Annotated in this window: 199 protein-coding genes and 1 tRNA gene (2 of these 200 cut by a window edge); 121 read left to right on the forward strand and 79 right to left on the reverse strand. The window is 39.3% G+C overall.

The window, feature by feature from the left end; translation table 11 throughout:
• On the forward strand, positions 1–580 hold the final stretch of the coding sequence (locus tag BM207_RS00555; RefSeq protein WP_090991610.1) for a glycoside hydrolase family 10-like protein. 962 nt of this gene lie to the left of the window's left edge; 580 of the gene's 1,542 nt are visible here — the last part of the coding sequence; its start codon lies beyond the left edge, outside the window; it ends in the stop codon at positions 578–580.
• 92 nt (positions 581–672) lie between these two features.
• Here BM207_RS00555 and BM207_RS00560 read toward each other — a convergent pair whose 3' ends face one another.
• The 4 genes from BM207_RS00560 to nagB form a co-directional block, all read right to left on the reverse strand.
• Entirely contained in the window at positions 673–3,522 is a 2,850-nt protein-coding gene (locus BM207_RS00560) for a M16 family metallopeptidase (protein WP_090991611.1), read from the reverse strand.
• A gap of 62 nt (positions 3,523–3,584) precedes the next feature.
• A complete protein-coding gene (locus BM207_RS00565; protein WP_090991612.1) occupies positions 3,585–4,736 on the reverse strand; it encodes an acyltransferase family protein in 1,152 nt (383 codons plus the stop codon).
• A gap of 116 nt (positions 4,737–4,852) precedes the next feature.
• Entirely contained in the window at positions 4,853–5,359 is a 507-nt protein-coding gene (locus tag BM207_RS00570) for a transposase (RefSeq protein WP_090991613.1), read from the reverse strand.
• Between the two features lie 241 nt (positions 5,360–5,600).
• On the reverse strand, positions 5,601–7,520 hold the full coding sequence (gene nagB / locus BM207_RS00575) for a glucosamine-6-phosphate deaminase (protein WP_090991614.1): 1,920 nt from the start codon (positions 7,518–7,520) through the stop codon (positions 5,601–5,603).
• A gap of 192 nt (positions 7,521–7,712) precedes the next feature.
• Between nagB and BM207_RS00580 the strand changes: the two genes are divergently transcribed.
• The gene (locus BM207_RS00580; protein ID WP_090991615.1) at positions 7,713–8,912 is read left to right on the forward strand and encodes an anhydro-N-acetylmuramic acid kinase; all 1,200 of its coding nucleotides are present in this window, start codon (positions 7,713–7,715) and stop codon (positions 8,910–8,912) included.
• A 259-nt stretch (positions 8,913–9,171) separates the two neighbouring features.
• On the opposite strand, the gene BM207_RS00585 is transcribed toward BM207_RS00580, so the two are convergent.
• On the reverse strand, positions 9,172–9,918 hold the full coding sequence (locus BM207_RS00585) for a DeoR/GlpR family DNA-binding transcription regulator (RefSeq protein ID WP_090991616.1): 747 nt from the start codon (positions 9,916–9,918) through the stop codon (positions 9,172–9,174).
• A 232-nt stretch (positions 9,919–10,150) separates the two neighbouring features.
• Between BM207_RS00585 and BM207_RS00590 the strand changes: the two genes are divergently transcribed.
• From BM207_RS00590 to BM207_RS00630, 9 genes are all read left to right on the forward strand, one after another.
• Positions 10,151–13,576: a SusC/RagA family TonB-linked outer membrane protein gene (locus tag BM207_RS00590; RefSeq protein WP_090991617.1), complete on the forward strand. Its 3,426-nt coding sequence runs from the start codon at positions 10,151–10,153 to the stop codon at positions 13,574–13,576.
• A 12-nt stretch (positions 13,577–13,588) separates the two neighbouring features.
• Positions 13,589–15,430, forward strand: a complete 1,842-nt coding sequence (locus tag BM207_RS00595; protein WP_090991618.1) for a RagB/SusD family nutrient uptake outer membrane protein — start codon at positions 13,589–13,591, stop codon at positions 15,428–15,430.
• Positions 15,431–15,529: 99 nt separating this feature from the next.
• A complete protein-coding gene (locus tag BM207_RS00600; protein ID WP_090991619.1) occupies positions 15,530–15,745 on the forward strand; it encodes a hypothetical protein in 216 nt (71 codons plus the stop codon).
• A gap of 332 nt (positions 15,746–16,077) precedes the next feature.
• Positions 16,078–17,913 (forward strand): hypothetical protein, encoded by a 1,836-nt coding sequence (locus BM207_RS18995; protein ID WP_143095896.1) that lies wholly within the window; start codon positions 16,078–16,080, stop codon positions 17,911–17,913.
• 189 nt (positions 17,914–18,102) lie between these two features.
• Positions 18,103–19,779, forward strand: a complete 1,677-nt coding sequence (locus BM207_RS00610; protein ID WP_090991620.1) for a S41 family peptidase — start codon at positions 18,103–18,105, stop codon at positions 19,777–19,779.
• A 205-nt stretch (positions 19,780–19,984) separates the two neighbouring features.
• Entirely contained in the window at positions 19,985–23,089 is a 3,105-nt protein-coding gene (locus BM207_RS00615) for a SusC/RagA family TonB-linked outer membrane protein (RefSeq protein WP_090991621.1), read from the forward strand.
• An 11-nt stretch (positions 23,090–23,100) separates the two neighbouring features.
• Entirely contained in the window at positions 23,101–24,681 is a 1,581-nt protein-coding gene (locus BM207_RS00620; protein ID WP_090991622.1) for a SusD/RagB family nutrient-binding outer membrane lipoprotein, read from the forward strand.
• 28 nt (positions 24,682–24,709) lie between these two features.
• Positions 24,710–25,690, forward strand: a complete 981-nt coding sequence (locus BM207_RS00625; RefSeq protein WP_090991623.1) for a DUF1735 domain-containing protein — start codon at positions 24,710–24,712, stop codon at positions 25,688–25,690.
• A 151-nt stretch (positions 25,691–25,841) separates the two neighbouring features.
• Positions 25,842–26,531, forward strand: a complete 690-nt coding sequence (locus tag BM207_RS00630) for a toxin-antitoxin system YwqK family antitoxin (protein WP_090991624.1) — start codon at positions 25,842–25,844, stop codon at positions 26,529–26,531.
• A gap of 45 nt (positions 26,532–26,576) precedes the next feature.
• On the opposite strand, the gene BM207_RS00635 is transcribed toward BM207_RS00630, so the two are convergent.
• Positions 26,577–26,906, reverse strand: a complete 330-nt coding sequence (locus BM207_RS00635) for a 2Fe-2S iron-sulfur cluster-binding protein (protein ID WP_090991625.1) — start codon at positions 26,904–26,906, stop codon at positions 26,577–26,579.
• 1 nt (position 26,907) lies between these two features.
• Positions 26,908–27,918 carry an NAD(P)/FAD-dependent oxidoreductase gene (locus BM207_RS00640; protein ID WP_090991626.1) on the reverse strand — a complete coding sequence of 337 codons (1,011 nt, stop codon included), beginning with the start codon at positions 27,916–27,918 and terminating at the stop codon, positions 26,908–26,910.
• A 186-nt stretch (positions 27,919–28,104) separates the two neighbouring features.
• Between BM207_RS00640 and BM207_RS00645 the strand changes: the two genes are divergently transcribed.
• The 17 genes from BM207_RS00645 (at position 28,105) to BM207_RS00725 (ending at position 48,920) form a co-directional block, all read left to right on the forward strand.
• Entirely contained in the window at positions 28,105–28,854 is a 750-nt protein-coding gene (locus BM207_RS00645) for a UDP-2,3-diacylglucosamine diphosphatase (RefSeq protein WP_090991627.1), read from the forward strand.
• A gap of 47 nt (positions 28,855–28,901) precedes the next feature.
• Positions 28,902–29,975: a peptide chain release factor 1 gene (gene prfA, locus BM207_RS00650; RefSeq protein ID WP_090991628.1), complete on the forward strand. Its 1,074-nt coding sequence runs from the start codon at positions 28,902–28,904 to the stop codon at positions 29,973–29,975.
• A gap of 92 nt (positions 29,976–30,067) precedes the next feature.
• A tRNA-Asp gene (locus BM207_RS00655) sits at positions 30,068–30,141 on the forward strand.
• A gap of 247 nt (positions 30,142–30,388) precedes the next feature.
• Complete coding sequence (locus BM207_RS00660) at positions 30,389–31,606, forward strand: site-specific integrase (RefSeq protein ID WP_090991629.1); 1,218 nt, start codon at positions 30,389–30,391, stop codon at positions 31,604–31,606.
• A gap of 66 nt (positions 31,607–31,672) precedes the next feature.
• Positions 31,673–32,122, forward strand: coding sequence for a hypothetical protein (locus BM207_RS00665; protein ID WP_143095897.1), 450 nt, complete (start codon positions 31,673–31,675; stop codon positions 32,120–32,122).
• Between the two features lie 2 nt (positions 32,123–32,124).
• The gene (locus tag BM207_RS00670; protein ID WP_090991631.1) at positions 32,125–32,811 is read left to right on the forward strand and encodes a hypothetical protein; all 687 of its coding nucleotides are present in this window, start codon (positions 32,125–32,127) and stop codon (positions 32,809–32,811) included.
• Between the two features lie 411 nt (positions 32,812–33,222).
• Positions 33,223–33,723 carry a helix-turn-helix domain-containing protein gene (locus BM207_RS19395; RefSeq protein WP_317040260.1) on the forward strand — a complete coding sequence of 167 codons (501 nt, stop codon included), beginning with the start codon at positions 33,223–33,225 and terminating at the stop codon, positions 33,721–33,723.
• A 469-nt stretch (positions 33,724–34,192) separates the two neighbouring features.
• On the forward strand, positions 34,193–34,768 hold the full coding sequence (locus tag BM207_RS00680; protein ID WP_090991632.1) for a BfmA/BtgA family mobilization protein: 576 nt from the start codon (positions 34,193–34,195) through the stop codon (positions 34,766–34,768).
• Between the two features lies 1 nt (position 34,769).
• A complete protein-coding gene (locus BM207_RS00685) occupies positions 34,770–35,738 on the forward strand; it encodes a DUF5712 family protein (RefSeq protein ID WP_090991633.1) in 969 nt (322 codons plus the stop codon).
• Positions 35,739–36,095: 357 nt separating this feature from the next.
• Positions 36,096–36,677, forward strand: a complete 582-nt coding sequence (locus BM207_RS00690) for an RNA polymerase sigma factor (protein ID WP_090991634.1) — start codon at positions 36,096–36,098, stop codon at positions 36,675–36,677.
• A 54-nt stretch (positions 36,678–36,731) separates the two neighbouring features.
• Entirely contained in the window at positions 36,732–37,961 is a 1,230-nt protein-coding gene (locus tag BM207_RS00695; protein WP_177217025.1) for a FecR family protein, read from the forward strand.
• Between the two features lie 179 nt (positions 37,962–38,140).
• The gene (locus tag BM207_RS00700; protein WP_090991636.1) at positions 38,141–41,632 is read left to right on the forward strand and encodes a TonB-dependent receptor; all 3,492 of its coding nucleotides are present in this window, start codon (positions 38,141–38,143) and stop codon (positions 41,630–41,632) included.
• Between the two features lie 16 nt (positions 41,633–41,648).
• Positions 41,649–43,391, forward strand: coding sequence for a RagB/SusD family nutrient uptake outer membrane protein (locus tag BM207_RS00705; RefSeq protein WP_090992046.1), 1,743 nt, complete (start codon positions 41,649–41,651; stop codon positions 43,389–43,391).
• Positions 43,392–43,583: 192 nt separating this feature from the next.
• Complete coding sequence (locus BM207_RS00710; RefSeq protein ID WP_090991637.1) at positions 43,584–45,647, forward strand: NHL domain-containing protein; 2,064 nt, start codon at positions 43,584–43,586, stop codon at positions 45,645–45,647.
• Between the two features lie 64 nt (positions 45,648–45,711).
• Positions 45,712–46,578, forward strand: a complete 867-nt coding sequence (locus tag BM207_RS00715; RefSeq protein ID WP_090991638.1) for an endonuclease/exonuclease/phosphatase family protein — start codon at positions 45,712–45,714, stop codon at positions 46,576–46,578.
• Positions 46,579–46,590: 12 nt separating this feature from the next.
• A complete protein-coding gene (locus BM207_RS00720; RefSeq protein ID WP_090991639.1) occupies positions 46,591–47,826 on the forward strand; it encodes a YdcF family protein in 1,236 nt (411 codons plus the stop codon).
• The gene (locus BM207_RS00725; protein WP_090991640.1) at positions 47,826–48,920 is read left to right on the forward strand and encodes an SGNH/GDSL hydrolase family protein; all 1,095 of its coding nucleotides are present in this window, start codon (positions 47,826–47,828) and stop codon (positions 48,918–48,920) included. The genes BM207_RS00720 and BM207_RS00725 overlap by 1 nt, the downstream gene beginning before the upstream one ends.
• Before the next feature lie 534 nt (positions 48,921–49,454).
• On the opposite strand, the gene BM207_RS00730 is transcribed toward BM207_RS00725, so the two are convergent.
• Positions 49,455–49,889 (reverse strand): hypothetical protein, encoded by a 435-nt coding sequence (locus BM207_RS00730; protein ID WP_143095898.1) that lies wholly within the window; start codon positions 49,887–49,889, stop codon positions 49,455–49,457.
• 168 nt (positions 49,890–50,057) lie between these two features.
• The gene (locus BM207_RS00735; RefSeq protein ID WP_090991642.1) at positions 50,058–50,903 is read right to left on the reverse strand and encodes a helix-turn-helix domain-containing protein; all 846 of its coding nucleotides are present in this window, start codon (positions 50,901–50,903) and stop codon (positions 50,058–50,060) included.
• Positions 50,904–51,256: 353 nt separating this feature from the next.
• Here BM207_RS00735 and BM207_RS00740 point away from each other — a divergent pair, with 353 nt between their 5' ends.
• The 3 genes from BM207_RS00740 (at position 51,257) to BM207_RS00750 (ending at position 55,170) form a co-directional block, all read left to right on the forward strand.
• Positions 51,257–51,967, forward strand: coding sequence for a hypothetical protein (locus tag BM207_RS00740; protein ID WP_090991643.1), 711 nt, complete (start codon positions 51,257–51,259; stop codon positions 51,965–51,967).
• A gap of 97 nt (positions 51,968–52,064) precedes the next feature.
• Positions 52,065–53,456 (forward strand): aminopeptidase P family protein, encoded by a 1,392-nt coding sequence (locus BM207_RS00745; protein WP_090991644.1) that lies wholly within the window; start codon positions 52,065–52,067, stop codon positions 53,454–53,456.
• A gap of 43 nt (positions 53,457–53,499) precedes the next feature.
• Positions 53,500–55,170 carry a M1 family metallopeptidase gene (locus BM207_RS00750; protein ID WP_090991645.1) on the forward strand — a complete coding sequence of 557 codons (1,671 nt, stop codon included), beginning with the start codon at positions 53,500–53,502 and terminating at the stop codon, positions 55,168–55,170.
• A 34-nt stretch (positions 55,171–55,204) separates the two neighbouring features.
• Here the strand turns inward: BM207_RS00750 and BM207_RS00755 are convergent, their stop codons facing one another.
• Together BM207_RS00755 and BM207_RS00760 are read right to left on the reverse strand one after the other, a co-directional pair.
• A complete protein-coding gene (locus BM207_RS00755; protein ID WP_090991646.1) occupies positions 55,205–55,636 on the reverse strand; it encodes a hypothetical protein in 432 nt (143 codons plus the stop codon).
• Positions 55,637–55,671: 35 nt separating this feature from the next.
• Positions 55,672–56,019 carry a hypothetical protein gene (locus BM207_RS00760; RefSeq protein ID WP_090991647.1) on the reverse strand — a complete coding sequence of 116 codons (348 nt, stop codon included), beginning with the start codon at positions 56,017–56,019 and terminating at the stop codon, positions 55,672–55,674.
• A gap of 118 nt (positions 56,020–56,137) precedes the next feature.
• Between BM207_RS00760 and BM207_RS00765 the strand changes: the two genes are divergently transcribed.
• Positions 56,138–56,665 (forward strand): superoxide dismutase family protein, encoded by a 528-nt coding sequence (locus BM207_RS00765; protein WP_090991648.1) that lies wholly within the window; start codon positions 56,138–56,140, stop codon positions 56,663–56,665.
• A gap of 33 nt (positions 56,666–56,698) precedes the next feature.
• On the opposite strand, the gene metK is transcribed toward BM207_RS00765, so the two are convergent.
• Positions 56,699–57,949 carry a methionine adenosyltransferase gene (gene metK / locus BM207_RS00770; RefSeq protein WP_090991649.1) on the reverse strand — a complete coding sequence of 417 codons (1,251 nt, stop codon included), beginning with the start codon at positions 57,947–57,949 and terminating at the stop codon, positions 56,699–56,701.
• A gap of 167 nt (positions 57,950–58,116) precedes the next feature.
• Between metK and BM207_RS00775 the strand changes: the two genes are divergently transcribed.
• From BM207_RS00775 to BM207_RS00920, 29 genes are all read left to right on the forward strand, one after another.
• Positions 58,117–59,001 (forward strand): diacylglycerol/lipid kinase family protein, encoded by an 885-nt coding sequence (locus BM207_RS00775; protein WP_090992047.1) that lies wholly within the window; start codon positions 58,117–58,119, stop codon positions 58,999–59,001.
• 13 nt (positions 59,002–59,014) lie between these two features.
• Positions 59,015–59,371 (forward strand): translation initiation factor, encoded by a 357-nt coding sequence (locus tag BM207_RS00780; protein ID WP_090991650.1) that lies wholly within the window; start codon positions 59,015–59,017, stop codon positions 59,369–59,371.
• Between the two features lie 133 nt (positions 59,372–59,504).
• Positions 59,505–61,109: a phosphoenolpyruvate carboxykinase (ATP) gene (gene pckA, locus BM207_RS00785; protein ID WP_090991651.1), complete on the forward strand. Its 1,605-nt coding sequence runs from the start codon at positions 59,505–59,507 to the stop codon at positions 61,107–61,109.
• Positions 61,110–61,405: 296 nt separating this feature from the next.
• Complete coding sequence (locus BM207_RS00790) at positions 61,406–62,287, forward strand: MotA/TolQ/ExbB proton channel family protein (RefSeq protein ID WP_090991652.1); 882 nt, start codon at positions 61,406–61,408, stop codon at positions 62,285–62,287.
• 84 nt (positions 62,288–62,371) lie between these two features.
• Positions 62,372–62,989, forward strand: coding sequence for an ExbD/TolR family protein (locus BM207_RS00795; protein ID WP_090991653.1), 618 nt, complete (start codon positions 62,372–62,374; stop codon positions 62,987–62,989).
• A 6-nt stretch (positions 62,990–62,995) separates the two neighbouring features.
• Positions 62,996–63,541 carry an ExbD/TolR family protein gene (locus BM207_RS00800; RefSeq protein WP_090991654.1) on the forward strand — a complete coding sequence of 182 codons (546 nt, stop codon included), beginning with the start codon at positions 62,996–62,998 and terminating at the stop codon, positions 63,539–63,541.
• A 29-nt stretch (positions 63,542–63,570) separates the two neighbouring features.
• Entirely contained in the window at positions 63,571–64,395 is an 825-nt protein-coding gene (locus tag BM207_RS00805; protein ID WP_090991655.1) for an energy transducer TonB, read from the forward strand.
• Positions 64,396–64,634: 239 nt separating this feature from the next.
• Complete coding sequence (locus tag BM207_RS00815) at positions 64,635–65,528, forward strand: substrate-binding domain-containing protein (protein ID WP_090991657.1); 894 nt, start codon at positions 64,635–64,637, stop codon at positions 65,526–65,528.
• 172 nt (positions 65,529–65,700) lie between these two features.
• The gene (locus BM207_RS00820) at positions 65,701–67,410 is read left to right on the forward strand and encodes a tetratricopeptide repeat protein (RefSeq protein ID WP_245767995.1); all 1,710 of its coding nucleotides are present in this window, start codon (positions 65,701–65,703) and stop codon (positions 67,408–67,410) included.
• 87 nt (positions 67,411–67,497) lie between these two features.
• Entirely contained in the window at positions 67,498–67,869 is a 372-nt protein-coding gene (locus tag BM207_RS00825) for an NADH-quinone oxidoreductase subunit A (protein WP_090991659.1), read from the forward strand.
• Positions 67,870–67,975: 106 nt separating this feature from the next.
• On the forward strand, positions 67,976–68,518 hold the full coding sequence (locus tag BM207_RS00830; protein ID WP_090991660.1) for an NADH-quinone oxidoreductase subunit B: 543 nt from the start codon (positions 67,976–67,978) through the stop codon (positions 68,516–68,518).
• A complete protein-coding gene (locus tag BM207_RS00835; protein ID WP_090991661.1) occupies positions 68,518–69,018 on the forward strand; it encodes an NADH-quinone oxidoreductase subunit C in 501 nt (166 codons plus the stop codon). The genes BM207_RS00830 and BM207_RS00835 overlap by 1 nt, the downstream gene beginning before the upstream one ends.
• Before the next feature lie 6 nt (positions 69,019–69,024).
• Entirely contained in the window at positions 69,025–70,239 is a 1,215-nt protein-coding gene (locus BM207_RS00840; protein WP_090991662.1) for an NADH-quinone oxidoreductase subunit D, read from the forward strand.
• The gene (locus BM207_RS00845; RefSeq protein ID WP_090991663.1) at positions 70,232–70,744 is read left to right on the forward strand and encodes an NADH-quinone oxidoreductase subunit NuoE family protein; all 513 of its coding nucleotides are present in this window, start codon (positions 70,232–70,234) and stop codon (positions 70,742–70,744) included. The genes BM207_RS00840 and BM207_RS00845 overlap by 8 nt, the downstream gene beginning before the upstream one ends.
• A complete protein-coding gene (nuoF, locus tag BM207_RS00850; protein WP_090991664.1) occupies positions 70,744–72,111 on the forward strand; it encodes an NADH-quinone oxidoreductase subunit NuoF in 1,368 nt (455 codons plus the stop codon). The genes BM207_RS00845 and nuoF overlap by 1 nt, the downstream gene beginning before the upstream one ends.
• A gap of 52 nt (positions 72,112–72,163) precedes the next feature.
• A complete protein-coding gene (locus BM207_RS00855) occupies positions 72,164–73,174 on the forward strand; it encodes an NADH-quinone oxidoreductase subunit G (protein ID WP_090991665.1) in 1,011 nt (336 codons plus the stop codon).
• Positions 73,174–74,211 (forward strand): NADH-quinone oxidoreductase subunit NuoH, encoded by a 1,038-nt coding sequence (gene nuoH / locus BM207_RS00860; protein ID WP_090991666.1) that lies wholly within the window; start codon positions 73,174–73,176, stop codon positions 74,209–74,211. Before BM207_RS00855 ends, nuoH begins: the two co-directional genes overlap by 1 nt.
• Positions 74,212–74,220: 9 nt before the next feature.
• Positions 74,221–74,721, forward strand: a complete 501-nt coding sequence (locus BM207_RS00865) for a NuoI/complex I 23 kDa subunit family protein (RefSeq protein ID WP_090991667.1) — start codon at positions 74,221–74,223, stop codon at positions 74,719–74,721.
• Positions 74,722–74,854: 133 nt separating this feature from the next.
• Positions 74,855–75,361: an NADH-quinone oxidoreductase subunit J family protein gene (locus tag BM207_RS00870; RefSeq protein WP_090991668.1), complete on the forward strand. Its 507-nt coding sequence runs from the start codon at positions 74,855–74,857 to the stop codon at positions 75,359–75,361.
• On the forward strand, positions 75,354–75,683 hold the full coding sequence (gene nuoK / locus BM207_RS00875; RefSeq protein ID WP_090991669.1) for an NADH-quinone oxidoreductase subunit NuoK: 330 nt from the start codon (positions 75,354–75,356) through the stop codon (positions 75,681–75,683). Before BM207_RS00870 ends, nuoK begins: the two co-directional genes overlap by 8 nt.
• Positions 75,684–75,694: 11 nt before the next feature.
• Positions 75,695–77,596 carry an NADH-quinone oxidoreductase subunit L gene (gene nuoL / locus BM207_RS00880; RefSeq protein ID WP_090991670.1) on the forward strand — a complete coding sequence of 634 codons (1,902 nt, stop codon included), beginning with the start codon at positions 75,695–75,697 and terminating at the stop codon, positions 77,594–77,596.
• A gap of 19 nt (positions 77,597–77,615) precedes the next feature.
• A complete protein-coding gene (locus BM207_RS00885; RefSeq protein WP_090991671.1) occupies positions 77,616–79,100 on the forward strand; it encodes a complex I subunit 4 family protein in 1,485 nt (494 codons plus the stop codon).
• Between the two features lie 4 nt (positions 79,101–79,104).
• Complete coding sequence (locus BM207_RS00890; protein WP_090991672.1) at positions 79,105–80,478, forward strand: NADH-quinone oxidoreductase subunit N; 1,374 nt, start codon at positions 79,105–79,107, stop codon at positions 80,476–80,478.
• Between the two features lie 46 nt (positions 80,479–80,524).
• Complete coding sequence (locus tag BM207_RS00895; RefSeq protein WP_090991673.1) at positions 80,525–81,187, forward strand: DedA family protein; 663 nt, start codon at positions 80,525–80,527, stop codon at positions 81,185–81,187.
• A gap of 3 nt (positions 81,188–81,190) precedes the next feature.
• A complete protein-coding gene (locus BM207_RS00900) occupies positions 81,191–81,742 on the forward strand; it encodes an inorganic diphosphatase (protein ID WP_090991674.1) in 552 nt (183 codons plus the stop codon).
• 29 nt (positions 81,743–81,771) lie between these two features.
• The gene (locus BM207_RS00905; RefSeq protein WP_090992048.1) at positions 81,772–83,145 is read left to right on the forward strand and encodes a hemolysin family protein; all 1,374 of its coding nucleotides are present in this window, start codon (positions 81,772–81,774) and stop codon (positions 83,143–83,145) included.
• An 11-nt stretch (positions 83,146–83,156) separates the two neighbouring features.
• The gene (locus BM207_RS00910; RefSeq protein ID WP_090991675.1) at positions 83,157–83,861 is read left to right on the forward strand and encodes a 16S rRNA (uracil(1498)-N(3))-methyltransferase; all 705 of its coding nucleotides are present in this window, start codon (positions 83,157–83,159) and stop codon (positions 83,859–83,861) included.
• Complete coding sequence (locus tag BM207_RS00915) at positions 83,858–84,514, forward strand: DUF4159 domain-containing protein (protein ID WP_090991676.1); 657 nt, start codon at positions 83,858–83,860, stop codon at positions 84,512–84,514. The genes BM207_RS00910 and BM207_RS00915 overlap by 4 nt, the downstream gene beginning before the upstream one ends.
• 1 nt (position 84,515) lies before the next feature.
• Complete coding sequence (locus BM207_RS00920) at positions 84,516–85,013, forward strand: biotin/lipoyl-containing protein (protein ID WP_090991677.1); 498 nt, start codon at positions 84,516–84,518, stop codon at positions 85,011–85,013.
• Here BM207_RS00920 and BM207_RS00925 read toward each other — a convergent pair whose 3' ends face one another.
• A complete protein-coding gene (locus tag BM207_RS00925) occupies positions 85,014–86,591 on the reverse strand; it encodes an SUMF1/EgtB/PvdO family nonheme iron enzyme (protein WP_090991678.1) in 1,578 nt (525 codons plus the stop codon).
• A 264-nt stretch (positions 86,592–86,855) separates the two neighbouring features.
• Between BM207_RS00925 and porV the strand changes: the two genes are divergently transcribed.
• Both porV and ispF read left to right on the forward strand, forming a co-directional pair.
• On the forward strand, positions 86,856–88,037 hold the full coding sequence (porV, locus tag BM207_RS00930) for a type IX secretion system outer membrane channel protein PorV (protein WP_090991679.1): 1,182 nt from the start codon (positions 86,856–86,858) through the stop codon (positions 88,035–88,037).
• The gene (gene ispF, locus BM207_RS00935; RefSeq protein ID WP_090991680.1) at positions 88,034–88,510 is read left to right on the forward strand and encodes a 2-C-methyl-D-erythritol 2,4-cyclodiphosphate synthase; all 477 of its coding nucleotides are present in this window, start codon (positions 88,034–88,036) and stop codon (positions 88,508–88,510) included. The genes porV and ispF overlap by 4 nt, the downstream gene beginning before the upstream one ends.
• Here the strand turns inward: ispF and BM207_RS00940 are convergent, their stop codons facing one another.
• The 9 genes from BM207_RS00940 to BM207_RS00980 all read right to left on the reverse strand — a co-directional run bounded on the left by BM207_RS00940 (position 88,511) and on the right by BM207_RS00980 (position 95,756).
• Positions 88,511–89,380 (reverse strand): pirin family protein, encoded by an 870-nt coding sequence (locus BM207_RS00940; protein WP_090991681.1) that lies wholly within the window; start codon positions 89,378–89,380, stop codon positions 88,511–88,513. It abuts the gene before it with no gap.
• Positions 89,380–89,910 carry a YceI family protein gene (locus tag BM207_RS00945; RefSeq protein ID WP_090991682.1) on the reverse strand — a complete coding sequence of 177 codons (531 nt, stop codon included), beginning with the start codon at positions 89,908–89,910 and terminating at the stop codon, positions 89,380–89,382. The genes BM207_RS00940 and BM207_RS00945 overlap by 1 nt, the downstream gene beginning before the upstream one ends.
• Positions 89,911–90,039: 129 nt before the next feature.
• Positions 90,040–90,630 (reverse strand): Crp/Fnr family transcriptional regulator, encoded by a 591-nt coding sequence (locus BM207_RS00950; protein WP_090991683.1) that lies wholly within the window; start codon positions 90,628–90,630, stop codon positions 90,040–90,042.
• A complete protein-coding gene (locus tag BM207_RS00955) occupies positions 90,630–90,797 on the reverse strand; it encodes a FeoB-associated Cys-rich membrane protein (protein WP_090991684.1) in 168 nt (55 codons plus the stop codon). Before BM207_RS00955 ends, BM207_RS00950 begins: the two co-directional genes overlap by 1 nt.
• Before the next feature lie 16 nt (positions 90,798–90,813).
• The gene (locus BM207_RS00960) at positions 90,814–92,001 is read right to left on the reverse strand and encodes a hypothetical protein (RefSeq protein ID WP_090991685.1); all 1,188 of its coding nucleotides are present in this window, start codon (positions 91,999–92,001) and stop codon (positions 90,814–90,816) included.
• Between the two features lie 47 nt (positions 92,002–92,048).
• Positions 92,049–92,864: a type 1 glutamine amidotransferase gene (locus BM207_RS00965; RefSeq protein ID WP_090991686.1), complete on the reverse strand. Its 816-nt coding sequence runs from the start codon at positions 92,862–92,864 to the stop codon at positions 92,049–92,051.
• A 3-nt stretch (positions 92,865–92,867) separates the two neighbouring features.
• Positions 92,868–93,971 (reverse strand): carboxylate-amine ligase, encoded by a 1,104-nt coding sequence (locus tag BM207_RS00970; protein ID WP_090991687.1) that lies wholly within the window; start codon positions 93,969–93,971, stop codon positions 92,868–92,870.
• Between the two features lie 24 nt (positions 93,972–93,995).
• The gene (locus BM207_RS00975) at positions 93,996–95,018 is read right to left on the reverse strand and encodes an ATP-grasp domain-containing protein (RefSeq protein WP_090991688.1); all 1,023 of its coding nucleotides are present in this window, start codon (positions 95,016–95,018) and stop codon (positions 93,996–93,998) included.
• A gap of 33 nt (positions 95,019–95,051) precedes the next feature.
• Positions 95,052–95,756, reverse strand: coding sequence for an esterase family protein (locus tag BM207_RS00980; RefSeq protein WP_090992049.1), 705 nt, complete (start codon positions 95,754–95,756; stop codon positions 95,052–95,054).
• Positions 95,757–95,923: 167 nt separating this feature from the next.
• Between BM207_RS00980 and BM207_RS00985 the strand changes: the two genes are divergently transcribed.
• The 4 genes from BM207_RS00985 to BM207_RS01000 all read left to right on the forward strand — a co-directional run bounded on the left by BM207_RS00985 (position 95,924) and on the right by BM207_RS01000 (position 100,444).
• A complete protein-coding gene (locus BM207_RS00985; RefSeq protein ID WP_090991689.1) occupies positions 95,924–96,742 on the forward strand; it encodes an alpha/beta hydrolase in 819 nt (272 codons plus the stop codon).
• Positions 96,743–96,772: 30 nt separating this feature from the next.
• Positions 96,773–97,555 (forward strand): ion transporter, encoded by a 783-nt coding sequence (locus BM207_RS00990; RefSeq protein ID WP_090991690.1) that lies wholly within the window; start codon positions 96,773–96,775, stop codon positions 97,553–97,555.
• A gap of 124 nt (positions 97,556–97,679) precedes the next feature.
• Positions 97,680–99,488 (forward strand): translational GTPase TypA, encoded by a 1,809-nt coding sequence (gene typA, locus BM207_RS00995; RefSeq protein ID WP_090991691.1) that lies wholly within the window; start codon positions 97,680–97,682, stop codon positions 99,486–99,488.
• Positions 99,489–99,853: 365 nt separating this feature from the next.
• Positions 99,854–100,444: a thioredoxin family protein gene (locus BM207_RS01000; RefSeq protein ID WP_090991692.1), complete on the forward strand. Its 591-nt coding sequence runs from the start codon at positions 99,854–99,856 to the stop codon at positions 100,442–100,444.
• An 8-nt stretch (positions 100,445–100,452) separates the two neighbouring features.
• Here the strand turns inward: BM207_RS01000 and BM207_RS01005 are convergent, their stop codons facing one another.
• The 3 genes from BM207_RS01005 to BM207_RS01015 form a co-directional block, all read right to left on the reverse strand.
• Positions 100,453–101,013 (reverse strand): type 1 glutamine amidotransferase domain-containing protein, encoded by a 561-nt coding sequence (locus BM207_RS01005; protein WP_090991693.1) that lies wholly within the window; start codon positions 101,011–101,013, stop codon positions 100,453–100,455.
• 83 nt (positions 101,014–101,096) lie between these two features.
• Positions 101,097–101,846 (reverse strand): glycosyltransferase family 2 protein, encoded by a 750-nt coding sequence (locus BM207_RS01010; RefSeq protein WP_090991694.1) that lies wholly within the window; start codon positions 101,844–101,846, stop codon positions 101,097–101,099.
• Position 101,847: 1 nt separating this feature from the next.
• Positions 101,848–103,119 carry a glycosyltransferase family 4 protein gene (locus BM207_RS01015; protein ID WP_090991695.1) on the reverse strand — a complete coding sequence of 424 codons (1,272 nt, stop codon included), beginning with the start codon at positions 103,117–103,119 and terminating at the stop codon, positions 101,848–101,850.
• A gap of 52 nt (positions 103,120–103,171) precedes the next feature.
• Here BM207_RS01015 and BM207_RS01020 point away from each other — a divergent pair, with 52 nt between their 5' ends.
• From BM207_RS01020 to BM207_RS01030, 3 genes are read left to right on the forward strand one after another with little or no spacing between them, the layout of a single operon-like run.
• Complete coding sequence (locus BM207_RS01020; protein WP_090991696.1) at positions 103,172–106,345, forward strand: S41 family peptidase; 3,174 nt, start codon at positions 103,172–103,174, stop codon at positions 106,343–106,345.
• Positions 106,346–106,376: 31 nt separating this feature from the next.
• A complete protein-coding gene (locus BM207_RS01025; RefSeq protein ID WP_090991697.1) occupies positions 106,377–107,126 on the forward strand; it encodes a class I SAM-dependent methyltransferase in 750 nt (249 codons plus the stop codon).
• A 3-nt stretch (positions 107,127–107,129) separates the two neighbouring features.
• Positions 107,130–108,632 carry a rhomboid family intramembrane serine protease gene (locus tag BM207_RS01030; RefSeq protein ID WP_090991698.1) on the forward strand — a complete coding sequence of 501 codons (1,503 nt, stop codon included), beginning with the start codon at positions 107,130–107,132 and terminating at the stop codon, positions 108,630–108,632.
• Here the strand turns inward: BM207_RS01030 and BM207_RS01035 are convergent.
• From BM207_RS01035 to BM207_RS01085, 11 genes are read right to left on the reverse strand one after another with little or no spacing between them, the layout of a single operon-like run.
• Complete coding sequence (locus BM207_RS01035) at positions 108,629–110,080, reverse strand: alpha-L-fucosidase (protein ID WP_090991699.1); 1,452 nt, start codon at positions 110,078–110,080, stop codon at positions 108,629–108,631. The genes BM207_RS01030 and BM207_RS01035 overlap by 4 nt on opposite strands.
• A 28-nt stretch (positions 110,081–110,108) precedes the next feature.
• Positions 110,109–111,026: a glycosyltransferase gene (locus tag BM207_RS01040; RefSeq protein ID WP_090991700.1), complete on the reverse strand. Its 918-nt coding sequence runs from the start codon at positions 111,024–111,026 to the stop codon at positions 110,109–110,111.
• A gap of 27 nt (positions 111,027–111,053) precedes the next feature.
• Complete coding sequence (locus BM207_RS01045; RefSeq protein WP_245767997.1) at positions 111,054–111,821, reverse strand: class I SAM-dependent methyltransferase; 768 nt, start codon at positions 111,819–111,821, stop codon at positions 111,054–111,056.
• Position 111,822: 1 nt separating this feature from the next.
• Positions 111,823–112,470 (reverse strand): FkbM family methyltransferase, encoded by a 648-nt coding sequence (locus tag BM207_RS01050; RefSeq protein WP_090991701.1) that lies wholly within the window; start codon positions 112,468–112,470, stop codon positions 111,823–111,825.
• Entirely contained in the window at positions 112,467–113,786 is a 1,320-nt protein-coding gene (locus BM207_RS01055) for a flippase (RefSeq protein ID WP_090991702.1), read from the reverse strand. The genes BM207_RS01050 and BM207_RS01055 overlap by 4 nt, the downstream gene beginning before the upstream one ends.
• A 3-nt stretch (positions 113,787–113,789) precedes the next feature.
• Positions 113,790–114,182, reverse strand: coding sequence for a hypothetical protein (locus BM207_RS01060; protein ID WP_090991703.1), 393 nt, complete (start codon positions 114,180–114,182; stop codon positions 113,790–113,792).
• A 33-nt stretch (positions 114,183–114,215) separates the two neighbouring features.
• Entirely contained in the window at positions 114,216–114,740 is a 525-nt protein-coding gene (locus BM207_RS01065; RefSeq protein WP_090991704.1) for a DinB family protein, read from the reverse strand.
• 10 nt (positions 114,741–114,750) lie between these two features.
• Positions 114,751–115,440, reverse strand: a complete 690-nt coding sequence (locus tag BM207_RS01070; RefSeq protein WP_090991705.1) for a YjjG family noncanonical pyrimidine nucleotidase — start codon at positions 115,438–115,440, stop codon at positions 114,751–114,753.
• Positions 115,437–116,081 carry a uracil phosphoribosyltransferase gene (gene upp / locus BM207_RS01075; RefSeq protein WP_090991706.1) on the reverse strand — a complete coding sequence of 215 codons (645 nt, stop codon included), beginning with the start codon at positions 116,079–116,081 and terminating at the stop codon, positions 115,437–115,439. Before upp ends, BM207_RS01070 begins: the two co-directional genes overlap by 4 nt.
• A gap of 33 nt (positions 116,082–116,114) precedes the next feature.
• Positions 116,115–118,526, reverse strand: coding sequence for a TonB-dependent receptor (locus BM207_RS01080; protein WP_245767998.1), 2,412 nt, complete (start codon positions 118,524–118,526; stop codon positions 116,115–116,117).
• A gap of 22 nt (positions 118,527–118,548) precedes the next feature.
• Complete coding sequence (locus tag BM207_RS01085) at positions 118,549–121,038, reverse strand: TonB-dependent receptor (RefSeq protein ID WP_090991707.1); 2,490 nt, start codon at positions 121,036–121,038, stop codon at positions 118,549–118,551.
• A 103-nt stretch (positions 121,039–121,141) separates the two neighbouring features.
• Between BM207_RS01085 and BM207_RS01090 the strand changes: the two genes are divergently transcribed.
• A complete protein-coding gene (locus BM207_RS01090; RefSeq protein ID WP_090991708.1) occupies positions 121,142–121,744 on the forward strand; it encodes a thioredoxin family protein in 603 nt (200 codons plus the stop codon).
• 13 nt (positions 121,745–121,757) lie between these two features.
• On the opposite strand, the gene BM207_RS01095 is transcribed toward BM207_RS01090, so the two are convergent.
• Positions 121,758–122,039, reverse strand: coding sequence for an ATP-dependent Clp protease adaptor ClpS (locus tag BM207_RS01095; protein ID WP_090991709.1), 282 nt, complete (start codon positions 122,037–122,039; stop codon positions 121,758–121,760).
• A 59-nt stretch (positions 122,040–122,098) separates the two neighbouring features.
• Here BM207_RS01095 and BM207_RS01100 point away from each other — a divergent pair, with 59 nt between their 5' ends.
• Together BM207_RS01100 and BM207_RS01105 are read left to right on the forward strand one after the other, a co-directional pair.
• On the forward strand, positions 122,099–123,145 hold the full coding sequence (locus BM207_RS01100; RefSeq protein WP_090991710.1) for a 3-oxoacyl-ACP synthase III family protein: 1,047 nt from the start codon (positions 122,099–122,101) through the stop codon (positions 123,143–123,145).
• 15 nt (positions 123,146–123,160) lie between these two features.
• Positions 123,161–124,111, forward strand: a complete 951-nt coding sequence (locus BM207_RS01105; RefSeq protein WP_090991711.1) for a Smr/MutS family protein — start codon at positions 123,161–123,163, stop codon at positions 124,109–124,111.
• On the opposite strand, the gene BM207_RS01110 is transcribed toward BM207_RS01105, so the two are convergent.
• The 7 genes from BM207_RS01110 to dcd all read right to left on the reverse strand — a co-directional run bounded on the left by BM207_RS01110 (position 124,112) and on the right by dcd (position 137,005).
• Entirely contained in the window at positions 124,112–126,823 is a 2,712-nt protein-coding gene (locus tag BM207_RS01110; protein ID WP_143095899.1) for a hypothetical protein, read from the reverse strand.
• A 5-nt stretch (positions 126,824–126,828) separates the two neighbouring features.
• The gene (locus tag BM207_RS01115; protein ID WP_143095900.1) at positions 126,829–129,597 is read right to left on the reverse strand and encodes an MG2 domain-containing protein; all 2,769 of its coding nucleotides are present in this window, start codon (positions 129,595–129,597) and stop codon (positions 126,829–126,831) included.
• A 29-nt stretch (positions 129,598–129,626) separates the two neighbouring features.
• On the reverse strand, positions 129,627–130,496 hold the full coding sequence (locus BM207_RS01120) for an SDR family oxidoreductase (protein WP_090991714.1): 870 nt from the start codon (positions 130,494–130,496) through the stop codon (positions 129,627–129,629).
• Between the two features lie 19 nt (positions 130,497–130,515).
• A complete protein-coding gene (locus BM207_RS01125) occupies positions 130,516–131,280 on the reverse strand; it encodes an enoyl-CoA hydratase/isomerase family protein (protein ID WP_090991715.1) in 765 nt (254 codons plus the stop codon).
• A 6-nt stretch (positions 131,281–131,286) separates the two neighbouring features.
• Positions 131,287–133,689, reverse strand: a complete 2,403-nt coding sequence (locus tag BM207_RS01130; RefSeq protein WP_090991716.1) for a TonB-dependent receptor plug domain-containing protein — start codon at positions 133,687–133,689, stop codon at positions 131,287–131,289.
• A 27-nt stretch (positions 133,690–133,716) separates the two neighbouring features.
• The gene (locus BM207_RS01135) at positions 133,717–136,398 is read right to left on the reverse strand and encodes a TonB-dependent receptor plug domain-containing protein (protein WP_090991717.1); all 2,682 of its coding nucleotides are present in this window, start codon (positions 136,396–136,398) and stop codon (positions 133,717–133,719) included.
• Between the two features lie 70 nt (positions 136,399–136,468).
• The gene (dcd, locus tag BM207_RS01140) at positions 136,469–137,005 is read right to left on the reverse strand and encodes a dCTP deaminase (RefSeq protein ID WP_090991718.1); all 537 of its coding nucleotides are present in this window, start codon (positions 137,003–137,005) and stop codon (positions 136,469–136,471) included.
• A 67-nt stretch (positions 137,006–137,072) separates the two neighbouring features.
• Here dcd and BM207_RS01145 point away from each other — a divergent pair, with 67 nt between their 5' ends.
• From BM207_RS01145 to BM207_RS01165, 5 genes are all read left to right on the forward strand, one after another.
• The gene (locus BM207_RS01145) at positions 137,073–137,714 is read left to right on the forward strand and encodes a 4'-phosphopantetheinyl transferase family protein (protein ID WP_090991719.1); all 642 of its coding nucleotides are present in this window, start codon (positions 137,073–137,075) and stop codon (positions 137,712–137,714) included.
• A 17-nt stretch (positions 137,715–137,731) separates the two neighbouring features.
• On the forward strand, positions 137,732–138,427 hold the full coding sequence (lipB, locus tag BM207_RS01150) for a lipoyl(octanoyl) transferase LipB (protein WP_090991720.1): 696 nt from the start codon (positions 137,732–137,734) through the stop codon (positions 138,425–138,427).
• A gap of 124 nt (positions 138,428–138,551) precedes the next feature.
• Entirely contained in the window at positions 138,552–139,019 is a 468-nt protein-coding gene (locus tag BM207_RS01155; protein WP_090991721.1) for a DUF5684 domain-containing protein, read from the forward strand.
• A 9-nt stretch (positions 139,020–139,028) separates the two neighbouring features.
• A complete protein-coding gene (locus BM207_RS19415; RefSeq protein WP_090991722.1) occupies positions 139,029–139,340 on the forward strand; it encodes a DUF2752 domain-containing protein in 312 nt (103 codons plus the stop codon).
• Positions 139,337–139,957, forward strand: coding sequence for an SGNH/GDSL hydrolase family protein (locus tag BM207_RS01165; RefSeq protein WP_090991723.1), 621 nt, complete (start codon positions 139,337–139,339; stop codon positions 139,955–139,957). The genes BM207_RS19415 and BM207_RS01165 overlap by 4 nt, the downstream gene beginning before the upstream one ends.
• On the opposite strand, the gene BM207_RS01170 is transcribed toward BM207_RS01165, so the two are convergent.
• The 11 genes from BM207_RS01170 to BM207_RS01220 all read right to left on the reverse strand — a co-directional run bounded on the left by BM207_RS01170 (position 139,943) and on the right by BM207_RS01220 (position 151,784).
• Entirely contained in the window at positions 139,943–141,370 is a 1,428-nt protein-coding gene (locus BM207_RS01170) for an L-serine ammonia-lyase (RefSeq protein WP_090991724.1), read from the reverse strand. The two genes, BM207_RS01165 and BM207_RS01170, sit on opposite strands and share 15 nt — an antisense overlap.
• A 54-nt stretch (positions 141,371–141,424) precedes the next feature.
• The gene (locus BM207_RS01175) at positions 141,425–142,093 is read right to left on the reverse strand and encodes an MgtC/SapB family protein (RefSeq protein ID WP_245767999.1); all 669 of its coding nucleotides are present in this window, start codon (positions 142,091–142,093) and stop codon (positions 141,425–141,427) included.
• A 116-nt stretch (positions 142,094–142,209) separates the two neighbouring features.
• Complete coding sequence (gene groL / locus BM207_RS01180; protein ID WP_090991725.1) at positions 142,210–143,850, reverse strand: chaperonin GroEL; 1,641 nt, start codon at positions 143,848–143,850, stop codon at positions 142,210–142,212.
• Between the two features lie 23 nt (positions 143,851–143,873).
• Positions 143,874–144,167 (reverse strand): co-chaperone GroES, encoded by a 294-nt coding sequence (gene groES / locus BM207_RS01185; protein WP_090991726.1) that lies wholly within the window; start codon positions 144,165–144,167, stop codon positions 143,874–143,876.
• 698 nt (positions 144,168–144,865) lie between these two features.
• Positions 144,866–145,294 carry a hypothetical protein gene (locus BM207_RS01190; RefSeq protein WP_090991727.1) on the reverse strand — a complete coding sequence of 143 codons (429 nt, stop codon included), beginning with the start codon at positions 145,292–145,294 and terminating at the stop codon, positions 144,866–144,868.
• Between the two features lie 13 nt (positions 145,295–145,307).
• Positions 145,308–146,624, reverse strand: coding sequence for a hypothetical protein (locus tag BM207_RS01195; RefSeq protein WP_090991728.1), 1,317 nt, complete (start codon positions 146,622–146,624; stop codon positions 145,308–145,310).
• A 378-nt stretch (positions 146,625–147,002) separates the two neighbouring features.
• A complete protein-coding gene (gene secG / locus BM207_RS01200; protein WP_090991729.1) occupies positions 147,003–147,356 on the reverse strand; it encodes a preprotein translocase subunit SecG in 354 nt (117 codons plus the stop codon).
• A 14-nt stretch (positions 147,357–147,370) separates the two neighbouring features.
• Entirely contained in the window at positions 147,371–148,420 is a 1,050-nt protein-coding gene (locus tag BM207_RS01205) for a hypothetical protein (protein ID WP_090991730.1), read from the reverse strand.
• Positions 148,421–148,456: 36 nt separating this feature from the next.
• Positions 148,457–148,960 carry an LPS assembly lipoprotein LptE gene (gene lptE / locus BM207_RS01210; protein ID WP_090991731.1) on the reverse strand — a complete coding sequence of 168 codons (504 nt, stop codon included), beginning with the start codon at positions 148,958–148,960 and terminating at the stop codon, positions 148,457–148,459.
• A gap of 15 nt (positions 148,961–148,975) precedes the next feature.
• Positions 148,976–150,208: a sigma-54 interaction domain-containing protein gene (locus tag BM207_RS01215; RefSeq protein ID WP_090991732.1), complete on the reverse strand. Its 1,233-nt coding sequence runs from the start codon at positions 150,206–150,208 to the stop codon at positions 148,976–148,978.
• Positions 150,209–150,236: 28 nt separating this feature from the next.
• Positions 150,237–151,784 carry a MiaB/RimO family radical SAM methylthiotransferase gene (locus BM207_RS01220; protein ID WP_090991733.1) on the reverse strand — a complete coding sequence of 516 codons (1,548 nt, stop codon included), beginning with the start codon at positions 151,782–151,784 and terminating at the stop codon, positions 150,237–150,239.
• Between the two features lie 151 nt (positions 151,785–151,935).
• Here BM207_RS01220 and BM207_RS01225 point away from each other — a divergent pair, with 151 nt between their 5' ends.
• Positions 151,936–153,693, forward strand: coding sequence for a hypothetical protein (locus BM207_RS01225; protein ID WP_090991734.1), 1,758 nt, complete (start codon positions 151,936–151,938; stop codon positions 153,691–153,693).
• Between the two features lie 68 nt (positions 153,694–153,761).
• A complete protein-coding gene (locus BM207_RS01230) occupies positions 153,762–155,555 on the forward strand; it encodes a hypothetical protein (RefSeq protein WP_090991735.1) in 1,794 nt (597 codons plus the stop codon).
• A gap of 19 nt (positions 155,556–155,574) precedes the next feature.
• Here BM207_RS01230 and BM207_RS01235 read toward each other — a convergent pair whose 3' ends face one another.
• The 5 genes from BM207_RS01235 to BM207_RS01255 all read right to left on the reverse strand — a co-directional run bounded on the left by BM207_RS01235 (position 155,575) and on the right by BM207_RS01255 (position 162,324).
• A complete protein-coding gene (locus BM207_RS01235; protein WP_090991736.1) occupies positions 155,575–157,695 on the reverse strand; it encodes a S9 family peptidase in 2,121 nt (706 codons plus the stop codon).
• Positions 157,696–157,774: 79 nt separating this feature from the next.
• Positions 157,775–158,839 (reverse strand): branched-chain amino acid aminotransferase, encoded by a 1,065-nt coding sequence (locus BM207_RS01240; RefSeq protein WP_090991737.1) that lies wholly within the window; start codon positions 158,837–158,839, stop codon positions 157,775–157,777.
• Between the two features lie 89 nt (positions 158,840–158,928).
• Positions 158,929–159,882 carry a tryptophan 2,3-dioxygenase family protein gene (locus tag BM207_RS01245; protein ID WP_090991738.1) on the reverse strand — a complete coding sequence of 318 codons (954 nt, stop codon included), beginning with the start codon at positions 159,880–159,882 and terminating at the stop codon, positions 158,929–158,931.
• 178 nt (positions 159,883–160,060) lie between these two features.
• Entirely contained in the window at positions 160,061–161,359 is a 1,299-nt protein-coding gene (locus tag BM207_RS01250; protein ID WP_090991739.1) for an HAD-IB family phosphatase, read from the reverse strand.
• Positions 161,356–162,324 (reverse strand): NAD-dependent epimerase/dehydratase family protein, encoded by a 969-nt coding sequence (locus BM207_RS01255; RefSeq protein WP_090991740.1) that lies wholly within the window; start codon positions 162,322–162,324, stop codon positions 161,356–161,358. Before BM207_RS01255 ends, BM207_RS01250 begins: the two co-directional genes overlap by 4 nt.
• A 67-nt stretch (positions 162,325–162,391) precedes the next feature.
• On the opposite strand from BM207_RS01255, the gene BM207_RS01260 reads away from it, so the two are divergent.
• Together BM207_RS01260 and BM207_RS01265 are read left to right on the forward strand one after the other, a co-directional pair.
• Entirely contained in the window at positions 162,392–163,573 is a 1,182-nt protein-coding gene (locus BM207_RS01260; RefSeq protein ID WP_090991741.1) for a formimidoylglutamase, read from the forward strand.
• A 70-nt stretch (positions 163,574–163,643) separates the two neighbouring features.
• Entirely contained in the window at positions 163,644–164,801 is a 1,158-nt protein-coding gene (locus BM207_RS01265) for a TlpA disulfide reductase family protein (RefSeq protein WP_090991742.1), read from the forward strand.
• A 74-nt stretch (positions 164,802–164,875) separates the two neighbouring features.
• Here the strand turns inward: BM207_RS01265 and purD are convergent, their stop codons facing one another.
• Genes purD through BM207_RS01280 form a run of 3 tightly spaced genes read right to left on the reverse strand, consistent with a single transcriptional unit; the run spans position 164,876 to position 168,018 of the window.
• Complete coding sequence (purD, locus tag BM207_RS01270) at positions 164,876–166,147, reverse strand: phosphoribosylamine--glycine ligase (protein ID WP_090992053.1); 1,272 nt, start codon at positions 166,145–166,147, stop codon at positions 164,876–164,878.
• Positions 166,148–166,177: 30 nt separating this feature from the next.
• Positions 166,178–167,512 carry a polysaccharide deacetylase family protein gene (locus tag BM207_RS01275; RefSeq protein WP_090991743.1) on the reverse strand — a complete coding sequence of 445 codons (1,335 nt, stop codon included), beginning with the start codon at positions 167,510–167,512 and terminating at the stop codon, positions 166,178–166,180.
• Between the two features lie 8 nt (positions 167,513–167,520).
• On the reverse strand, positions 167,521–168,018 hold the full coding sequence (locus BM207_RS01280; protein ID WP_090991744.1) for a DUF6702 family protein: 498 nt from the start codon (positions 168,016–168,018) through the stop codon (positions 167,521–167,523).
• Between the two features lie 45 nt (positions 168,019–168,063).
• Here BM207_RS01280 and BM207_RS01285 point away from each other — a divergent pair, with 45 nt between their 5' ends.
• From BM207_RS01285 to BM207_RS01330, 10 genes are all read left to right on the forward strand, one after another.
• The gene (locus BM207_RS01285; RefSeq protein ID WP_245768000.1) at positions 168,064–168,651 is read left to right on the forward strand and encodes a HupE/UreJ family protein; all 588 of its coding nucleotides are present in this window, start codon (positions 168,064–168,066) and stop codon (positions 168,649–168,651) included.
• A 10-nt stretch (positions 168,652–168,661) separates the two neighbouring features.
• Positions 168,662–171,067, forward strand: a complete 2,406-nt coding sequence (locus BM207_RS01290) for a M1 family metallopeptidase (RefSeq protein WP_090991746.1) — start codon at positions 168,662–168,664, stop codon at positions 171,065–171,067.
• Positions 171,068–171,137: 70 nt separating this feature from the next.
• The gene (gene uvrB / locus BM207_RS01295) at positions 171,138–173,174 is read left to right on the forward strand and encodes an excinuclease ABC subunit UvrB (protein WP_090991747.1); all 2,037 of its coding nucleotides are present in this window, start codon (positions 171,138–171,140) and stop codon (positions 173,172–173,174) included.
• 13 nt (positions 173,175–173,187) lie between these two features.
• The gene (locus BM207_RS01300; RefSeq protein ID WP_177217027.1) at positions 173,188–174,477 is read left to right on the forward strand and encodes a DUF3472 domain-containing protein; all 1,290 of its coding nucleotides are present in this window, start codon (positions 173,188–173,190) and stop codon (positions 174,475–174,477) included.
• 199 nt (positions 174,478–174,676) lie between these two features.
• Entirely contained in the window at positions 174,677–174,877 is a 201-nt protein-coding gene (locus tag BM207_RS01305; protein ID WP_090991749.1) for a YwbE family protein, read from the forward strand.
• Positions 174,878–174,971: 94 nt separating this feature from the next.
• Positions 174,972–175,226, forward strand: coding sequence for a DUF4834 family protein (locus BM207_RS01310; protein WP_090991750.1), 255 nt, complete (start codon positions 174,972–174,974; stop codon positions 175,224–175,226).
• A gap of 68 nt (positions 175,227–175,294) precedes the next feature.
• On the forward strand, positions 175,295–175,987 hold the full coding sequence (locus BM207_RS01315) for a DUF4397 domain-containing protein (protein WP_090991751.1): 693 nt from the start codon (positions 175,295–175,297) through the stop codon (positions 175,985–175,987).
• 74 nt (positions 175,988–176,061) lie between these two features.
• Positions 176,062–178,512, forward strand: coding sequence for a glycosyltransferase family protein (locus BM207_RS01320; RefSeq protein WP_090991752.1), 2,451 nt, complete (start codon positions 176,062–176,064; stop codon positions 178,510–178,512).
• A gap of 196 nt (positions 178,513–178,708) precedes the next feature.
• Positions 178,709–179,560, forward strand: coding sequence for a UDP-2,3-diacylglucosamine diphosphatase (locus tag BM207_RS01325; RefSeq protein WP_090991753.1), 852 nt, complete (start codon positions 178,709–178,711; stop codon positions 179,558–179,560).
• A gap of 76 nt (positions 179,561–179,636) precedes the next feature.
• Positions 179,637–180,623, forward strand: coding sequence for a glycosyltransferase family protein (locus tag BM207_RS01330; protein ID WP_090991754.1), 987 nt, complete (start codon positions 179,637–179,639; stop codon positions 180,621–180,623).
• A 21-nt stretch (positions 180,624–180,644) separates the two neighbouring features.
• Here BM207_RS01330 and BM207_RS01335 read toward each other — a convergent pair whose 3' ends face one another.
• Positions 180,645–181,625, reverse strand: coding sequence for a DUF6427 family protein (locus BM207_RS01335; RefSeq protein WP_090991755.1), 981 nt, complete (start codon positions 181,623–181,625; stop codon positions 180,645–180,647).
• Positions 181,626–181,736: 111 nt separating this feature from the next.
• Between BM207_RS01335 and BM207_RS01340 the strand changes: the two genes are divergently transcribed.
• From BM207_RS01340 to gmd, 11 genes are all read left to right on the forward strand, one after another.
• On the forward strand, positions 181,737–182,471 hold the full coding sequence (locus BM207_RS01340; RefSeq protein WP_090991756.1) for a type III pantothenate kinase: 735 nt from the start codon (positions 181,737–181,739) through the stop codon (positions 182,469–182,471).
• On the forward strand, positions 182,452–183,768 hold the full coding sequence (locus BM207_RS01345; protein ID WP_245768001.1) for a BamG family beta-barrel-assembly machinery protein: 1,317 nt from the start codon (positions 182,452–182,454) through the stop codon (positions 183,766–183,768). The genes BM207_RS01340 and BM207_RS01345 overlap by 20 nt, the downstream gene beginning before the upstream one ends.
• Positions 183,768–184,334, forward strand: coding sequence for an LptA/OstA family protein (locus BM207_RS01350; RefSeq protein ID WP_245768002.1), 567 nt, complete (start codon positions 183,768–183,770; stop codon positions 184,332–184,334). The genes BM207_RS01345 and BM207_RS01350 overlap by 1 nt, the downstream gene beginning before the upstream one ends.
• Before the next feature lie 93 nt (positions 184,335–184,427).
• The gene (locus BM207_RS01355) at positions 184,428–186,515 is read left to right on the forward strand and encodes a peptidylprolyl isomerase (protein WP_317040263.1); all 2,088 of its coding nucleotides are present in this window, start codon (positions 184,428–184,430) and stop codon (positions 186,513–186,515) included.
• Between the two features lie 149 nt (positions 186,516–186,664).
• Entirely contained in the window at positions 186,665–187,177 is a 513-nt protein-coding gene (locus BM207_RS01360) for a DUF2480 family protein (RefSeq protein ID WP_090991758.1), read from the forward strand.
• Between the two features lie 232 nt (positions 187,178–187,409).
• Positions 187,410–188,180, forward strand: coding sequence for a DUF3108 domain-containing protein (locus BM207_RS01365; RefSeq protein WP_090991759.1), 771 nt, complete (start codon positions 187,410–187,412; stop codon positions 188,178–188,180).
• Positions 188,181–188,362: 182 nt separating this feature from the next.
• Positions 188,363–188,926: a DUF3109 family protein gene (locus tag BM207_RS01370; protein ID WP_090991760.1), complete on the forward strand. Its 564-nt coding sequence runs from the start codon at positions 188,363–188,365 to the stop codon at positions 188,924–188,926.
• 25 nt (positions 188,927–188,951) lie between these two features.
• Entirely contained in the window at positions 188,952–189,176 is a 225-nt protein-coding gene (locus BM207_RS01375; RefSeq protein ID WP_090991761.1) for a hypothetical protein, read from the forward strand.
• Positions 189,166–189,498: a type II toxin-antitoxin system RelE family toxin gene (locus BM207_RS01380; protein WP_090991762.1), complete on the forward strand. Its 333-nt coding sequence runs from the start codon at positions 189,166–189,168 to the stop codon at positions 189,496–189,498. Before BM207_RS01375 ends, BM207_RS01380 begins: the two co-directional genes overlap by 11 nt.
• Positions 189,499–189,535: 37 nt before the next feature.
• Positions 189,536–190,396: a glucose-1-phosphate thymidylyltransferase RfbA gene (gene rfbA / locus BM207_RS01385; RefSeq protein WP_090991763.1), complete on the forward strand. Its 861-nt coding sequence runs from the start codon at positions 189,536–189,538 to the stop codon at positions 190,394–190,396.
• Between the two features lie 38 nt (positions 190,397–190,434).
• Complete coding sequence (gene gmd / locus BM207_RS01390; protein ID WP_090991764.1) at positions 190,435–191,571, forward strand: GDP-mannose 4,6-dehydratase; 1,137 nt, start codon at positions 190,435–190,437, stop codon at positions 191,569–191,571.
• An 861-nt stretch (positions 191,572–192,432) separates the two neighbouring features.
• On the opposite strand, the gene BM207_RS01395 is transcribed toward gmd, so the two are convergent.
• The 6 genes from BM207_RS01395 to BM207_RS01420 form a co-directional block, all read right to left on the reverse strand.
• Positions 192,433–193,155, reverse strand: coding sequence for a tyrosine-protein phosphatase (locus BM207_RS01395; RefSeq protein ID WP_090991765.1), 723 nt, complete (start codon positions 193,153–193,155; stop codon positions 192,433–192,435).
• 377 nt (positions 193,156–193,532) lie between these two features.
• Positions 193,533–194,882: a TlpA family protein disulfide reductase gene (locus BM207_RS01400; protein WP_090991766.1), complete on the reverse strand. Its 1,350-nt coding sequence runs from the start codon at positions 194,880–194,882 to the stop codon at positions 193,533–193,535.
• Position 194,883: 1 nt separating this feature from the next.
• Positions 194,884–196,401: a redoxin domain-containing protein gene (locus tag BM207_RS01405; protein WP_090991767.1), complete on the reverse strand. Its 1,518-nt coding sequence runs from the start codon at positions 196,399–196,401 to the stop codon at positions 194,884–194,886.
• A gap of 19 nt (positions 196,402–196,420) precedes the next feature.
• Positions 196,421–197,974: a RagB/SusD family nutrient uptake outer membrane protein gene (locus BM207_RS01410; protein ID WP_177217028.1), complete on the reverse strand. Its 1,554-nt coding sequence runs from the start codon at positions 197,972–197,974 to the stop codon at positions 196,421–196,423.
• Between the two features lie 11 nt (positions 197,975–197,985).
• Entirely contained in the window at positions 197,986–201,531 is a 3,546-nt protein-coding gene (locus tag BM207_RS01415; RefSeq protein ID WP_090991769.1) for a SusC/RagA family TonB-linked outer membrane protein, read from the reverse strand.
• A gap of 121 nt (positions 201,532–201,652) precedes the next feature.
• Positions 201,653–202,843, reverse strand: coding sequence for a FecR family protein (locus tag BM207_RS01420; protein WP_090991770.1), 1,191 nt, complete (start codon positions 202,841–202,843; stop codon positions 201,653–201,655).
• Between the two features lie 120 nt (positions 202,844–202,963).
• Here BM207_RS01420 and BM207_RS01425 point away from each other — a divergent pair, with 120 nt between their 5' ends.
• Positions 202,964–203,539, forward strand: a complete 576-nt coding sequence (locus tag BM207_RS01425) for an RNA polymerase sigma factor (protein WP_090991771.1) — start codon at positions 202,964–202,966, stop codon at positions 203,537–203,539.
• Between the two features lie 868 nt (positions 203,540–204,407).
• Positions 204,408–205,610 (forward strand): ATP-binding protein, encoded by a 1,203-nt coding sequence (locus BM207_RS01430; protein ID WP_218155007.1) that lies wholly within the window; start codon positions 204,408–204,410, stop codon positions 205,608–205,610.
• A 387-nt stretch (positions 205,611–205,997) separates the two neighbouring features.
• Here BM207_RS01430 and BM207_RS19235 read toward each other — a convergent pair whose 3' ends face one another.
• Both BM207_RS19235 and BM207_RS01440 read right to left on the reverse strand, forming a co-directional pair.
• Positions 205,998–206,144, reverse strand: coding sequence for a hypothetical protein (locus BM207_RS19235; protein ID WP_245768003.1), 147 nt, complete (start codon positions 206,142–206,144; stop codon positions 205,998–206,000).
• The gene (locus tag BM207_RS01440; protein ID WP_090991772.1) at positions 206,134–206,349 is read right to left on the reverse strand and encodes a hypothetical protein; all 216 of its coding nucleotides are present in this window, start codon (positions 206,347–206,349) and stop codon (positions 206,134–206,136) included. The genes BM207_RS19235 and BM207_RS01440 overlap by 11 nt, the downstream gene beginning before the upstream one ends.
• Positions 206,350–206,974: 625 nt before the next feature.
• Here BM207_RS01440 and BM207_RS01445 point away from each other — a divergent pair.
• The 11 genes from BM207_RS01445 (at position 206,975) to BM207_RS01500 (ending at position 219,965) form a co-directional block, all read left to right on the forward strand.
• The gene (locus BM207_RS01445; RefSeq protein ID WP_177217029.1) at positions 206,975–208,129 is read left to right on the forward strand and encodes an ATP-binding protein; all 1,155 of its coding nucleotides are present in this window, start codon (positions 206,975–206,977) and stop codon (positions 208,127–208,129) included.
• Between the two features lie 824 nt (positions 208,130–208,953).
• Positions 208,954–211,482 carry an SLBB domain-containing protein gene (locus BM207_RS01455; protein WP_090991775.1) on the forward strand — a complete coding sequence of 843 codons (2,529 nt, stop codon included), beginning with the start codon at positions 208,954–208,956 and terminating at the stop codon, positions 211,480–211,482.
• A gap of 4 nt (positions 211,483–211,486) precedes the next feature.
• Positions 211,487–212,542, forward strand: coding sequence for a GumC domain-containing protein (locus BM207_RS01460; protein ID WP_090991776.1), 1,056 nt, complete (start codon positions 211,487–211,489; stop codon positions 212,540–212,542).
• Positions 212,539–213,288 (forward strand): hypothetical protein, encoded by a 750-nt coding sequence (locus BM207_RS01465; protein WP_090991777.1) that lies wholly within the window; start codon positions 212,539–212,541, stop codon positions 213,286–213,288. The genes BM207_RS01460 and BM207_RS01465 overlap by 4 nt, the downstream gene beginning before the upstream one ends.
• Positions 213,285–214,499: a hypothetical protein gene (locus tag BM207_RS01470; RefSeq protein ID WP_090991778.1), complete on the forward strand. Its 1,215-nt coding sequence runs from the start codon at positions 213,285–213,287 to the stop codon at positions 214,497–214,499. Before BM207_RS01465 ends, BM207_RS01470 begins: the two co-directional genes overlap by 4 nt.
• Positions 214,496–215,428: a hypothetical protein gene (locus tag BM207_RS01475; protein WP_090991779.1), complete on the forward strand. Its 933-nt coding sequence runs from the start codon at positions 214,496–214,498 to the stop codon at positions 215,426–215,428. The genes BM207_RS01470 and BM207_RS01475 overlap by 4 nt, the downstream gene beginning before the upstream one ends.
• A 13-nt stretch (positions 215,429–215,441) precedes the next feature.
• A complete protein-coding gene (locus tag BM207_RS01480; RefSeq protein ID WP_090991780.1) occupies positions 215,442–216,245 on the forward strand; it encodes a hypothetical protein in 804 nt (267 codons plus the stop codon).
• A complete protein-coding gene (locus BM207_RS01485) occupies positions 216,245–217,477 on the forward strand; it encodes a glycosyltransferase (protein WP_090991781.1) in 1,233 nt (410 codons plus the stop codon). Before BM207_RS01480 ends, BM207_RS01485 begins: the two co-directional genes overlap by 1 nt.
• A gap of 76 nt (positions 217,478–217,553) precedes the next feature.
• Positions 217,554–218,162: a GNAT family N-acetyltransferase gene (locus BM207_RS01490; RefSeq protein WP_090991782.1), complete on the forward strand. Its 609-nt coding sequence runs from the start codon at positions 217,554–217,556 to the stop codon at positions 218,160–218,162.
• Entirely contained in the window at positions 218,159–219,388 is a 1,230-nt protein-coding gene (locus BM207_RS01495; RefSeq protein WP_090991783.1) for a DegT/DnrJ/EryC1/StrS family aminotransferase, read from the forward strand. Before BM207_RS01490 ends, BM207_RS01495 begins: the two co-directional genes overlap by 4 nt.
• Positions 219,372–219,965 carry a sugar transferase gene (locus tag BM207_RS01500; protein ID WP_090991784.1) on the forward strand — a complete coding sequence of 198 codons (594 nt, stop codon included), beginning with the start codon at positions 219,372–219,374 and terminating at the stop codon, positions 219,963–219,965. Before BM207_RS01495 ends, BM207_RS01500 begins: the two co-directional genes overlap by 17 nt.
• A gap of 229 nt (positions 219,966–220,194) precedes the next feature.
• On the opposite strand, the gene BM207_RS01505 is transcribed toward BM207_RS01500, so the two are convergent.
• Positions 220,195–221,442 (reverse strand): type II toxin-antitoxin system HipA family toxin, encoded by a 1,248-nt coding sequence (locus BM207_RS01505; RefSeq protein ID WP_218155008.1) that lies wholly within the window; start codon positions 221,440–221,442, stop codon positions 220,195–220,197.
• Complete coding sequence (locus BM207_RS01510; RefSeq protein WP_090991786.1) at positions 221,435–221,740, reverse strand: helix-turn-helix domain-containing protein; 306 nt, start codon at positions 221,738–221,740, stop codon at positions 221,435–221,437. Before BM207_RS01510 ends, BM207_RS01505 begins: the two co-directional genes overlap by 8 nt.
• Before the next feature lie 233 nt (positions 221,741–221,973).
• Here BM207_RS01510 and BM207_RS01515 point away from each other — a divergent pair, with 233 nt between their 5' ends.
• Positions 221,974–222,876, forward strand: coding sequence for a Fic family protein (locus tag BM207_RS01515; RefSeq protein ID WP_090992056.1), 903 nt, complete (start codon positions 221,974–221,976; stop codon positions 222,874–222,876).
• 136 nt (positions 222,877–223,012) lie between these two features.
• Here BM207_RS01515 and BM207_RS01520 read toward each other — a convergent pair whose 3' ends face one another.
• From BM207_RS01520 to BM207_RS19420, 5 genes are all read right to left on the reverse strand, one after another.
• Positions 223,013–223,504, reverse strand: a complete 492-nt coding sequence (locus BM207_RS01520; protein ID WP_090991787.1) for a hypothetical protein — start codon at positions 223,502–223,504, stop codon at positions 223,013–223,015.
• A gap of 285 nt (positions 223,505–223,789) precedes the next feature.
• The gene (locus tag BM207_RS01525; protein ID WP_143095901.1) at positions 223,790–224,317 is read right to left on the reverse strand and encodes a CHAP domain-containing protein; all 528 of its coding nucleotides are present in this window, start codon (positions 224,315–224,317) and stop codon (positions 223,790–223,792) included.
• Complete coding sequence (locus BM207_RS19080; RefSeq protein WP_177217030.1) at positions 224,236–224,601, reverse strand: hypothetical protein; 366 nt, start codon at positions 224,599–224,601, stop codon at positions 224,236–224,238. The genes BM207_RS01525 and BM207_RS19080 overlap by 82 nt, the downstream gene beginning before the upstream one ends.
• 59 nt (positions 224,602–224,660) lie before the next feature.
• Entirely contained in the window at positions 224,661–225,308 is a 648-nt protein-coding gene (locus BM207_RS01530; RefSeq protein ID WP_090991788.1) for a DUF6266 family protein, read from the reverse strand.
• A gap of 364 nt (positions 225,309–225,672) precedes the next feature.
• The gene (locus BM207_RS19420) at positions 225,673–225,969 is read right to left on the reverse strand and encodes a helix-turn-helix domain-containing protein (protein ID WP_090991789.1); all 297 of its coding nucleotides are present in this window, start codon (positions 225,967–225,969) and stop codon (positions 225,673–225,675) included.
• A gap of 189 nt (positions 225,970–226,158) precedes the next feature.
• Between BM207_RS19420 and BM207_RS01540 the strand changes: the two genes are divergently transcribed.
• From BM207_RS01540 to BM207_RS01555, 4 genes are all read left to right on the forward strand, one after another.
• Positions 226,159–226,629, forward strand: a complete 471-nt coding sequence (locus BM207_RS01540; protein WP_090991790.1) for a helix-turn-helix domain-containing protein — start codon at positions 226,159–226,161, stop codon at positions 226,627–226,629.
• Positions 226,630–226,715: 86 nt separating this feature from the next.
• Positions 226,716–228,398: a capsule assembly Wzi family protein gene (locus tag BM207_RS01545; RefSeq protein WP_177217031.1), complete on the forward strand. Its 1,683-nt coding sequence runs from the start codon at positions 226,716–226,718 to the stop codon at positions 228,396–228,398.
• 204 nt (positions 228,399–228,602) lie between these two features.
• Positions 228,603–229,382, forward strand: a complete 780-nt coding sequence (locus BM207_RS01550) for a polysaccharide biosynthesis/export family protein (RefSeq protein ID WP_090991792.1) — start codon at positions 228,603–228,605, stop codon at positions 229,380–229,382.
• A 6-nt stretch (positions 229,383–229,388) separates the two neighbouring features.
• A protein-coding gene (locus BM207_RS01555) for a GumC family protein (protein ID WP_090991793.1) crosses the window boundary here: on the forward strand, positions 229,389–230,686 show its 5' portion. It continues 1,096 nt past the right edge of the window; 1,298 of the gene's 2,394 nt are visible here — the first part of the coding sequence; it begins with the start codon at positions 229,389–229,391; the stop codon falls past the right edge of the window.

Raw genomic sequence — 230,686 nt, forward strand, 5'->3', positions numbered from 1 at the left:
GGGCAACAATACTTTTGGGAGGCATCTGTATATCGGGCAAGCTGCTTACTTAATTCATAGTCCTTATGCAAAAGGCGAGGCGGCCTGGGGAGTTTATAGTGAGATCCCGAATCAAATTAGACGTATAAGAGATAACGGTAGGGCGCAAGGGAGCATCTTTTTTAGCTCAAAATCTTTATCGACAGTGGGCAAAAGCCTAACAGATTCATTGCGAAAGGATTTTTATAAGCATCCGGCATTGCCGCCTTTGATGCCCTGGTTGGACGACATAGCACCTAATGAACCTCAAGGTTTTACTGCTGAAGCGCAAAGTGACGGAATTCATTTAAAATGGCTTAAACCGCTTAAGGCCGAAGACGGAGAAACTGCGAATGGTTACGTAATTTACCGTTTCGAGGAAGGTGAAAAACCGAGTGTCGTTAATCCTAAAAACATCATTAGAATATCTTTTGAAGATTATCCCTTTTATTTGGATACCTCGGTAGAAAAAGGAAAAAGATATACTTATATCGTGACCGCGCTTGATCGCTTGAAGAATGAAAGTGAAGCGAGTATCCCGATCGGCATTATGGCAAAATAGTATATCGACTTCGTAAGTCGGCCTGCAAAACCCCGACTTCGTAAGTCGGCACTTTCAGGGCCGACTTACGAAGTCGGTTTATTTTAAAGAAACTATTTTTCTGGAACTAATACTAACCGGATATAATTTTCGCCATTTAGGTATTGCTGTGCAGCTTTTTTGCTGCTTGCTACCGTGACATTATTCAATCTATCTTTTTTACTCAAGATCATATTGATATCATCATCGTATTTTAAACGGGTACTTAAATAACTCAACCAAAAACTATTGTTACGTAAACTTAGTTCTTCCTGTCTCTGTTCTTCTGATTTGAATTTTGCAATATCCTCTGCCGTCGCCCCATTTAGTTTAAACGAGTTAACTTCATCCAGTGCTGCATTGATTAATTTATCAACGTTCGCTTTTGCGCAGTTAAATGAAATAGTAAAATAGTAATGGCCAACTGGATACTTTTGAACACTTAAGCCCACGCCAGGGCTGTAAACACCACTTTCTTTTTCACGCAGGCGTTCTAAAATTTTAATTTCCAGAGCACTTTTCAATGCATCTAGTTGGATGTTATTTTCGGCATTGTAAGTAAAATCCCCATGGAAAAACAACTGTACAGTAGCTTTGTCTTCGATTCCTTTATATACAGTTTTGCTCACTTTTCCTTTGGGTGGATAAACGCCATTATCTACAAAATTTTCATTTCTGTTTAGCGAAGGTAGGCTTGCAAGATAAGTAGTGACAAAGGGCTTAATTTTTTCTATGTCAAAATTCCCAACAAAAACAAATGTCTGTCCACTTGCATCGGCAAAACGATCTTTATAAAATGCAAACGCTTTATCTAAATTGATTTTGTCAAGATCGCTCAAGGTAGTTGGCATTGCACGTTTGTGGTAGTTTGATAAAACCGCTTGAACGGTATCACTATACACACTGCTAGGATTTGCATCTTTATTAGCAAGCATCGCCCTCATATCAGTAATGGTCTTGTTAAAGATCTCAGCATCTTTACGAGGATTGGTAGCATAGGCATAAATCAACTGGAAGGCAGTCTCTAAATCTTTAGGTGCAGTGCTTCCAGAAAATCCCTGATAATCATTACTAATATAAGATCCAGCGCTTGCCGTGTTACCAGCTAAGTATTTATTAAGCTGGGTGGGGTTAAAGTCGCCCACTCCACTTTGTGCAATCAAACTTGCATTGTCGGCCGATAAAAAGTCATCATTACCCGCTAATGAAGATCCTCCCTTTGCAAATGAGGTGAAAATAATCTGGTCGTTCTTGAAATCTGTAGGCTTTAAAACAACTTTAACACCATTACTTAAGCTAAGTGTAGTAATTCCTATTTTATCATTTTTAACTTCACCGACAATTTTTCCTGCTGTAGGCACTGTGGCAACGAGTGGTTTGTTAACGCTATTGTCTACGTAAGCTACCACATCTCTACCAGCATTTTGGATGGCATTCAGTAATTCGTTTGTAGTGGGTAGGTTAGCTTTCTCTTTCTCCGGAGCCTGTACCACAACTACCTGGTTGTTTTTGGTGATATAGGTTTTTGCTACTGCATTAACTTCTGCAAGACTGATGTTTGCTAGATCTCTCTTAGTCAACTCGTATGAATACTCGATTGAAGGCATACTGGTGCCTTCCAGGAAGTTATTTAGATATCTTTGTACGAAAGAAGCAGAGGAAGTTTTATCTTTTTCTTTAAATCTTTTTTCGTTGCCGGCGGTAACATTCTTTTTCGCTGCCTCTAGTTCAGACGCCACAAAGCCATATTTGTTCATGCGCTCGGCTTCTGCGACGGCTGCAGTGATGGCCTTTTTTAACCCAGTGCCATCTTTAGAAACGGCAGCGATTGTGAAGGCATCATATCCCCAAACTAGGCCGTTTTGATAGGGTCCATAAGTTCCTTGTGCAAACAAGAACGGTGCATCTGCCTTTTGGGTAAGCTCTTGTATACGGGCAGCAAACATGCTATTGATCATATTATTGATTAAGCTCCTTCTAAAATCGGCAGTTGTTTTTACAGGAGTACTTTTCTGACGGTAGATAACTTGTGCAACATTATAAGGTTGTTCTGCATCGGTCACAATTTTAACCATGGGTTGCGCATTGTCGGGCATGGTATAATAAACCCGCGGTTTCGGTGATTTCGGATTAGTTAACCCCGAAAAATTTTCAATGATTAACTTTTCCACTTCCGCCACCTCAAAATCGCCAACAGCAATGATTGCTTGAAGATTTGGACGGTACCAGTCCGTATAAAACGACCGAATCTTATCATGGGTAAAGCTGTTTAATATCTCCACTTTTCCGATTGGAATTCTTTCTGCATATCTGGAATTTGCTAATAAGAGCGGCAATAATTGATTGCTCATTCTTTGTTGGGCATTTTTCCCCCGTTGGCGATCTTCTTCAACAATAATACCTCTCTCTGCGTCAATATCGGCAGCATTCATACTTATTTTTCCCGCCCAATTGGCCAATATTTTGAAACCGGTTTTAAAAACCGCTGCACTATCGGTTGGAATAGGTAATTGAAAAACCGTTTGATTAAAACCCGTGTAAGCGTTTAGATCTGCGCCAAAACGTACACCAGCCTTTTGTAAATAGTTAACAATTTCATTCTTTGGGAAATCTTTGGTGCCATTGAATGCCATATGCTCAGTAAAATGGGCTAAACCCTGTTGCGCCTCGTCTTCCATTAATGACCCCACTCTGGTAGCTAAATATAATTCAGCTCTATTTTTAGGCTCTATATTTTTTTTGATGTAGTATACTAAACCATTTGGCAACTTTCCAATTTTTACACTTGGATCTAAGGGAATTAGATTGCCTGTATTTACAGTTTTTGCGGGGGTGTTTCTGGAAGGAGTAGCCTTCTGCTGTCCGAATATAGGTTGTGAAAATAGAATTGTCGCCAATCCCAAGGTTAAGAGATGTTGTTTCATAAATAATCGATTTTCTAATAAGTTAGATGCTCTAAAAGTAAATTTGTTTCAAAAGTATTGCATTAAACCTTAATGATAATATTTTTCTTATACATTATCCAAAGAATTATGTAAAAGAAAAGGATTACAAAAATAGCATAGGCTAAAGATGCGTTGATTGGAGAGAAATATGGGGTAAAATAGGTTTGGTTAAACCAGGTTAATGCCCCCACTTTGCCGCCGTCTTCTGTGCTTATTTTGATCATATTTAGTAGCCGTGGCATTAATCCGGATACAAAAAAAACGGTAATTGCGTTTACGCCATAAACTACAAAGGGTTTAGTGAAGCGGCTATAATGGTTTACATCAATGATCCAATAAGATAGGGCTAAAATCATAGTGGCTAATCCGCCCGTATAGAGCACATAAGAACTTGTCCATAAAGCCTTGTTAATGGGGAATTGTAGATCCCAAAGCAAGCCAAGTAATACTGCGGCTACACCGGTAGAGAATAACCATGCGATTTTTGCGCCGACTTCTACATCTTTTCTTCTAAGGTAAACGCCAACCAAAACGCCGAATAATCCAGTAGCGACAGCAGGAAGTGTACTTAATATTCCTTCTGGATCCCAAGTTTTTGCCGATTTCCAAAGATGTGCTTCAGTTAAGAGTGTTCTGTCAAGCCATGCGCCTAAATTGGTTTCTTTTTCGAGGTTGGCATAACCCACACCTGGAACAGGTATAAACGTCATTAGCAGCCAATAGCCAAATAAAATGAGGATGATTGTTTTGAAGATGTTTTTTGTGGACAATTTCAGAAATAACACTGCAGAAATAAAAAATACAACGCCTATTCGCTGTAAAACACCAGGGATACGAACGTGTTGCAGTGAATCGATGAAATCGAAACCCCTGAAATTTCTTGGGAAGAAAGCGAGAATTAAACCTAATCCGAATAAAATCAGCGCTCTTTTCAACGCCTTTAGGATAGTCTTAGTATGTGTCGATTCGTCTTCCTTTTTGCTGCCCATCGCATAAGCAATTGATACGCCAACAATAAACAAGAAGAACGGGAAAACTAAATCTGTTGGTGTGCAGCCGTTCCATTCTGCATGTTCAAGCGGGGCATAAATGTGGGCCCAACTTCCGGGGTTGTTAACTAAAATCATTGCAGCAACGGTAAAGCCGCGAAAAAAATCCAGTGATAGGAGGCGTTGTGGTTTAGATAAGCTCATTCATGCGTTATTTGATAGAGCAATTTATAAAAAAAATCCGACTTCGTAAGTCGCCGTTGAATTCCCGACTTCGTAAGTCGACCTATTTAGGGTCGACTTACGAAGTCGGGGTGAGTTTAGAATTGATGGTTAATTATAAATTGCTCTAGGTTTCCGAACCAATTTATAACCTCTTCTTTATTAAGTTGAGAAGGTTCGTCAGTTAAATATTCTTGGTAAGATGAGTATTTGTAATCTTCTAATTTTGTTACCAAAGGTAAAGACAATGGGTTTTGGTGAATATAGGTAATAACCCTGGTGAAATAACTGTCTGAGGTGATTCGGCTAACTTTGTATCTTCCTTGAAATAAGCTGCCAACCCTTTCATACTTGAAATTTATATGTTTAACATAAGATATGAAGAAGTTTTTTATGCCTTTTTCAAACCCCGCCTTATCTTTAATCCTCAGAAAAAAATGGAAGTGATTTGACATTAAGCAATAGGCGTAAACCTCAATAAATGGTTTTACATATTTAATAAAATGGTCTAGAAAATGGATATAATCATTTTCCTGGAAGAATATTAATTCTTTATTGTTTCCCCGATTATAGACGTGATAATAGCTGCTTTCTTCGATTTTCATTTTTAAATCTAAGAACTTGCATAATTAATTATAGCCGCAAACTTGGTGCGTTCGGAGGGATCAATCAGTTTTTCTAGCTCTGTTAGTAGATAGAGGTAGTTTATCAATTTCAAATCTCATTTTTAAAGATTTGAAATGTGGAAAAGTTTTTAAAATTTTGGCAATTTTAGCTTTTCGACTTCGTAAGTCGGCCTATTTAGGGCCGACTTACGAAGTCGGGAAAAGTCGGCCGGGAAAGTCGCTAAAACTTATATCTAACAAAAGCTTCCATAGCTTCGTAATCGGCCATGCCTAAATCATCATAAGATTTTGCGGTTTCTCTATTTCTGTCCTCTGCCCGTTGCCAAAACTCTCTCGCGTCATCACCCGGAAAAACAGCTCTGTCTTTTTGCGACTGGTGTTTGAAAATAGCAAATTTCTTGCGTTCAACTTCTTGTGGACTAAGCGGAACAGCCATTTCAATTTCGTGCGTTTCGAATTCCAACCACGCACCTCTATATAGCCATAACCAACAATCATTCACCCAACTTTCGGTTTTTTGCAAACGTTTTATAGCTTCAAGAATAATATTAAAACAAACAATATGCGTTCCGTGAGGATCTTCAAAATCTCCTGCAGCAAAGATTTGGTGCGGTTTAATTTTTTGTAACAACTCCATTGTCTGCAGCACATCTTCCTCCGTAACAGGATTTTTCTGATTTTTCCCGCTCTCGTAAAAAGGCAGGGCCATAAAATGAATTTGATCATCAGTTAAACCACAATAACGTGCACCAGCAATTGCTTCCCCCTTGCGAACTAAACCTTTAACAGTTTGGATCTCCGGAGTATCAACTTGGTTGGGGTGTTTCTGCTCCATAAATTGACGCATATCGTCGTAAATGCGCTTCATTTCTGATTGCTCCAAGCCCATTTTTTCAGCAAAATCTATGTTAAATTCTACGAATCTTAGTGCGTCATCATCCCAAACAGCAGTATTGCCCGAAGTTTGGTAGGCTACATGCACGTCATGTCCCTGGTCTACCAAACGGATAAAAGTACCACCCATCGAGATTACGTCATCATCTGGATGTGGCGAAAAGATTACCACTCTTTTTTTAGCAGGATTTGCCCTTTCCGGCCTTTGCGTATCGTCGGCATTGGGTTTACCACCCGGCCAGCCGGTAATCGTATGTTGTAATTTATTAAATATGTGAATGTTGATATTGTAAACAGGACCTTTTTCTAACGCTAATTGCGCCATTCCATTATTATTGAAATCGTCTTCCGTTAATTTCAAAATTGGTTTACCTAACTTATTAGCCAGCCAAATAACCGCTTTTCGAGTTAATTTTTCTGTCCAAATACAGTCCTTAACCAACCATGGCGTATCAAAGCGGGTTAATAAGGAAGCTGCATCTTCATCTAAAATGAACTCAACGTTGTCCGACAATTGCAAATACGTAGCAGGTACTTCGCTCGACATTTCTCCTTCGACGGCTTTTTTAATGATTGGTGCTTTCTTTTGGTTCCATGCCATTAACACAATCTCCCGAGCCTTGAAAATAGTCCCAATACCCATGGTAATCGCCTTTGTTGGTACGTTTGACTTGCCTCCAAAATCCCTCGCCGCATCTCTTCTGGTCAGGTCATCTAAGGTAACTAATCTCGTTCCGGAGTTCGGCGCGGAGCCTGGCTCATTAAAACCGATGTGACCAGTACGCCCAATTCCAAGAATTTGCATATCTAATCCACCAACCTCCTCGATCTTTTTTTCATAAGCCAAGCAAAATGCAGGAATATCTTCTAGCTTCAGTGTACCATCGGGAATATGAATATTTTCAGCAGGAATGTCTATATGATCGAACAAATGCTCTTTCATAAAATATACGTAACTCTGCGCCGCAGTAGGCCCCATAGGGAAATACTCGTCGAGGTTAAACGTAACTACATTTTTAAAACTTAATCCTTCTTCTTTATGCAGGCGAACTAGCTCTGCATAAACAGCAATTGGAGTTGCGCCAGTCGCTAAACCTAAAACTGCATGCTGGTTGTTTAACTGTCTGTCTTGAATAATTTTTGCGATGCGATGAGCAACGCTGATAGATGCTTCCTTTGGATTTTTAAAAACACTCACAGGAAGTTTTTCGAACCTCGTCTCCTCTAAAAGGTTTAATCTTGCCATTTTTTTATATTTATGGGGTAAACGGAGCAGTAAATATAGGCAGTTATGTATAAAATATGGCACATGAAGCTAATTTATTGCAAGTATTTTTTAAAAATAGCGACAATTGCCTTAATCAAACGTTTGATATATTAGTTGATATTCCCGCCAAAATTTTTCCCTATATTTGATGTTGTCTTAAAGATCTCATCTGTGAATCCAAATATTTCCAAGCTTTATCATATCGCACAAAAATCTGAGCGAAAAATTATTGGGCTTATGTCGGGCACGTCTCTTGATGGACTCGATATCGCACTTTGTCTATGCAGTGGTTCCGGTACAGACACCCGTGTAGCCGTAGCGAAATTTGTCACAATGCCTTATGATTCGGACTTTAGAGCTGATATAAAAAGTGTTTTTGCTAAGAAAGATGCAGATTTGGAGAAGGTTTGTCTATTAAACGAAGTAGTGGCAATTAATCACGCAGCACTCATTCTAAAAGCCTTGAAAGAATGGAATATTGCTGTAGATGAAATAGACCTGATTGCTAGCCATGGGCAAACGATCTTTCACGCTCCCAAAATTCTACATGGTAAAGCGAGTTACCCAAATGGTACCTTGCAAATAGGAGATGGAGATCACTTAGCCGTCCATACGGGAATCATTACCATTGCCGATTTCAGGCAAAAGCATATAGCTGCCGGAGGCGAAGGTGCTCCACTTGCTGTATATGGTGATTATTTGGTGTTTGCTAAACAGGGCGAAAATAGAATTATGTTGAATATTGGTGGAATCGCCAATTTCACCTTTTTACCTGCCGATAAAGATGCGAGCAAAGTGTTTTCAACAGATGTTGGGCCGGGTAATACCTTGATGGATCAATTTATACAAGCCAATTACCCAGATTTATATTTTGATCAGGACGCAGCGCTAGCGTGCAAAGGAAATTTAAATCCTGCGCTGTTACATGCCTTGCTGGAAAATGAATTTTTTGAAAAGAATTTCCCAAAAACCACTGGTCCCGAGCTTTTTAATCTAGCCTATTTGCAGCGAGCACAATTACAAAGTAATACTGTTAACCTAACTAAAGAAGATGTCCTGGCTACACTTTGTTATTTTACAGCATCATCCATTGTCAAGGCTATAAATACTACTCTTCCCGAGATTGGTCAGCTTCATATTTATATGAGTGGAGGGGGGATGCATAATCCATTGTTAGTAAAATTGCTTAAAAATAGCTTAACTAATAGTATATTTGGTACTACTGCCGACCTTGCTATTAACCCCGACGCAAAAGAAGCAGTCCTATTTGCTTTATTAGCAAATGAAACGATTGCAGGATCACCCATTCACTTTGGTGATCGAGAAGGAGTTCCTTCGGTTTGCATGGGCAAGATTTGTCTGCCGAGTTAAATTTCAGTTTTCTTTATTCTTATTCGAGTTTGGTTCGCCTTTGGTTCGTTCTTCGTTCGAGACTGCTTTGAGATAAATCTAAATAAAGTGAAAACTGAATCTATGTTAAGTCCAGCTTTTAATGGCAAAAGTTGGACTTATATTGGACTCATACTGGACTCATATTGGACTCATCTCGAAAAAAACACGAAGCAATCCCGAAGCAGAGGCGAAGCTTCTCTTATTGTTGCAGACACATATGTCGCCTCTAAAGGTTAAATTATAAGATCTGTAATCCCTTAGCTTGATAGGGCTTTAAGCTTTCATCATTAGGTTCCAATTCGGTGATTAGATAACTAATTTGCCCTAAGGCAGCAACTTTCAGTCGCAAGGTAATATTTAACTTCTCAGAAATGCACAATACCGCTGTTTTTTTAGATGAACTCAGCATTGTTTTCTTTAATTGATTTATTTCCCAATCCGTATCGGTTAAGCCGTCTGTGGGGTGTACCGCGCTTACACCCATTAAGCACAAATCAACATTAATTTCTGAAAGCTGATTAATTACCTGGCCTCCATAAGTTATTTGAGAATTCTTGGAGAACAGACCGCCAATTAAAATGACCTCAATTTTCGGGTACTTGGCAAGTTCCACCGCTACCAGTGGACTAATCGTAAAGAATGTTGCCTGCAAATTTTCCGGTAATTGCTTCACCATTTCTATAATGGTGGTACCACCCCCTGTTAGAATGAACATTCCGTCCTTAATTAAGGATAGGGCTTTTTTGGCAATGCCAATCTTGGCATCCTTTGCATATACCGTACTATCATCAAAACTAGAATGATAAGATTTAGACAAAGCGCCGCCATGTACTTTATATAATAGGTTGTCGTCAGATAGTTCTTGCAAGTCCCTTCTGATGGTATCTTCAGAAACATTGAGCAACTGGACAAGGTCGGATGTTAGCACCCTGTTATGCAAGTTGATTTGTCTCATTACGAAATCATGTCTTTCTTTTTTAAGCATCTTTTATAGCTGTTTGGAATACTAATATAGTCAAATAAAATTATAATGCGGGTATTTGCAGGTTTTTGCGATAATAATTTTTCTTCCTGAGTCAAAATAGTTAAGTAATTTCTTTTTTAACTGAAAAACATTTATGATATTTACTTGGCTTTTGATAATTTGCGTATTAGTGCGTGTTTTTTCAGGGGTATAAAATCAAAAAACAAAACAAATTTTAACCAAATTGGCGTTTATGAAAAAAAAACTACTCATGCTGTTTTTGGGCACGTTTTTGTTGGCTATTCAAGTGATGGCTCAGCAAATAACTGTTACTGGAAAGGTAACTTCAGCAGATGACGGGCAGCCTATTCCGGGTGCTTCCGTAAAAATTAAAGGTACTAATACGGCTGTGCAGACGGTTACTAATGGTACTTACTCCGTACAAACTAAAGCAGGGGATGTGCTTCAGTTTTCTTATTTAGGTTTCACTACGGTAGAGCGTACCGTTGGAACCGCAGGTACGATCAATGTTTCTTTAAGCGCTTCGGCCACTGGTTTAGATCAAGTGGTTGTGGTAGGTTATGGAACTCAGAAAAAAGCAAATTTAACAGGTGCGGTAGCAAGTATCAATGTTGATCAGGCATTGGGAAGTAGGCCAATTGCCGATGTAGGTAGAGGTTTACAGGGTGCTGCGGCTGGTTTAACCGTAGTTATTCCAAGTGGAGAGGTTGGTTCTGATCCTATTATTAAAATTAGGGGTCAGATTGGCTCTTTCAATGGTGGCTCATCTCCCTTAATCTTGTTAGATAATGTTGAGATTCCAAGTATCCAGTTAGTTAACCCTAGCGATATTGAGGAGATAACTTTATTAAAGGATGCGGCAGCTGCTTCAATTTACGGTGCAAAAGCTGCGTTTGGGGTAGTATTGATTACTACCAAAAAAGGTTCGAAAACCGATAAGCCACAGGTTAATTATACGAATAACTTCTCCTTCCAAGATCCGTCTAAAAAGTTTGAAATGGCGGGTGTAAATGCACTTAAATATACGGTTGATGCCGCAGAGCGGATAGGTATAACTACCAGACAAGGAGCATTTTATTATGTAGATCGTGAATCTTACGAGAAATCTGTTGCTTGGCAAGAAAAATATGGCAACACGATCGGACCCGATGATCCAACTGTATTTGGTAGAGATTGGTATGTGCAAGGAACCAGTGCGAAAATGGGTGTAAGAACTTACGATCCCTATTCATTGATGGTTAAAGAATGGGCGCCAACTAGCCAACATAATTTATCCATTGGCGGAAGCTCTGGCAAAACTAATTATAATATTGGCTTAGGTTTGTTAGACCAAAGTGGAATGATGAAAGCAGCTAAAGTTGATAATTTTAGTCGTTATAATGCTTCGATGCGCTTATCAAGCGAAATCAATAAGTATCTCACGGTTCGTGCAGGTGCTTTATTTTCACGACGTAATAAGGAATATCCTTATGTAACGAGCTCAACTACGGCAGATCCATGGTTGTATCTTTACCGTTGGGGTCCTTTGTATCCATTGGGTAACGATGAGAACGGTGATCCAATCCGTAGCCCGGCCAGCGAAATTGCTGCTGCCAATACAGCTAACATTCTTACAAACTATTTGAATGTTAACTTGGGTTCTACCGTAAATATTATGAATAACTGGAAGGTAGATTTTGACTATACCTTCTCTAATGAAGAAGAAAACTGGAGACGTCCAGGAACAAGGTATACTGCCAGAAATTCATGGGCTGCGCCTCAAGCGAGACTTGATGCAAGTGGCAATAGAGTGTATGTAAATTCAGAAGGCCAGGTAGTCTCGAGCACTACAGCTGGTGCTATGCCAGCCTTTGATCTTTCTTTAGACGAGTATACCGCTGCGGGTAGTAACCCCGATCACTTCTACAGAAGAGCTGGAAACTCTTATCGCCATACGATCAATACTTTTACGACTTATAGTTTAAGATTGGCAGAAAATCATGATTTTAAATTTATAGCAGGTATAAACCGGGTAGCTGAAACCTATGAAGATAATTGGAGTCAAATCACGAATTTAACAGATATCTCCAATCCTCAATTTGATTTTGGTATTGGAACGGTTACGGCAAGTGCCAATAAAAGTTGGCAATCGCAACTCGGCTACTTTGGAAGGGTTAACTACGCCTTTAAAAATAAATACCTGTTAGAGGGAAATATCCGTTATGATGGATCTTCTAAATTCCCTGAGCATTTATGGTGGAGATGGTTTCCTTCGTTCTCTGCAGGATGGGTAGCAAGTGAAGAACCTTTTATGCAATGGACTAAGCCTGTATTGAGCATGTTGAAATTCAGAGGTTCTTGGGGTTCAATCGGAGATCAATCTGTGAATAATGATTTATATTTACGTGTGATGGGTAGCGGGCAAGCCAGTTGGATCGGGTCAAACGGGCGCGTGAACTTTGTAGGCTCACCGAGAGCAGTTTCTGGAGACATTGCTTGGCAAGATATTGTAACCACTAACTTTGGTATTGATGCTGGATTTTTAAATAACCGTTTAACGATAACAGGAGAACTCTATCAAAGAAATACAGACAACATGATTGTTCCGGCAGAAGGGATTCCGCTTACCTTAGGAATAGGTGCTCCACAGAGCAATTATGGCTCTATTCAAACGAGGGGATGGGAATTAGCAGTAGCTTTCAATAACAAATTTAGCAACGGCTTAGGGCTTAATATCAGGGCTAACTTGAGCGATTCTAAATCAAAACTAACAGCTTATGGTTCGACTCAAAGTATCGCGACAGAAAACAGTAGATATGTAGGTACAACTATTGGTGAAATCTGGGGATACCGTACTGATCGACTTTATCAGATGGATGATTTTGAACTAGATGGAAATGGAAAACCTCAGCTGATTTTCTTAAGTGCAGCGGAAAGTGCACTTCATGGTGGTAAGCAGGCATTCAAATTGAAAAGTCAAAATGGTGCAAAACCAGTTTATCAACCTTTTCTACAAAACTCATCAAACTTTAGATTTGGTCCTGGGGATGTTAAATTCAAGGACTTAAATGGAGACGGAGAGATTAGTCCTGGAAACAGGTTGTTGAATGACCATGGTGATTTAGAGAAAATCGGAAACTCTACACCTCGCTATGAATATGGTTTTAGATTGGGTGCTGACTACAAGGGTTTTGATTTAAGTGGATTTTTCCAAGGCGTAGGTAGCCGTAAGATTGTAGGTAATGGATTTTTGGTAGTGCCAGGATGGCACGCTGGTGATGGCGCTATGCCTGCAGCGATTGCCGACGACTATTGGACCCTTGATAATACCGATGCTTTTTACCCTGCAGCTTATAATAATGGAGGTTCAACAGGGGTTAACAATACTCAGATCCAAGACCGTTATTTGTTGAATATGGCATATTTGAGACTTAAGAATGTAACATTGGGTTACACAATTCCTAAGATGTTGTTACAGAAAGTACATGTAAACTCTTTAAGAGTGTATGTGTCATTAGAGAATTTCAAAACCTGGGATAATTTAAATGGTTTGCCAGTAGATCCTGAAGCGATTAGCGGATATTCTATGTGGAATACTACTAATTATAACTCTGGCCGTACAGGCGAGGGCGTGCCGACTTTCAAAAGCGTTTCATTTGGAGTTCAGTTAAATTTTTAAAAAGATAAAAAGATGAAATATTTTAAATATATATATAGTCTGGCGGTAGTATCACTGCTATTCGCTTCCTGTAAAGAGGAAGTATTAGACAGGTCACCTTTAACCGAGTATATAGACGAGGAATTTTGGAGAAATGAGAATGACCTCCGTTTATATGGGAATAGTTTCTACACAAATTATTTTGTGGGTTATAACTCCTCATTTACAGCGGACTATACGCCGGTACGAGGTTACACCTTTTCTGATGATCTAACTAGTAAAAATACGCAGGCAGCGTTTGAGAGTAGTGTGCCAACCTCGAGGGGTTCAGCCTCTGAGGCCGCAGCTTGGATGTCAAGTTATGCTGGGCCAACTTGGAATTTTGCATGGGTTAGAAAATCCAATATTTTTATTGACCGCGTGGAAACCGTAGCAAAGCCTAATATTTCCCAAGACGCTTATAAGCATTGGTCGGCCGTTGGCAGGTTTTTTAGAGGTTTTGAATACAGCCGTTTAGTAAGGGTATTTGGCGACGTGCCTTATTTTGATCATGAACTTTTAGATAATGAGAAAGCTGAATTGTTCAAAGATCGCGACAATCGTGGTTTAGTGATGGATAAGGTGTACGATGATTTCAAATATGTATTAACCAATATGCGTGAAAGTGATGGAACGAATAACTTAAACAGGTATATCGCTGCTGGATTTATTTCGAGATTTATGCTATTTGAAGGAACATACCAACATTACCATGGCTTGGATGCTGCCAGAGCTAAGAAATATCTAGAACTCGCAGTTGAGGCTGGAGATTTGGTGATGAATAGTGGAAAATATAATTTTTCTCGTGATTTTAAATCTTTATTTACGTCTGAGAGCTTGGTAGGACATCCTGAAGTATTAATGTATCGTGTATACGACGCTGCTTTAACTGTAACACATTCTATCGCTTCTTATTCAAATGGAACGGAAACAGTTGGCGTTGATCCGAATTTAGCATTGGTTAAATCATTCATCGTTAATGACGGTAAAGTTTGGCAAAATTCTGGAGTTGCGAATGCGACTTCATTTTCGATTGCAAATTTAGCTAAGACTCGTGACCCTCGTTTTGAGGCGTCATTTATGGACGTACCTACAGATGCATCAGCTACTTTATTATATGGTTATAAGTTTGCGCCGAGAGAGGCGCTAACCTTTATTGGTAAAACCTATCCACCGGCCTGGGGAAGTAACACCAACACTAGTGATGCGCCGATTATGCGCTTAGCAGAAGTTGTACTGAACTGGATCGAAGCCAAGGCTGTATTAGCACAGTATATGGGTGGCGCGGCTGTGTCGCAGGCCGACTTAGATAAATCGGTTAATGCTATTCGCAACAGGCCATTAGAAGCTGCAGCTATTGCAAAGGGTGTGATGAAAACCGCACCATTAATGTTGGGCTCGCTTCCTAATGATCCAGCGCGTGATGCAGATGTTCCGGCATTGATTTGGGAGATTCGTCGCGAAAGACGCATGGAGTTTGTGTTCGAATATAGCCGTTTATTAGATCTTAAGCGGTGGAAGAAACTAAACTACATGGATTTTAGCACGAATACCGATGCATTGTTAGGGCCTTGGGTTGATGTGAAGAATGAAATTCCAATATTTTTAACTGCTGCGAATGCGAATGCCAAAAACATTAAAGTTAAAAAGCTAGATGGTACAGTTGTTACTTACAATGGAACCAATGCTGATGCAATGGTTGGTTTTTGGGTCGTTATCAATGGTAATAACAGAAATGTATTTACCGATAGATCTTACCTGTCACCTATTGGTCAGACACAAATTGTAGACTATCAGGAAAAAGGTTATAAACTTACCCAGACTACTGGTTGGTAAGATAAGATTACTGAGTATATAATGGGCTGTAGCATCTTTTAATGCTACAGCCTTTTTTTTACCTAAAAATGCTTACTTTTGTGAACAATTAATTACACCATGGCAAATTTCACCCTTACTCCAGACGCTTGGGAGAGAGTTAAGATTAAGTTTTTAAGAAAATATCGTGATTTAGCGCAGGTAGAACTTTCTTTTGTTCCCGGCCAGGAAGATCAATTGGTGCAACAACTCATGGCCTTGGTAAAAAGAGATCAGGCCTATATTGAGTTTACAATTCGTAAAGCCTTGGCTGATCCAGCGGGTAATCGTTTATAGCGGTTATACCGGCATATTATTTTATAACCTATAATATATAGTTTAGCAATAACTAGCTAATGTTTAGTATTACAGGCAGATAAAAAATAAAAAAAATAAAAAAAATTGGTAATATTAAAACTAAAGCTGATATTTGTCTCCGGATACAAATGTTTTGTGGTATCGAACAATCATCTGTAGACAATAATTTAAAAAAGATTAATTTTTTTTTAAAACTATTGTTTTAAGTGTATATTCGTACCGTGAACTATTTTGGTTCAACAGGGAATGCTGAAAACTGTACTAAGAGTAAGCAAGAAAAAAAGAAAATAAATTTTATTAACTCTAAGATTATGAGAAAAGTTTTATTAACTGTAATGATGGTGAGCTCTCTTCTAGCGTTTAACGCTTGTAAGAAAGACGGTGCTACAGGCCCACAAGGTCCTGCTGGCCCAACGGGTGCTACAGGTCCACAAGGTCCTGCTGGTGCTGTAGGTGCTACTGGTGCTCAAGGCGCTGCTGGTGCTGCTGGTACTCCAGGTTCGAAAATTTTATCTACTACAGGTGCTCCAACGGCTGCAACTGGTGCTGATGGTGATTATGCATTCGATCCAACTTCAAAAATGCTTTATGGTCCTAAGGCTGCTGGTGCATGGCCTGCTGGTGTTTCATTAGTTGGTGCTACAGGTGCTACAGGTGCTACAGGTGCTACTGGTGCTACTGGTGCTACAGGTGCTACTGGTGCGGCTGGTGTAAACGGTACTAAGTTTTTAGCTGGAAACGGTGCTCCAACTACTACTTATCCTTCAAATGCAGTAGAAGGTGACTTCTATTTTGACAAAGACAACTCTACTTTCTACGGTCCTAAATTGGCTGATGGAACTTGGGGAACTAACGTAATGCCATTAGGTATGGCTTATGCTGCTAGAACCTATACTATTACTAGAGGTTTTGAGGCTGTAACTCAGACTTCTAAAACTTTTGGTCAAGTTGCTAAAGTAACTTACAAAAACTTTGATATCATCACTACATATGAGATCAATGCTGACGATGCTATTCGTATCGCTAACTATCCAGGATGGTCAGATAACAGAGAGATGATTTTCGAAACTGTTAATGGTTCTGGTGTATTTGATGCTGTACCTACAAGTGCTGCTAGTTTTGGTGTTGCTCCATTTGTTGTAGGTCGTAGATTTATGTATACTGGTAATACTGCAAACCCAACAACAACATTTAACTTAACTGCTGTTGATATCGCTAGATTAACTTCTAACGCTGGTGCTGCTTTTGGTTACTTAACTTATGCTAAAGCTACTACTGGTGATTCAAATCCAGCTAATTCTTACACTCCTGCAAACCAGAATGAATTAATAACTGGTAAAACGTTAAATTTTGCTCGTGTGAAAGATGTAAATGTTGCCGCTGAGACTTCAGGTGCAAACTACAATGCTACTTACACTGCTCAAACTAAATTTGACTTAAATGCATTAGTTCCTAACTACGAGAAATACAAGCAAGATGGTAAAGTATTTGTAAAATACAAGTATTACACTGCAAACAACGCTGGTAACTCACCAATCGTTCACGCTGGTGCTAACGCTGGTTGGGTAGATTTAACTACTTATGCTAACTCTTATGTAACTGGTGCGGGTGGTTATACAACTGCTGGTGTTACTGATGTTAATCCGTTCTCTTTAACTCCTCCAGCTGGTGGTGTTATGGGTTCTGCTTACTTAGGTGCTGCTGCAGTAACTGTTGCTCCAAACCAAGTTGCTACTCCGGTAGTTTTAGCTTCTACTGCTAACTTAAATGGTAATGTAGTAATGAACTGGACAATCGCTTCAGGTACTAACTTAGCTGGTGCTCCAACTTCAACTGCATTCGGTCCAATGACTTATTCAGGTACAGTTATCAATGTTCCGACTGGTGCTAGACCAGCTGCTGTTAACCGTGGTTTTGAAACTGCATTCTATTCAGTTCCTCAATTAACTTCTAACGTAGCTATCACTGGTACAGGTAATGTTGATATCATTGCTAGAACTGGTGGTCAAGCAGCTACTTACTTCGAATCTACTAAATTAGTTCAAGTACAAGTATTTGCTATCCCTGGTGATGTAATTAAAGCTTTGAAAGCTAAAGGTGTTAATGTTGATAACGTTAACGAAGTTAGCCAACACGTTAAATTATAATTATTAATCTTCAGAGTTAAATTATATATAATTTAATATAAGCAGCCCCTCAGACGAGGGGCTGCTTTTTTATTTTATAAGAATTTTTTTGCGACTTAGGGAGCTTACATAAGTTATGTCTGTTAACTTCGTAAGTATGATTTTTAAAAGTTTTTGTACATTTACTTTATTCGTAAATTCAATAGTAAGATGAAGTTTAGAGCTTTAATAATTTGTGGGGTAGCATTTCTGGCATTGGTTGGTTTTTCTTTCAAAGAGGATCTCTTCCTGGTTTCTAAGAACATGGACATTTTCGCTTCTCTCTATAAAGAAATCAATATAAATTATGTAGAGGATACAGATCCGGCAACTTTGATGCGTTCGGGAATCGATTCAATGTTAGAAGGATTAGACCCTTATACAGAATATGTTCCTGAATCGGAGATTGAAGCCTATAAACTTAAATATGTAAGCACCCAATATGGAGGAATTGGAGCAGGGACAGTTTCGATCGATAAGAAGTTATATGTAAATGAGGTATTGGAAGGAAATCCTGCACATAAACAAGATATAAGACCCGGCGATCTGATTGTGAGTATTAATGATGTGGCCACATTTGGAAAGGATAGAAATCAGATAAGTTTATTATTGCGCGGTCCAAAGGGGTCTCCAGTTAAATTGAAACTGGAAAGAGCAGGGCAAACACTGGATAAAGTGGTTATCAGGGAAGAAATCAAACAGGGAAACGTAAGTTATAGTGGCATGTTGGACAGCCAAATTGGGTATATTAAATTGGATAAGTTTTTAGAGAACTCTGGTCAGGAAGTTAAAGATGCGCTGCTAGCGATTAATAAACAGCAACCAAAGGGACTTATTTTAGATCTGAGAAATAACGGAGGTGGAATATTGCAGGAGGCGGTTAAGATTGTCAACTTGTTTGTTCCCGAGAATTTATTGATAGTGGTGCAAAAGGGCAGAAATCCTGCTAAAACAGTGAGGTATGAGTCAGTAACGAAGCCTATTGCATTGAATCTTCCATTAGTGGTGCTAATTAATGGATCTTCAGCTTCAGCTTCGGAGATTGTGGCCGGAGCGTTACAGGACTTAGACCGGGCGGCCATTGTAGGTCAGCGCAGTTATGGAAAAGGTTTAGTTCAACAGGCGTTTAATCTCCCTTACAATAGCTTGGTAAAAATTACGGTTGCGAAATATTATACGCCCTCTGGCCGATGTATCCAAGCATTAGATTATGGTCATAAAGATCAAAATGGAGTTGCTGAAAAATATGCCGATTCGGGGATGAAGGCTTTTTCAACAAAAGGAGGGCGTACCGTTTATAATGGGAATGGCGTATATCCGGATGTCGTCGTTGCTCCCTCAACTTATAGTGCTTTAACTCAAACCCTAAGTTCCAATAATTTATTTTTTGAATTTGCCAATCAATATAAGCAATCTCATAAAGAGATCGGGGAGGTAAAATCGTTTCGTTTAAATGATTCGGATTATCAGTCGTTTCTTGCATCCCTCAAGGGCAAAGATTACAGCTACACTTCAAGCTCGGAAAAGTTACTATCAAAGTTTACTGCTGAAGCTGAAAGAGAAAATAGATTGTCGGATATCAAAGCTGATTTGGAGGCTATCAGGGAGAAAATGGAATCAGCTAAAAAAAGTGAGCTTGCTGCCCATAAGCAGGAAATAAAACAAATGCTGGAAACCCAGATTGTTAGTCGATATTATTTTGAGAAGGGACGAATTGAACAGGCGTTCCAGTATGACAAGGAAGTTAGCAGTGCAGTTAAGATTTTTACAGCTAATGCTCAGCTTACCAATATCTTAAAAGGCGATGGTGCTCACAAAACTATCGGAACACCGAAAAAGACGGACTAAGCTATTTTCTCTTGAGTCAATAGGCTACCGCATTTTTAACTTGGTAGAGCTGGAAGTGTTAAAAAATGTTAAAACATAAGTAACTAATAATCAATTCTTTAATAATTTCAGCTTGATTATTATTTTGTTTATTAGATACTTTTCTCCATATTTATATATTAAAGAATAAATAACTAACTAATAACTAACCTAAATTTATTAATTTATGAAAAAACTTGTACTAAGTTTATTCATGTTGTGTGCTATTACGGTTACTGCGTTTGCTCAAGAACGCATGGTAACTGGAACAGTAGTTGCAAGTGAAGACGGATTGCCAATCCCAGGCGCATCTGTAAAAGTAAAAGAAGCTCCAGCCATTAGTGTGGCAACAGGAGTTGATGGTAAGTTTTCATTAAGAGCTCCATCAAGTGGAAAAACTTTAGTGATTTCTTATTTGGGCTATACTACTTTAGAGGTAGCTATTCCAGCAAGTAACAATCTGGGTACTGTACAATTAGCTACAGACTCAAAAAGCTTGAACGAAGTTGTTGTAACAGCGGGTGGTGTAAGCATCCAACGTCGTGAGCAGGGTAACCAGGCTACTACGGTAAAAGCAAAAGAATTAACCCAAGGTAAAGCATTTAACGTTGCTAGTGCACTTTCTGGTAAAGTTGCTGGTTTACAGATCAATGCGGTGAGTTCTGGTGTTAATCCTCAGGTACGTTTGGTATTACGTGGTAATCGTTCATTGTTGGGTAATAACCAGGCATTGGTTGTTGTGGATAACGTAATCGTTCCATCTAACATTTTAGGAAACCTAAACCCAGAAGATATTGAAGATATTCAAGTATTGAATGGTGCTGGTGCGGCTGCATTGTATGGTTCTGATGCATCTAACGGTGCGTTAATCATTACCACTAAAACCGGTAAAAATGGTGTAACTGCTATTAAAGTTGGTCATACTACTGCTTTTGAAACGATTTCTTTCTTGCCTAAACTGCAAAAGGAATTTGGTTCAGGTACTGGTCCTGATGATGTTCCAACTTATACTGCTTATGAAAATCAACAATATGGTCCTAGATTTGATGGGTCAATCGTTGAAATTGGTAAGCCTTTAGTTGATGGTTCTATTCAAAAAGTTCCTTATTCTTGGAATGAGTCTGAAGGGAAAAATCAATTTTGGGATACGGGTGTAAGTAACCAAACTGATTTAAGTTTAAGTGCTGGTGATGAAAAAGCTAAATATTACCTTTCTAGTCAGTATTTTGACAATAAAGGTACACTTCCGGGCGATAAATACAATCGTTTCACCATCCGTTTAAATGGTAGCAGAGACCTAGGGAAAGTTAACCTTTCGTTCAATGCTAACTATGTTCAAAACAGAAATGACACAGGTAATGGTGGTACTGCTTTTAACAATGTGTTGATGTCTCCAGGTCAAATCCCTTTGACACGCTACAAAGATTGGAGAAATGATCCATATTCTACTCCAGATGGTTTCTATAATGAGTACTATGATAGTCCTTATTTCACTTTAGGAAATGCTAGAACTTTAACCAGAAATGATTATTTGACAGGTAACGTTCAAATAAAATACTCTCCTATCGAGTCATTGAGTTTATTGTTCCGTACCAGTATTGCAACAAGAAATGTTTCAAATAAATCATGGAGCGATAAATATACTTTCTCTGATTATAGGTTAGGGATTACTTCAAACTTTGCGAACAGACCGGGTAGTGTAAGTGATTTATCTAACTATACTACTCAGTTAAACCCAGAGTTCCAGGCACAGTATATTAAGAAATTAAGCAATGATTTTTCATTGAATGTAATTCTTGGTGCTAGTGCTCGTGATAACATTGCGAAAAACGTGAGTGCAAACTCATCTGTAATGGTAACGCAGGGCTTATATAACGTAAGTAATACAACGGGTAATGTTTTTGGGGCTGAGTCTAATTCACGTCAACGTCAGGTTGGTGTGTATGGTGATGCACGTTTAGGTTTTAAAAACTTTTTATACCTGCATGTTACTGGAAGAAATGACTGGCGTTCTATCCTGTCGAAAGAGAATCAATCATTATTCTATCCGGCAGCTGACGTGGCGTTCATTGCCTCTGATGCGTTATCTTTCTTGAAAGAATCTAAAGCTATTTCAGTATTGAAAATTAGAGGGGGTATTTCTAAAGTAGGTCAGGTTAATATTGACCCTTATGATTTAACTGCAACCTTCGGTCAGCAATTCGGTTATCCATATGCTGGTGTACCAGGATTTGGTGTGGGTAATAGAGTTGTGGCTCCAAACATTAAACCAGAGGTTACCACTCAAGTTGAAGCAGGTTTTGATTTGGAAATGCTAAAATCAAGAGTTAATTTTTCAGTTACTTTATACAAATCAAACACGGTAGACCAAACAGTTGAGGTGAACATTCCAATTACTACAGGTTTCAACCGCTTTTTAACAAATACGGGTGAGGTTCAGAACAAAGGTTTAGAAACTTCATTACGTTTAGTTCCTGTACGTACCGCTTCTGGTTTAGAAGTATCGGTAGGTGGTAACTATACCTATAATAAAAATGAAGTGCTTTCGATCAGCTCTGATCAAGATTTCATCAGTATTGGTACAAGTGTAATCGCTAGAGTAGGTCAGGCCTTCCCAATTTTGGTGGGTACAACTTATAATAAAGATGATCAGGGAAGAATAATTGTAGACCGTATCACTGGTTTACCAAGTGCAACGACATCAAATTCTGATTTAGGTATTACTGAGCCAAGACATCGTTTAGGTTTAGACTTAACGGCTTCATTTAAAGGTTTCCGTTTTGCGACTGTATTTGAATATCGTACTGGAAACGTGATCTTCAGTAGTGTAAGTACTGGTTACGATTTCTCTGGTGCAGGTATAAGAACTACTTACTTTAACAGAGATCGTTTTGTAGTGCCTAATTCATCATATTTAGATCCAGCTACCAACACGTATGTTGCCAATACAAGCATCCAAACTAGAACAGGTGGGGTAGATTTCTGGACAAACGGTCCATCCAACACGGGCGTAACTCAGAATTACACTTATTCTGCAGCATTCTGGAAAATGCGTGAGGCGTCATTGTCTTATCAATTACCTAAATCATTGTTAGGCAATTTAAAATTTGTAAAAGGTGCTGAAATTAGTGTTCAGGGTCGTAACTTATTTCAAATTGTACCTAAAACAAGTATTTATACCGATCCAGAATATAGTAACGCAGGATCAGGCAGTAATGCAGTGGGTGTAACTACATTGGGACAAACTCCTCCGGGAAGATATTATGGTTTAAGTTTATCATTAACCTTGTAAGAATAAAGAATATGAAAAAATATTTTAAATATATAATGTTAGGCATGGTGGTAATGGCATCTAGTTCTTGTAAGGACTATTTGGACATCAATACCAATCCAAACAGCTTAACTTCGGCAACACCAGCATTGGTATTGCCACAAGCCATAACAGGTGCGGCATCAATTACCAATACTTTTAGTCAAACGTTTTCGGATTTTGCAGGTTACCAAGCAAATGCTGGTGGTTTCGGAGGATTTGGAGCGGTAGTTACTTACGATTTTGGAACAGGTACTGGTGCTGGTCTTTGGACTGCTACTTATGACAATGCAAATGACTTTCAGTATATTATCGATAACACTGCTGATGACGCATCATTAACATTTTCAACCAGCATTGCCCGCATCATGAAGTCCTTCGCTTTCGAGCGTTTGGTTAATCAATACAATGACGTGCCTTATTCTGACGCGTTAAAGGCAACTGCTAGTTTAACACCTAAGTATGACAAGGCTGAAGACGTATATAAAGCATGTATAGCTGAGTTAGATAATGCTATTGCGGCAATTGCTGCAGGTCAGGCAAATGCAGCCACTCAAACTATTGTAGCTACTTCAGACCCTTTGTTTGGTGGTAATATGGATTTGTGGAAAAAGTTTGCGAATACTGTTAAATTACGTATGTTAATTAAAATGGCTGGCGTACCAGCGCAAGCAGCGTATGCAACTACCGCATTTGCAGGTATGAATACAACGCTTGGGTTCTTAACTACTGATGCAATTAATCAACCTGGCTATGTGAAAACGGAAAGACCAAGTCCAATCTACAGTTCATTGGGTTTCAGCGGAACAGGAACTAACGTAAATACTAGTAGAATTCCTACAAAGTGGATTTTCAGTTTCTACAACGGTACTAAATTGTCAGATCCTGCTAGAGCGAGTATTATTTATAGATCTTATCCAAGTACACCAATTAATCAATTAGGCGATGAATCTACGGGTGTTCCAGCTGCATTATCTGCTGGTTCTGCGTGGTTTACCGGTAATAACGCGGCAACAAGTTTGCCAGGTGTTGTTAAAGGCCCTACACAGGGACAGCCAGTAATGTTAGCTGCAGAAAGCTATTTCTTACAGGCAGAAGCTTATGCACGTGGTTATTTGACAGGCAATGCAGAAACTGCATTTAATGCTGGTATTACCGAATCGTTTACTTATTTGTATAAAGATGCAACTGGTGCTATTGCAGCAGGTAAAAATGTGGCAGCTGACGTTGCAACATATAAGACTGAAAATGCAACTAGTCCATTGGTTAACTTCACTTTAGCAACAACTCTTCCGCTAAAAATTGAGGCTATTATTACGCAAAAGTATATTGCGTTAAATATGATAAACAATGATGAAGCGTTTAATGAGTTCAGACGTACTGGGTTCCCTAAAGTTCAAAATGGATCTTTAGACCCACTTTTAACGTTTGCGTCTAGACAATCTGTTTCTACGCACGTTGATAAGTTACCAACCAGGATTCTTTATCCTCAGGTTGAATATGACTTGAACCCTGCGAATGCTCCGGCTGGTATTAATAAGTTTAGTTCTCTAATCTTTTGGGATTTAAACTAATCAGTTAACGATTTAAATATTTAAGAAAATGAAAAAAATTATAAATAGAACACTAGCTTTGGTATTCGCTACAGTTGCACTCAGTTCTTGTTTAAAGGATGACAGCATGGTATTGGATCCTGACAAGGCAGGAGCTAACGTTATTGATTTTGTAAACCCAACTGATATTGCAGTACATGGTAGTACAACTCCATTATACGTATATAGCTTTCCTATTGTAGCGGCTCCTACACCGATCGAACTTTCAGTAAGTTATTCAGGTGCTGAAGATGCAGCACCAAAAGATATTACTGTTAACATTGGTTTAGCTGCTAAGGCGGTCGTTGATCAGTATAATACCGAGCAAAATAAGAGCTTTGAAGTAATGCCCACTTCTTATTACACTTTATCTGCAACATCTGTTGTAATCCCTAAAGGTAAAAAGACAGCTTCTTTTACTGTAAGCTTTAACACTAGTGCAATAGATCTTGCTAAATCATATGTATTGCCACTAAAGTTAACTTCTGCTGATGCGGTAGTTAGTTCAAACTTTGGTACAGCTTTGTTCCAGGTTGGTGTTAAAAACAAATATGATGGCTTATACACGATTACAGCTACTGCGCCAATGGTTGATGTAACAGCGTCTACTTTAACAGGTTATTACCCGTTGAACAAGATGTCATTAATTACAACTGGTGCAAATTCAGTTGCGATGTATGATGGACAGTATGCTACTAGTAACTATGCTCACCCAATAAAAAGTGGTACAGCTACTTCAAGTTATGGCCAATTTAGTCCAATATTTACAATGAATCCAACTACAGGAGCAGTTGTAAGTGTAGAGAACTATTTTGGACAGCCTTCTGCTAACGGTAGATCTGCAGCGTTAAACCCTGCAGGTGTTAACAAATTTACAGTTAATGCAGATGGAAGTAAGACTTTAGAGGTTAGCTACTATTTGCTTCAACCTGGTACTTCAATAAGAACTTCATTTCATGAGAAATGGACTTATACAGGTGCTAGACCATAAGTTTTTAAAGCATTAACTACAAAAGAGCTGCCTATTTGGCGGCTCTTTGTAGTTAAATAGGATTTTTACTTCTGAGAATCAACTATTTAGTAGCTCCTATTGTTTTTAATCTTTTTTTAAGTAAATTTGATATACACTAAAAATTAATATCATGAAAGTAGTCTTAACATCTAGTTTAATAGTTGGTTTAGCAGTAGCGCTATTTTCCACTATAGAGAAAAAAGGTAATTTGATAGATCAATCTAAAGTTACCTACAACATAACGGAAGATAAGAAGTTAAATGGTGCCTACCTTATTGAAGACGCAGACAACGTTACGAGGCTAAGAGGAAGTTACGTTGATAATAAACGTACTGGTGACTGGTACTGTTTTGACAAGGCTGGGAAACTGGTATTAAGATATAATTATACGGCTAATAAGCTGTTAAGTTTGGATAAGGATGCGATGACGACTTTAGAAATTAAAGTTGTAGATAAAGATGTTGACGTAGCTACCAATGCGAGGATTCCCGTGCCAATCTGCTCAGTAGAACAATATAAAAAGCTATTAATCGAAGAATTGAAAGATGCAATTCCAGCAAAGGATAGAGCCGAGAAATTAAGCGTAACGGCCGATATTACGGCGATGGTTGATCAAAATGGTAGCGCTAAGTATGTTGCACTGTATCTTTTAAAAGGAGTGGAATATAAAGCCAACTTATATACAAAAGATAAGTTGTTCAGTTTGGAATGGCTACCGGCAAAATACAATGATAAAACATATAAATCTGAGGTAAAATTTTCATCCACATTTGAACTTGACCCAGGTGATATGAGTAGGAGATTTATTTGGAACTACTAAAAAAAGAGCTTGTTGAATTCAACAAGCTCTTTTTTTATAAGGTAACTAATCCATTGCATGGAGCCGCACTTTAAGACCGTCCATGCCTGGATTTAACTGTAGCTGACAAGCTAGTCTGGAGTTAGGTAACAAATCTGGCAATGTATCTAGCATGGCATATTCATCATCTGACATTTCATTCAGCTTTTCCTCGCCTTCCATTACATCTACACAGCAAGTAGCACATAATGCCATTCCGCCGCAAGTAGCTAAGACATCATATTCACTAGCTTTTAAAAATTCCATTAAGCTTAGGCCCATGTCTGTTGGGGCTGTTAGGTCGCTAATGTTTCCCTCTCTATCTTCAACTTGTATTGAAATGTCGTTTGCTTCCATTTTAAAATTCAGTTACACCGTTAACTGTTGTATATTTCATGGTGTATTTAACACCAGGGTTCATGTACTGGTAGGCGCTGTGGCTCATTAATGCCGCTTCGTGAAAACCACACAAAATTAGCTTTAATTTATTGGTATAGGTGTTGATGTCTCCGATAGCGTAAATACCTGGAATATTTGTGCTATAATCGTCGGTATTAACTTCAATGGCACTTTTACTTATGTTTAAATTCCACTGCTCTATAGGGCCTAATTTCGGGCTTAAGCCAAATAAAGGAATTAAGTGATCCGCCTCGAAATAACTGGTCTCCATGGTGCGGTTATGAATAACCTCTACACGTTCAAGTTTACCCTCGCCGGTAACTGCATTTAGATTGCTGTTTAATACGAGGTTGATTTTGCCACTTTGTGCCAGTTCCATTACCTTGGCAACTGAATCTGGTGCTCCGCGGAAACTTTCACTTCTATGGATTAAAGTTAGTTCGGAACAAACGTCGGCCAAAAAGATGGTCCAGTCCAAGGCCGAATCACCTCCTCCAGCGATAACCATTTTTTGTCCGCGGTATTTTTCCGGGTCTAAAATCATGTAGTTTACTCCTCTTCCGTTTTCAAACTGTTCTAGTCCGGCAACAGCGGGCTTGCGAGGTTCAAAGCATCCTAATCCGCCTGCAATTACCACCACTTTCGCTTCAATGATGGTTCCCATGTTCGTAGTTAACACAAAGTCCGCTTCGCCGCGCTTTTCTAAGCCTTCAATGCGTTCGCCCAAAGTGTAGCCCGGGTGGAATGGCTTAGCTTGCTCAACAAGATTGTCGATTAATTCTTGAGCCAATACAGTTGGATAGCCTGGAATATCATATATAGGCTTCTTGGGATAGATTTCTGAAAGTTGTCCGCCAACCTGAGGAAGGTAGTCGATTAAATGGCAACGCATTTTTAATAAACCGGCTTCGAAAATCGCAAAGAGACCAACTGGTCCAGCACCTATAATGGCTATATCTGTAGAGATCATGTCTTAAAATTTAGCGCAAAGTTACAAAAACCAATACACTATTTAGACATATTCCAGACTATTTTAAAAAAAATCGATAAAATTAGTAGTTTTTATTTGAGCAAACCGACTTCGTAAGTCGACCTGTTTAGGGTCGACTTACGAAGTCGGGAGTTTTGAAATTTTAATTTATCTTTGAGCTCAGACATGGAAAAGTGTATTTATTTTGCTTCGGATTTTCATTTAGGTGCTCCTAATTATAGCGAAAGCCGTAAGAGGGAGGCGCGGATTGTGAAATGGTTAGATTTTATAAGCCCTACCTGTAGTGAATTATTCTTAATGGGTGATATATTCGACTTTTGGTTTGAGTATCATCATGTTATTCCAAAAGGTTTTATTCGTTTGCAGGGTAAATTGGCCCAGATGGCCGATAGCGGTATAAAGATTTATTTCTTTAAAGGTAATCACGATATGTGGGTAGACGATTATTTTACAAAGGAGATCGGTATCGAAATAGTGAGTGATGAATTGTTGATTGAGCGATCGGGTAAGAAATTTTTTCTTCACCACGGTGATGGCTTAGGTCCGGGAGACTCAAAGTATAAATTTTTAAGAAAGATTTTCAGGAATAAGTTTTGTCAATGGTTGTTCTCTATCTTACCTCCCAGGATAGGCTTATTTGTAGCCAATGGCTGGTCGAGCCAAAGTAGGCTTGCAAGTAACCAGAAAGAAGTTTTTTTGGGCGAAGACAAGGAGTGGTTGGCTATTTTCGCAAAAGAGCAATTGCACAAAGCGCATTTTGACTACTTTATTTTTGGGCATCGACACTTGCCACTCGATATTAACTTATTTGAAAGTAGTCGTTACATTAATATCGGCGAATGGATTAATTATAATTCCTATGCGGTTTTTGATGGAACTGATTTGACGTTGGCATATTTTGAGGGTAACCCTTAATTTCGAGAGTATATTTAATTATTACCTTTTTTCCTTATTTTTGCATTATGTTAGAAAAACTAGAAGCGATAAAGTTGCGTTGGGAAGATGTAGAAGAGCAGCTGAGCAATCCTGATACTGTGCAGGATATGAAGCGTTTTGCAGCTTTAAACAAAGAATATAAAGATTTAGGGAAGATTGTAGATGAGTATAAAATCTACAAAAATGTAATGAGTAATATCGACGCCAACAAGGAGATCTTGAGTACTGAAAAGGATCAGGAGATGCGGGAAATGGCGAAGGAGGAGTTAGACCTATTATTGGCGCAACAGGAGAAAATGGAAGAGGATATCCGTTTAATGTTAATTCCAAAAGATCCTGAAGACGCAAAGAATGCGGTATTTGAGATAAGAGGTGGTACAGGGGGAGATGAAGCGGCTTTATTTGCTGGTGATTTATACAGGATGTATAGTCGCTATTTTGAGCAGAAAGGCTGGAAAGTGGAAACTGTTGATGTGACTGAAGGCACTGCCGGTGGTTACAAAGAGGTGATCTTGAAGGTAAGTGGGGATGATGTGTACGGTCAGCTTAAGTACGAATCTGGCGTGCACCGTGTACAACGCGTGCCAGATACCGAAACTCAAGGCAGAGTACATACTTCGGCTGCTTCTGTAGCAGTTTTACCAGAGGCGGAGGAGATAGATTTGTACATTAACCCAGCGGATATTGATTTACAGACTTCCCGTTCGGGAGGTGCTGGTGGACAAAACGTAAACAAGGTTGAAACCAAGGTACAACTAACGCACAGACCTTCGGGTATTGTTGTTGTTTGTCAGCAAGAGCGCTCTCAATTAGGTAATCGTATCATTGCTATGGAGATGCTTCGTAGTAAACTTTATGATATTGAGCTACAGAAGAAGAATGGCGATATTGCGGCGCGACGTAAAACGATGGTGTCAACTGGCGACAGGTCGGCCAAGATTAGAACTTATAATTATCCTCAAGGCAGGGTAACCGATCACCGTATTGGCTTAACCCTTTATAATTTGAATGGAGTGATGGATGGTGGAGTTCAAGAGTTGATTGATGCCTTGCAGTTTGCGGAAAATGCAGAGAAGATGAAAGAAGGCTCTGTAGTTTAAGTACTTACATTTTTTTTCACATTTTTATTGGAAAGTTAATTAAAGACACTATATTTGCAATCCCGAAACGAAGAGATTTGTTTTAGGAAAACGGACCGGTAGTTCAGCTGGTTAGAATGCCGCCCTGTCACGGCGGAGGTCGCGGGTTCGAGTCCCGTCCGGTCCGCTGGTTTAACTACCAAATCATTTAAAAGCCTGTTTTTCGTATGAAAACAGGCTTTTTTGTTTTCAGTCCACATCAAAATGTATAGGTTTTCCCATTTTATTCGTGAGTAATTCGTGAGTTACCACTTGCGAAAAACACGACTCATGAATTAGGATTTAAAATACTGACTGTCAACTAGTTCTATCATTGAACATCTTGACTGTTTGTGTAGTAAATGGCAATTTTGATTAACTTTTAATTGCACATTATGAAAAACAATTTAAGCGTGCTCTTCTATCTGAAGAAGCCTAAGAACTATCAATCTGGCCCGATGCCCATCTATATGAGGATTACGCTCAGCGGGGCACCCAAGGAACTTTCGATCGGCAGGGCCTGTGAACCAAAAAAATGGAACAATAAAGTGGGAAGGGTCAGCGGCAGGGATGAAGCGTCAAAGAACCTGAATGCCTATATCGATACCTTTCGGATAAAGATCGAGGACATACACCTGAAGCTGCTAAGGTCGGATTCAGAGCTCAGTCCCGAAATAATCCTCAATACTTTTCTGGGCAAGAAAGAAAAACCACATCTCTTGCTTGAAATCTTTCAGGAACATAACGACAAACTGGAAGCTTTGATCGGCAAAGGTTTTACCAAGGGAACTTTGACCAAGTACAATACAACTATGAAGCACCTGAAAGCTTTTATGAAGTTGCGGTTCAGGATTTCCGACATAGAGATCAAGGAAATCGAATACTATTTTATCACCGAATTTGATTTCTACTTGAGGAGTACCTGCAGCTGTGCAAACAATTCTGCTATCAAGCACCTTAAGAACCTCGGAAAGATCCTACGAGAATGTATCGCAAAAAAATGGATTTCACACGATCCGTTTGCCGGCCACAAGAATAAGCTCAAAAAGGTGGAACGGGTAAAACTATCGGAAGATGAACTATCCCTGCTTTATGACAAGGAGATCTCCAATGCCCGTATCTGTCAGGTACGCGATGTATTCCTATTCTGCTGCTACACCGGACTTTCATTTATTGATGTGCTGAAATTGAGCAGGTCAGATATTCAGAATGGTATGGACGGAAAGCAATGGATCTTTATCAAACGGCAGAAAACTGCAGTCGCCTCACACGTTCCGCTCCTGCCCATTGCGATTGAGATCATGGAAAAGTACAGTGAACATGCGGATTGTATGGTAAACGAAAAGGTGCTTCCGGTATCGAGCAACCAAAAGATGAATGCTTATCTAAAAGAAGTAGCTGATCTGTGCGGCATTGAGAAACTGTTGACCTTTCATATTGCACGCCATACTTTTGCAACAACGGTGACCTTGGGACAAGGCGTACCGATAGAAAGTGTCAGTAAGATGCTTGGGCATACCGATATCCGTACCACGCAGATCTATGCGAAGGTGATGGACACCAAGGTCGGCAGCGATATGGATAAGCTCAGGAAGAAGATGCATACAGCTTAACCCCCATTTATATGTTAACAACCCCAATTCACAAAATCATTTTAAATCATTAAATTTGTATAGGCCATGAACACCAGAGTTATGAAATTCAAAGAACTTAGGAACCAGGAGGGAATGCTTTCCGCCCTTGTCATCAAAGCTGAAGATATCAAAGAACTTCAGGAAAATCTGAAGCCAAATTCTGCGCTTTCCAATTACCTGAGCGAGGTACAGTCGTCATGGGAAGAAGAGATGGGAGCGCTGCAGACCATTTTGCCCAATGGGCATACGATTGCCGAAACTAATAAGATGGCGGCCAAAGTGACAGAGAATATCCATAGGGAGGCATTTTCCAAAGGCGTTCCAATGTTCTACCGTGATGAAAGAACCAATGACAAGGAATTTGTAAGGGCGAACCCAGATGGCTCTGAAGATCTTGTTTATCTAGATTTACAGACCGATGAGTATATCCTGATCAAGAACCTTTTGGGCCCAGGGAAGGGATATTGGTCATATATTCTTCATTCAATTCATTAGTCATGAAGCCTCAGTTTGTAATTATTGCCGGACCAAATGGTGCCGGCAAGAGTCTTTATGGGCATATTTATGTGCCTGCTGGTACTGAGATATTCAATGGGGACCTTATTTTTGCAGGGCTCGTCAAAAAATACCCAGCATACGATCCACAGATACTTGCGGGCGGCGTGCCCATGCAACTTGAAAAGGATAAGGACTACGCAATTAAAAACAGATTGAATTTTGGATTTGAAACCAATTATGCCAATGATATGGCATCGGAAATTTCTCTGGAATTCAACCATGCGGGCTACGAAAGCACCTTGTTATATTTTGGGTTGAATGATCTAGAGAATTCCCGTGCAAGGGTGAAGACTAGGTTTGCCCTTGGAGGCCACAATGTTCCGATCGATACTATCAACTTTAACATGAAAGAGGGAATTAGGCGGGTCAGGGAGAATCTTGGACTGTATGACCATATCTTGTTTGCTGATACCAGTGTCATGGGGACGGCCCCGATAATCGCCTATTATCACAAAGTGGATAACGAACTGAAGATCTTGGATGACAAGGCCAAGTGGTTTGAAAAAAAATTCGTTAAGAGCTTGGCTGAGCTTGAAAGGAGCAGGTCAGTAACTCTGGATAAAACCAACTACCTTGGAATCAAAAGAAAAAAGGGAACTGAATTGGATGGGGGCCTAGGCCTATGACATTTCAATATGCCTCTAACATGCACCTGGAATATCCAGCGAATAGGAAGTTTATGTTATAACGCTCTCTATTGGATTTTCAAGTAGGCAAGACTATCCGCCAAACCAGTTAGGCTACGTTCATCACCGAGAAGGACTTGGTTTTTCTTCTGAAGTTATTAATGAAGTTGGTAGAAGTGCAATTCTTGAATTGCACTTTAATTTATCCTTTTTTGCATTAATCATTTAGAAATGATTTATCATTAATACTAAAACTTTGCATTCCAAGATCCCGCCTCAGGGCAAAAAATTTTGTCATTCACAGATCAGTGCATAGAAAACTGCTTTTCCAACGTATTCCAGCAAATATTTTTTATAGGTTATAACCTAGGGTATTGTCAATTATTCTCTTCCATATTATTCAACTTTGAAATGAGGCCCAGATGGGCAGATAGTGATATCTGGAACTTCAGATGTTTGCACAACAATTATTTTAGGGTACTGCCCAAAATTCACCAGGTCAGAGAACTGCAAACCGATAAGTTTATCCTAATAATATCACGTGAGTTACGTAGAAGTCACGGCATCATTGGCTTTGACCCCACTAGGTTTGAGAATGAATTTAAGATTTACCCTATGACACCATTAGATTTAATTACCAAGCAGGACCTTGAGCAGTTCAAGATTGAGATGCTTGAGGAAATGAGGAAACTGATACAGATGCCCTTCTCAGGCGCACTCACAAAAAAATGGCTGAAGAGTGCCGACGTGAGGAAGATGCTAGGAATTTCCCCAGGCACGCTTCAGAACCTTCGGATAAATGGCACACTATCCTATTCGAAGGTAGGGGGCATGATGTTCTATAAGGCGGAAGATGTGGAGCGAATGCTGGAGAAAGACTTAAATGCGGACTTCAAATCATTTCCACAATGAGGGCAGAGGATCCGGTAGCAGGTTTTTTGGAAAAAGCTAGGGGCGATGAGCGGATCCTCCCAACCCATTTGGCACTTTTCATGGCTATATTGATGTACTCGAATAGCGGCATCTCCAGTAAATGGTTCAGGGTGTGTCGCAGTAAGCTGATGGAATTTTCCAAGCTCAGGTCCAAGTCGACCTACCACAAGTGCCTAAAAAACCTGGTTGATTTTGGGTATATCCGTTACGAGCCATCCTATGATCCCATCAGGGCCAGCAGGATATCAATCATTTGTACGGAGTTACAGTAGATCTTTGAGGGGCAACTTGGACTATGCAGTCCTTTTCCCTTAAAAGAAAAGGAGCAAGCGGAAGTTGGGCTGCGCCCTACTTTGCTTGCCCTGCGCTGCGCTACGGGGGTTAGAAGTATACCCCAGGTATACTTCTCCTTTTTTAAAGTGACGGAAACCATTAAATCAATATACTTATGGGTATACCAGCAAAAGAAGAAACCGCAAAAGCGGCAGAGAAGTCCATCAGGTTTTCACTAGCGGTACATGATAAGCTCCAGAAACTTTCGGCTAAACTGGGCAGGCCGCAAACATTGGTGTTCGCACAGATGGTCGATTATTTTTACCGAACTAAAAAGGATCCTATAGACCTGAACGATGAGATGCTGAAAAGTTCAATCCTAAAGAATGCACAGAACCAAATGGGCTTTCTGAAAACACAGGAAAAGATTTTCCTTTTGCCGATGAACGAAAAAATAGGTGAGGTATCGCAGCAGCAGGAAGAAATCCTAGAAGCTTTTGATGAGCAGGTTCTGCAGGCCAATCGGGTGCGTGTGGACGAACATAAACAACAGATGAAATACCTTGTAGAGCTGCACCGCTTGATAAACAATTTCAATGGACAAATTAGTGCTAAAAAGGAACTGAAGGAGAGTTTCCTTTATATCCTTAATAACTATATCAGTTCAAGGGATAAGGTTAATGTCCTGTTCAATCAAAAAGAGAGGGAACAATTGGCGGCCGAAACCATCAGGCAGGTAAATAACCTCTAATATGTTCATCAATATCACAAGCAGCGAATCGGGAAACAACAAGGGTTCTAGCGGACAGCTCGTGCATTATCTCGACAAGGAGAACAGGCTTTTTGACCAAGAAAAAAAGCTCTGGTTTAACGGTGAAAGTGCAAACATCCAATCGTACAAAGTAAAGCACACGTTGGACAGTAACGTAGCGAAGCTTTCCCGAAACGATGCTAAGTTCTTCCTCGTCAATATCAGTCCGAGCCAAAAGGAAATCGCTCATTTAAAACGGGAGTTTGGAGAAGACATAGCTGCTGCCATGAAAGGTTTCGCAGTTAGGGTAATGGACGAATACGCAAGGAACTTTAACCGTACTGGCATTGAAAGTTCAAAAGACCTCCTTTGGTTCGGCAAATTGGAAAATCACCGTTATTACTCTTTTAAGGATAGGGAATTAATTAATGGAACCAAGAAACGTGGCGAGGTCAAAGATGGGGAGCAGCTGCATATCCAGATTATCGTGAGCAGAAAGAATATTACCAATAAGATCAAGCTCAGTCCTATGAACAATTCAAAAGGGAAGAACCAAGTCCATTCCAAAAAATTGGGACAGTTCAATAGGCTTGCTTTCAAGCAATCTGGTGAGCTGCTATTCGATAAAATATTCGGTTTTGATAGGGGGCTTAAGGAAATGTTGGCCTATGCGAACATCCAAAAGAACGGCACGCGATTGCAGAAAGAACAGATAAGGATTTTGGAGCGTGTAGCTCCACAACAGGATAGGGCAAGGCACATCAGGAATGAACTTGCAAGGGAAGTGGGCAAGGATTGTTTTACCTCAATAAACAATATGTTGAAAGATGTCGGCAAAACGATAGATGGATTTCTTAAAATAATGATGGAACCAGCGCAATCGAATGAACCGAACATCCACCCCGTCGATAGGGCTGAAAGGATAAGAAGAAAACATCAAGCAGAACAAGGCCGTGGCCTCGGCCGATAGGCATAGTTTCGCCCCTCGCGCATTTGCGGCCTGCAAAAACCCCGTTCGCATTGCCGAAGCAGTTTTGCTCTTGTATTTACGGAAAAATCAACAGTGATAGTTGATAAGAATCAAGCAGGAAGTGATCCAAGAAATATAATCTCTTGCAATTCCACGTGGGTTAATTTTCCCTTAGAGGAATGGAGTAAATTCTTCAATTCAGCTCATTTTAAGATTCAAAGCCCATTTACATTAATTCTACGTTAAGAAATATATTTTGGCCAATTAATTAATTTTCAATAATTAATTTTGTAAAGTTCATGTGGAGAATAGCTATTTGATGTTTATCTTCACACTTAAACCCAACAAACTGTAAAAATGCTGAAGGAGCAATATTTATTAAAAGCTATTACTGAAGGAGATGTAAGTGCTTTCAGTCAGCTTTTTTATGCGCACCATCAGCAACTCGGCCTCTACGCTTTTACAGTTATCAGATGTCAGGAAACGGCAGAAGAAATCGTGCAAGATGTATTTTTAAAAGTTTGGCAACATCGCGAAAAATTAGCTGCAGTTGCTAATATCAAAGCCTATCTTTTTACAATAACGAAAAACGAAACGCTTAATGCAATCCGTAAAGTTGCAAACGAACGCAAACGCAGGCAGGCATTCGAGAACGATTTGCTTGATGCCGATTCTAACTTAACCGTTGATCTTGCAGAAGAAGAGAACGAAGTTCATCAGGTTTTCGAACATGCAGTTTCAAGTCTGCCACCTCAACAACAGAAAGTATTTTTACTAAGGCAGCAGGGACTAAAGTATGCACAAATTTCGGTTGAAATGAGTATTTCCTTACATTCTGCCAAGAAATATCAGCAATTGGCAATGCAGTCCATTGAAAGGTTCTTGCGCGCAAAAGCAGGCATCATTATTTTATTTTTTATTTTTTTTCTAAAAAAGTAAAAACGCATATCTCCTTTTTTCACCAAGATGTGTCTTTATAGAAAAAGCACATCATTGGAACAATATCATCAACAGCAACGAGTAGATTTTCTCCTTCAACTTTATAAAGAGGGAACACTTAATGACGATCAACATCAAGAATTGATCGATTTGTTGGCAAGGCCAGAAAATCAAGACCGCGCATCTTTATGGTTAGATGAAGTTTGGAAACAAACACCAGATCAACATTTCTTTTCTGCTAGTAAAAGTAATCAGCTTCACCAATCGGTGCTTAGTAAAATCGATCCAGCAGAGCCTAAAGTATGGCGATTAAACAAAACGATCATCAGTATTGTAGCAGCCGCTGCAGTTATAGCAATAGTCTTTTCATTCCTCTTCCTTCGCCAGTCTAATTTCGCACATACCGATACAAGCCTTGTATCCAAGAAAGATACATCAGCTTTTATAGCAGATCTTGGTCCGGGAGGCAATAAAGCCACCTTGAAATTGGCAAACAATCGGGTAATCGTGCTAGACCAAGTTAAAAATGGACTAGTACTCAACGCAGGTAACTTGTTGGTTAAAAAAAGTGTGGAAGGTCAATTAATTTTTCAGGTCAATCAAGCCTCTAAAAATGATGCGGCATTAAGTGGCCAAAATATACTTACTACGCCAGCGGGCGGTCAATATCAAGTCTTGTTGGCTGATGGGAGTAAAGTCTGGTTAAATGCATCTTCATCTTTAAAATTCCCTTCATCATTTACTGGGAATGAAAGAAAGGTAGAACTAACTGGTGAGGGATATTTTGAAATTAGCAAGTCAAAAAACCAACCTTTCATAGTTAATGCGAGAGAAATGAAAGTTGAAGTATTGGGAACCCATTTCAATATTAACGCTTATCCAGATGAACAACTCTTAGCAACAACATTAATCGAAGGCTCGGTAAAACTCACTCATCGGTCAAACTCCGTGCTGTTAAAACCGCATGAGCAGGCAAACATTAAGAATGGCTCCTTTAAGTTGCAAAAAAACATAGATGTAAAAGATGTGCTCGCTTGGAAAGAAGGCTACTTCGTATTTGATAACGAAGAAATCCACAGTGTAATGCGAAAACTATCTCGGTGGTATAACGTAAAGGTCGAATATGAAGATCCTCAAGTAAATGAAGAATTTGTGGGTACAATTTCTAAGTTCAAAAACATCTCCGAAATTTTAAAATTATTGCAAGCTACCCGTACAATTAAATTTAAGGTCTTACCATCCCAAGATCCAACATATGAAAGGAGGGTCGTGGTCATGAAATAGTTTTACAACAAGATCGAGGTAAAACAAAAAACCAGAGCATCTGCAACATGCCCTGGCCAAAAAAGTTTACCCAAACAATGCACTCGTCCAGTATAAACCTATAACCCAAATGTATGAATTTTTATGCATTATTCGTTTCCGTACTCCGGAAACAAATACCCTATAAACTGATTTTAGTGATGAAACTTACGATCGTATTGCTGTTAGGAATGTTATTGCAGGTCTCTGCGAAGACCCACGCGCAGCGTATTTCTTTGGTACAGGAAAACAAGCCGCTAGTAGAAATATTTAAACAGATCAGTAGGCAAAGCGGCTACGACTTTGTTTACAATGTTAAAACCGTAAAAAAGATTTCTTCCATTACGGTAAACGCAAAAAATGCCCAACTTTATGAGGTGCTTGATCAATGCTTGGCCAATACAACCCTCACTTACGACATTATTAACCGTACCATAGTAGTAAAAGAAAAATCAGAAGAAGCTTTGGTCGAAGATATAGCTCTGCTAGATGTAAAAGGCAAGGTCGTAGATAAGCAGGGCCAGCCCATGATTGGCGTAAGCGTAAAAGCTAAAAATGCCAATCGGGCCGTGGCTACAAATGCCAATGGCGAATTTGAACTTAAAGGCATCGCAGAAAATGACATCCTCATAGTTTCCTACCTCGGCTATATCACCAAAGAGATCCCTGCAAAAACTGTGCTGGGCAACATCCTCTTGGAAGAAGATGTACAAACCATGCGAGATGTGGTAGTTGTCGGCTATGGCACACAAAAGAAAGAAAATCTTACCGGAGCTGTGTCACAGATTACTGGCGATGATCTTAAGCAAAGGCCATCGCCAAACATCGTCAACTCCCTGCAGGGCTTGCTGCCAGGTTTAAATATCCAGGCAAATAACGGAAATCCGGGCGAAGTTCCCGACATCAATATTCGCGGCTTCAACTCTATCAATGGTGGTTCGCCCTTGGTATTGGTTGATGGGATCCAGGGCAATATAGACCGGATCAACCCTTTAGATGTAGAAAGTATTTCGGTATTAAAAGATGCGGCCTCTTCTGCTATTTATGGTGCCAGGGGTGCATTCGGTGTAATTTTAATAACCACAAAAAAAGGTAAAGACGGCAAGGTACAGGTAGAGTATAGTAACAACTTTTCTAGTACCACCCCAACCACCAGAACAGATTACATTTCAGATCCATATGAATATGGCCGTACGGTCGATGCCGCATTAAACGGATATAATGGCACCAACTACACCGGCTTTACCAGTGAAGATGATTGGGAAAAGCTGCGCAAGGTTGCCGCAGGTGAACTTGCTCCTTTCAAAGAACTGCAGGCAAACGGAACCTATAAGTTTTTCGATAACACAGATTGGTATGGCTACCTGTTCAGAAAATGGCAGCCGGGCCAAAACCACAACATCTCTGTTTCTGGCGGTAATGACAAAATCCAGGGCTATGTGTCTGGGCGGGCCTACAAAGGGGCGACCATTCAAAATATTGCAGATGCAGATTTGGTTAAGTACAACGTAAGGGGAAGAATTAACCTCAAAACAAACAACTGGCTAGAAATCTCAGACAATATCCAGATCAGTACAGACAAGCAAACTGAATTTGGAGGATATAAAAATGGATATGGCGGGCCATGGAGCACAACAAGTTGGTATTTCCTCTTCCCCTTCCAGCCTAATAAAATTGATGGCATCCCTTATGATAATATGGGTACTGGTGCGCAGGGTGCTTTAGAAGACGGATACAATTATGTTCGTACTTATTCCGAGCAAGTCGTAAACATTTTAAGTGCTAAAGTTACACCGCTTAAAGATTTAGTAGTTAATGTAGATTATAGTAACACCATCAATCATATTGCCAACTCTACAAGGCTAAATCCTTTCAACTATCTAACAACTGCCAAAGCCACTCCGGCAGTCGGTGGGCTGAATCGCTTAACAGAAACTAGGAACAGAAACTACTATAACGCCCTCAACATCTACGGTACCTATTCAAAAAGCTTCTTTAATGATAAGCACCACACCAAACTCCTATTAGGTTATAACCAAGAAGATGCTAATTCAGATAATATTTTGGCAGAACAAGGTGGCTTATTGGTCGGTAACCTTTCTAGCTTGGGCCTCGGTACCGAATTGCTTCGTGCTACAGGTTCTGGTACAAATTGGGCAGTTCAGGGTTACTTTGGCCGCTTCAACTACGATTATTTAAACCGTTACCTCCTAGAAGTTAATGCTCGTTATGATGGTTCTTCACGCTTTCCTACAGCAAGTCGTTGGGGCTTTTTCCCTTCAGTTTCTGCAGGCTGGTACATCAGTCGCGAAAAATTCTTTGCGCCGCTAGAAAAAGCAATCAGTTCATTAAAGCTCCGCGCATCTTACGGCAAGCTGGGTAATCAGAATATAGACCTGTACACTTTCTCGCAGGTACTTTCCACTGGGCAAACTACCTGGTTAATCAACAACATTAAAAACAATTATGTAACTAGTCCGGCACCGTTGCCAAGCAACGTAAGTTGGGAAAACTCCAGAACCATTAACCTCGGGGCAGATCTAGGTTTCTTCAAAGGCAGATTAAACGCTTCTTTTGATTGGTTTGAGAAAAATGTCGAAGGCATGTATCTTCCCGGTGAACCTCTTCCCGCCGTTTTTGGAGCTGCAGAACCGAAAGAAAATATTGCCAGCCTCAGAAATAGAGGTTTCGAATTCTCCCTCGGATACAATGCAAGTGTCAACATCAAAGGCGCACCATTACGCATCAGGGCTTCAGCTAGTCTCTACAACTTTGAAGGTATCATCACCAAATATCCAAATCCTAATGGCTTAATGAGCACCTTTTGGGAAGGACAAAAGTTGGGAACCATCTATGGTTATAAAATCGACGGTCAGTTTCAATCAGATGCAGATGCAGCAGCCTATCAGGCAAAATTTACTAATCCAACAACTTCCCTTGGCCAAGTTTATAACTATGAGTTAAACATTGTGCAAAATAGCCAGTGGAAAGGCCTGAAAGCGGGAGACATCAAATATGTCGATGTAAATGGCGATGGGGCAATCAATAAGGGAAAAAACACACTCGCTGATCATGGCGATTTAATTGAAATCGGAAATGCAATGCCACGCTTCCCATTCGGCTTTAACTTCAGCGCAGAATGGAAGTCCTTCGATTTTGCATTCGCAGGTGCGGGCGTGGGCTCTCAAGATTGGTATCCAACAGGTAATATTTTCTGGGGTCCTTACGAACGCCCATATCTCTCCTTCATTAGAAAAGACTTGGTAAGCAATGCTTGGTCGCCAGAACAGCCTGGAAACACCTATCCACAAATCTCTAGAGGATATGCCTCACTTGGCGCATTAAGATCTTTAGGTGAAGTGAACGACTATTACCTCACCAATGTCGGTTACTTGAGAGTTAAAAATTTAACTTTTGGCTATACCATTCCTGAAAAGATTACCCAAAAGGTTAAGATTCAACGCCTACGCTTTTACTTTAGCGGCGAAAACTTATTTACCTGGCGCTTTGGTAACCTAACCAAATATGTAGATCCAGAAATGGCCGGATCTGGCATAAATTATTCGAGTCCAAATTCAGCCACCACCAGAGCTCGATTAGAAGATTATCCGATGGGTAAAACCTATTCATTTGGAATCAATGTTTCACTTTAATTCAGACCCCAAGAGCATGAAAAAATTCATACAAATAACCCTGCTAATCTTGATGGTTGCGGTAGTGGGATGTAAAGACGATTTATTAGACACTACACCACAAGATAAAATTGACGCTCAAACCTTCTTTAATACCGCAACAGACCTAGAGGTTTATACCAATGGTTTTTATGAGATGTTGCCTACCACCGAAGTATATACAGACGATGCAAATTCAGATAACCTCGTTCCGCTTATTGTGTCAGATCGTGCCAAAGGCGCAAGGATCTTACCGGTGGCTAGAGGTACAGGTGGCTGGAATTGGGCTAACCTACGCTCCATTAACTTCTTTCTGGCCAACTATGAAAAATGCCCAGATCAGGCCGCTAAGTTAAAGTTCGGTGGGATAGCTCGCTTTTTTAGAGCTCATTTTTATTACGACAAGTTGAAGACTTTTGGCGACGTACCCATTTACGATAAGGTACTCACAGCAGATGATCCAGATCTTTATAAAGCTCGTGATCCAAGAAAAGCAGTGGTAAACTTTATTTTGGCTGACTTAGATTATGCAATCGCAAACATTCCAAAAGAAGTAAAACTCAATAACATTACCCGTTATACCGCACTCATTTTAAAAGCAAGACTTTGCCTGTTCGAAGGAACTTTTAGGAAGTATCATGGTTTGGGAGATGCAGACGCTATGCTAACCTTGGCAGCTGCAGCGGCTGATGAATTGATTACTTCGAATGCTTATCGCCTCTTCAATACTGGAGGTGCTAATGTAGCCTATCGTGAACTTTTTGCTCGTATTAATCAAGATGCAACAGAAACGATTTTAGCTCGAGATTTTAATCCTACTTTTGGCAAGAATACCATCAACTATGGTATGACTTCTCCAACCTTTGGTGCCTATGGGATCCCAAAAGATTTCGTGAACAGTTACCTACTAAAAACAGGAGCTCGATTTACAGATTTGTCTAACTATGCAACAGCGCAATATTATGAGGAGATGCAAAACCGTGATCCAAGGCTAACTCAAACAGTGGCAGGTCCAGATTTTGCAGCCTATGGAGAAACCGTGAGAGAGCCAGTTAATATGAGCATTACAACTACAGGCTACAGGATTATTAAAGCGCTATCTACTAGAGATCAATGGGCTTCCAGTAGTTCCTATTTCGACCTCATTTTGTTCCGCTATGCAGAAGCACTCCTTGTATATGCAGAGGCAAAGGCCGAACTCGGTACCCTCACACAGGCAGATCTTGATAAATCTATCAATAAATTAAGAGAGCGGGTAGCCATGCCTTTTCTAAACCTGACCGCTGCAAATGCAACTCCAGATCCTTATCTATTGGCTATGTATCCGAACGTAAATTCTGGCCCAAATAGAGGAGTTATCTTGGAAATTAGAAGGGAAAGACGGATCGAGCTTTTTAATGAAGGTTTACGATGGGATGATCTAATGCGTTGGAAAGAAGGAAAGAAAATGGAAAAACCATTAGTAGGAATTTACTTCCCGGCTTTAGGAGCTTATGATTTTAATAATGATGGCAAGGCCGATGTATTCCTACACAATGGGAATGCAACGGGCGCACCAGCTGGAACATCAAGTATCGTCAATGTAAGCCAGAAAAAGCTTACCAATAATACCTTCGGTAACTTTGACCCCTTGAAAGGAACTGCTATGAAATTCGACGAAGAGAAAGACTATCTCTATCCAATTCCTGTCGAAGACATTAACTTAAATCCAAAAATTATTCAAAACCCAAACTGGAAATAATAGTGCTTCCCCATTTAGTTTGCTAAATGGGGAAGCACTTCAGTTAGATGCATCGTGGACAGTAATTTATTGCTGTGAAAGGCTCTGCATTTGGCTGTTTTTCTAAATACTTAAAATTCTCCCTTGCTAATAAAGGATTGTTGGGTAGAAAAATCTAGCTAATTCAATCAATTCTCAGACCCTAATTACAAAATGATGAAGAAATTAGTATTAATTATTGCCTGTGCCGCATTATGGTCGGCCTGCAAAAATGAAATTGCATTAGTGCAACCAGACAAATTTGCCGAACACTCTGGTTCAGGTGTTATGACAATGTCGGGCATTGTACTCGCTAACGACTCTGCTTTCAATGTAGTCAACTATGCCGGTTCAGGTACCGCCGGCCAATCAAATGGTACCGCTGGAAGTCCATTAACAGCAACGTTTGATGCACCCGAAGGACTTGTCTTCGATTCAAATGGCAATATGTTCGTTGCCGATCGCGATAACCATGTCATTAGAAAAATCACACCATCAGGTACCGTTTCACTTTTTGCGGGAGTGATGGGGCTTTCTGGGGCACAAAATGGTACTTTAGGTACCGGACGATTTTATTCGCCTATCCGTCTAGCCATTGATGATGCTGATAACCTCTACGTTGCAGATCGAGATAACGCACGAATTAGGAAAGTGACTCCTGCAGGTGTAATCTCAACCATCGCTGGAACAACTGCAGGTACAGGTAGCACGCAGTTCGACTGGCCGATAGATGTTGCTGTAACCGGTGATGGAACCAAGGTATATGTAGCAGATTCTAAAAATCACCGCATCCAAAAAATTACGTTAAGCGCTGGTACATGGACAACCTCCTTGCTTGCTGGCACAACCACTGCAGAATATCAGAACGGTACAGGAACCGCTGCCAGATTTAACTTTCCTTCTGGTGTAGCCTTAGATAACTCGGGCAATATTATTGTGGCCGATCGGATGAATAATTGTGTCCGTAAAGTTACTACTGCCGGGGTGGTCACCTTGCTAGCCGGTGTACCAGAACTACCTTCGGGATACAGTTTAGATGCGCCGCGACTAAAAGCAAAGATGGGACAGCCTTTTGGTGTCACCGTTGCTAACGATGGTTGCATTTATATTACCGACATTGAATTTCATACCATTAGAAGGCTCAACGCTGAAGGCTTCTTATCTACGGTTGCAGGCAGTGGTACTGCTGGTTCCGCCAGTGGCGATTTTGCAACCTTTAACATTCCAACATCCATTGTAATTGATAATTCAGGCAATTTTTACGTCGCAGATATTAACAATAATAAAATCAGAAAAATGGTGCCTACAGATCGTGCCTTGCAGTATACTCATGGTTGGAACAAAAGCACACCTCATCCTGGGGTAACGTGGTATTACTTTAGTGGCAATCGTTTCTTCCTGCCTTCCACACAAACCAACGAAATTCAATATGTGAATGTGCTAGATATCGATTTATCGCTTAACAATTTGGACTTTAAACAGGTTGATTCACTGCAAAAAAGCACCCTAACAAATGTTATTGGCACACCTACAACTGCTGTTGCTGCCTTAAGCGGAACCTTCGCTACGGTGATGCCTTCGCCATCTGGTCCCAACAAAAAATATTGTGCATTTTTAAGAAATAATGGTGTAACCTATTGGGATTCTAATATTTACACCACCAGTTCTTATTGGGTGTATCACGAAGGTATGTTCTATGTAAATGCAGATAATACCATGGGTATGGAAGCGAGTAATATGGCGCAAAATCCATTCAGTCCAACCTTAAGAAAATACATGATGTCTGGTGCACCATTATTAATTGCCAATAGTACTATCATTGAAAAGCCTGGCAGTCCGGCTTGGGCTTCTGTTAATCTACAAGAGCATATTAGAGAAAGTACAGCATCCCGAAGTGTAGTTGCCATTCCTACCATTAATAATCACCTGCTTCTTATTGTTGCCGAAGGTAAAGTACCGGGGGCTACTTATTGCACACCAATACCACGTGGCTACGGAATGACCACAGCAGATCTTGCTCAATTTGTAAAACGTTATTTCAATGCCAAAGGTGCCTTAAATTTAGATGGTGGTGGCTCAGCGAGCTTGCACTTAAAAAATCATGGTTCTGGTGGCGGAGGAACTTTCGGGGTAATCTCTAATCCTGCATGGGGCGGAGGTTCATGCCCTGCTGGCGGTTCTGCCTTTGCAAACCAACGTAACTATATGCAAGATGCTATTGTAATTTATCCAAATTAAACGTCGACTTAGCTGGTGGCGGAAATTGCCGCCAGCTTAATATTTTATTAATACCAAAACGAAAATGAAACTATTCCAACCATTATTATACCTTTTTCTCTTTAGCACTCAAGTTGTTCTTGCCCAAAATAAGCCCATGAAATTTCTTTCTTATAATATTTTGGAAGGGATGAAATTGGATACCGTAATTAATAAACCAGCATTTGCTGCTTGGCTTAAAACTCAGGATGCTGATGTGCTAGCGCTCCAGGAGGTTACCGGATTTACGCAATCCAGCCTAGAAAAATTGGCTTTAAGTTATGGTCATCCATACGCTGTATTACTAATTGAAGGTGAAAAATTCCCTGTTGCGATTACGTCGAAATATCCCATTACCAATGTGAAAAAGATAACCGATAATATGGATCGAGGCTTTATCTTAGCAGAAATAATAGGCTTCCAAATTGCTGTGCTCCATTTTACACCATTTGATTATAGAAAGAGGAGACAAGAAGTGGCCCTTTTATTAGCCGAGATTAAAGCGAAAGCAGTGAATAAAAACTGGGTTATGATGGGTGATTTTAACACCGTGTCCCCGCTTGACTCTTCGGCTTATACTGATGGGAAGCTTATTGCTAATTATATTGCCTACGAAAAGAAGTATGCACCAATCTTGAAATTGGTGAACGGCAAGATTGATTATACTGTAATTCAGGATATTCTGGATTATAAATTTGTCGACGCCCTCAAACTCAAACACCAGGACTTTATAAAAACCGTTCATCCTAAAGCTTTCGAGCCAAAGAATGGCCCCGATGTTCCTTCTAGGATTGATTTTATATTTGTTAGTCCAGATTTAAAAAACAAAGTAATGGGCGCTGAAGTAATTAAAGACGATTTTACCCATGTGCGATCTGATCATTATCCAGTTTACATCACAATTCAACAATAATCCCGAAATACGATGCCACAAATCCACAAGAATTTTATCTATTCCTTACTTTGGTTCGGCTTAAGCGTGCTCCCTCTTATTGGATTTGCCAAAAATCCATTCAATTCCAAAGAAAAAGCCCTGCTGCAGAAGAACTTCTTTCTCCTTTACCTCTTGGAGATAGAAGAAAGCTTGGCGAACTATGCATCGCTACAACAAATCGCTGCCACTCGTGCAATAAAATTAACCCAAGCTGTTGGTGCATGCCAAACTAATGGCTGCTTAGTTACCGCCCTTCAGCTCAGCGATATTGAAATAAACGAGATCGGAACCGAACTTAGTAAGCATGCTGCCCAATCAAAGTCTCTTATAGATCGATTGCGTGCAACTGGTCGGTACATCAACTTCGCTTCGGCTAATGATGTAAACTTTATTCAAAAATGTTGGGAAGCAGATGCAAGAGCGATGAACAGAATCTTGGCAGTTTATGTAAATGGTGAAAAACCTCTTTATCCGAAAATTGATGCGGGCGATTTTGGGCCAAATGATCCCAAGTACTTTCAGGAAATTAAACAGTTGCTTACTGCTTTAAGTCAACAGAAAAAGAATGATAAAATTTCGGCTTATCACAATCTGATCTTGGCTTGCTTAAAAATATTGTTGATAAACGGACGAGACGAGGCAATCCGATATGAGCCGCTTGAAAAGGGCTGGAACAAAGACGCAGTAAAGCAGTTAGCCAAAATAGATTGGCAGAAATTTAAATATAGCGTTATTTTAGTTCCAGGCTTAGGTCCGGAAGAAGTTGGGCTAAGGTTAGATCCGAATGGAGCGAAGCGCTGTGATAGTGCCGCCAAAAGATACTTCGCTGGCTTGGCGCCTTTCATTGTCGTTTCTGGTGGTCACGTACATCCCAATAAAACACCCTTTGCCGAAGCGGTTGAGATGAAAAAGTACCTCATCAAGGTTTGTAAAGTGCCCAGTAAAGCCATAATAATCGAGCCACATGCCCGACACACCACTACAAACCTCAGAAATTTAAACCGCATGATTTATCGTTTTCGAATTCCTGCTGATAAAAAGGTTTTGATAGTTACTGATGTTTCACAAAGCACCTATATCTTAGGTAATATGGCCAAAAATGCTACTCGTGAATTAGGTTATATACCTTATGCAGAAATTAAAAAAGAGAGTGCTACGGAAACAGAATACCTTCCGAATAAATTATCAATCCATACCAATCCTTTTGATCCTTTAGACCCTGAGTAATGATGAATTTAAAAATGAATTACCTATTAGGCCTTTGCCTCTTTTTATTGGTGCAACTAGCCAACGCGCAAGACAGCTTAAAGTACGTTGATGCAAAAACCTTAGTTACGATTGGCAAAGCAAAAGCAACTGAGCAATGGTTTCAGCGAATTGATTCTAATGAAACTGTAACTATGCCTAAAACGGTTCAGGGATTAGCAAAAAACAGCGCCGGTATAGCCATCATCTTCGAAACAAACTCTCCCGTTATTTCAGCAAAGTGGACACTAGCGGAAGATAAGTACATGGCCAACATGACGCCTATTGCACACAGTGGTTTAGATCTTTACTGCTTAAAAGATGGTAAATGGCAATTTGTTAGTCCGGGCCGACCAGAAAAAGGAGCATTAAACCAAAGTCAGGTAATTATTCGTCGAATGGATACCACCATGAAGCAGTTTCTTTTATACCTACCGCTATATAATTCGGTTACTAATCTAAGCATTGGCGTTAAAACAGAATCAGTTCTTAAAGCACCTCAAAAAGTTGCAGTAAATAAAGCTAAAAGAGTGGTAATATATGGGTCTAGTATTGTTCAGGGTGCTTCTGCAAGCAGGCCTGGCATGGCTTACCCAGCCATGTTGCAGCGTCAATTAGGAATGGATGTAATCAATCTCGGCTTTAGTGGCAATGCAAAAATGGAGATGGAAGTAGCTAAATACCTCGCTACCGTAGAGGGAGATTGCTATGTGCTAGATTGCATTCCAAATCAAGCCCCAGAACAGATTAGCGAGCGGGCGCTTCCCTTTATTAAATACCTGCGTGATAAACGTCCGAAAACTCCAATTATATTAGTTGAAACTGTAATTAGGGAGCACGGCTACTTCGATCAGCAAGTTGGCAATAGTGTGCGCAAACAAAACGAGAATATCCATAAAGCTTACCAACAACTGCTTAAAGAGAATTATAAACAAATCTATTATGTCCCTGCCACAGCATTTATGGGAAATGATCATGACGGCACTGTCGATGGAACCCATCTTACAGATTTGGGCTTCGACAGAATAGCGAAGGCTGTTGCTAAGGAAATTGAAAAAGCTCGCGCAAAAGATTAATATTTGGGCTGAAGATATGGATCGACTAAATCTACTATGCGAAGGCATTTGTTTTACAATTGTAGAATTAGTAACTTAGTATATCATTTGGAGCCAAAACCCGTCAACCGTTTTGGTGAGCACATTGGTCGAAATGGTTGCAAAAAACCTCATTATAGGTAACGGGGAAGGACTTCAATCATTCCCGTCGGAACTAGACTATAGCCCTTTAGATTTTCATTCTTATCTTTAATAAACTTACCTCTTTATACTCTGAAAAATACTGGAAATAAGTTCATCTTTAAATCAAAATTTCATATATTTGTTCATACCATTTACTACCATCTGGTTGGATTTCCAGTGAGTAATTCGTGAGTGCTCACGAGCAAAAACCTTAAAATTTTGGCGTACAGGCCGATAAATCATAAAATCACGGTCCCGTCCGGTCCGCTGGTTTAAACACCAAATGCTTTAAAAGCCTGTTTTTCACAAGAAAACAGGCTTTTTTGTTTTCATCCTCTCCCGAAATATCCAAGTTTTGTACATGACCCTAGGTTACCTGTTAGCTTCTTTCCTATCTTGTATTTTCGAATTTGTGATGGTCAAAAAAAAGTTTGATAATGCAATTAGTAAGAAGAATATAGGAATGTATGGGGGTTTAATTTTTAGCGGTAAAACGTTCGCTGGAACATTCGGATGTAGATGAACATAAATACCTGTCATCATCATTATACTGATTGCTAAAAATGAAACGCTTGTCAGCCATTTATATATTTTATTTGAAATTTTTGGTCTGTATAACAAACACAAAAAGAGGGTTGTTCCAACAGTAATCTCTCCTAGTATGCCCAATGTGTAAGAAAGTTCTCCTAAATTACTATTCGTAACCTGGACGCTATACCAATTCTTAAAAGGGTTCACAAATTTCAGAACACCGAACATAAACATTGAAATAGCTAAAGACCAAGTGGTAATTTTGTAGTATTTCATATGGCTATTCTTGTATATGCTTTTTCCTGAACAGCTTCTCACCAATTGCGACCATTAAATTTTTCTTTACAATCATATTTTCGTCTTTTAATTCGAGGCAAAATTGAACTTAAAAAGTAAATCTCGCTTGGCTGTAAAGTCCAAAAAATGGAAAATGAGGCTCAACCGTTATTTCAAGGCTTTACTTCCCCTATGCGCTGAAGGAGTTGAGTTGAATTTTTGCTTAAACAGTTTCGTAAAGTGGGAAGTGTCGTTAAACCCAACTTCATAGCATATTTCACTGATAGAAAAATCAGTTGAGCCTAACAGGTCGCTTGCCTTGAGAAGCTTTTGCTCTTTAATGTAATTGGCAGGGGTATCGTTGAAATAATTTTCAAAGTCTCTCTTAAAAGCAGATAAGCTCCGCCCCGAGAGTAAAGCCAGTTCGCTAATCGTAATATTTGAAAACAGGTGAGTTTGAATTATATCTTTAAAGCTCGCCTGTTTTGGAGTAAAGAGGTAAGAAAATAAGCTGATTATATTTTCAGCATTGTCTGTCTGGAGCAACAATAAAATAAGTTCTTTAATTTTTAGCCTTACTAAATCGTCATTAACCAATGTTGGGTTTTGAAAATAGAAATCAAGGCTTTCAATGAATTGAATAATGATGTCATGTTTTACTATTTTTTGTGCAAAATGTTTTTTACCATTGGGTTTAATAAAACTGGGTACTTCATCTTTATATAGTTCTTGTAGGATGTCGCTGTGAAGATGGACTGCAAAAATTTCACAAATATTATTTCCTGATTTTTGGATTAAATCCGCAAAATAGTGGCCGCATTTTAACAAAACACTTTCTAAAACATAAATATTCACCTTCTCCGTTGGAGAATTCAGAATGCTTTCTCCGTCTTTGATAAATATAAAGCAAGCTTCATTTTGAAAAATTGCGCCATACATAAATGGTGTCCTGATGCGTAATTTTTCGATTACGCATTTATTGTTTAAGTTAAAATGTTTTCGGTCAATTATCATTAGTTGGTACTATTCTTATACAATGCTGTTGTGCGTTTGTTCATCTTCGGCAGCATTTTTTGTTTCTCTACCCACTCACTCTAAGAGCCAATATAGAGTTTTGGAATTTGTTAATCGATTTTCTTTTATATTGCGGGGATTGTTACCTTATCCGGTACTCTTGCACGATTTGGAAAAAGGCTTAGGGGACTTTTTTTATAAGATCTTGATAACGAATACAAAGGATAGATTTAGCAAATGCAGCATTCCGCTAAAAGGAACGATTGCGCCTAACCTTTTCTTAATTGCCAATCTGTTGAAATTGTTTATATTTATTTTAGGAAATTCAGTTTGTAGCCTAAATCATCACCATTATGAAAAACTTTATTGCGATCTACTTAAGTCTATTTCTTTTATCTGCTAACTTGCAGGCACAGTCTACCATAAACGGAGCCTGGAAATTAACAAGCGGAGAAAATGAGCATCAACTTTTTATTCAGGACGGTTTCTTTTTCCATACGATACATACCGCAAACCAGTTCACGATGTCCCGTGGAGGGCACATCTCAGTTAAAAAAGATGCGCTACTAACTAAAGTACTTTTTAATAGCGCCGACTCTTCTGAAGTAAATCGAGAAAGCGCTATTCCATTTTCAATTAGCCAAAATATGCTTTTCCTGAATATGCCTGAAGGCCATGTGGAACTGCAACGTGTTGATGATGGTAAAGCACCGCTGGCTGGCGTATGGCACATTACCGGAAGAATGGGTGACGACGGGAAAATAGCAGAGATACACCAAACAGGTACACGGCAGACTTATAAATTACTTACGGGTACAAAATTTCAGTGGGTGGCAATAGATCCAGCCAAAAAACAATTCTCGGGAACTGGCGGCGGAACCTATTCTTTTAAAGATGGCAAGTACACAGAAAACATCGAGTTTTTTAGTCGCGATAATACCCGGGTAGGTGCTTCACTTGCTTTTGATGGCAAGCTTGAAAACGGTAAATGGCATCATAGTGGTTTGAGTAGTAAGGGTGCTAAGATTTATGAGATCTGGAGTAAAGTTCAGGTAAATCAATAACCGTTATTTCTCTAAAACACTTTATATTTTAACCTCCTATCAATTGCTATAAAAAAATTGACATATTTGCTATATAATTTCACGAATAGCTTTGGCAATGTTTAGTAAAGAAGAATATATCAATAGAAGGAATAGCTTAAAAAGTAATTTTAACTCAGGTGTTTTACTCTTTTTAGGGAACGATGAAAGCCCTATTAATTTCTTTGATAACACCTATCATTTTAGACAAGACAGTAGTTTTTTATATTACTTCGGAATTAATGCACCTAAACTGGCTGCGATAATTGATGTCGACAAAGATAAAATTATAGTTTTTGGCGATGAAATGAGCATCGATGAGCTAGTTTGGATGGGAAGACAGCAAACGCTGGAAGACAAAGCACATCAATCGGGTGTGACACAGGTTGAGCCTGCAAGTAAGCTATCATCCTACTTGAAAAATGTTAACCACAGTGAAATTCATTATTTGCCTCCATACAGGGCAGAGAACAAAATGAAAATTGCGGCTATGTTGAGCTTGCCTATCGATTCGATAAAGGAACATGCTTCCCACACGTTGATTAAGGCAGTTGTTGCCCAGCGATCTATTAAATCGGCCATGGAACTTGTTGAGCTCGACTTAGCGTCGTCTACTTCGGCCGACATGCATTTACTGGCGATGCAAATGGCTAAGCCCGGCATGAAAGAGAGTGAAATTGCAGCAGCCCTGCAACAGGTAGCGCAAAAAGATGGGGGCAACTTGGCCTATCCGGTAATTTTAACAGTGGATGGACAGATTTTGCATAACCATTACCACGGCAATATTTTAAAGGAGGGCGATTTGGTATTGAACGACTCTGGAGCAGAATCTAGCATGGGTTATGCCGGCGATTTGACCAGAACTTTTCCGGCAGGCAAGAAGTTTAGCACCAAACAAAATGAACTGTACAGCCTAGTGTTGGATTCTTATCAAAAAGCCGTAAAGGCCTTAAGGCCGGGCATTAAGTATCTGGATATTCATTATACTGCTTGTTTAACATTGGCTGAAGGTTTGAAAGATTTAGGCTTGATGAAAGGCAATATGCAAGAGGCGGTGTTAGCTGGAGCCCATGCCTTATTTTTTCAATGTGGTACCGGTCATATGATGGGTTTGGATGTGCATGACATGGAAGATTTGGGAGAACAATTTGTAGGGTATACGGATCAACAAAAAAAGAATACTACGCAGTTTGGCTTAAAATCGTTGCGATTGGGAAAGGAGCTGGAGACAGGGTATGTGTTGACCGTTGAACCGGGCCTCTATTTTATTCCCGAACTAATTGACCAATGGCAGGCCGCAAATAAATTTTCAGACTTTATCGATTATGGTAAGGTGGCAGACTATAGAGATTTTGGAGGAATCAGGGTGGAAGATGATTATGTGATTACGCAAGATTCTTATCGTAAGTTAGGAAAGGACCTGGCAATCTCTATCAAAGATATAGAAGCTATTAGAGCAACGGCCTACTAGAAATTTTGAATATTAGAACGCTTAAATTATACTAACAATGATAATGAGATTAACTTTATTTACACTGATTTGCTGCTGCACTTTAAACCTAAGTGCACAAACAAAACCAGCTATTAAAAAATTTACCCGCGCCGATACGTTAAGAGGCACCTTAACACCTGAGCGTACTTGGTGGGATGTACAGCGCTATGAACTGGCTTTTGAACCTAATTTTATTGCGAAGACAATTAGTGGAGCCAATGAAATTGCCTATAAAGTGGTAAAAGCTAACAATGGCAACATTAAAATGCAGATCGATTTGCAAGAACCATTAGTAATTGATAGCGTACTCTATAACGGAAAAAGAAAACTTTCATTTGAAAAAAAAGAAAGCGTTTGGCTGATTACAGTGCCAGCTCAAAAAATAGCGGAATTTAATAAGGTGAAAATATTTTACCAGGGAAAAGTACACCAGGCTGTTAGAGCACCTTGGGATGGTGGATTTATCTTTGGCGTAGATTCACTAAAGAGGCCATATATGACGGTGGCCTGTCAGGGTTTAGGGGCTTCTATATGGTATCCAAATAAAGATCATCAAAGCGATGAGCCTAATAAAGGAGCATCTTTAACAATGACTGTACCTGATTCGTTGGTAGCCATTGGCAATGGACGATTAGTGTCTAAAAAAGTGAATGGAAATGGTACCGCCACCTATAAATATAATGTTGTAAATCCAATCAGTAACTATTGCATTATCCCTTACATTGGTAAGTATGTAAACTTTAATGAAACTTATAAAGGGGAAAAAGGGCCATTAAGCGTAAATTATTGGGTGTTGGATTATAACCTGAATAAAGCAAAGGCCTATATGCCAGATCAGGTGCATAAAATGTTTAAGGCATTGGAGCATTGGTTTGGACCTTATCCATTTTATGAAGATGGCTACCAGTTAATAGATGCTTCGCATACCGGAATGGAACACCAGTCGGCCGTTTCCTATGGCAATAAATATAAGTTTGGTTACGGCGGCAGAGATGCTTCTGGCTATGGATGGGGATTGAAGTTCGACTTTATCATTATTCACGAAAGTGGACATGAATGGTTTGGGAACAATTTAACGACTAATGATCTGGCAGATATGTGGGTACATGAAGGCTTTACTAATTACAGCGAAACGCTATTTGTTGATTATCACTTTGGGGAAACTGCGGGAAATGAATATAACTACGGGATTAGAAAAGGTATCAGAAATGACAAGCCAATTATCCCTGCTTATAATGTAAATGCCCAGGGTAGTGGAGATATGTATCCAAAGGGTGGGAATTTACTGCACTCTATACGCCATGGACTAAACAATGATGCGAAGTTTAGAGCAATTTTGCGGGGCTTAAATAGCCGCTTTTATCACCAAACAGTTACCTCTGCCCAAGTAGAGAATTATATTTCTACGCAAGCTAAGTTTAATTATAGTAAAGTTTTTGATCAATACCTTAGAACTACACAAATTCCTACTTTTAGATTTTTCTTAGAAGATGGAAAGGTTAGTTATCAGTATCAAGACTGCGTAGACGGATTTAACATGCCGTTAGTTTTGAAATATGGAAAGGTCTTATTAAAATTATTGCCTACTACAACTTTACAGACCCTGCCATTAAAGCCCGAGCAGCTAGACCTCTTCATACCAAGTGCAATTGAAAAGATGTATTATATGAATGTTAAAAACAGCAAAGACTAAAATAAACTAACATAGAAGCATAGTTCGCGGCTAACTATGTTTCTATGTTTGAGGGTTTGGGTAAGCATTTGATGATGATATGATTGAATTTTGAAAGGGTGTCCCAAATCCCTCGGTTCGTATCAATATCGGCTTCACCGCAATCAATGGTGTCACTCCGTTTGTTAATGAGCGCAGTTAAGTCGCCAATAACTTTAAGTTTTATCAATTCTTTTATTACATTGGCAAAATGACTAGCATACAAATGCCCCCAAATCTCTACCATCAGGGAAGCATTGGTTATTTTCAACCGTTTACCGAATAATCTCTGATAATCGGCTTTTATCAACTTTGCAAGCTGAAGCGTGTTTAAACTTAAGTTGTGATTAAGAAATGTTAAAAGTTGCGTAGAGCCTATTATTTGCACTAGTTTCGGACTGTATAGTACCGATACCACACAGCCCGATAAGTCATATTGCTTTTCCATCCTGATCGGACAAAATAGTCATATTTACTTACTTGTTAGTCAAATATTTCTTGTTCATCCCTGTCGGCTACCGGGATCTTTTTCAAAAAGTCGTCGAACCCAGAACCCGCATTGTCGGAATAGGTTCCATACGCATCCAGCATATAGCCCATGTCGCCATCTTTATCTACCAATAAATAAAGGACGGAATTATCTCCAGGATCTGACATTCCCTCAAATCGATAGCTTTTTACGATCGTTAGATCTTCTGGGGTATAAATTTTATTGAGGTTCGCCGATTGCATTTTACCGTGATCAGACATTTTAATTTCATTATCTTTTCCTTTCAGCCTTAATTTTTCTAGAATTTGGCTCAAGGTATTCATTTCAAAAGGTTGTTCCATGATGGTTTAATTTTATATGCTATTAAAACAATACCTAAAGCAATTGGTTTTTTATTTTGGTTAGAATATTTTCAAACTTTTTGAGTTGAAGGTTGTTTTTTAGGGAAACTAAAATCTCATGAAACATTATTTATTAATCGCAGGCGTAGCGTTATCTACCCTAGTAATGTCCTGTAAGCAAAATGATAAAGAAGTTGCCCAAGCAACATTAAACTCAACCGCAACAAACGAGGCCATTGGTACAGTTAAATTTGTTAGCGTAGCGGATGGGAAGATTAAAATGGATTTGGAGCTGAATTTTCCTGAACGAGCTGATAGCGTAGTTGCCGTACACTTCCACGAGCATGGAGATTGTGGTAATATGGGAGAGAATACACACGGGCATTGGAATCCAACTAATGAAAATCATGGAAAGTGGGGCTCAGAAGCCTATCATTCTGGTGACATAGGAAATATTGAATTAGACAGCAAAGGTCATGCAACACTGAGTGTAACAACAGATCGATGGAATACAACCGAAAATGATGTCAACAGTATTATTGGAAGGGGAATAATTGTACATGGCGGCACAGATGATTATACTACGCAACCAACAGGAAATTCTGGCCCAAGAGTGGGCTGTGGAGTTATTGAAGCGGTAAAGTAACCAACAAAAAAGAGCGCCTTAAGCGCTCTTTTTTTATAAGTTAAATGCGGATTTTACTTGATCCACGAAATCTAATTTCTCCCAGGTAAACAATTCAACTGTAACTGTTTTTTCTTCCCCATTTGGAGTTCTAAAAACTTTGGTTACTGTTGCTGGTTTACGCCCCATATGGCCATAAGCAGCCGTTTCGCTATAAATTGGGTTCCTTAATTTTAAGCGCTGCTCAATAAAGTAAGGTCGCATATCAAATAACTTCTCAACTGTATTCGCTATTTCACCATCTGTTTTATCCACTTTTGCTGTGCCGTAGGTGTTGATATAGATACCCATTGGTTTGGCTACCCCGATAGCATATGATACTTGAACCAGGATTTCATCAGCTACGCCAGCAGCAACTAAATTTTTTGCAATATGACGAGTGGCATAAGCCGCACTTCTATCAACCTTGCTCGGATCTTTACCAGAGAATGCACCACCCCCGTGAGCGCCTTTACCGCCATAGGTGTCGACAATAATTTTTCTACCGGTTAAACCTGTGTCGCCATGCGGACCACCAATAACGAATTTACCGGTCGGGTTAATGTGATACTCAATTTTATCGTTAAATAAGTGTGCGTATTGAGGATTATTTTTGATAATGCGAGGAATAAGAATAGTTACTAAATCCTCCTTAATTTTTGCTAACATTGCAGTCTCTTCAGCAAAATCATCATGCTGTGTAGAAATAACAATCGCATCAATGCGTACTGGCTTGTTGTTGTCGCTATATTCTAAAGTAACCTGCGATTTTGCGTCGGGCCTTAAATAAGTGATCTCCTTATTTTCACGTCTTAAAACGGCAAGCTCTTGTAAAAGTTTGTGAGATAGATCTAAAGCCAAAGGCATAAAGTCCTCAGTTTCGTTCGTTGCGTAACCGAACATCATCCCTTGATCGCCAGCCCCTTGCTCTTCTTTTATACTTTTATCAACCCCTTGGTTAATGTCTTGAGATTGTTCATGTATAGCGGATAATATGCCACATGAATTAGCCTCGAACATATACTCGCTTTTTGTATAGCCGATCTTCTTAATTACATCACGCGCAATTTGTTGAACATCCAGATAAGTTTTGGATTTTACTTCTCCGGCCAATATAACCTGCCCAGTAGTAACTAAAGTTTCACAGGCAACTTTAGACTCAGTGTCAAAAGCTAAAAAATTATCAATTAAGGCGTCCGAAATTTGATCTGCAATTTTATCTGGGTGACCTTCAGATACAGATTCTGATGTAAAAAGGTATGACATGTTGAATGGTTGTTTAATTAGCACTTTTTTTTACGTGGTTGCAATCCAGCCCGCTATTCCAGGGCATCGCAAATCAGTCCACTTTTTTTAACGCCACAAAATTACTACAAATATTATTAATAGTCAAAAAATATCAATTATTTTGTCCTGTCCTTAAAAGCAATCCATTGTTAAAATCTAATATCTTATTTATCATAAATCCGATTTCGGGAGGAAAAGAAAAGCATACAATTCCGGCTTTGATCGATGTTCATTTAGATCATGCGAAATTTAATGCGAACTTTAGCTTTACCTCCTATATGGGCCATGCTGCGGAACTAGCTGAAGAGGCTGCAAACAAGAATTTTGATGTTATTGTTGCTGTTGGTGGTGATGGAACAATTAATGAAATTGCCAGTAAAGTAAGTTCATTAGGGAAGATTTTGGGGATTATTCCTTTTGGTTCTGGGAACGGATTGGCACGTGCGCTGCATATTCCAATGAACGCCATCAAGGCCATCCAGATAATTAATCAGCTTAATGTGCAAAGGATTGATGCAGGAACGTTAAATGGGAAATATTTTTTTAATATGGCCGGCATCGGATTTGACGCAAGAATAAGTGCAGCTTTTGCGGGCAATAAAACAAGAGGCCTGAAAGGTTACATAACCTTGGGTCTTAAGGAAGTTAAATCTTATCAACCTGAGCATTATGAGTTGGAAATAGATGGCGTGAAATATGAGAGAGATGCTTTTATGCTAAGTATAGCCAACTCTACTCAATATGGAAATAATGTCCATATATCTCCAAAATCATTATTGGGCGATGGTTTACTAGAGGTTTGTATCGTAAAACCAGTTTCTTTATATAAATTGCCCTTGCTGGCTTATGAAATGTTAAATTCAAAAACCCACCGATCTAACTTGGTTGAAATTATAAGCGGCAGGAGGATTAGCATCATTAGGAAAAAAGAAAACTCTGTTCATATTGATGGTGAACCATTTTTTATGGGTAAAAATATTGAAATAGCAGTAGTTCCCGGAGCGTTGAAAGTAATTACCTCTATGAAATAATTGATAGCAAATTATGGCCAAAGAAAAAAGAAAGATTATGAATGATTTTGGTGGGATCATGTACTCCACAGACCCATCATTTGAATATGAAGATCATCAAGCATTAGATAAAGAACCGCTAAGCAATGCGCAGCAAGATTTACGGGTTACACTTGACCGAAAGAATAGAGGAGGGAAAGCAGTGACCTTAATTACAGGCTATGTAGGGAACGATGAAGAATTACAAGTATTGGCGAAATTTTTAAAAAGCAAATGTGGTGTAGGCGGAGCCGCCAAGGACGGGGAAATTCTAATACAAGGAGACTTTAGAGATAAGGTTATATCAATGCTTCAAAAAGAAGGTTATAAAGTAAAAAAATCTGGCGGGTAATTTGTAAGCTAATAGGCTTTATTACAGTGCGTTAACTGTTAGTGTATTTGCCACAATAAGTAAAATTTTTCTCTAAAATTCGTGTTTTTTGCGTTTATATCTGCTTAGCTTTGCAGCGTATAAAACCAAATATATGAATAGTGTGAATGTAAACCACTTAGATTTAAGCTACCTTAAACTAAGTGCTAAGGCAGTTAAATATCAACTGAGTGTTGCCGAATTAGTTGAAGAAGCATTAAAAAATGGTGAAGGAACCCTCGCCGACTCCGGCGCCCTCGCCGTGGATACGGGCAAGTTTACCGGCCGTTCGCCCAAAGATCGATTTATCGTTTGTGATGAGCTCACTGAAGAAGCTGTTTGGTGGGGTGACATTAATATTAAATTTGCTCCGAAACATTTTGATGCATTATTAGAAAAGGTTATTGCACATTTAAATCAGAAAGAGGTTTATGTGCGCGATGTTTACGCAGGCGCAAGTAAAAACTATCAAACAAGCATTAGGGTAATAACAGAAAACGCATTTCAGAACTTGTTTGCCAACAATTTGTTCTTAAGGTACAACCATCAAGAAATTCCATTGAGTACGGAGTGGACAATTATCGCTGCACCTTCATTTAATGCCGATCCTCGCACTGATGGTACACGCCAAGAGAACTTTTCAATCATCAATTTTTCGAAAAAGATGATCCTTATTGGGGGTACTGCCTACACAGGGGAGATTAAAAAGGGCATTTTTTCAGTCTTGAATTTTATACTTCCCTTACAGAAGAACACATTATCTATGCATTGTTCAGCAAACGTTGGTAAGGATGGTGATACTGCAATCTTTTTTGGTTTGTCGGGCACTGGTAAAACCACATTGTCTGCAGATCCAAATAGGGGATTAATTGGAGATGATGAGCATGGTTGGAGCGATACAGAGATATTTAATTTTGAGGGAGGGTGTTATGCGAAGTGCGTTGATCTTACCCAAGAAAAGGAGCCACAGATTTTTAATGCGATTAAGTTCGGCTCATTATTAGAGAACACAAACTATTTTAAAGGTACCAGAACGGTAGATTTCGCCAATATCGAGAAAACGGAAAACACTCGTGTTGCCTACCCTATACATTATATAGATAATGCAGTATTGCCTTCTGTCGCTGCAATTCCAAAAAACATATTCTTTTTAACAGCCGATGCTTGTGGCGTTTTACCCCCAATCTCTAAACTAACTCCTGGTCAGGCGATGTTCCACTTCATCTCTGGCTATACGGCGAAGGTTGCAGGAACTGAAGCAGGTGTTACAGAACCTCAATTAACTTTTTCAGCATGTTTTGGAAAGGCATTTTTGCCCTTACATCCGGCTATGTATGCCGAATTGTTAGGAGAAAAAATGCAAAAACATAAAGTAAACGTATGGTTGGTTAATACTGGATGGAGCGGTGGCGCATATGGAGTGGGACAAAGAATGAAATTGAGCTATACCAGGGCAATGATTACAGCCGCTTTAAATGGAAGCCTCGAAAGTGCTGATTTTACTGAACACACTATATTTGGACTGATGATGCCTACCCATTGTGCTGGTGTTCCATCGGAAATTTTGAACCCAAGAAATACCTGGTACGATAAAAATGCGTATGATTTTAAAGCGAATGAACTAGCTATTGCCTTCCTGAATAATTATAAACAATTTGAGGCGTTTTCTTCGGAGGAGATTCAAAAAGCACTTCCCAAAGTGGTGGAAAACATACTTTAATGCATTTTTTTTGCTTAAAATTTGGTTTTAATTAAATTTTTAGTTTTAATTGTGAAAGATTGTCTCAGCAAAAGGCAATCTTTTTTGGTTATACACCTTTGGTCATTTAAAAAAATGAGCTGGCAACGTAACGAATTAATTGTGGAATGATTATTTAATTTGTAATTTAAAATCAATTTATAAATTTGTTACCGCAACAATTAGCTTTTAATATCGTTGTGTGTATTACTATAATATTTATTTAAAAATTTTCTAAATTTAAAAACAAGTACTAAAAACTAAAAAACTAAAAAAAAATGGCAAACGCACCAAAACCAACAACAGTTAAAAAAGAGAGCTCTACCGCATCTAATTTATTTGCAATGCTCGTAATTCCAATTTGTATCCTAATCGGGATCAGCTTATTTATTTTTGTATTAGGTAGGCCTACAAACTTCAGCATTCCTGATGATGTAGCTAAAGCCAATAGCTCAATTTCACTTGCATTTTATGATGTTGATACGCACACTTATTTACCACACCCAGGTAACTATGGTGGTATGGCTTTTAAAGGAGGTTTCATCGTTCCAATTCTAATGGGGATGCTTTTAATGGTGTTCGTATTTTCAGTAGAGCGTTTAATTGTAATCGGTAAAGCAACTGGTAAAGGAAGTTTAGATGCTTTTGTTAAAAAAATTCAATCACTTTTAGCTTCTGGTAATATTGCTGCAGCTTCAGCTGAGTGCGATAAGCAAGAAGGATCTGTGGCTAACGTTATTAAATCTGGATTGAAAAAATACAGTGAGATGGAAGTTGAGCAAAACATGGATACTGATCAAAAATGTTTAGCTATTCAAAAAGATATCGAAGAGGCAACTTCATTAGAGATGCCAATGCTAGAGCAAAACTTAACAATTATCGCTACGTTAGTATCCGTAGGTACGTTAACAGGTTTATTAGGTACGGTAACTGGTATGATCAAGGCGTTTGGTGGTTTAGCAAATTCAGGTGCTCCGGATCAAGCGGCATTAGCAACAGGTATTTCTGAGGCTTTGATTAACACAGCTACAGGTATTGGTACATCTACCGTTGCGATTATCATGTATAATATTTTAACTTCAAAAATTGATAAGTTAACTTATGCTATTGATGAGGCTGGCTTTAGCATCATCCAAACTTACGCTAGTACACATAAATAAAAATTATTTTAATTTTTTTTTACCGGCTTTATGGAAAACCGGAAGAATTAACATCATTAATTAAAATATTATAATTTTTATATTATGCCTAGAGTAAAAGTTCCAAGAAAGAGTACGGCAGTAGATATGACTGCGATGTGTGATGTCGCCTTCTTGTTGTTAACTTTCTTTATTTTAACGGCAACTTCTCGTCAACCAGATCCGTTGGAAGTTAAAATTCCATCGTCTACGGTTCAGTTTAAAGTGCCAGATAAGGATTTAACAATTTTAACAATTGGTAAGGGTAAGGTTTTCATCGAGATCATTGGTCAAGATGTTAAAAAATTAACCCTTCAAAAAATGGCTACGGAATATAGCATCTCATTCACTCCAGAACAGATCAAACGTTTTGCGGTAATCTCGTCTTTCGGAGTTCCACTTAATCAGTTAGGTACCTACATTAACATGAACGGTGATCAGCGCGCTAAGTCTGGTGTAGAAACTGGTATTCCGACTGACTCAACCAGATCTGGTGAATTGTTCAAGTGGATTGAGCAGGCTCGCTACGCTACCGCGGAGTTACATCAAACGGAAATGCGTATAAGTATTAAAGGAGATGCTGAAGAAGAGTACCCAACAGTGAGAAAGATTGTTGATGTTCTTCAAAGGCAAAAAGTTAACAAGTTTAGTTTAATCACATCAGCGGAAGCTGCTGCTAAATAAAAGACAATGGCAGAATTAGATACCTCCAGCGGGGGCGGCAAAGGCGGCAAAATAAGAACCAAGAAACAGTCTACACGAGTTGATTTAACAGCAATGGTAGATTTAGCGTTCTTATTGATTACCTTCTTTATGCTGACCACCTCGTTATCGAAACCATTGGCAATGGATATTGCCAAGCCTGATAAGGATGAAAGGAATCCAGACAATAAACTTGAGGTTAAGCAATCTCAAACCATGACTATTTTATTGGTAAAAGGAAACCGAGTAGTGTGGTACATGGGTGAGGCTGGGAAATCCCAACCAACCATCGAGGGTTTTGCAGGGATTACGAAATCTTTGTTAGAAAACAAGAAGAAAGTTAAGGATGCGACAGGTAAAGACATTATGGTTATCGTGAAGCCAACAGATGGTGCTACTTATAAGAACTTTGTTGATATAATGGATGAACTGAGCATCACCAAAACAAACCTCACTGCTCCGGCGGTGGATGATGATCCTAAAAACTTGATGGATAGCGAAATAGCATTCATGAAGGAAAATGGACTTTTATAAATAATTAACAACATTTAAAATATTAAGCAATGTTTGGATCTAAGATAGATTTATTGAAAAAGGAATGGCTTGATGTTGTATTTGCCAAAAAGAACAAGAATTACGGTGCTTATCAGCTTCGTCAAACTAGTGCGGCAAATACCACTAAATCATTACTTATTGCATCTGCTGTATTTATCCTGCTTTTCATGGCGCCGAAAATATACGCTTTGATTGCTGGGATGGTACCAGAACCTCCTCCTTTAAAGGAAACAGAGGTTATTATGCAAGCACCGCCACCAATTGATGAAAAAGTAGTGCCACCACCTCCAGTAGAGCCGCCACCTCCTAAACAGGATCAGGTTAAGTTTCCTCCTCCAATTGTGAAGCCGGATGAGCAGGTACGTGACGAAGAGCCTCCTAAAGCAGAGGACCTGAAGGTTGCAGACCCGGGGCAAAAAACGATTGAGGGTGATCCAAATGCAGAGATTGTACAGATTGCGCCAGTGGGAGAAGGACCAAAACAAGCGGTTGTTGTAGAGGATAATACCATCTATAGCCACGTAAGTATGGAAAACCCACCAACCTATCCAGGAGGTATCCAAAAGTTCTATGACTGGTTGTCGAATACAATTAAATATCCTGCAATGGCTAGTGAGAACAATATCCAAGGAACAGTGTATGTTTCGTTTACGATTGAGAAAGACGGCACTTTGACCGATGTTAAAGTAGACGGTCGTAAGTTGGGATATGGTTTAGATGAAGAAGCTACGCGTGTATTGAGATTGAGTAGGCGTTGGAATCCAGGTATGCAAAATAGTAAACCTGTAAGGGTAAAATATAATATCCCGGTTAAATTTTCAATGCCACAATAAGGATGTTTAATTTAAATTTTTTTAAACAGAAATCGCCTCAACAGCGATTTCTGTTTATTTTGGGGCTTACCATGTTGTTGATGTATTTTGCGATTGGTGTAGTACTTATTTTTACAAATATATTGTCGTTAGACCCAGACAAATTTCCAAAACAATATCAAATTGCGTTTGGCGTTGTTTTGATAGTGTACGGAGCCATTAGGTTCGCTAGGCTAATTAACCAGAAAGATTCAGATTAAATGAAATACTTAAGTTTAGTATTGGTGTTATTTGCCTTTCTTTCATGTAATCGTGGTAAAAAAGCAAACTCAGTCCCTGAAAGCAGAACTTCAGGTGAAACTACCATTTTGGTTGATGAGTCCTTTTCCCGAGTACTAGATGATCAAATTGAAGTATTTAGTGATGATTACCCAGAAGCTAAAGTAAAGACTATCTTGGGCAACGAAGCGGAAATTTTGCCGAAATTTTTAAATGGGGAAGAAAGAATGATTATTCTTTCTCGCATGCTTAAGCCTAGCGAGGAATATTATTATAAGCAGAAGCAAATCGCAATTTTTACTGATCGATTTGCAATTGACGGGATCGCATTAATTACACACAAGGATAATGCAGATAGTGTGATTACCGCACAAGAAGTATTTGATGTTTTAAAAGGAACAAATAATACAAAGAAACTTGTTTTTGATAATGCCAAATCAAGTACTATGAGATATTTTATAGATTCGGCCAAGATTACCAGTTTGCCAAAATCTGGTGTGTATACATTGAACAATAATAACGAAGTGATTAAGTATGTTGCCGAACATAAGGATTATATTGGAGTGGTTGGTATTAATTGGTTGCTGGAAAATAACGGTGACATTTTGACGCATTTGGCGCAAATTAAGATCATGGGTGTCAAAGGGTTGCAAGGAAAAAAAGGAGCCGATAATTTTTATAAACCCACCCAGGGTAACCTAATTAATGGGATTTACCCTTTTTTAAGAAATATTTATATTATAAATTGCGAGGGTAAAAATGGTTTAGGCACAGGATTTGCAAATTGGTTAAGTAGTCCGAGGGGACAGTTAATCGTACTTAAATCTGGACTAGGTCCACATAAAATGATTTCAAGAGATTTTAATATTAAATAAAAAGTATTATATTTAAACTAAGGAAATAGTTTTGCTGTTAAAGAACCATAAATTAACACTAAAGTACAGCAAAAGGATTTCAATTTAAAACAAATGATGACGTTGTATAATCGAGAGCAAATAATTCTTGATAGTATCGTAATCATTAAACAAAAACGAGAAAACGATGAAAATGATTAAGAAAACATTAGCCTTTACAGTAGGCTTAGTAATGATGGGAGGGGCTGCTTCATTTGCGCAGAGTTTGGCGGATGCAAAGAAGGCTATAGATGCAGAGCAATACCAAAAAGCTACATCTATGCTTAAAACTTTGGTGAATTCAGACCCGAAAGAAGGTGATGTATACTTTAATTTAGGGAATGTATACTTGATTAATGAAGAGGTAGACTCTGCAAAAGCAATTTTTTCGAAAGGTACAACAGCAGATCCAAAAAATGCGTTAAACTACGTTGGTTTAGGTCATGCAGATTTATATACTGGAAATGCTGCGGGCGCTAAAGCTAATTTTGATAAGGCGATTGACCTAGGTAAAAAGGATTATGCTACTTACATGTATATCGGAAGAGCGTATTTCGAGCAACCAAAGCCTGACTATGCAGCTGCTTTACCAAACTTGCAAAAAGCAGATGAATTAGATTCGAAAGATAAGTATCCTGAGGTTTTTATTGCCTTGGGTGATTATTATGCAAATCAAAAGCAAAACGGACCTGCTTACCAGAAGTATTTGTTAGCTACTGATATTGACCCAAATATTAAACGTGTGAAAGTTCAAATTGGGAGAATGTTTAACATGGCAGATGGTTATGCAGAAGCAGAAGCTAAAGTAAACGAGGTAATTGCTGCGGATCCTAACTATGGACCAGCATATCGCGAATTAGCTGAAATTCAAAACAGATGGTCGTTCCGTGATCCAGCAGTTTCAAAAGCGAAACGCGAAGAATCATTAAAGAATTACAAAAAGTATCTGGATTTAACTGATAGATCTTTTGAGTCAAGATACCGTTATGCACAGTTCTTGCTATACGCAGAGGATTGGCCTACATTAGCAACAGAGGTGGCGACGCTAAAAACAGATCCTAATAACCCTAAGAACTTTATTTTAGATCGTTTAAGAGGTTATTCTGCAGTTCAGAATAAAAACTATGAGCAAGGCGTTCAAAATTTAAAGAAGTTATTTGTAAATGCGCAAGATACAGCTCGTATTTTACCAGGAGACTATATGCAGTTAGGTAACGCCTATTTAGGTGTGGGCAACGATAGCTTAGCGCTGATGAATTTAACCAAAGCAGTAAAGCTTGATTCTACGAAAGCTGATGCATTGGCAGATCTAGGTAAAAAGCTATTTGATGATAAGAAATATGCAAAAGCAGCGGAGGCCTATAAAAGAAGTATTGATCTTAACTCTGCAAATGTAAACATTGCGAATAATTACTATTTTTTAGGTTACTCTAGTTATTTTGCTTACGCTGAAGAACTTAAGTCTGGTGTAACACCAAATAAAAATTTATTAATTGAAGCCGATAGTGCTTTCTCAAAAGTTAACCAATTGGCTCCAGGTCATGATATTGAAGCTGCTTACTTATATAGAGGCCGCATTGGTAAAATATTGGATAATCCAGAAACGCCTGCCGGGCTTGCTGTTCCACACCTTTTAAAATATATAGAAGTATTAACGGTGCTTAGACCAGAAAAAGCTACTGTTCCTACTAATATTAAGAACTTAATAGACACTTATAACTATTTGGGTTCTTATTATTCTGCAAGTGATAAAGAAAAAGCTAAAGAATATTTAAATAAAACTTTAGCCCTCGATCCACAGAATGCGTATGCTACTTCCTCATTGAAGATTTTGAATACTCCTTCACCTAGTCCGAAGAAGTAGTCGGTAAGCAATAGTATTTAGCTAAAATAAAAAGGCAGGGTTTGTAATCCTGCCTTTTTATTTTAATTTTGCCTAAAATTATTAAAAATGGAAACCCAAAGCACAGCACAAGATTTTTTACCTATTCTGTTCCAGGTAATCGTAGCATTAGGATTTGTAGTGGTTACTTTATTTGCAACTCACTTTTTGGGGCCAAAGCGTAAAACAAACGATAAACTTTCTACCTTCGAAGCTGGGATAAAAGTTGTAGGTAATGCTCGTCAGCCTTTTTCTATTAAGTACTTTTTAGTCGCTATTTTATTTGTTCTTTTCGATGTGGAGGTGATTTTCATGTATCCTTGGGCAGTTAATTTTAGAGAGCTTGGCTGGAACGGTATAATCGAAATGTTTATTTTTATGGGAACCCTGTTGCTAGGTTTCATTTATATTTTGAAAAAGAAGGCGTTAGACTGGAATTAATTATTTAGATTAATTCTAAATGCCAATCCTGTCATCAATTACTTTTAAAAAGTCGTAAATTTGCTGCTTATTCTGTATTAGGAATAAGCATTTTTTGTTTACAAACATGAGTGAAATTAATATAGTTGATGCGCCTCCGGGCATAGAAGGCTCAGGCTTTTTTGCCACCAATCTGGATAAGGTTATCGGTTTGGCTCGTTCACATTCATTATGGCCCTTGCCATTTGCAACTTCTTGCTGCGGTATTGAGTTTATGGCAACCATGGGGTCGCATTACGATTTTGGTCGTTTTGGTGCAGAGAGATTAAGTTTTTCACCTCGTCAGGCCGATCTTTTAATGGTGATGGGTACAATTGCTAAAAAGATGGGGCCAGTGTTAAAGCAGGTTTATTTGCAGATGGCTGAGCCTCGCTGGGTAATTGCGGTAGGAGCCTGTGCCTCTAGTGGAGGTATTTTCGATACTTACTCCGTACTACAAGGCATTGACGAAATTATACCAGTTGATGTATACGTTCCTGGTTGTCCACCACGCCCAGAAGCCATTTTAGATGGTTTTGGAAAAATACAGGAACTAGTGAAGAATGAATCAGGAAGAAGAAGATATTCTGATCAATACAAAAAAATGTTAGCATCATACGGAATAGAATAATGGCTAAAGCAACAAATACAGAAATCATTGATTTGCTTGGCGAGAGATTTGGCGAGCAGTTATTTGATGTAACAGAGCCTTATGGTTTGCTTACTTTCTCTACCACGAAGGATAAATTAATAACTGTTTTATCTTTTTTGAAGGAAAATGGTAAGTTCAACTTTAATTTTTTGACCGATTTAACTGCGGTTCATTATCCAGAGACAAACCAAATCGCAGTAGTATACCATTTGCATAGTATGGTAAGTGGTATTAGAGTTAGGTTGAAGGTATTTCTTCACGAAAATGATCCTACTATTGCCACAGCATCTACCTTATGGAATTCCGCAAACTGGATGGAGAGAGAGACCTATGACTTTTTTGGGGTTAGATTTGAAGGCCATCCTGATTTAAGAAGAATTTTAAACATGGACGATTTAGGTGTGTTTCCTATGCTTAAACAATATCCTTTGGAAGATCCAAATAGAGTAGATAAAAAAGATGAGTACTTTGGTAGATAAGCACAAATGAAACACAATCAGCCAATATATACAGATAACGATCCTCAGAATGAGTTGGTAACCTTAAATTTAGGTCCGACCCACCCTGCTACACACGGTGTTTTTCAAAATGTGTTACAGCTTGACGGGGAGCGTATTGTAAGTGGTGTGTCTACCATTGGATACATTCACCGTGCTTTTGAAAAAATTGCAGAACATCGCCCTTTTTATCAAATCACGCCCTTAACCGACCGTTTAAACTATTGTTCATCACCTATTAATAATATGGGATGGCATATGACGGTTGAAAAGCTATTGAATATCCAAATCCCTAAACGTGTTGATTATCTGCGGGTAATTATTATGGAGTTGGCAAGGATATCAGATCATATTATTTGCAATACGATTATAGCTCAGGATACAGGGGCAACTACCACTTTCCTTTATTTGTTCCAGTTTAGAGAGCATATTTACGAAATCTATGAAGAAGTTTGCGGAGCGCGCTTAACCACTAACGTAGGTCGTATTGGAGGTTTGGAAAGAGATTTTAATGAGATCGCTTTCGCTAAGATTAATAAATTCTTAAAAGAGTTTCCAATTGCATTAAGAGAGTTCGAAAGCTTATTAAATCGTAATCGTATTTTTATTGATCGTACAGCTGGTGTTGCTGAAGTGACCCAAGAAACTGCGTTGAGTTTTGGCTGGACTGGCCCTTTGTTACGCGCAACTGGTGTAGATTATGATGTACGTGTAAGTGAACCTTATTCTTCTTATCAGGATTTTGATTTTGAAATCCCTGTAGGTACCAGTGGGGATATTTATGATCGCTATCTAGTGCGTAATGAAGAAATGTGGCAAAGTGTGAGGATTATTGAACAGGCTATGGAGAAATTAAAATCAGAGCCTAAAGGTATTTTCCATGCAGACGTTCCCGAATTTTATTTACCAGGAAAAGAAGAGGTTTACAACAATATGGAAGCTTTGATCTATCACTTCAAAATTGTGATGGGAGAAATCGATGCTCCGAAAGCGGAAGTTTACCATGCTGTAGAAGGTGGTAATGGAGAATTAGGCTTCTATTTGATAAATGATGGTGGTAGAACACCGTATCGTTTACATTTCAGACGTCCAAGTTTTATTAATTATTCGATGTTTGCCAAAATGAGCGAGGGTATGCTATTATCAGATGCCATCATTAACATGAGTAGCATGAACATTATTGCAGGAGAATTAGATGCTTAAAGTAGAAGAACAACAACCTGTAGCATTTTCATCAACTTTGCTAGCTAGCTTTGATGAAATTGTAATGCGTTATCCAGTAGGGAAACAGAAGTCGGCACTATTGCCACTGTTACATTTGGTGCAAGCAGAATTTGGGTGGACCAGCGTTCCTGCAATGGATAAAGTTGCTGAATATTTAGCGATTGAACCAATTGAGGTTTATGAAGTAGCATCTTTTTATAGCATGTACTTCTTACAACCGAAAGGAAAATATGTACTGGAAGTTTGCCGTACTGGGCCTTGCTGTTTAGTGGGTGCAGAAAAAATAATGAGTCATATTGAAGGCAAGTTGGGTGTTAAAGAGGGTGAAGTAACTGAAGATGGTTTGTTTAGTTGGAGGGGAGTTGAATGTTTAGCTGCTTGTGGATACGCACCTGTACTCCAGATTGGTCCAGAATATACATTTTACGAAAATTTAACTGAGCAGTCAGTTGATGAATTGATAGACAATTTACGCAAGAAATAATGTCACGTAAACTATTACTCGAACATATAAACGTACCTGGCATTAATACGCTGGAGGTATATCGCCAAAAGGGCGGTTACCGTGCTGTTGAAAAAGCGATTAAAACTTTAACACCGGATGAAGTGGTGGAAGAAGTAAAAAAATCGGGCTTGCGCGGTCGTGGCGGTGCTGGTTTTCCTACTGGAATGAAATGGAGTTTTTTGGCGAAGCCAGAAGGGGTTGCGCGCTATTTGGTGTGTAATGCCGATGAATCGGAGCCAGGAACTTTCAAGGATAGATATTTAATGACCTACATTCCTCACGCATTAATTGAAGGAATGATTGTGTCGAGTTTTGCCTTAGGCGCAAATACATCTTATATCTATGTACGTGGAGAGATGATGCCTCAAATCCGAATTCTGGAAAAAGCAATTGCAGAGGCAAAGGCGGCTGGATTTTTAGGAAAGAACATTTTAGGATCAGGTTACGATTTAGAATTATATGTGCAGCCCGGTGGTGGAGCTTATATTTGTGGTGAAGAAACAGCTTTATTAGAATCATTAGAAGGTAAAAGAGGTAATCCACGTATTAAGCCACCCTTCCCGGCAATTGCTGGATTATATGGTTGTCCAACCGTAGTAAATAACGTAGAGTCGATTGCAGCTGTTGTTCCCATTATAAATGACGGAGGCGATGAATATGCGAAGATTGGTGTCGGTAGAAGTACAGGTACGAAATTAATATCAGCTTCTGGAAACCTAGTGAAGCCGGGAGTTTATGAGATTGAATTGGGGCTCCCAGTAGAGGAGTTTATCTATTCTGATGAATATTGTGGTGGCATTGCAAATGGTAAGAGGTTAAAGGCTACGGTGGCTGGCGGATCTTCGGTTCCAATCTTACCTGCAAATCTTACTTTAAAATACGCTAATGGCGAACCGCGGCTAATGAGTTATGAGTCGCTTGCTGAAGGAGGTTTTGCTACAGGAACGATGTTGGGGTCTGGCGGTTTTATCGCATTTGATGAAGATCAATGTATCGTAAGAAACACTTGGAACTTCTCTCGCTTTTATCATCACGAAAGTTGTGGGCAATGTTCACCTTGTAGAGAGGGAACAGGATGGTTGGAAAAAGTATTACATAGATTAGAATACGGACACGGAAAAATGAGTGATATTGACTTGTTGGTTGACGTGTCGAGGAAGATAGAAGGAAATACAATCTGCCCACTAGGTGACGCGGCGGCATGGCCTGTTGCTAGTGCTGTAAGACATTTTAGAGATGAGTTTGAATGGCATGTTAAAGAGCCGGTTAAATGCTTATCCAGCAATTACGGACTAGCGAATTATGCAGTTCCTATAGAGAAACAAGCAGTAGCAGAAGAGAAATAAGATTGCTTCGTGCCTCGCAATGATGGCTGAAGTATAAAATAACTGATTAACAATGGATAATTTGGTTAAGGTAACGATAGATGGGATTACGGTAGAAGTAGCGCCCGGAACAAGTATTCTTAATGCTGCAAGGCAAATAGGAGGTGATATTGTACCTCCTGCTATGTGCTATTACTCGAAATTAGAAGGTAGTGGCGGTAAATGCCGTACCTGTATTGTGAAAGTAAGCAAAGGTTCTGAGAAAGATCCTCGTCCTATGCCAAAGTTGGTTGCTTCTTGCCGTACTACGGTAATGGATGGAATGGAGGTTCAGAATATCACTTCTCCAGAAGTATTGGAAGCTAGAAGTGGTGTAGTAGAGATGTTATTGATCAACCATCCCTTAGATTGTCCAGTGTGCGATCAGGCAGGGGAATGTGATTTGCAGAATTTAGGTTATGAGCATGGATTGCAAAAAACGAGATACGAATTTGAACGTCGGACATTTGATAGAATAGATATTGGTGATAAAATTCAATTGCATATGAACAGATGCATTTTATGTTATCGCTGTGTGTTTACTGCTGATCAGATTACCGATAAACGTGTTCATGGCATATTAAATCGCGGGGATCACTCTGAAATTTCTACCTATATCCAAGCGGCAGTAGACAATGACTTTTCTGGAAATGTAATTGATGTTTGTCCGGTTGGGGCTTTAACCGATCGTACTTTTAGGTTTAAAAATAGGGTATGGTTTACCAAGCCTGTTGATGCGCATAGAAATTGCGACCACGAAAAGTGTACTGGTAAAGTAACATTATGGTACAAAGGTGCTGATGTTTTACGGGTTACCGCTAGAAAGGATCAATTTGGAGAAGTAGAATCATTTATCTGTAATACCTGTCGTTTTGATAAGAAAGCAACTTCAGATTGGGTCATTGAACAACCTACCCACGTCTCCGATACTTCTGTTATTTCTTCAAATCATTACGAAACGTTTAAACCATTGCCTGTTATAAAAGAAAATTTAGCTTTACAAGAAGCCAATAAAGTTGAACTTGAAAAAACCGAAAAATTCTAATGGATATTAACTTTATAATAGAGAAATTTTTACTGGTTACAATTTTGTTTGCCATAAGCTTGCTCATTGCCATGTATTCTACTTATGCAGAACGGAAAGTAGCGGCATTTTTACAAGATAGGTTAGGCCCGGATAGAGCTGGTCCATTTGGGATTTTGCAGCCTTTGGCTGATGGTATCAAAATGTTTATGAAGGAAGAAATCGTTCCCTCAAATGCAAGTAAATGGTTATTCATGGTTGGACCTGGTTTGGCGATGCTTTGTGCCTGTATTGGTACAGCAGTTATTCCTTGGGGACAAGACCTGAATGTAGGAGGTAGAATTATTCCACTACAGGTTACCGATATTAACGTAGGCGTACTTTATTTGTTTGGTGTGGTGTCTTTGGGAGTATACGGTGTCATGATTGGGGGCTGGGCATCCAACAATAAATACTCCTTATTAAGCGCTATTAGAGCGGCTTCTCAGAATATTAGTTATGAAGTTGCAATGGGTTTATCAATCATTGCGCTCTTGCTGGTAACAAACACACTAAGTTTAAAAGAAATCGTAGCTCAGCAACATGGCTGGCATTGGAATGTTATCTATCAGCCTTTGGGCTTTATCATTTTCATGATTTGTTCATTTGCTGAAACAAATCGCGCGCCATTTGATTTGCCGGAATGTGAAACTGAGCTTATCGGTGGCTATCATACCGAGTATTCATCGATGAAGTTAGGCTTTTACCTGTTCGCTGAGTATATCAATATGTTTGTTTCTTCGGCTGTGATGGCAACGCTTTATTTTGGCGGTTATAACTATCCTGGTATGGATTGGGTGGCTACTCAAGTTGGACCTGTTGCAGCACCTTTAATTGGAACTGCTGTGTTGTTTTTGAAGATATTTATGTTCATCTTTTTCTTTATGTGGGTACGTTGGACCATTCCTCGTTTCCGTTATGATCAATTGATGAATTTAGGCTGGAAAGGATTGATACCGCTAGCTATTGCCAATATTATTATTACGGGTATAGTTATCGCTGTTGTAAATAAGTTTTAAGAAGGAGATATGGAATCGTTAAGTAATAAGAAAAAAGTACTGGAACAAAAACCACTTAATCTTGCTGAACGCATGTATTTGCCAGCAATTGTAAAAGGTTTAGGTACTACCATGAGCCACTTTTTCAAGAAAAGTTCTACAATTAAGTATCCTGAACAGGAAAGGGAATTTTCGATAAACTGGAGAGGAATGCACTCTTTAAAAAGAGATGAAGAAGGAAGAGAGCGCTGTACAGCCTGTGGACTGTGCGCATTGTCTTGTCCGGCAGAAGCCATTACAATGATTGCTGCCGAGCGTAAGGCTGAAGAAAAGGATCTATATCGTGAAGAAAAATATGCAGCAGTTTATGAAATTAATATGTTGCGTTGCATTTTTTGCGGACTTTGTGAGGAAGCCTGCCCTAAAGAAGCTATTTACCTAGATGGACCCATTGTGCCATCTGATTATTTGCGTAAGGACTTTATTTACGGTAAAGATAAATTAGTAGAAGCCCCATTGGAGGCAAAATAACAATAAAGCACGTCATTGCGAGGAACGAAGCAACCCTAAGCAATTGACTTAACAATGAGATTGCTTCGTTCCTCGCAATGACCTAGGCTCCGTGCCGCTCAACGACGAGGCTAACAACTAAAACAATAAATTAATGGGTACATCAGTATTCTATTTTGTAGCAACACTAAGCATCATTTTTTCGCTGATGGTGATCTTTTCGAAGAACCCAATTCATAGCGTTTTATATTTGATCCTAACCTTTTTTACTTTTACGGTACACTACGTGCTTTTGAATGCGCAGTTTTTAGCTGTGGTTAATTTTATCGTATATATGGGTGCAATCATGGTGTTGTTCCTGTTTGTACTCATGCTATTAAACCTCAATAAGGAAAACGAGCCTAACAAATCCAGTTTGGTGAAAATACTTGGGGTAATTGCTGGGGGTTGCTTAATTGTAACACTGGTAGGTTCGTTAAAAGCAGTTTCAATTAATACACCTCTAGTGCTCCAAAATCCAAATCTAGGCTTGGTGAAAAATCTTGGTAAAGAATTATTTGGACCATTTATGTTGCCGTTTGAACTGTCGTCTATTTTGCTGCTTACAGCCATGGTTGGTGCAGTGTTATTAACAAAGAAGGAGGAAAAAGCAAATGGATAATTTAACGCAAACTTTGCAAGCCGTTCCACTTAACCATTATATCTGGTTGAGCGCTATCATATTTACCATCGGTGTAATTGGAGTGTTAACCAGAAGAAATGCGATTGTGATTTTTATGTCGGTAGAGTTAATGCTTAACGCGGTTAATCTATTGCTTACAGCATTCTCGGTACATCATAATGATCCATCCGGACAAGTATTTGTGTTTTTTATTATGGCGTTGGCGGCCGCTGAGGTAGCTGTTGGCTTAAGTATTATCGTAATGGTTTACAGAAATACACAATCGATAGATATTAATGTTTTAAATCGCCTTAAGTGGTAAGTATATAGAAGATGATAAATAGTTTACTTTGGTTAATTCCCTTACTTCCGCTTTTAGGCTTTGTAATTAATGGCTTAGGCAGAAATACATTAAGCAAGAGCCTAATTGGTATAATTGGTAGCGGTGTTATTTTAGCTTCTTTTACCTTAAGCATTGCCATGTTTTTTGAATTAGGCGCTGGTTCTGAGAAGCAATTTACGGTTGACCTTTTCGACTGGATCAGTGCTGGTAATTTGCATATACCTCTTTCATTCCTATATGATCCGCTGAGTTCGATCATGTTATTGATCATTACTGGTGTAGGTTTCCTGATACACATTTATTCAATTGGCTATATGCACGAGGATGCTGGTTTTGGTAAATTTTTCAGCTACTTGAACCTATTCATTTTCTTCATGTTGATTTTGGTTCTAGGATCAAACTATATTGTAATGTTTATTGGTTGGGAAGGCGTAGGTTTATGCTCCTACCTGTTAATTGGCTTTTGGTATACCAATGGCAATTATGCGAGTGCAGCTAAAAAGGCTTTTGTAATGAATAGAATTGGAGACTTAGGTTTCCTTTTAGGGGTGTTTTTAATATTTATGACATTCGGTAGTGTAGAATTTGCAAAGGTATTCCCACAGGCAGCAGGCATGATGCCGGGCACAGCAACAATTACTTTTATAACTTTATTGCTTTTTGTCGGCGCTTGTGGTAAATCCGCACAGCTTCCACTATTTACCTGGCTACCTGATGCGATGGCGGGCCCTACCCCAGTCTCGGCCTTAATACATGCCGCAACGATGGTTACCGCAGGTATTTACATGATCGCACGTTCAAGTATTTTATTTGATCTAGCTCCTCATACGCAGGATGTAATTGCCATCATCGGTACTGCTACAGCTTTAATCGCAGCAATCATTGCCTTAACACAAACAGATATTAAAAAAGTATTAGCCTATTCAACTGTGTCTCAACTTGGCTATATGTTTTTGGGCCTAGGAGTTGGAGCTTATACTGGATCATTCTTCCACGTAATAACGCACGCGTTCTTTAAAGCATTACTGTTTTTAGGTGCGGGTTCCGTTATTCATGCAATGCACCACGAACAAGATATGCGTCACATGGGCGGATTAAAATCCAAACTCAAAATTACTTTTGCTACGATGATGATTGGTACGATTGCAATTGCAGGTTTACCACCATTTTCAGGCTTCTTCTCTAAAGACGAGATTTTAGCCCATGCTTTTGAAAACCATAAAGTATTATGGGCCATCGGTCTATTTACCGCATTCTTAACAGCTTTTTACATGTTCAGAATGATGTATCTAACTTTCTTCGGAAAATATCGTGGAACACATCATGCTGAAAGTCATATTCATGAAAGTCCTAAGACCATGACTTTCCCGCTGATCGTGTTAGCGATTTTAGCCGCAATTGGCGGCTTGATTAATATTCCTCATGTTTTTGGTGGAAACGCATGGTTAGGCCATTGGTTAGCTGGAGCAGGAATTGCGCAGCATGAGTTAAGCTTGGATCATACAACAGAATTTGCTTTAATGGGCGTGTCTGTATTAGCTGCTTTGTCGGCAACAGTTTACGCCTATACGAAGTATGTAAAAAATGCACATGTACCAGTTGCAGATGAAGGTAAACGTTCTATCCTGGCTAAAATTTCTTACAATAAGTTTTACCTGGATGAGATTTATGATATGATCATAAGAAAACCTTTAGATGCCTTTTCTGGATTTTTCTATCGTATAATCGATAAGAAATTAATTGATGGTTTAGTAAATGGTTTAGGCTGGACAGCCAATGAAGGCAGTAAGGGATTACGGTTACTGCAGTCGGGTAATGTTGGTTTTTATATTTTTATGATGGTATTCGGTATCGTCGCGCTGTTATTGTATACTTATTTATCTATCGCTTAATTCGGTTCAACATATATAAATGGAACTTTTAATACTCATATTTCTCCCATTAGTTGGCGCCCTTATTACCGCTGCTATTGCAAAGCAAAATGCATCTAAGACGATTGCGTTAGCATTTTCTATCCTTACGCTAGCAGCAACTATTAGTGTCTTATGCAAATTTACACCCGACGCAAGTATGCAGTTCGTGGTAAACTACCCATGGATACAGCAATTAGGAATTAATTTCCATGCCGGTATAGACGGGATCAGCATCATTACGATTATCTTAACCAATATACTGGTGCCTTTAATTGTCTTATCTACTTTTAAGCATGTCTATAAAAACGCTAACGCTTTTTATGCGCTGATTTTATTTATGCAAAGCGGTTTGCTTTTAGTTTTTACGGCATTAGATGGTTTTTTATTCTACATTGGGTGGGAAGCAGCGCTAATTCCGATCTACTTTATCTGTGCCATGTGGGGCGGAAAAGACAGGATTAAAATAAACATGAAGTTTTTTGTATATACCATTGCAGGATCTCTTTTCATGTTATTGGGCATTATTTATTTGTACCTTCAAAATCCAGCAAATAATTTCGATATCAATGCATTTTATGCGTTAAACTTGGATAGCCATCAACAAGGCTGGGTATTTTGGGCATTTTTTATTGCTTTTGCTATTAAAATGCCAATATTTCCATTCCACACTTGGCAGCCTGATACTTATACGGCAGCTCCAGCACCCGGCACAATGTTGTTATCGGGTATCATGTTAAAAATGGGTATTTATGGAGTAATTAGATGGCTATTACCTGTGGTACCTCAAGGGGTTCAAGACTGGGCTTACCTTGCAATGATTTTATCGATCATCGGTATTATTTATGCCTCGGTTATTGCTTTCACCCAAAAGGATGCAAAAAGATTAGTGGCTTATTCTTCTATCGCTCACGTAGGTTTGATCGCCGCAGGCATATTTGCTTCTTATAGTTTAGGTAGTGGGGGTATACAAGGCCTTCAAGGAGTGATGGTTCAAATGTTAAGTCACGGTATCAATGTGGTAGGCTTATTCTTCGTATTGGATATTATCTCATCGCGCCTTCATACCAATAAGATTGAAGAATTAGGAGGCTTGGCAAAAGTTGCACCTCAATTAGCTATTACCTTTCTGATTATTGTTTTGGGCACAGTAGCCTTACCGGGAACAAACGGCTTTATTGGTGAATTCTTATTACTATTTAGTGTCTATAACTACAACGCATGGATGGGAGCAATTGCTGGTCTAACAATCATTCTTGGAGCTGTTTACATGTTTAGAATGTATCAAAAAGTAATGTTGGGGACTACCAACGATTTAACAATTACCTTTACCGATATTAAGGGAACAGAAAAGATTGTGCTTTATACTATCTGTGTTTTGATTATTGTGATGGGGGTTTATCCTAAAGCAGTATTACAGTTATCAGAAGCATCGGTACAACATTTATTGGAACAAGTAAATCAAAAATTAACAGGGTTAAACTAAACAGATGAACATTATTATAACCATCGCTATAACAGCCTTTTTAGTGCTTTACGCTGGCTTGTTTAAGGCAAGAAAAGCTTTATTACCCTTAACACTCACAGGATTGCTTGTTGCCTTAGGTTTTGTTGCATATTCATGGAACAATCCAACCACTTACTATACCATGATGAGAGTAGATAATTTTGCCTTAGCATTCTCGGCACTTTCAATTCTTGGAACTTTCTTTATTTTTCTCTTGACCGACCGTTACTTTGCTGAAGGAAGTGATAACGTAGCAGAATATTTCACCCTCATCCTATTTGCCTTAACGGGAATCATGATGATGGTTTCCTATCAAAATATGTCGATGCTTTTTATCGGGGTCGAAATTATGTCTGTAAGTTTGTATATTCTTGCAGGTATTAGGAAGTTGAATTTTGCATCAAACGAGGCATCCTTGAAGTATTTTCTAATGGGTGCTTTTTCTACAGGCTTCCTGTTGTTTGGTATTACTTTAGTATATGGTGCAACAGGTTCATTCGACTTAACGGTTATTCAACAATATCTCGTTAACAATGTGCATTCGGTTTCTCCTTTATTTTATCCTGGTGTAATCCTGATTATGATTGGGCTGTGTTTTAAAGTTGGTGCTGCGCCATTTCATTTTTGGGTTCCAGACGTTTATGAGGGTTCTCCAACGCTGATCATGACTTTTATGTCGACCATAGTAAAAACTGCCGGTTTTGCAGCATTTTTAAGATTATTTGCAGGTGCTTTTGAACCTTTACATGATTTTTGGGCTCCTGCTTTAGTAGTTATCGTAGTAGTTACTTTATGTGTGGGAAATATTACAGCATTATTTCAGAAGAATTTCAAAAGGATGCTGGCCTATTCCAGTATCTCTCATGCGGGGTACTTACTATTTTCTTTAGTGGTATTAACAGTTAACTCGGCTAGTAATGTGTTGGTGTACGCAACGGCTTATACCTTTGCCAGTATCATTGCTTTCGGGGTATTAATTCTCGTAAAACAAAAAACTGGCAGCGATCAAATTGATAGCTTTAATGGCCTAGGCAAAAGAAATCCTTTAGCAGCGATAGTACTTACCGTAGCAATGTTATCACTAGCGGGTATTCCATTAACAGCGGGCTTTGTTGGTAAATACCTGATGTTTTTAAATGTGATGGAAGACTATCAGACTATTTTAGTTATCATAGCTATTTTAAATGCATTAATTGGGTTCTATTACTATTTTAAAGTAATTGTTGCTGTTTGGTTCATAGACGGACAAGACATCGTTTTAAATCCTTCATTCCTTTATAAAATTGTGTTGATTTTATCAGCAATAGTTACCTTGTTATTAGGGGTTTATCCTTCACTTATTTTAAATTTGATATAACCTAATGATATAGATTATTATTTGTAGTTTTACGAATAATTGAACTATGCAAGAATTCTGGAATTCATTACAGCATTTTATTGACCCCGAAAAATTACTAAGAGAGGGTGGTTTTTACGTTGTTGTATTTGTAATTTTTGCCGAAACAGGTTTGTTTTTTGGTTTCTTTCTGCCAGGCGATTATCTCTTGTTCTTAGCAGGAATGTTTGTTGCAACGGGCAAACTAGATGTAAATATTTATGTATTAATTATAGGACTATTTATTGCGGCGGTTGCTGGGAATTTTACTGGTTATTGGTTCGGTCGTAAAACTGGTCCGGTGCTCTATAATAGGAAAGAGACATTCTTTTTCAAAAAGAAATATCTAATAGCTGCCGAGAAATATTACCGTAAACAGGGAGCTTTTGCATTAATTATGGGAAGATTTGTGCCGATTGTAAGAACTTTTGCTCCTATATTTGCAGGAGTTGTGAAGTTAGACATTAAAAAATTTGCACTTTATAACGTTCTAGGTGCAATTTTATGGATAGCTTCCTTAACTTTGCTAGGATATTTTTTAGGTAGAAGATTTGCCCAACAAATAGAAGAATATTTAGTTTATATAATAATAGGTTTCATCGTCATCACCACTATTCCCCTCATCATTACTTTTGTAAAGAAGAGGGTCGTAAAAATAGGGGCTGAGGATGAAATAGACAGCAATCAATAGCACATGAGTAAAGACGATCATCATCCGTGGCACAGTGTATCTCCAGGTAGTAACTTACCTCAAACTGTAAATGCCATTATAGAAATTCCAAAGGGTTCGAAGGCGAAATATGAAATCGATAAGGAATCAAATCTTATCAAATTAGATCGGGTTTTGTTTTCATCGGTAATGTATCCGGCAAACTATGGTTTTATTCCGCAAACGTATTGTGATGATAACGATCCCTTAGATATATTGGTGCTTTGCTCTGTTGATGTATATCCCATGACGATCATTGAAGCAAAGGTAATTGGCGTAATGCACATGGTTGATAACGGCGAACAGGATGACAAAATCATTGCGGTTGCCAAAAATGACATGTCTGTCAACTATATCAATGATTTGCCGGAACTTCCTCCACATACCATGAAGGAAATAGTGAAATTTTTTCAAGATTATAAGGCTTTAGAAGAGAAGAAAGTTACAATAGAACATCTGTTAGGTGTTCGCTATGCACATAAGGTTATTCAAGAAAGCATAGAGCTTTACAATAAAAAATTTAGAAATAATTCTTAATGATTTTTAGCTCAGTTTCTACATATATCATGAGTTCGTTTGTTTTTTTGGCAGTAGTGCCTCAAGACCCACAAACCGAATCAGTTGGCTGGAGAATATTACTAGCATTGTTTTTGGTTATTCTAAATGGTTTTTTTGTAGCAGCAGAGTTTGCTATTGTTAAGGTTAGAGCATCCCAAATTGAAATCAAAGCCAAAACGGGTAGCCGGGTTGGTAAAATGGCGAAAGGAATTGTCCATAATTTAGATGGATATTTAGCCGCAACGCAACTTGGAATTACGCTAGCCTCACTAGGTTTGGGTTGGGTTGGTGAAGATGTGATGCATACAATATTTCAGAATATGTTTTTAGGTTTTAACCTAAAGGTTAGTGAAGCCTTTATTCATTCGGCATCTACAATCGTTGCTTTTTCTGTGATAACGATTATGCACATTGTATTTGGTGAGCTCGCCCCAAAATCATTAGCTATACAACGGCCAGTGGCTACAACTTTATTCGTTTCCTTTCCATTACAAGTTTTCTATGTAGTATTCCGACCATTTATATGGGCGCTGAATAGCTTAGCAGCTATAATTTTAAGACCTTTTGGAATAAATACTGCGGGTGGACACGAATCATTACATAGCAATGAAGAGCTTCAATATCTGTTAGATCAGGGTAAAGAAAGCGGTGCATTAGAAGATAACGAACACGAATTAATAAAGAACGTGTTCGATTTCAATGAGCGTGTAGTGAAGAATATTATGGTTCCAAGAACAAAAATTTCTGGAATAGAACTAGATACGCCGAAAGATGAGGTTGTCCAGAAAATCATTGGAGAAGGATATTCTAGGCTACCGGTTTATGATGATATTATCGACAAAATAATTGGGATTGTGCATGCAAAAGATATTTTGCCCTTGTTAGCAGGCAATGTGCAATGGGCATTAGCTGATATCATCAGAAAGCCTTATTTTGTTCCTGAAACAAAGAAGATTAACGATTTGCTAAGCGAATTGCAGCAAAAACGCATTCAGATTGCCATTGTTATCGATGAGTTTGGAGGCACGGCGGGAATGGTGACCTTGGAAGATATAGTAGAAGAAATTGTCGGTGAAATTCAAGACGAATATGATGAGGAGAAGCCAACGGTGGAAAAGATATCAGATACGGAATTTGTCATCAACGCTTATGCTACGGTTTACGATGTGAACGAGCATTTACCTCATGATTTACCGGAAGATGAGGATTTTGATACGATTGGTGGATTAGTATCCCATGCGTTTGGTAAAATACCGGAAGTTGGGGACAGTGAAGAGTGTTATGGCTATTTATTCACTATTTTGAAAAAAACAGAGCAGAATATAGAAACCATTAAGCTAGAATTGGTGATCCGCAAAAGCGACATGGTCGACACGCATTAAATCTGTAGCTAATGCATATTTTTTATACGCCAGACTTAGATTCGGATGTCTTTACGTTAAGCGAAGAAGAAAGCAGGCACTGCAGTAAGGTGCTTCGATTAAGTTTGGGTGATCACGTGCACTTAATTGATGGAAAGGGAGGGTTGTTTGAAGCTGAGATAAGTGCTATCAATAAAAAAAATGTGCAACTTAAAATTGTCCACAAGCAGTCGGATTTTGGTAAGAGAAATCATCATTTGCATATTGCCATCGCCCCAACCAAGAATATCGACCGACTAGAATGGTTTTTAGAAAAAGCAACTGAGATCGGTATCGATGAAGTAACACCAATTATTTGCGATAGATCTGAACGCAGAATAGTTAAGGAGGAGCGCTTAGATAAAGTAATTACTTCAGCCGTTAAGCAATCAATGACGGCCTATCATCCCAAATTAAATCCCGCTATCACGTTCAGCGAATTTTTAAACCAAGATTTTATTGGAGCGCGTTTAATTGCGCATTGTATGGCAGATGCCGCTAAGCAATCTATCGATAAACTCGTCACACCACATCAATCGTATTTGATATTAATTGGTCCCGAGGGTGATTTTAGTCCGGCAGAGTTAGCGAATGCTTTGGAAAACGGCTTTAATCCCGTAACTTTAGGTAACACCCGTTTACGGACAGAAACCGCTGCTTTATATGCATGCTTTGAAATCAATTATATTAATCGATGAGTAAGCACACTTTCTTTGGTCTTTTAGCTTTGAGCTTCTTAACAAGCTTTACAGCGCCTACTTACAAAATGGCTAAGCTAAAATATAGTGGAGGAGGTGATTGGTATGGGAATAGAACCGCATTGCCAAATCTAATAGCATTTTGCAATAAAAATATCGCTACCAATTTTTTTGCTGATGAAAGTATTGTTGAGGTTGGGAGTGCAGAATTATATAACTATCCGTTTGTTTATTTAACTGGGCACGGTAATGTTATCTTTAGTGATTTAGAAGCAACCAATCTTCGGAAATATTTAATGGGAGGTGGTTTTCTGCACATTGATGATAATTACGGGTTAGATAAGTTTATCAGACCTCAAATGAAAAAGGTATTTCCGGAACTTAGTTTCGTTGAACTTCCCTCAAATCATAAAATTTATAATCAGAAGTTTAAATTTCCAAATGGTTTGCCAAAAATACACGAGCATGATGGTAAACGCCCGCAAGGTTTAGCACTGATATGGAAAGGCAGAGTGGTGTGCTATTACACCTATGAATGCGATTTAGGCAATGGCTGGGAAGACTTTGGAACCTATCCTACAGATACGCAAGAAAGCAGGAATAAAGCGCTTAAAATGGGCGCAAACCTTGTTCAATATGCATTAACTCAATAAGATGTACAACGTAAAAGTAAACGAGCAATATGGATTTGCCATTAAGGCTGATCATTCGACAATTTTAGTGAATGATGAACCGGTAATAATGGATAGTATAGACCTTGGCGTGAAAAGTAAGCACATTATTTACCAAAACAGGTCTTATACCATTGAGATCGTTGCATTTGATAAGACCGAAAAAACAGCGGCTGTTAAAGTAAATGGCACTATTTACAAGGTTGAGATAGAAGATGAGTTTGACCAATTATTAAAACAATTAGGGATGGATAGTTTGGCTGTCAACAAAGTACAGCAAATTAAAGCTCCAATGCCAGGCCTGGTGTTAAATGTGCTAGTTTCCGAAGGTGATGAAGTAAAAAAAGGAGATAATCTTTTAGTACTGGAAGCAATGAAGATGGAAAATATGATCAAATCGCCTACCGACGGACTCATTAAAAAAATAGCCATTAAGCAGGGTGATAAGGTTGAGAAAAATCAGGTCTTAATTAATTTTTAGTTATCTGCCCGTTTTAAACCCGCCTTTTCCTGGTTTGATGGCTGAAGAACCTAGCATGGTCATAGCGCATCTAAAACCTACATCGGCCGACGAATCATCTTCCTGCATGTGTCGACGAGTAGCAGGATTCAGCCATTGAGCCTGATCGTTCCATGAGCCTCCTTTGTAAACTCGCGACTTATTGTTTACCAGTGTAGTGATGCCGTATAGCGGGCTTTCCTCGTCACGGTATCCTCTTTGATCAGGATTATAAGAGTCTCCTCCAGTTTTAGCAACTGAATCTGTTTTTACGGCATTAAGTTCAGCCCAAGTTTGTTTTTTGCCAGCGTTGGCTTTAACCATAATCGGCTTACCATACTTATCAGCCTTTAAGGCTCCTGTTGCAGGGTCTCTGTCTTTGTTAACGAATTGATTACCTCTAAAAGGATTTAAAGCGTCTGCCTGTTCAAATGTAGCGGCACGATACACGTCGGCTACCCATTCATTTACGTTGCCAGCCATGTTATATAAGCCGAAATCATTTGGCAAGTAGCTAATTACATTTTCAGTAAAAGCGGCTCTATCATTTAATGAACCACCTACTCCCATGAAATCGCCTTTACTTCTCTTAAAGTTGGCTAAGATTTCACCTCTTGTTCTTTTCTTTGCAGAAGTAATACCCAAGCCGTTCCAGGGATATATTTTTTTACTGTCGATATTCTGATCTTGCGTATTGCCGATTAAGCCCAGTGCTGCATATTCCCATTCTGCTTCCGTTGGCAGGCGATAAGGCTGTAAGATCACTCCATCTTCTAAGCGCACATTTCTAGTTGCCCGAGGAGCACCACCACCAGTTGAAGAAGTTCCCGCAGTTGCCGCCGGATTTAAATCTGTCTTGGCATTTGGTCCTTTATCATCAATTTGACCATTTAAATACAGTTCTGTATTAAATGGCTTATCTCTATTAATGGGAGTCGCAAGGGCATTACTTCCAGTTGCAGTGCCATTAACAGCAGCAAAAGAATTCATATAGCCTTGATCTCTTAATAATTTCTCATTCACCATGTCGGTTCTCCAGGCACAATATCTTTCTGCTTGTAAAGCACTAACACCCACAACCGGATAGTCCTTGTAGGCCGGATGTCGGAGGTAATTGTTTACAAATGGTTCATTAAATGACAAAGGGCTTCTCCAAACTAAGGTGTCCGGAAGTTCCTCATAATAATATTGCTGATCGGTTGGATAAGTTCTTCTAATCCAGTTCAAATATTCTAACCAGTTGGTGTTAGATACCTCAGTCTCATCCATGTAAAATGAACTAACCGTCACTTCTCTTTTATAGTTGTAATTACTCAGCTCCTGACCAGGAATGTCTATACCACTACCCCCCATTATGAATTGACCACCTTCTATCTCCATCAAGCCCTGACCAACGCCCCGTTTAAACTTACTAGCTACTGCAAAGCCACCGTTATCTTTATTATTATAAGCATAACCTGTTTTGTTTGATGTTTCAGCACTGTTTTTCCTGTTCTTACAAGAAGAAAATACAGCCAAAACAAATATAAAGGTCAGAGAGAAGTATAAAATTCGTTTCATCGGTTTTGTCATTTTATGCTAATAAAGCAATTGGAGCCCATTAAAGCGAAAACAGACGCAGTAATCGTGTCACGCAATAAAGTTAAAATTACATAAAAAAAGCACTATTTGCCAAAAATAATTATAATTTAAAAAGAGGATTTAATTTAGTCCATAAGCCCTAATCTGGTTTTGTTAATTTGATGGGATAAGTGAATAATGTTTTATACATTTATACTCAAATGAACACCACATCAACAACATCCTATTCTGATTAACTTATAAATGAATTCAAAGTACTTTAGCCTGACAGCGATCTGTATGCTTCCTTTAGTTATTTTTTGTAGCAGTAAGTCGTATGCGCAGAAAGTACCCGTGGGTACACAAACTAACGGAAGTCAGGCTAATAATGTACCTACAGCAGTACCTTTTTTGTTAATTACACCTGATGCAAGAGCCGGGGGGATGGGGGATGCAGGGGTGGCAGTCCTTCCAGATGCCAATGCGATGGCAATCAACCCTTCGAAGTTAGCATTTTTAGAACGCCCATATGGGTTTTCTGCCTCCTACAGTCCCTGGTTAAAAACATTGGTTCCAGATATTAATTTAGCCTATATCAGTGGATTTTATAAATTAGATGACGTTAGTACAATTGGTAGTTCGTTGAGATACTTTTCATTAGGGCAAATTCAATTAACCGACGAGAGTCAGCAAGATATGGGGATTTATAACCCGAATGAATTTGCATTTGATGCGACTTATGCCCGTCGTTTTGGAGAAGAATTTTCGTTGGGAACGACATTTAGATTTGTATACTCCGACCTAACTTTAGGAAATTTTTCGGCAGGACAACAAACTAAACCAGGGAAGGCTTTTGCCGCAGATGTATCTGCATACTATAAAAAACCTACCATAATCTTTAATAAAGATGCGATATTTTCGCTAGGCGCAAATATCGCTAATATTGGAACGAAGGTGAGCTATGTTGAAGGGGGAAGTAAACTCTTTCTACCTACAAATTTGAAACTGGGCGCAGCCTCAACCTTTATTATTGATGATTATAACCAGTTTACTTTTGCGCTGGATTTTAATAAACTGCTTGTACCTACTGAGCCCATTAGAGATACGGATGGAAAAATTATCGCGGGTAAAGATCCAGATCGTTCTGTTCCTGGAGGTATATTTGGTTCATTTACTGATGCCCCAGGGGGCTTTAGCGAAGAAGTTAAAGAAGTAAACATCGCATTGGGAGCAGAGTATTGGTATAACCAACAATTTGCTTTAAGGGCAGGCTATTTTTATGAAGCTCCGGAAAAGGGTAATAAAAGGTATTTTACACTTGGTGCTGGCTTAAAATACAACATCTTTAATATAGACTTTGCGTATCTAGTCGCAAATCCTCAGAAGAGTCCTTTAGCGAACACTTTGAGATTTAGTTTATTATTTAACTTTGGGAATATTAAATGAAAATTAAGGTAGGTTTTGGTTTTGATGTTCACCAGTTAAAAGATCATCATCCTTTTATGATAGGGGGTGTAAACTTAGCACATCATAAAGGAGCATTTGGACACTCTGATGCCGATGTGTTATTGCACGCCATATGTGACGCGCTTTTAGGGGCTGCTAATTTACGGGATATTGGTTTCCATTTTAAGAATACAGACCCTCAGTGGAAGGGTATTAGTAGCATTGTGCTGTTAAAAGAAACTATGAAATTGCTTCGTGAAAAGGGTTGGGAGGTTAATAACGTTGATGCTATGCTTTGTTTAGAAGCGCCGAAAATTAATCCCCATATCCCTCAAATGCAGCAAAATATTGCCGAAGCGATGGCTATGTCTGTCGACGATATTTCGATTAAAGCAACGACTAACGAAACCATGGGTTTTATTGGGAGAGAAGAAGGAGTGGTTGCTTATGCGGTATGTTTAATCCAAAAGTAATTATTCTTCAAGGTACCCGAACTTGCCCTCATTATAGTCTGCTATTGCCTGCTGTATTTCCTCTGGCCGGTTCATTAAAAATGGGCCATATTGCGCAATAGGTTCATTTATGGGTTCACCACTTAGCATTAATACTAAACTGTCTGATAGGGCTTCAACTTCAATAACCTCTCCTTCATTTTTAAAGTGGGCTAGCTGATTAGTTTTAACCAGAGAAGATTCATTAAGCCGAACCTCACCTGCAATTACAATAAACGCAGTGTTAAAATGAGATGGGAAATTAAATATTGCTTTCCCACCCTTATTTAACCGTGTATTATAGAGTTCAATTGGCGTAAAGGTACTAACGATGCCTTTAACCTGATCGAAATTTCCTGCAATTATATCAACTTCGCCTGCGCCAGCTGCTAGGGTAACTTTAGGTATTTCATCTTTTTTTATTCCTTGATATTTTGGGTTGCTCATTTTGTCTTTTGCAGGTAAATTAACCCAAAGCTGAACCATTTGAAATAATCCGCCAGTTTTGCTGAATTCTTCTTCATGATACTCTTTATGCAAAATACCACGAGCCGCTGTCATCCATTGCACATCACCCGGATAAATAACTCCACTATTTCCAGCACTATCGTGATGGGCAACGGCACCCTTGTAGGCAATGGTAACGGTTTCAAATCCTCGGTGCGGATGAACACCTACCCCTCGGGGCTTCATGCGCGCCGAAAATTCAATTTCGGCGTTATAATCAAGTAAAAAGAAAGGGCTCATTTTCAGCTTATAACCATTCGGGAAAAAATTGTGCACCCTAAAACCATCACCAACCATGTGAGGTGCAGGTGGGTTTAAAACCGCTGAAACTTGTTTTATTTTCATTAAGCGCCTTTTACAAACTGTAATTCACCTAAAATTTTAACTTCCTCACTTACCATTACACCACCTGTCTCTAAAGCAGCATTCCAGGTTAAGCCAAAGTCAGTACGGTTAATTTTTCCACTTAAGGTAAACCCTGCCTTTGTATTCCCCCATGGATCTGTAGCGATACCGCCGAACTCTGCAGTTAATTTCACTGGTTTAGTGGTTTCTTTTATGGTTAAATCTCCTTTTACGATATAATCATCGCCATCTTTTTCCACGGAAGTTGATTTAAAGCTCATCGTCGGGAATTTTTCGGCATCAAAGAAGTCAGCGCTTTTTAAGTGGTTATCACGATCAGTATTACCTGTATCAATAGAACTTATATCGCTGCTAAAAGAAATATCCGCATTCGTAAAGTCATCACCTTCAGAAGAAAGTTCGGCAGTGAAAGATTTTAAACTACCAGTTACTGTAGTAATCATTAGATGTTTTACTTTAAATTGCAATTCGCTGTGTGTTGGATCTAATGTCCATTTTGTAGTTGCCATAATTATATGTTTATAGGTTGTTATTTAATAACACAAAGTTATGGCAAGAGTTTTCCCTGTACGTTGATGTATGATAACTAATTAACTTAAACGTAGGGGTAGTGGTAGGTAAGAAAGGCAATAAAATCTTTAAATTCTAAAATTTTTCTTGGCGAGATCTTTACGGACGCGGCTTAACGATTCTGGGGTGATCCCTAAATAAGAAGCTATCATCCACTGCGGTACACGTAATGTAAGGTTGGGGTATAATTTAATAAAATCCAAATACCTGGCTTCGGCTGTTGCACTTAATAACATATTTAACCTTTTTTGCGAAAAACGGATAGAGTTGTGCAACATCAAAATATTAAGTTCTAATATTTCTGGGACAATATGTTTGATGGCGGGGAAAAAATCTTTTTTTATGATAACTACTTCAGTATCTTCTATGGCATCAATATAAAACTCAGCGGGCTCATTGAAAACTGATGTGTCCCTATCGGATAACATCCAATCTTCAGGTGCGAACTGAATAATATGTTCCTTGCCTTTCTCATCGATGGAATAATACCGTAGTAATCCGCTATTAATAAAATAGGCCTCGGATTTTGTATCGCCGGCATTTAACAAAATTTGCCCTTTTTTAATGGATTTGGTTTTTAGGCAGCTTACTGCCTCCATAGCCTGCTCTTCCGAAATGGCTAATCTGTTTTTAAGATAGGCGGCAAATCTGTCGAGCATTAGTCATTATTTTTAGCGATTGGAATATTTTCAAAGTTCGCGGCACATTTAGCACAACCAGTACCACAACCCTCCTTTTTCGGGGAAACAGCACGATAAATTATACTGCCAACATAGTATAGTGCTGCAATAAAAATAATAATGACTAAGATGAACTGGATATCCATGCCGCAAATTTACAATTTATTTATCCATTAACCCAACTGTTCCACCTACCCAATCAAAATCAGCATTATAACGAACACCAATCATTTTACCCCTACTTAACCGCGCTAAATTAATACATAATTGAGGTTCTTCACCATCTGGCCAAAGATACATCATCCTGATTTCTGCTTTTACACCTGCATCTGGTGCTTGAATAACAGGTTCATAAGTTACTTTGCGCTGCAATATCCAATTCTCAGGGTCTTTAATTTCATTAATATCCGTCGCTGTTACATCGATAATTACACCCATACCCGCAAAACTGAACAAAGGCTTTAATACATAGTTTTCTAAGTCGGATGGTATATAGGTTAAAGTATTTAAAAAATGTGTTTCTGGTACAAACTTGCTTTTTAAAAAAGGCATTGTGTATTTGCTAATGCGGTAAAACCAATTCGGATGGGTAACCCACTCAATATCTAGCTCGCTGCGAGGGTCGAAGCTCAAGTCAAATATTTTTGTGTCATCTCCAATCTCATCAAAAATAAGGCGATTGTAAATGCGCTTAAGTTGCACTTTCTCACCATTTTCTTCATAAAAAAGCTGTTCCCCTTCTTTTTTAATCGCTGATAAAGCTAAAACTTTGATACCTAATTTTTTGGCGGTTACGAAAAAGTCAATCGCCGTTTTTTGGTTTGGGGCATCTACATCCATTAAGGCCACTTCATGAGGTTGGTGGCTGCCTACAATCACTTTCCTCAATAATTCAAAATAGCTTGTTTCATTCAGGTCCCCAAAATAGGGGGTCAGTTGATCATCAAGGCTGTAAACTTTTTTAAAAGCATGAGCTAAATGAGACTGAAATCCATATAACGAAGGGAATCCCTGCATCTCGATTAACATGGGAATAACTTCTCCGTCTCCATCTTTGCATAAGCCATAATCGAAAGTTAAAAAGTGAGGATTTCCTGTTTCATTTTTAACATTCCATTGGCTAGGGATAGCATTTTGCGTAAGCTCTTTAAAGTTGTGCTGTTTGATCAAGGCAATAATTTCGTTGCCGGCCGTAATTAATTTTTCTTTTAGAGCTGTTGGGATAAAAACGGGGGTTTCGGCCACCCTAAATGGAATAGGTGGATATCCCTCTTCCAAATACTGTGTGAGCTGATGATATAGCTCATCAGTAAAATTGGCGTTAAAAGACTGACGGTATTTTTGAATCATATCTTTGAGTTTCTTCGCACTCCTTTGCGCTAAAGAGGTTGTATATATTAAACTTCCTGTAAAGTGTGAATAGCTTGATCCAGGAAATTAGGTAGGATTACACTTTGTGTTAAAGTGATCCGGCTAAGGTCGTCCAAACTATTTAGCATATCCAGATATTTGTCACTTCCATGGTTTTTAATAATGGCAGCTTTTTTTTCATCCTGGAGTAAATACATTTTCATTCCAATAGGGTCTGCTTCCGGATGAAACTGGGTTCCAATTATCTGGTCGGAAAAACGAATAGCCATTACACAGCGCTCTAGTGCAACATGCGGGCGTTCTTTTTCAATCGCTAAAATTTTCGCCCCCCTCTCAGTAAAATTATGCAATTTAGGCTGGATAACCTGCCAATCTCTACTATCTACCGAATAAAAAGGATTTGGAAGACCCTTGAAAATAGTTTCCTGTTCACCATCTTCCGTTAAACTGATAGGGAAAATGCCAAAAGCATTCGATTTCCGTTTGGTGACTTTACCTAAACCATACTTGCGACAAGCTAACTGAAAAGAATGGCAGATTAAAAAAGCATATTTTTTAACCTCATTATGCGCATTAAAGTTTTCAATTTCAGTTAACAAATTAAAAAAATCATGCTCCCATTTTGAGTCTACCCCATCAAATGGACTACCAGGTCCGCCACTTGAAATAAAAATATCGTAATCTAAACCTGGCACTTCGCCTTTTTGTCTAATATCAAAAATATCATAAGTTAAGTCGAGCGGGTATTTTTGTAAAATTTCCTTTATCCCCCTCATTCCTTGATTAGGGCTGCCATTGTTCATGTCTATCACAGCTACCTTGATATTTTTTTGCTCGCTCATTTATTACCCTGCTCCTATTAATGTTTGGGTTGTAATGTAGTCTACAACCGATTCAAAGCTACCAGTTTTCTCGTAAACTGCAAGCTGACGGTCGGCACCAGTACCATTTTGCAAAATCTTATGAACATAATTAATGTCGTTTCTACTCCCCAGATCATCTACTACATCATCTACAAAATCTAAAAGTTCCAAAATTAAATTGCGACAATTTACCTCCATTTCTTTACCGAAATCAATTAAATTCCCATCAATACCGTAACGGGCAGCGCGCCATTTGTTTTCATTAATCAATGCCCTCGAATAGCTAATGAATTCCATATTTTGCAAACGTAACTTATATAGTTTTGCACATAAAGCTTGAAATAATGCTGTGAATGCCATTGTTTCATCAATTAGCATAGGGCAATCGCAAATCCGAAATTCTACCGTGTCAAAAAATGGATGCACTCTAATATCCCACCATATTTTTTTGGCATTATCCATGCAATTTGTTTTAATGAGCAATTTTACATAATTGTCATAGTCTTCAATGCTATTAAAAATATCAGGAATGCCGGTTCGTGGAAATTTATCAAAAATCTTTGTCCGAAATGATTTATAGCCGGTATTGCGGCTTTCCCAAAAGGGCGAATTCGTTGAAAGGGCAAAAACATGGGGTAAAAAATACCGTACTTGATTAGCAATGTGGATAGCCAGCTCGCGCGATTGGAAACCTACATGTACATGTAAGCCAAAAATCAAGTTGGATCTGGCTGCTTCCTGAAGTTCGTTCACTATTTCACTGTAACGAGGATGTTCGGTAATTAATTGTTTTTCCCAGTGTGAAAAGGGATGGGTTCCAGCCGCGCCGATTCTTAAGCCTTGCTCACCTGCCAACTGTGAAACAGTATAGCGCAACTGCGAAATTTCCTTTCTCGCCTGCTCGGTATTATGACAAATACCAGTTCCAACTTCTACAACCGCTTGGTGCATTTCTGCCTTCACCTGATCTTTGTGAATTTTCTGTGCTGATTCCACTATTTTCTGATCATGCGAAGTTAACTCCCGGGTTACAGGGTCAACAACCATATATTCCTCTTCAATACCGAGGGTAAATTCATTTATCATCTTCGTACATTATGTAAAGCGTAATTATTTTTTTGGTGTTGTTGCTTTTTTAATCTTTGGCGTAGCTTTTGGTTTTTTAAGTAATGTTTTTTCTGTTAGTGGCAAGCCAGCAGCCGAAGCCTTTATATATTTACCCCAGGTTAAATTATCCTGACCAGTTTTTTGAGCTTTCGCCCTTTCAATAGCATAATTGGCAGTAGTTTCTACTACCCATTCGAAATTTTCCGGACCTACGCTTTTTAAATCTGCATCTGGGGCAGGATTACAGAAATCAATCGCAATAGGCACTCCATCTCTTACCGCAAATTCCACGGTATTAAAATCGTAACCTAAATAATTACACAGTTTCAGGGTGTATTCTTCAATTGTTTTCAATAATTTCTCGCTAGATGGCGATTTGCCGACTTCATAGCGTAAATGATGTGGGTTTCGAGGTTCGTACTGCATAATACGAACATATTTTCCCCCAATACAATAGCATCTAAAATATTCTTCAAAAATGATTTCTTCTTGTAATAGCATTACCAATTGCCCGGTTCCACTATGCTTGTCGAAAAAATCCTCTTTATCATGCAATTTATAAACGTCTTTCCATCCTCCGCCATCAAAAGGTTTCATATAAGCAGGAAAGCCTGTATATTCAAAAATAGAATCCCAATCTAAAGGCATCGTTAAGTTCGAAAAAGATTCACCCGTTGTTCCCGTAGGATGCTGCCTGGATGGAATTAATGCAGTTTTAGGAACGGGTACACCAATTTGTTCCGCAAGCGCATTGTTAAAGAATTTTTCATCCGCGCTCCACCAAAATGGGTTATTAATCACCGCTGTTCCGGTGATGGCTGCATTTTTTAACGATGCACGATAAAATGGTACGTCCTGAGAAATGCGATCAATAATAACTGCATAATCAAGGGCTGAGTTCTGGAATATTTTATCGATTTTTACTACCTCAGCAGTAATGCCTTTCTCAGCTTTCTCATTAATTCTTGCAATCACAGCCTCTGGAAACGAGCGCTCTTGTCCAAATAATATTCCTATTTTCTTCATGGGTATATTGTTAAATGTTTTAAGGGTTAATGATTAAAGTTGTGCTAGGTAATCTGGAAACATATTTCGCCATAATGGCCAATCATGGTCTGCATTCGGTCTAATATCTAACCAATGGTTGATATTTTTTTGATGTAATATGCCTGATAGCCTCTCGTTATCGCCTTTACACATGTCATGATCAGCCGTTCCCAGCACAATTTTCATCTGCCAAAGTTCAGGGTTCATATCATTGGGAAGAAAATCAACAGGATTGTTAAAAAAAGTATCGTCGTTGTAAAAGCCATCTAGCTGCCCGGTGATATCAAAGGCTCCACTCATGCTAAACAAGTGGCTTACTGCCCAAGGGTGGCGAAAAGCAAAATTAGCGGCATGATAACCTCCAAAACTGCATCCGGCGGTAATCACTTTTTGATGTCCCGTTTCGTTCTTTGCAAGAGGTACAAGCTCTTCCAGTAAGAATTTATCATACCAAATATGATTTTTAACGCGATCGGCGGGGTGAATTTCTTTATTGTACCAACTAAACTTATCTATACTATCCACACAATAGATCTTCACTTTCCCACTATCAACGAAATGTTGAACAGAATCGATTAATTTGAAATCTTTATTCTCAAAATAACTACCCATGCTTGTTGGAAAAAGTACAATAGGATAGCCGCTATGCCCAAAAATTAATGTTTTGATATCCCTGCTTAAATTCGGACTATACCATTCTTTTAGTTCTTCACTCATAGTTATAAATTTAGATGCTTTAAGATATAAAAAATCTAATCCAAACTCCAAAGAATTAACCGATTTTATTGGTTCCCTTCGGGCGTTCAGTCCATTTCCCATCGCAAGCTTTCTATTTATGATAAGATTTGTACCTTTGAGCCAGATTAGTGAGCAAGCGATATAAAATGTATACAACGTTATTACCTACCATTATTAAAACAAGCCATCAAATAAAATCTGATTTTTTAAAACGTACTGTTGATATCGAAATTTACAGTCCTGATAACTTATTGGGTAACGAGCGGGTTAATTTACTACTGCTAAATGACGGGCAAGATCTAGCGCAGATGGACTTGGAAGATACTTTAAGCCATTTGTATGAAACCTGGAAAATTGAACCAACAGTCGTAGTTGGAATCCAGGCGTCTGAAGGCAGGTTAATGGAATATGGGGTAGCTAACCGGCCAGATTTTAAAAAAAGAGGGCTTAAGGCCAATCTATACGGAGACTTTGTCATTAAAGAACTCATTCCATACATACAACGTGAGGTAGATTTAACGATTAATGGTAAACGTGCTTTTGCTGGATTTTCATTAGGGGGGGTAACTGCCTTTGATATTGCATGGAACAACGACAATTATTTTGATGCCGTAGGCGTGTTTTCTGGCTCTTTTTGGTGGAGAAAGAAAGACCTGAAAGACGGCTATACCGATGATGATCGCATTTTACATGAAATGATCCGTGAGACGAAGCGAAAACCTTCCTTAAAATTTTGGCTAATGACGGGCACAGAAGATGAGTTGGCAGACCGTAACCACAACTTCATTATCGATTCGATTGATGATACCATTGACGTCGTAAAAGAGCTCATGAAAAAAGGATATCAAAGACCGAATGATATTTTCTATTTTGAAATGGTTGGAGGTAAACACGATATCCCAACCTGGGCCAAAGCTATGCCTAAATTTTTAGAATGGGCTTTTACGAAAACAACGATTTTATAGGTATAAATCTTTTCTTATATTTACCTGGGTATGATCAGGGATAAAGTAAATCGAATAATCTTCGGGCATGATACGGGGCCAAGTAAATTGTTTGATGTGGTCCTATTATGGATCATATTGATCAGCGTTATCGTTGTTATGTTAGAAAGCGTACCTTCTTTGCAAGTGCGCTTTATGAGCGTCTTTTCCTATATCGAATGGACTATCACGATCCTTTTCACCATAGAATACATAGTGCGGATATGGAGCAGTCGCACCCCCTTTCGATATATTCTCAGCTTTTGGGGCTTGATAGATCTGCTGTCTATTTTACCAAGCTACTTAGAATTAATAGATTTCGGGTTCCACTACCTACTAGCTATCCGAATTTTCAGGTTGTTGCGTGTGTTCAGAATCCTGAAACTAGTTCGATTTAATAGAGAAGCGCAAAAACTCTTGTTGGCTATAAGGGGCAGCAGTCACAAAATTGGGGTGTTTTTAATGGTCGTTGTCTCTATCATGGTTTTATTAGGTACATTAATGTATGTGATTGAAGGGGGAGAAAACGGCTTTACTAGTATCCCACAGAGTATTTATTGGGCAATTGTTACCGTAACCACTGTAGGTTTTGGAGATGTGGTGCCACAAACTGTACTGGGAAAATTTTTATCCTCTATCGCCATGATCATGGGGTACGCCATTATCGCCGTCCCTACGGGAATCATTACGGTGGAGCTTGCTAAAAATAAGTCTGCCGATAAGATATGTGAAGTATGTAATCACGATAATCCAGATGATGCAAATTATTGCAATCAGTGTGGGCTTAAATTTTAAAGCTTGCTGATCCAAGCGGTTGACTATCACAATCTAACAAAAAAATAAAGATATAATTAGCAGGCAAATCCCTTAAAAAGCCAATAAAAAACCTTATCTTTGCGCCAAATTACAGGCGCATTTTATGCAAAAGATTAGAAATATAGCTATTATAGCACACGTTGACCACGGTAAAACTACATTGGTTGATAAAATTTTACACTCTTGTTCAATTTTTCGTGACAACGAACAAACAGGAGATTTGATATTGGATAACAACGATTTAGAGCGCGAGCGTGGAATTACGATTGTGTCTAAAAACGTTTCAGTACAATACAAAGACGTGAAAATCAACATTATTGACACCCCTGGTCACGCGGATTTTGGCGGCGAGGTAGAGCGTGTATTGAAAATGGCAGATGGTGTATTGTTACTATGCGACGCATTTGAAGGTGCAATGCCTCAAACTCGTTTTGTAACGCAGAAAGCCTTATCACTAGGTTTGAAACCTATTGTGGTTGTAAATAAAGTTGATAAAGAAAATTGCCGTCCAGAAGAGGTGTATGAGCAGATCTTCGAGTTGTTCTTTAATTTGGAAGCAACAGAAGACCAATTAGATTTTCCAGTAATTTATGGTTCTTCTAAACAAGGCTGGATGAGTACAGACTGGCAAAAACCAACAACTGATATCTTCGCTTTATTAGATACAGTTGTGTCGACTATCCCGCCAGCTCCAACAAATGATGGTACTCTGCAAATGCAGATTACTTCATTGGATTATTCCTCTTTTGTAGGACGTATCGCTGTTGGTCGCGTACATAGAGGTAGCATTAAGGAAAATCAACCCGTAACGTTGATTAAACGCGATGGGAAATTAGTTAAATCAAGAGTTAAAGAATTATATACATTCGAAGGTTTAGGAAAGATTAGAGCGACTGAAGTTAAATCTGGAGACATTTGTGCCGTTGTAGGTATTGAAGGTTTTGATATTGGCGATACAATTGCCGATTTTGAAGCGCCAGAGCAATTACCAGTAATCAAGATTGACGAACCAACGATGAATATGTTGTTCACCATTAACAACTCACCATTCTTTGGTAAGGAAGGTAAATTGGTTACCTCACAACGTATCAAAGATCGTTTAATGAAGGAAATGGAGAAAAACCTGGCCTTGAAAGTTGTTGAGACTGAAGGTGCAGATTCGTGGTTAGTATATGGTCGTGGTATCCTCCATTTATCAGTATTAATCGAAACCATGCGTCGCGAAGGCTATGAACTTCAGGTGGGTCAGCCTCAAGTAATTGTAAAGGAAATTGATGGTAAAAAACACGAACCGATTGAAACTTTGATCGTTGATGTTCCTGCTGAGGTTGCCGGAAAGGTAATTGAATTGGTGACGCAGCGTAAAGGTGAATTGTTAATCATGGAGCCAAAAGGCGACTTGCAACACTTGGAGTTCGAAATTCCAGCACGTGGTATCATAGGTTTACGTAATAACGTGTTAACCGCCACTGCAGGGGAAGCCATCATGGCACACCGCTTCAAAGCTTATGAACCTTGGAAAGGAAATATTCCAGGCCGATTGAACGGGGTATTGATTTCCATGGATAAGGGAATGACCACTGCTTACTCTATCGATAAGCTACAAGATAGAGGACGTTTCTTCGTTGATCCAGGTGTAGATATTTATGAGGGACAAATTTTAGGTGAGCATATCCGCGACAATGATTTAGTGATAAACATTGTGAAAGGAAAAGCATTAACTAACATGCGTGCATCTGGTACCGACGATAATACGCGTATTGCGCCAGCTATTAAATTCTCTTTAGAAGAAGCAATGGAATATATCCAAGCCGATGAATATATTGAGGTTACGCCGGTTGGAATGCGTTTACGTAAAATTTTCTTAACTGAGCAAGAACGTAAAGTAAAAGGAAAGATTTTCCAATCATAATACCATACGCTTATAAGCGCATAAAAATAGGAAGCCTGTAAATGAAAATTTACAGGCTTTTTTGTGTCGGCTGCGGTAGGATTATATCGCAATAAAATCTTTGAGGTCGCGGTAAGATCAGAAGAGTACCATATTTAAGACCGAAGTACAGTTAACAGGGGGTTAACAGGGAGTTAGCAGGGACCTAACAGGGAGTTAACAGGGAAATATCCCTATAAATCCCGTGTTAACTCCCTGTTAAATACGTGTCTATTTCCCTTTAAGGGTAGCAAGGGTATCAATTTGTTAAGAAGCTTTCCTATGTCATAACTATTTATTAAATTAGTAGGAGTTATTTAGCAAGATTAAAACTTAAATAAATACCGATGAACTTGAAAAATCTATTATTCGCAGTCATTACTGTGTTTACATTGCATACTGCAAGCGCACAAACTACGCCTCCATCAGCTGATGAAGTGATTAAAGAAGCTATGAAAGAAGCGAAAGCTCAAAAAAAGAAAGTATTTATTAAATTCAGTGCTTCCTGGTGCGGTTGGTGCCATAAAATGGATGCCAGTATGAATGAACCCGATATGAAACCTTTATTTGATAAGAGTTTTGTAATGCGACAATTGATCGTAATGGAATCAAAAGGAAAGGAAAACCTAGAAAACCCAGGGGCTGCAGATTTGATGAAAAAATACAATAGCGAGGGGTTTGGCATTCCATTATGGTTTATATTTGATGCAGACGGCAAATTGTTGGTCGACTCACATTTAAGGCCTGAAGGCGTGGGTATGGAGGTCAAAGGGAAAAACATCATTGGTTGTCCTGCTTCAAAAGATGAGGTTGATGCTTTTGTAAGGGCATTAAAACTTACCACAAAGCTTACCGATATAGAGCTAGCAAAAATCTTTGCCAGATTTAGGCAAAATGACCCAACTTATAAAGCGCCAGTGGTAAATAAAGCAAAATAAATTATTATTTATCTATGCTGACCAGCATGTACTCCTTCAGCAAATTCTTCCACCAATTTGTCGTTAAAGGCGGGTAGATCTTTTGGTGTTCGACTGGTTACTAAACCTTCGTCCACCACAACCTCTTCATCCAACCATTGAGCACCTGCATTAATTAAGTCTTGCGAGATATTTTTTACTGAAGTCATTCTTCTTCCTTTTACAACGTCAGCATTAATCAATGTTTGGGGACCGTGACAAATAGCGGCCACTGGTTTTTCAGCTTCAAAAAATGCTTTCACGAAGGCGATAGCATCCTCATTAACCCGAAGCTGATCTGGGTTTATCACACCTCCCGGTAAAACTAATCCATCATAGTCATCGGCTTTAGCTTCGGCTATAGATTGATCAACATTAATCTCAATAGACCAATGATCATGGCTCCAGGCTTTGATTTTTCCTTTTTTGGAAGAGATGACATCAACTGTAGCACCTTCTTCTTTCAAACGCTTGAGTGGTTCTGTTAATTCAACCTCTTCGAAACCACTTTCCGATAAAATTGCAATTCTACGATTACTTAACTGTCCCATATTATTTAATATTTATAGCTATTAAATAGTTATTTAGAACTTATTGTTTTGAAATTTTGGATTTTTCCGATGGCCCTGCTATGTTAATCGTTTGTTTTGCGATGCCTGATAAAATATTGAGCAAGGTTTAAAGCGATAAACACGTGGTTAATCACATTGGGTATAAAACCATAATAATGGCTCAAAATTTTGAACCTTTCTTTAAGGCTTGCCCAATGTTTTTTCTTAGAAATTCCGCCAACTAGATATTTGGCCACATATTGATGGGTATTTACAATATTAGATGAGTTCTTTGCAGCTTTTAAGATCCAATCAATATCTGAGCTGTATTTGTAAGCCAGGTTAAATGGTTCTGTTAAACTGCGTTTAATATAAATGGCTTGGTGACTAATATTCATTCCAAATTTAAAACTATGCCAGTCAAAGTGCTCCGGGGCGCTATGTCTTCGCTGACCTAAGCTCTTCCAGTTTTCATCGAACATCTCAGTTTCTCCATAATAGATATCTCCAGATGGTGCTGAAGCAAAAACTTCGGTAACTGTTTCTGGGGCATAAATCTCATCCCCAGAATTCATAAATAGAACATAGTTTCCAGTAGCCAAGGCCAGGCCTTTATTCATCGCATCATATATCCCTTTGTCTTTTTCCGAAATAAAATGAGCTAAACGATTTCGATAGCGTTCAATAATTTCTTTTGTCCCATCTGTTGAGGAGCCATCTACTACAATGTATTCTATATTGCTATAAGTTTGGTTTAATACCGACAACATTGTACGTTCAATATCTTTTACATTGTTATAAACAATCGTAATTACACTCAGTTTCGGTTTCATTTTATTTGGGTTGAGCGTTAATTAAGGTTTTGTATAATGCCAGGTGTTTATCAGCAATTACCGAGGGCGAAAAATTCATTAAGATAGTTCTTCTAGCTTCTTTTTGTAGCGATTCTCTATCTTCATGCAGATACAACCATTCTATGCCATCTGCAAGGTCGCTGGCAGATTGATAATCTGCTAAATAACCATTTTCTAAATGCTTCACCATGTCGGGGATGCCACCAGTTTTAAATGCAATAACGGGAGTGGCACAGGCTAAACTTTCCATTACGGTATTTGGTAAATTATCTTCTAAGGAAGGTAAAATAAATGCATCAGCAGCAGAATAGCATTTCGCTAAATGATCATCTTTATGAATGGTTCCTAGATAGGTGGTTTTAAAGGGAAATATGGGCATGTTCTCGGAGTCTTTGTTGCCAAAAATCACCAATTCTATCTTATGCCGATCTATTTCACTGCGTGAAGAAAGTTCATTTAAAGCTTCAATTAAATATTGTGTGCCTTTGTGTTTGTCGTTCTTTGAGGGCATGAAACCGCTCATGATCACAAATTTATCTGCAGTAATTTTTAAGATCTTTTTTGCTTCAGTTTTTACATAGGGTTTGAAAATGTCTGTTTCGATGGTATTCGGGATAACGGAGATATTCCGGATTCCCAATAAGCTGCTTTGTTTAACAGAAGCTGCCATCCATTTACTCGGTGCCACTACATGGAAGTTTAGCTTTGAATAAGCTTTTTGTTTTTTTGTCCAGTTAAGATGTGATAGATCGTTCTTGCCACTAAATCTCAAAAGTGGGCAGTTGCCACATTGTTGATGGAAATTTTCGCAGCTATATCTTACATGGCAACCTCCGGTAAAGGCGTTGCTGTCATGAAATGTCCAAACAATTGGTTTTTCCAATTCGTCTAGCGAAGCTAAAAGCTTGGGAGATAGGAAACCATGGTTTATCCAATGTAAATGGATTATGTCGGCTTCTTTTAAAAGCTTATTGTGATGCAGTGCTTTCCCAAACCATTGTAAAGAAAACGGAGTTTTAAGGGCCTTAACAAAAATTTTAGCCAAATACCGTTCAGCCATGATGTTAATGATGGCTCTTGCTTTGGCAAAAAAGCCTTTACTTAGATTTATAATGTTCGGATTTTGCCCAAATTTGTAATAAACTAATACACTGGAATCAGTTTCGTTATCGCGTAAGGCATTACTTAAACGTAAGCAAGCTCTTCCAGCGCCGCCGTTTCCATCATAGGTATTTAGGTGTATTACTTTCAATTAATCAAAAATATGTATTTTCACCCTACAATTCATCTCTTTAAAACAAATTATGAAGAAGAATCTATTTAACGTACTCACAGCATGGGCTTTTTTATGCCCATCTATTGTCCTTGGGCAAACTTATTTTGCAGCTTATCCATCGCTTACGCCAGATGCACAGGAAATTGTGTTTACTTATGATGGAGATATTTGGAAAGTTCCATCAAAAGGAGGTCAGGCCTCACGGTTAACGGCTATGCAAGGAGATGAAATTAATCCAAAAGTATCGCCAGATGGTAAATGGTTAGCCTTTAGCTCAAGCCAGTTTAGCAATAACGATATTTATATTGTTCCTATGGCAGGGGGAGATATTAAGCAATTAACGTTTAACGATGGAACAGATGAAGTAGATAACTGGAGCTGGGATTCCAAAACTATTTATTTTACCTCTTCAAGGTATAATTCCTTTTCGAGTTATAAAGTTGGTATTAATGGTGGTACTGCGGTAAGGTTGTTCGATAATTATTTTAATACGACTCACCATGTTGCGGAAGCTCCTAACGGAGAGTTGTTTTTTAACGACACTTGGGAAAGCAGAAATTTCGCCAATCGTAAACACTATAAAGGAGCTTATAACCCAGATATACAGTCGTACAATCCAAAAACAAAAAGCTACAAACAATATACCGATTATATAGGGAAGGATTTTTGGACAACCATTGACCAAAAAGGAGTTATCTATTTTGTGTCCGACGAAGGGAATGAAGAATACAACCTCTACACTTTTGCAAACGGCAAAAAAACGGCTTTAACGAAATTCGAATCTTCAGTTAAGCGACCTTTTGTTGCTGCAAATGGAAGTTTAATTGTTTTTGAAAAGGATTACCAGTTATGGACTTATGATGTTGCGACAAAGAAGTCTCAGAAAGTAAATATCAACACCAGTAGAAACCAAATTTTAAGCAAGGAGCAGGAGTATGATGTTAAAGCTGCTATTTCTTCCTTTGATGTTTCAACTGATGGGAAGAAATTGGCATTTATCTCAAGGGGAGAAATTTTTGTAAGTGATGCAGACGGCAAATTTATCCGTAAAATCAGCAATAGTGGTGAAAGGGCGTTGGAGCTTAAATGGCTCGCAGACAATAAGACAATTCTATTTAATCAAACTTTTAATGGTTATCAGAATTGGTATACCCTAGTGGGTGATGGAAAAAGTGTGGCCAAGCAGCTTACAAAAGATAAACGCAATAATGGCAACATTACGTTCAATAAAAGTAAAACCCTGGCGGTTTATCTTAGTGGTCGAAATGAACTTCGTTTACTGGATCTGAAAACGTTGGAGAGCAAAGTCATTGTAAACGATGAATTTTGGGCTATTCAAAACTCGACGCCGAGTTTTTCACCAAATGATCAATATGTATTATTTACTGCTTTCCGCAATTTTGAGCAGGATATTCTGGTGCATGACATCAAATCGAATAAAACCATAAACCTCACTAACACAGGTGTAACTGAGGCTGGTCCGATATGGTCGCCAGATGGGAAGTATATCTATTTTACGAGTGACCGGATTAACCCTTCCTACCCAACGGGGATGCAAAATGCGCACGTATATCGAATGGCATTAAACCACTATGATTCCCCTTTTCGTTCGGATAAATTTGACGATCTGTTTAAGGAAGACAAACCAGGAGAACCCAAAGAGGTTAAGCCAGTAATCCCTGAAAAGAAAACAGCAGACACGGCGAAGAAAAAGGTAGCGGTAAAACCTACACCAAAACCTCCAGTTGTCATTACCATTAACACACAAAAAATACTCGATCGCATTGAATTGGTAAGCCCATCGTCTGGTGTGCAATATTTGTCGGCTGTTTTTGCCAAAGGTGAAAAAACCTATATTTTCTATCAATCTAACCATGAAGGCGCAGGGGCAACCTACCGGACGACACTCGAGCCGTTTGAAAACAATAAAACAGAAAAGGTTGGAGACGGTGGATTTGAGATTATTGAGGTTAATGCGAAATTTTACGCCCTTAATAGAGGGGTGTTTAATAAGTATAACATCGATGCTAATAAAATGGATAAAGTAGACCTTGCTTATAAATTTAATAGGAACTTAAATGCAGAATTTAACCAGATGTTTTATGAAACCTGGGTTGGTTTAGATGAGAATTTTTATGACGAGCAGTTTCATGGCGTAGACTGGGAGAAGATGAAAACCCGTTATTCAGCCTACCTGCCGTATCTAAATAGTAGGGCGGATCTAAGGGTTTTATTAAATGATATGCTTGGCGAGCTTAATTCTTCCCACATGGGTTTCAATAGTTTCGGAGCAGAGGAGCGCAAGAACTATACGGCCGTTACCAATGAAACAGGGATTATATTTGATAGCGAAAACCCCTACAAAGTTGCTCGTTTAGCAGCTAAAAGTAATGCTGCGCTAACTGGGGATAAAATTTTAAAGGACGACTTGCTAACCGCAGTAAATGGCATTAAAGTGGATGAAAATTTAGATCGTGACTATTATTTTACTAAGCCCTCTTTAGACCGTGAAATGACTTTGACTTTTAAGCGGAAAGGGAAAGAAGTGAATGTAAACGTCCATCCTCAAAGTTCGGGAGCTTTAAAAACTAATTTGTACGATGAATGGATTGCGAAAAATAAGGAAAATGTAGCTCAATGGGGAAAAGACCGAATTGCCTATTCGTATATGAAAAATATGGGTGGAGGTGAATTAGAAAGGTTTTTATTAGACATGGTTGAACAAGAGAATAATAAAGATGCGATCATTCTGGACTTACGTTACAATACCGGTGGAAATGTACACGATGCAGTTTTGAAATTTTTATCTCAACGACCGTATTTGCAATGGAAGTATCGTGGAGGAAAAATGGCTCCTCAAAGCAATTTTGGGCCAGCAGTGAAACCAATTGTACTATTAATTAATGAACAATCGCTAAGTGATGCGGAAATGACGGCTGCAGGCTTTAAACATTTAAAACTGGGTAAGATTATCGGAACGGAAACCTATCGATGGATTATTTTTACTTCGGCTAAAGGATTGGTAGACGGTTCATCGTACCGCTTACCATCTTGGGGTTGTTATACGATGGATGGCAAAAACATAGAAAAGGAAGGTGTAACACCCGATATCTTTGTGAAGAACACATTTTTGGATCGACTGAGTGATAAGGATCCACAATTGGAAAGAGCTGTAGCCGAGATAATGAAAGATTTGAAATAGAGCAGTTAACCAATTAAGTTAAAAGAAACAGATGAACAACTTATTAACCGACAGAGATTTTTGGGTAAAGTATTGGGAAAGTAAAACAGATTTGTCGGTAGTCATCCCTAAAAATTATCTATTTCATCGCCAACTGGCTAACATTGTTAGTAGCAATAGGGTTAAAACAGCGATTGAATTAGGCGGTTTTCCAGGGTATTATGCTGTATTTTTAAAGAAGTATCAAAAACTAGAGGTTACCCTTTTAGATTATTTTGTGCATCCCCCCATTACCGAGGCCTTACTGGAAGCCAATGGATTAACAAGAGATGCCATTGAGATTATTGAAACGGATTTATTTAAGTATCAAACATTAAAGCAGTACGACTTGGTACTTAGTTGCGGCTTGATAGAACATTTTAATGATACAGCGGATATCATTAACCGCCATATAGCCTTTGTAAAGCCTGGAGGAACATTATTTATTACACTTCCCAATTTTAAAGCTATAAATGGCTGGTTTCAGAAAAGCTTTGACAGGGATAACTATGATAAGCATAATATCGATTGCATGGATCCTGCTTTATTGGCTAAAATTTGTACTGATGCAGGATTAACGGTTGTACAAGCTCGTTATTTTGGAAAGTTTAGCTTGTGGCTGGAGAATGAAAAACAGCAATCGATTGGCGTACAACTGCTCAAAAAGTCAATGTGGTTGACAGGCAAGTTATTTACGAAGGTGTTTGCTTTTGAGTCGAAACAATTATCGCCCTACATAATTTTAGAAGCCAAAAAACCTTAAACCATGACGATAAGCTTTGGCTATTCTCCTAAAATTGAAAAATTTATCCCTTTGGGCGATTTCCCTCAGGATAGGTATTTAATTATTGCGCGACAGGCCATAGAAAACTTAGGCTGGAGCCTGAGCCATATATCTGAACGCGGCATTATAGCCTATACGCCCGTCTCTCTTCAATCATATAGTGAAGAAATCTCTATCCGAATAGAAAATAACTTTGCCATCTTTAAGAGTGAATGCGTAGGCATTCAAATGTTGTTTACAGACTACGGCAAAAATGCTGTTAACATGGAGAAGTTTTTCCATGAATTTGAGTATGTAGAATTTCATTTAAAAGATGTCTGGGAAGATAGCTTGCAAAAGTTTCATGATTTTGTAGCTACACAGGATAAAGACTATTTTGAAAAAGCGCCTTTAACGGCTAAGAACAAGATCAAAAATATATTCTATTTGCTTTTGCCGCAAAAGAATTATCTGGTAACGCCTATTCTGGTTCTCACTACTGGGGCTTGTTTTGTTATTTCTACAATTTTTCTCATGCTATTCGCGAGTTTTTTGGTCCATAAAGGCCGTTCAATAGAAGTGGATAAAATCGGTTATTATATTGGGGCTACCAGCAGAGAGCAACTTTTTAACGGACAGTTTTGGCGATTAATCACCTATCAGTTTTTGCATGCTGGTATTTCACATATATTTTTTAATATGTATGCGCTTGTTTATATAGGGTTAATGGTAGAGCATAAGTTAGGTAGATGGAAATATATAGCTACTTATCTGATTAGTGGAATATGTGGGGGATTATTAAGTGCAGCTTACCACGACTCGGGATACATGGTTGGTGCTTCTGGTGCTATTATGGGGTTATTCGGAGCTTTTATGGCGCTCTTATTAAGCAAGGCTTTCGAAAGAAATGCAACAAAAGCGCTGCTAATTAGTACGCTCTTTGTAGTGGCTATTATGCTGGTTAACGGCAGTTTAAAAGAAGGGGTAGATAACGCTGCCCATGTTGGCGGATTAATATCCGGGTTTATAATCGGCTACCTGTTGTACAATGAAAAATTGTGGAAATGGACCTTGCCACTTAAGTTAAGATATGCGTTTGTAGCCTTCTTAACATTGATTTTTGCTGCGGTTGTGTTGCTACTCACCCCCCAGATTCAAACTAAGGAGTTTGTTGAGCTTGAAGAAAAATATAAACAAAACTGGAAGACTTATCATACTATTTTCAAGCTTCCGGCAGATTTGCCAACTGGTAAAAAGTTAACCATTGTACAAGAAAGAGGCATTGATTTGTGGAAAGAAAACGAATTATTAGTGAAGAAGATGCTCGCCCTTAAACTCACTAAAAAACAACGTATGCAGGCTGAATTTAATGCCAAAGTAGTTGAAATCCAGTCCAAAATAGTGGTATTGCTCTATAAAGAATGCGCCGAAAGTACGAAGTACTATCGGCGCGAAATAAGGGAATTAACTAGGGAACTGAATGCATTGAGAATGGAATCAGACTAGATAGGTAGTTTATAAAGGCCAAACCCGTTTAATGTAATACAAACCGGAGCGCTTAGTTTAATTCTCACTTTGGAAGTGTTGATAGGCTCGTTCATTTTAATCAGTCGTTTAGCGCCAATACTAGCGCCTACTGCAACTTCTTTCCACTCGCCGTTTGTCATTACCTCAATGCTAAAACTATCAATACGCTGACCTAGCTGAATGTATTCTTGTAAACTGATGATGTCAAATGTAACCGGTTCTTTAAATTCAAGGGTAATTATTCCCTGTTTGTTTTCATCGGTCGTTGCCCAATAAGTATTTTTATTATTGTCGTTAATAAAGCTTGGGTTAAAATTTTTACCTCGGCTATTGCTTGCAGTTACTTTAGCGTTTTTAGCAAGATTTGTCGCAAATGTCTTTTTAACTTTCTCGCCAAAGGCTTTTAGGGAAGCCACGTCATCATCATGAAGCAATCCTCTGGTATCGGGTGCCAGGCCCAAATCTAAACCTGCGCCACGCCCAACACTCTTCAAGTATAGATCGAATAGTTGATCTGGGCTTTTGGGCTTTTCTTTTTCGTGAAAGAACCACCCTTTTCTTAGCGGCACATCGCATTCTGCGGGCATCCAAAATTTACCGTCTCTAATTCCTTTCGGACTATCTGGATAATTGGATTGACCAGGAACAGCTACATTTTGTCCTTTAGCAGGCATGGGCGTAAAGGTTGCCCAGCTTGTATCAGCCGCAAAACCATATTCATTGCCTACCCACCTTACATCTAAACCTACATCACTAAATATGTTGGCCATCGGCTGCATCTTCCTGGTTATTTGCCAAGTGTTTTGCCAGTCATAATAGGTGGTATTGTCAATTGATCGCTTTTCTCTGGCGCCACCATAGTAACCATCTCCGCCATTAGCGCCATCATGCCAGCTCATAAAAAGTTCACCGTAGTTGCTATACAATTCTTTTAGCTGCGCTTGATAAAGAGCCAGATAATCAGCGCTGCCGTATTTTTCGTTATTCCTATCCCATGGCGAACAATATACCCCAAATTTGAGACCATATTTTCGTGCAGCCTTCTCCATTTCTTTAACCATATCGCCATTTCCATTTCTAAAAGGACTTTTAGAAATATTATAGGCTGTTGTTTTGGTAGGCCATAAGGCAAAGCCATCATGGTGTTTTGCTACAAACACTAATCCTTTTAAGCCGCCATCTTTTGCCGCTTTTACAATTTGCTCTGCATCAAAGTTTACCGGATTAAAAATCTTGGGATCAGCATCGCCATAACCCCACTCTTTATTTTCGTAAGTTGTAGGGGTAAAGTGCACCAAACCATACATCTCAATATCATGCCACGCTAACTGCCTTTCGCTAGGTAACGCACCATAGGGTTTTGGCGGACTTTGCGCAAAAGCAACAGAGAAATGAGTTAACAGAATTATTAAAAGGATTTTCTTCATGATCAGTTGATATAAGATCTAAATTTAGTTATTTGCGGCCAAAATATTGCGCTAATTTTTCTTTTACAAAACGCTTAACCCTCACCATCATATTGCCTTTTCTGTTTTGTAGAAATGATTTGATAGCTTTATATGCTAAGGTGTTTTCTTGTACCAGCGTAGGAAATTCTTGTATGGGTTTGGGATTGATAATGACATTATAAATATCATTAATGCCTGAATGGACTCCAGTTCCATCATGCCCAATGTTATTCACCAATGATTGTGAGGGATTTAAGGTTAGGCCATTTTTCAAAAAAATAGAAGCATACCATCTAATTGCCCAACTATTGTTCTTCCCCTTTTTGAATTGGCGCATTTGTCGCCAGAAATTCATCGTGTGTTCTATTGAAAATGCCGCTTTTCTTGGCTTATCGAATTGTTTCATCAAGGTGTCGATGTTAGGCTCGAAATGCGCCCAAGCCCGTTCCCACGTTGCCCAACCCCAGCTTGTTGCCGCTCTATAAAAGAAACTTTGCGGTAAATTTTTTGTGGTTAAGGGATACATGTACGCACCAATGTGCATAACCCGTTCCTCGTTTCGGTAAAGATTTAATGCTTCATTAAAATAGGTGAGAGTATAGGGCGACGAGATCAGGTCATCCTCAAAAACGATAATTTGTCCATATGTTTTAGTTAATTCACTAACTCCATCAATGATCGAGTTAGCCAGCCCCATGTTTTCTTTTCTTTCGACAACAGTAACCGATTTAAAGCCATCAATTTTTTGTATAAAGTTTCGTACTTCCAATACTTTTTCTTCATCGGCAGTAGTTCTTGCACCATCAGAAAATATAAATAATCTGCTTTCTGAGGCTAGTTCATTCTGCTGCAGAAATTTAACCGTGCGCGCTGTATGTTGCGGCCGGTTGTAAACGAAAAGGGCTATGGGAGCTAGTTTCTGCATAAGGTTAACAGCCGACTTCGTAAGTCGCTAAAAGATATGTAAGTTTTGATCAGATTTTTTAGTTAAAACGGTATAAGCGTTGGCAAATTGTTCTTTTTTCTTCTTTCCTAAAACATTGCCTAAGTTATTTTTTATATAGTATTCTGCTGCTATTTTTAGTTTTTTAAGGAAGGATTTAGGTGATTTCTTATTTACAAACTCATTAAAGTAATTCACTTCAGGCTGGGTTATCGAAACCTTATCGGCTATCACTTCCAGCCCTTCACTTTTTAATAAAAATCGTAATGAAGTGGGGGTGTACATATTAATATGTCCGTAATCCAGAAAATGTTTCATTCGATTGTCGACACCAAAGCGATAATCCCGTGGTACTTCAATGGCAATATATTTAGCAACTCTTTTTAGCTCACGAATTAAAATTCGCTCATGTTCTACGTGTTCTAACACATGGGCTAAAATAATAAGGTCAAAACTATCATCGGGGTATGGAATCTTATACCCATCAAAGGTCTGTGCAGCTTTAAGGCGGCCCAGATTTCTCTTTTTTATTAGCTCTACTCCGCTCTGTGCAATTTCAAGGGCATACAGTTCTTTGCCAAAGTTCCATTCATTGAGGTAATGTAAAATGCTTCCATCACCGGCACCAACTTCCAATACTGTTTTAGGCTCAATGTTTTTACATACGTCTAAAAGGTTTTTAGCTTTAAACTTGGCGCCCAGCATTCTCCAAGCAGTGTCGCTATGGGTATAAAAATCGTCGTAAGCGGTTTTTACTTCATCACTTAACATATTCATACTATATAGCTAAGCAGTTAGCCGGCTTATAAAAAACCGAGGTTGCTTTTTCATAGAATAAACCAGGAGATATTCCAGAAAAAGAGAGTTCTTTGAATCCTTGTTGAGTTAAAAATATTCTCGCTTGGTTATAGCTTTCCCTTTCTGAATCATCCAATACGATAACGCCCTGCTCTGTTAAGGCATCAACTCCATACTTACAACAATTTACCCGGTCGCGGCCGTCGACTATAATGATGTCGAATTTCTCAGGTAACGATGATGCTTTCTTACTGTATTCACCGTCGGTATCTAATTTACAAAAAATCATTTCCGCATTTTCGGCCTTTTCTTTAACAATTTTCTGGTACCAGGCTTCATCATGTTCAACAGATACTACTTTACGTACGTTTTTAGCATAAAATAACGTAGAATTTCCAGAACCATATTCAAAGATCGTCAGATCCTTCGTTAATCTGGGTTTAATAAAGTCGATAAACGAATAGGTAACCCATGGAATAGGTAATCCTTCACCATCTACCGCTTGTTGGTTATCGAAAGCCTTAAACCAGCCAATGGAATTGAGATATCCCTTATGACCGTGTGATAAGAGAGATAAAAGCCTTTTTGGCTTTGCTATTAAGGTTGCAAATGCTCTGAATTTACTCAACGTTTAACTATTTTTTGAAATAATGAAACCAAAAATAAGGATTTTAACATCATTATTCCTTGTTTGCGGGTCTTTGGAATTAAAAGAATATAAAAGCAAGAAACGAAGCAAGCAATTAAGGTGGCTACCGATGCACCCGTACCTGCATATTTAGGAATAAGCCAAACATTTAAAAGGATATTTATTACTGCTCCTGTCAATGTTCTATAAAACGCTATTTTGGTGTATCCTTCAGCCAGTAAATACTGTGAGCTTGCACTGCCAAGAAATACAAATAAGCCCGACCATATATGGATCGATAGCATAATACCTGCGCCCTCATATTTATCTGCATAAATAAGATGGATAAGTTGATTTGCAAAAACGCTAATGAAAAGGGCTACTGGTAAGCTAATATAGACTAGCAGATCGTATAAATTCATCAAACGCTTTTGATAGCGTTGCATGTCTGTTTTTCGAGCATTGATAAGCGCCGGGAAAACTGAAGTAACAATTGCTACAGGAATGAAATACCAGGCTTCGCTAATTTTAGCTGCGGCACTGTAAATGCCGACTGCCACACTGCCCACGGTTTTAAGCATAATGGCATCAATTTTCATATAAATCGATACCATTACCGCAGATAATATAAGCGGGAAAGATTTTTTTAATAAGGAGATTGCCCGTTGTTTGCTGAAAGTCCACTTAGTTATATTTCCACCTTTACGCTGGTAAATGATCATAAGGCCTATTGCTAAGATTAAGGCATCAAAAAATAATGCCAATACAATATAAAGTAAGGGCAGTTTAAGAATTAGGATACCAATCTTGATAATGGAGGATATTACCAAACAAATATTTTGTACATGAACAACATATTTCGATTTTACCTGCGACTGGAAATAGGCATCTATAATATTAAAAGACTGGAATAGCGAAGTGCAGGCGAGCAGTGCAACATACAAGGTTAAGGTAGTGCCTGGCTGGGCAGAAAGATGATGGTAAGTTAAGTAAATTATAAGGGTAACCGGTATGAGTAAGGCATTGGTTGCTAGGCGCATCCACAAAGACGTGCCTAAAATTTCATCTTTCTTGCTGGGCTCATTTATAATTTCACGAATAATAAAGGTGTCTAACCCTAAGGCTCCAATAGCTCCGGTTATGCCTACAAGAGCCACGGCAAAACTTAAATCACCAAAGGAAGCGGGGCCTAAATATCTGGCGATGGCTAATCCAACAATCAAGCTTAATATTTTGCCGAACATTAACCATCCAGTATTCTTTAAATACTTATAGAATGCTTCTTCATCAAATCCTTTTATAGCTGGTAGCTTCATTGATTAAGTTAACGGTGCGCCAACAGGAATTTCACATTTATGTCCGGGTTTGCCATGTTCAGGGTTTAACCGCTGACCTTTTTCATTAACCATCGAACTTGCAGGGACAGGAGCAGTTTTAGGATCAGCTTGCGTAGCTGTTTGAGGTGCAGGTGTAATGTTAGATGCTTTTGAATTTAAAGGTGCGCCTACGGCGATATCGCATCTATGTCCGGGTGCACCATGAACGGGATTAAGTGTACCGGTGTTGCCAGCTTGCGAAGTGGTTGTTACTGCAGACTGCTGAATACCTTGTAATCCAGTGGGAGTTTTAGGGTAATTTTGGGTTGTTTCCGGCTTTTTGTTGTTACAAGCTACGAAACTCAAAACACAACATACATATAATATCCGTTTCATATATAATTAGCTATTTATTCAAAGATGATAAAATTACCCCGCTAACTCAAAACTATTTTGTATCCGCCTTAATTGTTTAAGATGATGATTTAAATGTATTTCGATAAATCTCAGCCATTGTTTAGCATTCAAATAGCCTAAGCGAGGGTGTTTAATTTTTAGGGCGGGATTGGCCTTACTAAGATGCGGAGATATTTTGGTTAGTTGCAGTTCAAAATCTGTTATAAATTGTTGGGCTGTCATCCTGTTTATTTTCTTTACTCGTTCCATGAGCTTTGGGGGAACTTTATATCTTTTTCCGGGAGGCAGCATGCCGAAAAATAGCACTGCCTTAGCGCCCAAAGTTGTTGCTTCCGTTTTGCCGGTCCCACTTATGCAGTTTTGAATTGCCATTAAAGATAGCAGGCTTGAATCGAAAATGTGCGCGTATACTTCGCTGTAAGACCAGCCCCCAATTGGGGGTAAGAGCTGAAACTCTTCTTCACTTTGAGTAGCTAAATGAACTTTATATGCATCAACAATTTTTAAAATAGACTTGTGTATTTTAGCAGTTCCCATGGAATAAAAATTAAAAGTGGTTAAGTAATTCGTTTAAATGGTTGATTTGCCATTTAACATCGCTGGGCTGGGGAATATTTGAAGGGTTGAAAAAGATCGCGGTGATCCCAAAAGCTTGTGCACCTCTAATGTCGGCTTCTAAACTGTCGCCAATCATGATGCTTTCTTCTTTTTTGGCCTCCGCTTTTGCCAATGCATATTGAAAAATAGTTGGATCTGGTTTATTTACCCCTACATCTTCTGATATAATGACATTAGTAAAATAGCCGTTAAGGTTCGAAACCCTCATCTTAGTTAATGTTGTTTCTTTAAAGCCATTGGAAATAATGTGCAAGGTATATTTTTGCTGTAAGTAAGCCAATACAGATTCTGCACCATCAAATAAATTGGTTTTGGTAGGCCCAACCCTTACATAATCATCTTCAAATTGATTTGGAACTAGCTCGGGTTTTATACCCAGTTCTATAAATGTTTTCTTGAATCTTTCAGCTCTAAGGGTATCTTTATTAATTTCTCCTAAATGATATTTGGCCCAGAGCTGATGATTGTTTTCCGTATAGCGGTCGATAAAATCTGTTGCCGAATGAAGGCCTAATGATTTTAATTGATGGATCTCGTAAAGCTCCAGCAGTGTTTCTTTTGCATTGCGGTCAAAATCCCAGATTGTATGGTCGAGGTCGAAAAAAATGTGTTTGGTCATTGTTTATTTCCGTAAGCTAAATCACCAGCGTCTCCTAAACCTGGAACGATATAAGATTTGCTGGTCATTTCTTCATCGATCGCACCTAGCCATAAATCGGCTTTGGGTAGGTTAGCTTTTACGTGTCTTATGCCCTCGGCACTTGCAATAGCGGATACGATATGAAGCTTTTTAATGTTATATGAGTTAATTAATTCTTTGGCACAGAGCACCATGCTCAACCCAGTCGCCAGCATTGGATCGGCTAAAATAACTGTTTTGCCTGTTAAATCCGGGGCCGAAATATGTTCCATTTGGATGGTAAAATCACCATTTTTCTGGGTTCTTCGGTAAGCTGTGATAAAGGCGCATTCTGCCCGGTCAAAAACGCTCAGTAAACCGTTTTGCATCGGCAGCCCTGCTCTTAAAATGGTTGCCAAAACGGGTTGCGCTGCCAGTACTTTGCTTTTGGCAATGCCTAATGGAGTTTGTGTATTAATTTCTGTATAGGATAGTGTTTTGCTAATTTCGTAAGCAAAAAAAGCCCCAAGTCGTTCCAAGTTCTTCCGAAAGCGCATAGGATCTTTTTGAATATTTTCATCTCGTAGTTCGGCAATGAAAGTATTAGCAATTGCATTTGTCTTACTTAGGTCGAAAATCATTTCTAAAGATAAGAAATAAGACTTACTAAGTTCTTATATTTTAGGTGGAGCTGGAGCAGTAGGTTTGGTGGACTTTATTTTCGAGAAACGATAACTTAAGCTTAAAGAGACATTGCTGGAGTTATTTGTCGAATAGCTTTCAGAGATAAAATTGTTGCCCTGGTTAAAAATAATATTGTTTCTTCTGCCAAATGGATCATTGGTACTTACCCTAACCGATAAGGTGTTTTTAAAAAAGTTCTTTCTGGCTCCGAAGCTGCTGTTAACAGAACCACGACTTCTTCCCTGCGCATTAAGTCTGTTTGCGTAATTTACATTCGATTCAAAGGCGGTTTTATAAGGTAGTTGCATCGAAAGTCCCAGTACAGCTCTTAAACTAAACCCATCTCTATTTAGCGAAGTATTTAATTGCGATGTATATTTGGTTTGGAATACACTAAAGCTAGCATTGGTTGTAATTTTTTGGGTGGGCCGGTAATTGCCATTTAGCATCAGGGAGAAAGCTGTATTAGCTCCAACATTTTTAAAAGTGCTTTCCGAAACTCCACTTTGGTTCACAGTGCGGTAGCGTTCAATTACGCCCATACTCCTCGAATAGGAAATGCGTGGCGTGAAAGACCATTTATTTCCGAAGGCGCCGAAACTCAAATCCATTTGATGGGTATAAGCGGGCGTCAAATCGGGGTTTCCGTACGAAATATTTAAACTATCTGCGTTATTCACCTGGGGGTTAAGCGCATTTTCCCGCGGCCTGTTTATCCTTACGCTATAGGTAGCGCCGAAATTATATCGCTTTCTGAAAAAACGATTTAAAGAAATGTTTGGAAATAGACTTAAATAAGGACTTACATGATAACGCTCGCCTGTAGAAAGGTCGAACTTTACATCGGTTAGCTCAGCTCTTATACCTGTTTTCGCACCCCATCCATTTTTACGATAGTTGTAGGCTGTATAGGCGCCGAGAATGTTCTCGTTATAGAAGAATCTATTGGTTAATTTATCGTCGGTTATGTACTGCTGAGAAGTAAAATTGAAATTCTCTACTAATAAATCGTTGTCGTTTTTTCGGTAATTATAGGCTAATCCAAATTCAAATCGATCTCTTTTCTTAAAAAGTGGTTTGTCGTAGTCCAGGTTAAATGTTAAGCCATTGTTTTCTGTTTCATTGCTGTTTTGCTGCAATGTTGGATTTAAATTAGTAGGGAATGCATACCTGCGGTTAAAAGTCCTGTAGTTATTGTTGGAATTCGTATTGAAAGTTAGCCCCATACTTAACTTTCCTCCGCTGGTATCCGTTTGTAGGTTATAGTCTGCATTGATCACAAAATTGTTGCTATTTCCTGCCCCTAAATTTTGCTGGTTGCGAAGCCTGACCTCTTCTAACGCTTCGTTGATGTAATGGAAATCGTTTCCGGAGCGGTTTTCATTGTCACTTTTATTATAGTTAGTCGATAAACGGAGGTTTTGCTTAGGGGTAATGTCCCAATTTAAACCTAACCTCACAAAATTGCGCTCATTTTCATTGCGGTTATTGTTAAACTGGTTGTTGTAGAAGGTGGTATCAGCAAAGATGTTTTTCCGATAAACCTCTCCATCACTTTTACCAACGTTTTGTCCATAGGCACCACCACCGTTAACGCTATAATCTTTGCCCTTATAAGAGGCATTGACATTGGTGTTTGTATTTCCCTGCAAACCTGCAGTAACGCCCACATTGCCATTGAAACCAACTCGAAATCCTTTTTTCAATACAATATTCAGGATCCCTTCCCCATCACCCGAGTATTTCGACGGGGGATTGGTCATCACTTCAATTTTTTCAATTGCATCGGAAGGCAACACATTTAACAAGTCGGCTATATTGGAAGTCATATACTCAGACGGCTTCCCATCGATAAACACACGTGTACTTCTTTTACCTGAAATAGTCGCGTTTCCATCAATATCAACTTGAACCATCGGTACATTCTTCAGCACATCTGTAGCGGTACTCCCTTCGGCCAGGATAGACGATCCAACATTGTAGGTAATGATATCTGCTCCAAACTCTACTACGGGTTTCTGTGCGGTGATTACAACTTCCGTAAGGGTGCTGGCTTCACTGCTGAGCTTAATGGTGCCCAGATTTTTCTCGAAATCTTTTTCAGTAAGGAGAATTTCACTAATGAAAAGGATTGAAAATCCAACAGAACTGATCTTTACTTTATAGGAGCCAGGCTTTAGGTTGATAAATTTAAAATCACCATTTTCATCAGTTTGCGTAGTAAATAAAGCTTGCTCAGCGCCCGATTCATAAAGTGCAACTCCGGCAAATGGAACGACTAGTCCGCCAACTTCTTCAACAACTTTACCGTGAATAATCCCTTTACCTGCAAAAGCAGCAACATTTAAGGTAATTAAGCTTAAGAAGGTAAGGGCTAAAAAAATCGGAACCAGCTTTTTCAATACTCAGTAACGGCTAAAAATTTTAAAATGATTCTTCATCTGGACGGCCACCTTGGTCGTCTTGTTTCTTAGTTTTCTTAAACCCGAATGTAGTTTTACCGAAGCGATAAGAATAGGTTAAATTAGCCATGGTACCTTGCATCTGTCGACTAAAATCTACTGTAGAAGTATTTCCTGTTGTAGTCATATGCCACCTTCTAGTGCCAAAAACGTCTCTTATATTTAAGCTGATGCTTGATTTTTTATTCGGAAGATCATATTTCGCACCTGCATCCATGCCATACATCGCATTTCTTTTTCCTTGAGCCATTACCTCCGCTGCGCGGTAATCTCCCTTAACTTGTAACGTAATGCCTAATGGGAGTGTAAAGTTATTTGTTAAGTTGGCGTTCCAGCTAAATCCAGCATTTTCTACAATACCAAAAGCGGGCACACCTATAATTTTACTTTGATACAAGTTAACATTTGCCGTAAAGTTCCATTTTTTAACCAAATCAAACCTACCAATCAGCTCCAACCCGCTCGATACATTACGCGTTAAATTTTGGGGTGTTGTAATCGTTATCCCATTTGCATCCGGTTCTGTTCTAATTCTTTGGATTACGTCATCAGTTCGACGCATGTAGGCCGAAGATATCACGGAAAACTTTTTCCAAAAGCGGCTGTAGCTTAACTCAAATGCATGCACATCTTCAGGTTGAAGATTCGGGTTGCCCTGACGATGATTTAACGGGTCTGATACATCCATAAACGGATTAGTATCCCAACCTCTTGGCCTGTTCACCCTACGGCTATAGCTTAGTTGAAGTTGTTGCTCTTCACTAAGTTTTTGAGTTAGATATACACTAGGGTAAATTCTGGTGTAAGCAACCTTACCAGGCGTATAGGCTAAGTTTGAATTGATTTTGTAAGCCCCCATTCTGGTATCTAATCTAGAGTCTTCTCCTCTGAAGCCGATCTGGTAGCCAAAATTTTTAACCTGGTTTTGATAATTGATGTAGGCGGCATGAACTTGATCCTTGTTATTGAATTCATTACTTAGCATATAGTTGAAATCAAATGAGCCGGCCGGACTTAGTTGATCTGCAAAGGTAGAGCTTTCTGAAATTCGAACTTGGCTTCGGTAGCCCGCTTCTAATTTACCGAACTCGCCTAATGGACGCGTATAATCTAACTGGATATTGTAATTTCTATTAAACCCATCTCGATCCGTACGCTGTATATCAATGTCATTTGTGTTGTTACCTTGAACATTGTAAACATTTGTATTGTAAATCTGGTAATTATCATTATTTCCTTCAGAAAAACCGAAACTCGCTGTAAACTCTTCTTTTGGCCTTTTAAACTTCTGTGTAAAATCCATGTTTAAGTCAAAGCTATTCCCCGTTTGTTGTTCGTTGTTATTCCTGTAGCTTAAAGAAAAAGGATTTCGGTTGGAGTATAGCTGATTGATGTTAAGAAACTCATTTTCATCACCATTTCTAAAATTTAAGCCGGTAGAAAGGCTGATAACACTTTTCTCCGCTACATAGTAATCTATACCTGCTTTAAGGTTATGACCTTTGTTTAAATCCTTTGAGTCGTTTTCCTGAGAAGCAAAAGCCAAGGAATTTATTGCAGGATTTAGATATTGTATATTGTTATAACCCCCGCCAATTCTATTGCCATACCTGTAGCTATAATTGCCATAGAGGTTTACTTTTTTATTCTGGAAACTCAAGCTTGTATTTGCGTTATAATTCTCTCGGTTTCCTGCTGTCAATGCTACAGAGCCATTAAAGCCCAATTTTTTATTCCTTTTCAATACAATGTTGATGATGCCGGATTGACCTTCAGCGTCATATTTTGCTGATGGATTGGTAATCAATTCAACACTTTCAATTGAGCTAGCAGGTATAGATTGAAGGATTTGAGCGATATTCCCTCCTGCAATCAGCGATGGCTTTCCATCAATTAATACTTTTACACCCGATGAGCCTCGCAAACTTACGTTTCCATCAATGTCCGTTTGTACCGACGGTACGTTTTGCAATAAGTCTGAAGCTGAACCCCCTTCACTCACCAAGCTCTGATCTACAGAAAATATTTTCTTGTCGATCCCCATCTGCATCGTTGCTTTTGGAGCAGTAATAGTTACTTCGCTTAAAATATTTCCTTTTGCAGTTTTCATTTTAATGGAGCCGAAATTTACTTCCATAACTGCATCGGTTATAGCAACCGAGTCTCTCACCATTGTCTGAAAACCAACATAGCTTGCCTTAAAAGTATAACTGCCTTTTTGTAAAGCGCCTAATAAAAAAACACCGTCTACATCAGACTGTGCTACTTTTACAATGGCTTTTGTTTTTTTATCTAATAGAATTGCCGAAGCGTATGGAATTCCCTCGTTGGTTTCTGCGTCAACAATTTTTCCGGTAATCTTCCCTATACCAGAGCCCTGTGCATAAAGTTTTACAGTGGTAATACAAATAATAGTAATTAATAATAGAACTTTGCTAGTAATACGTCTCATCTAATCTTTTTTCGTTGTCTTTTCTCTTTTGTTATTAAAGAAGACAAAGGTCGGCCTTGAAGGTTTAAAAAAAGAGCCGTAACTATTTTATTACAGCCATTTTATGCTTAACTACGGTAATATTTTTGATAACGAAGGCCTAACTTATGTCCAATTCCGCGAATTAGTAGGCGAACTTTTAGCAGCAGGTAAAACTACTGGTTTAGATAACTCGGAAGATATGTTGCACTACACAAAGTTGAATGTGCAACGCATGAAGCGGATAGAAAAAACAACGGTTTTAAGTGACGAGGTACTAGCTGAAATTGAGAGGATTGAACAGCCTTATCATTTTTTAGTGATCACAGAAGGTTGGTGTGGAGATGGTGCGCAAATTGTTCCTGTAATTAATGAAATTGTTTCGAAAGCGCCGGAGAAATTTTCGTTAAGATTAGTTTTAAGAGACCAGAATATCCCGTTAATTGATGCGCATTTAACTAATGGGGGAAGGGCAATCCCAGTGCTTTTGGTGTTAAATGAAGATAAAGAGTTGATCTTGCCGAAATGGGGACCTCGGCCTGCTGTGTTACAAGTGTTATTGGCCGGGTGGAAAGCAACTTATACAGATTTCGTGCAAATTGAAGAACTGCTGCATGGTTGGTATGCAAAGGATAAAACACAGGAAACTCAAAGGGAATTAGCAGAACTTTTGAGACAACTTATCTAGATGCTCGTGAAGATTAATCAACAGAAACGGTAAGTCCCTCTTGTTGTAATATTTTTCTATAAACTTCCATCTCGGTGAAAGACCCTTCCAAAACAGCACATTTGCCTTTATTGTGTACTTCCCAGGCAATTTTTTCACCTTGGGCTTCAGAATAATCCAAATATTTCATCATGCACCATATTACGTGCTCAAAGGTATTTACATCATCATTCCACAAAATAAGGCGATGAACTGTTTTTAAAGAAGTTAAAATTTCTTCCAGTGTAAATGTTTCTTCCTTTGTTTCTGTAGACATGGTACAAAAATAAACAAATTGTAGCAAATTAAGTATATTTGTTAATCAACCAGGTTATTATGTACAGTTCCAAAATTGCAGGTATTGGTAGTTATGTGCCTAAAAATATTTATACCAACGATGATTTGTCCAGGTTTATGGATACGAACGATTCGTGGATCCAGGAACGTACCGGAATTAAGGAACGTAGATTTGCAGACCGACTCGAAGAAACTACCACCACTATGGGAGTAGCAGCTGCAACTATTGCAATTGAACGGGCGGGAATAACACCTCAGGATATTGACTTTATCATTTTTGCTACACTTAGCCCAGATTATTACTTCCCAGGATGTGGTGTCTTATTGCAGCGAGAAATGAAGATGAAGGAAGTAGGGGCTTTGGATATTCGCAATCAATGCTCAGGATTTATTTATGCGCTTTCTGTTGCCGATCAATTTATTAAAACAGGAATGTATAAGAATATACTGGTTGTTGGAAGTGAAAAACACTCTTTTGCAATGGATTTCGAAACAAGGAGTAGAAATGTTTCGGTGATCTTTGGCGATGGCGCGGGGGCGGTGGTATTACAGCGTGCTGAAAGAGAGGGGCAAGGCATTTTAAGCACCCATTTGCATAGCGATGGTGCGGATGCGGAAATTCTGGCTATGTTTTATCCTGGCTCTCATGCCAACAAATGGCTGAAGGATAAGCCTGGGTATCCAGATCAGGAGTTGGGAGGACTATTTCTCACCACCGAACAATTAGAAAGCGGGGCGGCTTTACCTTATATGGATGGGCCAGCAGTTTTCAAAAAAGCGGTTGTTAAATTTCCAGAAGTAATTAATGAAGCTTTAGCAAATAATAATTTAACTGCGAAAGATATTGATCTTTTGGTTCCGCACCAGGCAAATTTAAGGATTAGTCAATACGTGCAGCAGCTGTTGAAATTGCCGGACGACAAAGTATTCAATAATATTCAAAAATACGGCAATACTACCGCTGCATCTGTTCCACTTGCACTTTGCGAAGCTTGGGAAGCCGGCAAAGTAAAAGATGGAGATTTAATTTGTTTAGCAGCATTTGGCTCTGGTTTTACCTGGGCAAGCGCTTTAATACGATGGTAAATCTTATCTTTGGCTATGCAATTTAAATTAGGTGATTTTGTCCGTTTTGTTGATGAAAAAAGAGAAGGTTATGTGACACGAATTATCGATTCGCAAACTTTAGGTGTTACCGATACCGACGGCTTTGAAATTCCCGTGGCGGTTAGTAATTTAACGAGCGTCCACGGCCATGAAGCTAATGTGTCAAGACCTGATGTGGTTTCCAATTCCTTAAACCCTGTTGATGAACAATTTGTGGAAGAAGGAGTTTATATTGCTGTTGTTGAATCGCAAAAGGCTAGTTCAGTTGTACATTTTACCCTTATTAATCGAAGTTCCTATCAATTGCTGTTAAGTTTAAAAACAGACTTAAAGGGGAAATACAAAGGAGAATTTGGAAGCGTGGTTCAAGCAAAAACAAGCACACAAGTTTACAGTGAAAACCTCGCTGATTTAGAGATCTGGCCTGAATTTAATTTTCAAATTCTGTTTTATACGACTGCTAATTTAAAGCCAAAAGCGCCGTTATTACTTATTAGAAAATTTCGGGCAAAAGATTTTAGTGTTTCGAAAAGTTTGATTCCCGAACTTAATAAATATGGTTGGCTTATCCGGTTAGATGAGCCTTTACCCTTAATAGATGCTCAAAAGTTAAAAGAGTCTCTTTTTAGAGGTTCAAGTGCGGAAATGAAAGTTCCTATTCCGCCAGTAGAAGTAGATTTACATATAGAGAAACTGCGGGATGATCATCAGTTTTTGGATCAATCAGAAATGGTAAATATCCAGTTAGCTTATTTTCAGCAAATGCTGGATGCGGCAATTGTTCACCAAATGTCGAAGATTGTATTTATCCACGGGGTAGGCAATGGAACTTTAAGGCACCATATTCACAAGGTGATCAGCAAGCACCCGCAAGTACGAACCTTTATGGATGCGCAAAAAGAGAAATTCGGTTTTGGAGCAACAGAAGTATTGTTCAAAGTTTAGTTATTTTGGCTCGCCTTTGTCAACAATAATCACTTTGCTTTTTTGATATCCAAACCTTCCCATTAAATCTGTCCCTTCTACTTTTATGGTGTACGACCCGGGCAGGTCGGCCGCATAAAAGGAAAGCTTTGCTTTGCCATTTTCATCCGTTACCACATTGGCATCCCAAAAAATGGTTGAACGCAGGTCAGGGATCGTAGAATTGTGGTTCACACCGTATTTTGGGCTGTAAAATTCTTTGCTCATGTTTATAACTAGCGGTCTATATACCGATAAACCATTAGGCTTATAAACTCCGTTTACTCCATCGCCGGTTCTGGTAGTAATGTCTAAGTAATAACTTACGCAGCCCTTATAAATTTCAATATGTTTTACATCTTCGGCAAACAAATATTCAAAAAATTCTCTGGGTACAGAACCTACATTTTTAGCTTTATCTATTCTTATCCACGACACATGTTGGGTACCTACTACAAAATCTTCCATAGCATGTTCAATCGTAGGGGTTTCGCAGGTCTGCCACCATCTACTCCTCGCAAAGCCGGGTAATTTTTCTTTCATCACATCTAGTAATTTTTTTCGTGGCATTTTTTTGAGTTCTTCCTCGCCGATAGATATAAAAGGACGGGCGTCCCAATTCTCTTCCACGAGTAGGTCTTTTCTAAATCCTTTAATTTCAACCTCTTTTAATAAATTTCCGGTTAACGAAGCGAGGCGATTTTCTTCCTGTTTTAACCTTTTGGCGCCATTTCTATAAAAATTAATTGTAGTGTCATTAGCGTTAACATATAAAGGATATATAAACTTCGTTACTGGAACCAGTAGGCTTGGTATGAATTCATCGACATAGATATTCGATGAGGGAGTTTTACCATTTATTCTGCTTGCTTTGATTACATAATTCGCTGTGTCTATAAGGGGGAGATCAAAAAAACTAAACTCTCCTTTTAAATCGCTTGTTGTAGTCATCATCAATGAATTTTTACCTAAAGAAAGAAGTGTTAAATTAATGTTAGATAGAGGTTTTTTGATTAAGCCAGTAACTTTGCCTTGGATGGTGCTTGCTTTTTCTACATTGAATTTTACCAATTGGTTCGATTCTAATATCTCATTCCAGTTATAGCCTGTCCAACCTTGAGTTAATAACAAATGGTCTAATGCAGCTAGGGTTAAAGGGTCGTTGTTGGCAAAGTACCAGCTAGGATCTTCTATATTCCCTTTAAGGTTACTTTGCAATAAAAAATAGCTGGCAATATTTTCTTCATATGCCTCTTCTTTAACTTGGCTGTTATCTATAACCGATATAGAAAAAGCACCACTCAGGGGCAATCCATTTTCTTTTGTCGATGTAATTTCAAGTGAAATACTATCTCTGGGTTTATAGCTGTATTTATTAGTTTTTAATGCAAGTTCAATTTTTTGCCTATTATTAATAAATACTTGTCGTTCGTTCAGCGGCAATTGATCGGGGGAGAAAAGGGTAAAATGTATTATGCCATCGGGGAAAATATTTTTAGCGAGCTTTAAATTGGTGAACCCATTTTTAAGGCTGAATGAGAGAGCCATTAAATTTTCGTCGCCCGCCTGTGCAATTAACTCATAGTGTTGGTCACTTCTTTTACTTTCACTCGCTTTTATATAAATAAGTAATGAATCTGGTTTGGATAAATGATCTATTCTCATTGTGGTTCCGTTATCTTTTGCCAATGGAAGATCTAGCTGCATTTCTTTTCCATTTTGTTTATAAACGGCAGTATATCTTTCTCCTTTTTTAGGCAATAGGTAGAAGCTGCCCATCCCCTTATAAATGGATTTGAAAATTGATACAACTTCATTTGTGTTATTTACAATGCTGCCTTCGATCTCTCGTCCCAGACCATCAGTATCAAGCGCTTTAAATGCGACTTTCCCGTAAATTCCATTTACCATCACGCCACCTTCTGGCATATATTGCAGGTCGATACCATTCAAATCATGAAGTAATATTGGCACAGTAAGTTTTTTGCTTTTGTCAGTTTTATCAATGATAAAGAAGTAATAAGCACCATTAAGCTCCTTTTCGGACAACGGTATAGTGGCTGCAATTGTGCCATCAATGCTAGTCTGGCGGTCGGCCCGTATCAATCTTTTTTGGTCACCCATTAAATAAATCTCTATATCACGAAGCGCAACGGGCTGTTTGTTAATATTTGTTATTTTGATATTTAGATCTAGTATTCTTCCATTTCCATTAGCATTCAGCTTTTGATCAGTTTCCAATAGCCAAGCGTTTTCCTTAACATTGCCCACGAAGAAGCTTTTTTGAAAAAAGTAGTCGGCGCCAAAGTTCTGTTGCCAATTACTATAGGCCCTTATGGTATAACTGCCGGTATTCAATATTTTATTCAGTGCAAAATCTCCAAATCCTAAACCATTATTAAGAGCGAATACCTTTCTTTCAATTAACCTGGCGCTATCATTAAATAGTTCGACATATATTTTGCCAGATAGCGCAGTATCGGTAGTATGTTTGCCATTCAATAATATACTTTTAAAATAAAGTGTATCGCCAGCGTTGTAGTTTGATTTATCCAGAGACAGATATAGTTTCTCCTTAGGAAATCCTGCGTGGTAAAATTCAATCTTATCAGACAGTGGAAACTTCTGTTGTGCTTTTAAGCCATAGCACATGCAAATGATTAAGATAGTACCAATAAAGATTCTTCTGCTCATATGAGTTATTTTGGCTCACCTTTGTCAACAATAATTACTTTGCTTTTTTGATATCCAAACCTTCCCATTAAATCTGTCCCTTCTACTTTTATGGTGTACGACCCGGGCAGGTCGGCCGCATAAAAGGAAAGCTTTGCTTTGCCATTTTCATCCGTTACCACATTGGCATCCCAAAAAATGGTTGAACGCAGGTCAGGGATCGTAGAATTGTGGTTCACACCGTATTTTGGGCTGTAAAATTCTCTCGGCACATATAAAGGTAAGGGTTTATACACATAGACACCTTTAGCGGGAGCTATCCAGGGGCCTTTACCACTCCGGGTAGTAATGTCTAGGAAATAATTATTACATCCTTTGTATATCGTAATATCTACAATGTCTTCGGCACTTAGTGCGCTAAAAATGAAGCTATTAGTAGCAAAGATGTCGGGATCGTTCGCCGTTATACTTATATTGTTTGTATTTTCTTGATAATTATCCTCCTTGCCATTTAGCACATGGGTATTAATTTTGTCGATCATTACGTGGGAAATAAGGCTCGAACCAAATAAAAAGTTGCTAAAATCATGCCTTTTGGGGCGTGCAGATTCTCCGAAGCAACCATCAGCATAAAAACTGCCTGAGGTAAAGTTCGGTATTTTCTCTTTTAATAGATCTAACAGTGTCTTTCTGCGCATTTGTTTCAGTTCATCTTCAGTAATCTTTTTAAAGAATTTCGCATCCCAGGCCGTTTTTTCTACAAATTCCTTTTCTCGCTGATTTCCGAGTATCACCACCTCTTTTAGTTGATTTCCTGCTGGCTTTATTCGCGTGGAGTCGATTAATTTTCGTTGCTTTTCTACACTTTTGAAGAAATTTAACATCGTGCTGTCAGCATTTACGTACCAAGGTTTAACCGGATTTATAGTTAGCTTATCGTTTGCCGCTTTAAACTCATCAACTGCAATAGTTGCTGCAGCTGTTTTGCCCTTTGCATTTTTGAGCTTAATGGTATATGCTGCGCTGTCGATAAGCGGTAGATCCCTGAATACGAATCTCCCCTCACCATTACTAATCGTATCTGTCACAAAGAAACTCTTACCCATTGAAAGTAAAGTGAGATTAATATTGGCGGCAGGTTTGTTGAATAGACCCGTTACTTTACCCGTTATGAGATTATCTTTTTCTGCCTTGAATTCGGGAGTTTTAACTGGCTTTAATACATCGTCCCAATCATAGCCAACCCATGCTTGGGTTAACAGAAGGTGGTCTAGCGCCAACCAATTGAGGGGTTCATCGTTTGCAAAATACCATCCGGGATCTTCTATATTTCCTTTAAGGCTCGCTTGTAGCAGGAAGTAACTACCAATATTCTCTTCATTTGCCTCTTGCTTAATCTGTTCGTCATCGGTAATGGAAACGGCAAAAGTACCACTTAAAGGAGAGCCGTCTTCTTTTGTAGCCAAAATATCAAATGAAATGCTGTCTCTGGGGTTATAGCTTTCTTGAGCAGTTTTAAGGTTCAGGTTAATTTTATGTTTGTAATTTATGAAAACCCGACGTTCATTTAACGGTAATTGTTCGGGAGAAAATAAGGTGAAATGAATAATACCTTCGGGGAACTTAGCTTTGGCAATTTTTAAATTGGTAAAACCACTTTTAAGGCTAAATGAAAGAGTCATGATATTTTCTTCCGCTGCTTGGGCCACTAAATGATAATGTTCGTCTTTTCTGTTGCTTTCGCTCGCCTTAATGTAAATCAATAGCGAGTCGGGCTTAGACAGGTGGTCTATCCTTATTGCGGTTCCTTCTTCATTAGAAATTGGGAGGTCTTGTTTTTTTTCTATCCCATTAATCGCATAAAGAGCAGTATATTTTTCCCCCGTTTTTGGCAAAAGATAAAAACTACCCATTCCCTTATGCAGTGTAGAAGCTTCGGCAACTACCTCGTTCTTTGTGTCAACTACTTTTAATTTGATGTCCCTGCCTTTTCCGTCAGCACCAATTGCTTTAAAGCCTACTCTTCCATAAATACCATTTACCAGGTGGCCACCTTCGGGCATAAACTGTAAATCTATCTCGTCAATGTCTTGCAATAGGATGGGGAGCATGGCTCTCTTTTTTTGATCTTTCTTATCAATAATGTAAAAGCTATAGTTCCCAGAAATTTTCTCTTCACCGAGTGGGATTTGTGTTTCTATCACTCCTGTTAACGAGGTTTGTAAGTCTGCTCGCATGATCCTTTTCTGGTCATTCATTAAGTATACCTCCACGTCGTGCAAGCCGGCGGCTTCATTTTTTACATTGGTAATTCTTATTTTAAGATCGAGATTTTTTCTTGCCGTATTGGTGTTCAGTTTCTGGTAAGAATCTAATAACCAGGTGCTGGCGTTAATATTACCTACATAAAAGCTCTTTTGGAAGAAATAATCTGTCCCAAAATTTTGTTGCCAATTGCTATAAGCTCTAATGGTATAGGTTCCTTCCGGCAAAGTATTCTTTAAAGCAAAATCTCCATAACCTAGACCATTATTTAAAGAGATCACCCTCGTTTCCATAAACTTTCCGGCATCGTTAAACAGTTCTACATAGATTTTGTCAGTACGCGTACTGGCAGAATGGTTTGCATTTAATAGCACACTTTTAAACCATAAAGTATCTCCTGTATTGTAGTAAGGTTTATCTAGGATTAAATAGAGATTTTCTTTGGGGAAATTTTTATGATAACTTTCTATTTTCTGAACCAGTGGATTAGTTTGGGCGTTTCCTGTTAATGTTGCTAAAATTATAAGCACACAATAAGCTATGGAAATGCAAGTAAACCTCATTTTGCTGCTCTCGTCATTTGTGCTAACATGTCCCACATTTCGTTTGGAATAGCCTCAAGGCCATTCATCTGTCCAGCACCTTGTAACCATTCACCTCCATCTATGGTAATTACTTCTCCATTAATATATCCTGCAAAATCGCTAATTAGGAAAGCCGCTAAATTGGCTAACTCCTGGTTATCACCTACACGTTTAAGCGGTACACGATTTTTAAAGTCAAATTTTTCTGCTAAATCTCCAGGTAATAATCGATCCCATGCTCCTTTAGTCGGGAATGGTCCTGGTGCAATGGCATTGGTGCGAATTCCGTACTTGCCCCACTCTACCGCTAATGAACGGGTTAATGCTAAAACTCCACCTTTTGCACAGGCGGAAGGAACGACATAGGCAGAGCCTGTAAAGGCGTAGGTAGTTACAATATTCAGCACACTTGCCGGTTGCTTAGCAGCTATCCAATGTTTGCCGAATACCAAGGTGCAATTCACTGTTCCTTTTAATACAATGTCGATAATACTCGAGAATGCATTGGCAGAAAGGCGTTCAGTAGGAGAAATAAAATTTCCAGCTGCATTATTTAATAGTCCATCAACTTTGCCAAATTTAGCGATTGCCAGAGCCAATACATTTTCTACTTGCGCATAGTCACGCACATCGCATTGCACTGCTAACACCTGGCCTCCAGTATCATCCATCATTTGCCCGGCGGTTTTTTGCAACACTTCCAGCTTTCTGCTGGTAATGACCAAATTAGCACCTAATTTTAAAAAATAAGTTCCCATGGCTTTACCTAAACCAGTTCCGCCGCCCGTAACAACTATTGTTTTGCCCTTTAGGGCATCATCTCTTAGCATAGGTTGATTGTACATTTTCTTGGGTTTTTGGTTGTTAGTTTTTCCGTTGCAAACTGTCAATTATTGTTTTTAAAATGGCTCTTGTACTGGGCGACCACCATTGCTTTAGCATGATCTCCAGCGTGGCACTTTGATCTGCATTAGTAATTGCTATAAGGTCCTTTCGGATGTTAAGTTTACTTTGCTGCCAGGTATTTCCTTCAAAAGCCATATATTTTCTAGCTTTACGTTCAGCTGCTGTTAAAATACTTTCCTGTTTAACAACTTCGTCAATTAAACCTATGACAAGTGCTTCGTCTGGATTAAATAATTTGCCTTCCAACAAGCTTCTCGCTGCGTTTGCTTCACCTATCCAAAATGAGTAGAGATTAAAAATGCTATTAGGAACAATAATACCTACGGCTACTTCATTTAATCCGATAATATACTTGCCTTCACTCATTACACGTGCATCACACGCCAAAGCAATAACGCATCCTCCTGCGGGGCTATGACCATTTATTGCACAGACTAATGGTTTTTTAAAGGAAGTTATTTTCGCGGCAAAGTTTAAAAATAAGTGCCAGAAGCTTTTAGCTTCTTCTTCATTATAAGCATAGAGCTCGATTAAATCCAGACCTGCAGAAAAGAAGTTTTCTTTGCCGGTTATGATGGCACCGCCAATATTTGAATCATCTTCTATGTTTTTCAACATGTCGGTTAATTCAATAATCATTTCTCTGTTTAAGGCATTTGACTTTCCTCTGCTTAAAGTAATAATGGCAAGTCTATCCTTTATCGTAACTCCTATTGTGTTCATATTTGGCTATTTTACTTCGTAAGTATAAACTTTTCTTCCGAGGTTTCCAAAGTCGTCCATGCCCTCAATGGTAACTTGATAAGTTCCAGGGGTTCCGGCATTGAAAAAGCTAAACTTTGCCAGCCCGTCTGCGTCTGTTTTTACAGTTGGATTCCAGTAAATGGTACTTCTTAAGTCCGCCATCTGCCTGTCGGTTTTTGGGTCATCATAGTTGGGTATGTAAAACTCCTTTTTAGCGCTAAAGCCAGCATCCTTTACTTTAGCGTTATTTGTGGCACGGCTCGCTGCTCCCAGACCGCCTTTCGTGGTAATATAAATGGCCCCTCCGGATGCATCTGGACCCAAAACGCTGGTATTGTAGTCGCTGGTCAATACTTCAATTCCCTCCACATCCCTGGGGTTGATGGTACTTAGAAAATCGGGCATTTCAGCCTGATTAATTTGCACGCCATCAATAATGAGTAACATTGGTGGATTATTGGTAAGCGATCTGTTACCACCACTTTTAAAAACAAACTTGCCTCTTACAATTACCCTGGGGACTTTATAAAACACCGTATAAATATTAAATTCTTTCTCTAATTGGTCAGCCTTGATCAGATAATCTACACTCCCACTTGCATTGGCAGAATTCTTGACATTTAAAGGCGAACCTAAATTTCTTTTTTTACTGATAGTTACCGTATTTAACATGATGCCACTACCTCTTAATTCTTCAAATCGTTCCTTTGTACTTTCTAAGTAGGGGGCAATATTAGTAGAGCGTCCAAACAATTGCGCAGCAGTTACTTTCGGACTTTTATTAAGTGTTAGGTTTATTCCTCTGAAATCTTTCTTAATCTTAGCCTGAAGCATTAAGTCGGCGGTATCTGGAAGATCCAGTCTATCAAACACAAAATTTCCTTTCGCATCAGTGATGGTATCGAGTTTTAAAATCAGGCCCCGTGTTAATGAAAAAAGGCTAACTCTCGCGTTAGGTAGGATTTTCCCATATTCATTGGTTACTTTACCAGTAATCTCCAAAGTAAGCTCGGGCCTGAAGGTAATTTCAGGTTCTTTTGCCGAAACAATATCTTGCCAAATAAATCGTCTCCAGCCTTGTGTGAGCAAAAGGTTATCTAACTGCCGTTCCTTTTCTTCAGTGCTATTGTGGAAGTAATAGTTAGGCCGCTCAATATAGCCTTTAAGCTCAGAGGTTAATAGCAAATTGGAAAGGATAGTGACCTGATCATCTTCCTCAAATGGCACTTTTCCCAGGTCTGTAATGGCTACCGAGAAATTTCCGTCGATTGGATTTCCATTTGCTTCAGTCACTTTTAATTCAAGTTCTGATTTACTTCGTGTAGTGGCACCTGCATTGCCAATATTGATGTTTAGTTGGTCATGGTGGTTGACAAAAACTAATCGTTCTGCTATCGCTTCACTTTTGGTATTGAAAAGGGTGAAATGGACGATCCCAGTAGGAAAGTTTTTGAGGGGTATATTTGCACTGGTATTTTGATTATTTGGTTTAAATGCAAAAGATGCATAGGTTACTCCATTTGCCTGAGCTACTACAAACATCTCTTCCTCACTAATTTTATCCTTACTGGCGCCTACACGTACATTAAAATTTTCATTTGTGGCATTGATGGCAAATGTAAATCCACTTTCCAGTGCATCAGGAAGTTTGAACGATTTTTCCTCCCCGTTTGGCAGCGTAACAATTGCCCTATATTTCTCTCCAGGTTTAGGCAAAAGTGCAAAGACACCCATGCCAGCATGCTCGGTAGTAAATAGGGCCACTTTTTCTTTGTTCTGGTTCACAATTTGTCCAGTTAAATTTGCCCCCATGCCGTCACTGCTTACTGCTTTTACACCTATTTTGCTTCTAATGCCATGTAGCATATAGCCACCTTCAGGGAAGAATTGTACGTCGAAAGTTAAATTTTCCTGCGTTTTAGGGGCAGTTGCAGCTACATCCATCACACTGCCAATAGTTAGCGTTTTTTGAAAGAAGAAACCTTCATCGTAATTACGCATGTAATTAGTATAAGCGCGAATGCGGTAATTGCCCGGTAATAATGAGTCGGTCACGTTAATATTGCCATCAGCGAAACCATTCACTATCTCAAGTTTTGTCATTTTTTTGATTTCATTTTGCGGATCGATCAGATCTACATACAGCACTGCGCTTAAAGACGAGGGCAGGTTTTTTTCTGCGGTTATTACGTAAGCTTTGATCCAAATATCTTCTCCTAATGCGTAATAAGGCTTGTCGACGTGTAAATGAACCTTTTCTTGAGGATAGGTTTCCGTAATTTTAGCTAACTGTTTAAGTAATTTTTCGAGGGGCGTTTCCTCTGCTTTAAAGCTTGAGCAAACAATAACTGTTAGTGTTAAAAAAAGAGAGGTAAGCAATTGTTTCATAGAGATGGTTATGTGTTAGGCTGAATTTTAATTAACTTGATAAGTGAATGTTTCTCGGGCGAGATTACCCAATAAATCTATTCCTTCTATCACTATCCTATATAATCCTGGCTCATCAGTATTGAAGTATTCGAGCTTAAATTTTCCTTTTTCATCCGAAAGAATATTAGGATTCCAATAAACTGTTGTACGGAGGTCTGGCCTAGAATCGGGGTGAGTGTCATATTTGGGCGAATAAAATTGACGGCTAATTGCATAGCCTTTTGGAGAATAGGTAATAATACCTGGACTGTAAGTAGAGACCGAAGATGAACCGCCACGCTTTGTGGTGATCACTAAAACGCCGTTACCGCCTTGCGAACCATAGATAGCCGTATTTCCGATGTTTTTTAATACTTCTATGGTTTCAATATCGAATACATTGATGTCATCCAAAGAAAAACCTGTCATCGACATACCATCTAAAACAATATTCATTGGTCCAGAAGATTGACGTAAATAGGCTTGCCCATTCCGAACAGTTACACCGGCTATTCTGCCAGAAAGATACATAGAAAGTTGGGGTGTATTTTCCAGATCTTTAGCAGTAATGATGGCGTCTGCACGGCCTGCGCCATTTAAGTTGCTGGAATGCTCAACTAATTTTTTCTGACCTACAATTTCTACCTTTTTAAGTTGGATAGTTTTACTGAGTACTCCCCGCTTGGTTAACTCATTAAAATAATCATCACTATTTTGTAGATAGTTTTTTAGTTGCTCGTTTACATTTATTTCGATGTCTCCAATGTTTTTGTTGCTGGTAATCAACTGTCCCGGGATTATATCCAATGTAATCTGCACATCCCGTTTTCCTTTTTCGTTTCGTGCTTGGATAACAAATTTTGCACTGTCAGGAAACTCGAGTTTGTTAAAATTAAACCTGCCTTTAGCATCCGTTAATGTATCAATAGCAAAAATGCCAGCTGAAGAAGAAAACAGCGAAACTTTTCCATTAGGTACCGGTTTTCCGCTATTGGTAGTCACTGTTCCACTAATCTTTAACTCGGTTTCTGCTTGAAAATTATGAACTGGTAGTTGAGAGTTGTCCACGGCCTTCCAATCTATTTTGCGCCATCCCTGAGTGAGTAAAAGATGGTCTAAAGCCAAACGTGTGTTTAAATCAGCGTCCATAAAGTAATAGTTGGGATTTTCAACATAGCCTTTCAAATCAGATGTTAATAGTAAACTCGTCAAGATATTGGTTTCATTAAGCGGGTCAGGCTTTATAGCTGTAGTATTTGTTACTGCAACAGAAAAGCTTCCAACAATCGGCTTTCCAGTGTTTGTACTACTGAGGTTAAGGCTCATTAATTCTCTTTTTTGATAACCTTCTTTCAGGTTCTCAACACCTACGTTTATTTTATCGAGCTTATTGTTCTGGAAAATCAATCTTTCCGCAACCGGGGCATTTTCATCATTGAATAGTGTAATGGTTATAATTCCTGATGGAAGTTCTGATTTTGGCAGGGATGCCGTGGCAACATTTTTCCCTGTAGGAATTTTTACCGAGAAATAGATCGATCCGTTTTGTTGCACAAGCAGGTTTAGCCTGCCTTTTCCTATTAAATCATCGGAAAGAAGGACTTTTAAATTTACCTTGCCAGTATCTGCATTATTTACGCTTAGTACATAACCACTAACGTTTGCTTTTGGTAGATTGAACATTTTTTCGCTACCGTTTTTAAATTTAACCTTCGCTCGGTAAGTCTTGCCGGCTTGCGGACTCACAAAAAAGCTTCCCATGCCTAAGTGTGAACTTTCGAAACTAGTAATCTCAGTTCCGTCACTATCCATGATCACACCTTTAATGTCTTCCCCCTTTCCGTTTGCATTTACTGCTTTAAATGCAATTTTGCTAGGGAGATTTTGTACGAGTGTTCCACTTTCAGGAAAAAACTGTACATCTGTTAAAACAGAGGTGGTAGTGAGTGGAATAAGCTTTGTGATTTTTTGCTTGTCTGCCAAGGTAATTGTCGCAGTTATCTTGCCTGTTTTATAAATGTTGGGTTGTGTATTTACAATAGGTATGGTAATTTCTCCCTGCTCGTTTGTAGTCGCTTTGCCCTTGGTGATAGTTCTTGCACTCAGTTCAACTATATAGCTTACCTCTGTGTTACCAAAAGGTTTCCCCGTTTTATCAGTAAATTGAATGGTGCTGTTAACCTTTTCTTGATTGCCCTCTTGGCTAAACAAGTAATTGGTTTTTACGAAAACCTTATTGGCCCATGAGTTTCCAATTTTAATGGTTTTGTCGAAGAAAAAATTTGGCCCTGCATTCCGCATCAGTTGGGTATAGGCTCTTATTCTATAATTACCTTCATACAACGAATCCGGCAATTTAAAATCACCCCAGCCAATGCCATTTAAAAGTGGGAGTTTTAATTGTTGTTTTAAAGAGTCTTTTTCATCAATCAATTCTACATAAAGGATTTTACTTACAGTCGTTAACGCAGTAGTTCTGGTATCTGTTACGTAAGCCTTGAACCAAATATCATCACCAATTGCATAATAGGGCTTATCTAAATGTAGGTGTACTTTTTCCTGGGGATACTTTTTAGTAAATTCTGTTAGTCTTTTCAGCAATTCGGCAAATGGGTCGTCGGCCACAAAAGCAGAAACACCTAGGGTAGTAATGAGTAATACACAAAGGGCAAAAAACCTCGTCTTCATATGCGGATGTAAATAATAAAGCCTTAAGTTACAAAACCTAAGGCTAATATTAAAGAATTAGTTGATTATATTAAAAGGTGTTTTTCCACATCATGCTTTCTACGGGCTTAGTCGTTTTATTATTGTATTTGGCATTATCTTTAGTGTTATACATGTTTGTAATGTCGCCATCAACAACAAAATATATAAGTTGCCCAATGGGCATGCCGGCATAGATGCGGACTGGCTGTGCGCAAGAAATTTCTAAAGTCCAGGTATTACAAAACCCTACATCGCCTTTACCAGCAGTGGCATGGATATCGATTCCTAACCTGCCAGTACTACTCTTACCTTCCAGAAAAGGAACGTGTGCATGTGTTTCTGTATATTCTAAAGTTACCCCTAAATACAATGTGCCTGGTTGTAATACAAAGCCTTCTTTAGGGATTTCAAAGTGTTCTATTTTGTTATGTGCCTTAGCGTCAAGAACACGATCTTTATAGGTTGCTAAATATTTGCCTAAATGCACATCATAGGAGTTAGTGCCCAGGCAATCTATTTTAAAAGGTTCAATAATAATGGTTCCTTTATCTATTTCTTGTAAGATGTGTTTATCTGAGAGGATCATTTTTAAGTATTTTGGTCTAAATTATGATTATTTTAAGATACTTTTGCATTACTTTTTTAAATAAGAGATGCCGATAGTATATCGTAAAAATATTGATGAGCAAACCAGTCTCGCAGTTTGGAAGATCGAAGAAACTGAAGAACAATTAGTTGCTGGCTTGCAATTAAAACAACATGAGCTTGATGTGATCGCGTCGTTGAGCAACGGAAAGCGTGCATTGCACTGGTTGAGCACGCGTTTACTTTTGCGGACCATGTTAAATACAGCCGAATATATCGATTGCCAAATGGACGACCATGGAAAGCCTTACCTGGTAAATTCTGAAACACAGATTTCATTGAGCCACTCCTACGACTATGCTGCGGTAATTATAAGCAAGAATAAAAAAGTGGGAGTTGATATTGAGTTGATCAAACACAAAATAAAAAGTATCAAGCATAAGTTCTTATCGGATGTAGAATTAGCCCAAAAGCAAATTGGCGATAATACCAATGGGTTATACGTAAGCTGGTGTGCTAAAGAAGCCATTTATAAATGGAATGGGCGGAAAGGATTGGAATTTAAACAACATATCCATATCAAACCCTTTAAACTAAAAGACGAAGGCATTTTGCAAGCGGTTGTCGAGTTGCCAGAAGGAACCAAAGCACTGGATGTAAATTATTTTAAAACCGATGATGGATATATGTTAGGCTATGTAGTGGCTTAGTAGCGGAAAATCAAGAGATGAACAAGAAAACGGAATTTATAGATTGGGGGCTAATAGATTATCAGCAAGCCTGGGATAAACAGGAAGAAATCTTCACAAGTACTGTAGCCTTGAAAACGAAAAACCGCACTGAAAATATTGGACTTCCGACTTCTAATTATCTGGTTTTTTGCGAGCATCATCATGTGTATACCTTAGGTAAAAGCGGACATCCTGAAAATCTATTATTAGATGAAGCAGGGCTTAGAGAGAAAGAGGCTACCTACTATAAAATCAATCGGGGGGGCGATATTACCTATCATGGCCCCGGACAAATAGTTGGCTATCCTATTTTAGACCTGGATAATTTTTTTACGGACATCCATTTATACTTGCGGACGCTTGAGGAAGCCGTGATTTTAACCTTGGCAGACTATGGTATTGAAGCTGGGAGATATGAAGGGTTTACAGGGGTGTGGTTGGATGCTGCGAATGATAAAGCGAGGAAAATTTGTGCCTTAGGCGTTCGCTGTAGCAGATGGGTAACCATGCATGGTTTCGCTTTTAATGTTAATACCGACCTAAACTATTTCAAAAACATAGTGCCTTGTGGAATTGACGACAAAGATGTCACCTCCATGGAAAGGGAATTAGGAAGGCCTTTGCCCATGGAAGAAGTAAAAGCAAAGCTGAAAGGACATATAGCTTCGCTCTTTAGCATGGAACTGGTTTAGTTCATTATTCAAATTTTAGCGAGCCTAAGTACTTAACCTTAAGTACAATAATTAATCTTTAATAAATTTTGATGTTTTAAGATAAAGTTTATCTTTACTTTATAAACTAGACTAAAAACAAATTATGGACTATTCTTCAGATTATTCAGATGCTGGATCAGGCATTTTGGCGGGTATCGGTGCCACTTTCATTATTATTTACTTAGCGATAATCGTAATAGCGATCGCGGGAATGTGGAAGGCCTTTGAAAAGGCGGGAAAACCGGGGTGGGCAGCGCTTATCCCAATTTACAATACTTATATCATGATCGAGATTGTCGGAAAACCAACTATCTGGCTATTGTTCTGCTTGATCCCCTGTGTAAATATTGTATTTGCCATTTGGTTGCTAAATTTGGTAAGTAAGAGTTTTGGCAAAGATGAAGGCTTTACTGTCGGCCTAGTGTTATTAGGCTTTATCTTTTGGCCAATATTAGGTTTTGGTAGTGCCAGATATATAGGTCCATCTGCTGCAGAAGCTAAACGAGGCTTTGGGAATCCCTTCGATCCAAATAATCCTTATAATCAACCCCCAAATAATCCACCGGTTTAGTTAGCCTAAATGTTAGTGTTTTTGTCATTTGTTTTTATTGAAGCGAAAAGTTTTTTTGTGCCTTGTCCAGTCAAGTGGCTTACAGGAGTAGATTGTCCTGGTTGCGGTTTTCAACGGTCTGTATGGGCCTTAATAGAGGGGGATTTTGCGAAAAGCTTTGAGCTCTATCCTCCAACACTGTTTTTTTTGCTGAGCTTTACTGCGGCAATATCAGTGTATTTACTTAAGTTGAATATTGAGGCTAAGCTGCTAAAGATGTTGTATTTTGCAACCGGCATCGTGGTGGTTATAAATTATCTTTTTAAACTTTTGATGCTTTGAAACCAAAAATCACTGACAGTTCTGCGTTAACATATCTTGCTTTGGGCGATTCGTACACAATAGGGGAAGCAGTTTCACAGAGCGAATCATTTCCCTATCAGGTTGCTGCTCAATTGAAATTGCAAGGTATGAATGTTGCCAGCCCCAAGATAATTGCTAAAACGGGGTGGACAACCGACGAACTGCAGGCAGCGATTAAAGCGGAGGAGCTAACTGAAAAATTTGATATAGTTACCTTACTAATTGGGGTAAATAACCAATACCGTGGTTATTCAAAAGATACCTATCGAAAGGAGTTTAAAGAATTGCTCCAAACGGCCATCAATTTTGCTGGTGGAAATGTTAATAAGGTATTTGTGATTTCCATACCCGATTGGGGAGTAACACCATTTGGTAAGGGGAGTGGTAGGGACACTAAACTAATTGCTGAAGAAATTGATGCATACAATGTGATCAATAAGGAAGAGACCCTTGCTTTAAAGGTAAGTTACACCGATATCACTCCCGGTTCACGAAAAGCGGCAACAGATTTATCCTTAGTAGCTACTGATGGCTTGCATTATTCCGGCAAGATGCACTTGCAATGGGCATTGAGCTTGCCATTAACACTCAGGTAAGCTAATTGGAATATTTGTTGCCAAACCTCCATCCGAAGTTTCCTTATATTTAGAGTTCATATCAAGCGCAGTTTCCCACATCGTATTTACCACAGCATCTAAACTTACTTTAGCCTTGTCGGGGTTGCTTTGTAGGGCAAGCTGACTAGCGGTGATGGCTTTTATGGCGCCCATCGTATTCCGTTCTATACACGGAACCTGTACCAGCCCGCCAATCGGATCGCAGGTTAAGCCTAAGTGGTGCTCCATGGCAATCTCGGCCGCCATTAAAACCTGGCGCTGAGAACCTCCCAGGCATTCGGTTAATGCTGCTGCAGCCATGGCTGAACTAACCCCAATTTCTGCCTGACATCCGCCCATCGCTGCGGAAATAGTAGCCCCCTTTTTAAAGATGCTACCAATTTCGGAAGCACAGGCAATAAACTGGATGATTTTGTCTTCTTTATAACCATCGCAGAAAGCGATAAAATAATGCAAAACCGCTGGGATTACTCCCGCCGCTCCATTTGTAGGTGCGGTAACTACACGGCCAAAAGCCGCATTTTCTTCATTTACCGCTAGGGCGAAACAACTTACCCAATCTAAAATATAATTAAAACCATTCCCGCCAGTTCGAATGGCATCGATCCAACTTTCGTAGTCGGTATAAGTTTTGCCTGCTAAAAGTCTTTTGTTTAATGCTGCAGCTCTTCGAGCTACGTTCAGCCCACCTGGTAAGAACCCAGGAGTATGGCAGCCTCTATAGATGCATTCTTTCATCACCTGATAATGCTGCAGGATGCCTTTTTTTGTTTCCTTTTCTGGTCGCCATGCCGCCTCGTTTTCCATCACAACTTCACTCACCTTTAGGCCAGTCGACAGGCACCAATGCAAAAGTTCACTCGCTTTTTCTACTGGAAAAGGAAGATCTACTGTTTCTTTTTCGCTGCCACTTTCTCCCTCTTTTACTACAAATCCACCGCCAATAGAATAATATGTTTCTGAAACTGCTTTTCCAGTGGCTAAAAATGCTTGGAATGTTACCGCATTAGGATGGAAAGGTAAGCTCTCGGCAAATAAAAAAATTAAATCGTCAGTGTAAGAGAACTCAATCTTTTGTGTTGCAGCTAGCTCCAATTCTTTTGTCTGCTTAATCGTTTCAATAGTGCTATCAATTTGGTTTACGTCAAAAGTAACGGGATCTCCACCCGCCAAGCCGAGCAAAATAGCGATGTCTGTACCATGTCCTTTTCCGGTTTTAGCAAGAGATCCATAAAGTAAAATTTTTACCTGCACTACATCGCACAACAGGTTTTGTTTTTTAAGGGATTCTGTAAACTGCTGGGCCGCGCGCCAGGGACCGAGGGTATGAGAACTTGAAGGGCCTATTCCTATTTTAAAGATATCAAAAACTGAGATTTGTTCATTTGGCATAAACAAATTTACGATAGTTTTTAAGATTTATGGCAAGCACTTGATAGATAAGCGCTAAAAATCAAACTCCAGTATCTTTTTATCCCGCAACATTTTATCTACAAATTTTTTGTGGTTTTTTGGGCTTCCTACTGCAGTCCACGAACCAGTAATAATGCCGTCAGCTAGTTCTTGCTTGCCACGATGGAGCTTTAACCTAGAGGTTCTAATATAATCTTCATAAGAGTCGAGACTTTCATTTTCATATTTTTTTACGATGCGGTAAGTTCTTTGGGTGTGATGATGTTCCACGAAACTTTCTACAAAGGGAAAAATTAGCAAAGCCGCTAATACGACTGCGGTAACTCCAATCGATTGAACATAGTACCCACCACCTACAGCCATTCCTATCGCAGCTACGATCCATATTACACAAGCCGTTGTGAGTCCTTTAACCCTATTTTCCTCTTTAAAGATTACCCCAGCGCCCAAAAAACCTATTCCAGTTACAATATTGGAAGCTATCCGATCTTGGCTGCCCAATCCAATTTTAATAGACAACACAGTGAATAGGGTCGAGCCTAAACCAATCATGATCATCGTTTTTAGCCCAGCCTGTTTCCCTCTAAACTCTCTCTCTGTTCCAATTAATCCGCATAGTAGCGTAGTCATTAAAAATTTATTCACTTCACTTTGTGTAATAAAATGAGCGCTGTCTAGGTATTCTTGAATTAACAAAAGCATAGGCCTATAAGGTTTTTATCTAAGATAAGTTAAAAGCGGGTCAATTTGTTTAGGATATAAAACAAAAATCCCCCAAAACTTTCGTCTTGAGGGATTTTTTATATTGGGAGCAGAAATTACATCATACCGCCCATGCCGCCACCACCCATTGGTGGATGTGCGTGACCAGCATCAGCTGCTTCAGGCTCATCAGCCAAAACAACTTCTGTAGTCAATAACATCGCTGCAATTGATGCTGCATTTTCTAAAGCAACACGACCCACTTTAGTTGGATCAATTACACCAGCTCCGATTAAGTTCTCATAAGCATCAGTACGTGCGTTATAACCATAATCTGCTTTACCTTCTTTCACTTTCTGTACTACAATTGAACCCTCAATACCTGCATTTTCGCAAATTTGACGTAATGGTTCTTCAATTGCACGACGAATGATTTGAATACCTGTATTCTCATCATCGTTTACTCCTTTTAAGCCAGCTAAAGCTTCAACTGCACGGATGAAAGCAACGCCACCACCTGCAACGATACCTTCTTCAACCGCAGCGCGAGTTGCGTGTAATGCATCATCCACACGGTCTTTTTTCTCTTTCATTTCTACCTCACTTGCAGCACCTACATAAAGTACAGCAACACCACCAGAAAGTTTAGCTAAACGCTCTTGTAATTTTTCTTTATCGTAATCAGAAGTTGTAGTTTCTATCTGAGCTTTGATTTGGTTAACGCGAGCTTTGATGTCTTCCGACTGGCCAGCGCCATTAATTACCGTGGTATTGTCTTTGTCGACAACAACTTTTTCTGCCGAACCTAAATAAGTTAAGTCAGCATTTTCTAATTTATAACCTCTTTCTTCAGAAATTACAATACCGCCTGTTAAGATCGCGATATCTTCTAACATTGCTTTTCTTCTGTCGCCGAAACCTGGAGCTTTAACAGCAACAACTTTCAGTGAGCCACGAATTTTATTTACTACTAAAGTAGCTAAAGCCTCGCCATCTAAATCTTCAGAGATTATTACTAATGGTTTACCAGTTTGTACAGTTTTCTCTAAAACAGGCAACAATTCTTTCATGTTGCTGATTTTTTTATCATAGATTAAAATGTAAGGGCTTTCTAATTCCGCTTCCATTTTATCTGCGTTAGTTACAAAGTATGGAGATAAATAACCTCTGTCAAATTGCATACCTTCCACTGTTTTAACTTCAGTTTCTGTACCTTTTGCTTCTTCAACAGTAATTACACCATCTTTACCTACTTTTTTCATTGCCTCGGCAATTAAAGCACCAATAACTTCATCGTTATTAGCAGAGATAGATGCTACTTGTTTAATTTTGTTGTTATCATCGCCAACTGCTTGCGATTGTTCTTGCAAGTTAGCTACTACAGCTGCAACAGCTTTGTCGATACCACGTTTTAAATCCATTGGATTTGCGCCAGCAGCAACATTTTTAATCCCAGCAGTAACAATTGCTTGCGCTAAAACAGTAGCAGTTGTTGTTCCGTCACCTGCAATATCAGCAGTCTTTGAAGCAACTTCTTTAACCATTTGAGCACCCATATTTTCGATTGGGTCTTTTAATTCTATTTCTTTAGCTACCGTTACACCATCTTTTGTAATCGCTGGTGAACCGAATTTTTTGTCGATAATTACGTTACGTCCTTTTGGACCTAAAGTTACTTTTACAGCATTCGCTAAAATATCAACTCCTCTTTTCAGGGCGTCTCTAGCTTCAACGTTATATTTTACTTGTTTTGCCATTTTCTTTTATTGTTTGAATTTTTTTATAATGTGCCTAAAATATCAGAATCTCTCATGATTAAATACTCAGTACCTTCGATGGTAACTTCGGTACCACCATATTTGCTGTATAAAACCTGATCACCAACTTTCACACTTAGTGGGATTAAATTTCCGGTTTGGTCGGCATATTTACCTGGACCAACGGCAACAACAACACCCTGTTGCGGTTTTTCTTTAGCTGTATCAGGGATGTAAATACCAGAAGCTGTTTTTTCTTCTGCAGCAGCAGCTTCAACAACTACTCTATCTGCATTAGGTTTAAAGTTCAAAGCCATAAATACTCTTTATTTTTAGTTTTAATAATTGAATTAATTCGCATAGTTCTTTATACGACATAATTGTTTTATCAGTTTTTATGCCAAGCCTGTTTTGCTTGCCAAATTTACATTAGCTGTCAGTTAATGATTTAAGGAGTGAATTTGGAGGTGTCAGTCTGGCAGACCGCAGTTTTTGAGTTTTCTGTTTTTGGGCGCTCAAGCGGGCTTTCCGTTGCAAGTCCTCGCTCGTGCCTCGCTGTGGGCTTTTCACTTCAATCCCTAACGCGAAATTAGGTAAGTGGATATGGCTGCTATAAAAAAGTTAAACTGATCGCGTTTTTAAAAATTCAGAAAACAATAAAACAGATTATCACTTAAGCAGCATGAAAGAAATAGCTTAAACTGTTAATGTTGCAGATGGCTAAGCTATAGTCGTCCATATAGAAATATTTAGCATACAGGTAGGAAACAGCCAAAACGCAAAGTACTATCAATACTATAAATATTCTTGGTTTTAATTTGTTGAATACGCAGAAACAAATAATTATGAGGATTAAAAATAACCAGCTTCTGAAAAATTAGATATTGGTCTGCATATCAACATTCCCTTGTTGTTTCTTTTTTAACAGCGAATTTAATTTTTATTCCTTTCTATCTTCACTCTTTAGGGAGAGTTTTTAAGTTGAAATAATCTTGATTTTTTTGTTCGTTATAAATTATATTGTTTGCTCTGAAATGCTTATAACTGAAAATTCCTCATTTTTAGTTTCTTTTAGTCTTAAAAAAAACGAGTGGCCTGTTGATCTAAAAATCAAATCCACAGAAACAATATTCTCACCCTCATTTTTAATGGTAATTATTTCTACAATCGGTATGGGCTTAAATATGTCCATGTTTTTCATCAACAAGTAACTGTTTGTTGTGTCTGGTAGTATAATAGCTCTTGTACCTCTTACTACGATTTGCTCTTGAAAAGGGTTACTTTTATAGTTTATAATCTGTAGGGGCTGATTGTGGTATTCTTTTACAAGTCGCTGATGGTTTAGGATGTAGTTTAAGGAAGTTTCTAATACTTTAGCTGAATTAATATGATTTTTGTTGCCATTGTTTTTACACACTGTAAAGTTGGCGTATAAAAAAAACATTAGAACGTAAAATTTAATTGCTCTTTCCATAGAATATATAACTATAGTTGCCAGCATTCTCTCCATGAATAACTAAACCAAATGCAGATTTTTCAAAAGCATTTCCATATTCATAATTTCTGTCTAAATTGTTAGCAGCACGGGCTTGATGGACGAATTCATGTAATACTGTAACCCCTAAGAGGAATGCAGTTGCTTGTCTAGTACTCAGTAAATTTGCAGCTTCCAAACCTCTAACCCAACTTGCGTCAATGTTTATAACATTAGGGTTTTCGTTTCTGTCGAAATACCCATATCTACCAGTTAGATCCTTCACGACTATCGTAGGGCCTTCTCCAAACGCTAATTTTTCTAATATCTTGCTTTCTGTAAGTCCGCTCCAATCTTTTAATGCGTCTAATATTTTTTTATCATTTTGTACATTATTCTTTAATTCTTTAATCAAGTTAGTGAATTTCGGATATTTTTTTTGTGAAAGAAAATCTAGGATGAATTGATTTATAAATGGGCTGCCTTGTTCTAAACTATCACATTCCGTCGGCGGAAGTATCATTATTTTATTTCCCCTAGGTTTTTTACTGGATACCAAAGGGGGTTCTGTTGGGCCCTGGGGACAAGGTTCATAGCCAGGTGGGGGAGTAGGTGTTGTACCGCCACCACCACCGATTGGATCCGGAACATCGAAACATTCTGTAACAATTGCCTCAAATAACATATAGCCTGCTGACAGGTCGCCGGTTAAGGTACAGTTGTTGTCGCCTGGATAATGTTCACCAGAACCACAGGTATAAGGAAGTTCAAAATAATAAGATGTATTGATACAGGTTTGTGCTACCGCTATTACATTTTGGTTGCTTTTCTTATTCGACGTTGGTAAATTGGTTGAGGTAACGCCATTATTTAAATTCAGATACTTAACATTGATATTTCCCTCAAATTTCCCAGGATGTCCTTTCTTATAATCTGCAATCCATTTTTTAGTGGGGGTATAGGTGTTGACAAAAGCAATCGTTCCGGCGGTGCTCTCATCGATCGTTAGATTCTGAAAAGAAACTGCTCTTTTGCTAGAAAGTACTACTGGAAAAATATACATCGTATGTCCCTTATCTTTAATTACTTTGATGCTGTCGGTAATAATCTTAAACCCTAGATAAGTTTCATCTGTTTGTATAGATGCTACATTAGATTTTGAAGGCTTTACAAATTCTTGTTTCAATAATGAAGCATAAATGCTATCATGGTCAACTTTAAATTGAATTTTACATGAGGGGGAGTAGATAATTTCTTCATAAATTGGTTCGGTTTTCTTAAAGGTATAAAAATTAATCAATACAAAAAACTCCCTAACTTAACTAAGGTTTTCAAGTTGAAGTAAGTGACCAAAGGGTCTTAACAATTACACTAAAATGTAGGGAAGCAATGGATGGAGTGTAAAACTTGGGGACGAATAACCTGATCTTCATTGCGAAGCACTTTGCCTAGTATTGGCCTAAGTACTGTCTTTCTTCAGGCTTTAGGTCTAACAGAGTCTAAGCATATCCTGAGCAAAGTCTAACAAATGTCTGAGCGGTAGTAAGGGTAGCCTAAGCTAAGCCGCTTATAAGCTTGATATGTGCGCAAGCTACGCATTGGTTAAAACAAAAAAACTCCCTAACTAAAGCCAGGGAGTTTAATAGACTTGTGTTTCCACAAATCGGTAAATGTCTTTTTATTTTTTTGTGGTATCGCCAGTTTTTGCTGGAACTGCACTTGAGCTTGGAGCTGCACTTCCAATTGGAGAAGGGGTAGCCGTTTTATCAAGTTGTTCTTGAACTTTAGAAGTACCCCCTGTTGCGCCACCACCAGATTTACCTATCGTAGTAAGTGTTAACGAAAGAACTACAATGATGGTTAATAATACCCAAGTTCCTTTTTCCAATACATCACCAGTACGTTGTACACCAAACATATTACTGCCTGATCCGCCAGTTGCTAAACCGCCACCTTTAGGGTTTTGAATAAGTACAAATAAGCCAAGGGCTACACAAAAAATAATTAATAAAATAATCAATAAGGTTGTCATGCTATAGTATGTTGTTAAATTTTCTTTTCTAAAGACTGAATAAGGTCGGCAAAGTAACGGCTTTTTTCTGGAAATTTCAAACTTAATTTTTCATAAGTATCTATTGCCTTGTGATAAAGCATCTGCTCGATGTAAATGGACGCTAGCGTTTCCGAAACCAAGTCATAATTATCTTCGGCACTTTTCTTCGCCTTGTTTTCTGTATTGATCTGTTCAGGCTTTAAAGCCTTAATTTGCGGATCATTTTTAATAAAGGAATCTATAAGTGCTGTTCCTTTTGGCTGCGCCTGAAGATTGACAGGTCCCCGTTTTGCCTCTTCTCCCACATTAAAAGGAGTCTGCAAATGGAAGATGTGCTCTACATATTGGTGCTGAAGCTCCCCAATTGGCGCCGAATGTTGTTGTTGCTTAGCGGTAACATAGGGTTGAAATATCTGCTCATGCTCTTTACGCGTTTTTGCTAACCACCATAAAAAAGTATAAGGTAGCTTATCATCATCATATTTACTTACAGTGCTTTGGGCCTCCGCTTCCTGGTTATATTCCTCGGGCTGGGTAACAACTACAATACTATCGCCTTTATGAAGCGGGTCGGCTTGCTCAGTGCTAAAATTTTGCTCAAAGGCAAAGAAATCCGATGCTACTATGCTCTCGATTGCGAGTTCATCTGGTACAAATAAAGAAGTATCTACTTCTGCAATCTCTTCAAAAACTTCTTCCTCATTTTCTTCCTGCTTAAACGAAGTTGGCGCTACCTCACTAATTTCTTCAAAGGTTTCCTGCTCATCATTCACCTTATCCTGCACATCCGCCTCAACTAAAGTTTCTGGCCTAAACATCATTTGATAAGTTAAAGCTCCGCCATTGTAAAGGCTTGCCGTTGCTAATGCATGCTCATAATTTGAAGTACCTTGACTGGCCTTTGCCAAAAGCAAATGCAAGGGCTGGTAGAATGGATAAGTTTTAATCAAATCGGTTAACAAATCCATATGCGCATCCGAAACCATTGCCGGCCTTGCAAGTAAATCTGTTAGTTGTTTTTTGATTTCGATAGTTAGCTCCATGTTGTTGCTAAGTTAACAATTGAAAGTAGAAATCCTCTACCATTGTGCAAATGCAGCGTTAAAAATATTTTCTGTAAGCTGATCGATTATTTTTTTATTTAATGATTGTTGATAAGCACCGGCCAGGGGTTGCCCAGCTTGATAGTCGGTAAAGGCGGTGAAACTTTGTTCAAAAGGCTTTGAATTTCCTTGAACGGTAGTAGTATATTTAACCATTACCGTGATGGTTAAACGCGTAGCGCCTGCAACAGGTTTGGTATTATCCTGTATGGCAATTGGCCTAATGTCATAATCGGTTATTTTTCCTTCAAATTTTGCCTGCGCACCGTTTTTGCTAATGTTGAGCTTGCTCTGCGTACGAATTCGGGTCATAAAAGCTTCCGTAAGGGTATTGCTTAAAGTCGGATCTACCAATGGAGCTAAATTCTCAAAAACAGGCACCTCTACTGTTTTCAACTCTGGAGGGATGGATGCACCATTAAATTTATAGCTGCAACTGCTAAGGATAAGTACTATACAGGCAAATAATAGGTTCTTCATTTATCTTTTTTCTATTTAACTCAAATTAAGTTCTTTTATTTTACGATAAAGTGTTCGCTCCGAAATGCCGAGTTCTTGTGCCGCAAATTTACGTTTACCCTTATGCTTCTTTAATGCTTTCTTAATCAAATCAGATTCTTTATCAATAAGCGATAAAGATTCTTCGATTTCCTCCGCATCATGGGCGTAATTATATTCGTTGGGCTGATTTTGGGCCGGATGTTTAATGGTCAACGTAGCCTCATTATGATTGGGTAAGTCTACTTCCTGATAAAGCTGATTGATATATTGAGGGTTGTCGGCCATAATATGGGCAGTGTTCCCGCCATTTTGAATAATCTCTGCAACGAGTTTCTTCAGCTCCATCATGTCCTTTTTCATGTCGAAAAGCACCTTGTATAAAATATCTCGTTCCGAAAAATCTTCTTTGTTCGATCCGTTGATAGCCATCGGTAAATTACTTCCCGATTCATTCGGAATATAATTTAACAGGGCTTGGGCACTTACATTTCGATCCTTCTCCAATACACAAATCTGCTCGGCGATATTTTTTAACTGCCTAACATTTCCCGGCCAGCTATAATTGCTTAGCATCTGAATAGCATCGGGTTCCAGGTTAATACCCGGACTACGGTATTTATCGCTAAAATCGGCAGCGAATTTCCTGAACAGTAAATAAATATCTTCCTTTCGCTCGTTAAGCGGTGGGATACGCAAAGGCACAGTATTTAAGCGATAGTATAAATCTTCTCTGAATTTGCCCGATTTAACTCGATTGTAAACATCAACGTTTGTCGCCGCAATAATCCGTACATCAGTTTTTTGAACTTTCGAAGAACCTACCCGTAAATATTCTCCACTTTCTAAAATACGCAATAAACGAGCTTGCGTACCTAAAGGTAATTCGGCCACCTCATCTAAAAATATGGTTCCGCCATTGGCAACTTCAAAATAACCTTTACGGGCTTCGTGAGCTCCGGTAAACGATCCCTTTTCATGCCCAAATAACTCCGAATCAATTGTTCCTTCTGGAATAGCACCGCAGTTAACGGCAATAAAAGCTCCATGCTTACGGGCACTCATTTGGTGAATGATGTGAGAAAATACTTCCTTTCCACTACCACTTTCGCCGGTAATTAACACAGACATGTCTGTGGGCGCCACTTGTCTGGCGGTATCTATAGCACGGTTTAATAGCGGTGAACCACCAATTATGCCGAACCTGTTTTTAATATCTTGTATATCCATTTAGTACTTAGTCATTAGTATAAAGTATTTAGATTTCAATTACACGCCCTATTAAAGTAGCCGAAGTACATCTTTCTATATAAACATTTGCGTATTCGCCTGGTTTTACCGAATCGGTAACAGGGAAAACTACCATCGCATTTTCGTCATTGCGACCTCTATATTCTTTATCCGATTTTTTCGAAAATCCTTCAATTAAAACCTTTACCGTTTTGCCAACAAAATCTTCTAAACAGGCCAATGAATCTTCCTGTTGCTTTTTGAAAATTTCTGCTAAACGCCTTGCCTTTACCTCCTCCGGAACATCGTCTATATATTTTCTGGCAGCTAAAGTTCCCGGACGCTCTGAGTAAGAAAAGGTGTAGGCAAAATTATATCTAGCATAATCCATAATGCTTAAAGTATCTTGGTGCTCTTCTTCTGTTTCCGTACAAAATCCTGCAATAATATCGGCAGAGATCGCACAGCCGGGAATAATACGGCGAATGGCATCAATTCTGTTCATATACCACTCACGCGTATAGGTACGGTTCATCAATGCTAAAATCCTTGAGTTTCCAGATTGTACCGGTAAATGTATATAATTACAAATGTTGTCGTATTTCGCAATCGTATATAATACCTCGTCAGTAATATCTTTAGGGTGTGAAGTAGAGAAACGGACTCTCAAATCAGGATGTATATCAGCCACGGCAGCTAATAGCTGCGCAAAATTCATTGAATCAGCATCCATCACTTCATTTTCATTTCTGCGTGTGCCGGGCAAGTCTGTTTTATTGATCAGGGCTTCTAACAACGCATCGCCAGTTAGCGTGTTCATCTCATCTTCTAAGTCGCTCTGCGCAACTTTATTTTCTTTAGGTTTACTCCAATGATAAGAATCAACGTTTTGTCCTAATAAAGTTATTTCGCGATACCCTTTAGCAAACAAATCTTTTGCTTCAGCAATGATAGAATGCGGGTCTCTACTGCGTTCGCGTCCACGTGTAAACGGCACTACGCAAAATGAGCACATATTATCACAACCACGCATAATGGTCACAAAAGCAGTAATGCCGTTGCTATTTAACCTAACCGGACTAACGTCTGCATAAGTTTCTTCACGAGATAATATTACATTTACAGCTTTATGTCCATCCTCCACCTGGCTAATAAGTCCTGGTAAATCCCGGTAAGCATCAGGACCTACTACTACATCCACCAATTTTTCTTCTTCCAAAAATTTAGCTTTTAACCTTTCAGCCATGCAGCCTAATACGCCGACTATTAATTTAGGATTTCTTCTTTTTTCTACGCCGAATTGCGATAAGCGATTGCGAACACGCTGCTCTGCATTCTCACGAATAGAGCAAGTATTGATGAAAATTACATCTGCTTCATGGTAGTCGCCAGTGGTTTTAAAACCTGTATCAGCTAAAATTGAAGCAACAATTTCGCTATCGGCAAAATTCATCTGGCAGCCATAACTTTCTATGTAAAGTTTTCTCCCGTCGGCTTTCACTGGGGCATCAATTACTAAAGCTTCACCTTGGCGCTCTTCATCGTGGGTCTTATCTGTTAGCTGAAAATCAATCATTAATATCAATAAATATGGGGTTCAAAAGTAATAAATTTTATTGGTAAATGACAAATTGTCATAACATATTAAGGTCAATAAATGAGCTTTGAACCAAATAGCATGCAAACCTTTTGCCTTTCGAAATGTTGTAAGCACACAAACAAAATTTATGAGCTTGCACAAAAAACGAACAATTTGGATTTGGCTTGGAGGTATTTTAGGGGGATTGGTTTTGCTAAGCGGCATAGCTGCCCTTTACTTAAGTGCTCGTTGGAAGCCCCTGCTTTCCGATAAAATTAAAGAAGGTGTTTATAGTGGATCATACGGATTATATAGGGTAGATTTCAGGGATATCCATTTGAACTTGTTTACCGGAAGCGTGGTGTTAGATACCGTTACCCTTATTCCGGATACGGTTGCCTATAACAGGTTGAAGTTTTTAAAAAAAGCCCCAACACATTTGTTTAGGGTTAAAGTAAATCATTTGAAACTTAGCCGGGTAGGGATTATGACCGCCTATTTCAAAAAGCGGATCGAGATGAACGCAATTATTCTCGATCATCCTTCTATTGATATGATTTATCACAAGGTTCCAAAAAGAATAGACACGCTGGTAGATGATAGTACCCTCTACCAGCAGATCTCAAAATCGCTTAAATCTATCCAGGTTTCTACTATTAAGGTTATCGATGCCAACTTCGATTATTACAGTGGATCAAAGAAGTTGAACGCAGTTAAACATTTGTCGGTAAACGTTAAAGATGTATTGATTGATTCTGCTTCTCAATATGACACAACCAGGGTGTTAAATGCGAAGAATATCGGTTTCGAGTTAAATGGATATCGAGCCCCAACAAAGGATAAGATGTACACCCTTAAAATAGATTCAGTGAGCGGCTCTATCAACAGTCGAATGTTGAAAGTAAAGGGGCTACAATTAATTCCCATGTATCCGGATTTAACTTTCAGCAGAAAGTATGCTACTCAAAAAGATCGATATGATTTTAATTTTAATAGCATAGAGGCTTCGGGTGTCGATTTCATCAAATTAAGTAACGAGGGAAGCCTGTATGCCCGGCAAATAAAAATTGGCCCTGCTAAGGTTCAAGTTTTTCTAAATCGCGCACTTCCTTTGCCTAATTTTGACAAAGGGAAAAACTACCCTCATAATGCCTTAAAAAGATTACCTATTGAAACGGTCGTAGAAACCTTAAGCTTAAATAAAGTCGACATTGCCTATACAGAATTTAATCCAAAGAACAACGAGCGAGGAACCTTAAAACTTGATAATTTAACAGGTAACATTCTGAATGTCACTAACGATTCGTTGCGATTATCCAAAAACAATCACGCCAAAGCAGATTTAACAACCTATATACTTGGTGCGGGCAAATTGAATGTTAAAATAGATTTTAATTTAACTGATGCCGCTGGTTCGTTCAGCTATACAGGCCATGTCAGCCCATTCAATATGCAGATTTTAAACCCTCTTTCGAAAAGCCTGGGCGAAGTGGAAATTGAAAGCGGAAATGTAAAACAGGTAGACTTCCATATTACGGCAAATGAACGCGGCTCTAAAGGCAAAGTACAATTTTTATATACAGGTTTAAAAATTAAGCTTTTAAAAGATGACGAACAGGGCAAGGCTGAAAAAAAAGGCTTGCTGTCATTTTTAGCTAACACAATTTTGATCAAAAATGACAACCCCTCTAAAGGAGAGCCTGCGAGAACGGCCAATATTACTATGGATAGGGTTCCCCAGGCTTCATTCTTTAATTTAATGTGGAAAAGCGTTTTCGTGGGAATTCGGGAAATTGTTGGTATTGGCGTAATTCCGATGAAGCCTATGGCCAAACCCCAAACAAGTAAAAAAGAAGAACGCCAACAGAAAAGAGCTGCAAGACGTACCGAGCGGGAAAAAAGTTAAAATAGGTTAATTAACTAGGTTCACATATAATTGAAACGTATATTGGAGCAACAAAAGGCTAAATTATAATGAGTGATAGAAAGATTGGCGTAAGACTTTTAAAATGGGTATTGGGCATTGTTCTATTTGGCTTGTTAAGTGCAGTAGCAGCCTCTTGGTATATTAGTGTAAAACTAAAGCCCTTAATTCGAAAGGAAATTTCCGAGTTGGTAAATAAATCAACCAATGGCTTATACCGAATTGAATTTACTACCATTCATACAAATTTTGTAACTGGCTCTGCATCCATCGCCGATGTAAAAATCATTCCTGATACCGGTGTATTCAAAACGCTAATCGCTCAAAAGAAAGCGCCGAATAACCTATATTATATTTCGCTTAAAAACTTATCAATCAAAAGATTTCATCCATTGGCTATGTACTTCAATAAAGAGGCTAAAATTGATTTGATACTTTTCGACAAGCCCAATGTAACGATGGTTAACAAGCATTTCGAGTTTAACGAAAATAGACCCCCCCGACCTAGAAGATCACCTTACGATTATATTAGCAAACTATTTAAATCATTGCGAATTGACCTTGTCAACTTTAGAGACGCAAACTTTAAGTATGTCAATAACAACGACTCGATACCCGAAATAGATTCTGTTGCCAACCTTAATGTAACCCTAAAAGATTGGCTCATTGATGAGCAGTCGTCGGATGACACAAGTAGACTCTATTTGCTAAAAGATATTGCTATCAACGTAAATAATTATACTTATGCTACGCCAGACAGTATGTATTTTCTTAAGTTGGAGCAATTGGATTTTTCCGCTTCGAGTAGAAAATTAAATATTAAGCAATTTGCATTGGAACCAAGATATAGTACGGCAGATTTTGCCAAAGTAAATGGTTATGCTCGTGATAGGTTCACCGTGAAGCTTAATAATTTAGCGCTCGATGGATTAGATCTCCCGGCTTATATACAAAAGCAAGAATTAATTGCACAACAGATGCATATTACCGATGGTTTGGTATCGGTTTACAACGATAATAGTTATCCTAAAAGGGAGGTCAATAAGACCGGCAAATTTCCTCATCAGCTATTACAGGCTTTAAGAGCAAAATTAAATATCAAGAAGATCAACCTAAACAATATTGATGTCAGCTTTGCCGAATTTGATAGGGATAGTAAGCAAATAGGTAAACTAAGTTTTGAAAAAACCAGTGGGGTAATCTTAAATGCTACCAATATGCCGAGGGTAGAGACACAAAATCCTATGATGACGGCTAATTTAGAAAGCTATATGATGGGGCAAGGCAAATTAGTAGTAACATTTAACTTTGATTTAAATTCTCCCGTCGGGGCCTTCGATTACCAAGGAGCCTTAACCAATTTAGATGGGAAAACATTGAATCAGATTACCAAGCCGCTGGGTATGGTGCTAGTTAAGAAAGGTGAGATCAGAAAACTCGATTTCGCCATCAAAGCTGACGAAAACGTCGCCAAAGGTAAGGTGAATTTTACTTACAACGACCTATCGGTTGCTTTAATGAAAAAGGAAGAAGGAAAAGAAAGGTTAGTAAGGCAGGGTTTGATCTCTTTCTTAGCCAATAATTTAATTATTTACTCCGACAACCCCAGTATAGATGGAAAGTTTACGTCGGCTACTATCCATTATAAAAGAGAAATTACCGCATCATTCTTTAATTATATCTGGAAAACCCTTTTTCAAGGTGTAAAATATAGCGTAGGAGTTACGCCTCAAAAAGAGGCTGAGATTAAAGCGCAGATTGCCAAGTTCGAGCAAATGAAAAGCGACAGGGATGAGCGCCGCTTTAGGAGGCAATTACGTAAAAATAAGAAGGTGGGACCCTAACAAAGTCCCACCCCTCATGCTATTTAATCAATCCCTCTGGGACTGGCTTATTCAATAAATGCTGATAATAAAAACGGAATCGTTCCGCGCGGTCATGTCCTGCTTTCAACGGACCAAAGCCATGGCGGCTTCCCGGATAGATCATCAATTCAAAATGTTTGTTGGTATTCGTTAATTTATCAACCAATTGGATGGTGTTTTGAACGTGAACATTGTCGTCCATATCACCATGCATAATGCGCAGTAAGCCTTTATATTGATCAACGTAAGTTAATACCGAGGCGGCTTTATAGCCTTCAGGGTTTTCTTGGGGTGTATCCATAAAACGCTCGGTATAGTGACTGTCGTATAATTCCCAGCTCGTAACCGGGGCGCCTGCATAGCCAAAATCGAAAAGATCAGCGCCCATTGTTAAGGCTAAAGCACTCATATAGCCACCGTAGCTGTGGCCGGTAATTAATAGTTTTTTAGAGTCTACCCACGACTGCGACTTTAGCCATTTTGCCGCAGTGCCGTAATCTTTCATTTCCCATTTACCCAAATTACGGTGCATTAAGGCTACGCCTTCTTTTCCAAACTGACCAGATGCACGGTGATCTACCGCAATTTGAACAATGCCTTCATTTGCCCACCACTGATTTCCAGTTCCTTTCCAGCTGTTGGTAACGCTACCAGCATTCGGGCCACCATAAATGCTAAATACTACGGGATATTTTTTAGTCTGATCGAAATCCGTCGGGTAAGTAATAACCGCAGGGAGCTGATATAAGCCATCTTCTGATGGAATGGTTATCATCTCTGTTTTTCCATAAATGTATTGATCAAAATCATCAGCCTTGCTATCGCCCAGTTCCTTTAAAATTTTCCCGTTATTATCTAATAAAGTTCTTTTCGGCGGGGTCGATACATTTGAGTAGGTAGTAATGAAGTTTTTGCCATTTGGCGCTAACTGAACCTGATGGGTATACTCTCCAAAAGTCAAACGCTTTAGGTTTTTACCATTGTAACCAATACGATAGAGGTCTGTACGGGTACTCGCTTCTTTGCGTGCGGTAAAATAAATCACCTTAGCTTTTTCATCTGTATAAAGCAAATTACTTACCTGCCATTTTCCAGAAGTTATTGGGTTAATTAATTTTCCATCTAAGGTATATAGATAAAAATGTGCCCAACCAGTTTTGTCGCTTTTTAAAATATAGTGTTTGTTGTCTTTCAAGTACTCAATTCTTCCGTCAAAATCTAAATCAACCCACGAGGTTTGCTTTTCGTCGTAGATCTCTTTTTTAGTGCCCGTTGTAGGATTAACAGCATAGAATTTCAAATTGTCTTGTCCACGGTTTAACCATTGCACCATCATATTGCTGCCATCGAAGCTCCAATAAGGCGTTCCAAAATATTGATCATCTTTCTCGTTAAAATCTGCCCAAACCACTTGTCCCCCTGCTGTCGGCGCAAAACCAATTCTTACTTCTGGGTTTGGATCTCCCGCTTTAGGATAGCGGGTTTTTTCTACATATCCATGTTGTCCCGTCGAACCATTAATAGGGAACATAGGAACTTTAGTATCATCAAATCGCATAAAAGCTAAATGCTTGCTATCTGGAGCCCACCAAAAAGCTTTGTACCTTGTAGCGCGACCTAAAATTTCTTCGAAGTAAACCCATGACGCATAACCGTTGTAAATAACATCGGTCGCATCGGTGGTATAACGAATTTCCTTTCCTGTGGCAACTTCAACTGCATATAAATCGTTGTCGCGTGTAAATGCCACATATTTGCCATCGGGCGATAAGGTTGGGTTTAGTTCTTCGGCCAGATTATTGGTTAGGCGTTTTGCTTCAGCTTTTCCATATTGAATATAAACGTCTTTATCTTTAATCATCACGTTTACATCGCTTTTAGGCGGAGGGGTATAAGCAGTGCGTTCACCCGTTAACATATGAACAGCATATTGTTTACGTTCTTTGGTATCAAATTCGATAAAATGTGTGTCGTCACTCCATCCGCTCACCATATTCATTGGTTTGGTTAGTGAAAGTTGGCTTCCTAGCGCCTGCGCTTGATTTAACCTTTTTTGCTGGGCCTGGGCGGTCAGTCCCAAAGAGGCGGTAAGTAAGCAAAGTACGATTGTATTCTTCATTGTTTTGTTTGTTGAAATTGTTAACGATAAATGCCCTATACATTTGTATAAGGCATTTTAATATAGACTGTAGAATTCTTTATACGATCCAGTTCCAGTTGTATCTATCTGGTGCCACACCATTGCGAATGTCATTTAACTCTTTTGCAATGCTGGTAGAGATTGTTCGGGTACTTGGTTCGCTTAATTTATAAAGCGCGCCGTTATAGCCAATTTCTCCAATTTGAGTTACTGTGGCTGCGGTACCAACGGCAAAAGCTTCGGTTAAAGCGCCAGTTTTTGCACCTTCAATAATTTCTGCTACGGTCACTTTTCTTTCTTCAACCCTAATGCCTTTATCTTTTGCCAATGCAATAATGGTATCTCTTGTTACGCCATTCAAAATAGTTTCGCTCACTGCGGCAGTAATTAATTTGCCATCTAAAACAAACATTACATTGGCTGCGCCCGATTCTTCAACTAGGCTATGTGTAGCAGAATCCGTCCAAATTAACTGATCAAACCCTTCTTTCTGAGCTTCTGCGAATGGATATAAGGAGCGAGCATAGTTTCCTGCAGTTTTCGCATAACCAACACCGCCCTCGTTTGCACGCGTATATTTTGTTTCTATTTTAACTTTTAACGCATTTGTATAATAAGGACCCGTTGGCGTTGCTAAAATAACAAATTTGTAGGTATCACTTGCCTTTACACCTAAAGATGAATCGGTTGCAAACATAACCGGCCTTAAATACAAGGAGTAATTTTCCTGGCTTGGAACCCATCCTTTGTCAATGTTTATCAAGGTTGCAAGACCTTGCATAAATATCTCTTCCGGAATAGTTGGCATCGCCATTCGATCTGCGGAAATGTTAAAACGTTCAAAATTTTTGTCAGCTCTAAATACACTTACATCGCCATTTGGTAGGCGATATGCTTTCATACCTTCAAATATCGCTTGTCCGTAATGTAAAGCAGAAATTGCCGGGCTCATGGGTATTGGTCCATAAGGTAGGATTTGGAGGTTTTTCCACTCGCCATCTTCATAATCTGCTATGAACATATGGTCGGTAAAAATTTTACCAAAAGGAATATCTTTAAATTCAGTTGATGCTAATCTCGGATTGCTATTTTCAGTAATCTTAATTTGTAAGGTATCTATCACGGCTGTAACGTTTTAATTCTCCGCAAAAGTACGAAAAAACCCCTTTAAACGGAATTTATTTTTCCAAAAGCGGCTTTTTCGTCGCAAATTTAAAGTGTTTTTAATACACTAAGCACCCAGCCTTTTCCCCACTCGTCCATCTGTTCTTGTGTCCATAAAAAAGGATAAAATATTCTTTTTTGAAAACGTGGAGGCAGGTATTTCTGCCAGTTAGTTCCACCTGTTGCGGCAATGTCAACCGGATCTCGCTCTAAATATCTAACGGCCGATTTATAGTGTGAAAGCGGCCATTCTACATTGACGTATAAATCAAGTTTTCTTAACTCCTCTGCCAGCTGCGTAACATCTTCCCCTTTTTCTTTTAACTTAAGGTATAGTGCCGAGAAATTAGTGTGTTCGTTTGATTTGGCTAAGCTTAAAAATTGTTCCGCATATTTTTTAATAAATTGCTTTAGCGTTAGCGTTTGTTTTCCGCTAGATAACTCGGTTGCTCCAAACTTCCAATAGATGTGCTCAAATTTTTCATCAATACTAGCGTCTTTTAAAAGGTCGCGCTGGCTTTTGTCAACTAACTGGTTAAAATCCGTCGCATAAATTTCAATCATCCTGTATTGTCCAGATTGAAAACCACTGGCTGGCAATAGCGACATACGGAATTTTAAGAACTGTTCTTTTTCCATGCCGCTCACCATTACTTCAAATGATGTAGTTAGTGCATTAAAATATGCGTTAATTCTTTTAACACGTTGAGTGAAAAAACCTGCGGTTAAATTTTCATGAGTGGCAAGTTGTTTACATTCATGCAGGGAGAGTTTAAAATACAACTCTGTAATCTGATGATACATGATAAAAATCTCTTCATCAGGAAAGGGAGTTTTGGGGCTTTGTAAACTTAATAAAGTATCTAAGTGTATATAATCCCAGTAGGTTAAAAAATCTGCGTATAAAAGACCGTCTAAATAGGAGGCCATATCTTGACCCATAGCTTCATATTTCTCCTGAAGCTTATCGAGTTTATCTTTGATTTGTGGGGTGAAATCCATTGTTAAGCATTTAATTAAAAAAAGTATATAATTTAGTTATACTTCATTAATTAACTTGGCCTGGCTATGATTAAGCTAATAAAGGATAGCCATTTCCAGGTGTTAAAATCAAATGAGATTAAATTGACCATTCGAGCGCAATTTACGGAATTCTACCCATGTCTACAATCTTAAAGGGTTAATAAAGTACCCTAAATTTTATCGTGTTCTCAATTTTCTTTAGCGACTTAAATAATTGCTTATCATACTCGGTATTGATATCGGTTATCGCATAACCCACCGATGCGTTAGTCATTAGAAACTGCCCAACAATATTGATATCGTGTTTCGCAAAAATCGTATTGATTTGTGCCATAATACCCGGTACGTTTTTATGGATGTGAATTAACCGATGGGATTTGTCAATGGCCGGCAGCTGCAAATTTGGAAAGTTGCCGCTCATATACGTTGTCCCCTTATTCATAAAATCAGCTAAACGCTTTGGTATAAAAGAGGCGCTCCTCGGGTTACTTTTAGGATCATCAAAAACCACAATGCCCATATTCGTACAGGTTTGAAACGAAAACTTGTTTTTAGCACTCCCCAAATAACCGATGGTTTTTAATTTAACCGCTCGTTCTAATTTTTCTTGCTCAATTTTTTCACCGTCAGCCAATAAAATCATGCCTACATCGGCCACGTACTTTTCTTCGAATGAGGTTTTATGCCTAATAGAAAAGCCATCTCGTTTCAATAACGCAATGCTCTCTTTCGGAATATCCCCAATTACTAAGCAAAGAATTCTATTTTTAGGATAAGATATTGCCCTCGGCAAATTGTTTACATATAAAAACTCATCAAAACTTGGGGTAATATGGTCGGCTTTTGAAACAATACTCTCGCGAGCAATATTTTCGGTAAATGCATAAAACTTTTTAATTAACCCGCTTTCGCGAAGCTGATAATCCGAATAACCGTCTCCTATACCATAAAGATCACCTTTTAGTTCCAGCTGGCGCATCAGTTTTACCTTGCCACCTTCCTCACTTAAAGGGTTTGCATGGTCATAATCTATAATGTTTCCATCACCTGTCGTGACAAAAGTGTTGGCATAAATATTTTCTTTCTTAATATGATATTGACTTACCACTGGGGTAATAAATTCTTTAAACCCCCCAGAAACAATGAGCACTTCATCCGCGTGCTTTTTAAAAAAGGCAGCGTTACGAGAAAATGAAGCGGATACTTTTTTCTTCAAACGTGTAATCAGTTGCTTTAAATGATCTTCATTCGCTTCCAACAGTTGAACGCGTTTGGCAAGGCTTTCAGAGAACGAAAGTTTGCCTTCCATAGCTAAGTTGGTATAATCTTCAATTTTTTTGAAAATTGCCTCTTTATCCGGGTGCTTATTCAACGAAATCCTGGCTAATTCATCTAGGGCTTCTACTTGAGTAAAGGTGCTATCGAAATCAATAATGTAATAGTTTTTATGGTTCATCTTTTATCTAAGGCAACGCAAACGTCTCGAATGCTCTCGGTTAAGGGCTTAAAGTTAATATTTATTGTTGTTTTAATTTTTTCATTGCTGTAATAGCTTAGATTAAAGCTGCTTTTAGCCGCATCCTTTGTTAAAGCTGGTGCCTCTCCAGTAAAGATGGAGGCAAATTTCGCCGCACGCCAGGCTATGCCCAACATCCATGGCTTGGCTTCAATCGCAGGGGGGTTAATGGCAAACCCTTTCGCTATTTCAGCAAAAAAATCTTTGTAGTTTAAGTTGTCGGCCGACAAAGTATAGCGTTCTGCACTATTTTCGCTATTCATCAACAATACCATACATTTCGCTACGTCTACCACATCCACAATGCCTGTTGCTCCATCGGTATAAAACTTTAACCCGTTTTTTACCAATTTAAAAATCGCACCACTTCCTTCAAATCCGGCGTTTTCTCCAATAATTACTGCCGGATTTACAATTACCGCATTTAATCCCTCTGCAATACCCCGCCAAACTTCCATTTCCCCTTCGTATTTAGAAATTGCATAAGCATGAACACCCGGGTCGTATTCCCAATAATTTTTCTCCGTAATTAACTCTCCTTTTTTTGCATTGCCCAAAGCTGCAATTGAACTAACATGCAATAACCGCACATTATTTTCTAAGCACAGGTTTACAATATTAGAGGTACCCTCTATGTTTATCTTTAAAAGTTTAGCTTTATCCTTTGGGTTAAACGAAATGAAGGCGGCGCAATGATAAACTTGGGTAATCGATTCAAATGCATCAGTTAAAGTCGCAGCGTCATTAATATCCGCTGTAAACCATTCAATTAAATTATTTTCTTTAATCAGGCCTGGAATAACAGAGTTACTTCTTTTTAAAGCACGAACCTTACAATTTTGAGCAGTTAATTGATGAATTAATTCTGCTCCTAAAAACCCTGTTGCGCCCGTTACAAGTATCATTTCATTTTATTCATTAATATATGCGTCCAAAAATAGATATTTGAGGCCAAACATTTATACCGCTTTTATGTCTTTATCAGATTTTTTTTCGCCAATCAACCCTGATCAGTTTAGTCCAAAAAATGGATTTTATACAAGTCAGCTAGGATTAAAAGTTGATTTTTTTACCGACCGTTTTCCAGATCTGGAAGAAAAAAAATACGATATCGCCATTTTTAGTGTCAAAGACGACCGTGGTTCCATCAATAATAGCGGCTGTTCATTAGCAGGAGATTACTTTAGGGCACAATTTTATCTTTTAAATGAAGGGGCTTTCACCAGTAAGATCATTGATTTAGGCAATATCATTGCCGGAAATGAAATGTCTGATACTTATTTTGCGGTTAAAACAGCAGTTCAGCAATTAATTAAATTAAATATTTTACCCCTTATAATAGGCGGAGGGCAAGATTTAACCTATGCGCAATACTTGGCCTATGAAGCGCTGGAGCAAAAAGTAGACTTAGTGGTAGTCGATTCGAAATTTGATTTGGAAGAAGATCAGGAAGAAGATATCGTAACAACCTCTAACTCTTATTTAAGTAAGATCTTCCTACATCAGCCAAATTTCCTTTTCAACTTCAGCAATATTGGTTACCAAACCTATTTTGTAAATCAAGATAGTCTAAAAGTAATGGATAAGTTATATTTCGACGTTCACCGTTTGGGCGAATTTGTCCAGGATATCGGCCTTACCGAGCCTGTTATTCGCAATGCGAACATGATTAGTTTCGATATGGGAGCGATACGGTCGGGAGACGCAGGTGCAAACGCTAATGCTGGCCCCAATGGCTTCTACGGAGAAGATGCCTGCAGAATTGCCCGCTATGCCGGCATGAACGATAAGTTAAGTTCCATAGGGTTTTATGAGTTTAACCCAGCCTTTGATAAGAATAGTCAGACTGCCATGCTTTTAGCGCAAATGGTTTGGTATTTTATTGAAGGCTATTATAACAGAAAGCAAGATTTTCCACTTACACCAAAGTCGCAGTATATTATTTATAGAACGAGTTTAAAGGATGGCTCTGGTGAAATGAATTTCGTTAAAAGTAAGCGATCTGATCGCTGGTGGATGCAGGTTCCCTATCCAACCGGAATATCAAAAAATGAAAGGTATCATTTAGTGCCTTGTAGATACGAAGATTATAATACAGCCGTTAATGGAGAGATGCCAGACTTGTGGTGGCGAACTTATCAGAAACTAAGTTAATTTTACAATCCAATTAATCGAATTTATGTTCAAAATGTTATATTTGATTAATTAACAATACGAAATAGTTATGAAAAAATTGATTTTATCAGCCTTATGCTTAGTACCAATGGCATTAATGGCACAAACGCCTTTTACCATTAAGGGTAATATGAAAAGCTTAAAAGCTGGCGACAAAATTTACCTAAGCTACATGGGAGCTGCTGGCCGTATTACCGATTCGGCAACAGTTAACAATGGATCTTTTGAGTTCAAAGGAACGCTGGAAGGTACAAGTCCAGTTCCTGGAAATCTATTTAAAAACATTAATCCTTACGTAAAAGGCGCTAATACCAAATTCTTAGATTATACCATGTTATATGTAGAGCCCGGAAATATTGTAGTTAATTCTGCCGACTCAGTTGCGTCTGCAAAGGCAAGTGGGACAGCAGTAAACAACGACAACCAAAAATTAGCGGTGATGTTGAAGCCATTTACAGAAAAACAAACGGCTTTGAGCGCTCAAGTGGCTAAGTTAACACCTGAGGAAAGAAAAGATCAAGCTGTGATGGCGCCGTTCATGGAAGGGTATCAAAAAATTGCGAAAGAAATGAGCCCTATTTATTTAGCTTTTGCAAAACAGAATCCAAAATCATATATCAGCTTAACTACTTTATCTCAATTCGCTAGCAATGCAGAATATGCCAATGAGGCAGAAGCTATCTTTAACAGTTTAAGTGAAGACTTAAAGGCAAGTAAAACAGGTAAGAACCTAGCCATGAGCTTCGCCGCAGCAAAGAAAACTGCTATCGGCGTAATGGCAATGGATTTTACGCAGAATGATAAAGATGGTAAGCCGGTTAAATTATCAGATTTCAAAGGTAAATATGTGCTAATCGATTTTTGGGCATCATGGTGCGGTCCATGTAGAGATGAAAATCCAAATCTAGTAGCTGCATACCATAAATTTAAAGATAAAAACTTTACCGTTTTAGGCGTTTCTTTTGATGGTGGAACCACCAAAACAACTAAAGAAGCTTGGTTAAAAGCAGTCGCTGATGATAAATTGGATTGGACACAAGTTACCGATCTAAATGGATGGCAAAATGAGGTTGGCCAGCTTTACGGTATCCGTTCTATCCCTGCTAATTTCTTAGTAGACCCAACTGGTAAAATTGTTGGTAAAGGATTAAGAGGTGAAGAACTACATACAACATTAGCAAAACTATTAGGAGATAAAACTAAATAATAGTTAACCTTTATAAAAATAAGAAGCCCCATGCTAGTAAAATAGTATGGGGCTTCTTATTATAATAGCTGTTACTACATTAAGTCAAACCCTATGTCTTCTCTAAAATATTTGCCATCAAAATAAATACGGGCAGCATCAGCGGTTGCTGCTTGTAAGGCTTCAAACTGCGTATTTTGAATGCTGGTTACTGCTAAAACCCTACCTCCGTTTGTTTTCACTACGCCGCCTTCCAAACTTGTTCCCGCATGAAATGCCAAAGAGCTACGCATGTTCTCAATCCCCGAAATCGCTTTTCCCTTCTCGTAATCGCCAGGATATCCACCTGCCACAATCATTACTGTCGCTGCATTTTTCGTGCTAATATCCAACTGGTAGCTGGCTAGTTTTTTGTCGGCACAAGCCATAAACAACTCCACTAAGTCATTCTCTATTCTCGGTATTACACTTTCTGTTTCCGGATCGCCCATTCTACAGTTATATTCTATCACATAAGGTTCATCACCCACTTTAATTAAGCCGAAGAAAATAAAACCAGTATAATCTATCCCATCCTTTAACAGCCCATCAATAGTAGGTTGAATGATAGTATCCTTAATTTTTGCTAAAAATGCGTCATCTGCAAAAGGAACTGGAGATACCGAACCCATTCCGCCTGTATTCAGGCCGGTGTCGCCCTGGCCAATTCTCTTATAATCCTTTGCTTCAGGTAATATCACATAGTTTTCGCCATCGCTCAATACAAAAACAGAAAGCTCTATTCCAGTTAAAAACTCTTCAATTACCACCGTAGAGCCCGCGTTGCCAAATTTACCACCCAACATCAATTTAAGCTCTTCTTGCGCTTCAATAGGGTTTTCAATAATCAGTACACCCTTTCCAGCTGCCAAGCCATCAGCTTTTAAAACTACTGGCATTGCATGGTTTTGGAGGTAGGCTAATCCTTCTGCTAAATTAGCATTAGAAAAAGATTTAGATTTGGCGGTAGGGATGCCGTGACGATCCATAAACTGCTTCGAAAAATCTTTGCTTCCTTCTAAAACCGCACCTTCTTTTTTAGGACCTATTACCGGGATATGCGCTAAAGTTTCGTCATTTACAAAAAAGTCATGAATACCATTTACCAAAGGCTCTTCCGGACCAACCACTACTAGGTTGATACCCTCTTTTAATACCAACGCTTTTACCGCTTCAAAGTCATTCGGATTTAGTTTTACATTCGTTCCATAACTACCGGTTCCCGCATTACCAGGTGCGATAAATAATTTTGAACATAATGAAGATTGGCTCATTTTCCATGCAAAAGCACATTCTCTTCCGCCTGAGCCCAATAATAAGATAGTCATCATGAACGCAAAGATATAAAAAAAGCCGACTTACGAAGTCGGTTCGCTAGCCGGTTCGCCATTTGTATTCTTTAATAAATACTCATATACCGCTTTCCATCCCTTCCATTTCCCCTTTTCCGATAGTGATTCATTGTGCCATAAGCTACAAAGCGTTCCATCCACCATTTTTACCGAAGCAATCAGCTGTTCAACTTTGCTCATTGCCATCTCCGGACTTAACTTTAAATATTGTTGTAAAGTAACATCCATTACGGCAAAGGGATGTATTTTTAAATGAGTTTGTTTTTCCAGTTGCAAATCATACCAAAAAAATGGCGTACAAGTGCCCGCTTTAAATCCAACTTGTGAAGCATAGCCCATTGAATAATCATGATTTATACCAGCCTTTATCAATTTTAAATAGGTGTGTGGTAAATGCAATTTTAAAAAGTGCTGCCGCGATGAATCAACCTTTTGCTGCGTAATTTCTTGAAGAGAAATTAACTCTTCCGCAATCTTTTTAGTATCGGTATTAGATGCGTAGGAAGGATGAATGCCAATATCAGCTTTCGAAGCTATTTTAGTAATCAGGTTAATCAAGGTTTCATCGTCAGGATTTACATTCGTATCAAACTCTTCATGTCCTTTTTTAGCTAACAAAAAGAAAAAAGTAGGCCGTTGCTTATACCGTTTATGAATGTCGGTCAAATAATCATAGGTGTCAAATGGATCGTCCTGACCCAAGCCAGTTAAAACGATATCAACAACCTTTTCGGTATTTAGCTTCATCGCCGCTTTTAAAAACCTAGCAGTATTTTTAATCAGTCCACTCGATCTAAAATGATAGGCCCGGTCTACGTCGATGGTTGGAATAAATGTGAACTTTCTTTTCCCGAAAATCAGGTTCGGGAATTTTCTCAACAGAATATTCTTTAAGATTAATGCCCATCCATCAATAACCGGACTTTCCAATAAGTTTAATTTATATTGTAGGCTCTGTTCGGCGGGGAAGCGATCGTGGTCATCGGCCTTAAATGGTAAATACTCTTCGTACCTGCTAAGGAAATAAAATGATGCAGCAAAAACGTCAAATGGTAAAGCTCCGGTTTTTACGGAAAAAGGAACTTCCTGATCTCCAAAAAGGGTAGTCTTAAGGTCAACAGGTTCAATGATGTGCTTTGTTAATAACGTGTCTGCACAAAAGAAAAGCTCCTCTCCAAGGGCTTTTTCAGCATAACTTATTTTAGGAGCAGTACTTTGTTCAAAATCACTTACCATGCTGGTAAATTCAAAATCACAGCTTAAAATTTCTCTAAAAATAAAATTGAAAATGTATTTAGTTCTTGGCGAAACTTTTGGACAATAGATTAACAATGGTTGCATGTGCTAATTTAATTAAAAGTTACGCTTAAACTAGTAGATGGATATTCCGTTCTTGCACTTTTTCTAATCCCCATTTTCTCTACATGTAAAATGTTCATTTGATCGTCAAATAAATCGTACATGATGCTGTTGGTAAGGCTAAGGCGCTGTAACGACGATACATTTTCAATCTCAAGATATACGTTTGTAGCTTCATGATCTATCTCAAAGCCGAGGTAATTGGCAGTTACAGGTTTGCCATTTAGCTGATATTTTAAGTTGGCAGCTAAATATTTCTTAACCAATGCATCCATTTCTTTATGCATTTCGGGTTTCATCAAATCTGTTTTGGTCTTAAAGGTTTTAGCTAAGATATTTTCAAAATCGTCCGTGAAAATCCTGCAACTTATCTCTAAGCTTTTTCCTTTCGAGTTAAAATTTATTTCAGTAGTGCTCACATGAAGTGGATGTACGGGCGTTGCTAGCCATAGTACAACAAGTAACAATTTTGAATAAATAGCTGACATTGAGTTAAAACAATTTACATTTACTATACAAAGTTAACAGCTATTTTGAATTTTGAAGCACGATCCATGCCCTTAACCGATTTTCTCTTTTACTTCAAGCTTGGTTGGTCACATATTGTAAGTCTAGATGCCCTCGACCATCAACTTTTTATCCTAGCCCTGGTGGCGGTATTTACCTCGAAAAACCTTAAACAAGTATTAATTTTAGTTACAGCCTTTACCATTGGGCATTCACTAACGCTGCTTTTAAGTGTTTTAGATATTATCAGGTTTTCTAGCAAATGGATAGAATTTTTTATCCCATGCACAATCGTAATTACAGCACTGGTAAATCTAACTAAAAGAAAAGGAACCAATTACTTTCTTGCGCTGGTATTTGGTCTCATCCATGGAATGGGCTTTGCAAATACCATTAGAATGATGCTGGCAAAGGATCAAAACATTGGCTGGGGCCTCTTTGGATTTAACATTGGTTTGGAAGTCGGCCAAATCTTTTTTGTATTTATAATTTTATGTGTAACTTGGTTCTTCCTTTCTGTTATAAGAATAAGGCAGAGAGATTGGATCATTTTTGTATCAGCTGCCGTATTTAGTCTGGCTCTCCAAATGGCTTTACAGAGAATTCCATTTTAATTTCAATTTTATGATAAATAATTTCCATAAGTGTTTCGCATTCTTCCTGTTAATAAGCCAAGTTTCATTTGGTCAAAACATTCAGAACAACCCAGGTAGTAACCACGGCAACAAGTTCGAGCAGTTAGGTACAATCTTAACTACCCCAAATGAGCAGCGCACAGCAAGTGGAGCTCCAGGTGTAAAATACTGGCAGCAACGAGCAGATTATAATATCAAGTGCGAGCTTGACGAGAAAAATCTTGTGTTAAAAGGTAGCGAAACAATTACTTATTACAATAATTCACCAGATGTGTTAACCTATATCTGGCTGCAGCTTGATGAAAATGAACATAGCAATCTGAACAACGCAAACTACCAGAATAGCACTAGAATGCCATCCGCTGCGGCTACTACTCAGGTAGATAACATGGGTTTTGTAGCTGCTCCAAAAGACAATGGTAATGGGATCAGGATTACTAAGCTTACCGATGCAACAGGTAAAAAATTAACTTATACGATTAATAAAACCATGATGCGGGTAGAGGTTCCAGCCTTAAAATCAGGCCAGCAATTTGTACTCAATATAGATTGGAATTATCAAATTCCCAATAGATTAACCTTGGGCGGACGTGGAGGATATGAGTTCTTCCCGGAAGATGGCAACCATTTATTTACCATGGCGCAATGGTTCCCTCGTTTATGTGTATATAGCGATTTCCAGGGATGGCAAAACCACCAGTTTACCGGAAGAGGTGAATTCGCCTTAACATTTGGAAATTATAGGGTGCAAATGACTGTTCCGGCTGATCATATGGTGGGCTCAACAGGAGAATGTATTAATTATAGCGCCGTGTTAAGTCCGGCTCAAATGGCACGTTACAACAAAGCAAAAACGAGTACAACAGCACCGGTAGAAATAGTAACCTTGGCCGAGGCAAAAGTGGCCGAGACTAAAAAAAGTACAGCTAAGAAGACCTGGGTTTTCCAAGCAAATAACGTTCGTGATTTTGCCTGGACGTCATCCCGCAAATTTGTATGGGACGCAATGGCACAGCCAATTAATGGTAAAAACGTTATGTGTATGAGTTTCTATGGAAAAGAAGCCTACAATTTATACAGTAAGTTTTCTTCACGCGCAGTAGCTCATACCATTAAAACTTATTCAGATTTTACCATCCCTTATCCATATCCAGTTGCACAAAGTGTAGAAGCAGCAAACGGGATGGAATATCCAATGATCTGTTTCAACTACGGTCGTACAGATGCCGATGGAACCTATAGTGAAAGCACAAAAAACGGTATGTTAGGCGTAGTTATCCATGAGGTAGGTCATAACTTTTTCCCAATGATCATTAACAGCGATGAACGCCAGTGGACCTGGATGGACGAAGGGTTAAACTCATTTGTTGAATATCTAACAGAAGAACTATGGGACAATAAATTTCCAAGTAAAAAAGGTCCGGCATATACCATTGTCCCTTATATGAAAATGTCGAAGGATTTGTTGGAACCGATTATGTCTAACTCAGAAAACATTGTGAATTTTGGTCCAAATGCTTATTCTAAGCCTGCTACCGGACTAAACATTCTCCGCGAAACAATTATGGGCCGCGAACTTTTTGATTATGCATTTAAAGAATATTCAAGAAGATGGGCTTTTAAACATCCTACCCCGGCTGATTTATTTAGAACAATGGAAGATGCCAGTGGTGAAGATTTAGATTGGTTTTGGAGAGGTTGGTTTTATGGAACAGATGCTTGCGATATCGCTTTAGATAGCGTCAAATTTGCTAAGGCAGATTATCCTAAAGCACCAGCTGGAAATAATAGGGTAGTTGGCAACCGACCACAAAGAGTTGATCCGCCGGCAGTAAATGCTTTCGAAGATATTTCAAAAATCAGGAACCGCCAGGATAATAACATTAAATTCTATACGGATAAAGATTTGGCAGCCAGGGATTTTTATTGGAAATACGACAGAGGCCTTGTTCAAATAGATAGTACCTTAGGTTCTAAAACTGCCGCACAGCCTAACAGGTTGCCAATGGAAGAGTTTACTGACGAGGAGAAAGCAAAGTACGGTAATAAGTTCTTTTATGAATTAAATTTCACCAACAAAGGAGGCTTGGTTATGCCTATTATTGTGGAGTTTACTTTCAAAGATGGCACAAAAGCAGTCGATCGAATTCCAGCTCAGATTTGGAGATTAAATGAGTTAAAAGCTTCCAAATTCTATGTTCACGATCAGGAGGTTGCCAGTATTAAACTAGACCCAATGCGTGAAACTGCAGATATTGACGAGACTAACAATACCTGGGGCGGTAGCGAAAAAGCATCGAAATTCCAGTTATTTAAAGTCCGTGCAGGTGCCGGTCCGGCGCGCGGACAGTCGGTAGGCTCCAACCCTATGCAGCTAGAGAAAAAAGGGGAGTAGTATCAAGTATTGAGCAGCGAGTATCAAAATTGGAGAACTCGGATTAAGCAGCAAGGAACAAAGATTAATAATGAAATTTAAGCTTACTTCAGAGTATAAGCCGACAGGTGATCAGCCAACGGCTATAAAGCAATTAGTAGAAGGCGTAAATGCGAACGAAAACTATCAAACCTTACTAGGGGTTACAGGATCGGGTAAAACCTTTACCATAGCCAATGTAATTGAGCAAACGCAAAAGCCAACCTTAATCTTAAGTCACAATAAAACCTTGGCAGCACAGCTGTATGGGGAGTTTAAACAGTTTTTTCCAGAAAATGCTGTTAATTATTTCGTCTCATACTATGATTATTATCAGCCCGAAGCTTACATGCCAACCACCAATACTTATATCGAGAAAGATTTAAGTATCAATGAAGAAATTGAAAAACTGAGACTGCGTACCACTTCTGCCCTCATGTCGGGACGAAGAGATGTAATTGTTGTCTCATCGATTTCCTGTATTTACGGTATGGGTAATCCCGAAGATTTCTCGCGGTCTGTATTCCGCTTTGCGGTAGGGACAAGGATCAGCAGAAATTCATTTCTACATAGTTTGGTAGAAATTCTATATGCACGTACCATAACCGATTTTAAGCGTGGAACATTCAGGGTAAAAGGTGATACAGTCGATATTTTTCCAGCATACCTGGATGAAGCCTATCGGGTTTCTTTTTTTGGCGATGACATTGAAGAGTTATCCATCATAGATCCCATTACCGGTAAAACTTTAGAGAAAATAGCAGATATGGCTATTTATCCGGCCAATCTGTTTGTAACACCAAAAGAGAAATTTAATTCTTCTATCTGGGGAATACAAGAAGAACTGGAACTTCGTAAAAACCAATTATTAAACGACAAACAGTTACTAGAAGCTAAAAGACTCGAAGAAAGAGTGAATTTCGATATCGAGATGATGAAAGAACTGGGCTATTGCTCGGGGATTGAAAATTACTCGCGCTTTTTTGATGGAAGATCACCCGGCATGCGTCCCTTCTGTTTGTTGGATTATTTTCCTGATGATTATTTAATGGTGATCGACGAAAGCCACGTAACTGTGCCTCAGATTAGAGCCATGTATGGGGGCGACCGTTCTAGAAAAATGTCGCTGGTTGAATATGGTTTCCGCCTCCCTTCTGCCTTAGATAACCGCCCGTTAAATTTCGAAGAGTTCGAACGCTTAGCGCCGCAAACCATCTATGTAAGCGCTACCCCGGCCGATTTTGAATTAGAGAAATCTGAGGGAATTGTGATCGAGCAAGTGATTAGGCCTACAGGATTATTAGATCCCATGATAGAGGTTCGGCCCGCAATTAATCAGGTTGATGACCTGTTGGAAGAAATCGATAAAACGATTAAGATGGGCGATCGGGTTTTGGTTACCACCTTAACCAAGCGCATGGCCGAAGAACTGACGAAGTACATGGATCGGCTAAATATCAAATGCCGGTATATCCATTCTGAAGTAAAAACATTGGAGCGGGTAGAAATCCTTAAAGGGCTACGACTGGGAGAATTTGATGTTTTAGTGGGAATTAACCTGTTACGAGAGGGATTAGATTTACCAGAGGTTAGTTTAGTGGCAATTTTAGATGCCGATAAAGAAGGGTTCTTGCGTTCTGATAGAGCTTTGATCCAAACTATTGGTAGAGCGGCAAGAAATGATAGAGGTAGGGTGATCATGTATGCAGATAGCGTGACCATGTCTATGGAACGAACCATTGATGAAACCAATAGAAGGAGAGAAAAACAGGTTGCCTATAATTCCGAACATGGAATTGTGCCTAAAACCGTAGGCAAAACCAGAGAAGAGATTATGGAGCAAAGTTCGGTGTTAGATTTTTCTGAAAGTGGCGCACGTAAAAAAGCTTATGTTGAAATTGACGAGGTCAATATTGCCGCCGATCCGATTATCCAGTACATGACCAAGCCTGAAATGCAGAAAGCCATCGACAAAACACGTAAGGATATGCAAAAAGCTGCCAAGGAAATGGACTTCTTAATGGCTGCGAGAATGAGGGATGAAATGTTTGCCCTGGAGAAAATATTCGCGGAAAGATTTAGTAAGTAAGGTGAAAGAAACTATGATGCGCAAACAATTCTTAACGGCAATTTTTGTTGCCTTATTGAGCAATTTGGCCATTGCCCAAAGTAGTGAAGGTCCAACGCTAACAGTACCGCTGGGGGGCAACACTTATGCCAGCCCCATAAAAAATGGTTTAATTAGTAAAGGCGGAATTAACAGTTGGAACAACCCTGAGACTTCCTTTAAAGTGTACGTCCGTCTGGCCCAAAAAGGAAACTTAGCGATTGCTATAAACCAATTAACCAAAATTGAGGGCGAAAGTGAGTTAAGCATAGCGGTTAATAAAAAAGTTAATAAAGTAATTATCAAACCAGGGAGCGCCTCATTGCCTGTGGGTATATGGGCGATAAAAGATACGGGCTACGTTACGATTGAAATTAAGGGACTAAAAAAATCTGGTGCCCAGTTCCCCGCCATTGGAAGCCTGCAGCTAGCAGGTACCGCTATTGATGCAAAAACAACTTTTGTGAAAGATAATGAAGGTAATTTCTTCTATTGGGGACGGAGAGGTCCATCGGTTCACTTAAATTATCAATTGCCCGAAAAAACGGATATCGAATGGTTTTATAATGAGATTACCGTTCCAAAAGGCGAAGATATTCAAGGGTCCTATTATATGACAAATGGTTTCGCCGAAGGTTATTTTGGTATTCAGGTAAATTCACCTACAGAAAGAAGAATTTTGTTTTCGGTATGGAGCCCATTTGTAACGGATAACCCCAAGGAAATACCAGAAAACCAAAAAATCAAATTGTTAAAAAAAGGTAAAGAAGTATACACCGGAGAATTTGGTAATGAGGGCTCAGGTGGTCAGAGCTATTTCAAGTACGACTGGAAAGCTGGAGAAAGTTATAGCTTCTTGCTCAGGGCTGCCCCATCAGATGATAATTACACCACTTATACCGCTTACTTTTTTATGCCTGAACTGAATGACTGGAAATTGATAGCCTCCTTTAAACGTCCGCAAACAAAAACTTATTTGAAAAGACTACATTCTTTTCTTGAGAACTTTAATCCCGAATTCGGGGATCAAAGTAGAATGGTCTTGTTTAAAAACCAATGGGTATGTGATTCAAAGGGGGTATGGACGGAGATAAATACTGCAAAGTTCACAACAGACAACACCGGCAATAAAGGGTATCGGATGGATTATGGTGGAGGAGTAAAAGGGACTTCTTTTTATTTGCAGAATTGTGGATTTTTCAGTGATTTTACAATACCTAGAACAAACCTTAAAAGAAAAGTTACGAACCAAAGGCCGTTGATAAATTTTAATTATTTACCCTAGGGGGCTGCGGTTATAGTGGGGCTAGACGATCATTACGAGGCCCGTCATGCGAGGTCCGTCATGCGAGGTTTACCTTTGCCCGTCATTGCGAGCGTAGCGAAGCAATCTCAATTAGATTGCTTCGCTACGCTCGCAATGACGTACCTCGCAATGACGAATCCCCCAATAACGTGCCTCGCAACGAATAACAACTAACAATATGAACGGACAAAACAGAAAAGACATCTATCCAGGTTTAGCAGTGGGTATTATCTTAAAAAAGGATCAGAGAAGTGGTAACATCACCTATGGGGTGGTTAAAGATTTATTAACTTCTTCTGCTTTTCATTCCAGAGGAATTAAGGTGCGTCTGGAAGATGGACAAGTTGGTCGGGTAGTTGAATGTGAACCTGAACTGTAACGAAGATTGTAATGTAATTGCAATTATCTGCGTAAAAAGTAACAATATTTTGAACGGCACGTCTATATTTGCGTTTACTAATAAATAATAAAGCATGGGTTATCTAATAAAATTTATCTTCATTACCATTATTATTCTTTGGGTTATCCGTTTGTTAATCCGATTAATATTTCCTGTAATGCTTAAAAATATGTTTGGTAATGTGCAGCAACAAGCCGCAAATGCCAATCAACAACAGCGTCCGCCTAAACCTGAGGGATCTATCTCGATCGATTATATGCCTAAAAAGGAGAAAAAGGGCAACGCAGACAAATTGGGCGATTTCGTAGATTACGAAGAAGTTAAATAAGTCGAGATCGCTAGTATTTCTTGTCACGAAATAGCTCCAGTTATCGTTTCATTAATAAAAATATAAATATGGCTTATCGTATACCCACCCGTTTATTTTCTTTCTTTGTGTTATTTAGCTTTGTTGCGTTTAACGCCTGTAAAAAAGCTGACAATCCGCCTAATGCAGATGGTGCCTACATCAGGTTTATCAATACTTCACCAACGTTAGGTACGTATAACATTTATTTCGATGATAAAATTGTAAACACAATGGCCGTCCCTTTTGGGGGTACCGTATCTTATAAACCTTATGTTGCTGGTAGTTATTCAGTTAAATATACCACCGCAACAAACCCTGAGTCAATTTTAACCAAGCAAATATCGCTGGCTTCAAAAAAGATATATTCTTTATATCTCGTAGATAAAGACGATAAATTAGACGCTTTACTCGTAACCGACGATGCTTCTGCAACCTCCACTACCAAAGCATTTGTGAAATTCATTAACTTAAGTCCGGATGCACCTGCACTTGGGTTAGATATTGCGCAAGGAGCTAGTCTTTTCACCAATAAGACTTATAAAACCGGAACCGAATTTGTAGAGGTTGATGCAAAAGCATATACCTTTGAAATCATGGATTCAGGTAGCGGCACCTTAAAAGCCAGTTTGCCCGAGTTGACATTGGCGGCAGGTCGCTATTATACCATTATTGCCCGCGGAATGATCAATCCTGGCCCCAATGATCAGGGGTTTGGTGCGCAGAGCATCATAAATCAGTAGGTTAAATTTTATTTCCTTTATAATCTCATTCAATTTTCTATTTTTGGAGTTACGTTTTATTTTAACTGACTTAAATGAATAATTGGTTTAAACAAAATGGCACTCATTTAGCCATTATTGCTTTCTTCGTTGTAATATGTTTCGCATATTTTAGTCCTGTTCTCCAAGGCAAAAGACCTGCACAAAGTGATGTGTTACAGGCCAAGGGCATGCAAAAGGAAATTATGGAGTATAAGGAAAAGGATGGTAAAGCACCTCTCTGGACCAATCAAATGTTCGGTGGTATGCCGGCCTATCAAATTTGGGTACCCTACGCCTATAATGCAGCAACCTATGGTATCGCTGTAGTGACTAAAACATTCCCGACACCCATTGGCACTGTGTTATTGTTGTTATTAGGCAGTTATTTTCTATTTATCGTTTTAAAAATCAACCCATGGCTCGCTGCGGCAGGTGCCATTGCCTTTTCATTCACTACCTACAACTTTGTGCTCATTGCCACAGGGCATAGCAATAAGGCTTTGGCAATTGGCTTTTTTGCGCCAATCATAGCAGGAATTCTCTTAACCTTACGGGGCAAATATTGGCTTGGAGCAAGTTTAACCGCTTTGTTTCTCGCGCTAGAGATCAGGTCGAACCATATTCAAATGACCTATTACTTGTTTTTGGCTATACTAATTTTCATGGGTATCGAGCTTTATCAGGCTTACAAAAACAAAACTTTGCCGGCTTTAGGTAAAGCGGTTGGCTTTCTGGCCATCGCTGTCTTATTAAGCGTAATGGTAAATGCCAGTTTATTGTGGACTACCTCAGAGTATGCAAAGGAAACCAACAGAGGCAAATCTAATTTAACCAATACCGCCGGTCAAACCGAAAGCATGTCTAAAGAATATGCCTATGCCTGGAGCCAGGGAGTAGGCGAAAGTTTTACCTTCCTCATCTCAGATTTATATGGCGCAAGTCACGATCGTAGACTAGATGAAAAATCTGAAGTATTTAAGGCTGTCCAAAGCATCGGCGCTTCTCCAGAGCAGGCAATAGGTTTCACTAAACAGATGCCGATTTACTGGGGCGAGAAATCATATACCTCTGGTGGATATTATTTCGGAGCAATAGTTTGTTTCTTGTTTGTTTTTGGATTGTTTATCGTTAGAAGCCCGTTAAAATGGTGGGTTTTATCCGTTACCGTCTTATTTATCCTATTGTCATTCGGTAAACACTTCCCTTTGGTGTCCGATTTGTTCTTCGATTACTTCCCGCTTTATAATAAATTTAGAGCAGTAGAATCCATTCTTGCCGTAGTAGGCTTAATGGTGCCGATTCTAGCTTTCTTAGCCATGAAAGAAGTGCAGGAAGGTAAACATGACGAGAAAGTTATTGTGAAGAAATTAATGTGGTCGGCCGCCATCACAGGAGGATTCTCTTTATTGGTTGCCATTTTGCCTACACTCTTCTTTAGCTTTAAAACCTCTACCCATGCAGAGTTTGTACAACAATTAGGTCAGTCGCTTCAAAGCAACGAATTAGGCCAAAGAATTGCCAATGCTTTAGTGTTAGATCGTGAAGCTATAGCCCGTGCTGATGCCTTCCGTTCTTTCTTATTCATTGCCATTGCTTTCGGAATTGTTTGGGCCTTTATCACCAAGAAAATTAAAATGGAAGTTGCTTATGGCTTGTTAGGCTTGGCTATTTTAATCGATATGTGGCAAGTAGATAAACGCTATTTGAATAAAGATAACTTTAGAACCAAAGCAGAGCTTACCAACAACTTTACCCCACGCGACGTAGATAATTTTATCTTGGCAGATAAAGATCCTAACTTTAGGGTATATGACCAGTCCGTTTCAACCTTTAACGATGCGAGTACAACCGCATTCCATAAAACCATTGGCGGTTACCATGCAGCCAAGTTAAAGCGTTATGATGAGCTCATCAGCAAACAACTTTCAACCAGCGTTAATCAAGATGTGCTTGATATGTTGAATGCTAAATACTTTATTACGCAAGACCCGCAGAATGGCTCTTATAAAATGTCTAGAAATGCTACTGCTTTAGGAAACGCATGGTTGGTAAAAGGTGTGCAGTTCGTGAAGGATTCTGATGAAGAAATGAAGGCTATCAGTAGTTTTGACCCTAAATTGGAAGCTATTGTCGACATACAATATAAAGATCTGTTAGATACTACCCGTTTGGGCGCAGATCCAAGTGCCTTCATTAAAATGGAGAGCTACCATCCCGATCATCTGGTATATTCATACAGTGCGCCAAGAGATGTAATCGCTGTTTTTTCGGAGATTTATTACGACAAAGGATGGAATATGTACATCGATGGCGAACAAAAGCCTTATTTCAGAGCGGATTATGTACTTAGAGCAGCACAATTAACCGCCGGTAACCACAAGCTGGAATTTAAGTTCGAACCTAAATCTTATTATATGGGCGAGAAAATTTCGCTTGCAGGTTCGGTATTGTTAATCGCATTTTTAGGACTAGGCTTTTATACCGATAGAAAGAGGACTTCGTAAGTCGGCCTATTTAGGCCGACTTACGAAGTCGGAAGTTTAACTTTCCCTTAACATACCACTAATATTCGGGCAATATTTTTACACTCATAAAATGTAAGGATATGCCTGAATTTCTTTTTATAGCCTGTTTGGTTGCAATAATCGCGTTTTTCTTTAGCCCTTACGAGCTTCGTATGCTTGATGGTGAGGACGACTAATGGCAAAAAGATCGTTGGATATAGTGGTTATTTCTGATGTTCATCTGGGAACTTATGGTTGCCACGCCAAAGAATTGCTTAAATATCTTAAAAGTATTAACCCTAAGGTAATCATTCTCAATGGCGATATCATCGATATTTGGCAGTTTAGTAAGAATTACTGGCCAGAAACCCACATGAAAATCCTCCGTAAGCTCATGAAATTTATGGTCGAAGGTGTAACAGTGCACTATTTAACGGGCAACCATGATGAGCTGCTGCGGAAGTTTTCTGATATGCATTTTGCATCTTTTCATCTTCAGGATAAATTGGTTTTGGAGTTTGATGGCAAAAAGGCCTGGTTTTTTCATGGGGATGTATTCGATGTCACCATGCAGCACTCTAAATGGCTTGCTAAACTAGGCGCCATAGGTTATGATAGCTTAATTTTACTTAACAGTTGTGTTAATTGGATTTTAACCAAGGTAGGTAAGGAGAAAATGAGCTTTTCCCGAAAGATTAAAGCAAAATTTAAAGACGCTGTTAAATTTATTAATAGTTTTGAAGAAACCGCTGCCGAACTTGCTGTAGAAAAAGGTTACGATTATGTTGTTTGCGGACATATTCATCATGCCGAAAATCGGAGAATTTTAACCGAAAAGGGTTCAGTACTTTATTTAAATAGCGGAGATTGGGTGGAGAGTTTAACGGCTTTAGAATATGTTGACCAACAATGGAAAATCTTCCAGTACGAAGCTAAACATTTTGAAGAAGACCTAATTGAAGAAGGCGTACTTTCAGATGGAGAAAATTTGAAACACAAATTAGATATCAATGTGTTATTGGAGAAAATCAAACTAACAAGCAGTTAACCGACTTCGTAAGTCGGGCCTTCAAGGCCCGACTTACGAAGTCGGAATTTTAATTTAAAATACAGATATTAGGCGCATGAAGATTCTATATGCAATACAGGGTACAGGGAATGGGCATATAAGTAGGGCAAGAGAAATTGTTCCCCTGTTGCAAACACATGGAGATCTTGATATCTTAATATCTGGCACGCAGGCTGATGTGAAATTAGCCCAGGAAATAAAGTATCAATTGCATGGCTTTAGTTTTGTCTTTGGAAAACGAGGCGGCGTAGACCACTTTAAAACCTGGCAAAACATGAACTTACTGAGGTTCAAAAATGACATGGGCAAAATTCCTTTAAATGAATACAATCTCATTATTAACGATTTTGAACCGGTTACCGCCTGGGCATGCAAAACTCAGAAACTAGCAAGTGTTTCATTAAGTCACCAAGCGGCTTTTAAATCAAAGAAAGTTCCTCGTCCTAAAACGATAGATTGGGGCAAGCTAATTCTAAGCCATTATGCGCCTACCACACATCACGTCGGTTTTCATTTTGAGCGGTACGACGATTATATTTATACCCCGGTAATTAGAGGGGAAATCAGAGCTTTAACACCTACTAATTTGGGTCATTATACGGTTTATCTGCCCGCTTTATCCGATCTCTATTTGGTTAAGCTCCTCCAAAAGCTACCAGCTGTAAAATGGGAGATTTTTTCTAAGCATACACAGCAGGGGTATCAGGTGGGTAACATCGTGGTACAGCCTGTGCATAACGAGAACTTCAACAAGAGTTTAGCCAGCTGCGAAGGGTTATTTACCGGTGGAGGTTTTGAAGGGCCTGCCGAGGCATTGTTTTTAGGAAAAAAGTTATTGGTAGCACCCATGAAGTTCCAGTACGAGCAGCAATGCAATGCCTATGCTTTAAAACAATTAGGTATTCCGGTAATCTGGGCCAGTAACAAAGATTGGTTCCCAATTTTAAAACAGTTTGTCGATACTCCTCAGTCTTTTAAATTTGATTTTCCAGATGAGACTGCAAATATTGTGGCAAAGGTTGTGAGGGATTTTGCAAAGTAAACCTCAGGCAGCGCTTCTTCCTTACACAAACAAAAAGTACTGAATACTAATCGCTAATATCGCAAATAGCGACTCATAAAACCATCTCTTTTTGGCGTTGCTAAAATAATAGGCTAAAAGGACTGCCCCTGGGGGAACACATAGCAAAAAGTGATATACCCTAAAATCGGGTTTAGTGTAGAAACTAATGAGGGAAACGATAAACATGAAGAACAACATCTGAAATGCCTTTCTGGTACTGATAAAGCTTCTAAAGAAATTCTCCCATAGTTGTAAAGCTGCCAAAACCATTATCAATGCCAAAGGCAATAATACCACGTAATCGTTATAATTTATTTGAAGGGATGATGGAAATTTGTTAACCAAGGGTTTCCAGATTTGAAAGAACTGGCCAATGTTATCGTTCCAGTAATAGAAAACCGCCAGAAAAAAGAAAATCGTTAAGAAACCAATTAAGCCTGACACCCACTCCCGCCAATTAAAGGAACGATAAAGCAATAAGCTTAACCAAAGCATAACTAACAGCACTATAAACGGAAAATAAATTAAAGTCCCAAGGGCAATTAACATCCCGATATCGAACATCATCATCATGCCGTTTCCCGACTTACCAAGTTTTAGGAGCTTATCCATTATCCAGATCAAAATAAAATTACAGATTAGCGGCGGACTGATAATTAAGAACTGCAAAAACAAACCAGAGGTAGTTACATAAAGCAGGGCTGGTAAATAAGTTGGTTTGCCTAAAAGGTTATGCCTATTAACTATGGTGTTAAATAAAACTGCCTGAATAATCACCAGCATAACCGCAATAGTCACATTCACAATTGGCGCCAATGCACTTGCCGAGGGAATCTGGACAAGCAACTTCGTGTAAGGCTCCAGAAACTCGAAATCAAATTTTTCCGGTAAGTTAATAAATATAGCAATCCGCATAAAAAACGCAAATGCTACGAGTAGTAAAAGGTTAACTAGGCTTAGTGTTCGAAACTGATTAATCATACGTTATGTTCCAACAAAGTAAAGAAAATTATCTGGGCTTTAACCTTTTTTAACAATTTCACCACTTAAAACTAGCTAAAGATTAATAGCTTTGTGGCATGTATATGGTTAATGCATAATCTTGTCATAGATATCGGGAATACCAATAGCAAGCTAGCTGTTTTTAATGCCAGAGATTTGGTGCATTATCAACGTGTTGGGGAAATAGGTTTAAATGATTTGAAAGAAATCCTGGATGCCTACCCAGTGCAAAACTTTACAATCTCGAGTGTGCGTACTGGGGTCGATGGTCTGGTTGATTATTTAAAAGATAAACTAAACTATTTTCCTTTTTCGACAAAGATAAATGCGGGGGTCATCAATAATTATCAAACACTTGATACGTTAGGGTTAGATAGATGGGCCAAAATAATTGCTGCGCATAAAATATATGCCGAACGTAATTGTTTAATGATCGATGCAGGTACTTGTATTACCTACGATGTGCTGACGGCGAAAAGTGAGTATTTTGGAGGGAGTATCAGTCCGGGAATTGGGATGCGTTTTGCGGCAGTGCACCATTATACCGGTAAATTGCCTTTAATTAAGTGGGATGGGGCAATAAATATTCCCGCAGGAACAAATACAGAAAATGCCATTAAAAACGGCGTTTTACAAGGAATAGTAAACGAAATAGCAGGTTTTATAGCTGCCGAAAATAATAAAAACAACAACCTTTTGGTACTATTAACCGGAGGTGATGCTGATTTTTTGATGGAGCAATTAAAAAATAGCATCTTTGCAAGCCAAATTACAGTCGACCCGTATTTGGTTTTAAAAGGATTAAATGAAGTTATTACATTATAATATGTACCAAAAATTAAAATACACACTTGCTGCATGCTTATTAACGATTAGCGTTGCGGTAAATGCACAAATTACCGTTCAGTCTCCTTATTCTAAATTCGGGGTAGGAAATGTCAAAGGATCCTTGCTTCCACAGTTCAGGGCAATGGGTGGCATTTCAACAGCAGTTTCGAAAAACTCCTTCTTCAATAATATCAATATGCAGAACCCGGCATCTTATGCGGGTATCAATGCGGTAACTTTAGATATTGGGATGAATGGGACTTATAATGAGCTAAGAAATAGTACCATCACAGAAAATAGCTTTAATGCAACCTTAAGTCATGCAGCATTTGGTTTCAATCTTGGCAGAAAATCCGGCTTAAGCTTTGGTATTTTACCTTACTCGGAGCTGGGTTATAACTTTAAAAACACAACCAAGGTGGGCGATAAGGATGTAGATTTTCTTTATACTGGTGAAGGGGGTTTAACAAAAGCTTATTTAGGCTATGGCTTTGGCTTGGGAGATCACTTAAAAATCGGTGCAAACTTGGAGTATCTTTTTGGTAATCTTTCCGAAAACAGATCTACGCAATATTCCACTGATCCTGGTGCTATAAATTCCAGTATTCAGGATAGAAATAGCGTTGGCGGTGTAAATTATTCTTACGGAGCACAATATGATATCCGGATCGATAACAAAACTTCCTTTGTCATAGGTTATTCAGGTTCAGCGGCGTCAAAAATCGGTAGTACAAAGAGTAAATATGTTACCCAATATACATTAGATGCAAACGGAGATCCAAATCCGGCTGCTGATACCTTGTTTGTAACCGAAAATGGTAAAACAAATTTAAAGCTTCCTTTGGTACATAACTTTGGAGTTACGCTTCAAAAAGCTGATAATTGGTTAATCGGTGCAGATTATAGGATGGGTAACTGGTCTAATTTATCCATCGATAATGTAAATCAAAACCTGCAAGATACTTATGGTTTTTCTGTAGGCGGTCAAATCACGCCCGATTTTAGTTCTATCAATAACTATTTTAAAAGAGTGGAATATCGTTTAGGCTTCAGCTATGATAAAACGTATATCCAGATGAACAATCAGGACGTCAAACAAATAGCTGTTACCATGGGCTTAGGCCTGCCTTTAAGCTCTTACGCGAGGGGCGCTGTATACAAAGCTAATCTTGCAGCAGAATTTGGTAAACGCGGATCCCTTGCCAATGGTTTATTGCAAGAGCGGTATGTTACTTTCCATTTAGGATTTACCTTAAATGATAGTTCATGGTTCCGCAGATTTAAGTTTGATTAATGCTTAAAAGCAGTCTCAAAATATGTTTCCTGGCCATAGCTGTTTTATGGATTTCTTCTTGTACAGAGGACGATCTTAAGAATGCTGCTCCCATTTCTTCCAAAAAAGTAACTTTAACCAAAGATCGTACTTATGGGATGGAAGTAACTTATAGTGATTCTGCTGTATTGAAGGCAAAAGGATATGCACCTATTTATGATAAGGTTACCCCTTCTCAAGGAAACATGTATAACGAAATGCCTAAAGGTGTAAAAATAGAATTTTACGACCCTTATTTGCAGGTAACCGGAACCATCACGTCCAACTACGCCATCAACGACGAAACAAAGCGGGTTACCATATTTAGGAAGAACGTGGTTGTGGTAAATGATAAATTAACTTTTACCACTGAGGAATTAACCTGGGATGAAAATACAAAGATGTACACCTCGCCCTATGGCACTGCTGTAACTAAAACCGGTGATGTGTTAACGGGTATGAGCTTTTCTGCACCACAAGATTTTAGCACTTATACAATTAGTAAGGCCTCCGGAGAAGGCTTTTTTAAAGGAGATATCCAACCTTAATACACAATTTTTTAAAATATTTTCTATTTACCTGCAAATTTGTATCTTGCGCCCTCTTAAAAAAAATAATAAAGTATAAATAACATGGGATTAATGACATTTTTGCGCAACCGAGCAGGCTATGTATTAGTTGGTGCGATTGCTTTTGCAATTATTGCATTTATAGTTGGTGATTTAATTGGTACAGGTAAGCCTTTTTGGGAAGCTTCACAAAGGGTAGTTGGATCTATTGACGGCGAAGATGTAAGCATCGAACAATTTGGTCCGAAAGTGGATCAGAGTGTTGCGCAATTTAAACAACAATATGGTGGTACAGTGAATCCACAAATGCAAGCTATGGCTGTGGACAATGCTTGGCAGGCAGAAGTTGCTAACGTTCTTTTGAGCAAAGAATATGCGCGTTTAGGTTTAACTATTTCTAGCGATGAGCTTTTTGACTTGCTACAGGGAAAAAACCCAAGTCCACTCATCATGCAATATTTCGGTAACCCACAAACTGGTGAGGTAGACCGTACAGCAGTTATCAGCTCTTTAAAAGCACAAGATAAAGACCCTAGGTTAAAAGAGCAATGGGATTTACTGCAAGCTGAAATTGAAAAACAAGCTTTACAACAAAAATATGCGAATTTAGTTCGTAACTCGGTTTATGTAAGCTCACTTGAGGCAATAGACGAACACAACAACCGTAATAAATTAGCTAGCTTCAGATATGTAAACTTAGATTACAGTTCTATTTTAGATGCAACTGTTAAGTTAACAGATGAAGATTATAAAGCTTATTATGATGAGCATCAATCAACCTTCAAAAACCCGGTTGAAACACGCGGATTAGAGTTTGTTAACTTCAGTGTTCAACCAACTGCAGCAGATAGCGCTGCAATCAAAGTTCAAATGGAGAAATTGGCGGCTGATTTTAGATTGACGCCAAACGATTCGTTATTTGCTGCAACTAACTCAGATGTTAAAGTTCCATTCACCTATATGGCTAAAGGCAGGTTAGATCCGGCTGTTGATTCAGTAATCTTTAACTATCCGGCTGGAAGTTATTATGGACCAGCATTCTCTGGTAATTCTTATAAACTAATCAAGGTTATCGATACCCGTTTCTCACCTGATTCGGTAAAAGCAAGACATATTTTAATTGACCCAACAAAAGTTGGTGGCGAAGCAAATGCACTTAAATTAGCCGATTCATTGAAAACAATGATTGCAAATGGCGGAGATTTTGCTGCCTTAGCTAAATTATACAGTGTTGATGGTTCTAAAGACACTGGTGGTGATTTGGGTACTTTTGCCCGTGGCGCTATGGTTCCAGAATTTGAGAATGCTTCGTTTAATGGCAAACCTGGAGATTATACAGTGGTTAAATCTCAATTCGGTATCCACTTGCTTAATATCCAAAAACAAATAGGCTCATCTAAAGTTGCTAAACTAGCCTATATTGAGAAAACATTAGTTCCAAGCTCAAAAACCAGAGATATCGCCTATAAAAAAGCTACAGCATTCTTCAATGAAGCAAAAGCTGATAACTTTAGTGCCTTAGCTAAGAAGCAAGGATATGTAGTGGGTGTTGCTGATAGAGTAACTGCTTCTCAAGGATATGCACCAGGTTTAGAGAACCCACGCGAGCTAATCAGAGCTGCATGGAATGCTGATAAAGGTGAGATCCTTCCTGAAGTATATAAAATGGATAATGGTTATGTAGTAGCCCGCGTAACAAGCGTTCAGCCTAAAGGCCAACTTTCTTTAGAAGATGTTAAAAAACAAATTGAACCAGCAGTATTAACAGCTAAGAAAGGTAAAGTTTTAACAGAGAAACTTAACAAAGCATTAGCAGGTGCTACTAGCTTAGATCAGGTAGCGCAAAAATTAGGCGTAACTGTTACCCCGCTTCAAAACATTGTGTTTTCAAACCCAGTAATTCCTGGCGTAGCACAAGAGAATAAAGTAGTAGGTGCTGTATTTGGTTCACAAGTAGGTAAATTATCTAAAGCGATTGAAGGTTCAAAAGGTGTTTATGCTTTTGTAGTGGATGCTTTGGTTAACCCTGCTCCGTTGGCAAATACATTTAAGCAAAAACAAACCATGATCGAGGGTATTGCTCAACGTTCATTGGGTTCTGCTTTCCAGGTATTACAAGATAAAGCTGAAATTAAAGATAATAGGGTGAAGTTCTATTAAGATTTAACGATGGCGATATTAAAAGGCAATGATTAAGTTCATTGCCTTTTTTTTGGCTAGCACCTATCCAACGATATGACGTTTCTATAACCATTCCAAATCATATCCTCATATTAATTGTTTAAATTTGTGCTTTAATTCGATTTACCATGGATATTCAAGAGAACATCATCAATAAAGTAGCAAATAGCGGCTTGGTTACCTTAAACCTTGAAGAGTATTTTCACCATGGAGAGCGATTGGTGTATGATATTAAAGACAATCTGTTTCATGGCCTCATATTAAAGGAGCAAGACTTCAGGGCTTTCATCAAAGAACATAATTGGGAACAATACCAAGATAAGAATATTGCGATCACCTGCAGTGCCGATGCAATCGTGCCCACCTGGGCCTATATGTTGCTGGCTAATAAAATGAGACCTTATGCTAACGAAGTAGTATTCGGTAGCCTGGAAACACTCGAAGCGGTTATGTATGCCAAGGCACTTGCCAAGATCAACGTAACCGATTTTGCAGATCAACGGGTAGTTATCAAAGGCTGCGCAGATATTGCTGTTCCCGTTTCTGCCTATGTAGAGATTACGGCAATGCTTACGCCGGTAGTAAAAAGCTTAATGTACGGAGAGCCTTGCTCAACGGTTCCGATTTATAAGCGAAAATAAGTTTTGAATAACGGCTTTTGAATAACGGCGTTACTAAGCCGTCATGGCGAAGATCAGAATTCCGTCATTGCGAGCGCAGCGAAGCAATCTGAAGCCCTGAGATTGCTTCGCTGCGCTCGCAATGACGGGAAACTCGCAATGACGGGAAACTCGTAACAAAGGAAACTCGCAACAACGGCAAGCCTCCAGATGACGTTAAAAAAATTGGTTTACTTTTTGCATAGCTTTTATCATGAAACCACAAATGATTGCACTAATGTTGAGCCTGGTTAGCCTCTTTAGTTACGCACAAGAATTGCCTTTAAAGAAGGATCCTATTTTTATGGAGGGGGAGGTTTTGCGGTATAAATTAAAATATGGGTTTATTACTGCGGCCGAAGCTACTATCAAGGTGCTAGGATCTGATCTAAAGTTCGATAATAAACCCACTTACAGATTGGTGGTCGATGCCCAAACGTCGGGTACTTTTGATATTTTTTATAAGATCAGAGATCATTACGACTCTTACATCGACAAAACAGACTTAACACCTTACTTCTATCAGGAGAATATCCGCGAAGCGAGTTACCGCCGTCATGATAAAGCCAGGTTTTACCAGGACAGTAAAAAGGTTGTTGCCAATAGGGGCACGTTTGCCACCCCAACTACCCAAACCTTCGATCTTGTTTCTGCTTATTACTTTGCACGAAGCTTGGATATGACCAATTTAAAAATTGGCGAAAAGTTTAAGCTTAATTATTTCCTGGGCGATGAGATCTCTGCATTGGAAATCGAATATATGGGAAAGGAAATGGTGAAGAGCAAAATCGGAAATATAAGATGCCTCAAGTTTAGTCCCTCTATTAAGCCTGGTCGTATCTTTAAGAAGGATAGCCGATTATATCTGTGGATTACCGATGATGGAAACAGAGTGCCTGTAAAGGCCGAAGTCGAGATCCTGGTGGGCTCAGTAACGATGGAAATCCAATCGGCCGCCGGGCTCCGGTACCCGATCGGAAAGTAATAAGGTATTCGTCATTGCCGTCATTGCAACCTCGTCATTGCCCGCATTACCCCGTCATTGCGAGCGCAGCGAAGCAATCTAATTGAAGGCTTAAGATTGCTTCGCTGCGCTCGCAATGACGAACAATACCACAGCTCAACTAACATTAGGTAATTCCTTTCTAAACTCTTAATTTTGTAGGCGTGATTGAAGTTCAAAATACCTTAGTGCACGAAGACGTTATTAGCGAGAGTTTTGTGTGCAATTTAAATAAGTGTAAAGGCATTTGTTGTGTAGAGGGCGATGCGGGTGCGCCATTAGAAGTAGCCGAAACGGCCATATTAGCCGAAATTTATCCTAAGATCAAGCATTTACTTGCCGAAAAGGGTATCAAGGCAATCGAAGAGCAAGGTACATCGGTAGTTGATGCAGATGGCGACTTAACAACGCCTTGTGTAGATGGACATAAAGAGTGTGCTTATGTAACCTTCGAGGGTGGGATAACGAAGTGCGCCATAGAAAAGGCTTATGAGCAAGGGATTGTAGATTGGAAAAAACCTATTTCTTGTCATCTGTACCCCATTCGGATTACCAAATACCCAGAGTTTGATGTATTGAATTACGATAGGTGGCATATTTGTAGTGATGCTTGTACCTTTGGAAGAGAACTCAAAGTACCCGTTTATCAGTTTTTAAAAGATCCCTTAATCAGGAAATACGGTTTGGAATGGTACACGGAATTGGAAAATTCGGTTGCTGAAAAATAATGAGATTAAATTAATACCTTTGAGTATGAGTACGCTAGTTGTAAATATTAACGATAAAAAATCTGAAAAGGCCATTAAAGCAGTTTTAGATGCTTTGGGGTTGTCTTACAATATCGAGAGAGATAATTCTGTAATTACTTCCGAAGAGATCATTTATAATCGCCTAAAGGAATCAGCAAAACAGATTAAGCGCCACAAGCAAGGAAAGCTTAGTTTGAAAGATGCGAGCGAGATATTAAATGAATTATAAAATTAAGGTACTTCCCAACTTCATTAGGGAGGTAAAAAAAATAGCGAAAAAACATAGTGGCTTTAAAAGAGATTTGAGTGCGCTTATTAGCGAATTGGAAACAAATCCCACCTTAGGTACACCCTTGGGTCAAAACTTTTATAAGATTCGTCTTTCTATTTCTGGAACCAATAAGGGGAAATCTGGAGGCGTAAGAGTGATCACTTATGTTATTTTGGAAAAAGAGACAGTATTGTTATCCGAAATTTATTTAAAGAGCGTGATAGATACAGTGAATATTAAAATACTTATTGAACGATTAGCAGATGAAGGGTTAATTTAGAAGTACCAGTTAACCAATTAACCAATTAACCAAAAAAATGAAAGGAATAATTTTAGCAGGAGGCAGCGGCACACGTTTACACCCCTTAACCTTAGCTTGCAGTAAGCAGATGATGCCGGTTTATGATAAGCCGATGATCTATTATCCGCTTTCTACCTTGATGCTTGCAGGGATTAAAGAAATCCTCATTATTTCTACTCCGCATGATTTGCCTAATTTCCAAAAGTTATTGGGCGACGGTTCTGCGATAGGTTGTAAGTTTTCTTACGCCGTACAGCACGAACCCAATGGTTTAGCACAGGCATTTGTAATCGGTGAAGAGTTTATTGGTAACGATAAAGTAGCCCTGGTTTTGGGCGATAACATATTTCATGGCGATGGGATGGCCCGCCTGTTGCAGGCAAGCTCAGATCCAGATGGTGGCGTAGTGTTTGCTTACCAGGTTTCAGATCCCGAGCGCTATGGTGTAGTGGAGTTCGATGCCGATAAAACGGCCATTTCTATTGAGGAAAAACCCCAACACCCTAAATCAGATTATGCCGTACCTGGTTTGTATTTTTATGATAATACTGTGGTGCAGATTGCCAAGGATATTAAGCCTTCCCCACGTGGCGAATATGAAATCACTGATGTGAATAAAGTCTATTTAGCCCAGGGCAAATTAAAGGTAGGCGTGCTTAGTCGGGGAACAGCCTGGTTAGATACCGGCACCTTTACCTCTTTAATGCAGGCGGGACAGTTTGTGCAGATCATTGAAGAGCGCCAGGGTTTAAAAATTGGCTGTATCGAGGAAATTGCCTACCGCATGGGCTTTATCGATGCTGCGCAGTTAAAAGCTATCGCTACGCCACTTATTAAAAGCGGTTATGGTGAGTATCTGTTGAAGGTAATTAAATAGCATATTTTCCTTATCTTTGTTTTCCAAAATTGATTTCAATGAAAGTTGCCCTAATTACAGGAGTTACCGGACAAGACGGAGCCTACTTAGCAGAGTTTTTATTAAAAAAAGGATACTTTGTCCACGGTATCAAACGTCGTTCGTCCTTGTTCAATACCGATAGGATCGATCACTTATACCAAGATCAGCATGAGCAAAATGTAAACTTCAAATTGCATTATGGCGATTTAACCGATTCAACTAACCTGATTAGGATTATTCAAGAAACCCAGCCCGATGAAATCTATAATCTGGCGGCGATGAGCCATGTGCAGGTAAGCTTCGAGATGCCAGAATATACGGCAAATGCCGATGGTTTGGGTACCTTGCGTTTATTGGAGGCGGTAAGGATTTTAGGCTTAACCCAAAAGACAAAAATATACCAGGCTTCCACCTCCGAGTTATACGGATTGGTGCAGGCTGTACCACAAAGTGAAACCACCCCCTTTTATCCACGATCACCTTATGCAGTAGCCAAAATATATGGCTATTGGATTACGGTAAACTATCGGGAAGCCTATGGCATGTTTGCCTGTAATGGCATTTTATTCAATCACGAAAGTCCGCTAAGAGGCGAAACATTTGTAACCCGTAAAATTACCAGAGCTGCCGCTAAGATTGTATTGGGCTTGCAGGACTGCCTATATCTAGGCAACCTTTCTGCGCAACGCGATTGGGGGCATGCAAAAGATTATATCGAAGCTATGTGGTTAATCTTGCAACAAGAAAAGGCTGAAGATTTTGTCATTGCCACTGGCGTAACTACTACCGTTCGCGATTTCGTGAAAATGACTTTCGCCGAAATGGGGATTGAAATTGAGTTTTCGGGGAAAGATGAAAATGAAAAAGGCGTTATCATTGATGTAGATGCCGAGCACGTAAAACGGTTGGGCTTAAATGACGAGCGTTTGAAGCTTGGACAAACCGTTGTAAAGGTCGACCCTAAATATTTCAGACCAACAGAGGTTGATTTGTTATTGGGCGATCCCACCAAATCTAAAACCCAATTAGGCTGGGAACCCAAGTATGATTTGCCAGCGTTGGTGAAAGATATGATCTTATCAGACCTTAATTTAATGAAGAAAGACGAGTATTTAAAAGATGGCGGTTACCAAACCCTCAATTATTTTGAATAATGTCGTAGTTTTATTTCCTCATTTCTCCACAATTAATCCCGCCGCATAATGGCTTGAACCTGCTGGGTTGCATTGCTTTTAAAAACATTTAATTTGTTTTTTAGAGGAAATTATTAATTAATAATTGACTGACGCGAATGGTTATTAACCTTTATTTAATAGTTAACCAACATTAAAATGTGTGAATGCACGATGGATTAACGGTTTTTTAACGCTGTGTTAATATGTATTGTGGATAAATAAGCGGGGTCTCGAGTTTATATTTTTAGCTATTTAATAATTTATTACCTAATTTTCTAATGCAAATCCAATAGGATGGGATTAGGCCAGTTCCTATTGGATTAATGTTTGCACACTAAATGTATAAACCGTATGAACCATGATCAACAAACCTTGTACCTGCAAACGTTGTGGCAACGATAATTTGTATTATCAGATGCCAACTAATTTAGTTTTCAAAGTTGTGGCATTAAACATTTATTGGTGCCATAAATGCGACTCTAAGAATTACTTCTGGGCCTGGAATTTTACCAAGGCGTATTAGTACTGGAAATCCATCGGTTGGTGCGCTCGCCAACCGATAAGGTTTACCTTTTATTTCTTTCTTTTATCCCTTTGATTTTTTAATGAGAAGCCACTGAAGCTCCCGTCATTGCGAGCGCAGCGAAGCAATCTATTGGCGGGATTGCTTCATTCTTCGCAATGACGGCTTTTCATTCCTCGCAATGACGGCTTTTCATTCTTCGCGATGACGGAGTTTCTGATCAGCGCAATGACGGAGTTTGCGTGTCGTCGTCATTGAGAATTCTTGTTATCGTGTCCTCGTCATTGCGAGCGCAGCGAAGCAATCTATTCCCCCCTTTAATTAAAACTGTTGTTTTTTAACAGGCCGCTGTCTATTAGACGGGTAAAGTGTTTGCTTTGCGGAACTAATTTTAAAGTTTCAATATGTTTGATATGGTGGGTATCGGTGCCTATGAAATCTATCATGTCTTTTTCAATTAACTTCTCGGCAATTTTATTAATGTTTTTGCCATAATGCTCGGTTAAGGAAAGGGCATTCACCTGAAGCTCTACGCCCATCTCTTTCAAGCGGGTATAATAGCTGAATTGTTTATGAAAAAATAAATAACGCTCTGGGTGGGCCAAGATAAGCTGATAGCCTTTAATTCCCAGTTCAAAAATTTGCTCCTCTAAATCGTGGGGCCTCGCTATCTGACTAAATTCAAATAACAACCTATTTCCTGGTAAGGGCAAAACCGTTTTGGCATTAACCTGACTGATAAACTGATCGTCCAAATAATATTCAGAAGATAAATTAACCGCAATGCCCTCTGGCAACTTTCCATTTAGTTGAGCAAATCCTGCCTGTAAAGATGCGGTCGTATTTGGATGAATATCTTGTAAAGTGTGCGGGGTAGTAATCAATTTATGAAAGCCCAATTCCTTTAGGCCACTAATTAATTTCAAACTATCATTTACATCTTTTGCGCCATCGTCAACACCTGGAACTAAGTGGGAATGCATATCGACCCCAATTGCAGAGAAATCTGAATTTTTGTTTCGTTTTCGAAAGAAGAACATTGAATTAGTTACTTTTTACGGCCAAGGTAATCAAAATTCATTAGAAACAAACAGCGGTTCAGCGCATCAGTGGATTTTTTTCAGGACAATAAACGAACTTTTATTAAATATTTTACTTGATAGCAAACCGTAGTCAACGATATTGCGTACTTACTATCGATTTAGTTATTTTGGTTTGGTTTTTGATAACAATTAAGACATCTATTTTTATGAGCTATCAAGATTATCGCTGTCGGAAATGCAAATGCGATTTCCATTATCAGGTACCCAGGGGTTTCCTCCTTAAATCTGTACTTGGTTTTCTCCCTATCCGTATTTTCTGGTGCCCCAAATGCACCGTTAACCGGTACGTTTGGGTAACCAAAAAGGTAGACAGATTAGATTTGTAATAGTTCGTCAATTAACTTAATAGTTGCCGCTTCCGAGGGGGCGGGCGCATTCATATCAGCAACCTTAAACGTTTTGTCAAACAGCAGCACTCTTGGAATACCTACAATATTGTAAGCATCTAATTTAGACCGGTTTATTTGCCATTGAATTCCAGCCGCATTCCGGTCCTTCACACTTTTCTTCCAAACCTCGGGACCATCGTCTATCGAAAGCGACACAAAGGCAACGTTGGGATTATTTTTATATTTCTCTTTGAGTTTCTCAAAATAAGGCATTTCCTGCATGCAGGGTCCGCACCAGGTTGCCCATAAATCAACATAAATTACCTTGCCTTTTAAACTGCTTAATTTTACCGGCTTGCCCGCTAGGTCAATAGCCGTAAAATCTACCGCAGGATCATTTTTACCAAAGGCCATCAAATTTTGCAACATTTGCTTGGCAGCGTTGCTGTATAGTGGGGTTTGGATGGCGGCTATCTTCGGTACAAACAAACTTAGCTCCTGCTTATCGCTGTGTTTCTGCATTTCTCTAACCAGCGCATCCGTTTTATACCAGTCTTTAATCAGTTGTACTTGATCGGCCTTGCCTTCTTGTTTAACAACCTCATCGGCAATATCCCTATAAACGGTCATTTTCATGAAAGAAGCATCAGCAAAGTCCTGGTTTAATTCCTTCACTCTGGCCTCATAGGCTTTCACATAATCGTCGGCAGTATAAACCGTGCCATCGGTCTTTGCTTTTTTCTTCATCGGCCCATAACTACGCATGCTGTACAGACTATTAATCAGGTCGGCCTTAATCCTGGCGGTTTCCAATCTCCTAAACTCGGGACTTATCTTCGCCACTACGTCCAGCTCTTTTTTCCGCGCAGCGGCAGCAGCTTCTATAGCGGCAATCGTTTCTTCCGGTGTATCCTTAATCAACCGCCCCGCTTCCAGGTAAGAGCCTCCTTTTGGAAACGGTGTGCCTTGCATGTAAATATTTGCTTCGGCACCAAGCCCTTTAAAGCTGGCCAACTTCGGATTGCTCTTGTCGATAAAAACTTCCAGGTTGTCGCCCGGACTTAAATACATCGAATTTCTCCCCAAACGATAATAGTTTGGGGAGCTAGCTTTAAACCTGATGCTAAAATTTCCATTTGCATCGGGTACAATGATCCGCTCTGCCGTAGGGGGCAACAGATATTGGAACTCCGAAAGGTCCTCCACTTCTACCTGATTGCTAAAGTTTTTTAACTGCCCTTTAAGGGTAACAAAGCCTTTATCTTTTTGCGCAAATGCTGTATTAAACGCAAATATTATAACGCAAAAAATAGTTGTTCTTTTAATTAAATTCATTTTATGATTTTTTAGGCGTTAGCAACATGTTAATCATCAACTCCAGATCGTCTTCATTATCGCCATCTGTTCTAAAGTTAGCAAAAATAAGGCGGCCTTCCTGGTCAATTAAGAAGTTCATGGGTGCCGCGTTGCGGTTATCGAGGTTACCTTTCACCCTGCCTTTCACATCTTCTAAAGGCGTAAAGCTGTAACCGCTTGATTTCATAAAAGGAACAACGTAGTCATTCTGGTCCGATACAATGTTAATGCCCACATATTCGAGGTTGCGTCCCTTAAACTTGTTTACTACGTTTTGAAAATGGGGGAATTCCCCACGGCATGGGCCGCAACCCGGAAACCAATACGTTAGCAATACTACTTTGCCTTTATAGTCGGCCAGTGCAGTGCTCCCTTTTCCGTCATAGCGTTTTAAATTAAATGGCGTGGCAACTTGTGCATTTGCATCTAAACGTTTCCAAATGTCGGCTGTTACCTGCTCGGCATTCTTTCCCAGTTTCTTGCCATAGGTACTAATAGCAGTTTTGAGGTCAGTTGCCGGGGCTTTGGCAAAGGCTATGATTAAACTGTCGTACGCCAAGTTAGTGCGCCCTGCCATATCCTGGGCATTGGCTTTCAGAAGCAACAGGTCTTTATTAAAAGTAAAATACCTTGGCAATTTAATTTTACTTAAAGCAGTTAGACTTTCTTCCGCTTGCTGTGCGATCAAAAAGTTTTTGGCAGCTACTACCTGTTCTGCCTGCAGTGTTAAGTTATTCCATTCTTTGGCATTGTCAGGATCTTTGGCCATGTCCTGTGCCAATGCCAAGGCTTTCTCCGGGTTGGCGGTAAGCAAAAGATCGTAATAGGACGACATACCGCTTGCCGACCAGTTAAATTTGTTTGGTGCGTAGCTGTTGCGCAGCAGTTCAAAATAGGCAAGTTTGTCCTTCACATTTTTGGCGCGGCTCCCTAACCAGTAAAGCGCCTGGGCACCTCTTTCATGCTGAGGAAATTTTTTGGCTACCGCTAAACTAAGCGTTTTATACTTGGCCTCATCCACGCCCGAAAACGATGAAGCATGGTAAAATGTGTAATTCGGATCGGCAGGATTTGCAGCTACCGCTTTGGCGAGGTATGCGCGCCCGGCTTCAAAATCTCCCCAACGCTCTGCATCAATCCACAATGCCCCCCAAGCCTCGCTAAACTTAGGGTTCAACGCAACCGCCTTTTCCAGGTAAGGTTTTGCTTTAGGGCTTTCCATATTTTTATAGGCAAGGCCCAGCGCATAGGGTACCATGGCCGAGGTTGGATATTGCTGCATCCAAACATCATATTGTTTTACCAGTTCAGGGTTTTCAATGCCCATACTGTGGATGTATTTATCGTGCACGGCAGGTGAGTCGATGCTTTTTTCTACCGCTGCTTTTAGCGCTTCTAGCTGCACTTTATCGGTTACTACTTCAATCTTATTACGTTGGCCAAATGCTGTTACCGACGTCAAAGTTAATAACAAGCAGCTCATTAATATTTTAATCATAATAGGTCTTATTTAAAAATTAATAACTGTTTTGTAAAATTGCCCCATTACTGGATATTATTTCTGTACGAGGAATTGGCGCAGCAAAACGGCGTGAGTTTTTCGGTAAACTATAAGTTTTTACCGGTTCATTAAATAATACGGACGACGCAGTATAAGGATAAAATGTTCTCGATAATAGCACATCGTCATTCGGATCGTCGTTGTTATTATATCTGCGAATGTCAAACCAACGTTGGGTAAATGGCATTTCACGGCGTCTTTCTTCCAGCACTTTTTTAATGGCATCATCTTTACCCGTTGCGGTCAGGTTAACCCATGCTCCCGGTTTAAGGCGCTTAGCACGAAGGGTGTTCAGGGTGGTCATAGCGCCACCTGCATCATTCGCTCTGGCCTGGGCTTCCGCTTTGGTAAGCAACACCTCGGCCACTGTTGGGCCCGAAGGCAGCCGGTCTTTATAAAAGAATATATAGCCCGGGTATTCGTAAGCTGGTTTGGTCATTCCCCTATCGTATGAGTAGCCTTCAACCACGTGGTATTGGTAGCGAAGGTCATTTGTTTTATCATACAAATTCAACAGATCGGTACTTGGAATAAACCAGAATGATTCATTGTAGAGCATTCTAAAGTAAAGGAATTCTTTCCAGCCAAGCATATCCGTTTGGTCGGTCTGGTTATCGTGCGTATAAGGGAATTTCAGCACAACATTCTGGGCTGTTGGGGTGCCCGAATTAATGGTTACATTCACGTCCCTGCCATAACTCATTTCTGTATTGTAATCCACCAATGTACTGTAATCGGCCAGTGCAGCATTGGCGTGTTCAATGGCTTTGGCATTGTTGTTCAGGTTTAAATAATAACGCGCTGCAAAAGCATTTACGCCAGCCTTGCTTGCGCGCCAGTGACGAGCCTTTCCGTTTTGTACCAAAGGCACATTAATCTTCAAAGCCTCCGCTAAATCAGATTCAATCAGTTGATAAACCTTTTCAAGAGGCTGCCGTTCAAAAGGGTCTTCAAAACTGGTAGAGGTTTTAATAGGCAAACCAATTTCATTTTTATTGGCATTGGTATAAGGCAGGCAATAGGTATTGGCTAATACCCAGTAGCTGTAAGCTCTTACAAAATGCGCATCGGCTTTTAAAATAGCTTTTTCAGCATCGGGCCCTGTTACCTTATCTACACTTGATAACACCAGGTTAGCCACAAATATCTTCCTGAATTCACCGCTCCAAAAGTTCTCACGGGTATCATCCGGTAAAAATTGTGTATCCCAATTAGAGAACAGTATAGGTGCCATGGCAGAGAATACGCCCCTGCCTTTGTCGTATAAGTCAGCGTTCAGGCCATTATCATCTGTGCTATATATGGCGGTACGGTTACCTTCTATATAAAAACCATTTGCAGATGAACCGTTACCATTATTTAAAAGTGCACTAAGCTGATCGGTTGTTTTTACCACAAGTGCCGTTGTTTTGGAAGGTGCTTCATCCAAAAACTTTTTACATCCTGGCGTAAAAAGCGTAATCGCTAATAACGACAGCAATGCAGTGGCGTATTTATATATATTTTTCATAAACATTCTAATTAAAATTCACATTTAAGACCTAATGAAAGCCTTGGTTGAGGCTTTAAACCACCTATTGGATATTCTGGATCTTCGCCTACTTTGTTGGCTACTACCGTAAAGAGATCATTCCCTTGCGCAAATAGCTGCACCCTTTTAATATTCAGTTTCGAGGTAAGGTTGGCGGGCAAATTATAGCTCACATTTACTTCCTGCATCCGAATATGTGAGGCACTCACCACCAGGTAATCCAGGTTTTGGTGAAAGCGGTCCCAGAAATAATACCTAGGTTCAATTAAGTTCTGCGGTAGGGGTACAATCTTCATTGGATCTCCATTTACCACTTCATTTAATTTATTGTTGGGTAATACCCTCGATTGCCAGGTGGGTGGATAGTTAAATCCTGTACGTTGAAAAACGTGTCCGAACTGACCGGTAATAATTGCCGAAACATTAAAGTCGTAAATCTGGAATGAGTTGATAAAACCTAATGTATAAGGGGCTACTGTAGTTCCCATGTTTTGTAAATAACTTCTTCCATCGCCAGGGGTAAATGCACCAAAATCATACAAGGTACCATCAGCTCCATGTACCATAGGTTGTTTGTCTTTTAAACCTGCATACCTAAACCTCCATATTGCGCTGGCATTTTCGCCTTCCACATAAGCGCCTGTTCCGCCACCTACCAGGGTCGATGCTGCGTAGTTGGCAACAAAGAGCTTGGTGATCTTGTTTCTATTGAAAGAAAAATTGAGGTTTCCTCTCCATACAATCTTATTTCCCTTAATCCGCTGCGCAGTACCTAGCTCCAGCTCTATTCCCTGGTTGGTCATTTCTGCATTGTTTAGGCGCTGACTCGTAGTGCCATTAATGGCAGGAATAGATAACACGGCGATCAGGTCTTTTCCAGCCTTGTTGTACACCTCTGCACGGCCGTATAATTGTCCTTTAAAGAACGAATAATCTACTGCTAAGTTTAAGGAAGCTGTTTTTTCCCACCTTAAGGTAGGGTTGCCAAAGCTCGACACGGTGGCGGTTATATCGCCGGTATAGATGTTGGAAGTGCTGCCCATGGCAATTAAAGGCATGAACGAGGTACTCTTATCTACATTTCCGTTGTAACCGTATGTTGCACGGATATTTAAGCGATCAATCCAACTAATGTCTCTCATAAATTTCTCTTTACTTAAATGCCATCCTAAACCTACCGACCAAAAGGGCGAATAGCGGTAAGACGGATCGTCGGTAATTAAGTTCGACGCATCTGTACGCACGCTTCCAGAGAGGATGTATTTGTTTTTAAAGGTGTAAGATGCATTGGAGAGTAAAGAGAAATAGCGGTCTGTGGTATAAGAGTAACTGTTAGATATGCCAAAGGTTTGGTTAGCACCCAGCCAGTTTTTAATAGGGAAGAATGTTCCGCCCGGTCCATTCGGGAAAGTACCCACGCTAAGGGTGGCTTCATTAAAACCGTAGGTGGTTGGGTTACCGAAGGCTTGGCGCACTAAGTTGTTAATCTCCGTTGCAGCCACAAAGCTAATGTCGTGATCCTCGCCAAAGCGCCGATCAAAATTAACAGAGTTTCTAATTACATATGATTCTGTACGAACCCTGCTTTGCGCCAAGGTGCCGCCTTTGGGTAAGTTTAAGGTAATTTTGTTGGTGGCCTGGTCCCACGTTGCGGCCCTGTTTACTGCGTTTCTTACCTGGAAAGTATTTTCGTTGTCAATGTTTTGGGTTGATGTGTTAAACAACTCGTACTGTCCGCTGGTGGCAAAGGTTAATCCTTTTAAAATCTTAAACTTTAAGGAAGCATTTAAACGTGCATTGGTTTGCTCGGTGGTATAATTGCGGTTGGCTATTTCCTGGATAGGGTTATAGGTCCAATCGGCATAAGGGAAAAGGCTCATCGGCACAAATCGATCTAAAATCGGTGTGTAATATTGATGGATGTTGGTGAGTGAGCCATCGTCATTCCTCAACATTTCATAAGGAGATAAACCCTGTATATCGCCCAGGCCGACTCCGTTATTTTTAGCTTTATTATAATTCATTAAGCCACCAAAAGAGAGTTCCAACCATTTAAATAAATCGGCGTTTGCTCTGTAGTTGGCAATATATTCTTTGTTGCCTGTTCCTTTGAAGTTAGATTTTGTATCTTCAAACATCAGCGATAAATTGTTGCTGAGCCTGCCAGATGATCCCGCTAAACTGAGGTTATATTGTTGTGCAACAGGGTTGGTTAATAGCTCATTGCGAATTTGATCTTTATTGCTTTGCGTGCGATATTTTGCCAGCAATGCATCGCGTTCGGCCTCGGTTATAAAGCCTAAAGCATGCTCACTTAACGCCATGGTACCCAGCGACCATGCCCAGCCATTGTTGGTAGCCAGCGATCCGGTGTTGATTCTTGCACTCCAGTTACCAAAGGCTTTCATTTCATAATCTATCGTTTCGGCAGAGGTGGCCAGCGGATTCACGTAATCAAGATCCAGCTTATTGGCAATTTTAGTAAAGGCAGAGAAGTCGACTCTTAAAGGTGTTCCTCTTTCCGATTTTTTGGTTACCACTACAATTACGCCGTTGGCAGATTTTGCCCCCCAGATAGAAGCTGCCGCTGCATCTTTTAAAATTGTTACGCTTTCTACGTCTTGCGGGTTAATGGTGTTAAAGTCGCCCTGTATCGCAAACCCATCTACCACTACCAGCGGACTAGCAGCTGCGGCATTATTTAAGCTTGTTTGTCCCCTAATTTCAAAGCGGGGGTTGCCATTTGCATCCAATCTTGCCTGCATACCTGCGGTGGTTCCAATTAAACGCTGGGCAATATTGGTGGTAGGCTTATCTAATTGCTCACGGCTCACAATGTTAAACGAGCCCGTTGCCCGTTCTTTAGAGAGTGTTTGGTAACCTGTACTTACCACGCTTACCCCTTCTAGTTGTGCCGAGTTAACTTCCAGCGAAATCAATAAAGTGTTCTCGTCATTAATGGTAACTTCTTTGGTTTTATAACCAAGAAATGAAATCACCAATATGGTGCCTCTATCAAGGCTAGTAATGGTAAACTCTCCGTTTTCATTGGTAATTACCGCTTTATCGCTACCATTTTTAATCTTAATATTGGCGCCTGCCAAGGGTTGGTTCTTTTCGTCAACCACCTTACCCTTAATATCCAGGGCAAACTGGAAGTCGACCCTCGACTCGAAAAAGGTTCTTTCTTTAGGCTGGATCACAATCGTTTTTTGGTCTATGACATAGGTTAGCGGCTGACTGGCAAATACGAGGTCGAGTACCGTTCTGAGGTCGGTATTGGTAACGTTGATGGTTACCGGTTTGGCTTTTTTAAGCTCCTGGGTGTCGTATATTACGTCGTATCCGCTTTGTGTTTTAATTGCCTGAAACAATTGCTGTAGGGAGATGTTTTTCTTAGACAGACTAATGTTTTGCGCAAAGCTAGCTGCGCTTACTTGTACAAGTGTAACCAATAAGAATAAACAGGTCAGGTTAATTCGCATAATGGTTTGCTTTGAAGGCATACGCCTTTTAACATAGATGTAAAATTTCATACATTTGTTTGTTGGGTTAGTTTCGATTAGTTGTGAGATGACAATTCTTTTGGGTAACCTAATTTTCCGGGAGTGGCTGCAACCGCTCTCGGTTTTTTTACCCTTTTGTGTGAGGTATAATTTATGGCATTACTGTAATTCTCCTTCCTGCTACTTTAAAGTGAATATTTCCGGTTAATTCAAATTTTCTAATTACTTCGTCCAGGTTCTCCGATCTTGGAGTGGCGCCGCCCAAGGTTTTTTTCTTCAGGCTTTCCTGGGTAAATACCACTTCCACATTGTACCATCTGGCTATTTTTCGCATAATACTACCAAGCTCCTCATCTTTTAAAATAAAGTAGCCATTTTTCCAGGCTAAAGCAGCTTCTATATCGGCCTGGCCTACGCTTAAACCATCCTGGTCCAATAGCGTTTGCTCACCTGGCTTTAATATTTGCTGTTCCTCATTAGCTGTTACGGCAACGCTGCCCTCAATAAGCGTGGTAACGGTTTGGGGCTCATCTGCATAGGCGTTCACATTAAAGTGTGTTCCCAGTACTTTTAAACGCTGCCCATTGGTGTTTACAAAAAATGGTTTTTGCTTGTTATGGGCTACTTCAAAATACCCTTCGCCGGTAAGCGATACCTCTCTGTCGGCGGCTAAATCAAAACTGGCCGGGTACTTTAAAGAGGAGTTTGCATTTAGCCAAACGTGAGTACCATCTGGAAGTATAATTTTGTATTGTCCGCCCAGCGGGGTTTGTACCGTATTATAAGCCGGTGTTTCTGTTGTACTACCTGCATCCGCTGCCGATGCATCGTAAACCAATTGTCCGTCTTTGGTTTTGGTAATCTTAATCCCGTTTTGCTCTAGTACCAGTCCGTTTTCTAAATCGGTAAGCACTATTTTTTTGCCATTTGCCAGCGTAAGCACGGCCTTATTACTTCCCGGAGCAATGGCGGCTGCGGCTAAGTCGGTTTTTTGTTCAGCTGTCTTTTCCCGGTTGTTATACTTTAACAGGGTGATAGAAGCCACGATGATCAGTGCGGCCGCGGCTCCCATCAGGCTATAAACTAGTTTTCTTGTGCCTGTCTTTTTAGGTTCGGCTTTGAAGCGGCTGTCGGCAATAATCTGCTGGTACAGCAATGCCGATTGAAGTGCTGAAAACGATTGTTCTACCGGTTGGCTATCCCAGATCTTTTCCATAAAGGCATACAGTTCTGCATCATGATTGGAAGCTTCAATGGCATCCATTAACCGGTGATGATCTTCTTTGCTAATCGTGTTAGCGAGATAGTCGGTTATTAAAATAGGTATTTCTTGCTTTGTCATGGGTATAGTTTAAGGAGCGCTATATAGGTAATACCCGCCAGCGGGCAACAATAACTAGTGGGTAGTGTTTTTTTTAACGATATTTTCGTTAATATTGGCAACAGATAATGAAGGGTTTTCATGATACTGGGTAAACATACTGAAGTAGAACTTATTTTGGGCCTCCGGAATAGCGAAGAGCCGATGTTTGCTGTGGTGTTTAAAAATTACAAGGCCAAGTTATATAGTTTTGCCTGGCGTTTTCTAAAGAATAGGGAACTAAGCGAAGAGATTGTCCAAGAAACCCTCCTCATTCTCTGGTCGCACCGTTTGGAGCTGCGGGAAGATTTACCTTTAGGGCCGTATCTTTATACCATTGCCCGCCGGCTAACACTAAATGCTTTGCGAAACATGGCAACTGCTGCCGCGGCCCGGGAAAAGCTCTGGATAAATTTAAGTGATGCGCATAATGAAACAGAAGAAGCCATTATGCTTGCAGACCTCAATGATTTTATTGAAAAGGCAGTGGCCACTTTGCCGCCAAAGCAGCAGCAGGTATTTAAGTTAAGCCGCTATGGTGGTAAAAGCCATGAGGAGATTGCTGCCGAACTAAATATTTCTAAAAATACAGTCAACAACCATTTAGTGGAGGCGCTGAAAAATTTGCGCGGACAGGTGAAGGGCTTGGGAGTGTTGGCTTGTTTTCTTTTCGTTTAAAGTATTTTTTCTTTCAGTTGATGAGTTTTTATGGAATAATTGCGACGTAAGTTCCGTCATTGCGAAGTTTAGGGCGTCATTGCGAGCGCAGCGAAGCAATCTCCCCGTCATTGCGAGGTACGAAGCAATCTCGCGACCAGATTGCTTCGCTACGCTCGCAATGACGGGACGCCAGGAATAGACGCCACTGACGGACGCACTAAGAACGCCACGTAAGGACGCCCAGTAAGAATGCTATGTAGGGAAGTCAAGTAATGGAAGCTACGTAACGGAAGCTATGAATGAGATTACTTCGCTATAAATAAAGAGCTACGTCGTCATTGCGAGGCACGAAGCAATCTCACGACTAGATTGCTTCGCTACGCTCGCAATGACGGACGCCAGGAATAGACGCCAGGAATGGATGCCACGTAAGAACGCTGCTGAGGGATGCTACGTAAGGACGCCCAGTAAGAATGCTATGTAGGGAAGTCAAGTAATGGAAGCTACGTAACGGAAGCTATGAATGAGATTACTTCGCTATAAATAAAAAGCTACGTCGTCATTGCGAGGCACGAAGCAATCTCACGGCTAGATTGCTTCGCTACGCTCGCAATGACGGGATTTCGTATAAGAACTTTACAATGACGAATAAAATACCATTAAGGGGTATTTTACCCCCTGTCGTGTGAAAAGTCGTACGTAAAAGTGTTAGATTTCACAAAAAGTCGTTCATAAAAGTGTTGAGTTTCACAATAAGTCGTACGTAAAAGTGTATATTTGTGTATGAATAGAAGTCAATTTGCGTTTCTAGAAGAATGGAAAGCCTCTAAAAACCGTAAGCCTCTCCCTTATTAGAGGGGCAAGGCAGGTAGGCAAAACTTGGCTAATGAAAGCCTTTGGTAAGGAGGCGTATAAGCAATGCGTATATATTAACTTTGAAAGTAATAGTCGACTAAAAGGAATCTTCGAAACCGACTTTAACATACAGCGAATATTGCTTGCTATACAGATTGAGACAAACATCACCATCGAGGCACATCATACGCTTTTGATCTTTGATGAGATACAAGAGGCGCCAAGGGGACTTACGGCACTCAAATACTTTTACGAAAATGCACCTGAATATCATATTGTTTCTGCAGGCTCTCTACTAGGGGTGGCAATGGCAAAGCATACGTCTTTCCCTGTGGGCAAGGTTGATTTCCTTAATCTCTATCCCTTAAGTTTTAATGAGTTTATGCAGGCTTTGGGTAAGGGAAGATTTTTAGACTTATTGAATACTGGCGATTGGGAGATGGTTAAGCAATTCAAAAATGAATATATAGAATTGATTAAGCAATATTATTATGTAGGAGGGATGCCAGAGGCGGTACAATCATTTATGGAAAAACAGGACTTTGCTAAGGTAAGAGAGATACAGAAAAAGATTTTGATGGCTTATGAACAAGATTTTTCTAAACATGCCCCGCATGAAATTGTTCCGAGGATAAGAATGCTCTGGAATTCTATACCTGCGCAACTTGCGAAGGAAAATAAAAAGTTCATTTATGGTATCCTTAAACAAGGAGCGCGAGCCAAAGACTACGAACTTGCCTTATCATGGCTTATAGATTGTGGGCTCTTGCATAAAGTAAATCGGGCCACAAAACCTGCGCTCCCGTTAAAAGCATACGAAGATTTTAGTGCCTTTAAGCTTTTTTTGGTTGATGTGGGCTTGTTAGCAGCAATGGGTAACCTCGACATCAAGACTTTACTTGGCGAACTTGGTGTTTTTGAAGAGTTTAAAGGCGCACTCACCGAGCAATATGTGTTACAGCAATTAATAACTTCTATTCCAGCTATCGATGTGTATTACTGGTCTGCCGAGAATGCAAGAGCCGAGATTGATTTTTTAGTGCAGTTAAAAGGATTAATTATTCCGATAGAAGTAAAAGCAGAAGAGAATCTTCAATCGAAAAGTTTACGGGCATTTTATCAGAAATATGAGCCACAAATTTCTGTGCGTACTTCTATGTCCGATTTTAGAAAAGAGGAGTGGTTGGTTAATGTGCCACTTTATGCAGTTAGTAAATTTCTTTTGAATTTGTAAATGAAGGTATGATCAGATTGTCCCGTCATTGCGAGGAGCGTAGCGACGAAGCAATCTCCCCATCATTGCGAGGTACGAAGCAATCTCACGACCAGATTGCTTCGCTACGCTCGCAATGACGATTTTTTGTTAATTGCGACGGTTATAGTTCCGTCATTGCGAGGTACGAAGCAATCTCACAGCTAGATTGCGTCGCTGCGCAATGATTATTTCAGTGATTTCAAAATGGCCTCAAGATCTTTGTCAGAAATAGATTCTTTATCAGCTTTATCATATATAGATAGTAAATAAATTTCTTCCCCTCTGATGCAAACATTCGTAATCAATCTTGCGCCACCAGATTTGCCTTTGTTTTTGCTTTTAACAGCAATCCGGATTTTGTAGCAATTATTTTCCCAGATTTACTCCTTGTGTTGGATTTCTTTGAAGATCTAGTACTGCCGAAGCTACATCGGCTTTAGCCGAAGCATATTTTTTACATAAAGATTTAAACTCTTTGTTAAATAATCCAGAGGTTAATACTTTATATTTCACTAAGCAAGTCGTCGAAAGTTTTTAACTTCACTTTGCCAGCTTTAGCTTGGTTAACTTCCTCAACAGCGTCTTTAAGCTTTAAAAGATAAGCTTCCTCAGATTGAGCTTCTGGTTCTACGGATTTAATTTTCACCCCTTTAATGCTTTTAAGCACATCAAGTATGGAGAAAGCTTTCTCGCCGTTTATTTCTAATGTAACTTGCATTTCATGGTCAATTTATTACAAATATAACAAATACTTAGCCAATATAAAACAGGCTAGTTTAACTAGGTGCTTGTTGAGGAAGTACTAGCACGAAGCAAAGCAATCTCACGACCAGATTGCTTCGCTACGCTCGCAATGACGGACGCCAGGAATAGACGCTTCGTAAGCACACCTCGTAAGAACGCTATGTAAGGGAAGCTATGAATGAGATGGCTACGCTGCGCTATATATAAAAAGCTATGTCGTCATTGCGAGGTACGAAGCAATCTCACGACCAGATTGCTTTGCTGCGCTCGCAATGACGGACGCCAGGAATAGACGCTTCGTAAGCACACCTCGTAAGAACGCTATGTAAGGGAAGCTATGAATGAGATGGCTACGCTGCGCTATATATAAAAAGCTATGTCGTCATTGCGAGGTACGAAGCAATCTCACGACCAGATTGCTTTGCTGCGCTCGCAATGACGGACGCCAGGAATAGACGCTTCGTAAGCACACCTTGTAAGAACGCTACTGTGGGACGTATGTAAGATCGCCATGCAATTACGTTCTACCAAGTAATTCTAAAGTGTCATTTTAATATTACTTGGACAATTGCTATCTTTGATTTATGATTAAACGCAAAATGCAAGAACAATTAGCTGTATTGCTCAATACATTTCCAGCAGTTGCTTTATTAGGTCCACGGCAAGTGGGAAAAACTACCCTTACCAGTGAATTGCTCAAAAATAGTTTGCAGGAAGTTGTTTATCTTGATCTTGAAAATGATGCGGACATTGCACGAATGAGCAATCCCGCTTTCTTGTTCGAACAATATAAAGATGCTTGTATCGTGCTGGATGAGATTCAGCGCATGCCAGATTTATTCCGTCAGTTAAGGCCTATAATAGATCAACATAGAACTGTGGGTAGATTTATACTTACTGGTTCTGCGTCACCATCGTTGGTTAAGGGGGTTTCCGAATCTTTAGCTGGTCGCATTGCTTTTGCTGAAATGGCTCCGGTGAACCTGTTGGAGGCAATTGATAGCGGCATTTCTATAGAGCAGCATTGGTTTAGGGGAGGTTTTCCTACTGCCTTAACAAGCGCTAGCGATCAGCAATTTTCGCTATGGGCAGAGAATTTTATCAGGGCGTATATAGAACGGGACCTTAATTTACTTTTTGGTGTTAGCCTTTCTGAAGTACTTATTCGTAATTTTTGGTATATGTTAGCTGCAAATACGGGGAGCATTTGGACTGCAGAAAACTATGCGAGATCGTTAGGTGTTAGTAGCCCGACCATAAAAAGATATCTAGATTTTATGGAAGGGGCTTTTATGGTTCGGCAATTGCCTGCATGGTACATCAATGTTGCAAAACGGGTGGTAAAAGCACCCAAGGTTTATATTCGAGATAGTGGTTTACTCCATCAGTTAAACCGGATTAAAAGTAGTGCCGATCTTCCTTTAAGCCTAATTGTTGGCGCTTCCTGGGAAGGTTATGTTATTGAACAAGTCTACCAGCTGAAACCTAGACGACTAGATATGTATTACTATCGGACTCAAAATGGGGCCGAATGTGATGTTATATTAGTAGATGGACTTAAGCCTGTTGTCGCTATTGAAATCAAATATGCCGCAGTTCCTTCTCTTTCTAAAGGCTTTTACAATGTATTGGATGATTTAGCGATCGAAAAGGCCTTTGTGATTACTCCTGGCGAGAAGCATTACGCTTTGGATAGTAAAACAACAGTTAGCGGGCTGCAATTTTTCTTGGAAAATATATTAAGCGAGCTGTAGCCACCGAGGTGTTATTGCAACTCCCGTCATTGCGAGCGCAGCGAAGCAATCTCACGACTAGATTGCTTCGCTGCGTTCGCAATGACGGGACGCCACGTAAGGACGCCACATAGGGACGCTATGAATAAAATTACTTCGCTATATATAAAAAGCTATGTCGTCATTGCGAGGTACGAAGCAATCTCATGACTAGATTGCTTCGCTACGCTCGCAATGACGGGACGCACTTTACGCAATGACGGACGCTACGCAACGATGCCCCGTAAGAACGCTTCTTAAGGACGCTACGGAGGGACGCCACGTAAGGACGCCACATAGGGACGCTATGAATAAAATTACTTCGCTATATATAAAAAGCTATGTCGTCATTGCGAGGTACGAAGCAATCTCATGACTAGATTGCTTCGCTGCGCTCGCAATGACGGGACGCTAAGGAGGGATGCCACGTAGGGACGCTTCGTAAGGAAGCTATGAAACGGACGCTATGAATGAGATTGCTTCGCTGCGCTCGCAATGACGGGACGCACTTTACGCAATGACGGACGCTACGCAACGATGCCCCGTAAGGACGCCCCGTAAGGATGCCACGTAGGGACGCTTCGTAAGAACTCCACGTAAGAACTCCACGTAAGAACTTCACGTAAGAACGCCGCCCTTCCAACTTCACGTAAGAACGCCGCCCTTCCAACCCCACACCCTCCAACCCACCCAACCCCAACCCCCAACCCCCTCCAGCCCCCCTCAACCCCTTCCTCGCAACAAACTCCTTTTACTACGTAAAATATTTCCGTATGTTTGTTTATTAAACCTACAGCTACCACTTTATGAAGTTTAAAAGAATTTACCTTTTGTTGTGTTTCTTTACCTTGCTCTTTGCCACACCGGTGCTGGCGCAAACAAATTATGCCGATGTAAAGGTTGATGATTTAACGGATACGCAGATCAGACAACTGATACAGCGTGCCGAATCTATCGGTTTTGATGATGCACAGCTCGAGCAAATGGCCGCTGCGCAGGGAATGAAAGATTCGGAAATCAGGAAATTACGCCTTCGGGTAGAGAAAATAAGGAAACTGGACGGGGACAAAACCAAGCCGAACTCAGATTTTAAAGACCTTAAAACAGCCGATCGCTCGCGCACTTACCAAGATAAACCGGGCGATACTACCAAAAAGAAAGACAAAGACTTCGAACAGTACTCTCCCAAAGAGGAGCTTCGCCTGCAAATGCAAGAGCTTTTCGAAGGCTTAAAACCTAAAATATTCGGGGCCGACCTATTTAAGAATGGCGAAATAACTTTCGAACCCAACCTGCGGATGGCTACCCCAAGAAGCTATATCATTGGGCCCGATGATGAACTCCTCATAGACCTTACCGGCGATAATGAAAAGGATTATCAATTGAAAGTTAGTCCCGATGGTACCATTAGAATGGAGTATGTGGGCTTAATAGCCGTTGGCGGATTATCGGTAGAACAAGCCGCTGCCAAAATTAAAAGGGCTATGACCCCAACTTATCCCGCTATGCGCAGTGGACGTACAAATGTGGCCGTTAACCTCGGCAACATCCGCAGTATCAAAGTGGTGTTAACAGGTGCCATTGTAAAGCCCGGAACATATACCTTGCCCTCGCTCGCCACCGTTTTTAATGCGCTGTATGCGTCGGGCGGACCGAGCGAAAACGGTTCCTTCCGTAATATCCAGGTAATCCGCAATAACCAGGTGGTGAGTACCATAGATACGTACGACTTTTTACTGAACGGGATCCAGAAAGGCAATATCCGTTTACAAGATCAGGATGTGATCCATATTCCCGTTTACCAAACCCGTGTAGAAGTAGCCGGAGAGGTAAAGCGCTTTGCTTTATATGAAACCGTAACCGGCGAAACCTTTGCCGATGTATTGAAATTTGCAGGCGGTTTTAGCAGTGAGGCTTACCGCGCAAAAGTTAAAGTTTTACAAAATACCGCTACCGAGCGCAAGATTATCGACATTGATGCCAATGCATTTAACCAATATAAGCCTAGCAATGGCGATAAGTTTGTGGTAGAGCCTATATTAGACCGCTTTGAGAACCGGGTAGAAATTACTGGTGCCGTATTTAGACCCGGGCAGTTTGAACTCGATAAAGGTTTAACCCTCAAGCAGCTCATCCAAAAGGCCGAAGGCTTAACAGAGGATGCGTTTTTATACCGTGGTTATATCAACCGTTTAAATCCCGATAATAGCCCCGCTTTAATTTCTTTTGATGTATCGAAGATTTTAGACGGCAGCGCAACCGATATACCGTTGCAAAGAGAAGATAAAGTCACTATTTCGTCTATTTTCGATTTAAGAGATGAGTACAAAGTCTCTATCCAGGGAGAAGTACGGGAGCCGGGCGATTACGATTTTGCGAACCAGATGAAATTAGAAGATCTTATTCAAATGGCTGGGGGTTTTAAAGAGGGCGCTACACCAAGCAGGGTAGAAGTTTCGAGAAGGATTAAAAACAGTGATGCCAATTCCGCCTCTGCGCGTACTGCAGAGATCTTCATCATCAATGTAGATCAGAACCTGAAATTATTAGACCAGAAGTTTACCTTAGAGCCCTTTGATATTGTATCCATCAGAAATGCCGAGGGTTATACCGTGCAAAGGCAGGTTAAAATTGAGGGAGAAGTGCTTTCGCCGGGGCCATATACCATTAGCCGTAAAGATGAGCGCATATCGGATATCATTAAAAGGGCAGGGGGCTTAACTTCTTTGGCTTATGCCGATGGTGCTTCGCTTAAAAGACCGGGTACCGAAAAAAGTAATCCAACCAATAAGAATGCGATCGATAATAAAGAAGAGGAAGATAAGAAAATCTTAAATTTAAAAAGAGTGCAGCAGGCGGGCGTGAAGGATACCCTTTCTATCGAGAAGGAAAAGGAGTTAATCCAGTCTGATTTGGTTGGGATCGACTTAACGAAGATCTTAAAGAAACCTAAAGGCGACTGGGATCTTATTGTAGAGGATGGCGATGTGATCAGGGTGCCAAAAATGCTGCAGATCGTTAAAATTACAGGCGAGGTATTAAATCCAAACAGCATTATCTTTAAACCCGGAAGAAATTTAAAGCAGTACATTAACGGTGCAGGAGGCTTTACCACCAATGCCTTAAAGAAAAACGTTTATATCAAATATGCCAACGGGTCGGCCGAGGCAGCCAAGCGCTTTTTGTTCTTCAATAATTATCCGAAAATTAAACCGGGGGCCGAAATCTTTGTGCCTAAGCGTGCAGAGCGGGAACCAATGACCACCCAAGGGTGGATTGCCATTAGTACAGGTTTGGCTTCTATGGCGGCTATTATCATTACATTATTCAGATAGTATTATGTCTCAGGTAAAAAGGGAATTTGAACTTAAAGCAATATTCTTACAAATAAAAGAATGGCGTAGCTATCTTAAGTTAAAGCGTGTAACCTTGTTTGTCGCCCTGTTTTTAGGGATGATCGTTGGCGCTGTGTATGCCTGGTACAAGCCTACTGTTTATACGGCGGTAAGCACTTTTGTATTGGAAGACACGGATAAATCAAGGTCGCTAGGGCAATATGCCAATATCGCTTCTATGGTAGGTTTGGATATTGGCGGGTCTAGTTCGAACGGCATTTTCCAGGGCGACAATATCATTGAGCTTTATAAGTCTCGCAGCATGATTGTGAAAACCTTGCTTACGCATGCAGTATTTAACAATAAGAGTCAGCCATTGGTAGAACGATACCTGGCCATTAACCCGCTTCGTAATGCCTGGGGACAAGTAAAGCCGCTTGGTGATTTAAACTTTAGTAATAGTGGAAAATTGTCGGTGCTACAAGATAGCGTGTTAACCGTGATTGTGCAGGCCATTAATAAAAAAGAACTGGTGGTATCGAGGCCAGATAAGAAGTTAAGTTTAATCAGCGTGGCTTATACGTCTAAAGACGAGCAGTTTGCCAAGGTGTTTAATGATCAGATTGTTAAAAATGTAAACGATTTTTATATCCAAACAAAGGTCAAGAAATCGGCCGCTAATGTAAATATTCTACAGCATCAGGCAGATTCTATCCGTAAATCATTAAACCGTGCACTTACAGGTGTTGCGGCTTCGAATGATGCTAACCCCAATGCCAATCCTGCCCGTCAGGTTTTGCGCGTTCCCTCTCAAAAAAGACAGGTAGATGCCGAAGCAAACAAAGCGATACTAACCGAGCTTTCTAAAAATTTAGAGCTGGGCAAAATTACTTTAAGGCAAGAAACGCCACTCATCCAATTAATAGATGAACCAGTTTTTCCGTTAGAGAAAACTAAATTTTCGATGGTTAAGTTTATGTTGCTTGGGGGACTGGCATTTCTATTAATGGCCACAATTTATCTATTGGGCGCACGCCTTTATCAGCGCATTATGGAATGAAGTCTCAGCGAATATTGGTGATTATCACCTCTGCCATTTATATTGGTACAAAAGGAGAAAGCTTGGCAAGCCCTTCACCAATTAGAGTAGAACGGATTAAGCAAACCTTATTGCATCTTGCTTCAAATGGTTTTCGCCATATCGCTATTGTAGACCAAACCATTCGGGATGTTGCACAGGTGCAAGCGCTATTTGCCGAAGCGCTAACTATTTTAAATGGTGCCTACGGTGTTAACGAAACTGCCTTGCTTGCCAATGAGTATGCAGTGAACGGACCCTCTAGACTCGAAGCAGCACTTTTATTCCATTCCCTTCCGCAACTCGAAACGCTACTGTCTAATTTTGATTATGTAATGAAGTTAAGTGCCGGATACCGCGTTAAAAACATTCAACAAATTATCAGCCAGGCCCAGCATGGGGTAGTGTACAGAATGGGTAATCCATTGAGGCAGGAAATCAGGTTTTGTTTAACAAGCTTTTACCTCATCCCCGCTAAACATTTTGTGGCGCTCTGTCGTTTCTTCTATGCACATTTGCCAACTATGTGCCACCAAAAGCCTTTGGAATATTATATGTACTGCTATGTAAAAACGACCAGCCACCAACCAATAAAGCTAAATTACCCCCAGTTGGAAGCTCATTTTCTCTCTTCGTCCCGAAGCTCCAATGATTTAGATTATAGGGTTAAAGAGCTTGTTTTTAAAGTGCTCGCTAAGTTAGGGCTATTCGCTTATCAACTAAAATGAGAAGTATTATCATATTGATCGGAAGCAGGGTAGTGAATGGCCTATTTGGTCTGCTGCTATTTGTGATGCTGAAAGAAATGATCAGTATTACCGGCTATAGCAGCTTTTCAAGCAGTTATGCTAACCTTACCTTGCTTTCTACGTTGGCGGGGGGAGTTTTAAGCGGATTATTGTTAAAAAATGCCTTTCATTTGGGTTCTATCTATAAGCATATCATTTACTTCTATACCGCGTTTTTTATGGCCTTAATTATTGTGCCCTTAGAGCTGGCTATTTTACTAAATGTATTTAACCATATCTCCCGCTTTGCCATCTATTTTTTTATCCTGGGCCATCTCATCAGTTCTGTGGTGCTCATCCACTATCAGCTTAACCAGCAGTTTTTAAAAATGACTATCATAGAGATTTTTAGAACAATTTTCCCTTTGGTATTTATGCTCGTGTTAAAGTATAGTTTTCACGTTACGGTATTGTCTATTGATCATGTTATCCTAATAATGGCTTTGGGCAATTTACTGGGCTTCTTTTTTTTTATTCGCATTTGCCGCCTCTCCATCTCGGCAAAAATGGCCTCTATCAAAGCGTATCTATCGGTTAAGTTAAAGTCCGATTTATCGTACGGTTTTAGCTTTGCTTCTTTTAATGCCCTTGCACAGTTAATTATTGTGCGCGATCGCGATCTTATTGTTGCCAACCCCGATGCAGTTCAAAGTTCTAAAGTAGCCTATACGGCAGATCAGTTAACGAAAATTACCAATGGTGTGCTGTTTCCCTTAAACACCAAAGTATCAAGCGAGGTGGGAGGGCTAATCAGAGATGGTAAACAACAGTCGTTTTACCGCCGTCTTTTTAAATATTCCCTGTTCACCTTGGTTGCCGGTAGCATCATTATTGCCGGTATTTTAGGATTTACTTATCTTTACCATCATTTGCGGGTGTTTAATACCATAGATTTGATGGCAGTTGTTTACTATGGGCTGGCGAATACCATTTATTTGGCTTGCCTTATTTATCAGAAACGGTATGATTATAGCAGGTTTAAGCTCCTACCCACGCTTTTATTGCTTGCGGCAGGGATGTTTGCCTTTTTATTAATTGATTTTGTAAAGATCGAATTGAGCTTCTTCTTTGTTTCGGCTACTTTATTCGGATTGTTTTTATGGATTTCGACCTGGTTTTTACCTTCACATAAACTTGTACTAAAGCATTGATCAATTTAACAGCCTATAGAGAAATTAAAGTTGTTGAGCAATTAGCCGTGTTTTTGTTGTGGGCAATTGCCTGCACCATCACTTTGGTTTTTAAGGGCTATTATAACCAAGATCTGGGGGTTTCTGTTTTCGTGATCCAAAGCTTAGAAGGGGTTAAGTTTTTAGAGGCGCTAGAAACCAATTCGGTGATCTTTTGGTTGTTAAGAATTTTGGGCGACAGTTTTGTGTTTAATGGCGATTACCTGCTGCTCATCTATTGCTTCTATATTGTTGTGCAATCTTATATTATCCTGTGTTTAGTGAGGTATGCCGGCTTTTATCATACGGCCTTGGTGATATTGATTGTTTTTTTTACGGTAATTCTTAATCAGATGCGTTTTGGTATTGCCATCAGTTTAATGTTAACCACCCATTTCGATGAAAATGAAAGTCCGGTTAAAAGAGGCTTAATGTGGGTGCTCATTGCTTTGTTCCATATTTTTGTAGGCGGTTTTTATCTTCTCTATCTTGCTACCCGCAAATTCAACTATCTCATTTATGTGTTTGCCGTTGTGGCGCTTATTGGTTATTCGAGCCTTACTATTTTATTGGAAGACAGCAGGTATCTTTATTACCTGGAAGAGGATGCCGCGAGGGGCTCGTTCTCCTTTTTATTGTATTTGGCTATTTATGGCGTGGCATTTATCAACCTCGATTATTTTCACCGGTTGTTTTTCGGGCTGCTTTTAATCATTGCCGGGGCATCTTACAGCCTTGCGTCGGTTAGTTCCCGTTTAAGCGAACTATCTATTATATTTTTATTAGTTATTCTTGCCCAAAAAGAAATTTCTACCTTGGCCAAGTTATTACTACTGTTTTTAAGTGCGGGTTTCTTTTTTTACAGAGCCTACAATTGGTTTGTACTGGGCTTAGTGCCCATGGCGCCTTAATTTTTAATGATACATGATAAACCCTACCTATACCATCCTCGTTAACTCTTCCGATAATTTTGAAGATTGCTGGGATCCATTTTTTACCCTTTACCAAAAATACTGGAACGTTGCCAACGTGCCTATTTTGCTCAATACCGAATTTAAAACTGGCTATCGTTTTGGCAACTTGCCTATTAAGTGTAGTGCTGCCAATGCAGCAAGTCCCGGCCGCAGGTTAAGCTGGAGCGAGTGCTTAATGACCGCACTGCAGCAAATTGATACCGACCTGGTGCTTTACCTGCAAGAAGATTATTTTATCGAAGCGCCGGTAAATGCCGCACTTATTGAAGAAATGGTTAAGATGATGCAAGCCAATGAAGAGATTAAATACATTGGGCTTACCCATTTTGGCAATTTCCCCCCTTTTGCCCCCTGGGCTGCAGACGGTAGGGTGGTAAAGGTGTTAAATTCCCGTTACCGCATCTCAACACAAGCCGGTATTTGGCGTAGGGATACTTTATTAAATTACCTTAAGCCCGAAGAAAATGGGTGGATGTTCGAGATTTTTGGTACGCAACGGGCCAAGCTGCGCAATGAGTTGTTTTTAACGCTTAACCGTGAGGCACCCCCGGCTGTTTTATATACGCATACGGGCATTATTAAAGGTAAATGGCATCCGGCTATGCCGGCTTTATTTGCCAAAAACGGCATTGCGGTTGATTTTGCACGAAGGGGCCTTTACCGCGCCAAGCCTTTTCTATTACGGAAGTTAGAAACAGGCATGAAATTATTGAAAGATCCCTTTGTTTTTTATAAAGGTATGAAAGGCAAATAATGAAAGTTTGGATCATTAACCCTTATGGCAATATCCCTGGCGAGGGCTGGCGCACCTATCGCACTACGTTAATAGCCGATGCTTTTGCCGCTAAAGGGCATGAGGTAATATCGTGGGTGTCCAATATCCAGCACCGCAGTAAGGCAAAGCGAGCCGAAGGTTGGAAAGATGTAGTGGTTAACCCCAACTATTTGATCAAGATTGTACCCTCAACCAGTTACGAAGGGCACATCTCTGTTGCACGAATTAAGTATGAGCGCAATTATGCGAAGAACATAAAGAATTTCGTGGCCCAGCACACCGCTGAGGATCTTAAACCCGATCTCATCATTTTAGGCGAGCCGGCACTTTTTATTGCCGATATTGTTTTAGACATTGTTAAGTATACGCAGGCCAAGTTACTGGTTGATGTGTTAGATTTATGGCCGGAACTTTTTCATATTTTATTGCCAAATAAGCTCGCATTTCTGGGCAAGGTTATTTTCTCGCCCCTTTACTATCGGAGAGACAGGTTGTTCAAAAAGGCCAATGGGGTTATCGCAGTGGCTAAAGATTATCTCGAATTGGCACTCAAAGCAAACCCAGCCTTGCCACATGAGGTGGTTTACATTGGGGTAGATGTGCAGGAGGTGAAAGCACTGCAAGGGGGCACATTTGAGAGTCCTATCCTGCAGCAATTAACCAAGCAGCCTCATGAGATTTGGGTGGTTTACGCGGGCACCTTAGGCCCTAGTTACGATATTAAAACTATTATAGCCTGCGCTCAAATACTGGCAGTAAAAGCACCTTTTGTAAAAATAATTATTGCGGGCGACGGTCCTTTGCACGAGCTTGTGAGCCAACCGCGGGTTAACTTGGTGTATGTAGGCAGTTTGCATACGCAGGATGTGGGTTTGCTATATCAACAATGCGATTTGGCTTTATCCAGCTATGTAAGCGGCTCTACCGTATCCATGCCGTTAAAGGCTTATGATTATTTAGCTGCGGGATTACCGCTGGTTAATTCTTTAGGTCGCGACCTGGGTAATTTTGTGCGGAGTAAAAAAATAGGCCTCCAATACAAAGCCGAAAATGCCCTAGCCATGGCCGAAGCGATTGTAACGCTGGTAAATGATGGCGATTTACGTAAACAAATGAGTGCTAACGCCTTGGCTTTGGCGGTTGATTTTGATGCGGGAAGTCAGCATAAAAAAGTAGTAAGTTTAGCAGAAAAAATTTTAAGTAAAAGCTAACAATTAGGTAATTTGGCATTTGTTTTGTCGGCTTGCGATTGCCTTTATAAATTTGTAGTTTTACTATTATACCTTAATGAATAAAGAGATTAACCTAACAACCTTAACCGTGGCCGATGCCAAGGATATTGCTATCTTACATTTTAAGGCTTTTAAAGGTTTTTTTCTAACCTCATTGGGCGTAAATTTTTTGAAGATATTTTATCAGGGTGTTTTAAAGCACCAGCAGAGCGTTGCTGTTGGCGCTTATACACAAGATAGGGAGCTCATAGGTTTTGCTATTGGCACCAAACAACCACTGGGGTTTTATGGCGCTGTCTTAAAAAAGAATTGGGTTAAACTAGGTTTTTCGGCCTTGCCTAACCTCCTAACCGACCCGAGTAAAATTAAGCGTTTGTTAACCAGTTTAACTACCAAAGCAAATGCCGACTTTCAGCATACGCCTACGTTGTTGTCTATTTGTGTATCAAATTCGCAACAGGCAAAGGGAATTGGGGGTATTGTGCTGGGTGCTTTTGAAGCCGAACTAAAAAAAAATAAGCTCGATACATTGGTATTAGCAACAGATGCGTTAAATAATGAGCACGCAAATAGATTTTATTGCAATAACAATTATATCTTTGTGAAATCTTTTTTGCAAGGAAATAGAGAAATGAACTTATATAGTAAGACACTGCCCCTATGAAAATCCCTTTTTCTCCTCCATTTGTTGATGATGATGTGCTGAAGGAAGTAGCGGATACTTTACGATCTGGATGGATTACCACCGGTCCTAAGGTAAAGGCTTTGGAGCAGGAGATTAATAAACTCACCGGGTGTCAGCAAACTTTATGTGTAAACTCGTGGACATCGGGTGCTATCCTTACTTTAAAATGGCTGGGGGTTAAAGCGGGCGATGAAGTGATTGTACCTGCCTATACTTATGCGGCTACGGCATTAAGTGTAATTCATTGTGGTGCCACACCAATATTGGTTGATGTTCTTCCTGATTTTAATATAGACCCGGCTGCGGTGGCAAAGGCGATTACTGCCAAAACAAAAGCTATTATTGCGGTAGATATAGCTGGTTTAATGTGCGATTATGATCGGTTAAAAGAAATCGTATCGGCACCCGAAGCGCTAGCGCAGTTTAATGCCGAAAGTGATGTGCAGCAGAAAATGGGGCGTGTGATGGTAATTGCCGATGCGGCACACTCCATCGGGGCAAAATATAAGCATCTTAATTCTGGCGTTTGTGCAGATGTGAATATCTTCTCGATGCATGCTGTAAAAAATATTACTACGGCAGAGGGCGGTGCCATTAGCCTGCACTTGCCGGCTTCTTTTAATGCGCAAGAGGTTTATGAATTAATGCGGTTATGGTCGCTTAACGGACAAACGAAAGATGCTTTTAGCAAGAGCAACGGAAGTGGGTGGCGCTACGATATTTTATTTGACGGTTTAAAAGTAAACATGCCGGATATTTGTGCGGCTATTGGTTTAGCGCAGATTAAAAAGTATAACCATAATTTAATTGTTGAGCGCAAACGCATTGCCCAACAATACGAAGCTTATTTTACCAGCCGGTCTTGGGCACAGCTTCCCATACTTAAAGATGAGCATCGCGAAACCTGTTACCATTTATATGCCTTGCGCATTGTTGGGATCACCGAAATTGAGCGGGATGAAATGATTGCGCATATTGTAAAGCTAGGGGTTGCGGTAAACGTGCATTTTTTACCCTTGCCAATGCTTACAACGTTTAAGAACAAAGGTTTTGATATTAAGGATTTCCCGGTTTCTTATGATAATTATGCCAGAGAAATCTCGCTACCTATATACCCTCAACTTACTACCGAACAGGTTAATTTTATCTGTTCTGCGGTAGAAGATTCATACCATACTGTAAAGGCTAGTGAAAAGATTGCTTGATGTACTGATCGCTTTTATTGGCTTGCTCTTACTACTTCCCTTTTTGTTGTTGTTAAGTATTTTTATTCTCCTTAGTTCAAAAGGCCCGGCGCTCTATAAACAAAGTAGGGTTGGCCAGTTTAACCGCGACTTTAAGTTGTTAAAATTCCGCACCATGTATCCCAATGCCGAAAAGGATGGTTTATTAACCTTGGGCGACAGGGATGAAAGGATTACGCCGATTGGGTATTTTTTGCGCAAGTTTAAGTTAGATGAATTGCCGCAGTTAATTAACGTGCTAAAGGGCGACATGAGCCTCGTTGGTCCGCGGCCAGAAGTACGTAAATATGTGAACTTGTATACTCCTGCGCAATTAAAGGTATTAGCTTTAAAGCCGGGCATTACCGATATGGCTTCTATCAAGTATGTAGACGAGAATGTTGTTTTGGCGCAGTACGATGATCCGGAGCAGGCCTACATCAAGCATATTATGCCCGATAAGATCAATATCAATCTACAATCCAGCCACCTCAGCCAATCGGCCTGGGGCTCTTTAAAAATTATTGGGTACACGGTAAAGTCTATTTTGGCAAAGTAAAGTGTCCTTGCGACTCCCGTCCTAGCGTAATTCCGTCATTGCGAGCGCAGCGAAGCAATCTAAGTCCGCACTTGGTTATTCGGTCAATCGCCTTGCGAAATCCCGTCATTGGGTAGTCCCGTCATTGCGAGCGCAGCGAAGCAATCTAGTCGTGAGATTGCTTCGCTGCGCTCGCAATGACGATAAATAGTATATCAATCTCAAATTGATCTGACTTATAATGCTAATTTTAACCAAACCTAAAAGCGGTAGCCATGATCTCTTGTTGCCCTCGTGGGATTTTCATTTTTTTTGCCACCTCTTTCCAGGTGCCCACAGTTTTTTTTACCTCGCCAAAAATATGGTCCATTTGCTGCTGGTTCAACCTGAAATATTCTCCCACCTGAAATGCAAGGTCGAAATCTAACGCATTACTGTTGCTATCAATGGTTAGTGCCAGCCCCTGTTTGTCGATTGATGGATTGATGTCGAATGCAGGGGACAGCTTCCACCCCCCGGGTGTCAAAAGGAAACCATGGTTTCTCAAGTGGTCATCGGTATTGGATATCGCGATGTTGAAAATAATCCTTCTCCATAATTGTTGGAGGTCTTTTTCTATGTAGGCACCATTGCTCTGAATAAATTCTGCGATGTCCAGATAACCCACGTCTTCTGATATTGCACCTTCTCTATTGCCAGTCATAGTCATTGCCGATGAGAAATGGATGCGCTGTTTTCCGTGGCGATCAAAACGTTTTGTCGAAAACGTGCCGTATGTTCCGGCAATATAATCAAGCTTACTTTCTGCCATTTCGATATTTGTATTAATGGCAAGCTCATAGGCAAGGAATTCCCATGCCCCTTTATCTATTGTGTCGTTTTTGGAGGGAAATTTGGCAATCCATAACTGTCCATTTTCATCAAGGATATTTGCTTTTGGTCTTGCCCCTCCTAGTGATGAACCAGGTGCAATTAATATTTCAAGCCATTCTTTTATATTCTCGTCATTCTCATTTTTTTCAAAACGATCGGCACTGTCCTGTAATTCTCTTAGATGTGCCCAGGGTGGTGTTGGTCTGTCATGGTTGTCATCAAGGAAAGGCCCATTTCGATCAAGTTTGAAGCGAAGGGCACCCATTCTGCTTTCATCATTTACGCCCAGTAGAAAATCGATATCATATAGCGTTGGTGCCGTTTTTTTATCTGCTCTCGCAAGGTCGGCAGCACGCCTTTTCATCAATGTCCTTCCCCAGGTGTCGGGCATGGAATCCATAAACACACCAAAATTTTCCTTACCCGAGGGGTATTGAGGTCCAGAAAACTGTCCCAGATCAGGGTCAAGCAGAAAAAAATCAGCACTTTTTATCCATTGTGGGTGATATTCAAAGCTGAATGCTTTTTTGCCTTTGGCCAGTGTAGCGGTCAATATTCCAATTTCTCTCGGTTCTGCCATAGGCGCCCAGTGGGCGTAGATGTAGATGTCTGTTTTATCAGCCATTATCTGTCTGGGCTAGAAGTTGTAGATCCTGAAGTTTACGGCCAAACTCATCGTCGCTAGCCAATTTGTAGAAATCATCCTGTAAGTTCATTGCCCGAAGGACGTTGAAATACGCACCTATGGATACATTAGGACTTCCTTTCTCTATGCTGGTGAGGGTATTTCTGTTCAGCCCTGCCCGTTCGGCAATTTGGAGAATGGTTAATCCCCTTCGTTTTCTCGCCAGCTTGATATTCTCTCCTAAGATTTGGAGAACCTTTTGATGCTTAGGAAATAGGATTGGTTTTTTAGTTCTCATTGCTTAATATTTTAGGCATAGTATTCAAATATGCTGATAATATCTAGCAATTTAAAATTTAATTTATTTTAGCCCCTCATGGGATGAGGGTTGATACAAACTATCCGGCGGTGCGTTGTCATAACCTTCGTCATTGCGAGCTGTAGACTGCTGCCGCTATCGGCAAGAAGTAGGTGGTTTTGTATATTTTTGTCATATCTTTGCCGATATCGGCAAAGATGCAGGTAAAATATATGAACTACATTTCAGTAAGTGAATTTGCGAATAAATGGGGATTGCCAGAAAGAACTGTGCGTCATTATTGTGCTACGGGCAAGATAAATGGAGCTTTCTTGACGGGTAAGACCTGGAATATTCCAGCAGATGCTACAGTCCCTGACAAAGAAAATAAGAAAAAGTTCAGCGACAATATATTGCTTAATCAATTAAAGGAGCAAAAGGAGATGAGCTTAAAAGGCGGCATTTATCATCGTACTCAAATTGATTTGACTTATAATTCTAATCGTATTGAAGGCAGTAGGCTTACGCAGGAGCAAACGCGTTTTATCTTTGAAACCAATACCATTGGAGCTTCCGAAAACAATATTAATGTAGATGACATCCTAGAAACCACTAATCATTTCCGGTGTATTGACTTAGTAATCGATAAAGCTAAGGCTAAACTTAGTGAAGCATTGATTAAAGAATTACATTTTTTATTGAAATTTGGCACGTCGGATAGTAGAAAAGATTGGTTTAAGGTTGGCGATTACAAAAAGCTCCCCAATGAAGTGGGAGGTAATGAAACTTGTCACCCTAAAGAAGTAACTACCAAAATGAAGCAACTGCTTTCTGATTACCATCTGCTTGAGCGAAAAACCTTTCAGGATATTATTGCCTTTCATCATGATTTTGAGTTAATTCACCCCTTTCAAGACGGCAATGGACGTGTTGGCAGATTGATCATGTTTAAAGAATGTTTGGCAAATAATATAACTCCATTTATTATTGAGGAAAATTTAAAACTATTTTATTACAGGGGCTTGCAAGAATGGAACCATGTAAAGGAGTATTTACTAGACACCTGTCTTTCTGCTCAAGATAATTACAAGCATATCCTAACTTACTTCGAGATTCCTATAGTTGATGAGGGTTGATACAAACTATCCTGCAGTAAGTCGTCATTGCGAGCGTAGCGAAGCAATCTAATCGCGAGATTGCTTCGCTACGCTCGCAATGACGAACAACCCAAACGATTAACCGATTGAACAATTAACCAAAGAGATTGCTTCGCTACGCTCGCAATGACAATCTTAAAAAATAGCACAGCCCAACCCCCACTCCCAGCATAACTAGCCATACCCAATAATTTTTATGCTTATTAACAGCTTTTACAACCGAAGTAGCCTTATCGGTAGCTTTTTTGGTTGTTTGAATTTGTTTGTCTTTGCCTGTAATGCTATTCATTGATGTGGTATCGGTAGCGTAGCTACGCTGTGTGCTTAAGCCGCTAATCTCTATTTTTTTTGCTTTGCCTTTAAAACCTTCTTGTATAGAGAAATGGAATAGTGAGTCGGTAGGGAAGATGGTAATCTTGTACAAGTGTGCGGTTGAGTCGTTTACTGTGCTTTGGCGAGTATAAGTGCTCCATTGTAATTGGCTCTCGCTGGTGGTTGTTTGCTCTTGTACAGAGGTTTTTGTTTGCAGGCGGGTTAATGATTTTTTAACGCCGCAGGCAGAGAGGGTTACTATGATGGCTGCTAGGGTAAGGGTGAGGGTTTTCATTTTTTTGGAGGTTAGGGTTGGGGTTTTGGGTTGGGTGGTTGGGTTTGTGGGGTTGGTTTGGTTGGGTGGCTTCTTCCGTCATTGCGAGCGCAGCGAAGCAATCTAACCGTGAGATTGCTTCGCTGCGCTCGCAATGACGGGGCCGGACGCTCGCAATGACGCCCGCTCGCAATGACGGGGCCGCCCGCTCGCAATGACGGACGCTCCGTGAACGGACGCTTGGAACGGACGCTTGCATTGAGATTGCTTCGCTGCGCTCGCAATGACGGATGCTTGGTGTGACGCTTAGTTAACATACCTCGCAACTTGATAAATGCTTTTTACAAGTCGCCGTTTGCGGTACACGCCATCGCCTTCACGGCTGCCTTGGGTATTGGTGTTGCCTTCTACGGTAATGAGCCAGGTGTTGTCCCAGCTATCTATAAAACCTGTGTGGGCAATGCGCCCTTTATCGGCGAAGTAAATGGCAAAAATGTCGGCTTGGGCTGGGGGCTTTTTCTGCTTGCCACGATCCCAGATTACTTTTGTAGCGGGGAACAGGCTTGGCGACCAACCCGTTTGCGGATTGGTTATGCCCGCTTGTCCATACACCCAGCATACAAATGCGGCACACCAGGGGTTGCCTTTGGCGAGGCCAGTATAGGCAAGATATTTTTCAACGGCAGGGCCTGAATTATTGCCTTGCTCCCGTACGCCAATTTGCGAGGTGTAAATTTGTTTAACTTTGGTTCTTAAAGTATCGCTACCAGTATCAGGATAAATCCCAATAACAGAAAGCAATAAAAGCTGAGAAAAATGATTGATTTTTGCCATGGCGTAAAGTGTTTAAAGTTGGTTTCGAAATGATAAATTGAATAGATCGCAAATATTGGCCAGATCATTCTGATGAGCCACCACGTGGCGAGTTTAAAAATGAACATGGCTAGTACTGCCATTAAAATTGCGCTTAGTGCGCCGGGGTCTATGGGGGCTGCGCTATTGTCGACCATACGCACCATTTGCGGGAAGATGATGAAGAGCAAAAGTGCTATCAAAATTCCGAGGTATTCTTTCTTTAGGCGTGGCCCTTGAAAGAGAATTGATTTTAGGTATTCCATGATTTTAAGGTTTAAGGGTGAAAAGTCCGTTGCACAGTGTGCAACGGATTAGGTAAATACTAGATAGCTTCCAGTTCAGGTAGTGTTATTTTACCTAAGTACTGGGTTGGCGAAACTTTACGCTCGTCTCGCGTGACGCAGAATGCCCAAATGTGCAGCTCATCCCCAACGTCTCCGTCTAATTCCAGGCTAAGCGTTCCGCCTGCCCTTACTGCGCTCTCTTCAACATCGTACAGGTTGCTGGTTTTGTTATAGATTACTACTATAACCTTATCATCAACATGGATTCCGCGTTTTTCAATAAAGATCCAGTTTATCGTAAGCATATTGCCTTCCAAAAGCATATGCAGCTGTCTTAAGGGTGCCAATGTTCCCTTGCTTAACTGCATTGTGGGGTAGCTCACGGTATAATCCGGATAATCGCCCTCGATCGCTGTTGTGATAAATGCTCTTACTGCTGCGTTGTAGCCTGTAAGTCCACCCAGTTTTTTGTCGCCAAAGCCGAGTGAGAGGATATCCTTTATAGGACTAAGCATAGCTGCTGATAGCGTAAATTTAGCCTGTACGGCTAGTTGCAATTCCGACGCTTTTTTAGCGCTCTTCTTTGGTAGACTCCTAAGGTAGTTTACTTTGCGCCAGCTACTGCCCACAACGCTACCGAATTTGCCTGAAATGGTGCCGTTGGCACCTTTTGAATAATTTCCCATTTTTTTAATTTTTAAATTGTGAATAAAACTGTTTGTTCATAATCGCTTTGTTACCGGTAATGATTGATTATGAAAGCAAACTTAGGGCGGTGGGCGTTTCCACTGAACTTTTGAACGAAAATGAACGAAAATGAACGTTTTTGAACGAAAATGAACGTTTGTCTCGTTCACGATGGTAAAAGATTGAATTGAAATTAAAAGGTAATAGTGTAGCCTGTTTTCTTACTAAAAAATGCCTTTTTTTTGCTATTTAGGTTAATAACAGGTATAGGGGAGGTAAAGAAAAGGTTAAGGATATGTTAATAACAGGTAAGCGAGTCTCAAGCTAATCCCGAAGCAATCCCAAACAAGTCCCAGGGTCTTGTCAGATCCTACCTCGATTAATACTTTCCATGAATGCGCTATTCAGATCGCTCTTATAAAATCGATTTCCCCCAGGCATTTTCATGGGTCTTAAAGTTCCGTCTTTTACTTTACGTCTGTAAGTGCTATCGCTTATGCGGAGGTATGCTATTACCTGCTGGCGCGTCAACATTTCATCGTTTATCTCTGGAGTGATGGGAGAAGGGGAGTCTATTATGGGCAATGGTCTCCTCAATTCTGTCAGGATCTCCCGTAGGAGTTCTAACACTTGCATTTCGAAAGGAGTATTGTTTTCCATCAAAGAAATTTGTTTTCTCAAAGATGTGTCAACTAGCCTGTCTAAAAAAGGCAAAGGCTGTCTAAATGCGGCACAGAGCCTGTCTAAAACCGGCAAGGGCTATTATCTTATTGATTAAAGCACTTTTTATAACCAAACTATTTAACTACTTTAGATTAAATAAGTTAACCTAGCTTAACGCTTATTCCCATGGCTAAATTTAATTTTGGAGAAAACCTACGCAATCTCAGAGCAGTAAGAGGCATTACCCAGGATGCAATAGCGCTCAAACTTGGCATTTCACAGCGCAGTTATAGTAGGATCGAGAAGCGGGAGAGTTTGCCTCAGCGTGAGCAAATTGAAATCATCGCTAAATATTTCGACGTTCTCTTAACTGATTTATTACCTCCCGTAGATAAGTCGGATCCCCTTTACGTACCGCTTAAAAAAAGTTCAAAGGCAAAAAAGCCAGTGATTTTTTGGAACACTTCGCTAGGTAATATGCTCATTATCGGTTCATTTATTGCTATTCTGGGCGCCACTTACGAGTTTGTTACGGGTTTTTGTTTATACTACAAAGCTTCTGAAGCAACAATTAACAAGGCTCGGTGGAGTGTTTCGCTGATTGTTTTTGTTTTTATGCTGTATAAGGTAAGGAAGATTAAGAAAGAACAGGCCTAGCCAAAAAATAATACTAAACATTGTGCTTCAAAATATTTAAAACTATCTTTATCCTATTACGTATGTACTTACACATATTAAAAGCGATGAAAAGAATTAAAACGGTTGCCATCTTCTTGTTTCTCCTCTCCAATGTTTTTATAGCTTCTGCACAAACCTTACCCTTAGGGCTTCTGCATAATTTGGAAGACAATTTTAGGCGGCAACAACTGCTAGGTAACGATACTTCAAAAAGGTCGTTTATGGTAAGGCCGTTACATATGAGTGAAGCCGATGATTTGAATTACGGTGATTCTGCTTCCTCAGTTAAATTACGTACGCAATTATGGGCTAGTAGCAGCAATAAGTTTAAGCTGTATGCACTGCCTATCACATTGCAGCAACAATTAAACAGTCACCACCCTTACGGTATTAATGATGGGGCAATGATCCCTTCTAAAGGTTACCAGGCTATGTTTTCGGCCGGGGTATTTTTAAAAGCAGGACCGTTAACCGTGCAGTTTAGGCCGGAGTATGTTTTTGCGCAGAATAGTAAATATCCAGTTTTAACGGATTTTGATCAGCCGGCAACACTATTGAACGCTTATTATGGGTATTATAATTCGGTAGATGCTCCTTCCAACTTTGGGAATGGAACTTATAGCCAGTTTAATTTAGGCCAAAGTAGTGTGCGCTTAAATTTGGGTGCTGCATCTGTTGGTATTTCTAATGAAAATTTATGGTGGGGACCCGGCAGATATAACAGTTTAATTATGACAAACAATGCCGCTGGTTTTAAACACTTAACATTAAATACGACTAAGCCAGTAATAACGGCGATTGGTTCATTTGAAGCTCAATTGATAGCAGGGAAATTGGAAAATTCAGGAGTTGCTAATCCCGAGGGGGTAAAATATAGCGTTAAAAAGAGAGATTCTCGCTACATCAACGGTTTGTCGCTTGCTTATCAACCAAAATGGATCTCGGGTTTATATTTAGGCTTAAATCGTTCTTTCATTTCCTATAGTAACGATGTGGGCAATAGTTTTACCGATTACCTACCTGTTTTCTCTTTTTTAACAAAATCAGCTTATGCTGAGGATTCCAATTCAAATACAGAAGACACTAAAAAAAGAGATCAGCTTATTTCGTTTTTTACCCGCTGGGTATGGCCAGAGTCACGTTCAGAAATTTATTTTGAGTGGGGTAGAGAGGATCATTCATGGAATGGACGTGATGCATTTTTGGAGCCGGAACATACTCGTGCTTATGTTGTTGGCTTCAATAAGCTGGTCCCTTTTAGGCAAAAGGCAGGGGAATTTATTCAAATTGGGGTTGAGTTTAGTCAATTAGAACAATCTAATAGTAATGAAGTTCGAGGCGCCGGTACATGGTATAGTCACTCTCAAATTATTCATGGTTACACGCAGAAGGGACAATTCTTAGGGGCTGGTAATGGTCCCGATAATATGCAAACCTTAGATATAGCTTGGGTAAAGGAGCTAAAACGAATTGGCTTAAAGATAGAGAGAAGAGTGCACAATAATGATCTTTATTATAAAGGTTTTAATGCAACTAGGGATCCGAGAAGGCACTGGGTTGATTTAGGTTTTATTGGACAATTTGACTATACTAAGGGTAAAATTACCCTAAATGCCCAATTAGGATTAATTAATTCGTTGAATTATCAATACTATTTACCCAATCCCCCAGTGGGTGAGTATTGGCATGGGAATAAAAATGATTTCGCTAATTTCAATTTAAAAATAGGCTTAATGTATAGTTTGTAAGATATTTTAATTACCTCGTAAACAACTAGCTGGAAAAAAGAAGAAATTTTCCTTTATTACCGGCATCAAATTTGCTTAAGCAGCAGAACTTGTTAATTTTAAGGGAAAGCGCCTAGATTAACAGACGATTAATTTTGAGCTTAATCCTAACATTTTCAAGTTCATAATAGTATATTTGCGAAATTAATTATAACCATTCAATCTATGAAAAAGATCTTTTACCTTTTTGCTGCTGTTCTGTTTTTAAGCAGCTGCGGTGTAAAATATGAAACTATACCTTATTTTACAGACCTCCCAGCAGGCAATTTAGCTGAAGACATCAACAATCAGACGATTTTAAAAATTCAAAAGAATGATATTTTAGCGATTACGGTGTCGAGTTTGGACGAGAAATCAGATGCCTACTTTAATTTAGGTAATATGGGAGCTGCCCAGGCAAGCATTACTAGCGGAGCAGCAGGAATTCCAAATCCCAACGGCTTTATTGTAGATCAACAAGGGAATGTGCAATTGCCTTACCTAGGTTCAGTAAAGGTAGAAGGTTTAAGTACTTATGATGCTCGTAAGTTGATTGAAACTAAATTAGATGAAGGAAAATTTTTAGTTAGACCGGTATTGAAAATTAGATTAGTGAACTTTAAGATTTCAGTATTAGGTGATGTGCAACGTCCTGGTGTTTATCCTGTTCAGAGTGAGCGTATTACTATTATAGAGGCATTGGGAATGGCGGGAGATTTAAATATTACCGCAAAAAGAAATGATATATTGCTCGTAAGAGAGAATTTAGGTAAAAGACAGCAAGTACGTTTAGACCTGCAAAGTAAAGATCTTTTTAATTCTCCATACTATTATTTAGAAAACAATGATGTACTGATTGTGACACCTAGCGCAGCTAAATATGCAAGTGTCGATGCTAGTTATCGCAATGTAGGTCTTGTTCTTTCTGTTTTATCTGTAATTGCTTTGGTGATTACTCGCTTTTAACAACTTATGCAAAACGAAAATACCCAAAATAACAATTTTGAAGAAAATAATATAAATCTAAGAGAAATACTTGGTAAGTATTTATATCATTGGCCCGTTTTTATAATAGGTCTTATTGTCTGTTTAATTATTGCTTTTTTTTATTTACGTTATACCCCCCTCACGTATCAAGTAAACAGTGTATTGTTAATTAAGGATGAAAAAAAAGGAGGCGGAACTGGGGGAGATTTACTTTCTGAGCTGGATATTTTTGGTACAACTAAAGTCGTTGACAATGAAATCGAAATATTGAAGTCAAAAACTTTAATGCGTAGGGTAGTTTCTCGACTAAACTTAATGATTGGCTATACCATAGAAGGCCGAATAATGGAAAGTGATATTTATGCTTCGAAACCAATAAATATTGGCGTTGCTGAGTTGGATAGCACTTGGCATGGCAAGACTTTATTGCTAACCTTTCCAAGTAATAATCAATATTTGTTAGAAGAGCCCTTAAGTGGTAAAAAAGTGAGGGGCGTACTTGATACTTTGCAAAGAACAACTTTTGGCGTTTTTAAGGTCCAGAAAAATGATAATTTTTATAAGTGGCGCCAAAAGTACAAAGTTCCCATTTATTTAACATTAAGTAACCCACAAGTTGTTGCGGATCAATATTTAAAAAATCTTAATATTAGTTTATCAAGTAAACAATCATCTGTTTTAAACCTAAGCATTCAAACTAATGTAGTTGAAAAAGGAAAGGATATCTTGAACACTCTCGTTCAAGTCTATAACGAAGCTGGTTTAGCAGATAAGAATAGGACTACCCAAAGTACCATGGATTTTATCGATGTTCGTTCCAAATTAATTAGTGGAGAGTTAACAGATGTTGAGAAAGATGTGGAGAGTTTTAAAAGCACGCGTGGCATAACGACGATGAGTAATGATGCATCTCTCTTTTTAGATAATGTTAAAGCTAATGATAACCGTTTGAGTGAAATCGAATTGCAGTTGTCTGTTATCACCGATATTCGCCGTTATGTTAATTCTAATTCCTCTAAAGAAAAGCTGCCGAGTACTTTAGGAGTTGAAGATCCAATTTTATTACAACAAATAACAAAATTAGGAGAATTACAATTAGAGCGAGATGATCTAATGGCTAGAACAGGGGAAAATAATCCAAGACTGGAGCCCTTGATGAATCAAATTAAAACTACAAGAGAGGGTATTTTAAGCTCGGTAGATAATTTATACGAGTCGATAAATAATACTAAAATAACACTTCAAGGCAATGAATCTCAGATTCAAAGTAATATTAGAAAAAT

Source organism: Pedobacter insulae (genome assembly GCF_900113525.1).
Lineage (GTDB): Bacteria > Bacteroidota > Bacteroidia > Sphingobacteriales > Sphingobacteriaceae > Pedobacter > Pedobacter insulae.

Coding starts and splice junctions, on each gene's coding strand:
- BM207_RS00560 (WP_090991611.1), bottom strand. CDS start 3,522: ATGAAACAACATCTCTTAACCTTGGGATTGGCGACAATTCTATTTTCA.
- BM207_RS00565 (WP_090991612.1), bottom strand. CDS start 4,736: ATGAGCTTATCTAAACCACAACGCCTCCTATCACTGGATTTTTTTCGC.
- BM207_RS00570 (WP_090991613.1), bottom strand. CDS start 5,359: ATGAAAATCGAAGAAAGCAGCTATTATCACGTCTATAATCGGGGAAAC.
- nagB (WP_090991614.1), bottom strand. CDS start 7,520: ATGGCAAGATTAAACCTTTTAGAGGAGACGAGGTTCGAAAAACTTCCT.
- BM207_RS00585 (WP_090991616.1), bottom strand. CDS start 9,918: ATGCTTAAAAAAGAAAGACATGATTTCGTAATGAGACAAATCAACTTG.
- BM207_RS00590 (WP_090991617.1), top strand. CDS start 10,151: ATGAAAAAAAAACTACTCATGCTGTTTTTGGGCACGTTTTTGTTGGCT.
- BM207_RS00595 (WP_090991618.1), top strand. CDS start 13,589: ATGAAATATTTTAAATATATATATAGTCTGGCGGTAGTATCACTGCTA.
- BM207_RS00600 (WP_090991619.1), top strand. CDS start 15,530: ATGGCAAATTTCACCCTTACTCCAGACGCTTGGGAGAGAGTTAAGATT.
- BM207_RS18995 (WP_143095896.1), top strand. CDS start 16,078: ATGAGAAAAGTTTTATTAACTGTAATGATGGTGAGCTCTCTTCTAGCG.
- BM207_RS00610 (WP_090991620.1), top strand. CDS start 18,103: ATGAAGTTTAGAGCTTTAATAATTTGTGGGGTAGCATTTCTGGCATTG.
- BM207_RS00615 (WP_090991621.1), top strand. CDS start 19,985: ATGAAAAAACTTGTACTAAGTTTATTCATGTTGTGTGCTATTACGGTT.
- BM207_RS00620 (WP_090991622.1), top strand. CDS start 23,101: ATGAAAAAATATTTTAAATATATAATGTTAGGCATGGTGGTAATGGCA.
- BM207_RS00625 (WP_090991623.1), top strand. CDS start 24,710: ATGAAAAAAATTATAAATAGAACACTAGCTTTGGTATTCGCTACAGTT.
- BM207_RS00630 (WP_090991624.1), top strand. CDS start 25,842: ATGAAAGTAGTCTTAACATCTAGTTTAATAGTTGGTTTAGCAGTAGCG.
- BM207_RS00635 (WP_090991625.1), bottom strand. CDS start 26,906: ATGGAAGCAAACGACATTTCAATACAAGTTGAAGATAGAGAGGGAAAC.
- BM207_RS00640 (WP_090991626.1), bottom strand. CDS start 27,918: ATGATCTCTACAGATATAGCCATTATAGGTGCTGGACCAGTTGGTCTC.
- BM207_RS00645 (WP_090991627.1), top strand. CDS start 28,105: ATGGAAAAGTGTATTTATTTTGCTTCGGATTTTCATTTAGGTGCTCCT.
- prfA (WP_090991628.1), top strand. CDS start 28,902: ATGTTAGAAAAACTAGAAGCGATAAAGTTGCGTTGGGAAGATGTAGAA.
- BM207_RS00660 (WP_090991629.1), top strand. CDS start 30,389: ATGAAAAACAATTTAAGCGTGCTCTTCTATCTGAAGAAGCCTAAGAAC.
- BM207_RS00665 (WP_143095897.1), top strand. CDS start 31,673: ATGAACACCAGAGTTATGAAATTCAAAGAACTTAGGAACCAGGAGGGA.
- BM207_RS00670 (WP_090991631.1), top strand. CDS start 32,125: ATGAAGCCTCAGTTTGTAATTATTGCCGGACCAAATGGTGCCGGCAAG.
- BM207_RS19395 (WP_317040260.1), top strand. CDS start 33,223: ATGAGGCCCAGATGGGCAGATAGTGATATCTGGAACTTCAGATGTTTG.
- BM207_RS00680 (WP_090991632.1), top strand. CDS start 34,193: ATGGGTATACCAGCAAAAGAAGAAACCGCAAAAGCGGCAGAGAAGTCC.
- BM207_RS00685 (WP_090991633.1), top strand. CDS start 34,770: ATGTTCATCAATATCACAAGCAGCGAATCGGGAAACAACAAGGGTTCT.
- BM207_RS00690 (WP_090991634.1), top strand. CDS start 36,096: ATGCTGAAGGAGCAATATTTATTAAAAGCTATTACTGAAGGAGATGTA.
- BM207_RS00700 (WP_090991636.1), top strand. CDS start 38,141: ATGAAACTTACGATCGTATTGCTGTTAGGAATGTTATTGCAGGTCTCT.
- BM207_RS00705 (WP_090992046.1), top strand. CDS start 41,649: ATGAAAAAATTCATACAAATAACCCTGCTAATCTTGATGGTTGCGGTA.
- BM207_RS00710 (WP_090991637.1), top strand. CDS start 43,584: ATGATGAAGAAATTAGTATTAATTATTGCCTGTGCCGCATTATGGTCG.
- BM207_RS00715 (WP_090991638.1), top strand. CDS start 45,712: ATGAAACTATTCCAACCATTATTATACCTTTTTCTCTTTAGCACTCAA.
- BM207_RS00720 (WP_090991639.1), top strand. CDS start 46,591: ATGCCACAAATCCACAAGAATTTTATCTATTCCTTACTTTGGTTCGGC.
- BM207_RS00725 (WP_090991640.1), top strand. CDS start 47,826: ATGATGAATTTAAAAATGAATTACCTATTAGGCCTTTGCCTCTTTTTA.
- BM207_RS00730 (WP_143095898.1), bottom strand. CDS start 49,889: ATGAAATACTACAAAATTACCACTTGGTCTTTAGCTATTTCAATGTTT.
- BM207_RS00735 (WP_090991642.1), bottom strand. CDS start 50,903: ATGATAATTGACCGAAAACATTTTAACTTAAACAATAAATGCGTAATC.
- BM207_RS00740 (WP_090991643.1), top strand. CDS start 51,257: ATGAAAAACTTTATTGCGATCTACTTAAGTCTATTTCTTTTATCTGCT.
- BM207_RS00745 (WP_090991644.1), top strand. CDS start 52,065: ATGTTTAGTAAAGAAGAATATATCAATAGAAGGAATAGCTTAAAAAGT.
- BM207_RS00750 (WP_090991645.1), top strand. CDS start 53,500: ATGAGATTAACTTTATTTACACTGATTTGCTGCTGCACTTTAAACCTA.
- BM207_RS00755 (WP_090991646.1), bottom strand. CDS start 55,636: ATGGAAAAGCAATATGACTTATCGGGCTGTGTGGTATCGGTACTATAC.
- BM207_RS00760 (WP_090991647.1), bottom strand. CDS start 56,019: ATGGAACAACCTTTTGAAATGAATACCTTGAGCCAAATTCTAGAAAAA.
- BM207_RS00765 (WP_090991648.1), top strand. CDS start 56,138: ATGAAACATTATTTATTAATCGCAGGCGTAGCGTTATCTACCCTAGTA.
- metK (WP_090991649.1), bottom strand. CDS start 57,949: ATGTCATACCTTTTTACATCAGAATCTGTATCTGAAGGTCACCCAGAT.
- BM207_RS00780 (WP_090991650.1), top strand. CDS start 59,015: ATGGCCAAAGAAAAAAGAAAGATTATGAATGATTTTGGTGGGATCATG.
- pckA (WP_090991651.1), top strand. CDS start 59,505: ATGAATAGTGTGAATGTAAACCACTTAGATTTAAGCTACCTTAAACTA.
- BM207_RS00790 (WP_090991652.1), top strand. CDS start 61,406: ATGGCAAACGCACCAAAACCAACAACAGTTAAAAAAGAGAGCTCTACC.
- BM207_RS00795 (WP_090991653.1), top strand. CDS start 62,372: ATGCCTAGAGTAAAAGTTCCAAGAAAGAGTACGGCAGTAGATATGACT.
- BM207_RS00800 (WP_090991654.1), top strand. CDS start 62,996: ATGGCAGAATTAGATACCTCCAGCGGGGGCGGCAAAGGCGGCAAAATA.
- BM207_RS00805 (WP_090991655.1), top strand. CDS start 63,571: ATGTTTGGATCTAAGATAGATTTATTGAAAAAGGAATGGCTTGATGTT.
- BM207_RS00815 (WP_090991657.1), top strand. CDS start 64,635: ATGAAATACTTAAGTTTAGTATTGGTGTTATTTGCCTTTCTTTCATGT.
- BM207_RS00820 (WP_245767995.1), top strand. CDS start 65,701: ATGATTAAGAAAACATTAGCCTTTACAGTAGGCTTAGTAATGATGGGA.
- BM207_RS00825 (WP_090991659.1), top strand. CDS start 67,498: ATGGAAACCCAAAGCACAGCACAAGATTTTTTACCTATTCTGTTCCAG.
- BM207_RS00830 (WP_090991660.1), top strand. CDS start 67,976: ATGAGTGAAATTAATATAGTTGATGCGCCTCCGGGCATAGAAGGCTCA.
- BM207_RS00835 (WP_090991661.1), top strand. CDS start 68,518: ATGGCTAAAGCAACAAATACAGAAATCATTGATTTGCTTGGCGAGAGA.
- BM207_RS00840 (WP_090991662.1), top strand. CDS start 69,025: ATGAAACACAATCAGCCAATATATACAGATAACGATCCTCAGAATGAG.
- BM207_RS00845 (WP_090991663.1), top strand. CDS start 70,232: ATGCTTAAAGTAGAAGAACAACAACCTGTAGCATTTTCATCAACTTTG.
- nuoF (WP_090991664.1), top strand. CDS start 70,744: ATGTCACGTAAACTATTACTCGAACATATAAACGTACCTGGCATTAAT.
- BM207_RS00855 (WP_090991665.1), top strand. CDS start 72,164: ATGGATAATTTGGTTAAGGTAACGATAGATGGGATTACGGTAGAAGTA.
- nuoH (WP_090991666.1), top strand. CDS start 73,174: ATGGATATTAACTTTATAATAGAGAAATTTTTACTGGTTACAATTTTG.
- BM207_RS00865 (WP_090991667.1), top strand. CDS start 74,221: ATGGAATCGTTAAGTAATAAGAAAAAAGTACTGGAACAAAAACCACTT.
- BM207_RS00870 (WP_090991668.1), top strand. CDS start 74,855: ATGGGTACATCAGTATTCTATTTTGTAGCAACACTAAGCATCATTTTT.
- nuoK (WP_090991669.1), top strand. CDS start 75,354: ATGGATAATTTAACGCAAACTTTGCAAGCCGTTCCACTTAACCATTAT.
- nuoL (WP_090991670.1), top strand. CDS start 75,695: ATGATAAATAGTTTACTTTGGTTAATTCCCTTACTTCCGCTTTTAGGC.
- BM207_RS00885 (WP_090991671.1), top strand. CDS start 77,616: ATGGAACTTTTAATACTCATATTTCTCCCATTAGTTGGCGCCCTTATT.
- BM207_RS00890 (WP_090991672.1), top strand. CDS start 79,105: ATGAACATTATTATAACCATCGCTATAACAGCCTTTTTAGTGCTTTAC.
- BM207_RS00895 (WP_090991673.1), top strand. CDS start 80,525: ATGCAAGAATTCTGGAATTCATTACAGCATTTTATTGACCCCGAAAAA.
- BM207_RS00900 (WP_090991674.1), top strand. CDS start 81,191: ATGAGTAAAGACGATCATCATCCGTGGCACAGTGTATCTCCAGGTAGT.
- BM207_RS00905 (WP_090992048.1), top strand. CDS start 81,772: ATGAGTTCGTTTGTTTTTTTGGCAGTAGTGCCTCAAGACCCACAAACC.
- BM207_RS00910 (WP_090991675.1), top strand. CDS start 83,157: ATGCATATTTTTTATACGCCAGACTTAGATTCGGATGTCTTTACGTTA.
- BM207_RS00915 (WP_090991676.1), top strand. CDS start 83,858: ATGAGTAAGCACACTTTCTTTGGTCTTTTAGCTTTGAGCTTCTTAACA.
- BM207_RS00920 (WP_090991677.1), top strand. CDS start 84,516: ATGTACAACGTAAAAGTAAACGAGCAATATGGATTTGCCATTAAGGCT.
- BM207_RS00925 (WP_090991678.1), bottom strand. CDS start 86,591: ATGAAACGAATTTTATACTTCTCTCTGACCTTTATATTTGTTTTGGCT.
- porV (WP_090991679.1), top strand. CDS start 86,856: ATGAATTCAAAGTACTTTAGCCTGACAGCGATCTGTATGCTTCCTTTA.
- ispF (WP_090991680.1), top strand. CDS start 88,034: ATGAAAATTAAGGTAGGTTTTGGTTTTGATGTTCACCAGTTAAAAGAT.
- BM207_RS00940 (WP_090991681.1), bottom strand. CDS start 89,380: ATGAAAATAAAACAAGTTTCAGCGGTTTTAAACCCACCTGCACCTCAC.
- BM207_RS00945 (WP_090991682.1), bottom strand. CDS start 89,910: ATGGCAACTACAAAATGGACATTAGATCCAACACACAGCGAATTGCAA.
- BM207_RS00950 (WP_090991683.1), bottom strand. CDS start 90,630: ATGCTCGACAGATTTGCCGCCTATCTTAAAAACAGATTAGCCATTTCG.
- BM207_RS00955 (WP_090991684.1), bottom strand. CDS start 90,797: ATGGATATCCAGTTCATCTTAGTCATTATTATTTTTATTGCAGCACTA.
- BM207_RS00960 (WP_090991685.1), bottom strand. CDS start 92,001: ATGATTCAAAAATACCGTCAGTCTTTTAACGCCAATTTTACTGATGAG.
- BM207_RS00965 (WP_090991686.1), bottom strand. CDS start 92,864: ATGAGCGAGCAAAAAAATATCAAGGTAGCTGTGATAGACATGAACAAT.
- BM207_RS00970 (WP_090991687.1), bottom strand. CDS start 93,971: ATGATAAATGAATTTACCCTCGGTATTGAAGAGGAATATATGGTTGTT.
- BM207_RS00975 (WP_090991688.1), bottom strand. CDS start 95,018: ATGAAGAAAATAGGAATATTATTTGGACAAGAGCGCTCGTTTCCAGAG.
- BM207_RS00980 (WP_090992049.1), bottom strand. CDS start 95,756: ATGAGTGAAGAACTAAAAGAATGGTATAGTCCGAATTTAAGCAGGGAT.
- BM207_RS00985 (WP_090991689.1), top strand. CDS start 95,924: ATGTATACAACGTTATTACCTACCATTATTAAAACAAGCCATCAAATA.
- BM207_RS00990 (WP_090991690.1), top strand. CDS start 96,773: ATGATCAGGGATAAAGTAAATCGAATAATCTTCGGGCATGATACGGGG.
- typA (WP_090991691.1), top strand. CDS start 97,680: ATGCAAAAGATTAGAAATATAGCTATTATAGCACACGTTGACCACGGT.
- BM207_RS01000 (WP_090991692.1), top strand. CDS start 99,854: ATGAACTTGAAAAATCTATTATTCGCAGTCATTACTGTGTTTACATTG.
- BM207_RS01005 (WP_090991693.1), bottom strand. CDS start 101,013: ATGGGACAGTTAAGTAATCGTAGAATTGCAATTTTATCGGAAAGTGGT.
- BM207_RS01010 (WP_090991694.1), bottom strand. CDS start 101,846: ATGAAACCGAAACTGAGTGTAATTACGATTGTTTATAACAATGTAAAA.
- BM207_RS01020 (WP_090991696.1), top strand. CDS start 103,172: ATGAAGAAGAATCTATTTAACGTACTCACAGCATGGGCTTTTTTATGC.
- BM207_RS01025 (WP_090991697.1), top strand. CDS start 106,377: ATGAACAACTTATTAACCGACAGAGATTTTTGGGTAAAGTATTGGGAA.
- BM207_RS01030 (WP_090991698.1), top strand. CDS start 107,130: ATGACGATAAGCTTTGGCTATTCTCCTAAAATTGAAAAATTTATCCCT.
- BM207_RS01035 (WP_090991699.1), bottom strand. CDS start 110,080: ATGAAGAAAATCCTTTTAATAATTCTGTTAACTCATTTCTCTGTTGCT.
- BM207_RS01040 (WP_090991700.1), bottom strand. CDS start 111,026: ATGCAGAAACTAGCTCCCATAGCCCTTTTCGTTTACAACCGGCCGCAA.
- BM207_RS01045 (WP_245767997.1), bottom strand. CDS start 111,821: ATGAATATGTTAAGTGATGAAGTAAAAACCGCTTACGACGATTTTTAT.
- BM207_RS01055 (WP_090991702.1), bottom strand. CDS start 113,786: ATGAAGCTACCAGCTATAAAAGGATTTGATGAAGAAGCATTCTATAAG.
- BM207_RS01060 (WP_090991703.1), bottom strand. CDS start 114,182: ATGAAACGGATATTATATGTATGTTGTGTTTTGAGTTTCGTAGCTTGT.
- BM207_RS01065 (WP_090991704.1), bottom strand. CDS start 114,740: ATGGGAACTGCTAAAATACACAAGTCTATTTTAAAAATTGTTGATGCA.
- BM207_RS01070 (WP_090991705.1), bottom strand. CDS start 115,440: ATGACCAAACACATTTTTTTCGACCTCGACCATACAATCTGGGATTTT.
- upp (WP_090991706.1), bottom strand. CDS start 116,081: ATGATTTTCGACCTAAGTAAGACAAATGCAATTGCTAATACTTTCATT.
- BM207_RS01085 (WP_090991707.1), bottom strand. CDS start 121,038: ATGAGACGTATTACTAGCAAAGTTCTATTATTAATTACTATTATTTGT.
- BM207_RS01090 (WP_090991708.1), top strand. CDS start 121,142: ATGCTTAACTACGGTAATATTTTTGATAACGAAGGCCTAACTTATGTC.
- BM207_RS01095 (WP_090991709.1), bottom strand. CDS start 122,039: ATGTCTACAGAAACAAAGGAAGAAACATTTACACTGGAAGAAATTTTA.
- BM207_RS01100 (WP_090991710.1), top strand. CDS start 122,099: ATGTACAGTTCCAAAATTGCAGGTATTGGTAGTTATGTGCCTAAAAAT.
- BM207_RS01105 (WP_090991711.1), top strand. CDS start 123,161: ATGCAATTTAAATTAGGTGATTTTGTCCGTTTTGTTGATGAAAAAAGA.
- BM207_RS01110 (WP_143095899.1), bottom strand. CDS start 126,823: ATGAGCAGAAGAATCTTTATTGGTACTATCTTAATCATTTGCATGTGC.
- BM207_RS01120 (WP_090991714.1), bottom strand. CDS start 130,496: ATGTACAATCAACCTATGCTAAGAGATGATGCCCTAAAGGGCAAAACA.
- BM207_RS01125 (WP_090991715.1), bottom strand. CDS start 131,280: ATGAACACAATAGGAGTTACGATAAAGGATAGACTTGCCATTATTACT.
- BM207_RS01130 (WP_090991716.1), bottom strand. CDS start 133,689: ATGAAACAATTGCTTACCTCTCTTTTTTTAACACTAACAGTTATTGTT.
- BM207_RS01135 (WP_090991717.1), bottom strand. CDS start 136,398: ATGAAGACGAGGTTTTTTGCCCTTTGTGTATTACTCATTACTACCCTA.
- dcd (WP_090991718.1), bottom strand. CDS start 137,005: ATGATCCTCTCAGATAAACACATCTTACAAGAAATAGATAAAGGAACC.
- BM207_RS01145 (WP_090991719.1), top strand. CDS start 137,073: ATGCCGATAGTATATCGTAAAAATATTGATGAGCAAACCAGTCTCGCA.
- lipB (WP_090991720.1), top strand. CDS start 137,732: ATGAACAAGAAAACGGAATTTATAGATTGGGGGCTAATAGATTATCAG.
- BM207_RS01155 (WP_090991721.1), top strand. CDS start 138,552: ATGGACTATTCTTCAGATTATTCAGATGCTGGATCAGGCATTTTGGCG.
- BM207_RS19415 (WP_090991722.1), top strand. CDS start 139,029: ATGTTAGTGTTTTTGTCATTTGTTTTTATTGAAGCGAAAAGTTTTTTT.
- BM207_RS01170 (WP_090991724.1), bottom strand. CDS start 141,370: ATGCCAAATGAACAAATCTCAGTTTTTGATATCTTTAAAATAGGAATA.
- BM207_RS01175 (WP_245767999.1), bottom strand. CDS start 142,093: ATGCTTTTGTTAATTCAAGAATACCTAGACAGCGCTCATTTTATTACA.
- groL (WP_090991725.1), bottom strand. CDS start 143,850: ATGGCAAAACAAGTAAAATATAACGTTGAAGCTAGAGACGCCCTGAAA.
- groES (WP_090991726.1), bottom strand. CDS start 144,167: ATGGCTTTGAACTTTAAACCTAATGCAGATAGAGTAGTTGTTGAAGCT.
- BM207_RS01190 (WP_090991727.1), bottom strand. CDS start 145,294: ATGTTTTTTTTATACGCCAACTTTACAGTGTGTAAAAACAATGGCAAC.
- secG (WP_090991729.1), bottom strand. CDS start 147,356: ATGACAACCTTATTGATTATTTTATTAATTATTTTTTGTGTAGCCCTT.
- BM207_RS01205 (WP_090991730.1), bottom strand. CDS start 148,420: ATGGAGCTAACTATCGAAATCAAAAAACAACTAACAGATTTACTTGCA.
- lptE (WP_090991731.1), bottom strand. CDS start 148,960: ATGAAGAACCTATTATTTGCCTGTATAGTACTTATCCTTAGCAGTTGC.
- BM207_RS01215 (WP_090991732.1), bottom strand. CDS start 150,208: ATGGATATACAAGATATTAAAAACAGGTTCGGCATAATTGGTGGTTCA.
- BM207_RS01220 (WP_090991733.1), bottom strand. CDS start 151,784: ATGATTGATTTTCAGCTAACAGATAAGACCCACGATGAAGAGCGCCAA.
- BM207_RS01225 (WP_090991734.1), top strand. CDS start 151,936: ATGAGCTTGCACAAAAAACGAACAATTTGGATTTGGCTTGGAGGTATT.
- BM207_RS01230 (WP_090991735.1), top strand. CDS start 153,762: ATGAGTGATAGAAAGATTGGCGTAAGACTTTTAAAATGGGTATTGGGC.
- BM207_RS01235 (WP_090991736.1), bottom strand. CDS start 157,695: ATGAAGAATACAATCGTACTTTGCTTACTTACCGCCTCTTTGGGACTG.
- BM207_RS01245 (WP_090991738.1), bottom strand. CDS start 159,882: ATGGATTTCACCCCACAAATCAAAGATAAACTCGATAAGCTTCAGGAG.
- BM207_RS01250 (WP_090991739.1), bottom strand. CDS start 161,359: ATGAACCATAAAAACTATTACATTATTGATTTCGATAGCACCTTTACT.
- BM207_RS01255 (WP_090991740.1), bottom strand. CDS start 162,324: ATGATACTTGTAACGGGCGCAACAGGGTTTTTAGGAGCAGAATTAATT.
- BM207_RS01260 (WP_090991741.1), top strand. CDS start 162,392: ATGTCTTTATCAGATTTTTTTTCGCCAATCAACCCTGATCAGTTTAGT.
- BM207_RS01265 (WP_090991742.1), top strand. CDS start 163,644: ATGAAAAAATTGATTTTATCAGCCTTATGCTTAGTACCAATGGCATTA.
- purD (WP_090992053.1), bottom strand. CDS start 166,147: ATGACTATCTTATTATTGGGCTCAGGCGGAAGAGAATGTGCTTTTGCA.
- BM207_RS01275 (WP_090991743.1), bottom strand. CDS start 167,512: ATGCAACCATTGTTAATCTATTGTCCAAAAGTTTCGCCAAGAACTAAA.
- BM207_RS01280 (WP_090991744.1), bottom strand. CDS start 168,018: ATGTCAGCTATTTATTCAAAATTGTTACTTGTTGTACTATGGCTAGCA.
- BM207_RS01290 (WP_090991746.1), top strand. CDS start 168,662: ATGATAAATAATTTCCATAAGTGTTTCGCATTCTTCCTGTTAATAAGC.
- uvrB (WP_090991747.1), top strand. CDS start 171,138: ATGAAATTTAAGCTTACTTCAGAGTATAAGCCGACAGGTGATCAGCCA.
- BM207_RS01300 (WP_177217027.1), top strand. CDS start 173,188: ATGATGCGCAAACAATTCTTAACGGCAATTTTTGTTGCCTTATTGAGC.
- BM207_RS01305 (WP_090991749.1), top strand. CDS start 174,677: ATGAACGGACAAAACAGAAAAGACATCTATCCAGGTTTAGCAGTGGGT.
- BM207_RS01310 (WP_090991750.1), top strand. CDS start 174,972: ATGGGTTATCTAATAAAATTTATCTTCATTACCATTATTATTCTTTGG.
- BM207_RS01315 (WP_090991751.1), top strand. CDS start 175,295: ATGGCTTATCGTATACCCACCCGTTTATTTTCTTTCTTTGTGTTATTT.
- BM207_RS01320 (WP_090991752.1), top strand. CDS start 176,062: ATGAATAATTGGTTTAAACAAAATGGCACTCATTTAGCCATTATTGCT.
- BM207_RS01325 (WP_090991753.1), top strand. CDS start 178,709: ATGGCAAAAAGATCGTTGGATATAGTGGTTATTTCTGATGTTCATCTG.
- BM207_RS01330 (WP_090991754.1), top strand. CDS start 179,637: ATGAAGATTCTATATGCAATACAGGGTACAGGGAATGGGCATATAAGT.
- BM207_RS01335 (WP_090991755.1), bottom strand. CDS start 181,625: ATGATTAATCAGTTTCGAACACTAAGCCTAGTTAACCTTTTACTACTC.
- BM207_RS01340 (WP_090991756.1), top strand. CDS start 181,737: ATGCATAATCTTGTCATAGATATCGGGAATACCAATAGCAAGCTAGCT.
- BM207_RS01345 (WP_245768001.1), top strand. CDS start 182,452: ATGAAGTTATTACATTATAATATGTACCAAAAATTAAAATACACACTT.
- BM207_RS01350 (WP_245768002.1), top strand. CDS start 183,768: ATGCTTAAAAGCAGTCTCAAAATATGTTTCCTGGCCATAGCTGTTTTA.
- BM207_RS01355 (WP_317040263.1), top strand. CDS start 184,428: ATGACATTTTTGCGCAACCGAGCAGGCTATGTATTAGTTGGTGCGATT.
- BM207_RS01360 (WP_090991758.1), top strand. CDS start 186,665: ATGGATATTCAAGAGAACATCATCAATAAAGTAGCAAATAGCGGCTTG.
- BM207_RS01365 (WP_090991759.1), top strand. CDS start 187,410: ATGAAACCACAAATGATTGCACTAATGTTGAGCCTGGTTAGCCTCTTT.
- BM207_RS01375 (WP_090991761.1), top strand. CDS start 188,952: ATGAGTACGCTAGTTGTAAATATTAACGATAAAAAATCTGAAAAGGCC.
- BM207_RS01380 (WP_090991762.1), top strand. CDS start 189,166: ATGAATTATAAAATTAAGGTACTTCCCAACTTCATTAGGGAGGTAAAA.
- rfbA (WP_090991763.1), top strand. CDS start 189,536: ATGAAAGGAATAATTTTAGCAGGAGGCAGCGGCACACGTTTACACCCC.
- gmd (WP_090991764.1), top strand. CDS start 190,435: ATGAAAGTTGCCCTAATTACAGGAGTTACCGGACAAGACGGAGCCTAC.
- BM207_RS01395 (WP_090991765.1), bottom strand. CDS start 193,155: ATGTTCTTCTTTCGAAAACGAAACAAAAATTCAGATTTCTCTGCAATT.
- BM207_RS01400 (WP_090991766.1), bottom strand. CDS start 194,882: ATGAATTTAATTAAAAGAACAACTATTTTTTGCGTTATAATATTTGCG.
- BM207_RS01405 (WP_090991767.1), bottom strand. CDS start 196,401: ATGATTAAAATATTAATGAGCTGCTTGTTATTAACTTTGACGTCGGTA.
- BM207_RS01410 (WP_177217028.1), bottom strand. CDS start 197,974: ATGAAAAATATATATAAATACGCCACTGCATTGCTGTCGTTATTAGCG.
- BM207_RS01415 (WP_090991769.1), bottom strand. CDS start 201,531: ATGAAATTTTACATCTATGTTAAAAGGCGTATGCCTTCAAAGCAAACC.
- BM207_RS01420 (WP_090991770.1), bottom strand. CDS start 202,843: ATGACAAAGCAAGAAATACCTATTTTAATAACCGACTATCTCGCTAAC.
- BM207_RS01425 (WP_090991771.1), top strand. CDS start 202,964: ATGATACTGGGTAAACATACTGAAGTAGAACTTATTTTGGGCCTCCGG.
- BM207_RS01430 (WP_218155007.1), top strand. CDS start 204,408: ATGAAAGCCTTTGGTAAGGAGGCGTATAAGCAATGCGTATATATTAAC.
- BM207_RS01440 (WP_090991772.1), bottom strand. CDS start 206,349: ATGCAAGTTACATTAGAAATAAACGGCGAGAAAGCTTTCTCCATACTT.
- BM207_RS01445 (WP_177217029.1), top strand. CDS start 206,975: ATGCAAGAACAATTAGCTGTATTGCTCAATACATTTCCAGCAGTTGCT.
- BM207_RS01455 (WP_090991775.1), top strand. CDS start 208,954: ATGAAGTTTAAAAGAATTTACCTTTTGTTGTGTTTCTTTACCTTGCTC.
- BM207_RS01460 (WP_090991776.1), top strand. CDS start 211,487: ATGTCTCAGGTAAAAAGGGAATTTGAACTTAAAGCAATATTCTTACAA.
- BM207_RS01465 (WP_090991777.1), top strand. CDS start 212,539: ATGAAGTCTCAGCGAATATTGGTGATTATCACCTCTGCCATTTATATT.
- BM207_RS01470 (WP_090991778.1), top strand. CDS start 213,285: ATGAGAAGTATTATCATATTGATCGGAAGCAGGGTAGTGAATGGCCTA.
- BM207_RS01480 (WP_090991780.1), top strand. CDS start 215,442: ATGATAAACCCTACCTATACCATCCTCGTTAACTCTTCCGATAATTTT.
- BM207_RS01485 (WP_090991781.1), top strand. CDS start 216,245: ATGAAAGTTTGGATCATTAACCCTTATGGCAATATCCCTGGCGAGGGC.
- BM207_RS01490 (WP_090991782.1), top strand. CDS start 217,554: ATGAATAAAGAGATTAACCTAACAACCTTAACCGTGGCCGATGCCAAG.
- BM207_RS01495 (WP_090991783.1), top strand. CDS start 218,159: ATGAAAATCCCTTTTTCTCCTCCATTTGTTGATGATGATGTGCTGAAG.
- BM207_RS01505 (WP_218155008.1), bottom strand. CDS start 221,442: ATGGCTGATAAAACAGACATCTACATCTACGCCCACTGGGCGCCTATG.
- BM207_RS01510 (WP_090991786.1), bottom strand. CDS start 221,740: ATGAGAACTAAAAAACCAATCCTATTTCCTAAGCATCAAAAGGTTCTC.
- BM207_RS01515 (WP_090992056.1), top strand. CDS start 221,974: ATGAACTACATTTCAGTAAGTGAATTTGCGAATAAATGGGGATTGCCA.
- BM207_RS01520 (WP_090991787.1), bottom strand. CDS start 223,504: ATGAAAACCCTCACCCTTACCCTAGCAGCCATCATAGTAACCCTCTCT.
- BM207_RS01525 (WP_143095901.1), bottom strand. CDS start 224,317: ATGGCAAAAATCAATCATTTTTCTCAGCTTTTATTGCTTTCTGTTATT.
- BM207_RS19080 (WP_177217030.1), bottom strand. CDS start 224,601: ATGGAATACCTAAAATCAATTCTCTTTCAAGGGCCACGCCTAAAGAAA.
- BM207_RS01530 (WP_090991788.1), bottom strand. CDS start 225,308: ATGGGAAATTATTCAAAAGGTGCCAACGGCACCATTTCAGGCAAATTC.
- BM207_RS19420 (WP_090991789.1), bottom strand. CDS start 225,969: ATGGAAAACAATACTCCTTTCGAAATGCAAGTGTTAGAACTCCTACGG.
- BM207_RS01540 (WP_090991790.1), top strand. CDS start 226,159: ATGGCTAAATTTAATTTTGGAGAAAACCTACGCAATCTCAGAGCAGTA.
- BM207_RS01545 (WP_177217031.1), top strand. CDS start 226,716: ATGAAAAGAATTAAAACGGTTGCCATCTTCTTGTTTCTCCTCTCCAAT.
- BM207_RS01550 (WP_090991792.1), top strand. CDS start 228,603: ATGAAAAAGATCTTTTACCTTTTTGCTGCTGTTCTGTTTTTAAGCAGC.